The organism is Vibrio sp. TRT 17S01 (genome assembly GCF_050113695.1).
In the GTDB taxonomy this organism is placed as follows: domain Bacteria; phylum Pseudomonadota; class Gammaproteobacteria; order Enterobacterales; family Vibrionaceae; genus Vibrio.
On sequence record NZ_JBNJOG010000008.1, the window covers coordinates 1 to 200,815 of the forward strand.

The following is a 200,815-nucleotide window of genomic DNA, read 5'->3' on the forward strand; positions in this document are numbered from 1 at the left end:
TGTGGCATTTCACACTGGATATCAACGATAGAGGCGTTCTCAAGCTTGGTAGTAAAGAAGTTTTCTTGTTTACCTTCAATTGAAGTGCGGTACCACTTAAGCTCAACAGAAGACAGCTTCTCACCCGATGCCAGTGCGTTGTATAGCAGAGGAACGGCTTTGTTCAGTGATACTGTGAACTGGAATGGTTTGTGAACACGTTGACCTGCTGGCTGACCTGATTGTGGATCTGTTGGTACAGTCACAACGTGGTCGAATTTTTGTACCAGCATTTCATCTTCGTGGCCTTCCACGTAAGAGTCACCGATAGAATCTGCAGTACATGCGCCAGCAGTGATAAGGCCCTGAACCTGACCTTCGATAGAGATATAACATGGAGTTGGCATCGTAATCCTTCCTTTAATCCATTTTTGAATGAGTGGTTGATTGAACGAAGAGGATAGAGCAAGGGGGATGCCAACCTCAAATCCATTAAATTTCAATAAGTTAAAACAAAACAAGCAAATAACTGCCCCTTAACGAGCAAATTATTGCTCTTCAGGCAAGATTTCTGATGGTGCGCCATTTCTTTGTTCTAATGCCAAGCGCTCTTCTAATTCCACCACCTTCCAACTCAAACTATTTAATCGCTCTTTAAGCACGGAAAATTCCATTTGTGCTTGGTCATAATCGCCCTGCTCAATGAGATCCTGCACATAACCCACTCGCCCATACACTGGCGATAAGCTCACTGCAAAATCTTCAAGCGATTTAGTTTGTCGCTGCAGTTCTCGCCAACGCTCTTTCTTTGCTAACAAAGAGATATTGGCCATGCGGGTTCTTATCTCTTGAAAACGTTCAATAAACTGAGAGGTTAAAAGAAGTGCTTGCTCTTTTGATAGCGCCACAGATTCTTTTGCTTGTTGGGTTAACTCTGAATCAGGAAATAGAGTATTCAGTACTTCAAGCTGTTGTTGGGCCTGAATTAACGGCAGCTCCACAGATGAATCGATCAAAGTTCCAATAGACTCACTATAAAGCGTTGTAATGCCCTGCTCTTCGTTGGCTACCGACTCCTGAGAATGAATGCTTAAATAATGTAATGCTTGTTCCCTTCCCGCCAAATTTGGTGTGGTTAATTGCTGTTGAAAAGATATTTCATGGAACCAAGGCGTATTTTGATAAATCGCGTTCGTGCCAAATACCGAACCAATTCCCAATAGGAAACAACCAGCTAGCCACCAGCGTTGTTTGGCTTTTCCTTTACGAAGAACTTCAGCCTGATGCTCCTCGTCCACTTTAACCAAAGAGTGGTATTTTGTTTCAATTCGATCAATATGCTCAAAAACGGCAAACGCCACCCCCTCAAAATCAACTTGGTATTCGGGTTGCTGATGTTCGATAAGCAGAAAAATTCGGTCAAAATAGTTTTCGCACCGGTATAAGTCACGCAGAGAGTGATAATCAGGCTTAAGATCTTTTAACTCTCTGACGACACGTGCATTCATCCAATCGAGAACTTCTTTACGCATTTTGGCCGTTTTGCTATCAGGCTTGTCAGCTCGACTAACACCTAAGCTCAATAATTCAAGAGCATTCACGTAACCAGCAAGACCAGAGGTTTTCAAACAAGCCACGACATAATAACCACATAAAAGGAGATCGATACCGGGGCCACTAGCGAGCATTTCACAATCAGCCTTTACTTTCTCCCAATCAATACTGCCACCAAAAGGGCCGTTACGGCGGTTAATCTCTTCTCTAACACGCTGATAGGTACTTTGATCTCTCAACGAAGCTGTGTCATCGACAATATGGAAAGGAACTTGGTCAATAAATAAGATATTGGACATAGATACTTCGTCCTGAATTAAACGGAGCGACTTACGCCGCTCCTGATAAGTTAGTACAGTGTTTTTGATAGTTTAAATGACTTAAACAGTCTGTCCGTAAATGGGTTCGCATCAGATTCAGCATAAATCCGATAGGTCATGTCACCACCATCGACTGCAAACTTAAAGTCAACCGATGTCGGACTTGCTGAAATCACTTCACCTTTCTCCAACAAGCGGAAGAACGCCCATGGTCCTTGAAGATTAATACTGCGTGGAGACTGATTCGGTTTTGCAGGAACAAGCGTGACTTTCGAAACAGCAGAATCACGCAAGGTATTTGGCCAGATAAGATCGACACTTTCGCGTGGACCATGACTGTACGCCAAGTACTGCCCATCGACGTTCAACACACTACGACGCTTATTATTAGTTAGACGCAGAGGTTCAATTGCAAAGTTCACATCCAAGATACCTTTACGGTTGAAGAATGCAGCCTGAATACGTTGAGCCTGCTTTATTTGCTCAAGAACATCTTTGCGGATGATGGATTGAGCGTCATCGCCTTCATTGAGTGCTGAAGCATCTTCAATAAACATCTTTAACTGATGATTGTAAAAGCTGTCCAATGTACCATTCGGAGCAAAGAAGGCTTCAAAATCATTTAACGCTGCATCTTTTCTCGATTTCTGGCTGAAAGGATAACGACTGGCTAGCTTAGTCTCATAGGTTTTGTAAACATCTTCATACCAACGCACTTCCAAATGCTTAATCGCTTCTTGCTTAACGACATACCAGCTTTCATCAGCAAGCTTCGCAACCATGGCATCAAGTGGTTGAGGTAAACCTGAAGAGATACGTCTCAAGGTATAGATCGGATCTGCATTAACAAGCTTTAACCGAGCCTTAGTGGCTTCTAGAGCAGCCATGCCTGCATCCGGAGATTCTTGAATGCCCTTGAGGTAATTTTTCAGTTCTTCAACAGACGCCAATACTTCGTTGATATAAGCAGGTTGTTCTCCAACAGGTGCTAGCATGTTATTTAGCTCAGAAAATGGCGCTTGGATCATTGAAGCCACTTTGTATTTTGGTGACTTTAAGATCTCTTTCTGCGCATCTTCTCCAGTTGGTAATTGGGCGATCACCTGAGTATTAGTATCCAAAGTGCGGAGTAAACGCTGTAGCGGCTCAATGTTTCCTGTCAGGTTATCCAATACAGCAACAGCATCGTTGATATCCTGGAAATACTTCATATCAATTTCGTTCAGTGCAGCTCGCCAAGTATTCACATAATCTGCGACATATAAATCTCGTATTTTGTCACGAAGAACCTGTTTGTCCGCTTCACTAAACTGGGCCGTTTTTGACTGCCCTAGCACCCAGCTATCAATCAATGCTAGATCAGAAACTTGTTCAGACTCCGGAAGGAAGTAATCTTCAAAACCTTTTTTAGTCAACATCTGTGGAATGAACAACGCAGAACTGCGCTCGACACGCTCTTCGAATACCAGATCAAACACTGGACCAACGAGATTTCTTAAGTTGATAGAAGGACCAAGTGCTGTTTGAGCCGTCAATTTTAGGTTTCGATATACTCGCTGATCATTAGGCATAGACCCAAGATCCGCTTGAACCTTTGCAATCGTTACATCATAAGGCTTCATTACCTGTTCGGCAGCAATATCGCCATTATTTCTGTCGCCAGCGAGATCGGTATGACGCATTGCATAATCAAGGTGACCAAGGAGCTCCTCTTGCACTTTGCGTTGACCAGAAAACTCTTGTTGCCAATATTTACCGAAGAAATCGAGCACATATTCTTTGTAGCGCCCACTTTTATCCACCATCATGCGATAAACACGCAGTACCGCGAGCTTTTCTTCATCAGTTTCAGCTAAGTTGAGCTCAACAACTACATCCGCCATAAGAAGAGGCAAGAAACGGGTCTCCAACAAGTTCAGATACGTTTCTTCCACTTTAGGTCCAATAGTATGGCCCTGATAAAGCCCAAAATCAGAAACATACATCGGTTTTTCACGGAAGAAACCGAACTCCAACGTAGCCTCACGAATTTTGTTTAATGGGATGAGAATGTCTTGCTGCGATGTTAAGCGTGAACTGGATGGAAATTGTTCCTTGTATTCATTTACTTTTGACAATACCGCCGACGCCTGATTGGTATTGACCATGTAATAACGATGCCAAGTACCAACCAACAAAAGCGAAGCAATCGAGCAAGCAACAAATGATAACCCCATCAACCGACGCTTTTGCTTAGCAACGCGGAAGTTATCCGACGCAAGCCCTGCTTCAGGGTAAATGACGTTACTAAATAGCTTTTGAGTAAAGTAGACCGTGGAATTCTTTGCCTGTTGAGCTTTATTGACCGCATGAGTCAACCCATAACGACGAGAGGCTGCATCATCAAATGCATTCGTAGGAACCCCTTGCTGATAAACCGAGGTAAAGTAGACACCACGAACTAGCGCTGATGTGGAGAACTGATCACTTGATAACGCATCTTGGAAGAACTCCTTCAAAATATCTTTTAAGCCAGCAATTTGACGAGTAAAACTGTAAATTGCATTTCGCTCTTCAAGTGACATAGGTGTCGCAGCGGCTTCAGGTAACAGTTCGTTAATACGCTCAACAAACTGACCATATTCATTAATAAATTCTTCCAGCCAATGATCAAGTTCATCAACAGAGTCTAATGAGAAAGTGAAACCTAAAACTTCTTCGCGCTGTTTCTTTGTGTATTGTTTAAAGAACGGTTCAAAGCCGTGAAGTAAGTCGAGTTTAGTCAATGAGACGTACACCGGTAGGCGGGTCGATAATGTTTCCATCAACTCACGTAAGCGAGCACGGAGTAAACTAGCATACGCTTTTCGTTCAGTTGCTGTTGCCGTTGCCAAATGTGATAGGTCAAGCGCCAACACAATACCGTTTAGCGGTCGACGGCTGCGAGTACGATCAAGCCAATTGATGAAGTGAAGCCAAAGCCTGCGTTCCATTTCTCCATCATTGTCTTCACTGCGATTGCCTTGAGTAAGCAGTTCACCATCTGGATCGATCAAAACAGATTCATCACCTACCCACCAATCAAAAGAATAAGGGTTCTCGCTTTTTTGGCCGGAAGCCCTAAGTACCGAAGAGAACACAAAGTTTTGTCCAGAACGATTAATAAGACTCGTCTTACCCGCATTCTCAAGTCCAAGTACTAAATACCACGGTAAAGCATACAAATAGTTACGCTTATTCAAGCTCTGCTTCATATTAACCATCATGTGGTTGAGCTCGTTTTCTTGGCGCTCTTCAAGTAACTTTATTGGATCTTGGCGAAGTGTCTCTTCTCGTTTTTGCTCCGCTTTAAACCCTTGTAACTTACGCCATTGGACAATACCCCAGATACCTAGACAACCAAGTGTAAAAAATCCACTTGCCAATAGACGTGCCATTACACTATCAAGCGGTCGGTTACCTGCAATTTCTAACCACGGGCCAGCCCACCAAATTGCCACGTTCACTAAAATGAACGTTGTGAATAGCAAAACAGGTAAAGCAGCAACCATACCTGGTTTAAGCTTCTTTACTATTCCAACAATAAATTTCCACATGGAGTATATCCTTCGATTAATCTGACGTTGCGTATCGTTTTAATTCTTCTACCAATGTAGGTTCCCAATCGGTGACTTTCATTGATAGTACTTGTTCATATAGCGTTTGATATTGTGAGGCTGCCATCTCATCAAGATGATTTGCCTGTAAGAGGTCTGCTGAAAGCATTCTCCAATAGAAACGATCTCGTGGCTCTGTTGCCTTAACTAATCCATCATTTAACATGGACAACGCAACCGCGATTCCGCCTTCTTTTGCTAAGGAAAATGCTTCCTTTCTTCGCTCTTGCCAATCACCTAAAGCTGATTGAGAGCTGCTTTGTGCTGTATCAGTTTCATTAATCCATTCGATCACTGATTGCGGTACGAATGGTTCACCACCTTTAAACTTGAGGCTCATTAATTCAGGAAGACGCTGCAAGAATAGACGTGTTTCCGAAGCAATTGATTCACACCACTCTTGCTTACCAAGACTTTTGGCTATCTGATAGCTCATTAAGTGGCCTTCAAACCAATACGGAGCCATTGTTAAGCTTTGTTCTACTTGGCGCCAAAGCACTAGATCAGGCTGCCTAAGCTTATCTTGATAATCTTTTACTCGGTCAGCTTGCATGCCACGAAGAAGCGTCTCTCCATTAGCATCATGATCAGGCAATGTTGTGATGGCCCCCCATACGGCATAGCGTCGTAAGCGGATCCCAATCGAGCTGCCAAATTCCTGCTCACCTAAAAAGTCAGCCACCTTTAGCAATGACTGTTTTGTCGCCTTATCACTTGTACTGTCCACCGATACTGAAGATGTACTCGTTGTCGTGATGGGAGGCGCAACATTTTGCTTTATCTCTGGCTGTTCAGTCTTCTGGCGCTCATCAACTTTGCGTAGTTCAGAGGTAATGGAAATGGCAACCGAGCTAACGACATCATTTGTTAACCCTGCCTTTTCAATCGTTTTCTGCCACTCCTCACATGCTGACAACAACGCGTCTCTGTCTTGGGTATCAAACAGATTAAAGTCAACCTTTTCCAACACCAAAGAAAAGCGCTGCACCATTTGGCTAAAAAATTTACGTCGAGGAAGGTTGCCACGTTTACCTGGAGCCGGATAACAGGTTTCCCAGTAGTGAGCAATAAAATCATTCATTACTCCAAAAGAAACGATTAGACGCTGCGGGTTAACTTGATTGTGTAAGCATTGTAGTAAGTGGACCAAAAGCTTTATATCTTTGGTTTTCTCACTAAATAACTTAACAATGCTATGCTCCACTTCATCCCATTGGACACTGCCATGAGATAGCGAACCCACTTTCATCATCTGATCCTCAATAAAATCAAAAAGAGGATCATCGATGAGTCGTTCTCCAACCGATGTTTTAGAAGAAATAGGTCGAACTATATGTTCGCGGTACTCTGCTAATTCCATGGTTATCTTCCTTTACCAACCACAACGATAGCGCAATGCTGACAGCGAGTTTTTGAGTTCTGTACTATCAAATTTCAACCCATCAGCAATAGCTGCATTTGAACGAAGCACCAGGCGCTTCTCCTTAGCCATTGCTTTCATCATCTCAATTGCAGGTAATCCGCGAGCAGAAGAAAACAACAACCCTGAGTCATCACTACGCCAATACTGTGTCGGCCCGTAAGCTACTGATAATTTAATTCTTGGATCGGAAACAGCTTCTGGAAAAATAAGCTCAACACGACTTAAATTGTCAATACAGCTCATCATCAAAATGGGCTTATCATTTCCCTCAAAGGCCGTTTTGTCGTTCTGTGCTCGTAAAGCAACCCATGCATTACTTTGTTTTTCTTCCCCTTGGGTTTTCAAAACAAGTGGGAGTTCATCGACAGAGTCCGAGAAACTTTCCATAGCTCGAACCCATTGTTCTGGTAGTCGTTCCTTGTTAACTACCGGACTTTCAACAGGTGTTGCAAACACCTCATCAAAACACTTAAGCCTTTCAATTCTCGCTATCACTTGAGTGCACTCTTTCGCACGTTCAAAAAGCTGACTCGACTCACTTGTTGCATGACTATTGCTAGATAAACACACTGAACTTAACGTAATGCTAAGTACTGAAAACAATAACTTTCTCATAAGCTTTTTATCTCCAGCTTTTGACATTTGTACGCTAAGGTGCGCTTTGGTATCCCAAGGCTTTGAGCCGCTTTAGCTCTATCACCCTCATACTGTTGCAGACGATCTCGGATTATTTGAGCCTCGTAATCGCTTAGCGCTTGCTTTAAGTCATCAATGAACTTGATATCATGACTATTCTGACCATTCACCACAGCATCATCGTGTGTTGCCTCTGTCTTTCCGATTTCACACAGTAATGAGATACGCGAAGCAAAACAGGCTTCTTCAACCTGAGTTCCATCTTCAGTTTGAGCACAACCAAATTCAACAAGGTGTTTTAGCTCACGTACGTTTCCAGGGAAGTCATGACGTTTGAGACAATCCAATGCACGATAATGAATACCGCGAATGTTCGTTCCATGCTGCTGATTAAAATTAGCAACAAAGCGTTGGCTCAATTGGTCAATGTCTTCTTTACGTGCACTTAATCTTGGCAACGTCAGTGGATATTGAAATAGGCGATAATAGAGATCCTGTCGAAACTGCTTATCTCGAACCTGCGCTAGCAAATTCACATGAGTCGCTGAGACCAGACGAAAGTCAGAAGTCTGCTCCTCTTTACCACCAACAGGCCTGAATGATCGAGTTTCAAGTACTCGAAGTAGCTTAGCCTGCAAAGACAAAGGCATATCACCAATTTCATCAAGGAATAATGTGCCCCCATTTGCTTGAGCGATTAGCCCTTGCTTATCACTGTCAGCACCAGAAAAAGCCCCTTTCTTGTACCCAAACAACTCACTTTCAAGCAGACTTTCTGGAATTGCGGCGCAGTTGATAGCGACAAACGGAGCTTTTTTTCTTGAAGATAGCTGATGGACGGCCTGAGCAACCAGCTCCTTGCCCGTTCCTGTCTCTCCTTGAACCATTACCGACAATTGGGATGTAGCTGCACTTGCAATTTGGCGTCGCAGCCGCTGCATCACGTCACTTTGACCAATCAAAATAGGTTCTAATGTTTGTGCCAAAGCACGTTGCATAGAATCTTTTTCGAAGTCATCAAATGATGCTTTCAATACTCGGTGCTCTTGCTCTTCTTTCATCATTTCTGTCAATAAGTTCCACTGTTTCGTGAACAAATCAACGAACTGCAAGAATCCTGCATCCGCAAAAATGGACGTAATGCAGTCCTGTTCTCCAACCATCATGAGGACACTTTGAACATGACGAGCATCGATGGGCAGCGGCTGAACATGTACAGCCTCAAACATGCCCACATTTTCAACCAACTGACTAAAGTATCGATCTCCCCGCCAAAAGACCAAGTCATCTGCAGATAAGGTCATGGATTGAGACGTTTGCAGTACTTGAGTAAACGGATTATTTAAATCCGTTACTGACCATTGGCATGATAATTCAGCGTTATGGGGCACAAGCATGCGCCCCTCTGAATTAGGAAACAGTATTAAGCAACGAGACAATTGGAGCTCGCGAGTTAGTACTTCAACAAATTTTGTAGCTAATTGGTCGGGCTTTTTTAGTCCCACCAACTGCGTGGCAAAAGCTAACCAACTACTCATCGTTACTCAACCTCACCAATAAACTCACCATCTTGTGCTGCAAGCCGGATCTGCTTAACATCTTCCTGCGCAGCAAGTTTGTTTAATAAGGCTAGAGACACTGGTGGCAATAGCTGACCTTCAATAATGGCTTCAAGCATGCGAGCGCCATTTTCTGAGCGTGTCGCTCGTTTTAAGATCTCTTCAATTAAAGAGTCTTCAACCATAACCTCCGCGTTATGGCGCTTCTTCAACAAGGCTTCTAAGCGAGAGAGTTTTCCTTTAACGATCTCCTCCAATACCTCTTTATTAAGTGGCATGTATGGAACCACTTCCATACGCGCAAGAAGTGCTGGTTTAAAGAAAGCAGCCAGTTCAGGATAGAGCGCTTCGTCCAACGCTTTCGGGTTTTCTGCGTAATCAACGATTGTTTGGTAACCTAGATTCGAGGTAAGGAAGAACACAATATTCTGGCAATCAATCAAACGCCCTTCTCCATCAGCAAGCTCACCTTTATCAAAAGCCTGATAGAAAATATTTAAAACTTCAGGGTGCGCTTTTTCTACTTCATCAAGCAGTACAACTGAGTAAGGCATCTTACGAATGGATTCGGTTAGCACGCCGCCCTCTCCGTAACCCACATAACCCGGAGGCGAGCCGATGAGACGAGATACGGTATGTTTCTCTTGGTACTCAGACATGTTAATGGTCGTCAAGAACTGCTTGCCACCATACAACTGCTCCGCCAATTGAACGACGGTTTCTGTTTTACCAACACCACTTGGTCCAACCAACAAGAAAGCCCCTTTCGGCCTTCCAGGACGACGTAAATCAGCTCGGGCGGTAAGTAAATGTTTATGTACGCGTTTGATCGCGTGATCCTGACCTTTAATTTGTTCACCCAAGATCGAGGTTAAGTGCGTGATCTTATGCAGCTCATCACTGTTCATTTGCTCAATCGGAACACCAGTCCAATCCGCAATCACTTCTGCAACTTGCTCTGCATCCACCTGTGGATGCATTAGGCGTTCGCGATGAGGAATTGACTCTAGCTCTTGGTATTTTTCCTTAAGGTCCAATTTGAGTTGTTCAAAGTCACACTCTTCATCGTGACAATCACTTGGTGACATTAACTGTCCACGTAACTCAACAATGGATTCAATCAAGGCTTTTTGATGGTTCCAGCGCTCTGTCAGTTCTGATTTTTCAACTTCTTCCTGTGCTTCGATGGTTTTTAGCTCGTCCAACCGGGCCATATCAACCTCTTTACCCATGCACTCCATACGTTCAAGCATGTCGATTTCAAGTTGACGTTGATGACATGCACTCTCCAAAAATGCTAAACGCTTTGGTGGCGAAGTCATGTTAATGGCAATTCGAGCACATGCTGTGTCTAAGACATCAATTGCTTTATCAGGAAGTTGTCGACCTGAAATATATCGAGCAGACAACTCAGACGCAGACTTAAGCGCATCGTCAGAGATTAATACACTGTGAGATTTTTCATAAACAGGAGTGAGACCACGCAGAATATCTATTGACTGTTCAATGCTCGGTTCTTCAAGCTTTACAAGCTGGAAGCGACGCGTTAACGCAGGATCTTTTTCAAAGTACTTTTTGTATTCTTTCCATGTCGTTGCAGCAACAGTACTTAACTCTCCCCTTGCTAACGCAGGCTTAAGTAGGTTTGCAGCATCACTGCCACCTTCTTGATTTCCAGAGCCAATCAATGTGTGCGCTTCATCAATGAACAGAATAATGGGTTTTGGTGAATGTTTGATCGCATCGATAACACCTTTCAGGCGCTTTTCAAATTCACCTTTTACAGAAGCCCCGGCTTGAAGTAAGCCCAAATCTAATGAGTAAAGTTCAACATTTTGTAACTGTGTAGGTACTTTCCCATCAGTCACTCGAAGTGCTAACCCTTCGATCATTGCACTTTTACCTACGCCAGCATCACCGACAACTATCGGGTTATTTTTCCGACGACGGCAAAGAATATCGACCATCAAATTCAGTTCATTTTCACGACACAGAACTGGATCAAGCTCCCCTTTGCGAGCCTGTTCAGTTACGTTAGTGCAATATTTAGAAAGAGGCGTTTCACCTTGCTCTGCAATAGTTTTGCTTGCAGATTTTGCTTTATCACTCGTTACTTGAGTTTCCGCTGAATCAACTAAAACAGTGTTAAAATGCTTTTTAAGGGTTTCACGGTTAATCGTTTCAAGTAATTGGATTAGTTTATAATCCAAGTAGCGATCTGATCGGCATAAGGCAGCTAAGAAAATAGCACCAGAGCGCATCTCTGCTTGGTTCAACTCCGTCGTTGAAAGCAACCATGCTTCTTGCAGTAGCTCAACCAATAAAGGAGAAAATGGTGGGTAGGTATCTAATTCTGCTTCGCGAGTATAGCTCGCGGTAATCGCCTGTTTTATTGTCTCCAAATCGATATTCGCTTGTTTCAAGATTAGACGAATATCGGAAAGTGGATTTTCAAGTAAAGCTTCTAAATAATGTTCAACCGTAACTTCTGGATGGTGTTGCTCAATGCACAATGACGCCGCTTGTTCTAGCGCTAATTTGCTTTGTGCATTAAGTTTTGAAATCAGAGTGGGTAGTTCAATACGTATCACAGTTATCACCTAGCCTTTTAATTTTTAGAGTATTTGGTTTAGTTGGCTCAACACATCTGTTGACTTGGTATGCAGTAAATAGGAGTAGCCAAGAAAAACACCTATCCATAAGATCACGAATCCTGCAAAAATCGACCAGACAGGCATTTGCTTGCTCAGCTTGTACTTCGAACGGACAACATGATCCGTTGCGCTGGTCAATTCAACTGATGTTTGTTGTTCTTCATCGTGAATAAGGTTATGTAAACGTTCGATTACTTTCTCACGCTCAACTTGCCCGCCTTCCATCACTCTGTACTTACCTTCGAAGCCAAGGATTAAGCAGTGATAAATGAACTCAAGCAGAGGCTTATATGTCTGAGGCTCGCCCTCTAAACGAGAGAGAATGATAAAGACTTTTTCCCCGCCCCAAGTTTCATTGTGAAACCTCGACAACATTGAGTGTTCAGCCCAAACACAAGACGCTCCCCACTCCGTACCCATAACGGCTTCATCTAAAAATGCACATAAAATGTAGCGGTACGCCATGAGAACGGCGTGTTCAAATCCTTGTGAGTTCAACTCAATTTCAATTGCTTTGATTTCTTCAATGGTCTGTTTGTAAATCTGTTCAATGTTGTCACACTCGGCCAAAGAGCGAACACGAAGTGATAAGCCAAACAACGGCGTTGCAGCATCAATTAAGATATTTGGATTGTCACCACGTAGCTGGAACCAGTAATCTTGATCGTGATTAATTTTCTCTACATCATCAAAAAGTAAGTTGCTGTACTGACTCTGTTTTTTATCAAAGCTCATGCTTAACTCCTGATTGCCCAGAATTGTAGATCTAAGTCTTCAAATGCCGCAGCAACATGAAGAGCGAAACCACTTGAATTCATCACGGTATTCCATGCAGGACTCGTCTTATCAAGCTGGTAGTACGTATATCCTGCATGGTATGGCAGCTGTCGAGGAGCGACAGGTAGTGAAACCAAAGGAATACCCGGTAACTGTAACGAGATAAGCTCGCGAATTTTCTCTACTGATGAAACTTTCGTTTGCTGCGTGAACAGGCGACGCAATTCGTCAAGCGGCATACGTGCTTTCACAGCAACAATAAACTCTGCGTCAGACATCAACTGAGGATCTTGAATAGGAGCAACCATCAAGCCGTACTTACGCTTGTCTAATTGAATCGAAACGGCTCTCGGTTCAAGCACTACACTTAGGCTCTGACGTAAATTACGGATCAAAGGCCAAAATGACTCACCCGGCATATCGTGGTTATAACTTGGAATATTTGGTGGCATGCGACTTTCATCTGTAAAAGTGGCCAACTCACCACAAACTGACGCCAACGATTCAAACAATCGCTCGGGATGTAAGCTACGAAGTTCAGCCAGATGTTGCATTTTAGGCTGAAGTCTATTTAACGCTTGAAGCAGCATAAAGTCTGAGACATCAGCGACCCCACCTTGTGAAGGTGAACTAATACGCTGTGCAATGTTTTTTGCACGCTCTCTCATCAAGCCAGAGACTTCATTTATGAAGCGATGTAATGCATCGTTACCCACGACATTGTAATGACACGGGATAAAGTCATGATCTAATACCACGCTGCCATCAGGACGCTTCTCACGAATGCGTGCAATCGCAATCGACGCGTAAGAGCTTCGATCTTCTTTTTCAAGCATCAATTGCATCTTCACAGGAGACACATCAATCGTTGTCGTATCCCCTTGTACCGTGTGAACATCCCGTAGCTCAAGACGACGACTTTCATATCGTCCGGTTCCACGTTCGTCAGGCCAATTTATCTCCATCAAGGACTCACTGCGCAATGGGATCGCAAGATAAATTAACTGGTTCGCAAGAGATGCATCATCAATTTCCAATGCATCTGGCATCTCGTCTTCTTGGGGAATTCGGAATACCGTACCGTCTGGCATAACTCCAACAGCACGTTCAATCGCAATCCGTCCAAATGAGAGATACTCCGGATTGAGTGACAGTTCTGAGATACCATATAAATAGCGACTTACAGCAATCATGCGCTCATCGACATGATATTCAACGTAGCGTTGTTGTTGCTGGAAATGCTGCGGCTTGATAAAAAGCCCTTCGTTCCAAATTACACGGTTACGTGCAAACATCTTTATTCCACTCTTTCCAATTTGACGTCATAGTCTTTGAACAGCATAAGCAGGTGATATTCTCTGCCCTTGTTCAAAACTTTGACCGCCTTCTTCCATTCACTAAGTTCAATATCTGAAAAGTTTGCCATCACGCCGATGTAGTTAGTGTCTTCATCCACTTCAAACGCGGTAACAAATTTGAACTGACCTGGGGTTAATACATAGTCATATACTTCGACAAAATTACTCTTGAGTGCTTTCTTATGATCTTCCCGTAACTGGTCATAATCAGCAGACATAAACATTGAGTCGTCTTTAAGTTCAAATATCTGTACTTCAACTGGCGAGGTTTCACCTGTGATATTCGGGTTCATGCCTTCATCAGCCACTAAACTGAAAGTAACTTTTGTCGGCATATTTGCAGGATCATATTCTGATGAGCTGCTACTACAGCCGCCCAAAAAGAATAATGAACACAGCATGATTAGCCATTTATTCACTTTCAGAACTCCAATTGTTTTTCACGGATTTTTTTGTCGTATGCTTGTTCAAAGATTTCCCAGAACAACTTTTCAAAGCCACGTTGGCGGTTTGAGGTCAGTTCTTGGTAGTAGTTTTGGTACATGTTCCAAGCCCACTCACCTTCACTCTGATTCACATTGTCTGAGCTGCGCTTATAATTTTGGAATCGGCGGGTCAATACGTCGGGCGAAAACGCATTTAAGATTTGACACAAGGCTTCAGTAGTAGCGTGCTGCATGGCTTCATTATGAGCACGTACATTTTTCAAGCTCTCGGAAATAGCGGCAGGAGCAGAAAGATGAACAAGGCTTTGCTCACCATCGTAAAGCGTGCGCATCGTTTCCTCGTAAGACAAGCCAAGCCTTAAAGGGTTATCTTCAATAGGCTGAAGGTTTCGATTCATTACACCAAAGCGCCCTTCCTGAACCTGAGCATGGACATCTAACAGACCTTTCACACAAGCTTGAAGAGATTCACCGAGCTCACGAGATAACGCATGCATACGTTCCATATCATGTTCGTAGCTGATGTCTACTCCCATGCCATTTAGCATCGGGCCAGTAAGTAAATGTGTTCCACCTACATGGTTTGATTGCAGTTCAACTTGCTCTGGCTTAACACTTTTAGCCACCTCTTCTTCTAGCAAGTCTAGTACTCGTTCATCCATCTCTAAGCCCTCTAAAACATTGTTGTCTGTTGAATTTGATACAAGTTGTTTATTGGCTGGTGTCTCCTCCGGAGTCGATTTATTCTCAGAGTGACGACTACCTGACCATAATTTTTTGAACATTTTTTTCAGCCGTACTGATGAAGATATTTCGAAATCACTATCGGCTTGTGGAGTAAAATCTGGCTGTTGCAAAGCCAAATTGTTTTCAGGAATTAAAACTCGCTGGCTTTCTTCATCGACCTTAGGCTTCTCGAGTTCATCAATAAGAGAAAACTCATTTTCTTTGGGCAACACTTCATCTAGTGCTGCTAACGGATCGATATGCAATGACTCCTCGCTCTCATCAAGCGCGGGTTGCAAATTGTCTTCTTCTTTTTCATCTGCGATAAGTGCATTACTATCTGTGTTTAATAGTGTTGCAAGTGACGCATGAGACATCGCATCATCACTATCTTCTCGAAGCACTCGGATCACATAAGGGCCAATGTGTATCTCATCTTTATGATCTAGCCTTGCTAACTCACCTTGCCCAAGTGGCATGTGAGAACCATTGATGTATGTTTCTCCGCTAAGATCCTTAAGACAAAACACACCATCCACTAATACAACTTCACAATGGAATGGTTTTGTCTTACCTGCACTATCTTTCAGAATCCAGTCAGAAGAAGAGGAAGAACCAATGATCCCGCCATTCAAATCCCAAGATTTCTGAGCCGTTAAGCCAGCTTCTAAAATCTGGACATTGCTAACCGTGAAGTTCAGTATTGATTGTTTTTTCACATTCATATTATTGCCTTACTTGAATCAAGACTCGGCGATCTGTTAGTTTCTGGCCAAGGAAAGATGTCCAACCTAAAGCGGGCTTCACCGCATCATCCAACCGCATTTCCATCACTTCGTTTTCATCCATTGACAATTCAAGATCGTACGCCATCTGTTCCCGCAAAATGAATTCGACCAATTTGCAAAGCGGTTGAAATTCTTTTCCTGACGGCAAAAAGTCAGCAAAACGCTCACGAGAAAGCCCTTTAATTTCAATAATAAATTTGCCTTTACAGTCCATGATGGATTCCCCCATGGTGCTGTCATAACCCAAGCTTGCGTTCTGTAGGCCCAACGAAAGTTGTTGCGCTCGGGCGATCTTTACTTTTCTTGTCACCCACTGGCGAATTTCGACACTATCAAGATCAAAACAATGCGAAATGATCCCCGCGACAACTTGAGGCGAGCGGCTGCGTCCGGCTAATGTCCCTGCATACGCCAGCATTTTGCACCAATTAATTGGTGTTTCACCTCGTAAATCAGGATCCCCAAGGCCGACTAAAGCAAAGATTTGTGCTGAAAATGGGTCTTTAGCGTCAGGCTGAAAACGCACGTAGTAACGGTATTTGCGCCAGATCCGGTAAACGAGGTTAATCAACCGATTATTAAAGAAATCAAGGAATGGCTGCTTACAGCCACCTCGTTCTTCCATTGCTAATTGCTCGACAAAAAAACCGGGGAGTGGCGATTGTGAACCTGACAAACCAAAGAAATTGGTCAACATGACCATTCTTTCGTCGATTCGCTGATCAATATTCACAACATCAGAGGGTGAAAAACCAAGGCTTGGGTTTGCACTGAAAACCAGTTGACAAGCACGTTCCCACTCTTCTGATTCAGGGTTTAATTGATTAATCTTTTGCAGCAATTCTACTAACTGGTAAAAGTTGTAGGAATGTACTGACTCCGGTAGTTTGGGCCCAACCGGAGTGTCTACCGCTATATCAGCGGTTGCATACCCGTTTGAGTTCCCCATGTATACTTCTCTTGATTTGATGTGTTTATTACGACCAACTCGTGAAATGAGTTAATGCTTGCGTAAAGCGTAAAGAAGTGACTGAGCACTGTTCCGAATAGATACAAATCACCTTCCGAGCCAAAACCTGCTTGATCAATATACAAAGTCGATTGCAACCCACGAACAGGTAAACCACGCAAAATTTTATCAATAGGCTGAGATTCAATCTTGACGATGCTATCTAAGCGCTTACGCGCAACACGCTCAGCTTGCCTATCTACTAACGCTCTAAAATCATAGGCCCGCAGCACACAATTCAATGCATCTTTAGAAAGCAATGAAAGGTAGTTAAGTGATAAGTTAGAGATCAGAACCCAAAGTAAACTACCATCTAAAATTGGCCGTAATGATTGGGAAGGCTCTGTAATATTCCTAAACGTCGCAAATGGTGGTGAGGTGTCGGTCGGTTCACAAATATCACCGACCCCAAGCTCTAAAGGCAACAATCTATTCGTGCATGTCAACTTAATTGAAACGGCTTCATCGACGTCAACAGACAGGGTTTCATCCCCACGAATAAAGGAAATGAAAGAGTCAAAACCATCACCACGTATACTGTCTTTTACGCGTGTTCTGTAATATAACGCCTTACGATCTCGAACACGTTCAACTTCATGCTGAAAGCTTTCAAATGAAGAGTACACTCTCTTCTTGCCACGAATCCTTTGCCCTGTTTGCGTGTTGTCTTGCCAACCAGCCACACTATCTACGCTAAACACTTCATAATGAGCTGGATACCGGCTAGAAGGTATAATTCTGTATTCCGTCTTACGACCATTTAAGTCAACAGGGTCAGCATCGTGCTCAAATAAATTAATGACAGGTGTGCAATAAAGCTGAAAGTTATCCGTCTGAACGCGAACATCTGCGGGTAAGGTTTTTGAGAAGTTAAGCTGCAGCGTAAACTCGCCATGCACAGACTTCGGAAGCGCTTTATCGATATCTTTGATGTCAAAAAAGTGGAACGCCTCAGGGAATGATAAGTATTCCTGCAGAATGCGATAACCTTCATATACATTGGTTGGGTACGGTAATAACGCCTCATTACTGTCAAAACCAACAATGCTGAATGCACTTTTAGGTAATGCAAACTCGGTTCCATTCACATCTACCGATACTTTGCTCAAATAATGATTGAGCCATAAGTAAAGCATTTGAGAGCTATATTTATCGCCTCCCAAATAAAATCTTAATTTATCAAGCAATGCTTCACCAACTGATTGCTCACCAGTCATTTTTAGGTGGATCTTAATCGTTGTTGCTTCACGTGTATGGTGAGCATGAACTTCAGAGGTTGTCAGTGGAAAAATCTCGACATTTCGACACGTACGAAAGTGACATTTGGTGCCAAATATTGCTTTGCTATCAAGCTGAGTTTCTCTTGCAATTGTTTGCTTTTCACTGACGCTTTTATCAGGAGAAAAGGCAACTACACTCATACTTGGTACTGGACGCAAGTAATTCGGCCAAAGCATGTTGATGATAGAGTGCGTTAACTCAGGAAACTCATCTTCCACTTTTTCGCGCAGACGAGCAGTCAAGAAGGCAAAACCTTCCAACAACCTTTCAACGTCGGGATCGGTCGTATTGCCATGAAGAAAACGGGACAACTGTGGATGAATTTCTGTAAATTCTTTTCCCTGCTCTTTTAAAAACGCCAGTTCTTCCCTGAAATACTTGTCTTGCGTCATTGTGATTACAGCACTCGATATTTTCGGTTTTGATCCAGTAATAAACTGAATTCGACTTTTTCATGAATCGCTTCACTATTGATGACTGCAGCGATATGAAACTTCAAAGTTAATGGGCTGTATGCATCAGAAAGTGTACGAACTTCAACATCAGTTAATCGAGGTTCATAACGTTCCAAGCAATCTTGTATAGCCAATTTAATACGAAGAGATAGGTCTAGGGTTTCTAACGTTGCATCATTAAAATCAACTAGCCCTAACTTCGGAGCGCTTTGTGATCCACCAACTCGTGTATTCAAAATTGCGGACACATTTCGTTTTATTGAATCCAGTACATCCTCAGCATCCGGCCCTGATAGGGCCGAAACTGGCTTGGTGTCGGCTTCTAAACGCTCAAAGAAACCAACACCAAATGCACTTTCTTCAGGTGCGAAGTAAGGCATATTAAGACTGATCTAAACGTCCAACCAACGAGAGCTCAAAGTTTGCTCCCATGTATTTGAAGTGTGGGCGAACGGCCAAAGAGACTTGGTACCAGCCTGGGTTGCCCTCTACATCTGCAACTTCAATTTTCGCTGCACGCAGAGGACGACGGCTACGTACGTCTGCTGGTGGGTTCTCCTGATCTGCAATGTACTGTTTAATCCAAGTATTCAGTTCACGCTCTAGATCCTGACGCTCTTTCCAAGCACCAATTTGCTCGCGCTGCAGCACTTTAATGTAATGAGCCAAGCGGTTGATGATCATCATGTACGGGATCTGAGTACCTAGCTTGTAATTCGTTTCCGCTTCTTTACCCTCTTTCGTGTTAGGGAAAATTTTCGGCTTTTGAATCGAGTTTGCAGAGAAGAATGAAGCGTTGTCACTGCCCTTACGCATCGTTAGAGCAATAAAGCCTTCTTCTGCCAATTCAAACTCTTTACGGTCTGTAATCAGTACTTCCGTTGGGATCTTACTTTGCAGTGCACCCATCGACTCAAACACGTGTACAGGTAGATCTTCTACTGCACCACCACTTTGAGGACCAATGATATTTGGACACCAGCGGTACTTAGCAAAGCTATCTGTTAGACGAGTAGCAAATGCAAATGCTGTATTACCCCATAGGTAATGTTCATGAGAGCCCGTTACATTTTCGTTGTAGTTAAACGACTTGATTGGGTTTTCTGTTGGATCATAAGGGACACGAAGTAGGAATCTTGGTGCAGTTAAACCAAGGTAGCGTGCGTCTTCAGATTCGCGCAAAGAACGCCACTTGGTATATTTTGGACTTTCAAATGTAGATTTGAGGTCTTTAATATTCGGAAGCTCTTCAAAAGAATCAATACCAAAAAACTCAGGACCGACACTTGAGATAAATGGAGCATGTGCCATTGCACCAAGCGCACCCATGTATTGAAGTAGCTTCATGTCTGGTGTTGATGGTGTAAATGCGTAATTACCAATGATTGCACCCGTTGGCTCACCACCAAATTGACCATAACCAGAAGAATACACATGCTTGTATAGACCCGCCTGCGTCGTTTCTGGTGCAAACTCAAAGTCTTCTAAAAGCTCTTCTTTTGTCACATGCAGGATGTCAACTTTGTTGTTTTCGCGAAAATCCGTACGGTCTACGAATAGCTTAAGACCACGCCAAGATGATTCCATCTGCTGGAATGCCTCATCGTGTAAGATCTCATCCATTTGAGCGCTGATTTTCTTATCCAGCTCAACAAGCATTTGATCAACCAAAGACTTGTTCACAGCTTCATCAGCTTGATTTGAACCAATTAGGTTTTCAATAAAGGCAGCAACGCCTTTTTTCGCCACCTCATACCCTTCTTCGCTTGGTGCGATACGGGTTTGAGCCATAATTTCATCGAGCAAGCTTCCTTCAGCAAGCTCCGGTCTTTCCAATACTGATTCAGTAGCAGACATGATTGTTTTCCTAAACTGTAATAATTAACGTAAGAGGCTTAAGTTACTCTTTTGGTTGTTCTTCAGAGCTGCTCACAAGGTTCAATTCAGAAAGCAGTTTCTCGCGAGACTCTTCAGAAGCAAGCAGGTCTTGAAGACGATCGCGGAATGCCGGGATGTTTCCTAGCGGACCTTTTAGTGCAACCAAAGCTTCACGCAGCTCGATAAGTTTATTAAGTTCAGGAACTTGAGAAGTGATTGAATCGGGGGAAAAATCAGCCAACGATTTAAAGCTTAACTCAACAGGAAGCTCAGCATTTTCATCATCGCTCAGTTTGTTTTTGACTGTTGTAGAAAGCTTAAGATCACTCTCACGCATAACAGATTCAAAATTGTTTTTATCTACTGATACTGTACTGCGCTCTTCAACTGGTGTTTCTTCCGTGTGTCCCTTGAAATCACCAACAACAAGAGTTTTCAGTGGCAGTTCTACTTCAGCCTGTGCGTCTCCAGTAGCCGGAATATACTTAATGTTAATCCGCTCTTTAGGAGCAACACTTCCTTCTTTAGACATATTACGTCTCCAATACCTATGCCAATTACGTCGTTAAACAAAGTGATGTAAAGCTTCCCTTACCTCACCAAATATTCTTATTTTTCTATTGTTATTCTCTAAAGCATTAAGGAGAACTTAATTGACCTTTAATTATTATAAATTATCTTTAACAGCCAAAATCGAACCGTTAGCGTTAAGATAAAGCCTGTTCAACCAAGGAAAACGCCCAAAGAAACGCTTTATTTTTTGCGTATTTCACTTTGAGACAATGCTAATTTAGAGATTATTTAAACCAATCTTTAATATTGGTCATACCATAATCCAAAATGATTAAATTCATTATATAGAATTGGTCAAATACGTGATCTGCACCCAATAAAATAAACGTAAGTTCCAGCTTAATTAAATTAATAGAGAGTAATCACATTCAAATTACAAATGCATTCAATCAATACCATTCAGAAAACAATTGAAGCAAGATCACAATTGCGCAATGACAATAGAACAATCAAACAAACAACAAAAATCCATTAAATTCAATGAGATAAATAAAAACAAATAGGATTAAACAGCCTACCTCCTTGCTATTGCTAGCTCAATCAACTCTTAACATCAAGTTAAAAATCACACAAAAAATTGAAAGAGATCGAGTTACCTAAAAAGGAATGACACTTTTTCAGAAGTTATAGTGAGCTTTGGATTAAGGTTCACTTTAAATAATTTTAAAGTTTACTTAAGGATAATTGTTATTAACAAAAAAAACAATAATAGAAGCCGGTTATAATATTAATAATTCAATCAATAAAAACTCAAAGGAAAATTCATTTATAAATCATCTCTAATTTTTATTTAAAAGGTATGTCATTTTGTAACAAATAGTTATTGTGTTTTAAGAAAGTTAGATGAGTTTTTATTTAACTAGAGAGCCCATAATTTAAATATACGATTTACCTCTTATTTACTGTTATCCTTATTGATACTACTATCTAATTACAAATACATTAATAAGGCACGTTAAAATGGATTAAAGGCTTCGAATAAAGTATACATTTTGCTCGCAATACCCCTTTCTTTCGCAAGCTTTAGATACTCATGTACTAAATCACGTCTTCACACGTATTGACAAGTTACAAAATGTTTCACACTATCTACCCAAGAGTGAAATGATAACCATTATCAACTCTAATAAAACATCATTACATTTATCGTCTTTTGGTTTATTTGGATATTAGTCATGCAACCTTTACACAACGCCATCAACGCAGCGTCAGCCATACAACTGCCTACCCTTCACACTGTGTTATCTAAATCTGGAGTAGATGAGCGCTTAGCGCGTTTTATTGAAACTCAACGTGACGAGATCAAAGATATTCTATCGGGAAAAGATCAGCGTATGCTTGTGATCATTGGCCCGTGTTCAATCCATGACCCTAATGCAGCTTTGGAATACGCGAATAGATTAGCCAAAGTTCAAAAACAATTTAGTCAAACGTTAAAAATTGTCATGCGAACGTATTTCGAAAAGCCGAGAACACGAAAAGGTTGGAAAGGTTTTATCGTCGACCCAGAGTTAACAGGCGATTTCAATTTAGAGCAAGGTGTCTATCAAAGTCGCTCATTATTGAAATCGATACTAGAGCTTGGCGTCCCTACTGCAACAGAGTTTCTCGATACAAACATTGCTCCATATATTGCTGATCTTGTTTGCTGGGGGGCGATTGGAGCACGTACAACAGAGTCACAACCTCATCGACAACTTGCATCAGCACTTCACTGTGCTATCGGCTTTAAAAATGGAACAGACGGAAACACCTCCATATCCATTGACGCAATACATGCGGCAGGAGACTCTCACTTACTGGTGACATCCGGTTCCAATGGGCATCCGGTCGCACTCCAGACACCAGGCAACCCTCATTGTCATGTCATTCTTCGTGGAGGATTGGCTCCAAACTACTCAAGTCCAAATGTTCGTAGTACTGCTTATCACCTTGAGTACAACAAGTTAGCACCTAGCCTCATTATCGACTGCAGTCATGGCAACAGTGGTAAGATTGCAAAAAACCAACTCAATGTTATCAATAACATTTGTGATCAATTAGCTGCAGGTGAAACCAGCATTTCAGGTGTGATGTGTGAAAGCTTTTTGCAAGGTGGTAACCAAGCATTGAATTCAGGAGAGTTGTGTTACGGCAAGTCGATTACCGACGAGTGTTTGAACTGGGATGATTCTGTCAGCTTCTTATCTAAACTCGATGAAGCTGTTAAGGTCGCTTACCAAAATGAATACCTTCATTCTGAGATCGCTTAACTATTTAGCCGGGCATAATGCCCGGCTTCATTAGTTGTCTAACGTTGCTCCTCCATCCACACGAAGATCATGCATTGTGATCTGTTTAGCACCATCAGACATCAGAAAGAGAACGGCTTTAGCTATGTCTTCTGGTTCTGCCATTTGCCCCAATGGAATCCCCAATCGATACTGTTCTAAGTTCCCTTTTATGACTTCATTCTCGCCGTAGTTGGCGTTCCATAGCTGAGTTTGCATGTCTGTTCTCGTTGAACCAGGGCTAACAAGATTGCAGCGAATACCCTTTTCAGCAAGTTCCAAACCAACGCATTTCACTAGCATATGTAAGGCTGATTTTGTTGCTGCATATGCCCCAATATTCAACCTAGGTGTATTTGCCGAATTTGAGCCAATTACGACAATGTTTCCCTGCTGCCGATCTTTCATGCCGTTTGAAATCGCTTGGACCAACGCTAAAGCACCAAAGGTATTTACATCAAACATTTGTTTGATCTCATCCAGAGGCATATCGTTCACTGCACCAAGATGCAATATCCCAGCACAACTCACTAAATGGTCAAACTGAAACTCACGATCGAGTTGGCAAACTTTGTCGTTCACCTCATCGTGTTTTAATAAATCCAATTCGAAACAACGTAACCTAGATTCATCAAAGCGAGCTCTAAGACCTTCAAGGCTTTGGTTCAACAACGAAATATCCTTATCTGTCGCTACCACTCGATAGCCATTTTCTAACAGATGTTCCAACACAGCATAACCAATACCTTTACCTGCTCCAGTAAGGAGTACCGTTTCAAAAGTACTATTCATTTACCTTACCCCAACGTTTAAGTGGTAGCAGAAATCTGACGTCATTTATCACTCCTTATCAAAATGCAATTAATTATCGTTTGATATTAATAATTATTCTCATCTATACTCTAGCACTGTATTCGCATACGAAACAATTCGCAAATATAAGTAACAGAATATTTAGAGGTTAGGTTTATGAAACGTGAAGTTGTTGGATTCTCCAAAATGTCTGATGAGATTTTGGATGCGCGATTAGATGAGTCCCCTTTCTTCTTTGCTTCCCCCCATAGTTCGATGCTAGGCGTCGGTATTGAACAACAACTTGAGCAAGCCATTCCATTTTCACAACTGGCAGTTCAAGCCAATGAAATGTTGGAAAAAGCAAAGTCTGAACACAACGATAACCCTGTCTTGTTTGCCACCGTTCCTTTCGATGAAAATACGCCAACAAGATTTGTTATCCCAGAGAAACTTTATGTTTCCAGTAGCCACAGAGCAAGAGGACAAGATAAACAAAGTTCAAATAAAGCGACCATAGTGTCTGCTCCAACAGGAAACGATTACAAACAAGGTGTATCTACTCTCTTGAATTTGTTTGATACCACAGAGCTATCAAAGGTCGTACTTTCGCGCTCAGTCAGGCTGGCAACAGATCACACGATCGACCAGACAGTGCTACTGCGTAACTTATTATCCATCAATGCCAATGGTTACACCTTTGCTGCAGACATTGGAAGTGGCGCTAAATTGATGGGAGCCAGTCCGGAACTGCTACTGGCCAAAAAAGGTGGCCATGTAATTTCTAACCCGTTAGCCGGCTCTCATCCCAAGTCTAAAAACACTCAAGAAAACCTTCATTTACGTGCTTCTTTGTTAGATACCCAAAAGGATCTGAATGAACATAGTTTTGTTGTCGAGGAAGTCGAAAAAGTCTTGAGTCGTTATTGCCACAACCTGTTTACTCCAATGGTGCCTTCAGTGATTGAAACGGAAACAATGCTGCACTTGTCGACCGTGTTGGAAGGTCAGGCAGACGATCCAACAACGAATGCACTGCAAATCGCGGCCGAGCTGCACCCTACTCCAGCGGTTTGTGGGTTCCCGAGACATTCGGCTTATCAAGCCATTAAGCAGATAGAGAACTTTGACCGTGGCTACTTTACCGGCATGGTTGGTTGGTGTGATGCAAGGGGTAATGGTGAGTGGGTGGTAACCATTCGCTGCGCAGAAGTAAGCCAGCACGAAATGTGCGTGTTTGCGGGTGCAGGTATCGTCACGGACTCTTCACCTCAGAGTGAGCTAGATGAAACAGGAGCAAAGATGGGAACAATTTTACGTGCTGCTGGCATTCAAATTGACGAATTACTTACGGTATAGAAAGCATGACGAACACACAGCACACGTTAGATTTTACACCATGGCCAAAAGAGTCCGCTCAGTACTATCGAGCAAAGGGATATTGGCAAGATAAAACATTATTCGACCATTTACTGGACTCGGTTAAGACTCATCCAGATGCTTTAGCCATCATCAGTGGTGAATGCTCATACACCTATCAACAGTTGCATGACAAAGTCACCCAGCTCGCTGCAGGATTCATTACATTAGGCCTGAAATCGGGTGACAATGTTGTCATGCAAATCAGCAATCGAGCGGAGTTTTATATCTGCTTCTTTGCTCTGACTATGCAAGGGATAAAGCCAGTTGTTGCACTGCCGGCCCACCGAACTCTTGAGCTCAGCTATTTCTGTCGTCACGCCCAAGCAAAAGCGTATATTTTCTCGGATGACACGCCGGGTTTTGATGCCCAAAAGACGGCCTTAACTTTGCAGGATGAATGTGCGTCATTGTCATACCTCATTCATACAGACCAATCGGTAGATTCTCAAATTACCGAATTAAGCACGCTTTATGATGCACAAGGTATTGCTCAAAACAGCAATGCTGACCATGTCGCTTTCTTCCAGCTGTCTGGTGGCACTACAGGCACTCCAAAGCTGATCCCAAGAACACACAATGACTATGCATATAGCGTTATCGCAAGTAATGCAATCTGTGACTTCAGTGAACAAACACGCTATCTGTGCGTATTGCCAGCAGCACATAACTTCCCATTAAGTTCCCCGGGTGCATTAGGCGTTTTCTTTGCTGGGGGCTGTGTGGTACTGGCACAAGATAGCTCACCACAAAATGCGTTCAAGCTGATAGAACAACATAGGATCACCGTCTCCGCTCTTGTACCACCACTCGCGTTACTTTGGATGAAACATGCAGAGACTGCCTGTGACGATATTTCTAGTCTTATATTTGTGCAAGTTGGCGGCGCCAAGTTCAGTGAAACCGCAGCCAGAGAGCTACCTAGTAAGCTAAACTGCCAATTACAACAAGTCTTTGGAATGGCGGAAGGTTTGGTCAACTATACACGTTTAAATGACCCGATTGATGTCATCGTAAAAACACAAGGGCGGCCAATGTCGCCAGACGATGAAGTGCTCGTGGTTGATGACGAAGGCAAACCCGTCCCTGTTGGTGAAGAAGGTGCACTATTAACCCGAGGCCCATATACGATCCAAGGTTATTTCCGCGCCAAAGAACACAATCAACGTTCATTTAACGCAGAACGATTTTACGCCACGGGAGATCTCGTTCGGTTAACCTCTGACGGCAACATCATTGTTACTGGACGTGATAAAGACCAAATCAACCGAGGCGGAGAAAAAATCGCCGCAGAAGAAGTAGAAAATCTGATACTTCAACATGACAACGTACATGATGTCGCTTTAGTCGCCATACCTGATGAGTTTCTGGGCGAGCGCAGCTGTGCGATTATTGTTCCTGAAAACAACCAGAAACCAAAGCCTGTTGAACTAAAACGCTTCTTGCACAGTCAAGGACTTGCTCAATTCAAGATTCCTGACCAAATCCATTTTGCTGAAGCCTTACCTAAAACTCCGGTGGGCAAAATAAACAAGAAAGTGCTAAGAGAACAATTCTCTTCATAATAAAAAAACCGATTTCATCAGAAATCGGTTTTTACTTTAGCTCTAAGCGGCAACTTCCAAATTCGATTCAATCATTTGCCACCATTCTCTTAAGGTGGTTTTTTGCATGATGTCCGAAAAGGCAATATCAATGCCTTGCTTTCTCCAAGCTTCAAATAACGTCATGGCTCTTATGGAGTCTAGGCCTAAAAACATTAGGTTCTCATCAACATCAACTTCTTCAAGATCCATATCTAGAATCTCTGCGACATCAACGCGCATGGAAGCTAGGCTCAGCTCTGACTTCAGTTGCCCACCCTGTGCTATTTCATTGATAACCTGCGACATTGATTTAATGCAACCCGCTCTGCCTGCAACGTATTTCAACGCGTACTGGTGATCTTCCAAAGAAAAGTCTGCAATCGCATCCCCGACAATGAAGGGCTTAATGTCTAGCATAAATGCATCTAGCGCAGTGGACAAAATACCGATATGACCGTAAACCCCGACAATAATCAGTTGGTCACGCCCCGTTTCTATCATCCAATCTAATAGAGGCGTCTTCTTAAACGCGCTGTAGCGCCATTTTTTATACTGAATATCACCTTGTTCGGGGGCAACTTCTGCAATGATTTCTGTTTCTTGCGTGAGCCCAGTTCCCCAGAAATCCGTTAGTAAAGCACGTTCCTTAGGATCTTGATTCGCAGGTTGCGCCGTATAAACCACGGGGATATTCGCATGACGGGCTGCCTGTGCGATATTTTGTACATTGCGAAGTAAGTGTGGGATAGGTTGCTTGGCCTTATCAAAGAAGTTAATAAAGTATTCCTGCATGTCGTGAACCAATAACACCGCTTTGTCCGGCTCAATACTCCAGTTGACTTTGTTATCAGGGAAAGTATCAACTTCTGGTATTTCGTAGCCAGCAATCTTGGGAATCGCCATTTTTTATAATCCTTAGTAAGTTATTTCCTATATAGGAATTGGTTGACGTTGTTTATGAACAAAGAAACAAATGGTAACAATTATCATTTAACCAATAGTAAGCAGCAGCAAAGACAAAATCAATTGATAATGATAGTAGTTCGCAATAAAGTAGCTACCTTCTACCAAAAATGAAGTCATATGCGTTCGTTATAGAGCAATTAACCACGGGAACTGATGATGAGACACCACTATGCGAGAATTTTTATAGGGCTGCTTTTTCTGACCTTATTGTCGGCATGCAATGATGCTGCAATTTCAGACCAGCAGTCTAAGCCATTAACTGTTTCAGACGGTTGGCCAAAGAAAATAACGTCAAGCTATGGTGACATCACACTGACATCGCCACCCAAGCGAATTGTTTCCACCAGTGTTTCGATCACAGGAACGCTTTTGGCTATTGATGCTCCAGTGATTGCTTCGGGTGGGACGCTTTCCAACAGTCCTGTCGCAGATAAAGACGGGTATTTTTATCAATGGCGCTCCGTTGCCAATGAAAGAAACGTTAAACCACTGTATCAAGGCCTAGCTAATGCAGAAGCCGTCGCCAAAGAACGACCAGATTTGATTATTGTGTCCGCAACGGGTGGTGACTCTGCAATAAAAATGTATGACCAGTTCTCAGCTATCGCTCCGACTCTGGTTATTAATTATGACGATAAAAGCTGGCAAGAGCTTGCCCGACTATTAGCATCATTTACTGATCGGGAAACGCAAGCGGAAAACGCAATTCAACGCTTCAATCATAGGGTTGTCGAAGTCAAAGAGCGCATTAAACTGCCACCTCAACCAACTACTGCCATGGTGTATTATGGCGATGGTCGTGGTGCTAATTTTTGGACAGTAAACTCCGCCCAAGGAAAAGTTTTGCAAGCCTTAGGGTTTGAGTTAAGTGAGATCCCAGAACCACTCACAGACAATCATCAAATGGGACGACGAAAAGACATTGTTCCAGTCAATGGTGAGAACTTTGCCGATGCGATAACAGGTCAATCCATACTTTTATTCGCCGCAGAAACACCTGTGATTCAGCAATTACGAGAAAATAAGTTCATCGCCCATTTGAAAGCGGTTCGAGATCACCATGTTTACGCAATGGGTAATGACTCATTTAGACTTGATTATTACAGCTCCATGAATTTACTTGAGAACATTGAAACACTATTCACTACTCAATAGAAAACAAACCGCCCATATAGGGCGGTTTATTCTAACTTGTCGCTGTGGCTTCTTTTGCTGAACCGGTTGGCTCTGGTGGCGGAGCCAAAGCAGGATCAAATAGCTTTGCTCGGCGCAGCGGGCGGAACAGAATAACCATTAACATCCCTATCCCTGTCGCCCCCAATCCAAATGAAAATATCGACATTGCTGGCGCCATAACCTTACCTAAAGCACCTAATCCAATAGCACCCATTGAGTCTCCAGTTACGTCTTGCGCTGTCCATAAACTGCTTACACGGCCTAATAAGTGATCTGGGGTATGTCCTTGGACAATAGAATATTGAATAAGCGAAGCCACAGAACCTAAGTATCCGTATATCACCAATATACCAAGGAATAACCAGTAGTTTCCTGCCAATCCCATGGCCACAATGGCTAAAAATGTTCCCATGGTTGCGTAGATCATAACCATTCCCGGCCGTTGAGATTGCTTTACCCAGCCTGACGTTAATGCACCGACCATTGCGCCTAATGGGATCGCTGAGTACATCAAACCAGCATTCGCTGCATTTCCGGTAAATGTTTCAAGAGCCAACGCGGGAAACATAACTCTAACCGCTGTTGCGAGTGTTTCTAAGGTACCAAAAACAACCACACACCCCACAACCTTGTTCGAAAAGAGAAACTTTACGCCTTCATACAATGACAACAACGGATTTTCTGGTGCGTCATGACTCGGTTTCATGGAAGGAAGTCTGAACAACGGGAATAAGGTGCACAAGGTGCCAATTGAAGCAGCAAGGTAGTTCCAGCTGACGTCACCAAACGAGATGAGCAACCCACCAATCGCTGGTGACAAAACCATTCCCATGCGAACAGTAAGCATGCTAAGTGCCGCCGCTGAGGGCAAATTCTCTCGTCCAACAATAACAGGCAACGAAGCCATCAAGGCCGTCATTCCCATCGCGCCAAAAAAGCCATCCCACACAGAAAGTACATAAAGTGCAACCAAGGAAGATTCCGCCAATAGGCTGTTTAAGGCTAACGCCCCAAATCCAATGCCACACGTTGTTCTGGCGAATAGAATGAGTTTGCGTCGGTCGTATTTATCTGCCAAAACGCCCCCGATGAGCAACCCGACAAACATGCCGATGCCATCTAATGCCATGATCATTCCGACTTGAAGGGTTGAGCCAGTCATTTGATGTATCTGTATTGGTACAGCGACGGTCATCATGCCAAGAGCAAGAATCGACATCATCCTTGCAATAAATACCATTCTAAAATTCGGGTTTTCTTTAAGTAAGCTGAAATCCAGCATAATTTTGGGCATTTTCATTATTTCTTACGTCAAATATTGTGAGTCGTGAAATCAACACGATGAAAGAGGATGCTTATTGCTTGAACATTCTACGCATCAAGTTACAATAATGGCAATGATAATTATTTACAATTGTATTTATGAGTGTTCATAAGTTGCCTTTAATCTCTTCTCTCTTACCAAGTAAAACGGCACTCCCCCAAACGCCAGACTCCCGTAAAAAACGTACTTATCGCCACTCTTTAACGTTATTTTCTTTATGTGCTCTACTGCTGTTCACATGCATCTTAAGCTTGGTGATCGGTGCCAAAAGTATATCGCCAAGCATTGTGTTTGAAAGCTTGCGAGGCACAGTAACATCAACAGCAAGCCAAATAATCCTCGAAGCAAGAGTCCCACGAACCCTCGTTGGACTGCTAGTCGGAGCGGCGTTAGCTGTGGCAGGTGCCTTAATACAATCTTTGACACGAAATCCCCTTGCAGATCCCGGCATCCTCGGTGTGAATGCTGGTAGCAGCTTTTTCGTGCTTATTGGTGTCGCAATTTTCGGTAACCATTTGATGAGTGAACACCTGTGGTTCGCTTTTATCGGTGCTCTCGCCACAAGTTTATTTGTCTATTTCATAGGAACATATAAAGAAGCCCGAGTGAATCCATTAAAAATTACACTTGCAGGTGTGGCTCTAGGTGCTCTTCTTGCGGGGGTGTCGTCATCAGTGACACTCTTAAACCCTCAAGCCTTTGACGAAATGCGTTTCTGGGACGCTGGCTCATTAGATATCAGAAACCTCTCTTTGACTTTTACGGCCATCGCTCCCATTACATTTGCATTGATAGTCGCGTTATTGATTGCACCAGGGTTGGATAACTTAGCCCTTGGTGAAGATGTTGCGCAAGGACTGGGGACGAATGTCAAACAGACGCAAGCTTTAGCCCTGCTAGTGATCGCTATTTTATGTGGCAGTGCCACAGCGCTTGCTGGTCCAATTGGCTTTGTTGGCTTGATGATCCCACACGTAGCTCGAAAGCTGGCTTCTTCAAGCCAACGCTGGTTGACGCTTTATGCAATGGTTCTTGGTCCTCTCCTTTTGATTAGCGCCGATATCATTGGCCGTGTTATCGCTGTCAATGAAGTCAGAGTCTCAATTGTGACAGCATTTGTCGGGGCTCCAGTCCTAATCTACCTCGCTCGTAAACTGAACTCCTTTGGTAAACTCTAATGCAACCATCAGGTACTTACCTACTTGGCCGCAAAAGTGGTCGTTTCAATTTTCTATTATCCAAACGAACTGTCGCTTGGTGCATTTTGCTTACGATAGCCACAACAATCATTGCCACCTTCGCTCTGTCTCAAGGAGAGCTAAGAACAAGCCTGACCGATCTTGTTGAGGTAGCGTTCGGCACCGCTGAACAATTCACTTCAATTGTGATTCTTGAATGGCGACTGCCGAGGTTATTTGCATCGCTTGTTTTTGGCGCAGCGCTCGGAGTCAGTGGTGCACTTTTTCAATCACTCATCCGTAATCCATTAGGAAGCCCCGACATTATTGGCTTTAACACTGGCGCATACACAGGTGCACTAGTCGTCATCATTGTATTTGGAGGAAGCTATTTTGAGGTTGCATTTGGTGCAATCGCAGGCGGCTTAATTGCAGCAACGGCTGTATACCTGCTGGCATACAAACAAGGAATCCAAGGATTTAGATTAATCATCATTGGTATTGGCATCAGCGCCATGTTAAGCGCTTTTAATAGCTGGCTGATGCTCACAAGCAAGTTGGAGACAGCGATGACAGCCGCCATATGGGGTGCTGGAACATTGAATGGACTGGGATGGAGTAAAATTTTGCCATCGTTTGTTTTTATTACTGTCGCTTTTGTCATATCTGCAGCACTTGTCAGAAAGTTAAACATTTTAGAAATGGGTGATGACAATGCCGCAATGCTTGGCGTAAGTGGTGAGCGTACTCGGCGGCTGGCGATGTTATCTGGCGTCATTTTGACAGCAGCAGTCACCGCCGCTACCGGCCCGATTTCATTCATCGCTTTAGTCGCTCCACAACTTGCTAGAAAGCTAACCAGAGATGGCTCGGTGGGACTGATGGCCTCTGCATTGATGGGAGCGATGTTACTCACGCTATCCGATTTCACCGCCGTTAATTTATTTGCACCAAACCAATTACCCGTCGGCGTAATAACCATAAGTATTGGAGGTATCTACTTGCTGTATTTGCTTATTCGCCAATCAGAGAGATCATAATTTGACTAACGCAACACAACATAAAATAAACTCGCGCTATCGATTGCAGGCGGAACAAGTCACACTCGCCTACCAAGATAACGTCATATCTCAATCTTTGTCAGTTGGCATTCCAGACAATAAATTCACTGTCATCTTAGGACCAAACGGCTGCGGTAAATCAACATTACTACGCGGATTAAGCAATCTGCTCATGCCCAAATCTGGATCTGTTTTGTTAGATGGCAAAAATCTCTGCCACTTTCCTCGTCAAGAACTGGCAAAGCAGCTGGGACTACTGCCCCAATCTGCAATTGCGCCATCTGGCTTAACTGTTCACGATCTCATATGTCGAGGGCGCTTCCCTCATCAATCATTTTTGAAACGCTGGACACAAGCTGACGAACAGGCCGTACAACAAGCGATAGAGGCAACTCAGGTTGAGCCATTACTAGGCCAAAACGTTGAAGCATTATCCGGAGGGCAGCGGCAACGTGTTTGGGTTGCTATGGTTTTAGCGCAAAAAACACCTTATTTGTTGTTAGATGAACCGACAACTTATTTAGACATTGCACATCAAATCGAATTATTGGATCTATTCAGAAAACTGAATCGGCAAAACAGTTCAACCATCGTTGCGGTGCTGCACGATCTCAATCATGCATGTCGTTACGCTGATCACTTAATCGTGATGAATTCAGGGCAAGTCGTTGCAGAAGGAACACCCAATACGGTGATCACAGAAACACTGATCCAACACGTATATGGGTTACGTTGTTTAGTAATGCCCGACCCTCTCACCAAGACGCCAATGATCATTCCTCGAGATTCTAGAGTCGATTAGCGTTTCTGGCGATATCATGCGTTTCACATAAAGAATTTACACCAATAAAAAACCGGCGATTTCGCCGGTTTTATTTTTGTTATTTCAAGCTTGGGAGCCCACTAAGCAACGTATTTAGCTGTTCCCCAACATCACCAACGTTTTCAGGCGCGATAATATCTTCGTGTGAACACTCAAAATAATGCTTGTGTAAGCTGGTAATAAATGGCTTCCAATGCGCATCAATGTCATACCCCTCCGGTAAGGTACGTTCAGCCACAAACAAATTCACCTCACCATCATAAAGTGATGATTTTGCACTAGATAATAGCCGAACAGCATCTTCATAGTTCGATGTTATATCTTTAAACATCGCCATACGTTGCTTGTCCAATTCATCATCTGTAATGTCATTTGCTGCTAAGAACAAATCCTTTTCTCTTTCGATCTCGTCTTGCGCCTCTTCATTCATTGGCCCTTCCCAATCTTGACCTTCAGGTGGATAGGTATCTAGCAAGCCTAGGAATGCAACTTCTTCACCTTGACGTTGCAGTTTAGATGCCAATGCCTGAGCTACTGTTCCACCAAAGGAATAGCCTAGTAAATGGTATGGTCCTTCAGGCTGTAATTGCTTCAATGCTTTCATATGAATATCACAAGCATCTTCCATGTCTCGCCCCGCAGAGATGGCACCATTTGGACGTGGTGATTGCAGACCAAATACTGGATAATGACCATCCAGATATTTAGGTAAACCTGTATATTGCCACGCGAAACCAGAGGCGGAATTGATGCAGAAGAGCGCAGGACCAGATCCCGCTCTTATTGGCAAGACTTCACCAAAGCCAGCAAGAGTTGGATCGTTTAGCGCTTCATCGTCTAATAATAATGCCGTCAGTTTCTCGGGTGTTGGATTCACCATGATTTGACCAATGGTCACAGGAACATTAAGAATTCGACGAATATCTGCTGCTAACTTCATTGCCATTAATGAGTGACCACCTAAGGCAAAGAAATCATCTTCTGCAGACAGAGTATCCAGCCCTAACACGTCAGCAAATATGCTCACAAGTTGCGTTTCCATCCCTGGTCGTGCTGTCCGCCCAGAACCAGTGACAACGTCACTCGGGAGGGGCAATGCTTTGCGATCAAGTTTGCCGTTGGCACTTAACGGGTATTCTTCCATCAAGATAATGGCAACAGGAACCATGTGCGCTGGTAAATGCTCTGCCAGTTTGTTGCGCAGAGTTTCGCTCTCTGTTTCGACATCATCATTGAGGATCACATAACCCACAAGTTGGCGATCATCCGCACCCGCCATAGCCTTTTCATTACTCAAGGATTTTGCACAGACAAGGGCCTGCTTAACACCTGCAAGCGATTGAAGTGCCGTTTCGATTTCTCCCAGTTCAATCCGTTGACCACGAATTTTTAATTGATCATCACTTCGACCAAGGTATTCGATTTTTCCTGAGGGCAGCCAACGAACAACATCCCCGGTACGGTACATACGCTCCCCACTCGAGAACGGATTCGCAATAAACCTGTCGGCTGTTAATCCACTGCGGTTCAAGTAGCCGATAGCCAATTGATCACCAGCTAGATACAACTCACCGGGGACACCCACTGGCGTTTCTCTCAGGAAGCTATCTAGCACATACACCTGCGTATTCCATACTGGTAAACCGATCGGCACACTCGTCCCTAAGCTTTCAGCTAAAGCAGAACCAAAAGCCGGACAATACGTTACATCAACCGCCGCCTCAGTTGGACCATATAAGTTGTGTAATGGCGCCTCTATCCAGCGTGCATATTGATTAGACAGTTCTTTCGATAATGCCTCACCAGAACAGAAAACACGCTGCAAGCTTCGAGCGACACGCTCACCTTGTTCATGACTGTTTTCTATCGATGCCATAAACGCAGCAAGCATAGAAGGTACAAAGTGCATGGTTGTCACTTTGTAGTCATTGATGATCTGCATTAACCATTCCGGATCTTTATGCGATTCCGGTGGTGCCATGACCAAGCTCGCACCTTCAATCAGCGGCCAGAAGAACTCCCAGACGGAAACATCAAAACTGCATGGCGTTTTTTGCAAGACCACATCTTGCGCATTGAGCGTGTATTCATGCTGCATCCATTTCAGACGGTTTACGATAGCCTGATGCGAAACTAACACGCCTTTCGGATTCCCTGTCGAACCAGAGGTATAGATGATGTAGGCCCCATGATAAGGCGCAAGTCCATCCTTCTCTTCAGTCAGCGTGGAAGCCACTGGCTCAGGAAGGTCATCCAAAATCAGCAACTCTCCGAATGCAGAAAAGCGCGCTTGGTGCTCAGATGTCGTGATGATCAGCTTAGGTTTCGCATCATTGACCATGTACGCCAACCTTTCATCTGGATAACCCACATCAAGCGGTAAGTAAGCGGCCCCACATTCAATAATACTATTGAACGCAAGACTTAACTTCGTGCTTCTTGGCAAAGCAACGGCAACAATATCGCCAACACTCACATTGTACTGCCAAAGTAACTCCGCTATCGCTTTTACCTGCCCTCTCATTTCGCGATAAGTGAAACTTCGTTCTTCATCAATCAAAGCAAGTTTTTCGGGCGTTTTCTCAGCTTGTTGTGCCATCAACGAACGCAAGGTTTGCTCTGGTAACGCAACTTTGGTCTGGTTGACACGCTGCTGCAACTCAACTTCATCAGCAAGACGTAAATCTAACTGGGTCAAGCTTACCTCTGGTGACGCGATAATCGCATCTAGCACTTGTTCAAAGCGCTGCATTACTTGCTCAGCGACACCCGCTGTATCACGGTATTCAAACAGAATATGGATCTGCTCACCGGGTAACACTAAGATCGTTAATGGGTAATGAGTGTAGCCACGGTTATGAATATCGCACAGCTGTGCTCCAGCATAGTCTTTGTTAAACCAATCTGAATGATCTGGATAGTTCTCAACCACCAGCAGCGTATCAAATAGCGTTTCGCCGCCGGCCAATTGCTGAATTTCACCCAAACCAAGCTCATCATGCTCTAGTAATTGAATCTGAATTTCTTGATGCGCTTTTAGCTGCTCAAGCAAACTTAGATCTGGTTTGAGTTTCATCCTTACCGGAATGGTATTGCTGAACAAACCAATATGTTCATCAATCCCTTCCACATGACCAAAGCGGCCTGATATCGGCGTACCAAACACTACATCTTCTCTACCCATCATGCTGCCAAGAATGCTCGACCAAACACCTTGCATTAATGAGTTCATGGTAAGGCCATAGTGGCGAAGTAGCTGATTGATCGCTCGAGTCTTGCCTTCTGGGATAAACAGTTCGAGCTCGTTGAGCTTATCTGTGACGGGGATATCTTCAAATGCAATGGCTGGATTCACGCCCTGTAACACATCCACCCATCGTTGCTGAGCGGCTTTTTTATCTCTTCCTGTAAGCTGCTCAACAACGCTGGCATAACTTGCGCTAATCGGCGTTAAGACATCAACACCACTCGCATATGCCGTTAGGAAATCTCTCAACAAAATCGGCGTCGACCAACCATCAACCACCAAGTGATGAGCTGAGATGTACAAAGTACTTTGGTTATCACCATGATAAATCACACTCGCATTTAATAGTGATTGTTCAGGGTTGCTGAGATCAAACTGGCGCGTCAGTTCACTTTTCTCAAAACGAGTCAGATACGCTTGCTGTTCGCTTTCTTCCATCGAAGTAATGCTATGACTTTCGATTGGCCACTCACCGAGCTCCTTAGGAATAAGCTGAACGGTTTTACCCAGCATATCGCTATCAAACTTAGCCTTTAATTGAGGATGACGGCTTATCACCACATTAAGAGCACACTTAACATGTTCAATATTGATCTCACCGTCAAAGGTTAATCGCGTTGTTGAATTGTAATTACTGTTCTCATCACCCAGTTGTGACTGGAATAACAATCCTTCTTGTAAAGGCAAGGCCGGAAGCACATCTGCAAGCTCCCCATATCGCTTTTCAAGACTTGAAGCTTGTGGCAATGAAATACCGGCAATCGTCAATTCTGCTGGCACTTTTAGCTCTTCAGCCAACATTGTTCTCGAAGAAAGCCAATCGGCAATAGAATTCAGATTCTCTTCAATTTTGTCACTAATAATATCGATTTCATTTTGGCTAAACTGAAATTCGTTCCATGACCAGTTCAATGCAAATGCGGGCGCGGCTGTATTTTCATCGACAAAAATATTCAGTTCGAGATCGTGCTGTAGTGCTTGTTCACTGTCTAACAGAACAGCAAAGGTATCAGCAAATTTTCCAGATCGACTTTGCGGCAACCATTTCTCTGACGATTGCTCAAATCGGCCCAAATAGTTAAAGAGTACCGACGAGTTATAACGACTTGCTAGTCCTTTTAACTCGTTACGATGCGGATTATCAAGATGGAGCAAGGCCATATACCCCAACCCTTTATCCTTGATACTCCGTTTGGCTTGCTTTACCTCACGCAGCAAGTCAACCGTTGTCCCTGATTCCGGCAACGCCACAACCAAAGGATACTCTGTGGTAAACCAACCCATGGTTTGGCTTAGGTTGATGGACGAGTCAAACTCTTCCCGCCCATGAGATTCAAGATTGAATTTAATCGCCTCGTTGCCAAACACATTAGCAATGGCTGCACTTACGGATGAAAGTAAGATCTCTTCAATATCAATCGACTCTGACAGTTGACCGAACTCAAGCACACGCTCTGTGGTAGCGGCTGCCAGTTTATTTCGGCAATGCTTAACTCGGCAATCCTCTTGCGCAGGTTTGAACGGCATGACAGGACGACTTTCTCGTGCTCGCCAATCCGCCATTTGTTGAGCCGCGACATCCAAATAATTGTGCAGCGCATCAGACCACGTATTGATACCCGTGACTTCATTTGGAATGACGATGTCATGACCGGAAACTTCCGCGCGAGTTAGTGATTTAAGCTGAGGCAACAACACACGCCAAGAGACACCATCAATCAACAGGTGATGGGCTAAGATCATCAGGCCACATTGCCCTTTACTATCACTTAGCATCACTAACCGTAGTAGCTGACCATTAGCCAAGCTCATTGTCTTACCATACTGATCAAATATGGCATCAATATCGGCATGTTTTAGCTCGTCGACTGTTAGATGCTCCACCCACGATGCGACATCAAGTTGATCTATCGATTCGATATAATATTGCGATTCTTTCTTTATCAAGCGACACACCGAATTCATCGATACCAGTTTCACCAGCGCTCGTTGTAGCGCACTCAACGTGACATCAGTTTCGATTTCGACAAAGGCACTTTGAACATAGCTGGTGTCCTCCGAGAAGGTATCTTCAAACCATTGCCACATTGGCAACGGCTTTATTTGCCCTTCTTGCGCCACATGCTCTTGCTGGTTTAGTGGCTTCATCACTTTCGCCATATCACCAACTCTACGGGCGGCAAAGATTTCTTTGGGGCGGAGTTCGAAGCCAACTTTACGCAAAATGGTGCCAAGCCCCATTGCGGAGATACTATCCCCACCGAGGTTAAAGAAATCATCTGAAATACCAACATCAGCAACACCAAGCAATTCTGCAATGGCACTACATAGAGCAACTTCTTCTGCTGTAACCGGAGCGATCACTTCTTCGCGATTGGTAAGATCAATGTTTGGTAATGACTTTCTATCGATTTTCCCGTTGACGTTTAGCGTGAACGCGTCAAGGATCATCAAACCTGCCGGAACCATGTATTCTGGTAATGCCTGACTCATTTCATCGAGTAACTGCTGCTCAGAGATAAGCCCCTTCGCATGGCTGACTAACGTGCAATACGCAATTAAACGGTGTGAATCTCCAAAACGTTCTGCAATCACCACTGATGAATCCACATCCGGGATATTGTTGATTGCGCTTTCTACGTCACCAAGTTCGATACGGAAACCACGAATTTTGACCTGATCATCCGTTCGACCAATAAAGTCTAACTGCCCATTCTCACGCCATTTTACTAAATCACCCGTACGGTACATGATCTGACCGTGCTCAAATGGATTGGCAACAAATCGATCTGCTGTCATTCCCGGTTGATTCAAATAGCCTTTCGCCAGCCCTGCACCTGCAAGGTATAACTCACCGGCCACGCCGACAGGCACTTCTTGCAATGCATAGTTCAAAACATAGGCTTTAGCGTTGAGTATCGGACGGCCAATTACAGGAGTGGTATCTGCATTTAGAGGAGCACTCACGGCATCTACGGTAAATTCTGTTGGACCATAGAAGTTTTCTACCAACAGTTGAGGGTAATTCCCCACACGCTCCCACAGTTTTTCTGGTACCGCTTCACTACCGATGAGAACCAGAGTCGGTGTATAAACCTGCTCCATAAGCCCGCTATCAAGCATCTGATTAAACAGCGATGGGGGTAAATCCATTGCATCGATGTGGTCGTTTGCTACACATTCAACTAATTCATAGGCATCTTTGCGCTGTTCATCATCATAAAGGTAAAGCGTGTGACCGCATAACATCCAAATGACTTGTTCCCAAGATGCATCAAATGAGAATGAAGTCGTATGTGAGGCCCTGACCGTAATCTTTTCCGGCTCAGTCGAACGATTTCTCGCTAGGCTTGATATCGCTTTCGCAAAGATAGAGTTTTGATGAGAATGAAGTAAATTAAGTAACGCACCATGCGTGTTCATAACCCCTTTCGGCTTACCTGTTGAGCCTGAGGTAAATACGATATAGGCGACATCATGCTTGGAAATATCAATCAGTTCTGGGGTTGAAATCTGTTGAGCGGTTAATTCAGCAAGTGTTGTACAGTTTGCTAATTCCCCCCATGATAGGTTTTCTTTATCTTCAACAATAACTGTTTGAGGTTGAGCCTGTTCAAGGATCGTCTCTATACGCTCTTGGGGATAATCAAGATCTATTGGCAAGTAAGCCCCACCACAGCGCATGATAGCCAGCATAGTAACCACGGTTTCAGGACTTCGAGGCAATGCCACGCCTACGACATGCTTTGGCTTGATACCCAAAGTATGCAACTGAGTAGCGCGCTGCTCAATGGCTTCACGCAGTGACTGAAAGCTCCATTTTTGTTGCTTATAAACGAGCGCAGTTTCATCTGGTTTTTGTGCAGCATTGCGTTCAAAAACATCAAGAACAGATTTATCTTGATGCGGATCTCGCCATCGATTGCCAACAGACCAATCAGCGATACTTTGCTGCTCACTTTGAGGAATAAGTGCAATCTCAGCAAGTGTAATGGATGGGTTTTGCGCGATTTGCTCCACCATGTTGGCAAATCGATCAGCATGAATCGCTAATGATTGCGTATTGTACTTTTGCGCATTGGCAGTGAGCTCAATCTCAAGCTTGCTGTTACTTAATGCAGGAGAAAACTCAATATCATCGATCGGACCTGCAGATAAGATATGCGTTTTCGATTTAATGCTACCAACATGCAGTTCATCTTCAAATGGCTTGAAGTTGAGCATTGGGCCGTACAAGGGTTGCCCTACTTTGCCTAAATCACGCGAGATTTGCTCTGCATCATACATTTGGTAACGACGAGCTTGTCTGATGGCTTTATTCATCACCCGAGCGACATCAGTAATACTCATTGTTTTATCAACAGAAAATGCCAAAGGTAGTACATTCACAACCGCACCAGACGCACTCATTGCCGAACTGCCCATTCGGCGCATAAATGGGAAGCCGACGCAGACGTCATCATTACCGCTGTGTAAATGTAAATACGCAAACACAAGAGCCATTGAGAGCTCTGAGGGTAGTACATTATTGCCTTGGGCATGTAGCCAATCGCCACCACGAAGGCTAATGTGCTGCTTAACAACACCAAAACGTGCCTTATCGGTTCCGCCAGTGGTTAAAGAAGGCGGAGCGGGCAACAAACTTCCGGCCTCCTTCCAAAAATATCGTGCTTTGTCGTATTGCTCTGATTCGGTAAATTGACCATGTTCCGCGACTACCTTGGCCATTGGTGTAAAACCTTCAGGCTCGGACGTTCCGAGTGTCATGTGATTGTAGTGACGGGTGATATTTTGGCTAATTGCGTTAAAACTGAATCCATCAACATCAATATGGTGATAACGCTGGTACCAAAGCCACTTTGGTGTTTGCTTGGAGCCAATTTGAATTAGGCAGTGACGGTAGCGTCTTTCATTGCCTTGAATATCGATGGCCGTTTGTAGATCTTTTTCCATCCATTCCAATGCAGCATTTTTTGGCTGCTCTAAATGGGAAAAATCGAAAACCTCCAGCACCTCTTCTAAAGCCTTTCCTGCTTGAAATTGCTGTTTGATCACGCCTTCGACTTCTACATAACGACAATGTAATGAATCTGCAGTGTTAAGCCCTTTTGCCACTGCCTGCCTAAAAATCGACGTATCAACTTGACCTTCGATTTCTACATAATGTGCGACGTTGAATTCTTCAGGGTTTGGCATCACTTGCTGAGCGAACCAAATTCCTTGTTGTGTGCCCAATAGGGGCCATAAATTATCTTGCACTTGTTGAGTGTGCATTGGTGTATTCCTTAAAAATTTAATTATTATCGTTGTGGCTATTTGTTTGTTTTTTACACACGAATGTCATGCCAATTCGCTTCGATATAATCAATGCAGTCTTGCTTTAATGACGGACCAAATGTGCTTTTCCAGCCAGAAGGGATCCCTTTGAATTCAGGCCATAAGCTATATTGATTGTTGTGATTAATCAGCACAAAGAACTGGTTTTCAGGTTCGTCAAAAGGATTAATGTATTTCTCAGACATAGTTAACTCCAATAATAGAAAAATCAGGATTCAAAATTAAAAACATACGACAACCCATCAATGAGGCCTCCGCGCCAACACAGGCGTTCATGCCCACCATCAAAGGTGCGAAACGATAACCGATGGTTTTGTTTCTTAAGTTGCTGGTATAGGTCTTGGCTCAAGTCCACCATAACGTCCTCTCCTAATCCAACCTCCATAAACACACTTAGCTTTACGTTAGAACCAAGGCCTGAATGAACTAATTGACTCATTTGAGTTAAAGGTTCGCCTGTTTGGAAGGGAGAATATTCACTAGGTGGCTTCACTAACGAAAAATCAGGCCACCAAAATGAACCCGATTGACAAACAACCGCACCAAAACGATCCGGATGGTTCAATCCGGCATACATCGCACTTAAACCACCAAGGCTTTGCCCAACAACAGCCGTACGATTTGCGTCATTAGTAATTGGGAAATAACGACCAACCAACGGCAGTAGTTCTTGAGTGATAGCCTGCCAAAACAAAGGGTTGCAACTGAGCTCTTCGCTACGCAGCGCTCCATTGATTTCATCAATGAAGACATACAAGGCAGGTGGAAGTTGACCGCTGCTCGTCGCATCGGTCAGCGCACTAAACAAAGGCATGGATTGAGACCAAAATTGACCATCTAAGATCAAAACCAACGGCAGTTCAGCTATTTGGTCAGTGCTGGCTGTCGAATACAACCAAACATGGCGCTCATTACTTAAACACTGGCTCGTCCAAGTCAGCTGCATGTTCGCTCGTGCCTGAACATCGCCATTTTTTGTATCGAACCTTGACCAAGCACTTTGCGATACTGCCTTTGGCATAGATAGCGGCGTTTTCGAACGTCCCCATTCGCAGGCTGACAAATTGTTTTTACTTAAATCATCGCGAACACTAAGAGGAAAAATGGTTCTCAACCACTCCCGATGCTTGGTGCGTTTCTCTTGGTATGTTCCTTGGTACGCTGGTTGGACGCGTTCATGTGTTACTGGAATAAACGCGTAGCTCCCCCGCCACGTACTGTTTACCCTTGTCTTATAAAACCAAACATCCGTTCCTTTAACATGGGTAAGCCTTTCCATATCAAAGCTGTGATGATCAGTAATACCGTTGATATCAATGTATATTTCTTCAACACTGTCATCCGTGTTTCGCCAAAGAAATAGCAGCTCAGCGCTTGTATTATCTTGGGAAAGGATAAAAGGTGTTCCTTTTGTCTGCACCTTCTCCCACCAACATGGAGCTCCTACTTCTTCATTAGCTTCAAGCAAACCACTTAAAACACTATTGATATTCTTATTTTCTATTGTTCGATAAGCCTTTATATCCATCACAAATCCAACTTGTACGTCGAAACTTCATGCATATCTTCTAGTAATGAGGTAGCACAAACTTATATCATTATTGTTGTAAATAATAATAATTATCATTAGTATTATTACCGCAACACTTTTTACATAAATGTTGTTACAACATCAAATGTTTTCTTCTTTTTTTTATTAAGGAATACTCAGGTCATGAAGCCCATGGATTTAAACAGTGGCATCACCATCACTAATACTGGCAAAACTAAACTTGCCATGCTCATTGGTGTAATTTGCCTTGGAGCCAGCACCACTCTTTCAGCTGAGGAAGTGGACAACAGCAACACTAAGAAAGGCCAAGAAACCATTGTGGTACTTGGTGAGAAACTCGGTGGCACACTTGCTGAGAACACAAGCTCAGTCACCGTTTTTACTGATGAAGCAGACAATGGCGAAGATCAAACATACTACGATCTACTCGATCGCGTCCCGAATGTACTGAATGCCCCATCTGGTATTCCACATATTCGAGGTGTAGATGGTCGTGGACCTGGTGAAGGCTTCCTTTCCTTCATGACAGGAGCGACGCCAAGGGTGAATACAACTGTTGATGGCGTGTCAGAGTCATGGACTGGTGAGGCCTTTGGTAAAGCCGGATTGTGGGATACAGAACAAGTAGAGATTTATAAAGGCCCTCAATCAACCAACCAAGGCCGAAATAGTATTGGCGGCGCGGTGGTCATCAAAACCAAAGATCCAACGTTCCACTTTGAAAGTAAAGTTCGTGGTGGCTATGAAAACGAAGATGGCAAATATCATTTAGCGGGTGTTGTTTCTGCCCCAATCGTGTCTGAAAAGCTCGCATTTCGATTAGCCGCTGAGGGCACAAAGGGTAATACACCAATTGATTACTCGCTGCCCAATAATGACCAATATCCATGGGACCCTTCTGAAGTTGAATCTCATAATGTGAGAGGCAAGCTGTTATTCAAACCGATGTCTAACGATAAGCTTACGCTAAAACTGACATTGGCGAGCCGTAATGAAGAAGGTCAATATACAAATCTGGTTTCTGAAAAAGGCAAGTTTGAATATATCGATGAAAACGGTACTCGACGTCAAACCACCGAAAGTTGGAATGCAAATTTTGACGTAAATTACTTGATCAATGATGAATTAACCCTTGATGTATTGCTTGCGCGCCGAGACTACAATACGAAATTCAAAGCTTATCCACGTACGGATTGGTGGGGTGATGTTGATGAAAAAAACTACACCGCAGAAGCAAAGCTGTCTTATAACTCGTTAGATGACAAATACAATGCCATTGTCGGGGTAAGTAGTTTTTACAAAGATCAGGATACGCAAACAGACTCGATGAAGCGTAAAGATAAAGTTCTGACCAACTCAATTTACTTCGATTCAAAAGTCCAGCTCAACAACCGTTGGGGCTTGCTACTTGGTGCTCGTTACGAAAAAGATGAGCTGAAGCGTGATTTTGACCACGCAAGGTTCCCACTCGATTTCAATGCCGATGAAAGTAACGGTATTTTGCTGCCAAAAGTCGGTGTAACGTTAAATGTATCAGACAATTCAATGCTTGGACTTACTGCTCGTAAAGGATACAACGCTGGCGGACTTGGGTACAACGAGTACCAACAACAGGTCTTTGTGTTTGAGCAGGAAGAAGTCTGGACTTATGAGCTAAGTTCCCGTTCAACTTTCCTTGAAAATAAACTTGGTTTAACTGCAAATGTCTTCTACAACGACTATGAAAACTATCAAACGGTCGTGTTTGGTGACAGTGGAAATCGTTTCGACAATTACATCGCAAACATCCCTAAAGGAAAAACATACGGTACTGAAGTTGAAACCAATTACTGGTTTGACTCAGGTTTGGACGTATTCGCATTTGTAGGCTTGTTAAAAACTGAAATCACCGAAGGGCCAAGCGGTACCGTTGAAAACTTAAATGGGAATGAGTTCAGCTATGCACCTGAAGTGTCGGCAGGTCTTGGTTTTACCCAGCAGCTAGATTCGGGCATTTTCTTTGGTGCTCGTGTTAATCACGTAACGGATTACTTTACAGATCTCGCCAATACCCGAAGTACATCAGCAGGTGACTACACCATATTGAATCTTAATGCAGGTTATGCCATGGATGATCTCACCATTCGAGCTTACATTAAGAATGCAACAGATGAAGATTACGTTCTTCGTCATAAGAATGATCTTATCGAAATGGGCGGACCTCGTACCTTCGGCCTTGTGGCTGATTATCAATTCTAACAACACAAAGGGCTCCGCTGGAGTCCTTTCCTTCTCTCTGAACCTTTACTAACTTCAGTTTTAAGTTTTCATTAATACCAAATTTAAGACAAACCTAATAAACCTTGGCGTAACTAAGGACATATCGCGAGTCCAAACTTTCGTTTATAGCGAGTCAATTGTTCGTCTTCTATCTAATAATTGACAGTTCTGATAATTATAATGGACAGACCTATGACGAAACAAATAACTAGACTTTCTACACTCGCGATCGCTTGCATTTCTGCCTTTTCAATGGCCAACGATACCATTGAAAATCGCGATAATCGTGCACAAACAGTGGCAGACGTCATCACCCAATCTGGTGTATTAACGCCAAAGGGGCGATTTAACGTCGAAACTTCTTTAAGTTACACCCAAAACTCATCGAACAAGGTTTCTGTTGTTGGCTACACCATCCTACCTACGCTCATCGTCGGCCGAATTGAAGTCAGTGATTCTGACCGGACCACTATAACAGCAGGCTTAACCGCACGTTATGGTTTAACTGAAAGTACGGAATTGGAACTTCGGCTCCCTTTCGTATACAGAAATGACCAAATATCAACAAGGCCAATTCAGGATGGTGCAGCTGCAAATACGATCAATACAACACTTGATGGGGGTGGATTAGGCGATATTGAATTTGCAATTCGCCACCAGATTAACTTCCAAAGCACACCATATTGGATCGCAGGTGTGAAAATAAAAAGTGATACCGGGCGTTCTCCCTATGAGGTTGATATCGACACAACAACCAATACATTCACCGAAGTTCCAACTGGGTCAGGGTTATGGAGTGTAGAGCCAAGCGTCACCATGATCTACCCTACCGACCCCGCCGTGCTGTTTATGAACCTTGGGTACATCTACAACATTGAAGATGATGTCAGTGTCGGGGGTGAAAACGTTAAAGTCGATATCGGAGATACCCTATCATTAGCTGCTGGGTTAGGTTTTGCCGTGAACCCCGATCTGTCTTTGTCGTTTGGCTTAAACCACAAGACCATCTTAAAAAGTAAAGTGAATGGTGAAGAAAGCGATGATGCAAAATTGCTTCAATTGGATACCATCAGTATAGGGATGAACTACGCCTTTTCTGATCAAACCTCTATCAACGTCAGTGCTCAAGCAGGCCTCACTGAAGACTCTCCTGATTTCCAATTGACCATGCGTGTTCCGTTCACCTTTTAATACCCTTTTTATCCACGCAGAAAAATCCCCCTTGTTATTGGGGGATTTTGAATTGCTTTGAGTTATGTTTCTCTCAGTACAATTGCATTTGCAGCGCTTCTTGCAAGCGAAGGTTAGCTCTCAAATCTCGGAGTGCACCACTCACCTGTGAATCAATATCTACCACAGTATTGAGCCCAATCACGCTATCATTCTGCGTATTCTGAACCACATGACTCAACAATGTAGCCCCCTGATTTACAGCTAGGTGACTCACAACAGGTGTGCTATCAATTGGCTCTATATTCGATGGCTGGGTAGTTTCACTCTCGACCACGGGTAAGCTATTTTCTGTCGATTCGGTTGGAACCACCTGATTATTCTCGCCAACCTGCACGACATTTACGCCACTGTCTGCTATCCCTGAAGAAATGATCTGCCCATTACGAATTACCAGATCAGCAATGTGCGAATTAAAAATTGTATTTCCGTTAATAGAGGTAACAACACTCAATCCAATATTAACGACATAATCATTCGCAACACCAAAACCGCCACGATATTCCATCAGTTCAACATCAGTCAGCGGATTCAGCGTGAGCAGGGAGCTCACTTTTGCTTGAACATAGCCTGCTACCGAAAATGAAGCTAAGGCAATCAGAAGCACCCTAATGAAGTTAGACATAGGTTAATATTCTCCTGACTCCGGCAAAGTGATAGTGAATTGGCCGATCGAGTCTCGAGGCAGCGAGCTATCCAATGGTGCTCGGTTGTAAAGTCTATACTGGGCCACATCAATGAAGGTTTCTTTTCCTACCTCTGCATGATTGCGAACTAGCAATACAATGCCCTGATAAAACTGAACAAACTTGATCTTGCTCATCACTATTGTCCCTCGAGAAGGGTCACCTAATATCACGTCGCTTTGATTGATACCTTTCACCACAACGAAGTGACGGTAACCATCAAAATCAACCAGAGTAATAACTGGTAATCCAATCGACTCTATCTTCTCCAACGTCAGTTTATACCCTTCTGACTCAAATCCTTGACTCATCAAATACCGCTTCATATCAAGTAACGAAAAGCCCTGTTTTTCAATAAGTTCCCGATTGCCGTTTGCGAACATCGCTTTAAATATATCGGCTTCATCTTTGGGGGTTCGATAATGATAGGTCAGCAGTGATGCTAATGCCGCAGAGCCACAACTGAAATCATACTGTTGGCGAATCACATCACCAAACTGTATTTCTTTATAGCTTCTAACAGGCACCTGAAAACTTCCTCTTTCAGGCAACCAATTTAAGGCGGCCGCATAGCAAGGTGTGAGTAAAACAAACGAAATGAAAAATTGCCGGAGTTTCATTTTACTTAAGTGTTAAATTAACAACGGTGGAATTTTGAATCAGCACATTGTTACCGCTGTTCTGGATAACGTTCGTGATCCCTGAACTTGCTGCTAACGCACCAGCAGCAATGGTATTGTTTCCTGTAACCACATGCTCGGCTACGTTACCTGAACTGATTCCTTCCACGGTTGAGGTTGCCGCGATGCTGTCGAGGTCAATGTAATACTGACCACCACGAGAGCTGTCCAGTTCTGTTTCAGACAGCTCAAAGTCAGTCAGCACTAGATCATCAGCATACGCAAATGTTGGAATGAGTAATCCCAAGACGAACAGTGCTAAACGCATGGCGAATCCCTCTACTTACTTGGTAAACACAGAGGCGTTAGTGGTTACGGCTTGTTGCACCATAGAATTGGCCCCAGCATTTTGACCAACCGTTGTAATACCTGCTGTACCAGAGAATCCGTCTAGTGAGTTAGCACTTGAGACACGCTGATAGCCAAACAACGCAAGCTGGGTATTCGTTGCCGAAACGTTTGAAATACTACCGTTAAGATCGGCATCTGCGACTACCATATCGCTTTCTAAAGAAATTGATGTATTGGTTGTCGTAGTTGTCGTATTCAAACTGTCTGACCATGAATTGTTACCATCGTCACCATTTTCGTTATAGCTAAAGCTATTACCATCATCACCACCACCAATTGTCGTGGTGTTTCCATCGTTTCCGTTCTCGTTATAACTGTTACCATCATCACCATTACCGATGGTCGTATTGGTGTTGGTATGGTTATGCGTGTTGTTGTTACTAGCGACTGCGTTGTTACTTAATACATCATTGTGACTGGCTACATCATCACTACCAAAGGAATCATTAGAATTATTTGCTAACACGGCACCGCTGAATAGAAGAGCGGACACTGCTACTGCCAAGCCTGTTTTTTGTAGATTCATAATATTCACTCCATCGTGTTTTGAAGGTTTTGTCCTTTCGATATGCCCGAAAGCAAAGTGATTATAGGAATCTATGCGCCACAAAAATTCTCATAAATGAGATGGCATTTTACGCAACTCATAGAATGAGATAATACGAAGGTTAACAAAGATATTTAGTTACTAAATTTCATAGGCTTACTGTCGGCTTATTAGAAAAGTATGAAAAAACCCATGGAATTAGCATTAGATTTCTATCACCCAAATCGAGCAGGTCTAATACTCTTTGTTGCGCAACAGTAAAAGGGGGAAACCGATCAGGCTAACTGGGGAAAAAAAGACCAATCAAACCTTATTTTATTAGCAAAACGTTTATTACTAATAAATAAATCTAAACCTGACGACTACTCAAAAATGGTTATCTCTAGAACCTATTTACCATTTTTAAAACGCTTTCAAGAGTTTAACTTATACTTCAATCAATAGGACGTTATTCATAACGTATCTAAATACAACGTTTTATTGGCTATGCATATGGAAAGGCTATTATGGCTCCAACAACGCTCGTCATTCTGTCGGACAACAATTTGCAAAGTAACTTAATCGAACAACAGCTTTTATGTTTAAGCGACGTTACGACTACCGCCGTGCATCCAGATAAGTTCAATCACCTTTGCAGTCGATTGACGATGGACTTGGTGATTCTCGATTTTCATTACCTCACCTACCTTGAGGATCTCGACATACTGCCTGATTTTGACCTACTTAATCTTGATATATTGGTTTACAACATTCCAGAATTGGGGCTTAACCACCCTTTTGTCCGCTGGCGCACATTAAGAGGGATGATCCTACAAACTGCGTGCGCGCAACACTTAATTGATGGGGTGAAATGTATTTTGCAAGGTGGCATGTGGATACCACGACGGTATCTGGAAGAATTGATCATGCTTTATCGAGATCCGAGTAACATACGCGATTGCAGCTTTGATCAACTGACCGAAAGAGAGCGGCAAGTCCTCGATTTAGTGGTTCAGGGAAGCTCAAACAAAGAGATCGCAAAGTTGCTATACCTATCAGAAAACACCGTTAAAACACATATTTACAAGGTATACCGTAAACTTAATGTCCACTGTAGAAGTGAAGTCAGCAAACTGGTTAAGCAGGCTCGAGGAAATAACAGTTCGTCCAATTAGTCAGTGTTTCAGGTGACTTTCGCCAATCACACACCATGTGATGTAATGTGCATCATCCATCATTGAATAACGGACTTTAATATTCATCTCATTATTCAAATATTCATCGAGAACAGGCGTTGTTGCAAAAGTCAGTTCTTGTTTAGCACAATCAATCTGCTCAAGAACGACTGAATCAAAATCTAAAATCTGCTGAACGGTAGGGAAAATCGCTTTATAGATCGCCTCTTTTGCCGAAAAGATTAACGTTAGAAACTGACAAAAATCTCTAAAATAAGCAGCGAAATACCGTTCGTTGAGCGAGATAATTTGTGATGAAAGTTGATTCGCCCACTCGCGAGACATCACTTTCTCGATATCTACCCCTACCCCAGCGACATCTTCACTGCGGTGAGCAACGGATGCGACAGCATGCCCCACGCAATGGGAAATAGACCCTACAATATCTTCAGGCCAAACGGGGTCATTCCCGCGACCAATACCAATACTGTCGGCAGCTTCAAGACCTAAATAGGTTAATGCTTGGTATGCACACGCTCGTCCTGCTAAGAATTCACAACGGCGCTTAAGTACCGCTTTACCAAAATCACTTGGTAAATGGATACCTTGCAACTCTATATGCGATATAAAATCAGGGCTGTAATCCACGCTTAGGTAGCGGGAAACCAAGTTATCAGGCCATGGAAAAAGCTTCATGAAACTTACAAAAACTATTTTATAATGAGAATTATTATCTTATATCGATGATCGTTTTGAAAGTCGCAATCACTTCTCTTTGTTCGCAAATCCTTTCAGCGTATCAGCCTGCCCGTATATTTTGGCAAACTCAGATAACGTCAACCCCGCTTTATTGGGTCGGTCAGAACAGGTTTGTTGGTAAAGGAGTTTAGCGATTGATAGCTCACCTTTAATTAGTGCCCCCATCAGTGCGGTGTTACCACGTTTATCACGAGCACATGCATCTGCACCATTTTGAATCAATAACTCCACCGCTTTGAATTGGCCATTGTATGCTGCGATCATCAATGCGGTATAACTTTCAAGATTACGTAAGTTGATTGGGAATCCCGCATTAATGAACTGCTCCAGAACATCGACTTCTCCTATCCGCGCAGCAGCGAAAAAGTAAGCAGAGATTTGTTGGGCATCTTCTTTTTCAGAGGGGCTGCCAAATACGGTTTGGTTTACTCCTCCAGCCAATAATATGACCATGAATACACTACGCCACAGACATTTCATAATGAGCCTCCAGTCAACTATCTGATATAAAAGGCCCATGAGGCATCCTCTAGATTCCGGGCAGAAAAGAGCGGATTGTTTACCCCATGGGCCAAACCGATTACATTTCTGCTAGTTTCTCTACACGGCTTAAATTACCGTTAACGGCTTTGGTTAGCTTACTTCCGTAGTCCTTATCAGCTCGATAGAAGTAACTCAACATGATATGTTTTGTTTCATCATCCTGAACTTTTCCTAAATCTCCGGCCAGATTGACGATGAGATCTTTCTGATCTTGCTTACTTAGCCCACGGTAAAACTCCCCAGCTTGATAGAAATTACGCGGATTCGAGATTGCTTTCTGTTGCACAGTTCCAACTAGTGCCGTTTCCACCGCCCTTGCACTATCATCTTCCTTCAGCGGTAAAATACGGCTAGGCTCATAGTTCACGTCTGAGTCCGTCAAACTACCATTTCCGGCGCCATCTTGGTTATGGTTACTCACCATCGCTTTTGGTTTGTTTACGGGCAGCTGGAATAAGTTTGCTCCAACGCGGTAGAGCTGCGTATCAGCATAAGCAAATAAACGACCTTGTAATAAACGGTCTTCCGAAGGTTCAATTCCCGGAATTAAATTAGAAGGCGCGAATGCCGATTGTTCTGTTTCCTGAAAAAAGTTCTTTGGTACCCGATTAAGAATCATGGTTCCAACTTTTTGATCCGGAATATTCAGCCACACTTTGGTCGCATCAAGACCGTTGTAATCCAGTTCGCTAAGCTGCGTTGGTGTCAACACCTTAACGTATAGGTCCCACTTAGGGTTGTTTCCTTTACCAATCTCGCTATACAGATCATTAGTTAAGTGATTAAAATCCATACCTTGTACTTTCGCGAGATCATCAGGCCCTAAACTCTCTATCCCTTGTTGGCTCTTCCATTGAAACTTAACGTATTTAACATCGCCCAGTTGGTTTATCCATTTGTACGCATGAACACCAAAACCATCCATAGTTCGGTAGCTCTTCGGCGTGCCTCGGTTGGAGTAAACCCAGCTCAACATATGAGTTGAACCTGGCTCATGACTAAAGAAGTCAAAAAATCGATTAGGATCTTGTACGTTGGTAATGGGTGACGGTTTCAATGAATGAACCATATCAGGGAATTTAATCGAATCCCGAATAAAGAATACAGGTAGATTATTTCCCACTAAGTCCCAGTTGCCTTGTTCAGTATAAAACTTGGTGGCAAACCCGCGGGGATCACGTAAGGTTTCTGGTGAACCTTTTGAGTGAATAACCGTAGAAAAGCGCACGAAAACAGGCGTTACTTTGCCTTTCTCGCTAAAAGGATCGGCAATGGTTAGATCACTAAAATCACCACTCGATACGAATTCCCCGTACGCGCCAGTTCCCCTTGCATGAACCACACGTTCAGGAATACGCTCACGAGCAAAACGTTGCAGTTTTTGGATCAACTGAACATCTTGCAACAAGACACTACCATTAGGCCCTGCCGTCAGTGAATTTTGGTTATCACCAACTGGTGCTCCGTTGTCTCTGGTAAGAGTTTGTGCCTGAACGCTAAACGCCAGACCTATTGAAATAATTAAGAAGCTTTTTGACATACGCATAGTTGCTCTCCAATGCATGACAAAAGCTCTTTTCTGCCCAAACGCAGTATAGCTCTATGAATAAACTCGATTAAAATGGGTAATTACGATTAATTTCTATCGAAAAAAGCGATGATATAGACAAGCCCTTACCAAACAAGGTGTATAAGGATTGGATAGCGCCCCTTTACAGGGTGAGAATTCCCCTTACAATGTGCGCAAACTTTATTTTTTAAGGTCATTCTTATGTCAATCCAATGGTTTCCGGGTCACATGCACAAAGCCCGCAAAGAAATCGAAGAAGCGATTCCTCAGGTCGATGTCATCATCGAAGTGTTGGATGCTCGAATCCCTTTCAGTAGTGAAAACCCGATGATCTCACAAATCCGTGGCGAAAAACCGGTAGTAAAAGTACTGAACAAGCGAGATCTAGCCGACCCAGAGTTAACTCAGCTTTGGATTGATCACTTTGAAAAAGAAAAGAATGTTAAAGCAATGGCGATCACCACTTCTAACCCACAAGAAGTGAACAAAATCCTTGAGCTTTGCCGTAAGCTGGCACCTCACCGCGAAGAAATTGGCAAAAACATTCGCACTATGATTATGGGGATCCCAAACGTAGGGAAATCAACCATTATTAATACGCTTGCTGGCCGCACCATCGCTCAAACGGGTAACCAACCTGCTGTCACCCGCCGTCAACAACGTATTAATCTACAAAATGGCATCGTTTTATCTGATACTCCGGGGATCTTGTGGCCTAAGGTTGAGAACCCACATAGCGGTTTCCGCCTTGCAGCAACAGGCGCGGTAAAAGATACCGCCATGGAATATGATGAAGTGGCCTTTTACACGGTTGAGTACCTTGCAAAAGCCTACCCTGAACGTTTGAAAGAGCGTTATCAAATCGAAGAGTTACCAGAGAGTGACATTGAGCTAATGGAAGAAATTGGACGCCGTCGTGGTGCTCTACGTGCTGGCGGCCGTGTTGATTTGCATAAATGCTCTGAAATTCTATTGCACGAACTTCGAGGTGGTACGCTTGGTCAAGTGACCTTAGAACTTCCTGAGATGATCACACAAGAGCTGATTGAAGTTGAAATTGAAGCAACCAAAAAAGCCGAAGAAAAAGCGAAGCGAAAAGAAGAGCGTCGTAAACGTTATCTGAAAAATAAACGCTAAGCGATTTTTGTTCAGGGATGATTCCATCCCTGAACAGCTTCTATTGAATTTCCCACAAGCGTTACGCATTTAATTGAGCGCATACCGAGTTAAAATCTCGTCATACTCACCATTTGCTTTAATTCTCTCCAAGCTCTCATTAAAGCTCTTGAGCAATTCACTAGCATTTGGATAATCTGGCGACACCATCAAATAAGAATCCCAGTCCGGGTTGCCACTTTCGCCGATCAGTTCTTGAAATGTAATATCCAAGGTTGAAAAGAGATGCGTTTCTCCCGGATATAATTGTTCAATCAAGTACCAACCTAAAACAGGATCCATCTGCACAAAATCGACACGCTCTTTGTATAGCCGATGAACATTCAGATCATCACTAATGACTCGTTCCATTTCGATACCTATCTGGGACATCACTTCTACAGATGCATCTCCTGCTAACACAGCAAACTTATAAGGCTTAAAATCCTCCCATGTTTTGATCTCTGGAACACTTTTTAGCTTGCTGGTTTTGTAAAAGAATTTACCGGAAGGATTGATAAGCAAGCGTTCTGAAAAAACAAAGTTTTTCTTGCGCTCAGGAGTAATCGCATAAGGGAAGAAACCGAAAGCCTCACCATTTTTCAGCATTTTCTCCCCTCTTTCCCAAGGAACAAACGAGAGTTTAGCGTCAATGTCCATCTCATTTATCGTCGCAGAAACAATTTCGGTAATTAGGCCACCATTATTGATGTGGGCAGAGGTATATGGTGGCCACTCTCCAGTAATAAACACTATCGGTAGGGATTCATCAGCGTGTGCTGGCAGCAAATAGAAGGAACACAATAATAACCGTGTGATGATAGCTTTCAACGTCATTGGTATAGTCTTCCTTCAAACCATGGGACTGCTTAAACAGTATAGCCAACGAAAGTACCATCACACGATGCAGTCTCTAATTACTGCATAATGGAGAGTTTAATGTGAATCAATCATCTATCAATATTTGCTAACTTCAACAAAACACCTTCAAGCTGCGCCCATGGTAGTAATTGAGAGTCAATGACCTCGAAACGGCTCTCAAAACCTTCCAAACTCATTTCATTTACGGATACAACACCTTTGGCTACATTAAACGCGTAGCACCCTTTATCCGTATTAACGACTGCTTTTACACGCTCTGCCGTCAGTGCAGACAACATTGAAAACAACTCATCAAAATCAAAGGTGTGCTCAGCGCCAAATAGCCAACCACAGCTAAAATAACCTTGCCCTTTATTCTCTTTTCGAACAAAAGCTTTTCCGGGTTCTAATTGAAATTGAGGTTCAAGTTCAGCATGCTCGTGATGATGATGCTCAATTACCGTAGACGCACTACCACCGCGTCTTTCGATATCCAAAATTTCTAACAGTAATTGTCCTTGCTTCACGAGTTTGTGAAAGACCTTTGGTGGATTTTGATCAGTCACCCAATCGTTGAATACATCAATATCATGCGCATGACATAGATCGACTTTGTTGCCGATAACCACATCCGCACTGTCTAATTGGTCGTTAAAATTCTGATTTGAAGTGTATTTGTCATCACTTAAGTTACGAGGGTCAACCAAAGCGACTGTTGCTTTAAGATCAACGTATGGTTCGTATTGAGATGACGTTAGTGTGGCAATAACCTGCTTTGGGTGACCTAAACCCGTCGGCTCAATAATTAAGCGATCTGGGTTTTGGCGCAGTAAAGCATTTATCCCAACCGACATGGGAACACCAGCAGTACAGCACATACATCCACCCGGAACTTCTTTAATAAAGGCACCCTGTTCACTCATTATGGCACCGTCAATACCGATTTCACCAAACTCGTTAACCAAGACCGCCCACTTTTCGTGCGCAGGTTTGTTTTTAAGAAGATCTAAAATAGCGGTCGTTTTACCAACACCAAGAAATCCCGTAATGATATTTGTAGGTACTTTAGCTGTCATTGTTGCTCTCCGTTTATTGCAGCAGTGAGTATATACCCAAAAGGGCTTTACGCACGCGTAAAGTCAAACAATCACTTAAAAGCCTAAGTATTATGGGGCTATAAACGACAAAAGGCGCACTACCTGAGTGCGCCCTATCCCTCGTTACTCAATCGTGAGTTTGCGAATCAGGAAGTCTATAGGTGCGACCTGATAATAAACGAGGCTCTAGAAATGAGTTATCGAATCCATCCAAATTGTATGTATGGCCTTGATGTCCTCCCTGCGAGTCGGTTCAGATTGCCTTACAACTTAACTATGGCTCAAAATGACCAAACTTCAAGTCTAGACATGTGATCTTCTGTGCAAAACGCATCAAATATGAAAATCAAAATTCCATTTCTGTCGCTATAGTAAAACACCTTGACGAGTATAATTTACCTATTCCTTCCCCACTCGTTAGTAAATAGGCCAAACACCCCATGACCCGAAGAGAGAAAATTAAGTTGTCTTTATTGTCTAAAATGCCTAAAGACACCATCAATCAATTTCTCTCTAAAGATAAAACCCCCGTTTCAGTACTGTTCTTGTCAGCACTTGTTGGCATCATTGCTGGTCTGATTGGCACCTATTTCGAAATTGCGGTTCACCTTGTCTCTGAAACTCGAACTGATTGGCTCAAAACTGAAATCGGAAATATTGTTCCTTTATGGTTAGCCGCCTTTTTGATCAGTGCTGGCCTTGCATTCATTGGCTATTTCTTAGTTCATCGCTTCGCGCCAGAAGCATCTGGCTCCGGTATTCCAGAGATTGAAGGAGCAATGGACGGCATTAGACCTGTTCGTTGGTGGCGTGTTATTCCTGTGAAGTTTTTCGGCGGAATGGGTGCCCTTGGATCAGGTATGGTACTTGGACGTGAAGGACCAACTGTTCAGATGGGTGGCGCCATTGGTCGTATGGTCACTGACATTTTCAGAGTCAAAGATGATGATACCAAGCACTCTCTTCTCGCCTCAGGAGCTGCCGGAGGCTTAGCCGCAGCCTTTAATGCGCCACTGGCTGGTATTATGTTTGTGGTTGAGGAGATGCGCCCTCAATTTCGCTACTCTTTAATATCGATACGCGCAGTTATCATTTCTGCTGTTGCTGCAAATATTGTTTTTCGTACCATCAATGGACAAGCCGCAGTTATTACCATGCCGCAATATCAGCCACCTGGCTTACCGTCTTTGTGGCTCTTCTTACTATTAGGGGCTCTTTTTGGTATTTTTGGTGTTGCTTTTAATAAGTTGGTGACGTTGTCACAAGATGCATTCGTACGAATTCACAAAAACGACCGTAAGCGCTACCTCTTAACAGGCTCCCTCATCGGCGGATGCTTTGGCATTATGTTGCTTTACATGCCAGAACTCACTGGCGGCGGTATTGGACTTATTCCCAATATCACGAATGGTGGCTATAGTGCAGGCTTTCTTTTGCTGCTATTCCTCGGCCGTATTATCACTACTATGATTTGTTTTGGCTCGGGCGCACCTGGTGGCATTTTTGCACCAATGCTGGCACTTGGGACTCTATTTGGGTATGCATTTGGATTAACAGCTAAGAGTCTATTCCCAGAGCTTGATATCCAACCGGGCATGTTTGCAATTGCCGGGATGGGTGCATTATTTGCAGCCACTGTACGCGCTCCAATCACAGGCATTTTATTGGTGATTGAGATGACCAACAATTACTACTTAATCCTACCATTGATTATTACTAGCCTGGGTGCGGTGATCTTTGCTCAAGTCTTGGGCGGTCAACCTATTTACAGTCAGCTACTTCATCGAACCTTAAAAAATGAGAAGTTGAGGCAAGTAGACTTACCTCGTGAGCCAAATTGAGAATTGCGCCGTAACCACTCAACTTGTATTATCGTTGCCGAAAATTCAACCGGGCTAAGGATAGCCTCGTTCTTGATTAGAGTAGATGTTCTAGGAGAAAACCGTTGAACTGGCGCAGGCTAACGCAATTCCAAAATGTTCCCCCTTCTCAAGCGGCCTTAGCTCTTGGAATGATTGGTCTAGGGCATGCGTGGGCTTTGTATATGCCAGAATTTGGGGTATTAGTGCGTCCTTATATGGCTGGCTTAGGGGCATTGTTACTACTCCCAGTTCTTATTAAGTATTTCACCAACCTCAATACGTTTCTAAATGATATTCGTCATCCTCTTAGTGGCAGTCTGATGGCCCCTATGAGCATGGCATTATTGATCCTTTGTGACTATCTCGCTGTTATTTCACCCGTCATTGCATATCCAATATGGTTTGCCGCGCTTTTGTTGCACTTTACCATGATGGTACTGTTTTTTAGCTTTCAACTGCTTAACTTCAAAATGTCCAACATTGTCCCCAGTTGGTTTCTTTACCCTGTCGGGTTGATCAGCAGCTCTTTGGCAGGCACGCAGTTTGGTCATACGGTCTTTTCTGAAACACTGGTGAATGTTTGTATCACGATCTACTTTTTCATGTTGCCACTGGTGTTATATCGTCTGGTGTTTGAAGGCATGTTACCAAGGCGAGCGAGACCGACACTTGCTATCATGGCCGCACCTATCAACTTAACCCTAGCAACCTACCTAGTGAACTTTAAGCAGCCCGATCCTATTTTAACCGGAGCATTAGCTGGCATAGCCATCACTATGACCTTGCTTATCTACCTTTGCTATATCCGGTTACTGCGCTTGAAATTCCAACCTTCCATTGCAGCAGTCACCTTCCCTTCTGTCATTAGCGCTGTTGCAATGCATCGGTTGACGGGATTTTTCGAGCAGTACCACCCTCATTGGCATTGGCTACACAAATTCGGTTTCTTTGAGCTGACGATCGCAACGATTCTTGTTGCTTGGGTCTCATTTGGCTACGTAAAAATGTACTGGCCTGAGTTTTTTTCGAACAAGGTAATTGAGCAACCTAAGCTATAAAAATGGAACCGGCCGCACGCCCAAACGGTACGCTAGTAATAAATAAGTTAATACACAGTATATTTTTGTTTGCTCACTAGCGCAAAGAAATCATATTCAATCCTAGATTATGCACTCCGATTCATTCATATATCCCTTGTCAGCTGGCCCAGGTTTTATAAAAAGGATATATGTACCATGAACATGTTAAAAAGTGCTCCGCTTCTGCCAGACTTTATTAAATCGTCTTTAGATCATTACATTGAAGATTTAATGGGCTCTAATCAGAATGGCAAACATCTTGTATTAGGTAAGCGTCCTACATCACAAGATATCGTTTTACAAAGCAATGATTACCTTGATTTATCAAATCATCCAACAATCATTGACGCTCAGGTTCAGTCTTTATTGAGTAACACAGATACGCCTTTTATGTCTGGCATATTTCTTCAAGATGAAGCTGATAAACCGAGTGTAGAAAAACAACTCGCTCGATTTACCGGGTTTTCTTCTTGCTTACTGTCTCAATCAGGCTGGGCTGCGAATACTGCCCTGTTGCAAACTATTTGCGATACCAATACCAATGTTTACATCGACTTTTTTGCGCACATGTCAATGTGGGAAGGCGCAAGAATTGCTGGTGCAAATCTTCATCCCTTTATGCATAACAATGTACGCCACCTCAAAAAGCTCATCCGTCGTCATGGCCCAGGGTTAGTTGTTGTTGATTCCATTTATAGCACCATCGGCACTATCGCACCGTTGGAAGAGATGGTTTCCATCAGTAGAGAACTTGGCTGTGCGATTTTAGTTGATGAGTCACACTCTCTGGGCACCCATGGTTACCATGGTGCGGGTTTAGTGAATAAGCTTGGCTTAACAAAACAGGTCGACTTCCTAACGGCAAGCCTTGCTAAAACATTTGCCTACCGCGCAGGAGCGATTTGGTGTAACAACCTTGCTAATGAGTGTATTCCATTTGTCGCCTATCCGGCTATTTTCAGCTCGGCAATGTTGCCGTATGAAATTGACCGCATCAGCGCAACGTTGGAAATCATTTTGAAAGCGGATAAGGAAAGAGAGGTGCTCGCAGAAAAAGCCAACGCTTTGGCTAAAACCCTGCGCTCAATTGGTTTCACAATTCGCAGTGAATCACAAATCATTGCATTGGAAACAGGGGATGAAAGAAACACAGAAAAGGTTAGAGACTACTTAGAAAGCCATGGCGTATTTGGAGCTGTCTTCTGCCGGCCAGCAACCACTCCAAATAAGAACATCATCCGGTTTTCTCTAAATAGCTCTGTTACCGACGCGCAACTAGAAAAGCTGATACAGGTATGCCATGACGCCTACCACCAGCCAAACATCTATTTTCTTTAATAGAGAGGGCTCCCCTATGTCTTGTCATAGGGGAGCGCTAAATCCAATTGGCAATCTTATCGAGAATCAAATCACTATCCGCTGGTTTCACAATATAGTCATTCATACCCGAGCTCTGTATCTTTTCAATCGACTGTTCCGTTTTATCTCCGGTATGCCCTAGAATAGGGATCGAAGCATATTGCTCACTTGAGTTTCGAATCCGTGACGTTGTTTCAATGCCATTTAAAGCGGGCATCTCAATGTCCATTAAGACAAGATCAGCGGGTTGTGCAGCCAACATTTCCAAGACTTCAATGCCATTCTTCGCTTGGACAACCTCAAAACCCTGCCTTTCTAGCAAAATGGAAGTGTAGGTACGAAGTGATTGGTTGTCATCAGCAACAATAATTCGCTTGCCACCAATGCCTTTTTTCTCTGGCAATACATTTCGGTCAACGGAGGGTGACTCGAAAAAAAGTTCATCTAAAACTTCTTTACCTTTCAACAAAAAGCGATGTTTTTCGATAGGATACACCGTGAGATGGCGTTCAATTGCGTTATAGTACTGGCTATTTTCATCATAAAGATACACAAGCCGTGCCTCAGTAAAATGCAGCCTTTGTTCCAACTTATCAAAGTAGTTAGGTTCGGAAACCGCAGCATCGAGATCAATCATGATCAAATCATATTCAAACTCGTATTCTTCAAATTTGGTCGCCGTCTCCAGAGAGATATTATTTAAGCGAAAACCTCGATAAAAGGAGAGCTCATTTAATAAACGCCCTACAGCATTCTGCTCACCGATATAAAGTACGGACTTATCTTTTAATAAGTCTATTTTGATCGCCTCAACTTGCTTGGACTGATAATGAGGAAAACTTAAGGTAAATTTGGTCCATTCGCCAACCTGTGATGAACAAGAGATATCACCACCAAGTGCTTTCATCACTTTACGGCAAAACGGTAAACCTAAGCCATAACTACCTTCTTTGCCAAAGGTATAAAAGTCCTTAAAGATATGTTCTTTGATCGCGGGATCAATACCAACCCCGGTATCCGTTAATATCAGCTCATTACCATCTTGAGTGGCCCTGAGCGTGATACTGATTCGGAATGAATCTCCACTTTGATAGTAAAACGCATTCTTCAATAAATTATATAGCGCATATTTAAGCAGCAAATCACTCCCTAGAAATTGGAAGTCTTCCATGACATCGAGTGTCACCTTTTCTTTATCTGCTGCTCGGCGATACGAGAAGCTGGCCACCGCTTCTTCAACCACCTGTAATGCAGAATACTGCTTGAATGTTCCTCTTGATATTCTGCTTTCATCGATTGAAGTAAGCAGTAGATCTATCGTCTCATTGCCATGCTCAATCACTTCATTGGCATCTGCAATTACATCTTGTGCCAACATCAATTCTTGATGAGACATTAAGTGGAATTCTTTTCGTCCATGGCTTGCTTGAGGTAATACAGAATTGAGTACTTCTAATGATGATTTAAGCGCTGCAAGGGGGTTACGCATTTCATGAGCAATCCCGGCACCAAATGATTTAGCAATAGAGGCCTTTGTTTCGTGTTCAACTTGATTACGGAAATAAAACAAATTGCCAAAAATGTAAGTAAACAAAAAGATGGGCACATACGCCCATACCACATGACCAGCGATTTTTGTGTAGTCAAAGCCATAGGCAAAGAGAAAGGCTAGCGCGATACAAACCAGTGCTTGTGCAAGCATCAAACGAGTTTGGTGAACCAACAGGATATGCAAAAAGATAGATGCCATAAACGACATGACCCAAACCGTTGACCAAGCGTTTTGAAACATCATAAAGGCAAAAAAGAACGGTAAACAAAAACCAATAACAAATAAGTACAAGAGGGGCATAAAACGTTGAATATGCTTCGGTAGCGCTTTCCGAAATGCAATCAAGGCAAACAGAGCCGAACAAAACAGCCTTAATGCCAAGTTTTCATAGGGCTGAGGAAACAAATAAGCCCATATATAGTAATACACCGGAAAGCCAAGTAGCCCCATCCAACCTACAAGGGTCAGATTGGGCTCCGCATATTGATAGACTTTGCGTACAGCTTCCATTCGACTTCCTAAACCAACGTATATTTTATTATTCTACTTTAAGGATTAGCACAACTTTATGTACCACCCCAAATACCCTGCCTAACTAGTTTTTACTAGCTAACGACTTTCACTCGGCTTCCAACTCGACTGGCTTCAATATCAACACGCAGTGACATCTGTTCTTTTAACTCACTGACATGAGAAATCACGCCGATCGTTCGCCCGCCTTGCTGGAGATCGATTAAGGTTTGGATTGCCAAATCCAAAGATTCTGGGTCAAGACTACCAAAGCCTTCATCAATAAACAGTGTGTCCAGTCGAATTCCGCCACTGTATGACTGAACCACATCCGAAAGCCCTAACGCTAACGATAATGCCGCCATAAACGATTCACCGCCAGATAAGGTCGCAACATCTCTCAGCTTGCCGGTGTAGCCATCTTCCACCATCAAGTCAAGCCCTGAGCCTGCATTACCTTTTGCACGTTCTTCCTTACGACGAAGCTCGTATCGCCCTTTGCTCATGATCCGCAAACGTTGAGAGGCCTGAATAAGCACATCATCCAACAACACACCAAGAACAAAGCGGTGTAAGCTCACTTTTGCCCCAGTTTTACCATTTGCGATATCACTTAAAGTGCCGATCACTTGGTACTCTTTCTCAAGAGCCTCGTTTTGCGCATAAAGGGCCACTAATCTCTTTTGCACTTCTTGGATACGGTCTAATACAGACTTAGCCTCAGAATAAGCGTTCAGCGCCTGTTGGTGAGCAATATTGGCTTGCTCTCTTACTTGTGACAACATCTCTACTTCAGGCTTTGAAGCGCCTTCAAGTGTTTTCTGTAGCGTTTCAATTGAGCCTCGTAGACTGGCAGACTTCTCATCATACGTTTGTATCTCAACATCTAGCAGCGCCAGTGTCTGCGGATCTAACTTGGCGGCAAGATAGGCTTGCTCATCTGAAAACGGGCTGCTCGAAAGCGCTTCTAACCAGAGTCGCTGAGCCTCTTCTGCCTCAGTTTGAGTCCGATTTAATTGCTTACTCAGTTCATCACATGTTGCTTGCAGCTCAATCGTTTTCTGTTTTCCCCGCTCAGCATGTGTTTTCGTCGTTTGTTCAGTGTCGAGATATTGCTTAACCAAATGCTCTGTTTGTGAAATGGCAGCCGTAACCTCTTCCTGCTTTTGATACTGTGCCGGGATCCCTTTTGAATAAGTGTCGACTTGCGCCAACTGCCGCGCTAGCAACACATTCGCATCATTCAATTGTTGCGTTTTTTCATCCAATTCACTCTTCACTTTGGTGAACTGACTTTCAAGTTGCACAAGTTGTTGGTTAGTCTGCTCAGGGTTAAGGCGACGTAGCTGAGCTAACTCATTGTCTAAAATCGATAATTGCGCAGCAACTTGTTTTTTCGTCTCTATTGCTCTTTCACCAAGCTGGAGCAAAATGCTGTCTAGCGATTGCTGAGTTTTCGCCACCACCAGCATGCCTTTTTGAACTCGAGCACTGACGGTATCGAGTTGCTCTTGATGCTTTTGTTGTTCTAAACGCGCTTGTTCAACGTCTTTTTTTGTAACTTCTTCAGAGGTAAAACGAGCTGGATTTGGGTGCTCACAACTGCCACAAACAGGACATGGCTCCCCTAGTTCAAGGCGTTTTGCAAGTTGAGCAGCCTGAGTGCTATGCCAATGAAACTCGATACGATCTGCCGTTTCTTTCGCCTTGGCAACAAGATGTTGGGCTTGCATTTGCTCTTGTTCAAGCTGCTTTAAAAGCAATTGTTGCTTCTCAAGCGCAGTTTCAGTTTCTGCTTTTTGAACAACAAGCGTTAGTTGGCTGTTGATGGCATCAAGTTGCTGCTGCTTCAGCGGAATAGTAGCGTAAGCATCTTTTACCGACTCGAGCTCACTGCGTTTTTCAGCAAGACTTTTCTCCAAGCTTTGATGCGTTCTATCTAACGCCGACTTCTCAGTACTCAATTGAGAAATGTATTGGTTGCTTTTAGCCACCATTTGCTCGGATTTCACCAACTCAGCAAACTTGCCTGAGATTTCCTTTAATGTGTATAGCTGCTGATTGAGCTCAGGTACTTGTTTGGCTTGCTCTGCTGCATGGAGCCAAGCATTATTGCTTACTTCAAGTTGTTGAATGGCAGCTTCAAGCGTGACTTTGGTTTTACACACTTGTTCAGAGACATGTTTGGCTTCTTGATTGGTTTGTTGCAACCTAGCATGTACGACATTCAGAGCGATTGCCGCTGACGCATTTTCTCGTCGCAATTTATTTTGAGCATGGGCCTCATGCTGTGCCAAATGCGTTGCTTGCTGGGCAAGCATCTGATCTAGGTTGTCAAACTTACTAACCAGCTCGACTGCCTGCTTCTCGTTCGCCTGTGCTTGCTCTAGCTCTTTTTGCGTCTTTACTAGTTCTTTTTCTGCTAATTCACATTGTGGGAGTTGTTGCTGATGTAATGCATGCAGCGCTTCTTCACTGTCCACATTCACGACATCCAATACGCCTTTAATTTGGTTATCAAACTCGTCTTTCGCTTTGCGAATTCCCGCTGCACGGTCAAACAATGCCCGTTCAATAGCAACATAAATGTGTGTTGCAAAAAGCTGCCCAAAAATCTGTTCACGCTCCTTGGAATTTGCGATGAGCAGTTCACGGAACTTTCCTTGAGGCAACACCATCACTTGCCGAAATTGTTTAACGTCTAAACCAATTAACTCTACGATCGCCTTCGCGACGGGGGTGGGTTTATTTGCAATTAACTCTTCGTCTTGATGGTCGATACAAAACAACGTTGCTGAGTGTGTTCTTTTAGTTGTTCCCTCTCCCCGTTTTTTTGGGATCTGCTGCTCTGGGCTACGTTCAATGCGATAGTGTTTCTCACCCAACGCAAACTCAAAAATGACCTCCGTCATCAACTCCGCTTTCGCATGGTCACAACGCATCTGGTCGCCCGTACGTTCACTGCCAGTAGTTTCACCGTATAAAGCAAAACAAATGGCATCAAGAATTGTACTTTTCCCAGAACCAGTAGGCCCATTGATCAAGAATAAAGGTGCCGAGCCAAGCAATGTAAAGTCAATAACTTCACGCTCCGCGAATGGACCAAAAGCTTGAACGGTTAATTTGATTGGCTTCATTATGCGTTCTCTTGCTTGCGGGTTAATTGACCAATGATCTCATTCATGGCCGCTTCTTGAGCTTCTGTTAACGCTTCTTGCTTTGCTTCGGTGAAAAAATCCTTAAACATATCCATTTCACTTCTTGCTAACTGCGCTTTACCCATCTCTTGTTCAACCCCAATTAACATGCCGGGTTTCTCTAGGTGGAGCACATTCGGATACGATTTCCTCAGCTTCTCCATCGGGTCCAAGATGGCATGTTTATCCGTCAGACGAGCCAATATGTAATCGTGACTATTAGGATCTTTTTGCCCTTGTTCGATAATGTCTTGAAGCTCTCCCTCAATAATGCGCATTTGGTGAGGAGCCACCAAATCGATATGAGTAGCGGATTTAAAACCAGACTTATCCAACTCGACTAACGTCATCCCTTTCTTTTGATGTTGTTCAGAGAAGCTGTATTTCATGAGTGAGCCGGAATAACGGATATAGTCTTCACCTTTTTTCTGAGGTTGATGCAAATGCCCAAGCGCCACATAATCAAATGGCAGAAAATGCTCATGACTCACCCTATCAGAACCACCAATCGACAACGGACGCTCAGATTCAGAATCGATAGCCCCATCGACAAAACAATGACTAATAAGGACATTTTTCTGATCAGAAGAAAAATGTTCGGTGATCTCATCGACTAACTGCTTATGCGCTTCGTCATGGGTAGAAACTGGCGTTTGATAGGCATGACGTACCAATTCAGGGTCGTTATATGGCATACCCCAAAAGGCCACGTCACCGGCTTGTTGGGACGTGATGATCACCGGTTGACGCATATCTTCAAACGTACTCAGTATATGTAAACCTGCCCCCGACATCTGGCGAGACGCAAACCCTAATCGCTGAGCACCATCGTGATTTCCTGGGATAAGAATGACAGGGACATTGAGTTCATTACACGTTCGGTTGATAAAGTCGTTCAACACTTCTATCGCAGCCGTAGGAGGAACAGAACGATCGTAAATATCACCAGCAACCACTACAGCATCAACATCATTGTGACTTAGGTACGCAATGATTTGATTTAAAACAGCTTGCTGATCTTTAAGAAGAGATACGTTGTGAAATTGACGGCCAAGATGCCAGTCCGAAGTGTGAAGGAACTTCATTAACGCCCTGTGAAATCCATATTCGATTGACGCTAATGATACCATTGAGTGCCAAATGTTATAAACGAAAACTGCCACAAAAAACGTGGCAGTTTTTACTGATTACAATCTGAATTATTCCGCTCGGCTTTTACAGTGCGCGATTGCGTGTTCCAGTAGCTCTAGTGCAGTACTGTCGCATGTTGGTAGCGTTGCATCACTCTTGCCAATTGGCGTCACACGCTCACCCCATTTAATATGGCCAGCACCCCATGTTAATCCGGCGCCAAATGCCGCAAGTAAAAGGTTATCTCCGGCTTTTACTCGCCCTTGCTCTAACGCTTCACATAGCGCAATTGGCACGGTTGCCGCTGAGGTATTGCCGTAATTGTGAATATTCACAAAGGCTTTTTCTTGCTCAATACCTGACAGATCACACAGTGTTTGGATAATGCGAATATTAGCTTGATGTGGAATCACTACATCGACATTTTCAGTTGAGAGGTTGCTTCGAGTTAGCACACTGTGTGCTGCTGCCCCCATACCTTTTACTGCTCGTTTAAAGATTTCTTTACCGACGAAATTAAAGTCCCAGTAGCCGTTATCAGCCGCAAATCGATCCATGCAGGTACCGAATTTCGGCACTGCAAGAATATCTCGCCCTGCAGAGTCACAACCAAGTTGAGCGTGTTGCAAACCGACTTGTTTCTCAGTTTTTGAAAGCACAACAGCACCTGCACCATCACCGAACAACACGGCGGTGTCACGCTTTGTCCAGTCAATGTAAAACGACAATCTTTCCGCACCTACAACGATGGCATTGCGGTAATTGCCCGCTTGGATTAAACGAGTGGCCGTTTCCAAACCGTATACAAAACCCGTACAGGCAGCATTGAGATCAAATGCTGTAGCCGTTTTTAACCCGAGGTTTTGCGATACTTTAGATGCAATATTTGGAATCAAGGAATCTGGTGAGCAAGTTGCAATGATCACCAAATCAATATCTTCAGCGGTTAAACCTGCGCAAGCCAATGCATGCTGAGCGGCAACTGTTGCCATGTCAGAGGTGTTCACATGGCTGATACGACGATTTTCAATTCCAGTACGTGTTTTTATCCACTCATCCGAAGTATCAATGAACGTGCTTAAGTCATCATTCGACAGCGTTGCAGGTGGTAAGCATTTCCCCCACCCGGTAATTTCGGCATAAAAATTAGACATTGCGGACCTTTTGTTATTTTTTCGCTATGGATTGAGTATAACGACCCAAACTACCGAGTGTCATCCTATTGAAATTAATAATCTAAACCTTATCTTGTAAGAAAGCCCTGAAAAACTCGTTCTTAATTTGAGTTACATTATAAGAGAGAAAAGTCATGTCTACATTTAACACTCGTTGTCCTTCTTGTTCAGGACTGAACCGAGTTCCTTTAGAAAGAGTATCGGACCTTCCCAAATGTGGTAAGTGTCAATCAGAGCTGCTTGATGGTGCACCCGTCGAAGGTACCGATTTAAACTTCGATGCAATATTAAATAGCGACCAACCAGTGGTTGTTGATTTCTGGGCACCGTGGTGTAACCCATGCGTTGGATTTGCCCCAGTATTTGCTGATGTGGCCGTAGAGCAAAAACAGAAGGTACGATTCGTAAAGGTTGACACTGAAGCACAACAAAACCTAGCCATGAAATATCAAATTAGAAGCATTCCAACCGTTATGGTTTTTAAAGGTGGGAAAAGAGTCGATGTAATTAACGGAGCCCTTCCTAAAAGCCAATTCCAGCAATGGTTAAACGTGGCTATAAGCAAATAGCACACTCAAATAAATGCCGCCATTAAATGCATAAATCGGCGGCTTTTACACCTATTTATACACCATTGACATCAATAAATATTATTTATCGTCAAGTTCAATAATTTTCGTTGTACTTCAACCATAATCCCCTCCATAGTCGCGCCAAATTCTGATTACTTTTCTACCAATTCATTGAGGCGACGACGTTGGAAAATACCTTCTCTCCTGAACCTGTGAAAGCTCGTATCACCGTGCCAGTTATTGCATTAGCACTTTATGCCGTTGCATCTGGTTATCTGATGAGCTTAATTCCGTTGATGCTTCCGCATTACGGGTTGGAGAGTAGTTTAGCCAGCTGGCTTGCTAGTGTTTTTTATGCAGGTTTGTTAGTTGGCGCCGCCATCATTGAACCGCTCGTCACTCGTGTCGGCCACCGCAATGCTTTTGTCTATTGCTTAACAGCTTTCATCTTAACCATCATCGCATTGCCAATTTTTACGAATGCTACACTTTGGCTCAGCGCGCGATTCATTGCCGGTATTGCCGTTGCTGGGGTATTTGTCATTGTTGAGTCTTGGCTTTTACATGGTGATGAAACTTCTCGCGCAAAACGTCTAGGTTTATATATGGGTTCCCTTTATGGAGGCAGCTCACTAGGGCAACTCGGCATCGGTTTGCTAGGCATTGAAGGTGGCGTGCCATTCATCGCTATTTTCACTTTGCTTCTGATGGCAATTGTCGTACTTCTATTTGGCGAGTCCGATCAACCAGAAAGCCAACACAGCATTCCTTTGTCATTAAAACAAATTGGTAAGTTAAACCACGCTGCAATTATTGGTTGTATTGTTTCTGGCCTCACACTGGGCGCTATTTATGGCCTGATGCCTCTTGAGCTGGATAACCGAGGGATCCAACATCAGGATTTAGGCAGCTTAATGGCTTTAATCATTCTTGGTGGCATGGCGGTTCAACCTATCGTCCCATGGTTATCTAAGTACTTAGGCAGAACATTACTGATGGCACTGTTTTGTATGTTAGGGGTAGCCGCTATCGCTTTGACCAGCGCTTTCTCAGATTTGCGCGTGCTGGGGCTTGGCCTGTTCATACTTGGTATGGCGACATTCGCCATCTACCCTGTAGCTATCAACCTTGGTTGCGATAAATTAGATGCAAGCTATATCGTCTCTGCAACTCAAGTAATGCTGTTTAGCTACAGTGTCGGCTCTGTTGCTGGCCCTGTTGCCGCAGACTGGTTTATGGCAGACAACCACGGCTTAATGCGATACCTGTTCGCGACATTGCTAGCAACGTGCATCTATATGTTACTTGCAAGCGTGAAAAGCAAACGCCAAGCCATGGCAGGAGAATAAACAAGGGGCTATATTAGGCCCCTTTTTCTTTTCGCTTTCTTAAATAACGATTTGACACATTACTACTCGGCTGCTCTGGTACCTTCCTCTTTTCATGAATTAAATGGCGAATCGCAAGGATGGGATGTGGTAGTAACATTCTGGGGCCTGAATATCGCATAACTAGCCGCATTTGCTCCTTCGGCTCAGGCTTATAACAATGAATTGGGCACTGATTGCACGTTGGTTTATTTTGGCCATAAGGACACCGGTCAAGTCGCATTTCTGCATAATCCAACAGGCTTTCACACGTTTCACACAGTTCGTCACGCCCCTCATGTTCAGTATGATGAGCATGACAATAGATCTTCACCATCGCCGTCACAGTCTTAAACTCTGTTAGCAATGCTCCCTGTAATATCATCGAACTCTTTTTATCCATATTCTGCGCCAATCGAAATCAATAATTAAAAGTCTAGAAGCCCAACTCATTCAGCACTTTGATTTAGATTGGAAAAAACAACAATTAAAACCAACTGATGACAATATGACCAAGTCCTTCGTTTATTGCATAACAATCGGTTACAATACCCGCAACTATAACGATAAAAATAACAATTATACTTAGCAAATCAGGGGAAGTGGGATGGTACTAAATTCCAGAGGGGCATTTAACCAGCACTGTTATGTCGATGAGACGGGCAATCATCGAGCGCGCTATAAAGGGCTGGAGTTGAGCAGTGTTTTTCAACCCATTGTTAATGGGCGAAGACGACTCATTGGCCTTGAAGCATTACTGAGGGTCTTTAGCACTAAAACTCAAAAGCTCATTCCTCCTAACCTTGTTTTAGATACCCAAAAGAATGACTTCATCGATTGCCTTAATGTCGACCGCCTCAGTAGAGCTATCCATCTTCGAAACTTCGCTACTCTTAACCGCACTGATATCACCCTATTTCTCAACATGTTGCCTATCTCAAGTGAATACAATATGCAAAAAGCCATCGATGCCACGCTACTTTTAAAGCGTATGCAAGAACTTGGCATCAATACCAGCCGTGTTGTTTTTGAATTAGTTGAAACAGAATCGATGGCAGATGAACTATTAACCTCTGCCACACATTATATGCAGCAGGTGGGGTTTCAAGTTGCCATTGATGATTTTGGAGCGGGAGAATCCAACATAAAACGGCTCAGTTTGATAAAACCGGACATCATTAAAGTCGATCGTTCACTGTTGCAGGCATTTTGCCAAGGTCGCCCAGCCTCTCTCATTGAAGTATTACAGCATGCTCGCGTACTAAATGTTCCCGTGATCATAGAAGGCATTGAAACAACAAAAGAGTTTAAGCAAATGCAAGAGCTCGAGATCCACTACTACCAAGGTTTCTTACTTGGCAAACCGCAGAATCTAAAGGATATATTTGGGAATTAAATAAACTGAGTCAAAAATGGAGGCGCGTCCCGGAGTCGAACCGAGGTCCACGGATTTGCAATCCGCTGCATAGCCACTCTGCCAACGCGCCTTATTTTTTCTGTTCGGATGAACAAATGAGAGATGGTGCCCCGGGCCGGACTTGAACCGGCACAGCGCGAACGCCGAGGGATTTTAAATCCCTTGTGTCTACCAATTCCACCACCAGGGCACACAAATTTCTTTGTGATGCCGTTTAAGAGTTTTGTTAAACACCATCTTTAAATTCGAATGGAGGCGCGTCCCGGAGTCGAACCGAGGTCCACGGATTTGCAATCCGCTGCATAGCCACTCTGCCAACGCGCCTTTCCTTTCAACGCTTTAGTTACCCACCGCTGCGTTCGATGCATACTTTACGGATTGCAGGAAAAGAGTCAAACAAAAAAATCATTTTCCTGTTTGATTGCTGGGTTTTACATCAAATGGGTGCGAATTCGATCGAAGCGATTACAAATCCCCCAACCTATTGAGATGGCTCTTACCGTTATTTGTACATTGTGACACCATTCAACTCGGTGTACCTCACCTAAACTCTCAGAGTAAGTACTACGAAAAACAAAAACACCGCAACAAATCACAATTGCTGCGGTGCAGTTGTACTCAATACTAATACTTAAATTGAGCAATCTCTTTATTCAAGCCATCAGATTGACCTGATAAATCTTGAATCACTTCATCTACGTTATTTACCTGTTCAGAAACGGCCCCTGATGCATCAGCAATCGAGGTGATACTGCCACTGATGTCTTCTGTCACGGCTTTTTGTTCCGCCGCTGCTGCGGCAATTTGAGTCGTCATTTCATTCAGCTGACTGAGCATGTCAACAATTTGCCCAAGCATATCGGTATTTTGATGGCAGGTTTCCACACCTGATGACACAGTTTGGTTGGCATGTTGAATACTCTGAGCGACACCTTGAGTTTCTTTCTGTAATGCATCAATCTTTGATCTTATCTCTTCAGTGGAAGATTGAGTACGGCCGGCAAGCGATCTCACCTCATCGGCAACGACAGCAAAGCCTCTACCTTGCTCCCCTGCTCGAGCCGCTTCAATTGCTGCATTCAATGCCAATAGATTGGTTTGCTCCGCGATGCCCTGAATTACATCAAGCACTTCTGCAATAGAATTACTTTCCGCGTTTAGTCGTTCAATTGCCTCAACGGCTGTTTTCATCTCATTGTCGAGTTGGGAAATTTCATCCCCCAGCGAGGTACCAATTTTCATACCTTCATTCCCGGTGTGATTAGCATTGGTGACATATTCCGCTGCTCGGTTAGCAAACTGAGCGACTTCAGCGATCGACGCGCTCATTTGGTTGACAGCTGTCGCGACTGAGTCTGCTTTATGACTTTGTTCAGAGACCGCGGAACGGGTGTTGTTCATATTGGAAGACATACTGCGCGTATTCGAATTTAACGCATCTGTTGCCTGAGCAAATTGTCGGATCATTCCTTGTAAATGCTCAAACAAGGTATTCAATGCGCCAGCCAGTTCCGCCATTTCATCTTTACCATTAACCGTTAACCGCGATGTCAAATCGTTGTTGTGACTGATCTCCTTGATTTGTTCACTGGCATGACGAATAGGTTGCGAAATACTATTACCAACCATGTAGGACAGCGCAATCGCAGCAATAACCACGATCATAATACAAATCAGTGCAGTAGTAATTTCCGCCTCAACCAACACTTCCACATCTCTCAAGGCTTCCTCAACTGTTAATTCGGTCAAAATTGCCCATTTCATACCCGCAGCCGTTACTGGCGCATAAGCGGAAAATACGGGCTTACCAGAAGTGCTGCTCGTCGACAGTTTCATCCCACTTTGCCCGGTCAATGCAAGAGTTAAGGTTTCACTATCGACTCTTTGACGCCCAATTGCAGAGCCTTTGTCTGAAATCTGGGTAACCAAATCATTTGATACGCCAGTTGCTTTTAAAGCCTCAAAATAAGCAGTGTCGTCTTCAATTAGCATCCTTGGTTGGCTGCGCATTAACTTATCCGGACCAACAAGATAGGTCTCCCCGGTATTGCCCAACCCTGCAAATTGCCATTTGCCATCAAATGTCATGAGTGCATTGATCTCATCCACTGGCATTTGAAAAATTAAAACCCCTGACCGCTTTCCTTGCGTAAAGACTGGCGTAGATATAAAGGAGGCAGCCGCTTCATACGACGGATAATAAGGATAGAAATCTTCAAGATAGAACTGACCATTGCCTTTCTTCATTCCTTCACGATACGCAACAGCAATACCACTGTCCCGATAGGGACCGGATGTAAGGTTAGTAGCAAAATCGAGTTCTTTAAAAACGGAGTAAACAATATCCCCATCAAGATCCACTAGAAATATGTCGTAGTAGCCAAACTGCTCAAGAAACGATTTGATGCCAGGATGATGTTTTTTATGTACCCCATCATAATCCGTCCCTAAAGAGTCACTCTCCATCTGGTGCTTCTCTCCCAGACCATTTGGATTCACTGCGATATAGCGGGCTTGGAGCGCTATGCCGATCTCTGGGATCTGCGAGAGCCTTTGTGACTCATTGGCTGACTGTCCATTATTGGACTCTCTGTAAGTCGCACCGAACTGATTAGAATAGTATTGATTGAGTTTTGTGATATCAGAAGATGAGACTTGATTTGCGGGGTAAGCTTTAAAAGCTTGAGTAAATTCAAGCATCGCTTCCTGTGTCGACTTTAATCCTGCGAGTGTCGTTACCTGACCACTTATCTGGTCAAAGTAACGTTGGATTTCATTTTTCTTGATTTCTCTAACGGAGATGAGTTGTTGCGACGCCCGATTATACAACGCCTCTTCAGCTAGCACCGATGATTTCCATCCAATGAATCCACCCGTGATAACAACACCGATAGCACATAACACCGTACACGCCAGAACAATTTTAGTGGCAATTTTCATATCCCAAACCCCTGCTCCAATATCCTCTTGCTTGGAGCACAATGACTGATTGAAAATGCCAACTGACTCGTTATTGTTAGAATTGTAATTTCAATAAAATGAGTTTAGGCGCATATATCTGAATTTTCGAATTATCAATCACACCAATCGTGACAAGCTCACTAAGGAATGCGCGAATTTTCCTTTCTAAATTGACGGGGGGTTTTATGGCACCATGCTTTAAAGCGAGCTGTGAAATTGGCAGCAATGGGATAACCAACAATTTCACCGATGTGTTGGATTGCCCACGTAGTCGAGCTTAACAACCTTGCAGCATATTCCATACGCATCCGCGTAATATGGACCTTGGGGCTGTGTCCATAAGTTTGCTGACAAAGACGATGTAAATGCGGCGGGGAGCATGGGTATAGTGCTGCTATTTGGCCGACATTCCAATCTCTGTGAAGCGCCATTTGTACGGTATCAAATACCCGATTTAAACGCGCTTTTTTATCAGAGTGGCGTTGTAACTTTGGCGCTTTCAAGAACAGTTCAATCTGGCTAAGTGCGTTTTCGATCACCACACAACTCAATTCGACAGACAAGTTTCTTGCTCGTAATAACAGCAGCACGTTCGCGTAGATAACTTCTGCTAAAGAAGTTAGGTGATATTCGAATTCTTCCCCAACTAACGCACTCCAGTCATGATTTGGAGAAAGGAAAATCCAAGCAATTTGCCACTCTTCCTCCTCTATACTAAAGCCATTTTCTAACCCTGCTGGTACGATGGCTAATGAACCCGGCTCTAAAATTTGCTTGTCTAAATTGCAGGTGATCCAACCTTTACCTTTTACAGTGTAAAGCAACATGTGTTTATGCTGATTTTTTCGGTAAACCGTAAATAGCTCACGGCAATGCGCAATCCCACATTGAACAATCCCTAGTCTTTCCATGGACATCACTTCGTTACAACTGATGAACTCATGTTGTGTCTTATCTGAAATCTCAAAGCACTCTTGTTTTTCCATTTTGATAGTTTTGCATAAGTTTTAGATATAATTTAAAAATACCGAATACATAAAAACCGATACACTCCTTTCTGTACTTTCTAAGGAGTTATGCGATGCGTCCCCCACATCAAACGCTTGACTATAAATTTTGGCAAAAACTCATTCAAATTGGTGTTCCTGTCTCTTTGCAATCCATGCTTTTTTCTTTGCTTGGCGTCGTGGATATATTTATGGTGAGCCAACTAGGAGAAGCCGCCACAGCGGCTGTTGGCGTGGGAAACCGCATCTTCTTCTTTAATCTAGTGATGATTTTTGGCATAAGTGGCGCTGTCAGCATACTAGCTTCGCAATACTTTGGTGCTAATAATATGGATGGTGTAAAAGTTACGTTGGCTCAGACTTGGCTTGCCGCCTCACTCGTGACTATCCCTTTTATTGTTGGCTATGCACTATCACCAGAAGCGATTATTTCCTTCATCTCAGATGATCCGGCTTACATTGTGATGGCCAAGGACTATCTGGTCGTCACGGGCATAAGTCTTGTCTTTACTGTTTTGGTCGTTCCACTTGAATGCGCACTAAGAGCGGTCGGAGTAGCAAAACTGCCTACTTATGTCAGCATCTTAGCCATCATCATTAATGTAGTACTCAATGCCATACTCATTTTTGGGCTATTTGGTTTTCCTGAGCTAGGCGTTTTGGGAGCCGCGATTGGTAGCCTTTTATCTCGCCTCGCTCAAACAGTGCTGTTGTTTTATTTGGCGCATCAACGAGTTAAACAGCTCTGGCCGGAAAAAACACATTGGTTACAAACGTTCACAACCTCCCATCGTCGCCGCTTTTTAAAGGTCGCAACCCCAATGTTCATACATGACACAACATGGGCTTTTGGGTTGATCATTTATAACGTGATCATTGGGCAATTAGGGGTATCAGAGCTCGCTATCGTCTCTTTATTGACGCCAATTGAAGGGGTTTTGATCTCAGCCTTTATGGGATTTGCCGTTGCAGCATCAATCGTCCTTGGCAATGAAATTGGCGCACAGAATTACCAGCGTGTTTCTGATACTGCATGGTGGTATGTGATCATCAGCGTCGTACTGGCATTAATGCTCGCGGTCCTTTTTTTGCTCGCGAAACCTTTGCTGTTTACGTTGCTCGAGAAGTCTCCAATTCATGACGTACAAACAGCCGTCAACATCTGCTTAATAATGGCGTTTGGTATGGTGTTGAAAGTATTCAATATGGTTGGGATCGGCGGCGTATTAAAAAGTGGTGGAGATATTAATTACAGTATTTTCATTGACTTATTTGGTCAGTGGGGATTTGGTATCCCACTCGCATACATCACGGGAATTATTCTAGGGTGGCCTTTAGAATATGTCATGTTAATCATCCTTGTTGAAGAAGTCGTCAAGTTGATTTTGACCACCTATCGTATTCGAAGCAAAAAGTGGATTAATAACTTAGTTAATGATGAAGAACCACTCTGTGCATAAGGAACTCACACCTAAGGGCGTCACTCTTACACAATAAGGTGCGCCCTTATTCATTATTCTCAAATGGCCCACTTCGCTTTAGTGAAACGACTGCGCCTATCTATCAAGCTTATTTCCTCTTGTGGTATGAATTCAGACCACAAATTACACACTTTTGATAATAATACTTAATAATAAAATTTAACCAAATCAAATTAAAGTAATCGATTTTTCATCCGATTTAATTATTAAATCATATGCAATACGAGGAAATGCTATGAGCTTATTTAATCGATCACTAATCGCCCTTTTTATCTTGGTATTTGCCAAGCCAACTCTCGCTGTCACGTTAATGTGGGTAGGCCAAGTACCGTTAGCAATTGATGACCACAAATTAACAACAGAGTTTATTAAGATCGTATATAAAAAGGATAGCCAGCTCCATAGTGAAGCTAACTACCCGTTTTATGTAACTAAAATTAATGAACGTGTCGCCTTAGTGTGCAATGACACATGACAACATCAATAAAACGCATCCCAACTAATGACACTTTCTTGAGCCTGAAGAGTACACACATATTTTGCTCTACCATTTGGGGCTGCACTCGTATTCTCTACACTATAAGTTCGATCGCCAGGAAACTTAAACGAACGAGCGCTGCGGCTCCCGGTCCAACCGGCATGTAGATAATTGGGTTTGGTATTAACGTCCAGACCAAGCCTAGCGAGTGAGCCAACATTATTCGCAATTACTTTATGGCTATTATCATTGGAATTTCTGGCATCCACTGTCGTGTAACTCGCTGCGTAACTACGATAACCTTTGTTTGTACACCAATTGAAGCCCACTGTGTGTGTATCTTCTGAGTCACTTGAGAGTATAAAAGCACGTCCATTATTAATGGTTCCGGGGACACCTGCATATAAAGCAAAGTCTACTTCTCTTTCTAGTTTATAATTACCATCCTCAGAGGCGACAATAATTTTGCCTCTGCCTCCCTCCCCTGTGACAACAAGACTATTTACATTGAGATTTGTACCACTGCCTCCAGAGCCAAACACAGCGAGACGTAGAGAAGTATTATTCACATCCATGACATTAGCGTTCCATGCCAACTTGGGGCCATCATAAGTGACTTTAGTACCTGATTGGGTTTCATAAACCACTTCTAATACAACTGGAGAAAAAGAGTCATTTCTTAATACATAAGGTTCGTTTCTAAACGCAATTCCTTTATATACAGCCTGCTTAACACATGAGTAGTAACCACCGCTCGTCGCCGGCATACTCCCTGTTACACCGTTTGACAAATTGACAGTAGTAATCGCGATGCCTGAATCTGACCAATAGTGACGATCCACAGGCCATTTTGCTGCTGTAAATAAGTTACCTTTCTCATTGAACAAATTCGTCAACTGCGCCGGTGTGGCTAAATCCATACCTCGGGCACGACATATACCATCTGCGACGGCTAACGTTACCGTTGAAGCCTTCACACCATCTGGTGAAGATGTTCCATTGCCGACAATAACGTCCTTGGTTTCAAACCCTGCTAATTGCATTTGCAAATTATCTAATGGAGGGAAATATTCCAAGCCGTTAACAACGACATTCTGATAAACACTAGAAGCCTTGATGTTGATTCGTCCAATGCCTACTCCACCTTTCGCATCAGTCACAACATACGAAATAGAATTAAGAAGCGAGTCAGTTACTTTGTATTTAAAGGTTAACCCATTCGCATTTATATCGCTGATTGTGCCGGAATTCGAGTACACCTTAACTAGCGATAACGGGTCTTGAACGTCCGGAGTTAAATGCGGATTACTATCTGAGACATAAGGTTTCAAATCAATCGAGACGGTTTCTCCTATTCTGACAGGTCGTCCAGTTGCAGAACCATCATCAACATAGAAATCAAAGTCGGTAACTTTAGGCGGGAAATTAAATCTAAAGTTCACGGATATATCCATTCTAATCAGGATCCGTCCACCGTCCGCTTTATCAGCATACATGAGTATGTAATCATGACCCGGCTGGGATGGAGCAACATAATGCCCTCTGTCATCATCCGTGGTAGAAGGAACAAAAGTGCCTTTATCTACATAAATGGTACTTTTATCAACGGTTGCATTAACACCATACGGCACCAGATTGGAAAGCTTGATTTGAAAACTATCATTTATAAAAGCCGCATTGCTCGTCGGTGGAACTGGCTCGTCGATGCTGGTGTTACGCGCTTCGACCACTAAATTGCCATTGTACGTAGAGGCTTCAGGGTTGCTATAAGCTGAAGAGCTCCCTGCATTATCAAAACTGTATTTGTACACACACCACTGAGCATCTTCATCAAAATAAATCGGTAAAGAGTCACTATTTTCTGACGGCAATGAGCAATTTCCAAATACTGGGTAAATGGAAAAGCCTTCAGTAAAGGAAGCTGCATCTTTCCCCGGAATAATTTCGTCGAGTTTCAACGATTTTGTATTGAGATCAGTAACTCGGTGGTAAACAAACCCGTCCGTTGAATTTGTTGTTTCCGATTGCGTATTATCGCTCGTACCTTTGTCTGCATTGGTACTCTCATCACCCGAGCTATTACAACCAGATAGGACAAGCACTATTAACGTGATTAGAAATCGATTCATAATTCATCCACCTTACTTAACGCACGCATAAAAATACCGAGTCAAACTGCCTGTAGACAAAGCGCCACTACTCAGGTTAACCACCTTGTTATCGGAGGAAAACGAACTCGTAAAATAGGGATTGGAGACAGGCCAATTACTGGCGTTAAACAGGTTTCCCTTCTCAGTATGTGCAGCAACAAGCTCGGTTGAAGTAGGTAGACGTCCCCCTTTTGCACTACACAACGCACTGGCAATATCAAAATCTACCGTATAAAGGTTTACGTCTGTTGGAGCCGTCGTTCCATTACCAACGCCAGCATCATAAATAGGAATGCCAAGGCTCTTAGCCGATACATAATCCATCGGAGGGAGGTAAGTGAGAGAACCAACGGTAAAGGTGTCAAAAGGTGATTCAACCGTCACAACAACCTTAGCGCTTGAAAATCCCCCTTTCTTATCAGAAACAACGTATGTAATAAGGTTTTCACCCGCTTGTAATGGCGTATAGAAGAATTTCTTATTGTCGAAGTTAGGATCATTGGGAAAAGATACCTTCCCGGTATTTGGGATGGCGACAATCAGCTGTACTGTATCACCATCTGGATCGTCTGCATCCACCTCAATTTCAATTTTCTGACCAACACGTATCGGCTTATTGTCATATTTGAGCACCAAGGTCGTCCTTGCGTTTGGTGCTGACATACCAGTACCCGTAGCGATTTCAATACGACCTAAATGAACGTTACTTGATGCATCGTGCACTTGATACAAGATGTAACTATGGCCGATGGCATCATTTGAAAACGTAATGACGTTGCCATTGGTTGAAGCTGCACCTCCCCCAAACACCTCAATGTTACTTAGTGTCCCACCTGTAGGAAAATCTGTCTGATCCTCCAAATTGATAGTAAGTGTTACACCTAGGTTCGTACTCTTATTTATCGTGGTCAAATCACCCGTCGTTAAACTGGTGACATCCGAATAAGCCCTAATGTACTTTGTCCCCTTCATACGTTGGCGTGTATTGGGATGTTCCACCGTATACTCAAAAGCACACCAAGTTGTTTCTGTTGAAGACACCGTTACTTCTTTCGTATCGAAACCAACCAAGTGACATGTAGATGTTTCAGAAATAGATTTAGCGTCAACAACCTCTGGAGTTATACCATCACTTGAACCGACATCTGAGCTCAGATCAACGGTAGATTCATAGTCAGAACCTAAGAAAACAGAATTCACTGATGTCGAAGTAAATAATGTCGGCAGAACATTATTTTGATTCGTATCTTCATTAACACTCCCCTCTTCACCACCATTACATCCTAGTAGCAAAGCCGACAGTGCCAATAACCAAGCATGATTAAGAGTAAACTTCATCTTACGAGTCCTCATTCATTAGCAATGCATTCTTGACCATTCGGATCTACAGTGATGATCTCTTCAGGATAAATAAGGTCATAATCTCTTAGGTTATCGAATGAGCGTAAATTCCAATTGATCAATGCTTCAAAAGAAACTCCCAAAGTTCGACTAATTTTTAATAGCCAATCTTCCTTTTCAACGCGATAGTACTTACAAGAATTAACTTCAGGCACAGGGATAGGTGTTGGATCGATGATCAACTCAGGTAACGGCTCAGGCTCCTTAACAACAATCTGTGGTGGTCTTTTTTCTAACTCAACGACCGTTTTCTCTTCTAATTTAGGTGGCGTATTTATACGAGAAGCTTGTTGTTCCTTATCAGGGTTAATAATTTTGTAATTTAAACCTAACCAGAACATATCTAGATCTTCAACGAAGTTATTATCAGGTTCACCATAAACAAATCGATAGCCTGCTTTTAGGTCAACATCATTTGACAATTTATAGAAGAAGCCAAAATCCGCTCTAGGAACGACGTCCTTTTTATCCAACAGCCCGCCTCCCCCAATAAAAACACTGGCGTTTTCAGACATTGGATAGATAAGTTTCATACCAAAGTCAGGAAATACAGAGCGTTCTTCTACGGTTACGGAAGGTTTAGGCTCTCTATATAGGACACCAGCATCAAGCGAAAGATACTTGAACATAGAATAATTAATTGCTGCACCATAGTTAAACTGTGTCGTTTCTTCTACCTCATTCTCTGTATACACACTCACATCAGCAGAAAGTGTATTCGCGAAGGAACTCGTAGAAACAAAAGGTATTGTGCAACCAATTAGAAATTTATTAATTTTATTCATTAAAGTCCCTCTTCAAATATAAGAGTAAAGGAATCACTGTATTTGCCTGTTTCAACATCATTACTGGATATATCACTATAAGAAACGGATATTTTAAAGTTAATAGGTGAACCAGACGTATTAATTTTGGTATCACTTTTGACCACATTACCTGCGTTTACTAAACTAGAATCAGAACAACCAGAGCAAGATATTGAGTATTTTATTGGTTTGAATCCTTGGGAACTTTTTAATACAAAATCTTCCGTCGTAGGATTTTTAATTTTTATCGACAAACCATTATTTAGCTCACCTTGAGCGGTAATATTGAAATCTGTTGAACCAGAAACCGTTTTCTTAGTTTTGTTATAGGTTGGAATAATATTCCCATCACCAACAACAGAAATAATGGATAATCCTCTGACCTGATAGTCAATTTCAAAGTTCAATGTCCTTGTAATGGTGTTGTATGTCACGACATTACTTTGGGATTTATAATAATATCGAAACGGAACGATTATGCTCCCTCTGTAAACACCAGGAGGTAAGTCATTGAATGCATTTTTCACTTTATTACTGTCAATTTCAAAAACTGGTTTAAGGTAATAAAATGGGTTTCTTTCTTCGCTATTAACGATATATTTTGAAGATACACATGGTTCGCCACCCGTTTCAGAGCTTCCTTGCCTTAAATGGAATTCCGTCGCGTTAGTTCGTAATGTATCCCCATCCGAACAAACGGTCACACCAGAGGCCAGAGCACCATCAACAACAGAAAACGAACTCGATGTTCCCCCTATATTCGTCCGATAGTTCACCCCAATAACACTGATCGGAATCTCCTTATATGAGCTCCCAACTTTGATAACTAATGGTCGAGTTTTAGTTTGGAAGGTACCCGGTTGCCATGTGGTGACTGTTGGTACATTTTGCTCAATATACCAACGTGTTGTCGTGTACATTCCTGCGCCACCAAAATAATCATGCATAATATTGCTATCATTTTGGTTTAAAAATAGGTTTCCATTTGAATCGATTTTAATTTTTACCAATAGTGAAGAAGCCAAAGCTTGGCCAGAGAATACCAACAAAAATATGACACCAATTTTTTTTAGTATTTTCATTGTTTCCACCTTATAGTTCTCGCCTTACAAGAACTCGTTTCTTATAAGATTCATCATGGTTAATGATTAAAACTTCAATGTCTTTGTTTTTTACCACGTCGGGTAAATCATATTCTCTATATCTTCCAGCTAGAGATGTTTTAACCAGCCTACAATTATTTTGTGAATCTGCATCTTCACAACCATCGACCATGAACCTTAAGTAAGTGTTACCTGTATTTTCAAATATCAATGTCTCACCGGTATTTTTAACTTTATAACTAATATTCGCTTGTTTAGCTGGCATTATAAATAATGGGGCATAGCCAAAATTAACATTGACTACTTTTTCTTCGCCATATGGTTCTGGAGAAAACGTTATCTTATAAACCTTGTCTTCCGTTTCATTGCAACGATCATTACACAAGCTAAGAACACCAACTTGTTTCATTTCATCTCTGTTCAAAATGAATTTAGGATTAGTGAGTGTAACTTCCCACTCTTTTATATTTTTCTTGGTGTACGGTTTTTCATATATATTGCCGTCTTTTACATAAAGCTCTGCAACACTTGTTGATATGAACTGTCTGTAATCCATATTATTACCAACAGTAAAAACACCATTGCCATTGTCGTCAGCAGTAATAAGCATATAATCGATTCGAAATGCATATGCATAGCTGCTCAATAATACAAAGAAAACCAAAAGAAAATATTTCATACAAACCCCATCAGTTAGTAGATGCCATAACAACACTATTCAAATCAACCAGTTCACGTAAGTCAGATGCATACTTATCAAACCCATTCACATTTACACTCGCATACTTTTCTGCTAACAAATGAACAACGACACTCTTACCTACTTTTGTCTTAATTATTTCACCAGAAGGATTATTTGCTCTTATTTGCTGAGCAAACTTGTCAAAATCAGATTCCTTAAATCGTCCGATATAGTAAATCCGTCGATCTTCATCAAACTCTAGATACTGACCAATTTCATAGATATCAGGTAGACACTTGTTCGTACCCATATTTAAGTTTTCTGATTCGATTAAATCAGGTAATAAGCAGAATGAATTTTCTGCTTGAAGTTTGAACGGCGACCCTTCTTTTACTGAAACCTTGTAAACGCCAGAAATAACTTCTTGTATATCGATACATCCATCACCAACACACTTAAGAGTCGTAATATCTTTTTCAAAAATATCAGTCACCATCGTGACAAATGTTAATGTTCTGGTGATTTTTGTATTAATGATCGCAACCGTACCTGGGTAACTAAACATCACATAGTTCTCATTACCTTCATTGTTCAAACTTAAGCTACTCGTTTCGACTTTAACTTTTATATTTTTATATTCAGGTAGGGTCTGAACAAAAGATTCATCGGTTATCCCCTCAGAATGAATTAGGTTCTCTTTCCCTTTTGCATTCATCGTATTCACCTGAAGGATCCCAAATTTATTTTTGTTATCTTTCAGTCGAATATTGTTATCCGTATCGACAACAAGGTAGGAATCTGCTTTTTGGCTGGTTACTTTAACCCTGTCTTTAGTGACAATTTGAGAGCTGTTTAGCGCCAAGTTAGCGTTTCTAGACTGCTTATTGTTCGCATAGCCATACAACGACATTTTGTAATGTTCACTGTTTTGGTCTAAACCGACGGTTCCAGAGCGAATTGATTGCGTCTTCTTACCGTTATCGAAAAACGTACCATCTAAAATAGATGCTCTTGCTCTAATCTCGTCATCAACCAATTCAGTTTCCATTGATGCTGAATTCGAAGAATAAAACGCGCCGTCAGGATGCAAGCCAGAATAATGTGAGTAAGAAATACTATCATTTAAAGGAAGCGTTAAGTTCATTCCCAGCGTAAAACGATCACTAACTGCTTTTTCATCATTAAAGTCATATGAACTAAATAAATCTAAGCGACTTTGAACAAAGAAAGGAAGGTTAACGTTCAGATCCAATTTCTGTGTAACAAGATCTCCACTTTCCAATTCATCGATATTGTATGTGTAACTTAGATAGCCGGAACCACCATTAAAGCTTGCCCCATAAGAAGCTGAGATATAACGGTAGTCATTCGGCGTTGTTAGCAAACCTTCGAGAGCGCTACCTTCGCCATATCGAAATGATTCGTAGGCGATATCCAGTCCCATGATGTTTGAAGAAACAAATAACTCGTTTGACTCATCACTAAACAATGTGTAAACCGAATTAATGGCAAAATTCTGGTTAAGTTGATAGCTACCACCGATGACGGCGTAATCTTCGTAGTCTGTAACATTAAGAGACGCACCTAATGTTAAGGTATCCAACGCTCTATAAGAGACAGATGCACGACCAAATCTCGGGCCCTTCATTGTCATTGAGTCCGTGCTTTCCGCATAGCGGCCGACTTCTAATAAGTAGTCGTAATCTTTTACTAATAGGTTGCTAAATGAGCTGTTTTGAATGGTTCGCTTCTCATTTAAGACCTCAACACCATTTGCAAGAATAATAACGTCGACATCATAGCGGCCACTTGGTAGTTGAGCGTTGGTGAAATAACCCTGCCCTTGAACCACATTTTGTTGCAGTAAGATCTTCTCACCACGCTTGATCAACAATAATCCATCGGTTGGTGAGTAGAAAAAGTGCTTCTGATATTCTCTTACATCACCCAAAAGCAATTCATTTGAACTACCAAACTTCACAGAGTACGTACCATTATTTAGGTAGTCTTTCTGCAAAAAATCGGTACTGTTGAAACTGGTATAGTACCTTGAGTATCCAACATCGAATTTCTTATTTCTTGAATTTAATCGGTATAACGCTTCGTCTGTCTTAAATCCTGCGCTAGAGCTATATTCAATATCAGTACTGATATAGCCATACTTCAAACCAAGTAATGACTGATTGTAAAAAGAGTAATTAAAGTCATTTGATTGACTTAAGTACATATCAAAGTGGTTAATTAACGCTCTATCTCGGTTAATTCCATCGGCATAAACCATATCTTCTAATGGTTTCAAAAAATCTTCTGAAAAATTACTTTTTCCTAACCATACATAGACCTGATTATTGAATTCATCATAAGCAACTTCATAATCATTTGTTGGCAAAATACAATCTTTTAATAACGTGGTACATTGATCGGTAAAATTGACACCTGATTGTAGATCTTCAACAAATCGTTGAGCGAAAGTTTTCGTTACACCTTGTTCTATGTACACATCACGAATTGAGTTCAAAAAACGAGCATCGGCAACACGAATTTGGCCAAACTTTATAAACGCCTCTATTTTCTTAAATTCGCCATTAGGTGTTTGAAAATCCAAATATAAGAGCTTTTCTCTGAATAACTCTTCAAATCCTTCAGGGATCTCATTGGCGACAGATGAAGACGTAGGATAGCCAGCAGAAAATACAGCAGTAAACAAAAGTAGCGACAGTTTCATATTCATAATGACAACTCCACTAAAGTAACGATGTTCCCCTGACATCTAAAAGCATCACTACCTAAACTACCGAAGCTGACAGCCAATGTATTTTTTGAAGCATGACTGTTACTATCAGTAGCATTAAAATCTAATTTGATAGGCTTATTAAGTTCAAATACATTATTATCAAGCTTTAACGAAGTAATGTTTTCTATTACCACGTTATCTTGACTATCAAAACATGAGGATGTGTTTTCTATTAACCTAACAGAATATTTAAGTGAATTATCTGTTAAAGGGATATTGGTATTAATATCTAAAGTTATATCTTTTGAATTAAATGTTTTTGTTGTTCCATTATATTCCGCGATAAAGTTATTCGGCGTCGCAACCACTGATGTAATCATCTCGGAAAAAAATTTACTTTTGTCTATATCAGTACTTACACGAAACTCACGCTCAATAACTTTCGCTGAGACGGCATTGGTTATTAAGCAAAAGCACGCAATACTAAAAATAGACTTATACAACATAGGCAACCACTTTGAATTATTTTGAAGGTTAGCGCGGTGAAATACACCGCGCATATTGCACGAACAACCTTTATGGTGTTGCTGTTACAACTTCTGATGCCACTACGGTTACCGCAACACTTGCAGCACCTTCTACGTTTACGTTTGGATCAGTTGTTTTTGTAATTGGAGTCGCGTTTGAAACACGTAGGCTAAGCGTTTGTTTCTTAGCAACACCAGTACCGCCTACAGTAAAGTCTGTGCTAGACAGAGTATCTGTTACTTTCGGTGTAATAGACTGAACGATGTTGCCGCCCAACATGTATTCCACTTTTGTTACTTTCCAGTCTGCATCTTTTAGTGCACCAATAACTGGGTTGTCGATTGCATTACCGGTGTCACCCGTTTTCCAATCATTAGAACGCGCTTCTAGCGTCAGTTCGCTTGATGTGAATGTACCGTCATTATTTACAAATAGAGTACCGCGAGTATTTGCATCATTTAGTTCAACACCACCAGCACCAGTAATAACCAGCTTATCGCCAGCTACGCTGCTACCAACAAAACCATTCCAAACGACAGTAGCTTGTGGGTCCGCAGCGATTGCAGAAGTAGAGAACACGCCACCAACCATTGTTGCCAAAATTAATGGGACAAATTTTTTCATATTTACAACATCCTTTAGAAGTTAATGTCTATGTTTAGAAGAAATGTTTCACATAAACGTTTCACATAAACTTAGTTATTGACCTATCTGAATATATACAGATAAGACGTCCGGCAAGACGAATTCACTTATATTCTGAGGTAGAAGAACCAACAAAAAACAACGGATAAATTCGCTTTACAACACAATGGTCCTATATTTTTTGCTCGTTTTAAAATTAAATCACATTAACAATTATCACCCAAAAATTATTTATATACATTAATTGGAATTAGTAAAATTTAAAATCAGACAAAAGCCATAAGAATCAATGAGTTACCTGCAAATAAATACATTACCCATTAAAGAAGAGATTTCTTTCCAATAAATTAATATTTTTATTTAGAAATATTATTGTTTAACTTTCGCACAAGAGCTTGATATTTACCGTTTGCTAACACGATAATAATCAACACAGCCAACAAATGGAGTTCATATATGAAAACAAAGTTGACAAGTAACATAGTCATTCTTTCAGCTTTAATAAGTTTTAATTCTTTTGCATCTACAAGTGAAATAAAAGGTGCAAATATTGTTCAATCATCAAATCATTTAATTGGTTATTATGATGGCGAAGTAATTTCAAACTTCGACAAAAACGGTAATTTCCGTGAGTTTTATTGGGAGTCGTCAGAAGGCGATATTATTAAAAACAAATCATTTATCGCTCAAAATAGTCTGCCTACTACATATAAGTTTTGTGTAGCAGAGGATGACTCGTTTAATTGCGATACTTATACACAAAGCAATTTCATCAGAAGTGCACGTTCGAGTCGTTTCACGGTGGATTTAAACATCGCACTCATTGAAGCATATCCTGATACCATCTCTTATATTCACTCTATTATCGATATGCGTGTGGTTACTGGTTACAGTAATGAAATGATACATGAAGTATTTTCAGATAAAGGAGCACTAGTTAGCAGCCAAAACGTTTCCTTTTTTACAAACGCAGCAGAAGATGAAATCTTTATCGACTACGACCGTATCCCGGAAACAGATGCATACGGAAACTTGATTGATGGCATCTATTCTTGTGCAACCGTTTTGTTTGCCGATGGCTCAAACGTTGAAAAATGTACGGAAACTAAAAAACTTAGCCGCTCAGAAGAAACATTCGGTGAAGTATGGGGCATTAATGACCGAAAAGAGACGGCATTCTCCATTTTTAGAAACGATACCTCAAAAGGTACCCACTTCTATTCACTAGCGGGTTACAAAGTGGATGGCCGTTATAATCGCTTCCCTGGCGAGTACAACAACCAATACTGGATTTACTTGGGTAAATCATCTAGCGATGCGATTGAGAAAAACAATACCATAAAAGATCATAAAGCTTGGGGCGATCCAGAGTTAAACCCTAAAGTCGGTGATTTATTCGTTAAACCTCTCTACAAAAAGAATAGCTATTCAATTTATAAGCTTAAAAAATTGAATTTCGATAATAAAACACACATTAAATACTATGAGTTTCCTAAAGGAAATTATAGTGATAAGAACTGGGAATTTGTAAACACGGTAGAATGGAAGTAATTAATATGAATCTAAAATTAACGACAATAATAGGTAGCGTATTGGTTCTTTCTGGATGTTACCACAATCACCCAAATGAGAAGCTATACGAACATCCTGCTTTCTATTGCTATAACACAGAGAAAGCGTGTGAATGGCCAAATGATCTTTATCAAAGTAACGACGCCTTGGTAGATAGAATCTACTCAAAAACAAATGAGGATGGCAATCGCTCTTTCTATACACTGCAAACAGTGAGTGGAAGTGAAAGCAGAAAAATGATTTATCTCGCTGATAACATTAATACTGCAATTAAACGAAATAAGAAAATTGCGCCTTATAACAACTATTCCAATGACTACCCATATGGCATTAAAAACTCCAATATGGATAACAGTTTCTACATTGGATTTGTTAACAAAGACCAATTTACAACGTATAAATTGCGTAGAACTAATGGTTACCATGAGTATGACGATTTACCTTATGGTAACTACCACAACTACTATTGGTTGAAAAAGAAAGTAAAACGTATTTCTAAGTACTAACGATTTAACATAACCAAACGCCCAAGCATTGTTGATATTGCTTGGGCGTTTTTATGTATAAACCAAAAGTCTCTGTCTAAAACACCACTCTTTTAAACTTCTTCCAACACTCTTCTTTTTTACGACTAGGCTTAAACAAAAGAACAATAAGGAGACATAAAATGATCAGACAGTGGCTAGGCTTAGTTTTGATGTCGTTTACATCGCTTTCATACGCAAACACCGACAATTTTGATGACTTCTATCTTGGTCTTGCGAGTAGCTTTTCTGAAGTGGATATCAATGGCGTCGATCAAGTCGATGACAAACCTGATATTTCCTCAGTTGGGGTTATTTTTGGTTACCAACCATCCAAGTACTTTGCGATAGAAGCCAGAGAGTTAGTTCGAGTATCGAGTCGTTCTGATATGTTCGATGGTCAAGGCTCACTACTCGCTCGGGGTATTGTTCCTATCCATGAATACTTTGCTCTCTATGGTGTCGGGGGAATCTCTGGTATTTACACCAGCGGCTTTGATGATTTGGAGACTGATGTGACCTATGGCGCCGGTTTTAGAATCAAAAAAGGCTCCCCACTTTATCTTGATGTCGAATACCGTCGGCTATATTCAGGAGACTTTGTTGGTAGCGACATTGAAGTCAATTCTGTCAATCTCAATATCGTTTACGGCTTTTAAACAAAAAAAGCCAGCACGGGGGAGGCACTGGCTAAAGGAGCATGGATTAGCTTCTTACTGAGCTTTTTTATCGACTTTGTGGATTTGATATCCGTCTTCCCCGCGACGTATGCGCACGCCAAAGCCTTCATTTTCGATGAAGGTATAGTCGTGCCCTGCCACCGCTGGCCAAACTGCCAAAGCGGATAATCTTTCGCGACCTGTATTAACCAAGCGATGGGCAACCACACTACGGATATGGTGGACACTACCAGGAAACACTTTTTCTACTGTTACACAGCCTTGTTCATTTTGTAGGATCAGCAATCCTTCACCAACGGCACCAAAATAATATTCGGCTTGTTCTGCTCGCTCATGAATGTGGCCACGGGTCATGTAATATTCATTTCCAACGGTCCCCGGATTAAGGTGAGTCACGCCAAAATTGAGCTCTCCTTCCGTCTGTTCAGGTGGAAACATCTCAACGCAATAAATAACTTCGTTCGGGTCCCTTTTCTCATAAGCGTTTTTGTCCTCAAACACCCCTTCTAAAGACCCTAATGTCGTTTCTTTGCACATCAACTCCTCAGAACGAATTTGCCCCGAAATATAGTTCACGTACGGAGGAATCTTAACTTCCATGGCTTAACTCCTTTTCAGCTTTAATTAACTCAGCAAATGCCAAAAATATATGGTAGAACGTGCTCGCCGGAGAATGAGGCTGCTGCGAGAAACCATACTTGTCAGTTTGATCGACCCATAACCCCTTTTCTGCGGGTTCAATGTAGTATTTGAAAATATGATCAACCGCGGATGATATCGCAGCTTCACGAATCGGCGTAGGGTTGCGCTCCCACAGTGCAATACACGCTTTTAAGTATTCGGTTTGGCACCACAAGCGTGATGTCGGCCTTAATGCTTCACCCGTAGACAAGACTTCATCCCGAACTAATTGATTGGGGTTGTGACCGTATATCTGAGCAAAACGCTGTAACTTCTCTATTTGTTCGGTCACATCAGCGTTAGTCAACTTTTGGTAGTGATTAAGTAACCAAATCCATTCGTAATGATGTCCCGGGTCTACGTGCGTCCCCGTCTCTTTATCTAATGAGAGATCCGCATTGAAGAACTCTGCGAGATGATCATCACGTAGAAAGTACATATTAAACAGCTGGTAAATGTTACCGGCACGCTGAAGCCAAATAGCATCATCCGTTGCTTCATAAGCAACCATCAAGGCTTCAAACAAATGCATGTGAGGATTTTGCCCTTTCGCATTCAAGCTTTCGGTTGAGATGTAGAAGCCCGGTTGACGATCAGAACTGAGTTCACGCTCAATGAAGTCATACATCACATACATGTTATTTAAACTATCTTGGCTACGAGTGAGCTTGTAATGCCAAGCAAACCCCAGCAGAGCGAACGCTTGCTCATATAGATAAATCTGTGATGGACCTTCGTCAAACTCTTTGCTTAACGCAAACTTAAACCCCTGCTCTGGAGAACCGTAATAATATAAGCCAATCGTTACAACATCATTAACAAGCTCTGTAGCGTCGCACATATCAAGCAATGTTGCGTGGCTAAAAACGTAAATCTGTCTTGGTTGCACTCGAAACCGAATCAATGATGGTGCGTAAAGTTCACCATCTTGACGTATCCCCTCAGCAAACAATGCATGCTCTTTAAGTACACTGTTTTGCCATTTTGGTAAGGCGTAAGAAGTCAGCCAGCGCTGACAGCGTGCAGCCTGAAAAGATAAAGAATTCATTTTGTTATCCCTAAGGCAACGCTTTGATTAGCGTTGCCTTCAGAAGCCAGTAGAAATTAGAAGATACCGAGTGCGACACCAATGGCGGAGAAAGCAACGAGTGCTAACATTGCATTGACTGGGCTTAGTCCCTTCTTCGCCATTGCATACCAAGTTCCTAGAACAACCAGCAAAGGCAGTAATTTAGGGAAGATTCCATCCAACATGGCTTGAATACTGATATCGACTCCATCTTTTGTGGCGTACTCCAGCCCGGTGCCAAGGTTCACATAGCTTGCCGCAACACCGCCCATGACAAACACACCAAGCAACGATAACGCTTCACGTATTTTGGTGGATTTATCACTGACTAACACTTCCACTGAGCTTGCACCCATCTTGTAGCCTTTCATAAACAGCTGATATGAACCAATAAGCGCAATGGCGTTAAAAGCAACAATATAAAAAATTGGGCCAAGAATATTGCCACCAGCGGCAAGTGCCATACCAATACTCAGTAGTATTGGGATCAACATTCCCGGAATCATCGAATCGCCGATACCTGCTACAGGCCCCATCAAACCGACTTTGAGCGTATTAATGGTTTCCCCATCAAGTGGCTCGCCATTCGCCTTTTTCTCTTCCATACCCACGGCCATACCGTTGATGATGGCACCCAGTTGTGGCTCCGTGTTGTAGAAAGAAGCGTGGCGTTTCATGGCTTCAATACGATCTTCTTTATTTGGATACAGCTTCTTTAGTGCCGGCATCATGCCTAAACAAAATCCAAACGATTCAAGACGCTCAAAGCTCATTGAAGACAGGTTGTACATCATCCATGCTTTCCAGCATTTGGTTAGATCTTTCTTATCCAGCTCTACCCGTGAGCTGCCAGTGTTTTCTGTCGGGTGTTTAAGTTCAGTCATCAGAATTCATCCTCATCGTCATCAGCGACTGCATTTTGTGCTGCTACAGAAGGTTGTGGATCTGGCTTGTAGTTGTAGTGAATCAACGCGAATAGCGCACCAATCGTGACTAAGCCCAGCATATTCAGTTTTAAGAAAACGATGCCAACAAACCCAACAAGGAAGTAGATCAACATACTGTTGTCTTTGATGATCTGCTTCAGCAAGATAGCGATACCCACAGCAGGTAAAATGCCACCTAGAACGGACATAGTGTCAATCACCATATCTGGCAAGCTCGCCATGAAACCTTCGATGTACTGGTTACCAAAATAAACCGCGATAAATGTCGGAATAAAGCGCATCAAAAAGTTGGTGACTTGCGGATAAATGGCGGAGTTCATGTATACCCCACGTTCATCACCCGCTTCTATTGCCAGATCAGCTCGGTGGTTCCAGTAGGAGTTAAGGACCATCATGAAGTTGAAAATAATGGTTCCGGCGATACCAATGGTTGCCGCAATCGCAACGGCCACTTCAACCCCCTGCCCCGACATAACCCCGAGGGCAACGGCCGGAAACGCTACAAAGTTTAAGTCTGCTGGCATCGCACCACCTGGTGTGACCATCGCGATGTATACTGCTTGCACAGCCACACCAACCATGATCCCGGTTTGTAAATCACCAAGGATAAGGCCAACGAGCATCCCCGAAACTAACGGGCGAGTAATGGTGTACCAGCCACCGGTTAGCCCCATCAGCCAAGGGCTTGATAGCGCTCCGAGATAACAAAGTATCCCGATAAGTACTGCTTCTAAAAACATAATCTTGTCCTTTTGCTCACGTTAAAGCATGGTTACTTCAGTTTTTGTTGTGCGTCTTGCCAGCTATATGCATTGGCATCGGGCACTAATCTGAATTCAATCTGATGTCCGGCATCGCTCAGATAGTTAAATGCCGTAATTTCTTCTGCATTAACACACTGATTTCCACCGATGGTTGTCGTGCCCTCACGAGCACTCATAGGACCAACGTTGATTTTTTTATTAAGGTTGGTCAGGTCAATTCCCGACTCGCTGATTTTCTGCAGCGTGACCGGGGATTTAGCAATAACGAAATATTTTTTGTCACTCGCAATGACTTTAGGAAGCTTGGTGATTGCAGTCGCCGTATCAAATAACCAAACTTTGACATCCGTGACAGCGCCTTTCATAACTTGAGAGAGCAGTGGATCAGCCGCAACCGCGTCATCAATCGCGACAATACCGTCGCAAGGCAGCTCTTTTGCCCAACGAGTCATCAATTGACCGTGGATCACCCGGTCATCAATACGTACAAATGAAATGGCCATAACAAGCTCCTTAAAAATCGTCTTCTTCCGTCGAATCAATCAACTCCGCAATTACAATGGTGCTGAGTGCTTCTTTGTGTAGTTTTTGTGCGACCACGAGTGCGTCATCTTCTTCAACATACTCTGCTGTCATTAATAAAGTGGGAAAGTTAACCCCTGTCACGACTTCCACATTGGTTTCAAATTCACGGTCAAACGCGTAGGTACACGCCACGTTGTAAGGTGTGCCGCATTCAAGGTCACACAACACAACAATGCCATCGAAGTGAGGGGCAACCTTGCGGATCTCTTGATCAAAATCTCGCTTGAACTGTTCAATACCGCCTTCTTCGGTCAAACAAATGCAGGAGGTGTTTTCTAGCTGACCAAAAACCATATTGGCGCTGGCCATCAGCGCTTGTGCCAACGGTCCATGTGTCGCAACAATAAAATGAATCATCTAATTATCCTCTTACAAACGCTTTAATGGTTGCCAGTTCATGCCCGACACTTTCAGCATGTGGTTCAATGATGTATTCGTCCACGTTAGCCGGAATCACAAAGGTTTCGGCATAATGGACAACAAACGGTTCAAACTGATTGTTTGGGCTGATCACTCGTGCTTCTTGCCCTTCAATTAAGTTAAGTACATTTACCGCACCACATGTCTGGTGTAACACTGGCTCAGAAAACCAATGGCGGCGCGTTTCAATAAACTCTCTGTCATGCAGACCCGTTTTCTCTTCACGCCAACCTGCGCCTTCAGCAATAGGCTCAACCGCGTTAATCAAATTGCTTTCACACCATTGGGTATCTCTGTCCCATTGGATCACCTCTTTGCCATGATCCAAATGCACCGGACGTGGTAGCCCATCCATTCCAAGGCGTCCCCAATCCCATAGCTTGAATGTAAAAATGTAAGGTGTGGCACTTATCTCCAGAACCATCGATTCAGAACCAGAACAGTGGATTGTCCCGGCAGGAATCAAAAAATGATCGTGTTTTTTCGCTGGAAATTGATTGATGTACTTTTCATCATCGAAAGGCTTTTCACCGCGTTGAGCAGCGTGCAAATCCGCCATCATTTCATCCGGATTAATGCCAGTTTTCGTTCCCAAATACACACTCGCATTTTCACCCGCGTCCAAGAGGTAGTAACTTTCATCTTGGGTATAGTGCATGCCAAATTCGTTCTGGATATATTCCGTTAGCGGGTGTACTTGCAAGCTAAGATGTTGACCCTCCATCGTATCGAGGAAATCAAAGCGAATCGGGAACTCTGCCCCAAATCGTGCATGTACTTTTTCGCCTAACAAGGCTTTAGGTTGCATCAAGACCAGATCTTGAGAAGGGATCTCCACGGTGACGTCACCGTATTTGAGCAGTAAACTGTTCTCTTCCGGCACACAGTCGAAGCACCAAGCATAATTTGGTTTGTCCGCTTCCAAATCACAGACTTGTTTCATCCACTGCCCACCCCAGACACCCGGATCAAAGAAAGGAACTAAGCGGAAAGGCTGTCGCGTTGCCTGACGAAGCCCAGCATTAAACGCTTCACCAGTGACCAATTTCGGGTCCATCGCACTGTTGGTATCGAGCAAGAAATCAACCGCATCGAGTAACTTCGTTTTGTAGCGATCAAATACGCGCCACTCAATAAAGAAAGAGCGTTTATAGCGGCGTAGCACATCTTCGTTAAAATTATCGACACCCCAGTTTCCAAGCTCTCCTCGGCGAAAACGCTGTTGGATTTCCCAGCGCGCCATGTCGGCGTAAACAAAGGTATCTCCTTGCGCGACTAACCTTGCACCATGGCCGTACACCACAATGAGCCCACTTTCACACTGTTCTACCAACTCAGATAAATCTGCTAATCTCTCTTGGTCGAAAAATTCTTCTAGTTTATGTGGAGCTATCACGCCAAATACGCGGTCATCCGTAATATGACGCTCTAACATGGCATGAATATAAGTTTCTTCATATTTCGCGGAGTCGGTAGAAATCACAACAGCAGGATTAAGCGGTGCGATAAGCTGTTGCAGTAACTCATCATGATCGACGCCATGATAGGTATCAATCACTAACACATGTTTATGGCCCTGAGCGACACTGTTCTCAAGTGTTTTTACGATACTCGCCCAGCCTCGTTGTGCATGGTGCTGATAACCCTTCACTTCGATGTGTGGTGTTTTGTCATAATTCGATTGACCAGATAAATACTTCATACATCACCTTTGATTGCCTTCTGATGACAATTTAATCAATGAGTCATAAAAACCACAAACTGGTTAACGTGTTTAACCTATCATTTATCTTTGTTTAATCTCGATCTATTGGCATTTGTAAGTGTACGATCACAAATAAATCGTTTAAAAATGCATCAAATAAGATTAAACGTTTAACCTAGAATTAATTCATTCATAACAGTGATACATATAGTTAGAAAATAGGCTTTTAATGAACGCTAGGCTGAAGTGTCTTGATGAGGTGAACAGATGGGAAAAGCAACAATTGCACACGTCGCGAAGCATTGTCAGGTCTCAACCGCGACCGTTTCTATGGTCTTAACCAACAAAGGGCGAATTTCCGAACCAACTCGAGAGCGAGTGTTGAAAGCTGTTGAGGAACTTGGCTATGTATACAATCAAGCGGCCGCCAACTTACGGCACAAACGCAGTAACCTCGTTGGCTTAGTCACCCCCGACATTACCAACCCCTTTTACTCAGAGCTCATCGCCGGCCTTAGCCACTTTCTCGAAGAACGAAACTCCATGTTATTTCTCGCCAACTCAGAAGAAAGTGTCGAACGGCAAGATAAGTTCATTGACTCATTGCTAAGCCAAAATGCTGGAGGTGTGGTGATATGTCCAGCTGTCGATACCGATATCAACTATTTAAATACCGTTAAAGGTCGCGGGCTTCCCGTCGTGCTGGCAGTTAGGCCACTTGGTGATGATCTCTTTGATTTCGTCGGCACCAATAATTTTATGGGGCTACAACTGGCTACCGAACACTTGATCCAACTCGGCCACACTCATATTGGTTTTATCGGTGGTTTGGAAGGTTCGAAAACACGCTCACACCGACTTGGCGGGTATTTATCTAAGTTGATGGAACATGGCATTCCATTTCGTGAAAGCTATGTGCGCAGCTGTTCTGCGAGCCGTACCGAAGGAGCAAAAATCACACAGGAGCTGTTAGAGCAACACCCTGAGATTACCGCAGTGATCGGTTATCAAGACATCGTGGCGTTTGGTGTTATGCGTGCAATCAAAGCCATTGGAAAGCAAGTGGGTAAAGACATCGCTGTCGTCGGTTTTGATGATGTACCAGAAGCGGCAGACTCCATGCCTGCACTCACCACTATTTCTGTCTCCGCAAAGCAGATAGGCCGAGTTGCGGGTGAGCTGATTCTGGCGAGAATGGAGGGTGATAAGCAGACGGTGAAAAGCACTATCTTTCCCCCTAAGCTTCAAATTAGGGAGTCGTGCTGCTAGCCATCAATACAAAAAAGCCCCTCTCAATGAGGGGCTGGAGCATAGTCATAGGGGGTGACTATAGAGAGTTAAAGCTTTGACTGGATTAATGCCGTTGCGTTATGCATTGCGTCTTTTGTTGTGACATCCAGTGTTGGCAAATCGTTAAAACGTTCAGGTTCTTTGATCGCAACATCGTGAGCAAAAATCACAAACTTCGCATTAGCCACATCTTTGGCAGTAATGCGGTTATTGATGCCATTTGCGCCCTGAGTTTCCACCTTGATTTTAATTCCCAAAAGATGGGCCGCTTTTTCCAATGATTTGGCCGCAAGGAATGTATGTGCCACACCTGAAGGACAAGAAGTAATCGCAAGAATGTCGGCTTCGCCCTCACCTTCAACTGATGCATAGACTTCTGCGACAGCGCTTTCAGATTCATCCTCAGTGACATTCTTCTTAAGTAAAATAACGATCAATGCCGTTGTGAGCGCACCCGCTAATGTCCCAACAACATAACCAATCTTGCCATCAACAACAGGGAGAACAATCCAGCCACCCCATGGCGCATGGTTTAACACATGGAACATAAAGCCAGTAATGTTACCAACGATACCACCAGCAACAATGGCAGGAAGTACACGCGCTGGGTCGGCAGCAGCAAATGGAATCGCCCCTTCTGTAATACCGATCATCCCCATGATACCTGCAGCTTTACCTGCTTCTCGTTCATCACGTTTGAATTTCTTAGGTGAAAGGAAGGTTGCCAGCGCCATACCTAAAGGAGGCGTACAAATAGCAATGCCCACACCACCCATCAGCCATGGTTGCGTATCCACCTGAGTTTGCGCAAAAAGTGTCGCAACTTTGTTGATAGGGCCACCCATATCAAAGGCGGTCATCCCACCTAAAATGGTACCAAGCAGCACTTTTCCTGAACCCGCCATTCCTGCCAACCACTCGTTCATGGTTGTCATTGCACTGGCGATTGGCGCACCAATAACCCACATGACAGCACCACAAGTAATAAAAGTGCCCACAAGCGGATAGATAAATATAGAGCCAAGCGAGCTCATGCTGTCTGGCAGTTTAATTCGTTTGAGTTGCCGAACTACAAAACCAGCAAAGAAACCGACAACAATTGCGCCAAGAAAACCGGTGCTGTACTGGCTCACAGCAACCCAAGAACCAATCATACCCGGCGCAAGACCCGGTTTGTCTGCAATGGAGTAAGCAATATACCCACCCAACACCGCAGTGAACAGCGTCAAACCAGCAATACCCATTTGGGCAATATCCGCTAAGATGCCACTCTCCGGGACTGCTCCTTGACCAGAAATCATGACCGATAACGAAAGCAGCACGCCACCTGCGACAATGAATGGGATCATGTGTGAGGTGCCAAATAACAAGTGTTCTTTGATACGGCCGAGCTTTTGCTTCATCTCACTAGTATTGTTGGCCGTTGATGGCATTTCTACTGGGCTTGGTTTGATTATATCCTGAGGTACATCAATCAATAACGCTCTCGCCTCTTCCACCGACTTAGCGGCTTTTAGGCGCTCAACAAAACCGTCTTCGACTAACTTACCTGAAATTTGTGCTAACACTTCAATATGATGATTGTCTGCACCATCTGGTGATGCCAGCATAAAGAAAACATCCGACAATTCACCATCCTCAGCACCGTAGTCAATGCCTTTGCGGCTGATGCCTACCGCTACTGCCGGTGTTTTTACCGCATTACTTTTAGCGTGTGGAATAGCAATACCATCTTCAAAGCCCGTATTACCAATCTCTTCACGTCGCCATACGTCTGCAAGAAATTGCGATTTATCATTTAACTTACCAGCTTTGTCTAGCAACTCAGCCAACTCTTGCAATACGTTATCTTTGGTTCGAGATTGCAGATCTAATTTGATGATCTCAGGCTCAATGAGGTTTGTAATATCCATCTTGTCATTACCTTTATATTCACGCTCGGATATAGATTAGTGAGCCAAGCCTTTTGTAGAAATAGGACGAAAAAAGCATTCACTGGATAAACGTAACACACCAAACAAAGTGTGATGACCGTCGTTAATTTGCTGGTTTTAAGTCACTTTTTTTCCGTCAGGCTATGCTAATATTCGACAAAATTGTTATTGAGAACACCGATGAAAATTGTAGCCGTGACCGCCTGCCCAACGGGTATTGCACATACCTACATGGCCGCAGATGCTCTGATTAAAACTGCGCCAAAATATAACGTACAAATAAAAGTTGAAACCCAAGGAGCAATGGGGATTGAGAACCCGCTCACTCCTTATGACATAGCTCATGCCGACCAAGTGCTCATTGTTTCCGATATTGACATTGAACAAGCCGCACGTTTCGAAGGCATGAATAAAATTCGACTTTCCATTGAAGACGTTTTACTCAACGTCGACAAAGTATTCCAGCAGTACTGTCGTAGTTAATTACTGCTGTATGTACGAATATCAGATCACCTTTCTCGTTAACAACGCCGATCGCAGTGTTCAACTGGCATCGGCGTTGCCACCCATTGTTAAAAAATTCAAAAGCACCATTCATCTCATCAACATCACCCAAGATCGCAGTGGCAATTTATCCAAAGCCCTCGGGGTATTTAAAGCCGGCATGGTCGAAGGTGACTTGTGCCAAATTACCGCTATCGGTGTCGATGCAGAGCTGGCGTGCTTTGTCATCAAAGATCTGGTTGCCGATTTATATACCGTTATAGGGACGGATATCTACTCCGTGCTATCTCAACACGTGAAAACACCTCTTCCATTTAAAGATATACATTTTGATTACGCCAAAGCCCAAACGATACTGACTAAATTTGAGTGCTTAAAAGGCATAGCGCAACTTATCTATCCTAAGAACCCTGATGAGTTATTATTAGCTTTCATTAAACGCGAAGAGACCTCATCAACCTGCGTCACTCCAGGAATTGCGCTACCTCACGTCATGTTTAAAGAGAGCCATCAGCTCTCCATTGCAGCGATTTCTACTGAAGATGCCATTGATTGGCAATCACCCATCGGCAAAGCCCACTTAGCGATTGGCTTGGTCATGCCTGATAAACCAACAAAAGCGCAAATCATCGCGGTAACCAATTTGACTCGCAACCTACTCAACCACACCTTGTGTGAAAGACTGCTGCTCACACGAAATAGCAGTGAGTTGCAATCCATCATCATGTACGCCACATCACGGTTAATTTAAGCTGCACCACGATATTCGGTTGGCGTTCTTCCTGTCCGGTTTTTAAACACACGGCAAAAATAATTCACATCTTTAAAACCACACCGAACCGACACTTCGTTCAATTTGAAATTGTACTTCTTCAACATAAATTTAGCGCGGTCGATCCGCACCCACGTAATGTAATCAGCCAACGTCATATGCCCTTGCTGACGGAACATTCTCGACAGATGGTTCGACGAGATACTAAAACGCTCAGCAATGCTGTCACGGGTGATCTGGCGATGAAAGTTCTCTTGAATATAGATACAAATCCCCTGATACAGATCTGTTACTCGATTGTGTGACTGGGTCACAGGTTCATCCAGCATCGATTTGCTGTACTGCAACAACGCCTGAAGTAGCAGTTCATCCATTGGCTTTTTGTGAGACTCTTTCGCCAATGAGCTAAGGGCCTCAAGAATGTTATCAATGGCAAAACCTGAGCGGGTCTGAATGCTGTGTTTTTGAACATCAAAAAAGCCCACTTCATTTTTCCGCTTACTGACAAAACTCAACCCAAGCTGACGACGGCCAAACAACATACTAAGCACTGAGCAATCGGTATCCCAGTCCGGCTTATTCCAACAGTTGGGAGGGATAAAAATCGCATCACCCGGCTTAGCTATAATATGCGAGATCTGGCGTTCGTGATTTTCCATTTCATTAATGTATTCACCGTCTAAAATCAGCTCCAAACGAGGGAAGTTCACCTGATAACTGAATGCTGGAGGCGTATGAAAGTCTCCCGCAAACCAAATGTTATGGAACGGTTCTCTTTCACTTAATACCGATGAAATTAAATCCTGAAATACTGTCATACCTACTCGCTTAGCCACATAAATCCAGCTGGCTATTTCATACGGCAAGGTATAACGCGTTATTGAAATAAGTACTATTGGGGGAGTTCACAATTACAAATGAATGTTACAAAAATCCAGCAAAAGCCTTAATTATCCTCCCTCCTTCGCAAACAATACTGACCAAATGTAAACCTTTGCATCCAATAGAAGCAGTTGTATTTACTGGATTCTGCAATTTATCGAATATCAAACTCTATTTTGATTAAACATTAACCATGACACTGTGTTCATAGATCCAAATCACATCCAAGACATTAGGTTACAATCATCCAGCTAATGCATTTTTTCTTCACTACAGTCTCGTAGGCTCAAATTTCACAATAACCCCGACATAAGAAAAACAGTTAGGGGTCAAACATGATTAACCAATTAATCAACGAGAACTTAATTCAACTCTCGCTTGGTGCTGAAACAAAAGATGACGTGTTTCATGAGCTGATTGAAATTTTGTTCCAGCAAGGTCGGATTAACGATAAAGCGCAGTTTCTTGCCGATATCAAAGCACGCGAAGAACAAAGCAATACTGGATTTGAAGACGGTGTTGCACTTCCACACGCTAAAAGTGCTGCGGTTATCGAGCCTGCCGTTGTGATTGGTGTGAGCAAAAAAGGGATCGATTACGGCGCAGAAGACGGCCAGCCCTCAAAATTATTTTTTATGATCGCATCACCTGATGGTGGCGATAACCATCACATTGAAGTCCTTGCAGAGCTCTCTTCTAAGTTGATTGAACAAGGTTTCATTGAACAGTTTATCAATGCAGAGAGCAATCAAGAAGCGTTAGCGCTGCTACTGGAAAAATCCGAATCGGCGCAGCAACCTTCAGACAGTGAAACAAAAGGTTTCCTTATTGGAGTCACTGGTTGTCCTGCTGGTGTCGCCCATACTTACCTTGCCGCAGAAGCGCTGGAAAAAGGGGCAGCAAACAGTGGATACCAGATCAAAGTAGAAACCAATGGTTCAATTGGGGTGAAAAACAGCCCAACTGAGGAAGAGATAGCCCGAGCAGATGCCATCATCGTTGCCTGTGACAAACAAGTTGATATGGCACGATTCGCTGGGAAGCGTGTGATAAAAACCAATGTAAAAGCCCCTATCAAAGATGCGGAAGGGCTGATTAAGCAAGCGTTAAGTTCGCCCATTTATCAGACGGATGCACCAAGTGCTGACTCGTCTAGCACAAGTAATATTGCACAAGCACGCTCAGATCTTTATCGCTTCTTAATGAACGGTGTGTCACACATGATCCCGTTTGTTGTCACAGGTGGTTTGTTAATTGCGCTGGCACTGGCAATTGGTGGAGAACCAACAGAAGCAGGAATGGCAATTCCTCCTGAAAGCATGTGGAACCAAATCCTCAACGTCGGGGTTGTTGCCTTTACTCTGATGATCCCTATTTTGGCTGGCTACATTGCTTATGCGATTGCCGACCGCCCTGCTCTAGCCCCTGGTCTTATTGGCGGCTGGATTGCGAATAATGGCTCATTTTATGGTGCGGAAGCTGGCACTGGTTTCATCGGCGCTATCATCGCCGGTTTGCTTGTTGGCTACTTTGTTAAATGGCTGACCTCGATTAATTACCATAAATTCGTACAACCTCTTGTGCCAATCATGATCGCACCTATTACAGGTTCGCTCTTTATCGCTGGCTTATTCATTTTCGTCATCGGTGCTCCTATCGCCAACCTCATGGATGGTTTAACAGCTCTTCTTACCAGCATGAGCACCGGAAACGTCATTCTACTGGGGATCGTTTTAGGGGGCATGGCTGGCTTTGATATGGGTGGTCCATTCAACAAAGTGGCATTCCTGTTTTCTGTCGGCATGATTGCCAGTGGCCAAACTCAATTCATGGGAGCAATGGCTTGCGCAATCCCTGTGGCACCGCTTGGTATGGCACTCGCTACATTCCTTGGTAGAAAACTCGACCTATTCGAACAATCTGAAACCGAAGCAGGCAAAGCCGCCGGCGCAATGGGGCTAGTGGGCATTTCAGAAGGGGCGATCCCATTTGCCGCTCAAGATCCAATGTCTGTTATCCCTGCAAACGTACTTGGTTCCATGGTCGCTGCCGTCATGGCGTTCTCCTTCGGCATTACAAATAGCGTGGCACACGGTGGCCCTGTTGTGGCCTTACTTGGCGCCATGAACTACCCGCTGCTTGCGCTTATCTGTATGGCGGCAGGTGCAGTAACCACAGCTGTCACTTGTGTCGCACTGAAGAAAGTTCGCAAAGCCAAGCTGGTTGCAGCAAGCGCTTAATTTTATTGGCTGACAGGCTTGAGTCGTAGGGCTTAAGCCTGCTTTCGCATCACAAACTCAGAGAATCCCATGACTTGCACACGAACCACGCATCCGGTGTTCTATCCGATGACCAATGTTATTCAAAACTACGCTTGGGGCAGCACGTCTTCCCTTACACAGTTATTTGATGTACCAAATAGCGATAACCAACCCCAAGCTGAGATCTGGATGGGCGCACATCCAAACGGCTGCTCGACCATCGAGAGCGATGGAGAATTAACACTACTTTCAAGCTTGATCGCCAGCGATAAGGCGTGTTTTTTAAATCCAGAAATCACAGAAAAATTTGGTGAGCTGCCCTACTTGTTTAAAGTGCTTGCGGCTGATAAAGCATTGTCGATCCAAGTCCATCCAAACAAGCAGCAAGCAGAACATGGCTTTCAATTAGAAGAACGGTTAGGAGTCGCGCTTAACGCCAGCAATCGAAACTATAAAGATCCAAACCACAAACCTGAGCTGGTTTATGCACTAACACCATATCAAGCAATGAATGGTTTCAGAACCATCAAAGAAATCGTTAAACACTTTACAGCACTTGATATCACCGTACTCACACCTTTAGTCAATGCACTCCAACAAAGCCCAGATGAACAAGGGTTAAAGCATTTTTTTAACGGTTTACTTTCACTGCCACAAGAGCAAAAACAGAGCGCAGCGACAGCTCTCATGCAATATGCAGCACAACATGAAGAAGCACCTTTCCCACTGATTCTAGCGTTAGAAAAACAATACCCCGGTGACATCGGCCTATTTGCGCCTTTACTACTCAATGTCATCACATTAGAGCCCGGCGAAGCTATGTTTCTTGATGCTGAAACACCGCATGCCTACATCAAAGGCACGGGACTAGAAATCATGGCAAATTCAGACAACGTCCTGCGTGCGGGTTTAACACCTAAATACATGGATGTGGATGAATTGGTTGCATGTACTCGCTTTGAAGAAAAGCCGTTCGAGCAATTACGCCTTCAACCAACCTCAGAGCATGGCATTGAAGAATACCCTATCCCAGTGGATGACTTTCGATTCGCCATCATCCGTGATTCGATACAACGGACGCTCCACCTAAATAGCGCGGAAATATTGCTCCCGATTGACGCCCCGATGGTATTAAATCATGCCAATGGTGAGCGATGTACCGTCGCTAAAGGGCAGTCAGTATTCATCCCTGCTTGTACTGAGCACTACCAGCTGACATGTTCAGGACGAGTAGCACGAGCTTACTGCTAACATAAAAAATGGGCACTTAAGGTGCCCATTTTTTTATAACGTCTCTTCCAGTACGCCAAGCTCTCGACCTAGCCATACCGCTCGCTCAGTATGATCTAATAAGTGCTCTTCACTGACCGGATGGATCAACACACTCATTGTCCCCCGCTGCGCATCCAACCATTCGATCAGTTGGTGCTGATTGTTCGAAAAATGCAGTTCAAACATCGGCATTTTGTGGGGGCCAACTAGACGCGGAACTAAAGGAAACTGCGCCAGCACATCTTTTCGTTCCGCTTTGATTTTATCGTGCAACGCCTGCGCTTGATCCATATCTTTTAAAGCGAAATAAACATGGGCATGGAACATAAACTCTCCTTCATTCATTGTGATATGCGAAACAGTGTAACGTTTTTCATCTCGAACATAATCAAATAACGTCGATCAAGTTGTTCAAGTTTGTCTAATGATAACGTCATTTCAATATATAAAACCTATCAAGCGGGACAATTTTCCATATTCGGAACATATTTTTTTGCCCTCATAATCTTATGGATTCTTCCATTTTCTTAGCGATTCTTTTTGATTTTTAACAACTCAAATGGAGCAAAGCCATACTTTTGACTGCTTTTCGTCAACTGTAAGAATTATTTTACTCGATACTAAAGCACAAAACAGGCACCTTTTAACATTTTGATTACAATTATTATATTGGGATATATCAAGATTCATCACTACATTACTAAATGTAACTAGCAATAAAGCGCGCCATAATGGAGTTTTTCAGAATAGTATTTCAACCAGCACGCTTCATTCTTTAGTTTGATGAGCCTTTTTATCACGACGATCAACAGCAGTCGCCTTTGGTAGCTAAAGGCGAAGTGAAAGGAGCTTGAAATGAGTGTTCAGGCATTACCTATGCACCGGTTTATCGATCACCAAGGTCATGTCACCGGTTCTCTTCCATCATGGGCCGACCTAGAAACATTAAAGCAGTTTTACTGTGACATGTTGGTTGCCCGCACTTATGACAACAAGGCTGTAGCCCTTCAACGTACTGGAAAGCTTGGGACTTACCCCTCTCACTTAGGCGCTGAAGCTTTTGGAATCGCGATCGGACACGCGCTCAATCCAGAAGATGTTTTTGTGCCCTATTACCGAGATATGCCAGCTATGTGGGTACGCGGTATTGGCATGGAGAAAAACCTTCAATATTGGGGCGGAGATGAACGCGGTAGTGACTTTTGTACTGAAAAAAGTCATAACGCAGCACGAGATTTGCCCTTCTGCGTACCCATTGCAACTCAGTGCACTCATGCCGTTGGCGTTGCAGCAGCACTAAAAATTGAAGGAAACCACAATGCAGCATTAGTCACTTGTGGCGATGGAGCAACCTCAAAAGGTGATTTTCTCGAATCACTGAACTGTGCAGGAGCTTGGAACATTCCTTTGGTATTCGTCGTCAACAATAACCAATGGGCCATTTCAGTCCCGCGTCGGTTGCAATGCGCTGCAGATTTACTCTCAGAGAAAGCCAAAGGAGCTGGAATTCCCGGCATCACCGTTGATGGAAATGATGTTGTCGCCATGTATGATGCCGTTTCGCAAGCATTAGATAATGCGAGAAAAGGCAAAGGGCCAACCTTGATCGAAGCCATCAGTTATCGCCTGAGTGACCATACCACCGCAGATGACGCCAGCCGTTATCGCAGTGATGATGAATTGAAACAAGCTTGGCAGTTCGAACCCGTCTCACGACTCAAACATTATTTAATCGCAAACCATGCTTGGTCGGAACAGCAAGATGAAAAATGGTTACACCATGCTAAAAGCTTGGTTGAACAAGCCGTAGAGCACTATCTCAATTTGCCCCCACAAGCGCCTGAGAGCGCTTTTGACTTTCTCTATGAAACCCCACCGGTGGAATTAAATGCTCAGAGGGATCTTTTGATCAACAAAGCTATGCGAATGCAGGGAGGCAAACATGACCAATGAAATCACATTAGTCGAAGCCGTTAATCTCGCGCTGCATTATGAAATGAGCCATGACGATAATGTGCTAGTTCTGGGGGAAGATGTTGGCGATAACGGTGGCGTCTTCCGCGCAACGGTGGGATTAAAAGAGAAATTTGGCCTACGAAGAGTTATGGATACCCCACTTGCAGAAGCGTTAATCGGCGGTGTTGCGGTCGGCATGGCAAGCCAAGGGTTACGCCCTGTTGCAGAGTTTCAATTTCAAGGTTTTGTTTTCCCAGCACTTGAGCACTTAATGTGCCACGCAGCGAGGATTCGCAACCGTACTAGGGGGCGCCTAACCTGCCCCGCGGTGTTCCGTGCCCCATTTGGCGGCGGTATTCATGCACCGGAGCATCACTCTGAAAGTGTCGAGGCACTATTTGCTCATGTTCCGGGTTTTAAAGTCGTTGTGCCCTCCTCGCCACAACGCGCTTATGGCTTGCTATTGGCCGCAATTCGTAGCAATGATCCGGTGATGTTCTTCGAACCCAAACGTATCTACCGCACAGTAAAATCCACCGTCTTCGACAACGGAGAAGCCCTGCCATTAGATACCTGCTTTACGCTACGTAAAGGGCGCGATTTAACGTTAGTTAGCTGGGGGGCATGCATCGTCGAATCATTACAAGCCGCTCAAACCTTGTCTTCTCAAGGCATAGAAGCGGAAGTGATTGATCTTGCCAGCATCAAACCGATTGATATGGACACAATTTTCCGCTCACTTGAAAAAACGGGTCGGTTATTGGTGGTTCATGAAGCAAGTAAAACCTGCGGTGTCGGTGCAGAAATCATTACCCGTACCGTTGAACACGCCATGTGCATGCTCAAAGCGCCGCCAAAACGTGTTACCGGAATGGACACCATCATGCCTTATTATCGCAATGAAGATTATTTCATGATTCAGGAAGAAGATATCGTACTCGCGGCCAGAGAGCTGGTGGAGGGCTGGAAATGAAGTCATTTATTTTACCCGATTTAGGCGAAGGACTTGCCGAATCTGAGATCGTCGAATGGCACGTCAACATTGGTGATCAGGTTGAAGTTGACCAGATTGTACTCACGGTTGAAACCGCCAAAGCGGTGGTGGAAGTCCCCGCCCCGTACAGTGGCAAAATTGTCAGTCGTCACGGTGAACAGGGAGATGTCATCAACATTGGTAGCCTACTGCTTGAAATCGAAGAACTGGGTGAAACCGTCGTTCAACACGCAGAAAAGCAAACTGAAGATGCGGCAACTGTCGTAGGTAATGTATCTCAGCAAACCCATCAAGTTCAGGTTGACGATTACTGGGTTGGCAGTGTGCATAACCCATCCAGTGAAGGACCGCTGGTTGCTATGCCTTCCGCACGAATGTTGGCTAAAAAGCTTGGTGTTGATTTGCTAAAAGTGGTCGGCAGTGGCCCCGACGGACTGATTTTAGATGCTGATATTTACAGTGAAGCAGGCAAACAAATTCCGGGAACCGAAGTCCTTAAAGGCGCAAGACGCACCATGGCAGGTACCATGGCAGAGTCCCACCACAATGTTGCGGCAGTCACCATCACCGAAGAAGCGTTGCTTCACAAATGGGCTGAGGACGAGGATATCTCTGGTCGGCTCATTCGCGCTGTCGTTCATGCTTGCCAACAAGAACCCGCTCTGAATGCCTGGTTTGATGCCGAAACCATGACCCGCTGCGTCCACAGCACAGTGAACATTGGCATTGCCGTAGACAGTGCTCATGGATTGTATGTACCCGTGCTGCGCCATGCTGATGAGTTTGACCAAAACGGAATTCGCCAATGGCTGGATGATACAGTGAAGGGAATACGTAACCGCAAGATCGGGCGGGAGCAGTTACAACATGCCACCATTACCCTATCGAACTTTGGTGCCATCGCCGGAATTTATGCAACACCCGTCGTTTCACCACCACAAGTTGCCATTGTCGGCGCGGGTCGAATCATCGAAAAAGTCATTCTTGAACAGGGTCAACCGATTGCGATTAAAGCGATGCCACTTTCGATCACCTTTGATCATCGAGCATGTACTGGTGGTGAGGCAGCACGGTTCACCAAAGTGCTGGTTGAACATTTACAAATGCCAACACTTTAACAAACAAGAACAACCGACGCTTACTTTACATCCGCTCATTTTGGGGGTTCAAATAACTCAAATTGAGCGGAAATCGGGAAATAAGTCCGGTTTGAGCGCAATATAGTGCGTTAATTATTTGATCCAACTCATTAAATTAACATATTTTATTTGCCAATTTTTTGGCTCTCCGGTCACCACAAATCTGTAGCCTGCAAGCTCATAACACCCAATCTTTCGTTGTAAAGCAGCGCGTTATAAACACCAAACTTTTATATTAAGCCAATCTCATAGCGCCAAAAAACAAACACCCCACCTCGGCCATTAACAATCTAACTTAAGTTATTAATATTGCTTGTTTTATTTAAACAGTGCATTCAAATCTCACCTGTAGAATGAAGATTGGCTTGAGAAAGAATAACCACAATAAAGCCAAAACCTATTCACGCTAACACCTATATGAGGTTCGAAAAGCAAATGTTTAATAGTATTCGCACAAGAATAGCGGTGAGCGCCGGAGTCGCTATGTCTTTTACCTTGCTTATCGCTATGGGAATGACCACCAACGCCTTTACTAACGTTAACCAACAGATCTCACAAAGAGTTTCGGAACAACTGACTGAAGCCACCACTTCTCAACTACGCTCTACTGCTTCAGAACAAGGTAAAACCATCGCCAACGGCCTTTTCCCAGTTACCGGTAGCTTATCGCAATTACGCTCGATCATTGAACAGAGTGCCATCGATCAAGCCGGTGCTCACGAGCTGGTGAATCAATTCGTTGCCGCTCTTAAATCCCAAGATGAAGCAGTTTTTGCGGGGTATATGGTCTTTGAACAAAAGACGTGGCCTGCTGAGAGTGAGCCCCTAGCTTCTGATGCATTTAATATGCTTGGCTATCTTGCTCCCTTCTTTTCACCAAATAGCAATGGTGGTTTTGATGCAGTCGCCATGGACAGCTTTTCAAACACTGAGCTAAATGCCAATGGTGAGCGCAAAGACGATTGGCACTTAATGCCGTTTGAAACCGGACAAACCTTTGTGATGGAACCTTACATGTACCCTGTCAGAGGGAAACAGGAGCTCATCACCACCATCAGTCAGCCCATCAAGGTGAACAACCAAATCATCGGTTCATTGGGGTTTGATTTGGCGCTAACTGAACTGCAAGGTCAAAGTGAAAACATTGCCAAAGACCTCTTTGAAGGTGAAGGTAATGTGATCATTGCATCTTGGAAAGGCGCGACCTTAGCCAATGCTAAAAAAGGCGCAACGGTAGGTAAAAAAGTACCAGATGTTCTGTTTCAACAATGGAAAAAAATTCAAGGTTTGGCGACGCAATCTGACATTGGCATGATGACTCAAAATGGTCGCGAATACGCAGTTACCTCGGTTGATACCTCTGGTGCGCCATGGATCGTCATTGTTTCGGTACCCACTCATGTGCTGCAAAAAAGCATCTCTGAATTTAATGACTGGAATAGTGAAATCAACGCACAAGCGCTAAAACAAGGTGTTATCGGTGGGATAATTGCCATGGTTCTCGGTGTTGCGGTCATGGCCATCATCGCAACGTCACTAGGTAAGGTACTGATCAACTTAGTGGAACGATTTAAAGATGTTGCACAAGGTGACGGAGACCTCACCTACCGTCTTGAAGTGAAAGGCAAGGACGAAACGGCGCAGCTTTCTCACTGGTTCAACTCCTTCCTTGCTCGCATGCAAGAAATGCTGAAAACCGCAAAAGAAACCGCAGTTCAAGTCGATGGCAGTGCAAAAGAAGGCCAAGCCAGTGCGAGTGTGTCTAAAGACAAACTGAATGATCAGTTAAATGAGGTCAATTCACTGGCAACGGCCATCAATGAAATGACGGCAGCCGCACAAGAAGTAGCAAATTCCGCCGTTCAAGCCGCAACCGCTGCAAGCCAAGTGCAAAGCAATAGCGTAAACGGTATGGATCGCATGGATAATGCAGCAAAAGCCGTTGATACCCTCGCAGCCCAGGTTTCTAATGCCCAGACCCAAACCCTTAGCCTTGCTGAGTCTAGCACCAGTATTCAGGGTATTTTGTCCGAAATTGGTGGTATTGCAGAACAAACTAACTTGCTGGCATTGAACGCCGCAATTGAAGCTGCACGCGCCGGAGAGGCAGGTCGCGGGTTTGCCGTCGTCGCCGATGAAGTCCGTAATCTGGCCAATCGCACACAGAGCTCGACAGAAGAAATTCGCTCGATGTTGGCGCGACTTGAGCAAGACACACAAAACATCGTCGAACTGATGGAACAGAGCCAGCAACAGGCGACAGACACTCGTGGTGAAGCGCAAGCTGCTCAAAGTGCATTGGTTGAAATAAACCAAGCAATTGAAGTGATCAACGACATGAACAACCAAATCGCCGCCGCCGCAGAAGAACAAAGCCTTGTAGCAGAAGAAATTAATCGTAATGTGGTGATCATCAATGACACAGCGGTAGATGTGATGGATACCATGAGCACTTCAGTGAGCATCAGCCATCAGCTCTCTGACCAAGCATCCGATCTGCATACTGAGCTGAATAAATTTAAGATTTAATGGATGAGCTTTCTAACAAAAACAGCGCCCATTGGCGCTGTTTTTATTTAAGGAACACAACAAGCACATATCGCATATAAATCAAACCGTTATAAAATAAATGCGACTAAAATCTCAATGAAATTATTGATATTTTTGCGTACATTTTTACAAGCATAAAAATATTATTAATCATTATCTGTTTGATTTTATTAGTACGAATCAACCTCATTTTCAAACTAATGAATGAACTCATCCCACATGATGTAACTATTTGTATACAGTGCAAACAAGCGAATTTGGATAAGAATTGGCGAGAGCGTAAATTGTCTTCCATTTTTTTCTTGCCAGCCACAAGTTGCTTGGCCTCTGGTCAAAACATCAGATCAGAGAAGGAAAAATATAAACAGGATAGATAAAAATGAAACGCAACCAACGTCAAACCCTCTTATTCGCTACCATTGGAGCGATAAGTTCACTTTCAGTCACCGCTGCAGAAATGGTTCCTGTCAATGACAGCGCCGTATTAGAACAAGCACTCTCAACTCAGGCTCGCAGTCTGGTTCCTACGGAGAATGGTTTTCAAGCCGTAAAAACCGTAACGCTGCCAAACGGAAAAACCAAAGTTCGTTATCAACAAACCTACCTTGGACTCCCTGTCTTTAACACTGCCGTTGTCGCAACAGAAAGCCGAACAGGACTCAGTCACGTCTACGGCGCAATGGCACAAGGAATCGCAGCCGATGTTGCTTCCATTGTGCCCCAAATCGATGCCAAGCAAGCGCTTGAGATAGCCAAGCAGAAACATCAAAAGAAACACTTTAAAGACAAAGCTTTTAACTCAGAAAACGAGACCACCAAACTGATGGTTCGCCTCGATGAAAACAACAAGGCGCAAGTGGTGTATCTTGTCAGCTTTTTTGTTGCCGAAGATGAACCTTCCCGCCCCTTTATGTTTATTGACGCAAACACAGGCAAAGTTCTGCAAACGTGGGATGGCTTAAACCACGCGCAAGACACAGGGACAGGACCTGGCGGTAACGACAAAACAGGTCGATACGAGTTTGGCACTGACTACGCTGGTTTGGTCATTGATAAAGTGGGCACCACATGTACGATGGAGAACAGCGTTGTTAAAACCGTGGACTTAAACCACCGTACTTCCGGTTCCAAAGCCTTTAGCTATACCTGTAGTGGCGCTAGCAACTACAACGACCACAAAACGATCAATGGTGCTTATTCTCCCCTAAACGATGCACATTTCTTTGGAAAAGTCGTGTATGACATGTACAAGGACTGGATGAACACGGCCCCACTCACCTTTAAACTGACAATGCGAGTTCACTACGGCAACAGCTATGAGAATGCCTTTTGGGATGGCTCTGCCATGACGTTTGGTGACGGGGCTAACACCTTCTATCCATTAGTCGATATCAACGTGAGTGCTCACGAAGTCAGCCACGGCTTTACTGAGCAAAACTCAGGACTTGTTTACAGCAATATGTCTGGCGGTATGAACGAAGCCTTTTCTGACATCGCAGGTGAAGCGGCTGAGTACTATATGAAAGGCAGTGTCGACTGGATTGTGGGCGCTGATATTTTCAAATCGAGCGGTGGGTTACGTTATTTTGAACAACCATCGCTGGATGGTAAGTCCATCGATCATGCCTCGCAATATTATGATGGTTTGAACGTTCACTACTCTAGTGGTGTGTATAACCGCGCGTTTTATCTACTGGCTAATAAAGCGGGCTGGGATGTGCGTAAAGGGTTTGAGATCTTCACGCTCGCGAACCAACTTTACTGGACAGCAAATAGCACATTCGATGCGGGTGCATGTGGCGTAGTGAAAGCGGCAACAGATATGGGCTACAACGCAACTGATGTGGCAGATGCATTCAACCAAGTTGGCGTAAACGCCAGTTGTGGTACACCACCATCGACTGGAAATGAATTGCAGAACAATGTCCCTGTGAGTGCTCTTTCAGGAAGCAAAGGAGATGAACTGTTCTATACCTTCACGGTTGATCGCAATGTCGCCGCTACTGTGTCTATCTCTGGCGGCTCAGGTGACGCCGATTTATACGTGAAAGCAGGTGCGAAGCCTACTACCAGCTCATGGGATTGTCGCCCATACCGTTATGGTAACAACGAGAGCTGCTCAGTGAGTGCAACCACGGGCACGACATATCATGTCATGCTGAAAGGTTATACCAACTTTTCGGACGTAACACTGAAACTCCAATATTAAGCTTCCCTTCCCCTTCTTTGGCACTCTTACGAGAGTGCCTTTTCTTTATTTCACCACACCTTAAGCTAGCGTTAAATTGATAGATATTTGATTCAGATTAATAAAGGTTGAACTAGATCACCAAAGCGGAACTGAAACCCGTAGAATGCGTGCCTATTTTATTGCTAGGTAGACTTCAGTGACACGAGAACAGTTTGAGTTATTGGCTCCGGGTGGCGATCTGGACTCCATTAAAGCGGCCATCGCCGCCGGTGCAGATGCCATTTATTGTGGTTTAGATCGTTTTAATGCCAGAAATCGCGCGACCAACTTAACCTTGGATAACTTAAATTCGGTGCTCGAGTTGGCACATCAGCACCAATGCAAAATTTTTCTTACCCTGAATGTCTTGATCCTAGAAAGTGAAATCCCTGCGATTGTGCGTTTACTCAGTCAGCTAAGAACGACAAAAATCGACGGCGTCATCGTACAAGATTTAGGCCTTGCCTATATTCTCAAACACCATTTTCCTGAGTTAGATGTTCACGCTTCTACCCAGCTAAATACCCATAATGAAGGGCAAATACTGTTTCTAAATCAGTTGACGGCAAGCCGTGTTAATTTGTCCCGAGAATTGAATATCGATGAGATCCGCCATCTGGCTCAATTTGGCAAGCAGCATAACGTGTTGATGGAGGTGTTCGTACATGGTTCCTATTGCATCGGCTTTTCTGGTATTTGTTACATCAGTTCAGCTCGAAATGGTGCGTCGGGTAACCGAGGACGCTGCAGTCAGCCCTGCCGTGAACAGTATGAAACCACCAAAACGGGTCATCAATACCCATTAAACATGAAAGACAATTCTGCGTTTGGTGATCTCGAAGCACTTGCTGATGCGGGCGTCTACTCACTCAAAGTCGAAGGACGGATCAAAAAATCCCATTACGTTTATACCGTGGTCGACAACTGGCGCAAACAGATTGATCGTTTATGCGACGGTGAGACATTATCTTCAGACACCACCGAGCTATACACTGTATTTAATCGCGACTTTTCTAACGCATTTTTGCAAGGAAACTATGGCAAATCGATGTACATCGATAACCCACGTGACCATGCAGTGAAACACTTTTCTAAAATCTATCAATGCCAAAGCACTGATGATGTTCAGCGGGTTAAAAAGCAGCTTTATGATGCCAAAACCGCCATTATTGAAACAGTGGCAGAAAAAACACACGACTTTACATTAGAAACCGGGCAAACCAGTGCTAGCTTGAAAGGTGCCATTGATATCCCTGCGCTCCCTGCCCTAGCAGACCACGACACAAACGATGAAACGGCCCACCTTTCCGTACTGATTTCGTCTATTGATGATCTACATTTAGCTGAAAACGACATTGACCTCTATTACCAAATGCCGATGGGCCTTGCATCAGAGTGCGCTGAACTGGTCTCTGTTTTTAAAGCGAATCCACAGCTCAAACCGTGGTTTCCTGCCATATTGATTGGTGACGATTACCTTGCTGCGCGAGATTTTCTAGAACAAGTTAAGCCAACGCAGCTGATCACCAATAATTCTGGTATTGGCATGATAGCCAATGAGCTTGGTTTAAACTGGGTTGCAGGCCCACAGATGAACACCACAAACTCCTATGCACTGAAGTGCTTGAATGAAGAGTTTCATGCCACTGGTGCATTCGTCTCGAATGAGCTGAATATGAAACAAATGCGCCATATTAAGCGTCCTGAGTCTATGCGCCTGTTTTATAGCGTCTATCACCCAAATACCTTACTCACCAGTCGTCAGTGTCTTTTCCAACAGACCGAAGGGTGCAAGAAAATTAAGGTCAACAAAGGCTGTTTGAAACGTTGTGATAAACGTACTTCGATCATTAATCTTAAAGATAACCCTTACGTTATCCAGAAACTCAGAGGCAGTCACAACGCTATCTACAGTGAACACAATGTGCTCAATCTCGATATACTGACAGACTTGCCGAGCCTGTTTACCGACGTGATGATTGATTTGCGAGACATCCAAACCGAGACCAATGTGACCATCGACAAAACAACTTTAATCAAGGAGTTTTTGTCCTTGCTTGAAGGTAATTTAACGCCTACGCGTCTGCATCAATGCATTCAACCAACCGGAAATGCTCAATACCGCAAGGGATTGTAAGATGGAGACTATTGCGCCACATCAAGTTGTGTGGCGCAGTTGGCGATTAGACTAACTCTTCACCCAGCAAATACCTTACTTAGCATGAACCAGCCGAAACATATTCAAGAGATCATCGCTTCTTTTACCTCGATAGAGCAAGCTTTGGATTATTTTGAGATCAGCTTTGAACGTCGATTCATTGATGAATATCGTACTCAATTGGTCAAACGCTTTAATGGCTATTTGTTGTTAGAAAAACCGGATGATTGGTTCTCTGCACGAAGAGCATTGAAGAATGCCTATTGCAAAGTACAACGTAGTCGGCTCGATCGGCATACTCGTTCAGCATGCCGTGGTTGTACCTCGTGCCAGCGAAGATAAGCATCACGCCATAATTGTCCTGAATTGTCTTTGGTTAAAATAGCATCAACCAATTGAAATTAGAGTAAAAACTGTAGTCTCTGACCACCACCAGCTATAAAATGCCTGCGCTATGTTGTTTTAAATGAAACGCTATGAATAAAAGTCGTGTATTAGGCGTACTTGTTGCGCTTACTTCTGTTGTTGGCTTAATTTTTTTACTCTCTGCAGGTTCTCCTTTACCTGTAATTCAATGGCCAACTGAGGCCCTAAACGGGTTAGCCTTCTCTTTTGCATGGGGCTTTGGTTTATCTAAATATCTGGCATATTCCGTTTCTGTTCTGTTTTTTATTGTGATAGCCGTCGCTGGTTACTTCGTCGGAACCAAACTCGCTAAGTGCCCATTCTGTTAAACAAGCGAAATGGTGTTTACTCACAATGAAATGAAATCGATTGCATTTCATAACGACTGATCAATTGCGAGATATGCTGCATAAATCTATGAAATTTAATCCTTAGTTAACACTAAAATGAGAACTTCGTAACCATCATTAAACCAATTTAAGTCTATGGTATCTGGGATTTTGATATCAGATCGGAGGTTACATGAAAACAAAAATCAACACTCTGAGCATACTGACCCTACTCTGCTCTCCACTCGTACAAGCCGAGATTGTGAACGGTGACTTTGAACAATGGAATGGAAATAATCCATCCAATTGGACAGTCATTGATTCAGGCATCGCCGTTACCCCTTCTAGCACCCAAATTAAAACCGGCGGACTCTCTGCAAAAGTTGCAGTCAATACAGCAAGCCAAAGCAGCACTGATTTATTGCAAACCATTAATGTTGAACAAGGAAAAAGCTATCCGTTCAACGTGTCGCTTTTCCATACCGAAGGTCACGTGAAAGCGCGCTTGGTTGTGGATGGTTATCAAGGCTATTCTGATCCCGCTAAAACGAACCAATGGCAAACCATCAGTTACACCTACACTGCAAATAGTAATCAATCCATCCAAGTGGGCTTGCGTTTTTACGACACTACTGGCTTTGACGGTTCAGAAGTCGTTTATGTCGATAACTTTCAGCCAACAAGCGGTTCTGACACCACCCCACCCGTAGAGCAATGCCAAGATCACTCCGTGACCTTAACACTCACGACAGACCGTTACGCGGCAGAAACCAGTTGGACCCTGAAAGACAGCCAGTCCCAAACGCTGTTCTCTGGCAATGGTTACGACAATTCAACCACCATTACAAAAACCATGTGCCTTGCCGATGGTGACTATCAGTTCACCATTAACGACAGCTACGGCGACGGTATCTGCTGTAGCGCTGGAAATGGCACCTATACGCTAGCAACAGACCAGCAAACACTCGCCTCTGGCGGAGAATTCCAATATAGCCAGACCACCGACTTTACCTTAGGTGATAGTGGCACCACGCCACCACCAACCGGAGATTATTATCAAGCTGCCGTAGGTAAAAACGGTTTTGAGCTAAAAACGGCATTACACAACATCATTAAAACACATACCAGCCAAGGTTATTCTGCGGTTTGGAACCTAGTGAAAGAAGCCGATATCGACCGTTATTATGAAAATGATGGATCCATTCTAGACGTTTACTCGGAGAAACCTTCTGGGGCGGATTCGGTATCGTTCACCAAAGTGACCAACCAATGTGGCCAATACAGCAAAGAAGGCGATTGCTACAACCGAGAACACTCATTCCCGAAAAGTTGGTTTGGTGGCAAAGTCGAACCGATGAATTCAGATGGCCATCACCTATTTGCAACCGACGGCTACGTCAATGCCAAACGCAGCAACTGGCCATTTGGTGAAGTCGGCTCTAGCTCTTACGTATCCAGTAATGGTTCCAAACTTGGCTCTGCCAGTTCGCAGTTGGGATACAACGGCACCGTATTTGAACCGATTGATGAGTTCAAAGGAGACTTTGCCCGCGCCTACTTCTATATGGCAACCCGCTACGAAAATGTCATCGGTAATTGGCAAAACAACACAACGAACTCTGATGCGGTACTGAATGGCACGCGCACCACAGTATTCGAACCTTGGGTACTCAGCATGCTAAAACGCTGGCATCAAAACGATCCAGTCAGTGAAAAAGAACGCCAACGCAATCAAGCCGTGTTCGAGTTTCAGGGTAATCGAAATCCATTTGTCGACCACCCAGAATTCGTCGGTCAAATTTGGGGCAACTAGAACTACATCTTATTGAATTAAAATGGTCATGAACAAGCGCACCTAACAGTGCGCTTGTTTCGTAAATACCCTCACAATACTTAGCGTTTTTATTTAGTGTGTTATGTGTCACATTTAGATGAGACAAATATGTATGACTAAATCTGCTCAGTCAGTGAGAGGTTACTATGCTCAATATTGCTTTCTTCAGTACAAAAAACTACGACGAAACCTCCTTCAACACCGCCAACACCAACCCCGAGGTTCAGTTCCACTTCCATGACTTCCGTCTCAACGAAAAAACGGCACAAATGGCAAAGGGAAGTGACGTTGTGTGTGCGTTCGTCAATGACAACCTATCCCGACCTGTGCTTGAAAAACTGGCTGGTTATGGTGTTAAGATCATCGCTATGCGCTGTGCTGGGTTTGATAAAGTCGATCTTGAAGCTGCCAAAGAACTTGGCCTCCAAGTCGTGCGCGTTCCCGCTTATTCGCCTGAAGCTGTCGCCGAACATACGGTCGGTATGATGATGTGCCTAAATCGTCGCTTGCATAAGGCGTATCAACGCACTAGAGACGCCAATTTCTCTTTAGATGGGCTGGTTGGCTTTAACTTCTTTGGTAAAACCATTGGCGTAATTGGCTCTGGCAAAATTGGCATTGCAGCAATGCGTATTTTTAAAGGCCTTGGCATGAATATTCTTTGCTTTGACCCATATGAAAACCCACAAGCGATTGAACTGGGTGCAACGTATTGCTCTTTAGATACGTTATTCGCTCAGTCAGACATCATTTCTCTGCATTGCCCATTAACACCTGAGAACAAGCACTTACTCAACGAACAAGCGTTCAATCAAATGAAAGACGGTGTGATGATAATTAACACCAGCCGTGGGAAATTACTCGACTCGGCGGCGGCGATTGAAGCCTTGAAGAAAGGTAAGATCGGCGCATTAGGTTTAGATGTTTATGACAATGAGAAAGACTTGTTCTTCCAAGACAAGTCGAATGACATCATTGTCGACGACGTATTCCGCCGACTTTCAGCTTGCCATAATGTGCTGTTTACAGGCCACCAAGCTTTTCTGACTAATGAAGCACTACATAACATCGCAACCACAACGCTCGATAGTGTTGATAAGTTCTTTGCCGGCGAAACCTCCGGAAATGAACTGATTAAATTGTAATTGGAAAAGCCCTCACGTTTATCGTGAGGGCTTTGGTTTTAACTAGGCCAGTCAATCGCCGTTACGGAGTCACCACGCCAAACCACATTTCAAACTGGTCAAATACCGACATCAATTCATTGAATTTAACTTGGTCATTCACCTTAAAGCTACCGTGCTTAATCTCATTTTCCAGTTTTGATTGTTTGGTGATCATTTTCTCAAATGCTTGGCGGGTCAACGTAATGGTCAAATCAGCCTGCTCAAACTGCATGTCTGAATAAGACTTCAGTACCGAGTTGCTTAAATCTAATGCGTACTTGCCGTCCCCTTTCACCTCAATATTAACTTTCATATTAAGATGTTTTGCGACTTCCGGCTTTACGGTCACGCCAAGGTATTTTAAGAACTGATCAAACGGCATGTTCTTCGCAATGGCTGCGGTATTTGGCGTCGCGACTGGCTTAATGCCTTCACGTAACTCTTTCGCACCACCAAGGTAATAATTGCGCCAAGGACCAGACTCGGCTTGATAACCTAATTGCTCCATTGCATCGGCTTCTAGGTAACGAGCATCCATATTCTCTGGGTTCGCAAACGTCACATTGTTCAATAGTGTCACCGCCCAACGATATTCGCCTTTTTCAATGGCCTCTTTGGCAAGATCGACGACTTTGTCTTCACCACCCATGGCTTCAACATACTTGGTCCCTTGTTCTGTCGGCGTTAGCGGGTTGAGGTTTGCAGGGTTACCATCCCACCACGCGCCAAAGTAGTAGTCGTATGTGGCTCGCGCATTATGTGAAACCGTTCCGTAATAACCGCGGTTGTACCACTCTTTACCCAATGAGTCTGGTAATTGGATCGATGCCGAGATCTCGTTTGGCGTGTATCCCTTATTTGCTAAACGTAAGGTTTGGTCATGGACAAATTTGTACATATCCCGTGTTTTCGCTAGCTGATTCTTGATCCGCTCTTGACCAAAAGTCGGCCAGTGGTGAGAAGCAATCATGGTATCGGCTTCATCACCGTAAGTATGAAGTGCTTGATCCACATAAGTCGCCCAAGACGAAGCATCACGTGTTTTTGCTCCGCGCAACGTCGAGATGTTGTGTATGGTGTGCGTCATCACTTCCGCTGCCATCATCGTTTTGTACTGCGGAAAATAGAACATAAACTCTGAGGGTGCTTCTGACTCTTGAGCCATCATCACTTCAAGTTTCACGCCATCTACCGTCATCTCCTGACCTGTGATGTTAGCGATGTGTGTCGGTTTCACAATGCCCGGCGACCCAGAAGAAGTCGTTTTGCCCAAACCACCGTCAACTTGCCCTGTCGCACTCGCTTCCAGCAAATTACCATACATATATGAGGCACGACGTGACATGGTATTACCGGCCATTAAGTTTTCTGCAATGGAATGAGAGAAGAAACCTTCTGGCGCAAGAATATCAACTTTTCCGGCATCGATGTCTGCTTGTGTCGTCACCCCGAGAATGCCACCAAAATGGTCCACATGAGAGTGGGTGAAGATAACCCCAGTAACAGGCAAATCTTCAACATGGTCACGAAGCAGCTTTAAGCCCGCTGCAGCTGTTTCTGGCGAGATAAGTGGGTCAATCACAATCCACCCCTTGTCACCACGGATGAATGACATCACTGACAGATCAAAGCCCCGAACTTGATACACTCCGTCTTTCACCTGAAATAAGCCATCAATATTATTGAGCTTCGCCTGACGTAAAAGTGATGGGTTGATGGTCGCGGTATCTTCATCTTGATCGATAAAGTTATACTTGGTGAAGTCCCAAATAACGTTGCCATTACTATCTTTAATCGTATCTTCAGGCCAAGTCGCAATGAACCCTCGTGAAGCATCTTTAAAGTCTTGTTGATTGGCAAAATCTAGATAGTGTTCGAGCTGTTTGTTCTTCTCAAGAGTAAACACCGACGCGTCTTTTGGCGAAGCATCCGTAGTTGCGTAAGTCAAAGCCGGTGTCAACGCAGACACCATGACCAAAGCTAAAACTGATTTTTTGAATAACATAAGTCACCTCTCTCATAAGGAGCGAACACACATTGTTCGTCGATGAAAAGAGGATACTGATGCTGGATTAAACGATCGATGGCTTGAAATTTAAATGTGGATTTAGTTTTATTTAATCCAAAGGTAAATTATTACGTTATTGATCGTAATTTGAGGTCACTTGAATCAGACTTTCACGAAGCCATTGGTGGCCTTTGTCGTTGTGCTGCGATTGATGCCACGTCATATAGACGGGCAACTTACGTAATTCAAATGGCAGAGGCAACGTCTTCAAATTTACTGCCACCGACATCTGTTGCGCATGCCACTCACTGGTAACACAAAGCCAATCCGTTTGGGCTGCCATCATCAAAGCAGTGCACATTGAGCTTGTCTTATAGGCAATATCGCGTTTCGGTAGATCATCGGAAGAAAGGGACTCGAGGATTGCTTTGTTTTGCCGCTCGGTTTGCCAAAGTAAATGCCGTTCAGCAAAGAATTGTTGGTAACTCACCTCACGATTAATCCGGGGATGAGTCTTACAACAAGCCACAACCAAAGGCAATTCAAATATTAAATGATTATGGTAACCATATTCTTCAAACGGCACGGTCGCTAACACCAAATCCACTTTACGCATTCGCAAGTCTGCTTGGCGAGCCACTTCGTTTACGTGCTCGACGTCTGCAGATAATTTTACGTTAGGCGCATACTGATCACGATAAGCAATTAACGGTGGCAAAATCATCAAGTCTAAGTCTTTATGGCTTGATAAACGGAAGGTTCGTTGGCTTTGCTCAGGGATAAACGCATGACGAGATTGTGCGCCATTTAGCAATAAGTTGAGCGGTTCTTGGATCTCTGCATGCAGCTCAATAGCCACCGTTGTCGGGGCGATTCCTCTTCCTTGACGGATAAAAAGTGGGTCTTGATACTGCTCTCTTAACCGATTTAACGCATGACTAACCGCTGGAGCAGTAATACCTAACGCTTCAGCGGCTTCATTTACGCTTCGCGTTTTCATCACGACATCAAATGTCTTCAGTAAGTTTAAATCCATCACTCTTCTCATCGCAAAAAGCATTCTGCAATGTAGCATTATGCGATGAGGAGATCACGGCTCAATAACAGCTGACAAATTTAAATGGCTTCGATTAACTCCGGAAGAATGTCAAACAAGTCACCGACTAGGCCATAGTCTGCTACTTGAAATATTGGGGCATCCGGATCGCTGTTGATTGCGACAATCACTTTTGAATCTTTCATCCCCGCCAAGTGTTGGATCGCGCCTGAAATACCCACAGCAATATAGAGTTCTGGGGCAACAATTTTTCCCGTCTGACCAACTTGCAAGTCGTTGGAGACAAACCCTGCATCGACCGCAGCACGAGATGCCCCAATGGCTCCACCTAATTTGTCTGCCAACTGCTCCACCATTGCAAAGTTTTCTTTGCTGCCAAGCCCTCGCCCCCCTGACACCACCACTTTGGCCGCTGGTAACTCAGGTCGTTCACTGGCAACTTTTTCTTGCGAGACTAACGTTGAAAGTGCATTTGGAAAAACGGGGTCCAGTCGCTGGATAGCACACACAGGGCTACCAGTGATCTTTTCTGCATCAAACGCAGAGCTTCTCACCGTAATTACTTTAATCACATCATTCGATTGCACCTGAGCAAGCGCATTTCCTGCATAAATCGGCCTTACCACCGTATCGGGGGATTCGATAGCAATCACATCTGATAGCTGACCCACATCCAGCATTGCTGCGACTCTTGGTAGCAAGTTCTTCCCTGTGGTGGTTGCCGCCGCCAAGATATGAGAATAGGTTTTGCCAAGTTCACTGACTAATTGCGATAGGTTTTCAGCAAGTTGAGGTTGGTAAACTTCATTCTCAACGAGCAGAACCTGACTGATCCCCTCGATTTGACTCGCTTGCTTGGCGACATTTTCGCAATCAAAACCAATAACCAGCAGGCATACATCAAAGCCAATTTGTTTGGCAGCATTCAGAGTACACAAAGTGTCCGTGGATAACGTTTGATGATCATGTTCAGCGACAACAAGCACCGCTTGATTTATCTCTTCCATGTCCCCTCCTACTCGATGACTTTGGCTTCATGTTTCAGCTTATCAACCAGCTCAGTAACCGTGGCGACACGCTCTCCCGCTTTTCGCTGTGGTGGTAACATGACTTGCAACACACGTTGCCTGACACTAATGTCCACCCCTAAGCTTTCTGCTGCAATCACATCCAATGGTTTTCGTTTTGCCTTCATAATATTTGGAAGCGATGCATACCTAGGTTCATTTAAACGAAGATCCGTACTGATCACCACAGGTAGCTGCAACTTCACTGTTTCTAACCCGCCATCGATTTCTCGTGTCACCAAGACGGATTCACCTTCAACCGTTACTTTGGATGCAAAGGTGCCTTGAGGTCGCTGTGCAATCGCCGCAAGCATTTGAGCCACTTGATTATTATCGCTGTCTATCGACTGCTTACCCAGAATGACTAAAGTCGCTTGCTCTTGCTGCATCACCGCATGCAATAACTTGGCGACGGCTAAAGGCTCAAGTGGCGATGAGGTTTCGACGTGAATCGCTCTATCCGCCCCCAGAGCGAGAGCCGATCGAAGCTGTTCTTGGCAAGCAGTTTCACCAATAGACACCACGATCACTTCCTCTGCCGCGCCTGATTCTTTCAGGCGAATCGCCTCTTCCACTGCGATTTCACAAAAAGGATTCATCGCCATTTTGACGTTGTTTGTTTCAACACCGGAGCCATCACTCTTAACTCTCACTTTAACGTAAGGATCGATGACTCGTTTTATCGCAACCAGAATTTTCACAGAGCCCCCTCATGTAAGAACCACCACAGTTAAAATAATGCATTGATTTAAAAGATTATTTGTCTATCTCACGCTTGGTTTACTTCAATATAACGGCATAAATTGCGCGTGTTTAATCCTATTAAAGAGCTTAGTAAAGTTTACGTTTACGTCAACTGGACTATATTTAATAGCAACTCATGTGTTGATGGATACGCGCACTATGGAAAGAGAAGTCATGGAATTTGACGTTGTTATTGTCGGAGCTGGCCCAGCTGGTCTGGCAGCCGCCTGTAAGCTCGCTCAACTTAGCCATAATATGCAGCAAGAAATAAATATTTGCGTTGTAGAGAAAGGCGCTGACGTTGGTGCGCATATTCTTTCCGGAGCTTTGCTTGAAACCACCGCTTTAGATGAACTATTTCCTGATTGGCAAGCAATGGGCGCGCCTGTTAATACCCATGTCACCGATGACCAATTGCTTTACTTAACGTCTGCAAATAATCATATCGCTCTTCCCGAACTTCTTACCCCAAAACCCATGCATAATACGCACGACAACTATGTCATTAGCTTAGCCAATCTTTGTCGCTGGTTGGCTCAACAGGCGGAAGCGCTAGGTGTGGCGATCTTTCCCGGCTTTCCTGCTGCAAACATCAAATATGACGACCATGGCCATGTCACTGGTGTAATAACCCAAGATATGGGGCTCGATAAACAAGGACAACCAAAAGATAATTTTGAACCAGGAATTGAACTCAAAGCGAAATACACCCTTTTCTCAGAAGGCGCTCGCGGCCATCTGGGCAAACAACTCATTAAACGATTTGAGCTCAACAAAGGAAAACAGCCACAGCATTACGCTCTTGGTATCAAAGAGATCTGGCAACTACCGGAAGCGCATCCGAAATTTCAACAAGGGCTCGCATTACATACCGCAGGATGGCCATTGAGCGAGACAAATTCGACCGGCGGTGGCTTTGTTTACCACAGTGAAAACAACCAAATCGTGGTTGGGTTAATCACGGACTTAAACTACCAAAATCCATATTTAAGTCCATTTGACGAGTTTCAACGATACAAGCATCACCCAGCAATCAGACCTTTTCTCGAAGGGGGTGAGCGCATCGCATATGGCGCAAGAGCGATCGCCAAAGGCGGACTGCATGCACTGCCCAAACAGCAGTTTCCCGGCGGTGTATTGATTGGTTGTGATGCAGGCACCTTGAATGCAGCTAAAATCAAAGGCACTCATACCGCGATGAAATCCGGAATGCTGGCTGCCGAAGCCGTATTCGCTGAGCTAACCGCTGGAAATGCGTTAACAGAACCGGATTATCAATCTTTATTTCAGGCATCATGGCTATACCAAGAGCTATTAGAAGGTCGGAACTTTAGCGCGGCACAACATCGATTCGGTAGTGTTCTTGGGGGAATGCTCTCGACGTTTGAGCACAATATTTGGATGAAACTTACGGGTAAGATTGCACCTTGGCATCTTGATGACCCATGTCCTGATTACGTCAACCTAAAACACGCTTCACAGTGTCATCCCATCACCTATCAAAAACCTGATGGCAAGATTAGTTTTGATAAAAGCTCTTCTCTGTATTTATCCGGCACGCAACATGAAGAAAACCAGCCGTGTCACTTGGTTTTATCCAGCCAAAGCATACCCATTAACAATCATCTAGTGATGTTCGAAGAGCCGGCACAGCGTTACTGCCCTGCTGGCGTCTATGAAATTGTGTCTGTCGAGGGGGCGAACAAGCTTCAAATCAATGCGGCAAACTGCCTACATTGCAAGACTTGTGACATTAAAGATCCATCGCAAAACATTACATGGCGAACACCAGAAGGTGGCGGAGGGCCGGGATACGGGAACATGTAAATTGTGCCACTTCCTAAACAACAATATCTGCCCCCGCTTAGTCCATGACCCACCCATTTAAAATAGAGCATTCGGGCCATGGTAAATCCATTTAGCTTATTCCAGATTCAGAACATTGCTCATGTCTTCAATCATCAATTCTGTCGCGGTTACACCTCCCATCGCGATATACCATGCAAAGAAATTAAGACTTCGAACATGCCCATTTTGAAATGCGCGAGTTTGTTTGACTAAATCATTGTTAAAGGATTCTATCGTACGGGTTGATTTCCGGTTGCTTAACTTGTCTCGGTCAAGAATAAAAAGATACTCCGGGTTCACTTCTCGTATAAACTCGAAAGAGATCAGATCGCCATGAGTACTTTCTTTTAACTCTTGTTCAACCGCTGCTACAAAACCAAAATCAACATAAATTGATGCAACAATGGATTGGGTGGAAAACGCAGTCACATTGTCACCAGCGCCCATAACGGTCAGCGCCTTTTTAGGATGTTTCTTATTATGTTCTCGGATCTTTTTAAACTTAGCATCTAACCTTGTAATGGTATTTTCGACTTTATCTGAAACATCAAACAACTGACCAATATGACGCCATTGTTTTTGCGTACTTTCCCAGTATCCGTCTTTTAGATCTGGAGTTAATATTATCGTAGGTGCTATATCCGAAAGTTCGTCATACTTAGGCGCAGATCGAGGTCCAGCAAGAATAACATCAGGTTTCACCGTGAAGATTTTTTCAAAATCCGGTTCAAATAGTGTTCCCGCTGATACATAAGGAGCCTGAGAATATTTCTTTAAATAATCAGGCTGATAATCGAAATTAACGGCAACAGGATCGATACCAAAATAATCAAGCATGTCTAACACACCAGCTCCAATAACAACCACGTGTCTCGGATTTTTGGCAACAGTAGTCGTCCCCATTTCATGCTCTATAGTAACTGGCGTGGCGTGGACCCCTGATGAAAAAATAACAAATATGATGAGCGACTTGAACAGAGTTTTCATGTTATGTCCTCTAAACACCGGACGCAGTTAAGAACGTCCAGTGTTTTGATTAAGTTAAAAGAAGAATTCTACTGAAGCACCAATCATTCTTGGTGCCTGACGGAGTGGTTCGTCTATTGAGTTGGTATCGAAAATCTCAGTAACATTGTCTTCGTCAAACATATTCTGAACAAAGATATTCGCTCGTCCCTGGCTAAACAGATAGGATAACTGTGCATTTGCAACCCAGTATGGGTCAATTTTGATAACATCACTGTTTGCTAAATCAGAGTAATAAGCGCCCGTGTAGCTGGCATTAAACGAGGCTTCAAAGTCCTCTGAAAATGCATACAGTGCTCCTACGTTACCTGACAATGCGGGCGCACGGGGTAACTCTTTGCTTTCTCCCCCTTCTATTGCCGACTGTTTGTAATCCGTCTTGAGTAGACCAAGAGCGGCAAATAGCTCTAGATCATAGGTTGCCATCCAGCTTATACCCAACTCAGCGCCGTAAGTTTGTGCATGGTCTAGGTTCTGCACCTGAACATACCCATCCGGTAGATATTGCTGGATTTGCATACCGTCATAATCGTTAAAAAATACGTTCGATGTCAGCACCACATTTCCACCTGCAAGGCTATGGCGCGTGTAAAATTCATAGTTCCAGACAAATTCTTTATCAAAAGCATAAGGCTTCATTGGCGCGCGTGCAAAACGGTTAAAGCTTAGACCCGCACCTCCACTGTTGTAACCTTTACCGATTTTGAAACCAATTGTTTGATCGTTCTTTGGTTTATAAGCGATATCCAATTTCGGCAGGAAAACAGAGATTGAATCATCATAATCGAGGTTAAACAAAGGCATAACATTCGCACTACGTTTTTTGTTTTCTTTTTCAAAACGCCCAGCGACTGTTAGATCAAATACTGGTGATATACTGTAGGTCGCTTCGGCAAAAACAGAAATGGTATCGCTCTCCCCTGCCATCGGATAACCTTGCAGGGTAGATGTGTATTCATCGTCTTGTTTACTGGTGAAGTATCGTGCTCCAAATAACGCACTTAGAATATCATCACTGGCGTTGTATCGAACTATCGGCTCAACTGAGAACTCATCTCCTTTTGTAATAAAATCTGCACGATAACCTAAAGGATTAGTAGTCCGCTCATATTCGTATTCCGTAACAATCAAGTTGTTTTCAAACACAAATTCATCATTTATTTGCCAATCAAGCACCCAAATTCCACTGGTCGCTTTCGTTTCATAAACTGGTCGTTCTTTTGGAAAATAAAGACCAATTTCGTTTTCACTTTGCGGGGAGCGAGTATCCATATGCTCAACGGTCAACACGGTTTTCATTCCTTGAAGCCGAGCAGGCTCGAACAACAATTTTGCACGAGCTGTTGTCATTTCAACTCTTCGACTGTCTCCTGCAGGTTCATATGTTGCCAAAGGGAGATCAGTTCGACGTTTTTGCTGGTCTACGCTCAACCGAAACGCTAGCTGGTCCTCGACGATTGGCGCATTAAACATCGCAGCAGTTTGTGAGTAATCATGCTCTCCGTATCCCCCTTTAACACTACTCTCAAAGTGATGTTCAGGATCTTTTGATTTTATTACGATCGCACCTGCAGAGGCATTGCGCCCTTGCACGTAGCTTTGAGGGCCCAAGTGAACTTCGACCTGTTCTATATCCCACAATGATCGAGGACCAAAAGCAATTTCTGAATAAGTTAGTGATCGACCATCAATTGAAAGATTGAGACGTGGTGCTGTTCCAGCGAAACTTGCAAGACCTCCCACGGAAGGACCCGAACCATCAGCACCACGAATAGAAGGTAAACTGTTGCTTTGGCCAACATCAACCAAGTTTGGGGTGAGCTGTAACAAGTCATCAAGTTCTGTTGCATTTGGTGTCGAACGAATGGTCTCTTCGTCATACACACGGACACTAGAACTGGTTTCGTAAATAGTTCGAGCAACTTTCTCACCAATAACAGTAATGACCTCAGTCTGATCTTTTGAGTTGTCTTGAACCTGCTCTGAAGCCATAGCAGATGTTCCAATAACGACACTTACGGTACTTATCGTTAATAATGTTTTTGATGCAAGTATGCTGGTAGTTAAAGTCTGCACTTCAGATTGGCTGAAATTCGCCATGATTAATCTCCATATTAACAACTGAAATGTAAGGGCTAAATAAACCGAACAGGAAACCCTAAACTATTGAATATTTGTTGTTTTTTATTCGACTCACTGTATAGCATGTGAATTTATATAAACGCAATCAATAAGCAATCTCATTATCAATAAGGTGTGTAAATATTTATCTACGAATTTAAGGTCGGAAGGTGTAAAGGTGGGAAGGATAGTAAAGAGCCCCGAGTTAATGGTTTACAAAATGGAGCGCCGCTACTGAAAGTGTTGTCAGAAACGACGCTTAAAATGTTAGAGCTTTTTAATCACATCAACATCTACTGACTTTTCATTCCATTCGGAATCCACTTCGCCAAACAATTGTACTTTGTCTTGAGGTGTAACTTCTTGACCAGCCCACTTATCGTGATCGATTTCCACTTCCATTTCACCAGTCGCATCCCGGAACAAGTAGCGTTCATCACCTAAGCTTTTCACAATGCTACCTGTCAACTCAACGGCACTGTCATCCCTAGCTTCACTGGCAGCTTGAACGGTATTAATTCTTTCACTACCGGGGCCAGAAAAACCACCTGCGGGCTGAGTAATTGTTTCTGTGGATGCGTTTGCCATTGCAGACGCAATAAGAGTTATCGAAACCAACAGCAGTTTTTTCATAATGAATCCTTAATCATTGTTTATAGATTTACTTCAGGAACAGCCGACTTAGTCATCTTCGGCTTCAATTTCTTGCGCGATGTACTGACCATTTACTTGAGTAACTTCTGCTTCTACTCGTCTTGCTGGCAAAGTGGCAAATGAAAGTCCATCGTCATAGCGCGTATTGTTATTAACAAAAATGGTATGCTCAGCGTTAACTGTGCGGATCACAAAGCTATGGTCGAGTTGGTTTGTACTCTGCACGACGCCTTCTAAGTCCGACTCACTGTCACCCCAGTCCCCATTACCGATCTCGTCATCAAATTCAACTTCGGTTGCTACAATACGCGAGCCATTTTTCGAGGTAGAGACTTCAACGCGCACTCCTGGTTTGAGAGCAGCTTTCGACCCATCTTCAAAGCGGGTTTGGCTCGTGATCTCAATGTGTCCGCGATAATTAAGCTCAAAAGAATTGCTGTTATTCGCAACCCAAGTGACAAGCCCTTCGATTTCAGCATCATCATCTATACCCTCAAGATCTTCGACTTCAACCTTGGTTGCGGTAAAACTTGCACCGTTCAGTGAACCCGACACCTCAACCCACAAGCCATTTTGCAGTTGAGCATTGTCCTCGACGAAGGCGTTGGAGTAATCAATATTCAACGCAGCGCCTAAATCAAAATTAGTATCGGTTAAGTTATTGATAACCCCTTCGACTTCGACGATCCCAACCAAATCCGCATCATCAAACTTGACGACGGATAATACGTGGTACCCGGCATTTGCAGTGGGTAATGAAGACACCATCACCCAATCTCCATTACTTATCTCTGAAGAGAGCTGAGTGAAACTGAGGGTAATACCATTGACTGTAAATGAACCGGCTCCACGATCGATATCGCTGATAAATCCCGTGATAGTGGGTTCAAGTTGAAGTTGGACATTATTCGCAGCAGTATTACGGCGAGCAGAAGTACCAGATCTGACTTCCACCAACATATTTGGTCGTAGTTCAGACAAAGGAACCGCTTGGCTAGCGTAAATCGCCTTGCTCACCGTGTAGTGGTGACCATTGACCGTGACCGTATCTCCAGAAATGGCCTCGATTGTACCGAGAACAGTCGATGGGTTTGCCTTAGCAGGTGCTGAATCACTGCTCTCTCCGCCTCCACACCCGCCCAAAAATAGACCAATCATTGAAGCAATCACTACTTTTTTCATTTTTTACCTCGATTCCTGACGAACTTTTCTCATTCTCGGCGTATGGTATTGCCTCAAACGTGAAGCACTCGTGAAGAAAAGTGATAAGCCTATGAAAATTCTGATTGTCGATGACAGCCACAATGTGGCTGAAACCATCGCGGACTATCTTGAACTCGAAGGCATGACCATTGATTGCGCCTATCATGGTGAAGCCGCGATTCAGCTTGTCAAACAGCACCATTATGATGTCATCATCATGGATATCATGATGCCAAAAACCGATGGCATTTCAGCGGTAACAAAGCTTAGACAAGAACTCTATTGTGATACACCCGTTCTTTTTCTCACTGCAAAAGACGCCCTCGAAGATAAGGTTGCCGCATTCCAAGCTGGTGGGGACGATTACCTACTCAAACCATTTGCCATGCAAGAGCTTAGTCTCCGAGTACATGCTTTAGCGAACCGAGGCCCAAGGCAAGACGTTGGACAGTTGGCATTTGCTGATATTCGCATCGATATCAAGACCGACGAAGTCTTCCGTGATGACACTCCGATTAAGCTCAGCCGTCTTCAGTTGCGCATACTCAAAATTCTAATGCGCTACGCCCCTGCAATCGTCAGCCGTCAAGAGGTCATTGATTCCGTTTGGGGAGATGAATCACCGTCAAGCGACGCTTTACGCAGCCACATTTATGGCTTAAGAAGCGCCCTTGATAAAGGGTTTGAGCAATCAAGATTAGAGACCATTCATGGACAAGGCTACCGAATCAAAGCATAAAACATTTCCTAGTATTTACCGTAAGATCCGCAATAGCTTCGCTATCATGACCTTCGCCATGTTTAGTTTGTTTTGGTCGGTCATTTATGTCGCAGAAAATCAATTGGAGGTGATAAGTCTGCACCATTGGCTGGATACGGAAGCTAGTCGCTACATCGAAGAATACAAAACCTTAGGCGATAAAGCTGTGCTGCCCCATGAGGGAGAGTTTTCTACCTATTGGAGTAAACAACCTTTACCTAATTGGCTCCAACAGTTTCAGTCTCCGGGATTTTATGAATATTTGCTGGGTGAAGAAGACAAACACTTCATTGTCACACCTCACCCTTCTGGAGATGGATTAATGTATATCGTGTTTAAGGACGATGCCGATGACTACCTCGACGAATATGAGTTGAGTTTGCACAACTTTACTTTTTTGATGGGAGGGATTATTTCCTTAGTCATGATTGTCTATGGCTTCTACTTGGTACGTTCATTGTCTAAGCCATTGAACCACATCGAGGAAAAAATCACACAAATGCCGCCCGATCAGCCGACATTTAACGTCGAAACCGCTTTTGCTGAAACTCGCCATATCGAGCAAACGCTGCTCGACTCGAAAAATCACATTTCTGGATTCTTCCAGCGAGAAAAAGAGTTCAGCCGCTTTGCCTCTCATGAGCTTCGAACACCGATTATGGTCATCAAAGGCTCTTCTGATTTACTGGCTAAGATCCCTGAACAACCACCTATTGCTAATAAAGCGATTAAACGGCTATTACAAGCAAGTGACCAGATGCGTGTTCTGACAGAAGCCTTTTTGCTCTTGGGAAAAGAGGCCATCGAGCCTCATCACTTAACTGAACAAAACTTAGCACAAGCGCTAACCCAACAACTCGACGAAATGGCACCACTTTTTGCCAAGCAGAATTGTGGTTATTCGCTGCGCATTGATTCAACACACACCCTACTCGCACCAGAAAGTTTTGTAACAATTGTGATTAATAACCTAATAAAAAATGCATTTAGCTACAGCGTTGGGGACATAGAAATCAACCTAACCGATCATGAATTGGTGATCTGTAATCAACATGACGGAAACGAGACTTACAACGCAGGCTACGGCTGTGGCTTGGTGATTGTTCAACGGATCAGTGAACGCATGGGTTGGCAATTTGAAACCAGTGAACACCATCAATATTTCACTGCAAAAGTCCGATTCAACTGACCATTAGGAGCAAACAAACCGGTAAGTGAGATTGCATCTAACTTTTGCAATCTCACGTCTTTGCTTAATTATTTAATTCCACTTCATAAGCGATATATTGATCATTCACCAGATACACCTCTACTTCAATGGACTGACTCACTAAAGAACCAAAACTGAGCCCATCTTCGTAGCGTGTATTTTCATTAACGAAAATCGTAAGATCATTGCCATTAACGCGAATAATAAATGATTGAGAAGCATCATTTTCACTTTGCACAACGCCTTCAAACTCTATTTCGGCGTTTCCCCAACTTCCTGAATAATCATCATCTTCAAATTCTATTTCTGTTGCGATGAAAGCGTCGGCTTGACGGATAAACTCTACTTCAACCAATTTACCCACCGCTAAGTCACTTTGAGCGCCACCTTCAAACTCAGTGGAACTGTTTATTAGAAAATAACCGAGGTAATTTAGTTGAATTGACGAGAGATCATCAGCTACCCACGTGATCATACTTTCGATTTCAGCATCAGACGAAAAATCGTCAAAATCTTCTACTTCTACCGTTGTGGCATTAAAAAGTGAGCCACTAAATGTCCCGACTACTTCAACCCAGACACCATTTGCAAGCGAGTCACCTTCTAAAATAGAAGCATTACTATAATCTACCGTTACAAGGCCACCTATCGTAAAGGTTGATGACGTTAGATCGCTCACAACACCTTCAACTTCTGCCTGACCCAATAATTCCGAGTCATCAAATTTCACGACCGATAATACAATGTAACCACCGCTACCATCAGGAAATGCAGAAACCATTACCCAGTCCAAATTCTCTACTTCTGATGAAAGCCCGATGAAGGTGAGGGAGATACCATTCACCTTAAAGGAACCCGTCGAATAGTTGATCTCTGAAATAATGCCCGCAATGGTTGGTTCTAACTCTAAGTTAATGTGGTTACTGTAAGCCAACTCTCTTGTTTGCGTGCCAGAGCTTACAATCGCAATCATATCTTTACGGACATCAGATAAAGATAAGCTCGTTGCACCATAATTAACCGACGATACATCGTAAGCGTGACCATTGACGGTAATTTGGCTACCAGATATCGAATCGATAGTCCCATAAGCTGAAGATGGTATTGATTGAGTGTTGTTACTTTCACCACCGCCTCCTCCACATGCCATCATCATCAGGCACGTAAACATCACCAATAGACGACTCATCTTAATATCCCTCTTCATCAATGACGTACCAAGCTCTATAGCTTATCGAACAACGTTAATGATAAAATTATAGACAACCTTAATGAGCACTATGTGAAAAAACTCAGCGGATAAAGAACCTCATACTTCAACACTGAGTAAACTTATCGAACGGCATTTAACGTTACATCCTGATCCCACCATCGATCTCTAACACGCGGCCTGTCACATAATCATTTTCTAAGATGAATTTGACTGTATGAGCAATTTCGTTCGCTTCCCCCATTCGCCCTATCGGGATCATCTTTTCAAATCTCTCAATGGCTTCTGGCTTCATTTGTTGAGCCATGGCTGTATGAATTAACCCCGGCGCAATGGCCGCAGCACGAATGCCATATCGTGCAAGTTCCTTCGCCCATGTAGTGGCTAACGCCGCGACAGCAGCTTTTGATGCCGCATAATTGCTTTGTCCGATATTACCGGCACGAGAAACGCTGGAAATATTAATGATCACGCCCTTAGTGTGTGTTTCAATCATCTTAGCGGCGGCTTCACGTCCACACAAAAATGTACCGGTTAAGTTGACGTTAATAACGGAGTTAAACTGTTCCAACGACATTTTCGTTAATTGACCGTCTTTTGATTTGACCAACAAACCGTCACGTAAGATCCCTGCGTTGTTAACCAAACCATCAAGCTGCCCAAAGTCAGCCACAATATCGTCAAAAACCTGCACCACATCCGCTTCTTTGGTGATATCGAGTGAGTAACATAAGGCTTTGGTGCCCAGCATATTACACTGTTCTTGTGTGCTATGGAGCCCCTCTTCATTGACATCAATAAGCGCCAATTCAGCTCCTGCTTGAGCAAGTGTAATTGCCATCATTTGGCCTAATCCTTGCCCTGCTCCAGTAATCGCAATCACACTCTCTTTCAGTTCCATGTTACTTCTCCAATTAAGGCTTCGACTGTTGGCTGTAAAATTCAAACAAACTTGAAAAGTCTAGCTCTTCATTGCCATTCGCGTTATGAAATGCATATAAGTTTCTTGCCAGCGCCCCCATTGGAATAGAGGATTGGCTCTTAGATGCGGCTTCCAAGCTAAGACCAAGATCTTTTAGCATCAGTTTAGCCATAAAACCCGGTTGATACTGATTACTTGCCGGTGAATTTTCCATGATCCCCGGGCATGGGTTGTAAAGTTCCAATGCCCAGTTACGCCCTGAGCTCTGCAACATAATATTCGACAACACTTGAGGGTCGAGCCCATTATCAATACCCAGATTAAGCGCTTCACAAGTACCGGACATCAAAATTCCGAGCATCAGGTTATTGCAGATTTTACCCATCTGTCCGTCACCAGCCTTACCGGCGTGGAAGATGTTTTTACCCATATGGGTTAAAACCTGCTCAGCTTTAGTGAATGCAGTATCACTACCACCAACAATAAAGGTTAATGTGCCTGCCTTTGCGCCTGCTACACCACCAGAAACGGGTGCGTCGACAAACTCAATACCATGCTTTTCAGCCTCACTTGCTACTAACCTTGCGGAATCTGGGTCAATGGTTGATGAGTCAATCAAAAAGGTATTTTGTGCCACTAGCTTTAGTAGCCCCACACCACCACTATGATCGCCTAGATACACCGCGCGAACATGCTCGCCAGCCGGAAGCATAGTGATCACTACATCGGCTCCCGCAACCACTTCCTCGGCACTGCCTGCAACTTTTGCTCCCTGCGCAGCAACACTTTCCGTTGCCGCTGTATTGAGGTCAAACACTTGTACTTGCTTACCGGCAGCGAGTAAGTTTGCTGCCATGGGGCCCCCCATGTTACCGAGGCCAATAAAGGCAATTGTGTTCATTTGTTTCCCCCTATTCTGCTTCCTGCCCAAGATCTTTTAATGGATGCTCACCTTCCGGCCACAAAGAGGTGAAGAGCTCGTCAATCACCTTTTCATCAACCGTATTAACGCTATTAAACATCCAGTTAGGTTGACCATCTTTGTCTATGAGCCGCGCTCTAACGCCTTCTTGAAACTCGCCAAGCAGCGCACTTCTAACGGAAAGATTGAGCTCCACTTGAAAACACTCGGCCAATGATAATGTGTGACAGCAAGTAACCTGACGAAAGCATATATGAGCGGTAATCGCACTGCCTTCAGCTAAAGTATGTTTTGCCTGAGACAGCCATTTGCTGTCCCCCTTCAATGACAAAATTTGTTCGCACATCACACCAAGATCCTCACCTGAACAAATCTGCTTGATGGTTGGAAGATACAAAGTCATCTGACTGACTGGCATGTTGTCTCGAAACTGGCGTGATAAGGCTTCGATCACTTCGGTCACCGCAAGATGGGCATCCGCTTTCTTATTCCAATGCGTACCTTGCAGCGTTTTAATGAGATCTTCTTTTTGCTCGGACAATAAAAAATGATCAGCCATATTAATCGATAGCGCATCACAAGCATTTACTGATGCACCTGTTAAGCCCAAAAACAGCCCGACTCTTTCATCCAATTGATTAAGAAACCATGTACCGCCCACATCAGGGTAAAGACCAATGTTGATCTCTGGCATGGCTAAACGTGAGGCTGGAGTGACGATCTTATGGCTCGTTCCCATAAAAAGCCCCATTCCACCGCCCATAACGATGCCATCACCCCAACCAATAATGGGTTTAGAATAAGTATGAATGCGATAGTCACATTCGTATTCGACGGTAAAAAACTCGGTGCAGAAGTCTTGGGTTTCTTGCTTTGTTTTGTCTCGCATCACGTTGTGCATCGTCCGCACATCGCCACCAGCGCAAAATGCTCTTTCACCCGCACCTTGCATGAACACACAGACAAGATGCGCGTCATCTTCCCAAGCCTTTAGCTGCTCATTGAGCTGCTTGAGCATCGTCAGTGTTAGCGCGTTGAGTGATGTAGCGTTGTCGAGTGTCGCAATGCCAATTTTATGCTGACCATCACTACAATAACGTTCTTCAAAACTCACCCTATCGACCATAAAGCCTCCAACCTGATTTTCATTGGTTCTTCCATTGTGCTTTTCGTTTTTCTAGAAACGCTTGAACGCCTTCCTGCTGATCTTCGGTATCAAACAGGTTGATAAACAGTTCTCGCTCTTTCACCAACCCATGTGATAACGGCGCATTTCTTGTGTTTTGGATCAATGTTTTACAAGCAGCAACTGACGAAGGAGACTGATTAGATACCGAGCTGGCTAATGCAATTGCTGTCTCTAGCGACTGGCCTTTTGCCACAACTTCTTCCACCAAACCAATCTTGTACGCTTTTTCTGCACAAAGTTGCTCGCCACATAAAATGACCCGTTTGGCCCAACCTTCTCCCACCAACGCAGTGAGATTCTGCGTTCCTCCAGCACAAGGCAATAACCCGACTTTCGCTTCCGGTAGTGCCATCACCGCTTGCTCTTCGACAATACGAATATCACAAGCGAGTGCGACTTCAAGTCCACCGCCCATGGCGTAGCCGTTAATTGCGGCAATCGAGACGCCACGAAACGCAGACAGCGTTTCGAATGCTTCGCCAAAAATGCGCGACATCGTGACAGCAACTGACTTATCACCACTTGCAAACAAATTCAGGTCGGCCCCTGCTGAGAAAAATTTCTCACCTTGCCCCGTTAGGACTAAGGCATAGATGTTTCTATCTTTATTTAACGAAAGGATAAGCTGTTTTAATACCATGAGACTCTCTGCTGTCCAGGTATTCGCAGGAGGATTGTTCATGGTGATCACAGCAACATGACCTTCGATTCGAGACTCAATTGCAGCTATTTCAGACTGTGGCATCACTCACTCCTTGGTTAATGACGGCTGAACTTAAAGTAGCTCTGCACTTTCCTTTAATAATCGGCGGGCGATAATCAAGCGCATGATTTCATTAGTACCTTCCAGTATCTGATGCACCCGAACATCACGAAAATAGCGCTCCAGCGGATACTCTCGGATATATCCATAGCCCCCATGTAACTGCAGCGCCTGATCACACACTTTAAAACCCACATCAGTCGCAAAACGTTTTGCCATTGCACAATAAGCGGTCGCATCATTACTGCCTGCATCCAGCTTGCTGGCGGCGTAGCGAACTAATTGGCGCGCAGCCACCAACTCCGTGGCCATGTCTGCCAATCTAAATTGTAGTCCTTGAAAATCAGCCAATGGCTTGGCAAATTGTCTTCGTTCATGCAAGTATTGCTTAGTGTTATCTAGTGCTTGTTGCGCCGTTCCTAAAGAACAGGTTGCAATATTGATCCGCCCACCATCTAACCCTTTCATCGCGAAAGTAAATCCTTCGCCCTCTTGGCCTAAAAGGTGGCTGGCGGGAATGGAAACCTTGTCGAACGTGATCATTCGGGTGGGCTGGCTGTTCCAACCCATTTTAGGCTCTTTCCTGCCATAGCTAATCCCTTCTGCATCCGCTGGTACCACAAAGGCAGAGATACCTTTGGCTTTTTCGTCAGAAGTTCGCGCCATCACCACTAATATTTGGGTTTCACCTGCGCCGGAAATAAACGCTTTGCTGCCGTTTAGCACATAATAATCACCCATTCTTTTGGCCGTTGTTGTTAGCGAAGCGGCATCTGAGCCTGCATTGGGTTCCGTTAAACAGTAAGACCCTAAATACTCGCCAGTGACTAACTTCGGACAGTAGGTTTCTTGTACCTCTTTTGAACCAAACGACGCCACCATCCAACTCACCATATTGTGAATGGTCATAAAGGCTGTGGTTGAGGTACAACCCATCGCGAGTTGCTCAAAAATAATCGATGAATCCAAACGGCTCAGTCCAAGACCGCCTTGCGCTTCCGGTGTATAGAGGCTCATAAAACCTAACTCGCCTGCTTCGCGTAACACATCCACTGGGAAATGCTGTTTTTCATCCCATTCAGCGGCCATTGGCGCAAGCCGCTCCTGCGCAAACTGCCTTGCTGTATCGGCAAACGCTCTTTGATCTTCGTTTAACTCAAAATCCATTTCGCGCCCCTTTTAACGTCCACTTATTGATGGTCATAAACACGTACCCCGATGAATCAGCCACTATTTAAGCTGGATCGTTAAGTTTGGGCCTGTTGGAATATCATCATCGAACCATCGCGCCGTCACCGTTTTTGTTTCGGTATAAAAACGAACAGCTTGTTTCCCATAAGCGTGCAGATCGCCATAGAAACTGCCTCGCCAACCGGTAAAAGAAAAGAAAGGCAATGGAACCGGGATTGGCACATTGATCCCAACCTGACCCACTTGAATTTGGTGCTGGTATTTGCGTGCAGCAGCGCCGCACGCAGTAAAAATAGACGTCCCATTTCCATAAGGGTTGGCGTTGATCAGCGCAATCGCCTCTTCTAGGGTTTCAACTTCCATACACAGTAGAACTGGCCCAAAGATTTCTTCTTGGTAAACCGACATGTCGGTAGTCACACCGCTAAATAGCGTTGGACCAACCCAGTTCCCCTCAGGAAAACCATCAACACCGCACTGGCTTCCGTCCAATTCACATCGAGCACCCTGAGATTTCCCTTCCTCGATTAACCTTAATACGCGCAGCTTCGCTTGCTGACTAATCAAGGGGCCATAAGCAGCATTCTCATCATCCCAAGCACCGGGACGCATTTTTGCCATTTCATCGCGAAGTTCACCAATCCACGCCTTTGAACTGCCAACAAATACCGCCACCGAAATCGCCATACAGCGCTGACCCGCTGCACCGATGGATGAACCAACAAGGTTGTTGATGACCTGCTGCTTGTTCGCATCTGGCATCACAACCATATGATTTTTGGCTCCGGCAAAAGCTTGAACCCGTTTAAAGTGCCGCGTGGCCTCGGTGTAAATATACTGCGCCACAGCAACCGATCCGACAAACGACACAGTACGAACATCAGGATGTGACAGTAGGTAATCCACCTGCTCTTTGCGGCCATGCACAATTTGCAACACACCTTTCGGAGCACCTGCTTGCTCAAACAATTGCGCGAGCCGGATGGAGGTTAACGGTACTTGCTCAGAAGGCTTTAGGACAAAGGTGTTCCCAGCGGCGATGGCGATAGGAAACATCCAGAGTGGGATCATTGCAGGGAAGTTGAATGGTGTAATGCCGCAACAAACACCGAGTGGCTGGATCATCGAGTAACTATCAATATCCGTCGCCACATTCTCAACGGTTTCGCCCATCATATTGCTGGCGATATTGGCGGCTTGTTCCACCACCTCAATACCACGCCATACATCCCCTTTCGCATCGGCAATGATCTTACCAGTTTCTTGAGACAGCAACTCGGCCAGTTCATCGTGGTGCTCTTTTAACAATTGTTGGTAGCGCAGCATCAGCCTTGCGCGTACAGACACAGCAACTTCTTTCCACGTTTCAAAAACCTGAGCCGCATTCGCGACGGCCTCAGCCATTTCATCCTCGGTGGCACATGGCAACATAGCAATTTCTTGATTGGTTGCTGGGTTCGTAACTTCAATCCACGTTTCGGTGTTTGATTGACGAAACGCTCCCGCAATAAATAATGGCACTGGTTGTGACATAGTGTTGTCCTTATGCTTTCTGGCTATCACATGTGTATAGCCATTCAGGTTAAACCGGTATCTCGATTCCAATAGCGGTCGCTTCTCCGCCACCGATACAGAGTGATGCCACACCACGCATCACCTTTCTTTCACCATGATTCGATTCGGAATCCGCTTGTTGTAACTGCCGCAGCGCATGCGTTAACGTAACAATAATCCTTGCTCCGCTAGCACCAATAGGATGGCCTATCGCACATGCGCCACCTTTTACGTTCACCTTATCTTGAGAAATACCGAGCTGTTGAGTCGCAATTTGAGTCACAACCGCAAATGCCTCGTTGATTTCCCATAAGTCCACCTCATCCACTGCCCAATCAAGCTGTGACAAAAGCTGTTCAATGGCATAAACAGGCGCGATGGTAAATTCTGCAGGTTGGCGTGCATGTGAGGTATGACCGCGAATAATAGCGAGTGGAGACAAGCCATTGTTTTGCGCCTGTTCCGCCTGCATTACCACCAGTGCCGCTGCACCATCTGAAATTGCGCTTGAGTTGGCCGCAGTGACGGTACCATTGGCATCAAACGCTGGCCTAAGCATGGGAATTTTATTTGGGTTTATCGTGGTTGGGTGCTCATCAAAATCCAACACTTCTTCACGGTTGTCCCGCTTATTCAGAATAGTAATTGACATGATTTCATCATCAAAAAGCGATTGCTCCTGAGCATTTAACGTCCTCGTCAATGACGTTTTGGCCCAAGCATCCATCTGTTCACGTGTGTATTGGAATTTGTCGGCCGTGCTCTGAGCATAAACGCCCATAAGCTCGCCTTCGTAAGCATCTTGTAATCCATCCAGAAACATATGGTCAAAAGCCGTGCTGTGCCCCATTCGCATCCCTTTGCGACTGTCTTTAAGCAAATAAGGCGCATTGGTCATACTCTCCATTCCACCAGCCACAGCTGAACGAATGGTGCCCGCCTTGATCAAATCATAAGCCAGCATGACTGCCTTCATCCCGGAGCCACAAACTTTGTTGATGGTGGTACAGGCAACATGATCGCCCAACCCAGCCCCTAAAGCCGCTTGTCTTGCTGGCGCTTGGCCGATGCCGGCAGGAAGCACGCACCCCATGTACACTTCATCCACCAGCGAGCTCAAACATGCATCAGTAGCTAGCGCACCTTTAATCGCATACTGCCCCAGCTCTGGAGCTGAAAATTTCGCTAACTTTCCTTGAAAGCTACCAATTGGTGTTCGTTTTGCTGCAACAATCCAAATTTCATTTTCCATGACGTCTTCTCGGTATCCTCACTATTCGAAATGGCAGAAGAGAAAAAAGCGCATGAGCGTGAATTTCTTATCTATCGACCTACCAACAACCTATCCGGATTTCAAACTTGACGTTTACGTAAGCATAGCACTAACATTTACGTAAACGTCAACAAACAAACCGATAACACAGTTAGATTTAGAAAATGCCTTGTTAAATAAGCAGTTTTTTTGAAGCCAAATTAATTTACATGATTGGAGAACGTCATCAGGTGGAAACATTTAAGATCAGTGAACTTGCAAAAGAGTTTGATATCACAACCCGAAGCATTCGATTTTATGAAGATGTCGGCTTAATTCAGCCCGATCGCAAAGGGAAAATTCGTGTTTATCAGCGCCGGGACAAAGTGCGCCTTAAACTTATCTTACGCGGCAAAAGGTTGGGGTTTTCCCTTGCCGAAATCAAAGAACTGTTTGCGCTTTACGATACCCACCAGAGTGAAAATCAATTGATCAAAATGCTCAAGATCATTGATGAGAGACAAGCATTATTGCAGAGACAACTGGATGATATTCGCGTCGTAATGGATGAACTGAATACAGCAAAGCTGCGTTGTGAGGAAGCCTTAAAACGCACTGAGGTCAGCTAATTCAATTGAATGGTTCATTCATACGCTCTCGTCTACGCTGAGGAGAGATTATGAAGAGTCACTATAGCGCACTAAATTTTGGTCATGACGAAACCCTCAATTTACTGCGAGAACATGTGAATGCGTTTGCCGCAGAGCATATTGCGCCAATCGCAGCTGATATTGATCGAGACAACCAATTCCCCACCCCGCTATGGCAAAAGCTTGGGGAAATGGGGCTGCTCGGCATCACTGTCGATGAAACACTCGGCGGTGCGGGTATGGGGTATTTGGCTCACACCATCGCAATGGAAGAAATCAGCCGAGCCTCAGCCTCTGTTGGCCTAAGCTACGGTGCCCACTCCAATCTCTGCGTTAACCAAATCTTTCGTAACGGGAATTCTAATCAGCGCAAAAAATTCTTGCCCAGACTCATCGATGGAAGTCATGTCGGCGCACTGGCTATGAGTGAAGCTAATGCTGGCTCTGACGTGGTCAGTATGCAATTAAAAGCGGATTTGCACGGCGATCATTTTGTCCTTAACGGCAACAAAATGTGGATCACTAACGGCCCAGACGCAGATGTGTTAGTGGTGTACGCCAAAACCGATCCAGCGGCAGGTTCGCGTGGCATTACGGCTTTTATCATCGAGCGCAAATTTGCTGGATTTAATCATGCTCAGAAACTCGACAAACTGGGTATGCGGGGCTCAAACACCAGTGAGCTGGTTTTCGAAAACTGCAAAGTTCCTATAGACAATGTGCTTGGCCAAGTAAATCACGGTGTCGAAGTGCTTATGAGTGGGCTCGACTATGAGCGCGTCGTACTCGCAGGTGGCCCACTTGGGATCATGCAGGCATGCTTAGACTTGGTTGTGCCATATATTCATGATCGTAAACAGTTTGGCCAATCCATCGGCGAGTTTCAGTTAGTTCAAGCCAAACTTGCCGACATGTACACACGCACCAATGCTGCCAGAGCTTACGTTTATGCCGTTGCATCAGCCTGCGACCGCGGTGAAACCACACGCAAAGATGCCGCAGGAGCCATTCTCTATAGCGCTGAACTGGCCACCCAAATTGCACTCGATGCCATTCAACTTTTGGGCGGCAATGGTTATATCAATGAATTCCCTGCGGGCCGTCTTCTGCGTGACGCCAAATTGTATGAGATTGGTGCTGGTACTTCTGAAATACGGCGAATGTTGATCGGCCGAGAGCTGTTTGACGAGTCTCATTAATTCATTGGGTTACTGCCTTTATTGGAGAAACACATGGCCATTATTCAAAGCAGAATCAAACCAGAATCCGAATTGTATCAAAGCAATCACAGCATCATGTCTGAGTTGGTGACGAACCTAAACTCAAACTTAGCGGCGATAAAACTGGGCGGTGGCACCAAAGCCATGGAACGACAAAGAAGCAAGGGGAAAATTCCTGTTCGAGAACGCATTAAGGCTCTGCTGGATAAAGACAGTCATTTTCTCGAAATCGGCGCATTTGCTGCATGGCGCGTTTACGACGAAAACGTACCATGTGCTGGTGTTGTGGCTGGTATTGGATTGATTAACAATGTGCAATGCATGATCGTGGCAAATGATCCCTCGGTTAAAGGCGGTACCTACTACCCACTTACGGTGAAGAAACATTTAAGAGCACAGGAGATCGCTCAGCGCTGTCACTTACCTTGCCTATACTTGGTTGACTCCGGAGGCGCAAACCTGCCTCACCAAGCCGAGGTTTTCCCTGATAAAGAACACTTTGGTCGCATATTTTTCAATCAAGCGCGGATGTCTGCCTTAGGTATTCCGCAAATCGCGATTGTGCTTGGCCCCTGTACCGCAGGTGGCGCGTACATTCCGGCGATGGCGGATGTGTCTATTATCGTGAAAGAGCAAGGCACCATTTTCTTGGCCGGCCCTCCTTTAGTCAAAGCCGCGACTGGTGAAGTGGTCACTGAAGAAGCATTAGGCGGCGCTGATGTTCATTGCAGAAAATCGGGCGTCGCTGACTATTATGCTGAAAGCGAAGCCCACGCTTTTACCTTAGCTCGTGAAGCCGTGTGCAGTGCCCATGCTGCGGGGATTTCACCTTCGACATCGGCTCTACCTCCTCGTTATGACGATGATGAGCTCTATGGCATCGTCAATGCCGATTTAAGACTTTCTTTTGATGTTAGAGAAGTGATAGCCCGGCTTGTGGACGATTCCAACTTTGATGAGTTTAAAGCTCTCTATGGTGCCACGCTTGTTTGTGGTTTCGCCCAGCTCAACGGCTTCCCCATCGGTATTGTGGCAAATAACGGCATTTTATTTTCAGAGTCAGCCCAAAAAGGCGCACACTTTATTCAGCTGTGTGCCAAACGAAAGATCCCACTGCTCTTTTTGCAAAATATCACTGGATTTATGGTTGGTAAAAAAGCTGAGGAACACGGTATTGCCAAAGATGGCGCCAAACTGGTGATGGCCGTGGCCTGTGCTGACGTCCCCAAATTTACCGTGATTATCGGTGGTTCTTATGGTGCAGGAAACTATGGCATGTGCGGGCGAGCTTACGATCCCACCATGATTTGGATGTGGCCAAACGCACGGATCTCGGTGATGGGCGGTGAGCAGGCCGCTGGCGTTCTCGTCCAAGTAAAACAAAATAAGTTACATCGTCACGCAGAGAATTGGAGTGATGAAGACAAGCAAACCTTTCGCAAGTCGGTGATCAAACGATATGAATCAGAAGGTCACCCTTTCTACGCCAGTGCGCGCTTGTGGGACGATGGCATTATCGACCCCAAAGAGACCAGAAAGGTACTTTCTCAAGCGCTATCGGCAACACAAAATGCCCCCATTCAAGAGAGCCAATTTGGTATTTTTCGCATGTAGGGAACCAACTTATGTCCACAGAACAACAGAACGATCCATTGTGTGAGGTTAATGACTACGGTGTTGCGACATTAACGTTAAATCGAATCGAGAAACACAATGCATTTGACGATCAACTCATTGCGGACCTCACCAACCAGCTCAAACAACTTCAGCAACTGCCTAATGTTCGAATATTGATATTGCGTGCCAACGGAAAACATTTTTCCGCTGGTGCCGATCTGCACTGGATGAAGTCAATGGCACAACAAAGCCATGAAACAAACTTAAGTGATGCACGCGCTTTGGCTCACTTAATGCGAACGCTCGATACCTTTCCTCACCCAACGATTGCCCTTGTTCATGGGTGCGCCTATGGCGGAGCTCTGGGACTCATATGTTGTTGTGACATTGCGATCGCTGAAGATCGCTCTCGATTTTGCCTAAGCGAAGTGAAGCTAGGATTGCTCCCTGCCACTATCGCGCCCTATGTGCATCGCGCAATAGGAAACCGCCATTCGCGACGTTATATGCTGACTGCCGAAACCATCACTGCTCAAACCGCAAAGGACATCGGCTTGATCCACGAACTGGTCGACGCTGGAACATTAGACAGCGCACTCTCTCCCCTTATTAAGCACATCCTTAAAAACAGCCCTGCGGCCATAACCCAAACGAAATTGCTGTGCGCTAAGTGTTATCAGCAAACCATCGACGACGCTCTTATCAACCATACCAGTCAGCTAATTGCCGACATACGTGTTTCCAAACACGGACAGGAAGGATTAGACGCCTTCTTTTCGCAACGCCCTGCGAGTTGGGTCAGGACAACCGGAGATGATGAAGATGAACATCCAACTTCCTGACTCGGTCACTATTGTCGAAGTCGGCGCGCGTGATGGTTTGCAAAATGAAGTAAAAATTGCAACTCGTGACAAAGTTGCGTTGATTAATCAACTGTCACAAACGGGTTTGACACATATTGAAGCAGGTGCTTTCGTCTCCCCGAAATGGGTGCCACAAATGGCAGACTCAGATGCTGTCCTTACTCAAATATCACGTCAAACTGGTGTAATTTATTCCGCTCTCACGCCAAATCTAAAAGGCCTTGATCTTGCGCTTCATGCCAAAGCTGATCAGGTCGCCGTGTTTGCGTCTGCATCCGAAGGTTTTAGCCAGCAAAACCTCAATTGTTCCATCGCTCAAAGCTTAGAACGATTCGCACCTGTGATTGAAAAAGCCAAGCAAAATAACATCAAAGTACGTGGCTATTTATCCTGTGTAGCAGAATGCCCCTATGACGGATTCACAACGCCAAAACAAGTTGCCACCGTTGCCAAGCACCTGTTTGAAATGGGCTGCTACGAAATATCTCTCGGAGATACGATAGGAACAGGAACACCTTTACGTATCGCTAAAATGATTGAAGCCGTGTCAAATGAAGTTCCTGCGTCGCACCTTGCGGTCCATTTTCATGACACATGGGGACAAGCGCTGCCTAATATCTACCAAGCGCTACAAATGGGAATACGGGTGATCGACAGCAGCGTGTCTGGGTTAGGTGGATGCCCGTACGCACGTGGTTCAGCCGGGAATGTCGCGACGGAAGATGTATTATACCTTTGCCGTGGGTTAGGGATTAACACCGGGATAGATATGGATAAAGTCATTGAAGCGGGTCGGTTTATTAACCAAAAACTCAAGCGGAAACCGACGTCTAAAGTCGCCCTAGCTTACACCTCTCATACCCGACACAACTAACTTACTACACCTCATAGTTGGACTTTATCCCAATATCAAAATGCAATGGCATGCGCCATTTAGCAAAAGAAAGGTAGCCCATAACAAGTGAAGAAAAAGCAAGTGCACCGGATGCGATCATCGGTTGTGCAAACCATATCGTAAACGCAGAAATGGCGAGTAGGACAGGAACCGCCTTTAGGCCAAACACCTTAAAACAGAACGACTCTTTTAAAGCAATACCGGAAAAAGTGATAAAAATAAACCCGAGAGACATGCCCGTGCGAACCTGTTCTGGATCGCTGATCATCAAGGCTAACCCAATCCAAGCTGACCAACTGATAGCCGCTCGTACATGTTTGCTGTAAACATGAATATTCGCCGCACACAGTGCCGCAGAAGCTGCAATCATTAACAACGCTGTATCAGTGAAGCCAATCAGCCCTTCAATCTTGCCAGACAAAGCCCCCGCAAGCAGTAATATCGATAAAGAAAATAAGCTAATACCTATGCGATAAAGACAAACACTGAGTTTATCAAGACCATCCAATGTTTCTTTGTATTCTGGGTTCGCCATAATGTGCTCTAATAACATCCACCTAAGTGCACAATAGTATCAAAGTAATCGCTCAGCTTGCGACTCTAGTTTGCTAAAGAATTACTGTACATCAGTAATTTCAGTGACCCCATAACAGCTTGTTTATATCTTTCATTGTAGAAGTTATCGAAGTCCATTTGCGTCCCATTACAAATAGGGTGATTTGTATTACCGAATCCCTCATTGCCACATTTACCATAGCTTGAGAAGCCTTGTTTTACATCGCCTTTATAATGTGGATATACCATCCAATAATCTCGCCAAGACAACGACTCATTAATATCACTGTCGATGGCTGCTAATGTGTTTTGAGCCGTTTGCTCAAGGATTTCGACAGGCGTTTGAATGTGTTGAAGCAACGCTGAACATTCAGATTCAGAAATCGTCAACGCCAATGCATCCTTCGGAGAATAACCATCAAAGGCATCTTTTTGCGTAGAAAGATGGTAGATAGGTGCAACATGAGCTGGGACAGCCATATCTTGGATCAAATGCATTAAGTGACCAATGAGTTCCAACGATTGGTGACTAGCCGTTTCTTTTTGCTCAAGTAACTTATTAGCTTGTTTAACAAAATAGGGATGTAACGAGCGATTCATGCCAATTAAATTAGGCAAAATTGAGCCGGGCTGCATTATTTCATAATTGAAGCGTGCATCGTAAAAGTGCCAGTTCCACAGCCGGGAGAAGGTAATGTTGTCCAAGTCTTTATTCGCCTCGGCAGTATAGTTGGCCTCTTCATCACCAAATTCAGTCTTCAATTTATCTGGCATCAATTGCTGGCAGGTTTGGTATAACTTAAACGCATCGAGAGACGGTTGTTTATGCTTTTCCGCATCATATGCCATGGAAGGTAAAGGAAGAAACAATACGGGTAGAAGGTAGCGGCACAATGATCTCATTTGTTCTCCTTAGAGTGTGTTGCTGTAAACCTAGAGTCAGCATCACCATTCATTAACAAAACCGATAACTCAGCAAACTTTTATAAAGTCTTAAAATCCTTCATCAAAATCCATCTAGCCAGCATTCATATGGAAGTAACATCACACAATGTAAGAAGCCCCTTCATGTTGAGAAGGGGCTTTCAATAAAATCCGTTAACGTTGAACGTTAGGCTATAAATCAATATATAAGCGAAGCATGTCTTTGTGCTGAATGCCCTGCTCCAGAATTGGTTCAGGATAATGATCCAGAAAATAGTCTTTCACCACTTTATCAACTCGAAACCCAACGCGTTGATAGTAGGTGAGTTGATAACCAAAGCTACCAGTGCCCAGCTCGACACGTCTCACTTTTTCTTCTGCTAATGTCGCTAAAGCAAACTTTAAAAGTTCTGAGCCAATACCCTGCCCTTGGAACGCTGGCAATACCGCAATATTTAGCACTTCAGCACTGTACTCATCAATCTGTTTGACGACACAAGCACCAATGATCAGGTCGCAATCTTTTGCCACATAGCATGCCGATTCAAAAGGATAAGATTCGATACTAGCTTGGCTTGGATCCGCTTCTAGTAAAAGTGACGTAGGTATTTTGTCTATCGTAGTTCTTATATATTCCATAGATGACTCGCATTCTTTTATTTCAACACGTTATTAATCAAGATTAGCACATCCTAAATAACAATTTTCTTCTACAAGGCTAGCCAGATTCGCAAGAATTTCTTTTCGTCCTTGTTTGTGACAGATTTTCTTTAGGAAGCAATCAAAGAGTATATTTGAGAATAGATTTCGTCATATAATTACAGCTTACTTGCACTTTGCTTTGATGCTTAGAAAAAGCAACTGACGGTTCATCACAGAACTTTAATAAGATCATGTCCTGTATTCTTAAATAGTGTGATGGGCCTAATATTTTTATTAATTAATTGCTCAGTAAGTACACAACCATACATTTATAATTACCTATCTTTTTATTTTTGTTAATTTATTGTTAATTTCATTTCCTAGATGTTAACCACGACCCTTCCAAATCGCCGCTAAAATCACACTACATTTAAAATTTAACAATACTGCAACATAAAAACACTTATCGATTAACATTAATGTGCTTAGATCACAATGAGACATCAAGTACTCAAACACTTATTGAAAGGCACCTTAAGATCGTTTCATCGATTCACCTTACCCCCTACCCATAACAATTAAAGGATTGATGAAGATGAAGAAGGTCTTATTAAACGTGGCAGCTTTAACGCTCGCCCTTGCTGCTACAGCTACTCAAGCGAAAGATTATGAAATCGTAAACGTGGTTAAAGTTTCGGGTATCCCTTGGTTTAACCAAATGAACAAAGGTATTGAGCAGGCGGCTTCAGATCTAGGTGTTAACGCACGCCAACTGGGTCCATCAACTCCTGACCCAGCTCAACAAGTAAAAATTATTGAAGATTTGATCGCCAAAGGTGTGGACGCGATTACCGTCGTTCCAAACGACGTGACGGTACTAGAGCCTGTGTTTAAAAAAGCGCGGGAGAAAGGGATCATTGTGTTAACCCATGAGTCTCCGGATGGACATGGCGCAGATTGGGACATCGAAACGATCGATAACCAAGCGTACGCAAAAGCGACCATGGATGAGCTAGCAAAAAACATGGATAAAAAAGGTGGCTACGCCATTTATGTTGGCTCATTAACTGTGCCACTACACAACAACTGGGCAAATCTTGCGATCGATTACCAAAAGAAAACCTACCCAGATATGTATGAAGTAACCACACGTATGCCAGTTGCAGAAAGTATCGACCAATCTTATGCCGCAACTAATGATCTGATGAAAGCGCACCCAGACATGACTGGTATCATCTCTTACGGTTCACTTGGTGGCATTGGTGCTGGTGAAGCCCTTAAAAAGAAACGTGCTAAAGACAAGATCAGCGTAGTTGGCATTATGATGCCAAGCCAAGCCGCACCTTACTTAGCGCGTGGCGAAATCGATAAAGGCTTCCTATGGAACCCTGCGGATGCGGGCTATGCTTTAGTGGCTGTCGCTAAGCAAATGCTTGAAGGTAAAGAAGTCTCTCAAGGTGTAACTGTTCAAGGCCTTGGCGATGCAGAAATCGATACACAAAACCGCGTAATTAAGTTCAACAAAATCCTAGAAGTCGACAAAACCAACGCTCGTCAACTAGGTTTCTAAGCACGGCACTTTCTGTCGTAAATGGGCGGTGCAATGCCGCCCCTCATTCGTCCTCTCATTGTGGAAATGGTTATGTCTGATACTCCTTTTATTACCCTCAAACAGGTATCTAAACACTTTGGCTCGGTGAAGGCATTGGATGGAATAAACCTTACGTTCAATCAGGGTGAAGTGCACTGCTTAGCTGGCAAAAATGGGTGTGGAAAAAGCACGTTATTTAAAGTTATTTCCGGCGTTCACGCACCAGAAAAAGGGGCTGAAATCATACTGGGTGACAAAAGCTATTCTCGACTCTCCCCGCAGCAATCAATAGAACGCGGAATTCAAGTTATCTATCAAGACTTGTCTCTGTTCCCGAATTTAACGGTCGCTGAAAACATTGCCATTCAAGATCATGTTGAGTGGGCCAAAGGATTCGTCCAGAAAAAGCGTATCCAAGACATTGCAATTCGAGCGATGGCAAAAGTAGGCGTCAAACTGCCGTTAGAAAAACGCATAGAACAGCTTTCGATTGCAGAATGCCAACTTGTTGCAATCTGCAGAGCAATGGCATCAGACGCTAAACTGATGATCATGGACGAGCCAACAGCATCACTCACACGTACCGAAGTAAACCAGCTAATCGATGTTGTCGCCGATCTGAAATCCAAAGGGGTTACCGTTGTATTCGTGAGCCACAAACTTGATGAAGTGATGGAAATTTCTGACCGAATCACCGTTATTCGCGATGGTCGCACCATTGGAACCTATCAAGCAGATGACGTCGACAGTGATGAGTTGGCGTTTTTAATGACCGGACAGCGCTTCGAGTTCATTCCCCTCCCGAGTTATCATCAGCAAGGTGAAGTCAAACTGGACGTCGAGAATCTCTCTAAACACGGTCAGTTTAAAGACATTTCATTTCAGGTTCGTGCAGGTGAAATTGTTTCTATTACTGGGTTACTTGGCGCGGGCCGCACAGAGCTATGTATGGCGCTATTTGGCATAACGCAGCCAGACAGTGGTGTGATACGCGTAAATGGTCAGCCAACAAAATTCAAATCCAATCGCGATGCAATTTCTCAGGGCATTGGTTACGTATCTGAAGATCGAATGTCGACGGGACTAGTGATGGACCAAGCCATTCAAGACAATATCACAGCCTCAGTCATGCCACGCCTCAAGAAAGCATCTGGATTTCTTGATCACCTAAAAGCAAGCAAGCTTGTCAATAAACTGATTTCTTCGCTCTCAATCAAAGTGGCTGATCCAATGCTGCCCGTGACCAGTTTATCTGGTGGTAATGCTCAGCGTATCTCTATTGCAAAATGGATCGCCGCAGAGCCTGATGTCCTTATCCTCGACTCACCGACTGTTGGTGTCGATGTTGCCAATAAAGAAGCGATTTACACCATTGCAAAAGACCTTGCGGCAAAAGGAATGGCCATCCTTATGATCAGTGATGAGATCCCAGAAGTGTTTTATAACAGTCACCGCGTAATTGTGATGAAAGAAGGACGTTTCACTCATGACTTCCAACCAACCCACTCTACTGAACAAGAAATCATGGAGGCTGTTAATGCTTAACCAATTTCGTTGTTCTTTATCTTCATTCGCCAAACGTCATGAGTTCTACTTATCTTTAATGATTGTGTTGATCGTTGGCGTGCTGACCTTCATCTCAGATGACTTCCTGACTCTGGGCAATATTTTCGATATGTCAGTTAGCTCAGCATTACTTGGCATCATGGCTTGTGGTTTGTTTGTTGTGCTCATCGCAGGCGGCATTGATATCTCCTTTCCCGCGACCGCCGCGATCGCTCAGTACATCACTGCAACGTACATTTTGACGCTTGGCGGTAATTTTATGATTGCATTTGCGATTGCAACGCTTGTCGGGGTTTTACTGGGCATGATCAATGCGACGCTGGTATACAAACTCAAAGTACCAGCGATCATCATTACTATTTCAACACTTAACGTTTTCTTTGGCTTACTGATTTACTTTAGCAACGGCGAATGGTTATACGGTTTTCCTGACTGGTTTATGGATGGTATTGAGCTATTCACATTTACAGGCAGCGATGGATATGATTATGGTCTATCACTTCCCATCATGACCGTAGTTGCCATGATTGCCCTCACTTCATTTTTGATGTCTAAAACACGCTTAGGTCGTCAGATCTATGCCGTAGGAGGGAATGCAGACGCTGCGAGTCGTATTGGTATCAACCTCTTCGGTATTAACCTCTTTGTTTACGGCTATATGGGGGCGCTTGCTGGTATTGCCTCTGTTGTCCAAACCCAAATCACCCAGTCCGTAGCTCCAAATTCTCTTATGGGATTTGAGCTCACGGTATTGGCTGCCGTTGTGTTAGGAGGAACCAGCATGACAGGTGGTAAAGGCACGCTATTTGGTGTGGTTCTTGGCGTTATTTTGCTCGCCGTTGTGAAAAACGGCCTAACGTTACTCAGTGTGCCTTCTTACTGGCATACGGTCGTAACTGGCTTAATCATTGTTTGCAGCATCAGCATGACCGCAATCAATGAGAAAAAACAGACGCTTAAAGGAATATAAACTATGGAACACATGCTAAATAGTTTAAAACTGCCAACCGACAAGAACATTCGCTACCTATTGGTTATTTTGGTCGGCATCCTCGTGGTTATGGCGTTTTCAAGCGGACAGGCCTTTTTCTCGATTGATAACTTACAGTCAATGTCGTCACAGATGCCATTACTCGGCCTACTCGCACTTGCCATGGCGGTTTGTATGCTCACTGGTGGGATCAACCTGTCGATCATTGCAACGACGAATGCGTGTGGTTTGGTCATGGCAAGCATCATTACGCAGGCTTCGGATAGCTCAGCCGTACTCATCCTCGCGCTGATTGGAGGACTTATTACGGCTATTGTTGTCGGTTTGCTCAATGGTGCATTGATTGCCTACATAGGTGTTTCTCCTATCCTCGCAACGCTGGGGACCATGACACTCATCAATGGTCTTAACGTTTTGATCTCCGGGGGTAGCGTCATCTCAGGTTTTCCTGAAGCGTTGCTAGTTCTGGGGAATGGCACCGTATTGGGCGTACCAATGCCACTGATTTTATTTATTGGCTTTGCCATCGGCTTATGGGCACTACTTGAACACACCAGTTTAGGCAAAACGATCTACCTCATGGGCTCTAATGAAAAAGCCACTCGCTTTTCTGGTATCAACACACACAAAGCCATTTTATATGTTTACGTTATCTCCTCGGTGCTCTGTTGGGTTGCTGCTATTGTAATGATGGCTAAGTTCAACTCAGCCAAAGCAGGTTATGGAGAGTCTTACTTACTGATCGCGATTCTTGCGTCAGTGCTTGGGGGAATCAACCCTGATGGTGGCTTTGGACGCATTATCGGCATTGGCCTTGCACTTATCGTATTACAGACACTAGAAAGTGGCCTTAACTTACTAGGGGTGAGCAGTTACCTCACGATGGCACTGTGGGGCGGTATCTTGATCTTATTCATCTTCTTACAAAAAAATAAAACTTAACGGAGCGGTATATGAGTATTTATTTTATCGGCGTTGACGTAGGCAGCGGCAGTGCTCGAGCGGGCGTATTTAACGCCGAAGGTCGCAAAGTGGGAGAAGCCAAACGCGATACCTTAATGTTCACACCTCAAGCGAACTTCGTTGAACAATCATCCGATAACATCTGGCAATGTGTATGTCTTGCGGTAAAAGACGCCGTATCAAAAGCCAATATTGACCCTATCCAAGTCAAAGGGATTGGTTTTGATGCGACTTGTTCATTGGTTGTATTAGATAAAAGTGGTCAGCCGCTAACCGTCAGCCCTACTGGACGCAGTGAACAAAACGTTGTTATGTGGATGGATCACCGCGCAATGACCCAAGCAGATCGAATCAATAAAACTCAGCACCCTGTTTTGGCTTACGTGGGTAACCGTATCTCACCCGAAATGCAAACACCTAAGCTGCTGTGGTTAAAGCAAAACATGCCAAACACATGGGCGAAATCTGGCTACTTCTTTGACTTACCAGACTTTCTTACGTGGAAAGCGACATTTGATGCGAGTCGTTCACTCTGCTCAACAGTATGTAAGTGGACATACCTAGGTCATGAAAATAAATGGGATAAAGATTTCTTTGAGCTGATTGGTCTAGAAGAATTACTAGAAAACGACGCTAAGGCCATCGGCGATAGAATTTTGCCAATGGGCCAACCTGTAGGTAATGGCCTCACCGCTCATGCAGCAGATGACTTAGGTTTAATAACCGGTACGGCTGTGGGCACTTCTATTATCGATGCTCATGCTGGCGGTATAGGAGTGCTAGGAGCACCTGGCATGACCGGAGAAAAAGTAGATTTCAATAAACGGTTAGCGCTGATTGGTGGTACTTCCTCCTGCCATATGGCCGCGTCCAAAACAGCACGGTTTATTGATGGCATTTGGGGAGCGTATTACAGCGCTATGATTCCGGGATATTGGCTCAATGAAGGTGGACAATCGGCCACAGGAGCACTCATCGACCATATCATTACGTCGCATCCACTTTATGAAAGCACGAAAGAACTAGCGAACAAGCAAGGTAAAACGGTTTATGAATACTTAAATGACCACTTGTTAAAGCTTGCTGGAAATAAAGAAGACATCGCTTTTCTAACCAAAGATATTCATGTACTGCCTTACTTCCATGGCAATCGCTCTCCACGAGCAAATGCACATTTAACCGGTTCCATCGCAGGGTTAAGGATGTCCAAAGTACTGGATGATATGGCCCTTCAATATTTGGCCACCATTCAAGGGATTGCACTTGGTACTCGCCATATTATCGAAGTGATGAACGAAAGCGGTTATGACATCGACACCATCATGGCATGTGGCGGAGGAACCAAAAACAGCATCTTCCTGCAAGAACATGCCAATGCGACGGGATGTATCATCCTTCTTCCTGAAGAGAGCGAGGCCGTCATACTAGGTTCGGCAATGTTAGGCTCGGTAGCCGCCGGTTTTTACAGTGACATCCCTGATGCAATGAACGCTATGAGCCGAATTAGCAAGAGCGTGATGCCACAGACTGAAAAGATAAAACGTTTCTACGACGCCAAATATCAAGTCTTTCACAAAATGTATGAAGATGACATGCGCTATAAACGGCTAATGGCAGATTTTTAAAAACACCGAAAACCGAACCAACAAGCGAGCCATATAGGCTCGCTTTTAATATTATTCGGGCATCAGAGCGGGAGTTTTCACAAACAAAACAACCAATCAGCCAACAAACTCTGCTCTTAATTTCAGAAAATGCAGGGAAGAGTTATTGCTATAAAAAACAAATCCATCATATATTGATAACCACACCCACCAGCCTATCTAAATGTTATTTAAGGAAAATAGTGAGTTCAAAAATAACCGTAAGAACTTATAGCAAGTATTCAAAAGGACATTCTCACAAATATCATCAAATCGTGATCCCGGCCAAAGGGTACATTGATTTAATCTTAGACGGAGAAGCTTGCACTATCGCTTATGGTGACTGCATCGTCATTAAATCCGGTTGCTTCCATGAATTTAAAGCACGAGAGGATTTCCGCTTTCTTGTCATCGATATTGATGAACTTCCCGACTTTCTGAGCCACATTCAAAGTGCCGTTATCCGACTTGATGAATCGGCCAATACGTTTGTTCGATATGTTGAAAAGCAACTTGAGGTAGATTCTATCGAAGAATTAGAAGAATCTATTTTGTCACTACTCTTCGCGATCCTTGCAAAACAAGATCTCGGGAATAAAATCGATTATCGGATCAAAAAAGTCATCCAATTTATCAATCAAGATTTATCCAAAAACTACTCCATTGAAGACTTGTCGGCTGTTGCATGCTTGAGCCAAACACAGTTCAAAGTTGTTTTCCGAAAAAATATGGGGCAAACGCCTTTCAAGTATCTTACGAAATTACGTATGGAGAATGCTAAAGTACTGCTCAACAATACTGACCTCCCAATATCAATAATTTCTGAAAAAGTGGGGTTCACTTGTCAGTCTTCATTCACCCGTTGTTTCAGTCATCATTTTTCTCAATCACCAAAACATTATCGTGCCAAGCGTTGAACTCTTTCTGAGGGGAAACGACGATAGAAGACCATGGCCAACGCGACAACAAACATCCCTACTATAGTGAGCAAACTGATTTGAGTGCCAAATAACGCATAGTCAAAAAAATATGCCAATAACGGTATCGCATAAAATAACACGCTAACCGATGTCGCCCCATCTTGCTTAGTCATGTACATCAGCAACAACAATGCTCCTACCGAAACCACCACAGACATCCAAACAAGTGATATCAAAAATTCTGGCGTCCAAATAATACTTCCCCCAACCAAAAAGTTGATCCCCATAAAAATGGGGGTGGCGAGTAAACTCTGGTACATTGCACTCAATAACACATGACTGACGATATCCGCTTGCAACACCGTACCAAACGTCATCGAAAAAAGAGCAGCAATGCCAAATAGCACTCCGTATACCGCTAACTGCGTGAGGTCTTTCGCACCATAAATCGAAATCACTAACCCGAGAAAACCCAACAGCAGCAGTGCCAGTTGACGACGACTGACTTGTTGCTTACATAAAAATGGGGTTAGCAGCGGTTGTAAGCCAAGAATTAGTGTCACCAATCCCGGAGAAATTCCGGTATCAATCGCCAAAAAATAAAATGACAGATAGCAAACTTGAATAAGTGCCCCTACCACCAGAATTCTTCTTAGCTCAGTTTTTGAAGGGCTACGAATCAATGACGGTTTACGGTAAGAAAAAAGCCAAAACAACACCATTAAACAACACATGGAAACCAAAGAGCGGGCAGCTAGAAAGCTCCAAACTGATGCATACTGAAGTCCGAACTTAACCACCACCGCACCACTACTCCACATAAAGAGAAATAGAAAAGGAGCTAACTTCTTCATACTCAAACTCATCCATTTAAACATTGAGGTTAAAGCCCATAACAATCTCTTAAATCAAAATAAGTTAGAGCTACGTACAACCACAATATAAACAATCTAATACTTATAGTTTGTGCTTAAAGGACGGTAATCTTTTGGGGAAAGACGGAAGTGACAACGCAATATTTAACGTCAAAGACATGAAGAACAACTCGAAAATTTAAAATCGAGCCCTCTAGGATCGTTTTTATATTCAATTTGGCTTGGAGTTAAAGTAAATAAACACATTGCTGTGCGATGGCGGATTTTTTGTTATTTGCCGATTTAATAGTATTTCTTGTGATAACACGCTTTTGGGCAAGAATGAGTTTCAGGAATTCTAATATTAGCTATTCATGAATAACTTTTTATAAGGCAAATTTGCCAATTAATACGCCTTCGTATGATGCGCACTTTATCTGCTTATATCTAATGCAGTTGCATATTCAATATTTATAGAATGTCCCGCTTTTGAGGGACAATTCAATGAAGTATCACGAAATGACAAAAAACTATATTTTTCGTGAGTTTGAATGTGGTTTATCCGTCGAGCAAGCTGCCGAACTTTGTTTTAAAAATGTGAGAACAGTCAAAGAACGGGATAAGGGAAAAACCATTCCACCGTAGTGCAAACGTCTTATGCGAATGACTAAAGATAGGGAATTGAGCTCATCTGCACAATGGGATCAATTTAAGATGCTCCACGACAGGCTAGAATTGCCGATGGGTTAATTGGTGATGGCTCAACAAGTTTTGACTGGTATTGCTCTTCTTGAAATTGGAGCTCTGACGGATTTAGAAGCTGCAGGCCAAATTCTGAAGTATGCGATAGCTCTGAAAGAAATGATGTAAAACAGGCTCCTTTTGGAGCCTTATTCTTTTTTATGCTTACAGTTCGAGCGTTCTATTGTCGTAAGGCAAATTCAAATTGTTTGAGATTTTACGCTCCGTCTAGTTTCGCTGACATTTGTTTAGCTCGAAACAATAGATAGCACTGCGATGTAAACGACAAAAAGCAATCGTTCACAAACATACTTTTACGACGGCCATAACATCCTGCTCAAAAGACGACAAAACATACTGATATTAAAATAGAAACATTTTCTAAAATGACTAATCAAATAACAGTATCGACGCTTCACTTAGCACAATAAAATGTTCTCTTGGTTGGGGACTTGAACTAAAATAATCTGCAAATCTATGGATAAAGAAAACTACAATGTCAAATAGCTTCTTTTTTTTACAAGTTGAGAAAAACAACAACAACTCTGGCTTACTAAGCACGCTTCAGCACTACGCAACAAGTGAAATGAAGCAGATGTATGTAATCGACCGCCCACTTGGCGACAATAAGTATTCATACAGCTGCGAGAAAGCATTTGTACTACTGATCCCAGAACATAAAATTGCCTTCGTTAATTTAGGCGAGCAAGATGATGTTTTTGAAGATTATGTTGAAGATTTTATTGAAGACTTAGGCTCAATTTCAGACAAGTTCCGCTACAAAGAGTCAATCGGACGACCACGTCAATGGAAGAGAAATCTAGTTGAACTTATCAATGCATCTGAGTTGCAAGACCTAGACGGTTTGTTGGATTCTATTTACCTTTCTGATCCATCTGACAAGCGAACCTCAGAACTGCTAATTTCATTATTAACAGGCAGTATCAATGACTCTTCAAAAATTACTACTGACGTGGCCCTGAGCACTTTAGACAAGATAAAACAAAAAATTGTCCTTTTCGACGGCGACCAAACGCGTTTTATCTATCAGAAGCCTGTCAATCACACGACGAGAATACAAGGCTTATCAGGCACGGGTAAAACAGAGTTGCTGCTTCATAAACTCAAAGAAATTTATACCGAGCCCGGCGAGGAGCAATCAAGAATACTCTTCACATGTCACAACCACATACTTGCATCTACGTTAAGAAAACGGATTCCCGATTTCTTTGATTTTATGAAGGTAGAACAACAAATTTTATGGCATGAAAGGTTATGGTGTGTGAACTCATGGGGGTCAGGTTATGACAAAAACTCTGGTGCATATGCATATATTTGTGACTTCTATGGCCTACAGTTTTACCGTTTTAGTAAGTTCAATAGCTTTGATAGTGTTTGTAAAATAGCAATTGAAGCTATCAAAAATCTTGGGTTAATCGAAGAAAAAGGCTATGCATTTGACTATGTATTGCTAGACGAAAGCCAAGATTTTCCAGAATCGTTTATAGAACTATGCCGACTGGTAACCAAAAAGCACATATATGTTGCAGGTGATATTTTCCAAAGCATCTTTGATGAAGACCTTATAAGTGAAATTACTCCCGACTTCCTACTAAGTAAATGTTACCGCACTGACCCAAGAACTTTGATGTTTGCTCACGCATTAGGTATGGGCTTGTTTGAAAGACAAAGGCTACGTTGGTTAGAAGAAAGAGAGTGGATCGCTTGTGGTTACACACCGAAACCAATCGGTCCTCTTTACGAACTAACAAGAGAACCCTTGAGACGTTTTTCTGATGTGATCGACAAAGATCATTCATCGGTCGAAATTGTACCAATAGATGAAAGCAAAACAGCACAACATATCATTGATAAGATTGGCGAAATCTTAGTAGAGCATCCATCGGCAACCGTTGATGACATAGGCGTAATCTTCATCGATTATGGCGACTATGTGTTTGATACTGTTGATAAGCTCTATTTCAATGTTATGTCGAAATTCGGCTGGAAAGTAAACAAAGCATTCGAAACTCGCTCAAAAATTAAAGGCGAACTATTTGTTAGTAACAAGAACCACGTAAAAGGGTTAGAGTTTCCATTTGTAATTTGTGTTACTAAAAAAATCACACGTAGTTTAAGTTATCGAAATGCTCTATATATGATGCTTACAAGGTCATTCTTGAACAGTTACTTGTTGATTACAGAGGGATCAAATAGTGATTTGCTACCAATCCTTCAAACTGAACTCGATAAGATAAATGAGAGTGGGAAATTAACGATCAAAACTCCTAGCGAAGATGAAGTTAAGGAAATCAAAACAAAGATAACTTACAAAGATGTTGAAAAGCCGTTTTACGACTCTGTATATGAAATCTTTGATGAGTTCATGATCCCAGAAGACAACCGAGATGAGTTGTTTGCTACTGTTAGCCAAATGACTAACAAGCGTTTCAATGCTAAGAAAGTTCGAGAAATCATTAAATTCAGTATCAATTTGCACTTGGATTGGGACTAATCGTGAAAAACTACGAAATCCCAATAGGTGATGAATACCTAAGCCTCTTTTTTACTCCGATTCGGAGCAAAAAACACGTAATCAAGTTGCTTATGAATACGATTAAGTACGTGAACAATTCTTTTATGCTGAGAGGTGAAAGGAATGGACTAATCAATATCGTTGTTGATGATATGAACCGCTTTATTTTCACGTCTACAGACAAGGTTTTTTCTATCAGGTCTCCGTTTCACGTTAGAAAGAAAGATGATCAAATAAGCTTCTACACAGACGAGATAGCTCTAATCGACAGTTCGATAACATCTAGAGTGTTAGCTGCCATTAATGACGACAGATTCGACTCGCCAAATTCGTTGGACTTCCTTTATCTACTTGAAGAGGTTTTTGGTGAAGGAGAAGTTGATACTTTCTGGTCTCTAATGATGATGCTTTTGACATTCGAGGATGGTTATCTTCGGTTTGATCATGACCCTGAACATGAAGATGGAAGGATGCATCCTTTGACCCACTTAGACATTTGTTACTCAACAGCCTCAACATACAAAATTGGGACTTACACAAGGCCATGTCCTAATTTCTTAAGTAATTTACTAAATACAAAAACTGAATCTGCCTTCATCGAAAGTCGTTAGGTGAAATTTAACCCGTAATACAACATGGGGATTCACAACGAACAGGATGAGAATGAGTAAAAGGTCTAAGCTACTTTGGGGCAAAAATAAGCTATTCAGTTCTAAGTTACCCAATAATAAAACTAAAAAAGCGAGCCACTAGGGCTCGCTTTTTACTATTAGGTTTAGAAATCTATTACAGTAGTTCTACCGACTGCTGCGCAATCACGAACTCTTCGTTGGTTGGGATAACCATAGCAACAGCATCTAGCAATTCAGATTTTGCGATAACGCCAGCGTTACCAAAACGTGCGTCTTCGTTGCCTTTTTCGTCTTCAACAAAACCAAGCAGTTTTAGGTTGCGCAGAATTTCACGACGAATTGGCAGTGAGTTTTCACCAATACCACCAGTGAAGATAACCGCATCTAGCGTGCTTAGTGGGATCAGGTAAGAACCGATGTACTTAGCAACGCGGTAAGTGAAGACTTCAAATGCGAGCTTGGCACCTTCATGGCCATTTTCCATCGCTTCTAGAATGCCACGTGCATCTGAAGTTAAGCCAGAAACCCCTAAGAAGCCAGACTTCTTGTTTAGCGTTTCAAACACTTTCTCTGTCGTCCAACCTTTTTTGATCAGGAACTCAATCACGCCTGGGTCCAAGTCACCAGAGCGAGTGCCCATCATTAGGCCAGCCAGTGGTGTAAAGCCCATTGAGGTGTCAACTGAACGGCCATTTTCAATCGCACAGACTGACGCGCCATTACCTAGGTGAACCGAAATAAAGCTCGATTGCTCAACAGATTTGTTCAGCATTTTCGCCGCTTCACGACTTACGAAGTAATGACTAGTGCCGTGGAAACCGTATCGACGGATGCCGTACTCTTTATACAGTTCGTTAGAGATAGCGCCAGTAAATGCTTTTTGAGGCATTGTTTGATGGAACGCGGTATCAAATACAGCAAATTGAGGAAGGCTTGGAAACGCTTGCATTGCCGCTTCGATGCCTTTTGCGCCTGCCGGGTTGTGGAGCGGAGCTAGATCAGACAAGCTCTCAATTTCTGCTAGAACTTCTTTATTAATACGAACTGTAGAGGTGAACTTCTCACCGCCATGTACGATACGATGTCCCACGGCAACCAGATCATTAGTAAAACCGAGTGTTTCAATTAAGCCTACAATTCGGTTAATCGCGTGCTGGTGATGGTTGTCCGGTGCTGAAATCGGTTCTTCGGTTTTCTCACCGTTGTATTTCCAGCTAATTACCGCTTCAGGTAAACCAAAACACTCTCCTAAACCACTAACAATGGCTTCACCAGTATTAGAATCAATAACAGCGAATTTGAGAGAAGAACTACCTGAGTTGATAACCAGCACAAACGAATTTGACATGGGGGTATGTATCCTGTTGCAGACTGAACTATAGAAGCCGTGAACTTCATTGTTTGTATGATGTCATTATTCAATAAATTTTGAATCTTTCAACTTTCTTTTATAGACTCAACAAAACAAACAGTTTTTTCTTGATCTAACGCAATTCTCGTTTTTTTTTGAACCCAGAATTAAATCTACACGATCACAGTTATGACAATGGATTGAGTACATATGCATATGCTCAATCTCAACCACTTCTATAAATTCCATTAAAAAATAGTTGAATACTCAACTCAACGTATAAGAAAAACTTTGGTTACCTTCCAGCTCAGGTTAAAATTATAGTGTCTCATAAGATGCGGAGTAATTTATGAATATTGGCGCTGTTGCAAAGTTGACCGGGCTTTCCAGCAAATCTATCCGTTTGTACGAAGACAAGGGTATTATCAGCCCACCGAATCGTTCTGATGCTGGATATCGAGAATACAGCGAGAAGCATATTCAGGAACTGAATTTGGTTTCGCGAGCAAAAAATGCAGGCTTCTCTCTTGCCGAGTGTAAAGAGTTCGTTTTGTTAGCCCAAAACCCAAACCGAAAAAGTAGTGAGGTTAAGGCTCGGACATTGGAAAAGCTTGAAGAAATTAGTGTAAAGATCCGTGAGTTAAAGGAAATCGAGAAACAACTCAAGAGCTGGGTTTCTGCGTGCCCTGGTGATTCAGGTAGCCACTGCCCTATCATCGAAGACCTAACAAAATAAAGGCCTAGCAAAGCTAGACCTGTTTCTTCAATTGAGTTAATGGTAAGTGCACATGCGCTTACCATCCATTTCTATAATATTGAAAGGCGTTTCATAGATGGACTCCAGAACGTCACTTCGAATCACTTCTTCTACGGTTCCATTGGCAACAACCTTGCCCTTTTTCAATGCAATGATGATATCGGAATAACACGCGGCGAAGTTTATATCGTGAATCACAACCACAAGCGCTTTATTCAACTCGTGGGCTAACCGTTGCACGTTACGCATGATTTGCAACGAATGCTTAATATCTAAATTGTTTAATGGCTCATCGAGAAATACATAATCTGTATCTTGTGCGATCACCATGGCAATAAATGCCAATTGACGTTGGCCACCACTCAGCTCGTCTAAGTACTTATCTTGAATATCGGTTAAGTCTAGGTAGTCTATCGCTTTGGCAATGACCTGTTTGTCTTCTTCTGTAAGCTTACCCTGACTGTAAGGGAAACGACCAAATGCAATCATTTCTCTTACTGTAAAACGCATGGTGATGTTATTCGCTTGGCGAAGAACGGCTAAACGCTTAGCCAGCTCTTTTGTGTCCCACTCCGCCAGTTCCTTGCAGTCAATATGTACGCTACCACTATCCTTACTGACTAAGCGACTTGCCATAGATAGCAGTGTGCTCTTTCCGGCGCCATTTGGCCCGATAATGGAGGTGACTTTGCCTTTTTCAAACTCAGCACTTGCTGTATCAACAACAGCTGACTGCCCAAAAACTTTTGTAAGACCTTTTAATTTAATCATGGTAACACTATACAATCCGGTTGCGCAGCAGCATTGACAAGAAGTAGATGCCACCGACAAAGTTAATCACTACGCTCAGCGTGGTTGAAAAGCTAAATAGATTTTCAACGATCCATTGCCCACCCAATAAGGCAACAATTGAAATCAGCGAACAGCCAATCAATAACACTTTATGTTGATAGGTTTTGAATGCTTCCCGAGCTAAATTGGTTACTAGAAACCCAAAGAACATGATCGGCCCAATCAGTGCCGTTGAAATCGCGATGAGTATTGCAGAAAGCATCAATACCTGACGCGTCACTCGCTGGACATCTAACCCTAAACTGGTTGCGTTATCTCGGTCTAACCAAAATACATCGAGCTTGCGACGCAAGTGAAACAATGCCGCACTAACCAACAGCAACAACGGAGTACATAAATACACTAGCTCCACTTTAACGTTATTAAAGCTCGCGAACATGTTGTCTTGTACTGCCGCGAACTCATTTGGGTCCATCAACATGATAAAAAATGAGGATATATTGCTAAATAACTGCCCCAAAATCACACCAAGCAACAATAAAACCATTAAGTTTTGCCGTTCACCACGGAAGTAAAAGCTGTATAGCAAAAATGAAAAGCCTAACATCACCACCACTGACAGCGAGAAGTTGGTATAGGCATTCAACATAAATGCACTCAATCCACCAAATACCGCGACAACAACAACTTGGGTAAAGAGGTATAGCGAGTCAAACCCCATGATACTTGGCGTTAAAATACGGTTGTTGGTGATTGTCTGAAACGCAAGCGCAGACTGACCAATAGCAATACCCGCTAAAGCCATAGCCAATACTTTGGGTACGCGACGAGATAAGAAGTACTGGTAGTTATCAGCGTTCAAACCAATACCAATAAACAAGCCAGCAAATACGATGGCTGCGAGAGCTAATACGATTAATTTATGCTTATCCTGCACGACGTTGACCTCGCAAGATAAAGAAGATGAACACACTGCCACCGAAGATACTGATGATCATCGAAATAGGGATTTCATATGGGAAAATAATCACGCGCCCAATCAAATCACAGCCGAGTACGATCAATGCACCTAAAATTGCGGTAATTGGAATGTTTCGCCTTAGATTGTCACCGAAATAATGGCTGACTAAGTTAGGCACAATCAGCCCTAAAAATGGTAATTGACCAACAATCATCACAACACTGGCCGACATCACGGAGACCAGTAAAACACCAATAACCAATACCTGTTGATAGTTAAGCCCGAGGTTAACAGCAAAGCCCTTTCCAAGCCCGACCGCAGAGATTCGCGTCGCGAACATGTAGCTGAAAATCGCTACAGGTAACGCGATATAGAGTAGCTCGTAGTCACCTTGTAACAGGTTGGCAAAGTTCGCAACGGCCCACGCAGACACGTTTTGTACCGCATCATATTTGTAAGCTAAAAAGGTCGCTAAAGAATCAACGACACCGCCATAAATGATCCCGATTAATGGTACAAAAATCGCGTTTTTAAACTGGATACGATTAATAAACTGAATGAACAGTAAAGTGCCCGCCATCGCGACTAAAAAAATCAGCCAAAGCTGTTCACCGTCACCAAATAATACCAAGCTAAGCACATAGCCAAACATGGCACATTCGATCGTTCCTGAAGTAGAAGGCGCTGCAAAACGGTTTTGACTGATTTGTTGCATGATGAGGCCTGCAATACTGAGCCCTCCCCCTGCTAACAAAACAGCGACAAGTCTTGGAATACGACTGGTGATCATCAGGTGCCATGCATCTTCATCACCCGATAACAATGCCCCTAAATTTAAATCGCCTACCCCCACAAAAAGTGAAGATAGGCTCAATAAAATCAGGAGCAGCAATAACTTCTTCAAAGTTAACCTCTGCTTAAACCCTTCGAATTACATACTTAACGATGACTTCACATCATCAATCATCTGTTCAGTTGCACGCATACCGGCAATGGACAAGTACCATGCATTGATGTCTAGATAGGCCATGTGCTTGTTTTGGTATGCTTTCGTCGCTTTCACTAAATCATTTTCAAAGTCACGCTCTGTTGTGCTTTTGCCTTTATTGATCAGCTTGTCTTTATCGATGATCAATAGCGTGCTTGGATTTTTATCTTTGATGAATTCGTAAGAGATCAGATCACCGTGGCGACTCTCTTTTATGCCTTCCACCGTTTCTTTGAAACCAAAATCTTTGTAGATAGATGCAAAACGCGATTTAGCACCAAATGCTGTAATATTGCCACCAGCACTCATGACAGTTAACGCATCCACATTATTCGTTTGGTTGTATTCACGAATGGCCTTGAAATCCGCATCAACTTGCGCGATTTTCTGCTCTACATAGTCCTGCTTATCGAAGACCTTACCTAGATTACGCCACTGTTGCTGTGTGCTTGCCCAGTAACCTTGTTTGCTGTCTGCGGCATATACAATCGTTGGTGCAATTTCAGATAACTCATCGTATTTGCTTGCACCACGGGCACCGACAATAATGAGATCTGGCTTTTGCGTAAAAATGGTTTCGTAGTCAGGTTCAAACAAACTACCAGCCGAAACATAGTCACCTTTGCGGTACTCAGCTAAGTACTCTGGAAACATACTTACCGTAGAGATTGCTACTGGCTCCACACCAAATTCTTTTACGGTATCCAGCGCACCTAACCCGATAACCACAACACGCTTTGGTTGGGTCTCAACCGTCGTTGTTCCCTGTGCATGGGTTATTTCAATTTGCTCAGCCTGAGCACCGAATGACATCAGTCCGGTAACCAATGCAATTGCTGATAATTTCATATCTCGACTCCATTAATACAAACGCAATGCATTATCATTTAGATTTCTATTGGTGTCATCTGCTATTTACGTTCTTTACCTTTGTAGGACAAAGTGTGTGAAGTTTGTATTGCGAGTCGACGATCAAAAAAGCCACCTTGAATACAAGGTGGCCTACGTAGAAGTTTGCTCAGTGGGATTTAAAAGAAATCAATCGATGATCGGCCATTCGACTTTGGCTTATTCTTTTGTTTCGGCTGTTTTTTCTCTGCTTTTTTGCTCTGGGCGTTTTTCTTATCTGACTTTTGGCTCTGTTTAGGTTTTGGGGTTTCTAGGACTTCAACAGGTGGAGTGTCACAAACCACCACATAATACTCTTGATTGAATTCAAAGAAATCGCCATCGTACATCTTCCGGCGTTTACGTGTCTCCAGTTCCCCGTTAACCGCAACATAACCTTCTGAGATGAGGTGTTTCGCTTCACCACCACCGCCAACTAAATTAGCAATTTTAAAGACTTTATAGAGCTCTATAGGCTGAGATGAAACTTCGATACCAATCGCTTCAATTTCAATCTCTTCTGCTTGTTCTGCCTGATGATCTTGGCTCATACATTGCCCCAATTGAAAAAACACGAGTCTAGCGGTTATCTTAGTAAAAATATAGCGCTTCTTACCTACACCTGACCTGTAGCTCTGCTACGCACATAATTTTTTCATAAAATTCAACGACACTTAATTTAAGCCAAACAACAGCTAGATCACTGACCCCGCCTTAAATCAAGCACCTTAAGCTGACAAGCAATTGACGCATATGACACTTTCATGACGATTTTTCCTTTAAGGAAACAACGCTTTTCCACCTTTTCCGTCAGCTTTGACCTACATTACTCTCCTAACGGAGTTGGTACACAAGGACCTTTGGTTAATAACAACGAGAATATGGTCATGTCATTTACAAAAACACTTATTATCGATACTCAGCCCATCATGCGTGAAGCGCTTGAACAGATTGTTTACGATTCTCTGCCACAAGCTCAAGTCTTTCAGGCTAACTCAGCAACTTTTGGTGTTCAGCTGATCCGCAACCACGATATTAAGTTGGTGATACTTGATGTTGATTTAGATAACTCTGATGGCTTCGAATTTGTACGTAGAGCACGTGCCCATGGTTACCAAGGTAAGATTTTGTTTATTTCTGGTAGCAAGCATCCAATGTATTCAGATACCGCTTATAAACTTGGTGCAAATGGTTATGTGGCTAAAACCGAATCTGCACTGGTGTTAAAAGAGGCGATCATCAGCGTTGCCAGAGGCTACTCTGTCTTTAAACATGAGCAACACAAAACACGCCGAAATATCGCACTTTCCAACCGAGAAACGGTTGTGTTTAATTATTTGATGAAGGGCTACACAAACAAGAAGATTTCAGAGCTTTTATCACTGAGCTCTAAAACCATCAGTACTTATAAGTCACGCATTCTCGACAAATACAATGTGGGCTCAATTGTTGAACTTATGCATCTTCAGGATCATGTAGTTTGTGGGGCTCAAACAGATGATGCGTCAACTTCTTAACCAACAGTTGGTGTAGCGGGTTCCCTCTATTGGCCAATTTATAATTGGCCACAATAGACAGCCGACAGTTTCGCTGCACTGACTCTGGAAGTTCTTCCCCAACGAGATTGTCGGGTAAATAATGTGAATAAGGAAATAGCGTTGCACAACCCAGTTTTTCAATTGTCTTAAACAAACAACTGGTGCTATCGACCGTCGCTATTTTCTTAATATCATACCCTGCTGCGACCAATGCTTGCTTGGTGACTGCCTTGTTATTCAACCACCCTTTCATTTCCATTAAAACAAAGGGCAACTTCAACTTTTCTTCCAGACTCAGGTCACCTAAAGAAGCCGGTGTAACGATCACACCCCGGTAAGCACTGAGTGGTTGTTGATAGATGGTTTTGGTCTGCGCTTCATTAAAATAGTGAATACCGACATCAATTCGGTCTTCAAGAATGTACTTAGCCGTTAGATCATGCCATGAGGTGAGCTTAATCGGTGCATTGGGAAATGTATTAAGCAGATCAATTAAAATCTGGTCTCCTAATATACATTGAGCAATATCCGGTAGTGCAATGACAATTTCTTTCTTATGACTCTTTGGATCAAACGCTTCTCGAGTTAATGCAGTATCAATCAATTGCATCCCTTCCGAGATTTTAGGTAGCAATTGTAGTGTATATTCAGTGGGCTCAAATTCATGCGCTCCGCGAACAAAGAGTGGGTCCCCTAACTGTTCACGAAGTTTCGCTAATTGCTTACTTACTGCACTTTCCGTTTTACCAAGTGATTTTGCCACTGGCTTTAAGTGACGATACTGATCAAGAAGTGTTAGCACCTTTAAGAGGTTCAAATCCAATTGAGATTTCATTGCTGCTCCGCGCCCTAAATTAACAGCCAACGTGTTGTCATCATGCGAGTTTACGAGATAAACCGCGAGCTTGCCCTTTGGAAAAACAATTATTGATTGCAGTCTCACAATCGGTGTGTTTTCCGTTTATTAATTGGGACGGACGTAGAGAGTAAACAGATCGTCAGCGTAGCTTAAAGATCTTTTAGCCAGTGAACCTCAACTATCTTAAACCTCTGCTAAGGTTTCGGTGGCCTTAGCCAGCTCAAGAATGGATTTGACTTTGTATTTTTCCAAAATGCGCATTTTATAGGTGCTGATGGTTTTTGCGCTCAAATTCAAGATGTTCGCAATTTCCTTGTTAGACGTGCCATCAAGCAAGTAGTTTAACACCATCGTTTCTCGGTGAGATAATTTCACTTCCGGGCTGACCCCTTTCTGAGCCCCAGCGAATTTAAAGAAAGAATAACCATTGAGTACCCCTTCAATGGCATCCCCAATCAATCCCATATCTTCAGATTTACTGATGTAGGCATCGGCACCAAGGCGGAAAGCGGTCTCACTGTACATTCGAGATTCATTAGCAGATAAGAACAATGTCTTACCAAGATAACCTTGTGCTTTGGCTCGACGTAAAAATTCAAAGCCATCAGAACTTGTCAATTTAACATCCAATACCATCAAATCGATATGATGCTCACGAAGTATCTTCATGCCCTCATTGATGTCAGTAGCGGTGTAAACCGAGCCAATTCGTTTTCTATTGTTCAATAAGGTTGCTATCGCAGAGCAAACTAGAGGATGGTCATCTAAAATCAAACATGCATACGATCTAAACTGCATTTATTACTCTCTTATTATGCGTCCATCTTTAAAAATTCATCCAATGGCATTGGCATTCCCGTCAAACTTCCCTGGCATAGCCCAACGCCTACACGCTTGAGGTAATCCCAAGTGGCTTGATCTTCTACACCTTCTGCTACGATTCTAAGGTTCATGCTTTTCGCTAAACCACAGATCATTTCGACAATGGATTGAGTTCGAATATCGTAGGTACAGGTCGTTACAAACTCTTTATCAATTTTGATTTCAGTAAAAGGCAGCTGTGATAACTTCAATAACGACGAATACCCCGTACCAAAATCATCTAAAGAGAGACCAATCCCATTCATTCTTATGCGAGCCAACTGCTCTAGCATTGTCGGGGAGAGTTCTGTCACTTCATGCTCTGTCAGCTCAATAATGATGTGGCTCGGCGGTACACCGTGATGACGGCATTGTTGCAATATTGTATCGGCGAAATTTTCTGTCTCGATGTTTGTCTGCGTGGCATTGACTGAAAAGATGCAGCTTCCAGACGTTTGCGCCGCAGCGATGACGGTTTGTTCTAAAACGCAATCAAATAAAGAATTTTGAAGCCCATACTGAAAAACCAAAGGCATGAAGTGTGCTGGGCCAATAATGCCGTATTTAGGATGCTGCCAACGCACTAACACTTCACAGCCTTTCAACTTCATTGAGTTGAAACTAAATTTTGGTTGGTAGTAGTTGACCAGCTCTCTGTTTTGAATCGCAGAGATAAGATCTTGCTCTGTGATATCTAAAGGCTGAGCAATACAATTCTTTGGACGCTCAGTTCTATTAATCTCAGTAAGCAAATTAAACAACGCATCTCTCGTTGCTGGCTTTTCCAATGCCGTGACAAAAGAAAAGTCCATTAATTTACACATGGTGCTTGCGGTTTTTAAGACACCATCATCCATCCCACTTAATATACAAATTGCCGCATTGTACCCAGTGAGATTTAGCTTTTTCAGAAAATGCAGGCCATCCATATGTGGCATGCTTAAATCACATATCAACAAATCAAACTGTTGTTGTGCACACAGTGATAGTGCTTCTTGCCCAGAACCGGCCAAGGTGGCATTTTCAATACCACACGCTTTTAATTGCAACAAAGTTCCATGTTGCTGAAGCGGACTATCATCGAGTATTAAAACCTTAGATGTAAGTTTCATTGTTTGTTAACCAACGTGTTGTTTCTTCTATGGTTGCTTCGATCATTTCGACCACGGTGTCCAAAGCTCCCTGGACGTTGGTTTCTCCTGCACGGATCATTTTTTCTAACTGTCCTGCATGTGCAGCCAGTTCACTTAAACCGACCGATGCCGCTCCACCTTTAATGCGGTGTGCGATCTCACCTTTATCTTCAATAGACGCCGCCGAAGATTTCAGATTCTGAGTGTCTTCGGCCATTGTGTGAAGAAAGATTTGACCTAACTGAAGCGCGTCTGATTTTTGATAATTTTCAAGCCAAAATGTGTTCGTTTCTTTGGCTAAACTTTCTTCAGATGCGACGTCTTCAGCAACAATCTCTAATTCTTCTTTGAGTAAATCGTTAAGTTGCTTAATTCCATACGGTTTATACAAAATATCATCGAACTTAACGTCATGGTTTTCTAAAGAACGAACTCTAGAATCTTCGGCCGTACAACCAAATATTTTCTTGTGATTAAATTGCGGAATAAGGCTTCTAACTTTGCTCGTAAGTTCGTAGCCATCCATATTTGGCATATGACCATCAGTAATCAGTAGATCGTATTTTTCATAATGACTTTGAAGCGCTAAGAAAGCTTCCAAGCCATCTGAAACGATGTCTGCGGTGACACCCATTTCTTCAAGTTGCCCTTTGATCAACATCTGGTTAATTGGGTTATCCTCTGCAACCAGAATGTGTCCTCGTAGCTGACATGTATCACTTTCTTGAACAACATCACCGTCATTCAATCGTTGCAAGCACTCATACAATAGGTCAGGGAAAAGTGGCGAATTTGATATCTCGGCAATGTTGTCCGAAATACGTAGAAACTCTCGCAGCTGCCTAGTAATGAAAATTGTAAAATCACTATCAGATTCAAGAGACAACATGTTCTCAGTCACTTTAACCGTCTTACGGCTCTCTTCTGTGACACCGTTTTGATTCCAAAGTGTAATCCAGCGTTTCACCTCATGACTCACATCGTGAGTACAAATATCAAGATGAGGAAAATCATTGTTATATCGTTCAAGCACTTTGTGCGGAAGCGTAAACATGACTTTTGTCCCTAGGCCTTTAATGCTGGATATATCAAACTCTCCCCCCATGAGTTTGACCAAATCACGTACTATAGTTAAACCTAGGCCAGTACCTCCAAATTTGCGAGCCGTTGTATTGTCTGCTTGCATAAATGGCTGGAACACACGTTCACACTCATCCGTCGTCATTCCTTTGCCTGTATCTGTAACAGACAGCGCCAATGATTCTTCGTTCACACTCAGCTCAACCGTAACCTCACCTTTTGACGTAAACTTAACCGCATTTGACAAAAGATTGTTAACGATTTGCCCATAACGAAGCGCATCGAATTCGATCACCTTAATTTCACTGGGTACCCACTTAAAATCAAACGATAAGTTCTTCTCAAGTGCAGCCGCTTGATGAATTCGTAACAGCTCTCCGGTGGAGCGCACGATTCGACAAGGTTGCGGATCAAGCCTTAACTGCTTCGCCTCAAGCTTAGAAAAATCAAGAATATCATTAACCAGCAATTGCAGGTTTTTCGTCGATGTGGTGAGGTTTCTTAAAATAAGAGAGTGTTCTTCGCCTTTGATCTGCATGGTCAGCATTTCAAGCAGTCCACTCATGCCTGCGATAGGCGTTCTAAGTTCATGACTCATTGTGGCGAGGAAACGTTCACGTGACTGAACAGCTTTATGAGCGACATCATTAGCCTGACGTAACTCTCGCTCTTGCAGTTTTTGTTGCGTGACATCATTAACAACGGTCAACACCAAGCGCTTCATGCCCGGGCCATTCAGTACGCGTTTTCGGTAGTAATCTATCGTTTGGAAACTCGCCGCACAGCCTTTAATGTCAATATTTCGGTGGATCACGCTGCCAAAGTTCAGCACTTCGTCGAGCTCTTTGCTATCACTAATGATTGCGGTGCCATCACCGTTCTCAAGCGACATATCGCACTTGTTACAACGACCTTGTTTGTATTCAATACAGTTGTTCAAGAGCAACTGATGGCTCTCATTATGGATAAAGATCTTGCTTGGCAGCGTATTAATAACATTCTGCAAAAACTTAAGCTCATCTTTCGAATGCTTAATATCACGCTCTTTGAGCCTAACTTGTAATTTTAGGTTCTTTAACCAGAGATAGATGATGAAACTCAGTACAACAACAACAAGAACTGCAACCCCAAATAAAGCGAAAACCTGCCACTTTTCATAACCATAAACAATATTAAATTGGTTGTAGCCATTTTTGATCTTACGGATTTCACTGTTATCAATGGTGTTCAACATGCCATTAAGTACATCTTTCAGTACTGGGCGTTTTTTGGAAATACCGAGGGAAGTGTTTAAGACTTTAAAGTCATTTCTATTAATCACGTATTTATCGTTGTAGTACTGAGCAAGCATTACTTCAACGATGTCATCTCGAATATAAGCGTGACGGACTTTGCCTTTGTCTAAATCGGAGAGCAGGGTTTGAATGCTGCTATACACCTCAATATTTGGCCCAAACACGAGGTTCTTAAATAAGGCTTGTCCTGAGCTCTGAGAAAATAGCACCCCTTCTTTATTCGTTGATTCTGGCGGCGTGATCACCGGCTGTACGCTCACGTACTTTAACCGCATAAAAGGCTGTGTGAGATCAACAACATCCTGATAGCCTGATTGCTTTAATGCGATCGGCAATATGTCGATTCGATCTTCTTGCAACATTTTTCGAAGGGTATCCCCTTCTTTCATTTTTACGTAAGTAAATTTAAGCCCGGAACGTGCTTGCAGAAGACGGATAATGTCATAAAGGTAACCAGAAAGTTCTCCCTCACTGGTTCTAAACAGAAGTGGGTAAGAGTCTTCACTAAAAGAAAAACGGACAGGTTTTTCATCAAGCTTACGTTCTCTAAATTTGATGTTAACCAAGTCACTCTGATGATAAATATTCTGCGACTTAATCGACTCGCGATTTAAGTTCTTTTCTTCTCTATCAATAATTTTATTGATGATGCTAATTAAAATTTGATGGTCTGGTTTCGCCATAATGGCGACTTTTTCGGTATCGAGCCAACCGGGCGTTTTAACCTGTCCAACCAAAGTGTTCTTATCATTTAGGTGTTGCATCACCGAGATATAGTCTGCAACGAGTGCATCCGCCTCACCTTCGTCAACAAGATGAACAGATTCGGCAAAACTATCCGTATGAATAATGTCGGTAATACCGCGTTTGGTGAGGCTTTGACAGTAAATGGAGTTAGCAATACACGCCCAAGTCACTTTTTCTGGTGCCATATACGGCATATGACTTTTACGATACCAAATCGCTAGGCTTCCTTGGTATAACGGTTTGCTGAAAATGAATTCTTTTTCTCGTTGAACGGTTTGACTAAACCCAAGACCCAGATCAGAGTCACCCTCACGTATCGATCGGAATACTTCAGCAATACTAGAGTAGGAATTGATTTTAATGGTAAAGCCGGCTTCACGAGCAATACCTTGTAAATAATCGGCATTGATTTGCTGAGACTGATCGATTGACGCCGTCTGCAGACCATCATCAGAAATTCGAGCTAAAACAGCAACATTAATAACATTGTGCTCTTTCAAATAAAGCTTCTCTTTCGGGCTAAGAACATAGCTTTGCGCGAAGCATGGAAGCGTTATAAATAAGCATATTATTGAAAGAACGAGTTTATTCAGCACAATGATTTATCAATTTCAGTAATGTGCAGCGCAGCTTAGTGCGGTCAATGACATTGTCAATTCGTTCTATGGCATGAAATAAATCTTATCCTATTGTTTTTTAATGACTTTATTTTTGTCGGTCAGTTTATTCTTACATCAATATCATCCTTTACAGACAAGAGATTGGAGAAAGCCACAAAAAAGGCTTACTGAAAAACAGTAAGCCTTTGTTATCCATAATTATTGCGTAACCATCTGGCTAATGCGCTTCGCTCGCTCTTCCTGAGTTTCACTAGATGGCGTCGGTACCGCTAAACCTTTTTGTACCGCTGGGCGTTTCGCTATCTCATCTAACCAGCGTTGAAGGTTATCAAGCCCTTCGATATTGATACCACTCCATTCGTAAATACGAACCCAAGGCCATGTCGCAATATCGGCTATCGAATATTCATCGCCTGCTAAGTATTTTGACTTTCCAAGTTGCTTATCCATCACTTCAAAAAGGCGACGACCTTCATTTTGGTATCGGTCGATAGCAGGTTGAATTTTTTCAGGGAAGTAACGATAAAATACATTCGCTTGACCCATCATCGGCCCTACCCCACCCATTTGGAACATTAACCACTGAATGACTTTTGAACGTGCTTTCTCATCAGTTGGTAAGAACTTGCCTGTTTTCTCAGCTAGGTACAACAAAATAGCACCTGATTCAAACACGATGAAATCATCGTTATCTTTATCGATGATGGCTGGAATGCGGCCATTCGGGTTAATGGCCGTAAATTCAGGCCCTTTCTGGATATTGGTCGAAATATCTAGTGCATTGACATTATAGTCTAATCCCATCTCTTCAAGTGCGATTGAGATCTTGTGTCCATTTGGTGTTGCTGCGGTGTACAGTTCAATCATGCTTCACCCCTTATTGAAATGCAGGACGGGTTGAAACCACATCAAACCAGCGACGAATATTTGGATATTGCCCTAAAACATCAAGTTCCAAACCATTTTGTGCAAAGCCCACAAAGATGAAAGCCGTGATGTCTACGATAGTGAATTGCTCAGAAGCAACGTATTCACTTGCAGCCAAACGAGCATCCAATTGCGGCAAAAATGCGGCTACACGTTCTTTTGATTCTGCACCCCATTCGTATACACAAGTCTCACGGTCATCATAGATTGCAGTTAAGTTACGGAAAGCTTGGAATCCAGTATATAGACCTTGGAACTCTACAACACGATGCCACATTTCAACTTGCGCTTTTTCTTTTGCATCTCGACCAAACAATGCGTTGTTGTTTGCTGAGCTCTCATCAAAGTAGCGACAAATTGCCACACTTTCACAAATCGTCGTGCCATCATCCAATTCTAATAATGGAACGCGACCATTAACAGCTTTTGCCTTGAACTCTTCTTTCAGGTTGTCACCACCCTGAACATTGATTTCTTCTCTTGGTACTTCAATGCCTAGCTCTTTTAGAAAGATTGATACACGACGGCAGCTCGGTGTCATTGCAGTTTCATAAATTTTCATTCTCGGTTCCTTTTACTCTTTTTCTGAACGATCGTTTAGTTTAGAATAAAGAATATCTAACCGATCAGTCAAGAACTTTTTAAGGAATGATCTTAATGGCACGTAAAAGCAAATTTGATAGGACTGAAAAATTGCATGAAGCGATGGAGCTATTTTGGCGCAAAGGGTACGCCAATACTGCCATCTCTGACTTAGTGGATGAACTTCAGATCAACCGTTTTAGCCTCTACAACACCTATGGTGATAAGCAACAACTCTACTACGAAGCACTCAATACTTACTTAAAACAAATACAGGTGCCCAGTATCAAAGCGCTGGAACAAGAAAATGCAAACATTGATGAACTGAAGACATTTTTACTCGACTTCGCAGCAATTCAGCGCGAACGTCACTGTGGTTGTTTTATGCAAAATGCATTAGTAGAACATGCTGGTGAAGATGAGGTGGTGTTAAAAGCCGGCCATGGTTTATTTAACCATTTACTTGAAGTCATTACTCGTGCACTTAAAAATGCCCAAGACGATCAAAAACTGATTCACCATATTCCAGCCGCACAACTGGCCGCTTTGGTATTGAGCCACATGCAAGGAATGCGTGTCCTTGGTAAAGCGTTTAGATACGAAGAAATCGATACAGCCACCACTGGCTTATTAAGCCTGTTAGAGCCGATCAAATCATGATCGTACCTATCGTAAAACGTCTAAAGCGAGAGCAGGACTTAAAGCAGGCAATCCAAGCATTAGTCACTGAGCATCAAATCAAAGCAGGCAGCATCGCCTCATGCGTAGGCTGCTTATCAAGTATCCATATTCGCCTTGCAGGTGCTGAATCAACACTGTTACTTACTCAACCTTTTGAGATCGTTTCACTTATGGGCACGCTAACGCCCAAACACCAGCACCTACATATTGCGGTGTCTGATCGTGATGGGAAAGTCTGGGGAGGCCACCTGCTGGAAGGTAGCCTTGTCGACACAACTGCGGAACTTATTATTCACCACTACCCCAAACTCTCTTTATCACGTGAACAAGATGACACAACAGGGTATACAGAATTGGTTGTAGATTCGAATCAATAATAACCACAGTGATTACTTTGTAGCTCATTGCTGTTAAGAAATGTCGAAACTATCAACTAACAAACATTTTGCCCTAGTAGTTAATTACCAATTCATGTTAAACATGTACTACTCAACAAGTTCTTAAACAAATGGGTTAACGGATTAACATTGTCCGTATCAACGAGCCACTATTAGACCAAATGCATAAAATGGCCGTGATATACACCGAATTTAACGATAACTTCTGCGTTTTCAAAAACCTAAATAGGATCGCAGAATTAGTTAAAAAGAGTGATTACAGTATATAGCCACGGAATTGGCTTGCCATGAGATGTAATGGGTTAGGTTTTATACAATGTCAGAAAGTTACAAATTAGTTCGTTCGAATTTTGATTTGCCACCTCTCGCAGACTCTACTGTAATAAGCCCCCAACACAATATACCGTCCATCGTTCACTTTCCTGCTGAAGCACAAGAAATTGCTGAGCTAAAACGAGAGTATCTGTCCGATATGTTCGACGTTTTTAGCGACGGCCTATTTTACATGTCGGAACAAGAACAGTTTCATTTATACAATCCAAACTTTTACAACAAATTTGGTATTGAGAACAATGAAATCTCCCTAAAGACTTGGATGTCTCTTATTCATCCTACCGATCGACTTAGCCTACATAAAAGGCTAAAAGAGCTTCGTTATATAGAAGAAAAGAAGATATCCACGCAATACCGAGTATTACGCTCAGACGGTCAATATTCTTGGATTGAAGGTACCGTTATCGTTAAAAATAAAGACGGAAAGCGCTATTTTATAGGCTGTCATCGCGATATCTCCCAAGAAAAGTTGATGGAAAACTGTGCTAAACGTGCCGTTTTCAGAGACAACACCTCAGGCCTTGCCAACACAAATCAGCTAACCATTGATCTTGAAGCCCTTCGACATAAAAATACCGTTAACTATTCCATCATTTATATTCAAATTGATGATATTAAGTCATATCTAAACTTGTATGGTCCACAGATCCTCAAAGACTTGATCTCACACTTAGTCACTTCGCTCAAAGATCTTCCAGAAGACTTTATTGGTATCTATCGCGTTCACTCTGACGATTTTGTCGTGCTATTGCGTGGTTATAACGATCAATTTCAATTGGAAAACTTAGGCAAACGTATTCTCAAAGGCTACCACCGCTCACTTGATGAAAATGGTTATCTCTATGGGACAGAAATTAATATTGGAATATACCCAGATATTGATATCTACAATACAGCCGAGGAACTCGTCAAAATTGCATCACGCACCTGTCAGTTTGCCGGATCCAATGAAACCAGACGAATTAGCGTGTATGGTGGACACACCAAAGATAAAGTTGATCGTCATTTCTACATCGAACAAGAATTAAAGCGTGCGATTACCACTAATACCCTTAGCCTCAAGTTCCAACCAATTATCTGTACCAAAGAAAATCGCGTCTCTAGCTTTGAAGCCTTAGTAAGGTGGAAAAGTGCACAAATTGGTGAGATTTATCCTGATGAATTTATCTCAGTTGCAGAGAAGAAGGGGCTTATTATCGAGCTAGGTTACTCAGTTTTTGCCAAAGCATGTAAGTTTATTAAGCTGTATCAGAAGCATCACGAAAGTGATGTAAAGGTAAATGTAAACGTCTCGGTACTCCAACTGCTCAACAGCCAGTTTCCAGATACAGTCAAGCAAATGGCACATGATGCAGGTGTGGAACCCCATAAAATCGTGCTAGAACTCACGGAAACTATGATTCTCGATGGAAACAAAAGTGCTGCCAGCCAACTACAAAAATTGAGTGAGTATGGATTTCAACTATCTTTGGATGATTTTGGTTCGGGTTATAGCTCGTTAAACAGCTTTTTTGACCTCCCACTCAACCAAATCAAGATAGACAAGTCGATTGCATGGCGTTCGCTCAACAATCCAGCAACGACTGAGTACGTGAAATTTATCATTCAGTTATGCCAAAACAATAACGTCGACATTGTTGTAGAAGGAATAGAAAGCGCTGAAATGCAAAGAAAATTCATTGCTCTCGGTGCCTCTTACTTGCAAGGGTACTGGTTTTCCAAGCCATTATCTTACGCCAGTGCCAGTCGTTATACCCACATTTGATACCATCAAAGCCTATCTTTTGTATCATTTTTGAGAAACAGCAAATAACTAATACTTAAGCATTGACATATTTGCGAATCAAATCAAAAATCTGCCACTTCTAATAAAAAATAAACAGTTAAAGTTCATCCCAGAGTGCTAGTTCAGTATAGCAACCCTACATGTGATTGGATTTCACATGCTACCACTCTCGAACACGGAGCAAGCTGTCATATTCCTGGTCTATTCGTCTTGGAGAAACGTATGCTTTGCTACCTGAAAAAAATGGGTCAACACTTATTATCGTCTAGTTTGTCAGTATTTCTGGTAACTGGAATGCTGCTACCAACACCTTCGTATGCCAAGGTATCACCTGAGCTTTGGTTTACCCCATCCGATATCCAACTACCAAAACAAACTCATGTTGGTCTGCTGGATAATGGGTTACGTTATGTCATTTTACCAACCAGTAAAACATCTCCGGATGTGGCTATTCGCATTCGAGTGGGCTCAGGAGTGAGTCAAGATACTGAGTCTGGCTTAGTGGCAAGTTATACCGCAATGAAAACCATTTCTGGTACACAGTGGTACGCAAATGCTCTGTTCAGTCAAACGGTATTCGCAAAAGATTTATCACAGCCAACTCAAATGGTGCTCGCCAGTGAATTACGAAACTTCTCTGATAAGCTCATGCACTTCAACGCAGCACCACGTACTGTCGACAGTGATAAGTTACTGTATGAAGAAACCAAAATGCATTTTACGCACTTTAATCAGACAGCACAAAATAATGCCTACTATGGCCTTGAAGCTGAAGAGCTTAACGAGGTGGTAAGCCCGAGTGAAAAAGCTATTCAGGCACTTTTCAGCAATGAGATTAATCAGTTTCATAAAGCGAATTACTTTCCTGCAAATACCACGGTTGTGATCACTGGTAATGTACGTATTCGAGAAAGCATTAAAGCCATTGAAAGTGCATTTGGCCGTTGGAACAACTCGGCTAAAGCGGTTACATTGATCAAACCTCAAGCTTACTTGATTGATGGCAATGCACAATCGGACTCTGACACCAATGAGTTTTCCATCAGTACATTAACTTCCGTGAATTTTGTACAAGATAGTAAGTTTTATCGCCGAAACTTGTTATTAAAACAAATTGCAAACGTCGCTTTAGAGCAGCGCCTTCAACTAGCTTTGAGTACTATTGCTCCGAATGCCAGCGTAAACGTTGAGTCAACAGTATTATTTAATGATAACGTTTGGTCGAGAGTACGAGTTCAATACAACAATGAAGATATGGTGCAACTAAAACAAGCCGTTGAGCATGAGATAAAACGCGTTATCTCGGCAGGTTTGAGCCAATCAGAGTTCGAACAAGCGCTCAGCCAAATCCGCGAGACACTCAAAGCACAAGCCAACTCAAATGCTGAAGGTTACGCAGGAAAACAAGCAGACATTTTGGTTAACGATATCAACTCAGGCCTTGTCTATCAGACACCATCTCACTTACTGGAGCTGATCGACTTTCATGCCGCTCACTTAAACGAGTATGACGTCGTCAAATCATTTGAAGAGATGTGGGCTCAGAATAAAGCCGTATTCTTAATGACAAGCAAATAACAAAAAACCGCCCTATGGCGGTTTTTCTTTAAAATGCAGATAAAGCAACGAGTTCTTGTGTGTAGGAATGTTTAGGAGAAGCAAAGAGGGTTCGCGTTTTTCCTTGCTCTATAATCTCTCCATGCTTCATTACGATGGTATAGTGACATAAAGAACGCACAACATTGAGATCGTGACTAATAAACAAATACGTCAGGCCAAATTTCTCTTGTAAGCTCTTCAACAACTCCAAAACCTGAGCCTGCACCGTTCTGTCTAACGATGACGTGGGCTCATCAAGTAAAATGAATTCAGGCTTCAATATCAACGCTCGTGCAATTGCGATGCGCTGACGTTGGCCACCAGAGAACTCATTTGGGAATCGATGCCGAGTTTCTATATCTAAGTCGACTTCCTTCATCACAGCACAAATCATTTCATCAATGATTTGCTCGTCAAATGTATGGTGCACCCTTAACCCTTCACCGATCACTTGGGCAACGGACATTCGTGGGTTAAGTGCAGAAAACGGGTCCTGAAATACAACCTGCATTTTGCTTCGATAAGGCAGCATTGAGTGACGATCTAATCCCTGAATCTCTTGTCCTTGGTAGCTGATAGAGCCTTCTGAGTTCACCAAACGTAAAATCGCCATGCCTGTCGTCGACTTACCGGATCCACTCTCTCCAACCAAACCAATGGAGTGCCCTTTCTTCAGATCGAACTTCATGTCCGTCACCGCTTTTACATAGGATAACGTACGCTTAAACAGTCCTCCCGTTATGGGGAACCATACCCTCAGTTGATCAACGGTGAGTAAGGATTGCGAATCACCCAGAACCGCGACAGGTTCTCCTTTAGGATCCGAATCGATGAGCTCTCGGGTATAGGGATGTTTCGGTGCAGAAAACACCGCTTTACATTCTCCTGCTTCAACCAGCTCACCTTGCTGCATGACGGCGACCCTATCAGCAATGCGCCTAACAATACTCAAATCATGCGTAATAAACAGCATCGCCATGCCCAATTCTTGCTGTAAGGTTTTTAGCAAATCCAGAATTTGGGCTTGAACAGAGACATCAAGTGCCGTTGTCGGCTCATCAGCGATAAGGAGTTCAGGTTCATTAATTAATGCCATCGCAATCATCACTCGTTGTCTTTCGCCACCAGATAACTCATGAGGATAGGCATTTATTTTAATATCGGGGTGTCGTATCCCAACTTTCGCAAGCCAATCTATCGCCAATGCTTCTGCTTGACGAGTTCGCATACCTCGATGGATCGATAGCGTTTCAACGAGTTGTTTGCCAATTTTATGCAGCGGATTGAGCGATACCATGGGCTCTTGAAAAATCATCCCGATTCGGCCACCACGAATGCCTCTCAGTTGACGTTCAGAGCAACTGAAAATATCAAGATCATCAAACTGGATCTTACCTTCCAAGTAATGAGCCGAACCTTTAGGAAGCAATTTTAGAATCGCATTCGCGGTAACAGATTTACCTGAACCACTCTCCCCTACCAGTGCTAGCGTTTCGCCCTTGCTAATGGAAAGTGACACATTCTTTGTTACGGTTTCAACTGCATTTTCTCGGCCAAAGCCAATAGAAAGGTTTTCAATAGATAAGATTGGTTCACTCATGGCTACCTTCCTTGATGGTGTGGGTCAAAGGCATCGCGCACCGCTTCACCAATAAATACTAATAGAGTCAGCATCATTGAAAGAATCAGGAACGCAGAAATCCCGAGCCAAGGTGCTTGCAGATTGGCCTTACCTTGTGCAAGGAGCTCTCCTAAAGACGGAGAACCAGCAGGAAGCCCAAAGCCTAAGAAATCGAGAGATGTCAACGTGGTTACAGAGCCGGAGAGAATAAATGGCATCATCGTCAGTGACGCAACCATGGCATTGGGCAACATATGTCGCAGCATTATGCGATTATCGGAGACGCCCATCGCCTGCGCTGCACGAACATAATCAAAGTTACGGCAACGTAAGAACTCTGCCCGAACAATTCCGACTAAGCTCATCCAACTAAATAACACCATAATACCGAGCAACCACCAGAAATTTGGCTCAACAAAACTGGATAAAATGATGAGTAAGAATAACGTTGGCATGCCTGACCAAACTTCGATAAAACGCTGGCCCAATAAGTCTAACCAACCACCGTAATACCCTTGTGTTGCCCCCACTATTACGCCAATCACGCTCGATATGATGGTCAGAACAAACCCAAACAAAACCGATATACGAAACCCGTAGATCACCCGAGCAAGCACATCTCGCCCTTTATCATCAGTTCCTAGCCAATTGACATTATCCGGTGCAGAAGGCACCGCTGAGGTAATATTGAAGTTAATCGTGTCGTAACTAAAAGGAACCAGAGGCCAGACAATATATCCATTCTCTTCGATTAACTCGATCACAAAAGGGTCGGTGTAATCCGCTTCTGTTTCAAATTCACCGCCAAATTCTGTCTCTGCATATTCGTGAAAAATTGGGAAATACCATTGCTGGTCAAATTCGATTAGTAGCGGCTTGTCATTGGCAATAAACTCAGCAAATAGGCTGACAACGAATAATAATGAGAAAACCCACAGAGAATACAAACCACGTTTATTGGCTTTAAATCGATGCCATCGTGCTTCGTTTAATGGATTACGTCTGACGTTTTTTTTATGCCACATCATCTCGCCTCAAAATCAATTCGCGGATCGACCCAGGTGTATGTGAGATCCGAAATAATGCTCAAAATTAGACCCAGCAAAGTCATGATATACAAAGAACTGAATACCACCGGATAATCACGCTGAATGGTGGACTCAAACCCAAGCAAGCCAATACCTTCTAGAGAAAACATGACTTCAATGAGCATTGAACCCGTAAAGAAGATGCTAATAAACGCACTTGGAAAACCAGCGATAATGATCAACATGGCATTACGAAACACATGCTTATACAAGATGTTGCGCTCATCAAGCCCCTTTGCCCTTGCCGTTACAACATATTGTTTATTTATTTCATCAAGGAATGAGTTTTTCGTCAGCATACTTAACGTCGCAAAGCCACCAATTACCATCGCACAAATAGGTAAGGCTAAATGCCAAAAGTAATCAAGGATCTGTTGATACCAAGTGAGCTGTTCAAAATTGGAAGAAACTAAACCGCGCAGCGGAAACCAACTGAAGTAGTTACCACTGGCAAACAAGATAATTAAAATGATGGCAAATAAGAAGCCGGGAATAGCGTAACCAATGATCACAAGTGCACTTGACCAGATATCAAACCGAGAGCCATGGTGTATCGCTTTGAGTATCCCTAGCGGAATTGAGATCAAGTAGATGATTAGCGTACTCCACAGCCCGAGTGAAATTGAGACGGGTAATCGCTCTACAATCAGGTCAATCACATTCCCTCCCTTGAAAAGGCTCTCTCCAAAGTTGAACGTGGCATAATCTTTGACCATTTCGAAATAGCGCTCATGTAATGGCTTATCAAAACCAAATTGCTTTTTAATCTCTTCAACTACTTCAGGATCTAAACCTCGCGATCCTTTGTATCCAGATGCACCTTCAGGCTCTGCCTCTCCGAGATCAACTTCACTACCACCACCAGCAAAACGCTCCATGATGCCTGAAGAATGCCCTTCTAGTTGAGCAATGGCTTGCTCAACCGGTCCACCCGGTGCAATTTGAATAATGAAGAAGTTAATCGTGATGATCGCCCACAAAGTGGGAATCACCAACAATAAACGACGAAAAATATAGGCAGCCATTGAAACCTCTAACGACGTTTTTCAGGGAGTTTCGCCGCTTTGGCGTCTGACACCCACCACGTATCTACACCTAAATCGTATTTAGGCATCACACTTGGGCGCTCAAACTTATCCCACATTGCCACGCGATAAGAACTCAAATGCCACTGCGGGATAATGTAGAAGTTCCACTGCAACACACGGTCAAGTGCACGTCCCAATGGCAGCAACTTATCTGGATGTTGCTGATTTTTTGCAATCTGTTCTGTGAGGCTATCCACCACCGGATCCATCACACCAGCAGTATTGTAAGTGGAATCAATATATTGAGAATTCCATATGATCAGTAGGTTAGAGCTTGGGTAAGGATTTGCAGAATACCCGCGCGATACCATATCAAAGTCTCGGTCACGTAAACGTTTTATATATTGTGTCGTGTCCACCGTACGGATTTTCATGTTGATCCCCATACGCTTGAGGTTTTTCTGCAGTGGGATCGCAATACGTTCAGTTGTCGGGCTATAAATGAGCAGCTCAAACTCAAAGGGTTGACCTGTGGCTTTGTTGGTCATTACCTTATTTTTCAATTCCCATCCTGCTTCTTTTAGCAGCTTGAATGCCGTACGCATTTGCGCGCGAATACGACCACTACCATCGGTCATTGGCGGTTGGAATTCATCAGTTAGAGCACGAGCTGGGATTTTATCTTTGAAGGGATTGAGAATAGCCAATTCTTCCGATGTTGGTTTCCCTTTCGCCTCATAATCTGTGTTTTGAAAGTAGCTGCGGGTACGTGTGTATTGCCCATAAAACATGTTGGTATTCATCCACTCAAAGTCCATCGCATAGCTCAAAGCTTCGCGAACTTTGGCATCTTTAAAGACGCCCGATTGGGTATTAAATACAAACGCTTGGGTAGATTCAGGCTTCTGATGGGGGATCTCTTCTTTTTTGATATAACCTTTATCAAAGTTCGAACCGGTATAAGAGTTAGCCCAGAATTTGGCTGATGTTTCCTGACGAAAATCAAACTCGCCCGCTTTAAAAGCCTCAAGCATCACGGTGTCATCACGGTAATAGTCATATTGGATCGTTTTGAAATTATTTCGTCCAACGTTTACAGGTAACTCGGCAGCCCAATAGTCTTTTACCAATTCATAGGTCACACTTTGACCTGACTTATAATCCACGATTTTATATGCCGAACTTCCAACAGGGGGGCTAGAGAGTGGCTCAGAGAAGTTCTTATCTTTCCAATAATGTTCAGGTAGAACACGTGTCGATTGCGCAAAACTAAAGAGTTTTTCTCTGTTTGGTGTCGCCATATCAATGCGCACTGTTAAATCAGACTTAGCAGTAACTGATTTGATCTCTTTATAGTAGACACGATATTGCGGTACACCTTCTGTCATAAATTTATTGAAGGTAAACACAACATCATGCGCGGTAATTGGCTTGCCATCATGGAATCGAGCTTTCGGATTAATATCAATCTCCATCCATGAGTAGTCGTCAGAATAGCGGACTTTTTCGGTGATTAAGGGGTAATAAGCATCGATTTCATCATTCGGGGAATACATGAGGGTATCGTACAACTGGCCAGTAGCCGCAGCAGGAACACCACGGGAAGCAAAGCGGTTAAAGTTGTCATACGTTCCTACTTGGCCGTAGGTGATTTTACCTTTTTTGGGTGCTTCAGGATTGACGTAGTCAAAGTGTTTGAAGTCAGCAGGATATTTTGCGCTACCAAAACCAACAAGAATCGTTGATTCAATCACCTCAGCATAAGATGCCATTGCAAATACGGATAACACACTCGCTAGAACGGTTTGATGGATCTTCCCCATAGTTTACTCCCTTAAGCATAACGTCCCTTTATACCGTGCACGACACGGAATCATTACTTATTTATAAGCAATTACTATTCATATTTCAATCACTTGGATAAGTATAGGAAGGAGTGGCACTAAAGGCGAATAACCGTGAGAATTTGTCCACGTGTGATGATAAAAACGGAGGGATTTCCTCCGCTTTTTTATACCACCGGTTACAACATCTCTTTAGCAATCAGGTGCAGTAAGAACGTTTCACGCTCTATACTCATCCCTTTCTTTTCGCTTTCCGCCATGGTCTTCTCATTATGAGCGATCGCATCGTGAATATTCATCCAGACCGCCTTCATACCATTTTTTATTTCATAATCTTCGTAAGAAGTTTCGCCCAGTTCACGATCTATTTTGCAGGTATAGCAGTACGACAGCATATGCATGACGTCCGCATCAGCTTTATACCAAGGGCGAAATTCCTCATAAATCCCAAACGGTTTAATGTTGTGGATGTTCTTAGCGCCCGTTTCTTCTTCAAGCTCTCGAACCATCCCAGCAATCACATCTTCACCTTCGTCTAAACCGCCCCCAGGGATGGTGTAATCGTGATAACGCTCGGTATAAAGCAACAAGATATCTTCGCCATCAACAACAATGGCTCGTGCTGCATTTCGCTTAAAAATAATCTTATTATCAAGGTGATCGATATCAGGATGAATCGTGGTATTTAGGTGTCTCATTTCAGGAAGGGAATATCAAGAATTTGCGGCGATTCTAACACATCATTTCCCCACAACAAATAAAGTGCTATGGGGAAACTGCCGTGTTTGCGGTTGGTTTACTACGCAATTTTGAAGCGATTGATCATGCCGACTAACGTTTGTGATACATGATTTAGCTCTTTACTTGCACTTGCCATTTGCGCCGATTCAGCAGAAACCGATACCGTCATATCTCGCAAGCTAACCACATTACGGTTAATATCATCCACCGTCACCGTTTGTTCCTCTGCTGCCGTCGCAATGTGCTGGTTCATCTCTTCAATGGTATGCACTTCAGCATTTATTTTCTGCAATGCCTCTCCAGCATCCTCAGACATACTTGACGCATAAGCGGCTTTCTTCGCCCCAGATTCCATCACACTCACCACATTGGTTGCACCATGTTGCAGCTTTTCAACGATAGTCTGGATCTCAAGTGTCGACTCTTGTGTGCGTAAGGATAACGTCCGAACTTCATCTGCAACCACAGCAAAGCCTCGACCTTGTTCACCGGCTCTTGCCGCCTCTATAGCAGCATTTAAGGCAAGTAAGTTGGTTTGCTCTGCGACGCCACGTATTACTTCTAACACGGTATCCACGTTGCGTGCATCATCAGCCAGTTTTTGTACTACCTCACTTGCTCGTTCAATTTCTTCGGCAAGTAAATTCGCTTCACTGACGTTCTGGTTAATGATTGTGCGACTATTTTGCGTTTCGTCTGCGGCTAATTTACTGGCATCATTTGCTTCCACAGTGCGACCTGCCACTTCTTCAACCGTCGCAAGCATTTCGGTCATTGCCGTTGCCAATTGGTCAACATCATTTTGTTGTTGATTGAGATGGTCATCGATATGGTGAACTGAGCTGGATAACTGTGTCGCGGCTGAAGACACTTGGCTGCCAGCATCACTGATACAAAGCATGATGTTTTGAACAGACGCCACAAACTGATTAAAGTACCGCGCTAATTCCCCAAGCTCTTTCGTTCCATCTTCATTGAGCCTTTGGGTTAAATCCCCTTCTCCTTTGGAAAGCTCTTTCATCGCATTCACAGTTTTCTTAAGTGGGGATGTGATCGTTCTAATAAAGAACCCAATGAAGATTGACAGTACGACTAAAATCATCAGTGCGTTGAGTATAGAAACCCATTCTGAGCGTTGAATGTCTGCTTCCAGTGCCACCATATTCATCCCAGAACCAATCATCCACTGCCATGGTTCAAACATCACTGCATAACTGGTCTTTGGCGCAGCCGTTGATTTGTCTGGATTGTGCCAGAAATAGTCAACAAACCCACCGCCATTTCTTGCCGCCTGATACAGCTCTTCAACAAACAGCTTACCGGTTGAGTCTTTCAGCGGCATAATATTCTTACCTAATAACGAACTGACTCCAGTAGCTAACTGCACGCCGTCGTTATCACCAATAAAAATGTAATTCCCGCCATCAAATCGCATAGCGGACACAGCAACAAGAGCCCGACGCTTCGCCTCTTCTTCATTGAGTGAACCATTTTTAAATAAGTTGTAATGTTGCTCAACAATGCCTTCCGCACTTTCAACCAACACTGCCACACCGCGCTCGTAATTCTCTCGCATGTGTTTTCTGGTTTTAGATGCATCCAACAACGTATTTACAAAGAGGCCAATGGCGAAGAGTGCCAAGATAGACCAAGCCCGCCCAGCAATAGAGACTTGATTAAGTCGTTTGAAAATCATAGTCATTTCCCTAACTAACCGTTTGTTGTAATCGATAAGAATTTTTTAATTCTTTAATAGTACAAAGTTAGCAGTTAAAACTAATGACAATGGGTACTTCTATAAAAAACCGTATCTACACTACCTACTGATATTAATATTTATTTAACAGACTGAAAGCTCGTTATACATTAGAGATTCATTAGCATAATATGCTGCGGGCCAGCTGCGCCACCATGATATAATTCGCCCGTATCAACGAAATAAGCATTGGCATAACATCGGTATGCAATTGGATTTTTGCAGTTTACCGTTAGATAAAGGTACTCAGAATCTAAATAGTGCTGATTTATGTATTCTCTTAGTTCCTTCATTACAGCAGAGGCGTACCCCTTACCTTGATGTTTTTCGTCAATAAAAAATGCACGAAAGCCTAATGCCTTATCACCACAGAAGTCGTATTGCAGATGATATTGGGTGTCGATAAGAAAAATTCCAACCACTTGGTTTTCAACGACCACAACATGAGGATGTACAATATCACTCACATTGACCAATATTTCTTCCATAGTGCCAACATACTTAAGCTGTTCATCAGACACCTTGAGGTGTTCGAGTTGTTGTAGGTGGGGTTCTTGCAGTGGATGTAGGCTGATCATCGTTCCCTCTTTGATAAGATATCCGGCAGTTTAGTTGTATTAAAAATGGCTCGATTTACTGGCAAACCGAACCATAACAACAGGTGCTATCCATCCTGTAGATAGACTGACGAGAAAGCGCAGAGAGAAATGTATTTCTCACTGGCTATCATTATGTTCTATATAGAACTTTCACAACATGCCAGCCAAATTTCGTTTTTACAATGTGTGGAACCAGTGTTTCGCCACTAAAACACACTTTGTCAAACTGAGGCACCATTTGCCCACGACGAAACTCTCCTAAATCCCCACCACGTTTTCCAGATGGGCAGGTAGAGTATTTCTTCGCTAGCGTTTGAAACTTAGCACCTTTCTTTAGCTGTTTAACAATGTCTTCTGCTTGCTCTTTATGCTTAACCAAAATATGTAAAGCGGCTGCTGTATTCGCCATATCTTTTCTCTAATTTGAAGTCATTGGGGCGGATTGTACCTAAAGACACTTTTATCACAAATTTAAAGTGGATCAATAATCGGTCAATTAAAACAAGTAGCAACATTACTTTGATTGAAACCCTCCCCAAATGGGTTAGTATTTTAGTTTAGATACGTATGAATTTGAGAAGATGTATGCCCAAAGTAGTAAGTAAAGCGAATCAATCTCAAGGTATGCTCATGTTTACTTTGAATGCCCAAAAGCAACTGTTTGCCATAGGGACATTAAAAGTAAGAGAAATAGTGCCTTTCATGCCGATGACTCAGATTCCTTATTCTCATCATCATGTTGTTGGAACCGTCACCATTCGTGACCTCACCGTCCCTGTCATTGATATGGCCGCAGCGATTGGCTTTCGCCCAATTACTGAAGAAGAGTACAGTTCTTGTTATCTGATCGTGACAGACTGTTTGAGAACCGTCGTTGCTTTTATGGTCAAGTCAATCGAGAAAATTATTGAATGCGACTGGAAATCCATTGAATCCGCCCCATCAAGTGCTGGTCATAATGTGTTTGTTACTGGCATTACACGCTATGACAACAGTATCGTTCAGATGTTGGATGTCGAACTGCTGCTCTCAAAAATCTATCCACAATATGAATCAACAAAAATCCCGATGCTAACCGATATTGAGCGTGAGAGGCTTAAAGCGTTAAACATTTTACTGGTAGACGATTCCTCCATTGCACGTAAACAGTTGTCTGATGCATTAGACAGCATCAATATTCCTTATCAGATCTGTAAAAACGGCTTAGATGCATTGGAGTTAATGAGAACTGAAGCTTCTCAGGGTAGTCCAATTGACTTATTAGTCAGTGATATAGAAATGCCGGGCTTAGATGGTTACGAGCTGGCTTTTGAGACTCAAAATGACTCTGAATTAAATGGTGCCTATTGTATTCTTCATACCTCACTTTCTAGTCAAATTTGTCTAGATCGAGCACATCAAGTTGGCGCACATGAAGCACTAGAGAAATTTAACGCAGCAGACTTAATCCAAGCCATGCTACGTGGTGCATCGAAACTGGAACAACAAAAACACGCCACTCAAGATGCAGTGTAATGCATACACCTATATATATTTAGCCATCATATAAACGTTAAAAAGCCGCATAAAGCGGCTTTTTTAATAGCTATGTCATTTCACTTAATATTAGTGAATCGGCGTATCCGTTTTCGCATAAAACTTGCCGAAGTATTGATCGAGTACTTCTGGTGTGAGTTTACCTTCTGCCTCAAGTTTTTTTAGTTCCGCAGCGATCGCTTTTTGTTCTTCTAGAGACGGTAAAGCAACTTCTGGTTCATCGCCCATTTCCTGAGACATCATCTCTAGCTCTTTTTCAAAATCACTCATTCTTACTTACCTAATGTAAAAAATAACTGGGGCTAAGTTTACCTACTTAGCCCCAGTTATACCAGTATAGGTCTGTATCAAGCCAGAGTTTGCTTAGAGCTTAAAGCTACCAACCATACGGTCAAGACGCTCCGACAACTCTTTTAGCTCTAAGCTGGCTTCGGCCAACTCTTCCGCCGTACTCGTCGTCGCCTCATTTATCACGTTAATTTCTTCGATATTTTGGTTGATGGTATGAACAACGGTCGATTGCTCTTCAGTGGCAGTGGCCACTTGCGTATTCCGATCAGAGATATCATGAATGCGATCTGAGATATTCACCAATACGTCCACGGCTTCATCAGACGAAGAAACCCCTTCATTGGTAACTGATTTACCCGCTTCCATTGCTGTTACTGCATCACGTGCATCACTTTGAAGCTGATTGATCATCTTTTGGATCTCTTCAGTAGAATCTGCTGTGCGACTGGCCAACTTTCTAACTTCATCAGCAACAACGGCAAACCCACGTCCTTGATCCCCTGCTCGCGCCGCTTCAATGGCCGCATTTAAAGCCAATAAGTTTGTTTGCTCCGAGATATCGCGAATTACATCCAAAATCGAACCGATGTCTTGCGTAGTCGATGCGAGTTGTCCAACGACTTTGCTGGTATTCTCAATGTCCTTGGCTAAGCGGCTAATCGCATCTTTAGCTTGGTTCACCACATTTTGACCAACTTGCGTATTGTCAGATGCTTGGTTTGCCGTTTCAGCTGCCGTTGCTGCGTTGGAGGCAATTTCGCTGATCGTCGCCCCCATTTGATTTATTGCAGCCACCACCTGAATGGTTTGGTCTCGTTGGCTCTGGCTATTATCATGTGTAGTACTGGCTTTGATCGAAACCCCATCTGCCGCAGCTTGGAGTGAATGGCTTGTTGAGGCCACTTCTTTCATCGTGTCGTGGATCTTCTCGATAAAGCCATTAAAACCTTCTGAGAGCTGAGCAATCTCATCTTTGCCATTAATTTCAATACGCTGCGCTAAATCACCATCACCTTTACCCAGATCCGTAAATCGTTGTGCAATCATGCGAATTGGACGAGTAATGCTGTTTGCCAAAACCACACCCATCAACACAAATATCACCGCAACAACCGCTGTTATTATCATGATTTGAGATGCAGTGGCATCAAGCTGTGCAAAAGCTTCATTGACTGGAACAACACCAATCACGAACCAGTCCATGGACGGGATATACGCACTTCCTAGGAATAGATCTTGTCCTTTGCTCTCAAGTTGAATGAGTTGAACTTGCCCTTTATTCAATAAAGACTTGGCTGATGCCCCAAATTCTCCAGTTAATGATCTATCCGTCAACTGGCGGTTTGCGTGAATTTTAATTTTCCCGTCAGGATCGACTAAGAAAACATAACCTGTTTGTTCTATCTTAAAGTTCGTTAGCAAACGCACCATATCATCCATAGACTTGGAGACACCCGACATCGTATGTCCATCAAGATGCTGGTAGTTTGCAAACATTTTTACATCACCATTCGCTTCCGTAAAAATGCTGACCATCGTTTCTTGCCCTGAATCAGTAAAGCCAAAGAACCATCCATCTTGTTCTCGGTTTAGTTGGCGCAAGAAGCCATTCTGATTCCAGTAATACGCGGTCTCGCGGTTCGCCACTGACGCATCATTTAACTGGTATTGCTGCTTAACATTGTTTAACTGCTTGACCAAAAGCAGCTGAGATTCAGGCGCTTCAGTTTGTGCCACTGCATCACGTACAAACTCGTTCCGTGCTAATTGCTGCGCTGCAGAGAGCAATTGAGCAACATCGCTATCGATATTTTGAGTGATCTGATCCAGGATTAATGGCAGATCCAGATTGAGTAAACGGTGTTCCAAGACACTGCGTGCCTGTCGTTGTGCCATCACACCAACAATGATGGTCGAAGCAAGTACCGCAAGCGTAATGCCGACAACCACCTTTTGTTTGATACTTAGATTATTGAGTTTGAACATTCATTCTGCCTTCTATGTGCTGATTTGTGCGCTGTCGTTATCGGCTCCACATAACGTTTCTTTACTAAATATGCTCATTTCATAAAAAATAGCGAAACTATCGGCAGTAATGCGTATAAAAAGTGTGCTGTTACACATCAATCAAACATAAATTGCAAATATCTGTCTTGGCCTTTCTTGATTCACCATCACATAATCACCAAGATGTTTCGGGGTTCCCTCTTGGAAGTCTTTAATCCGCCCCAATATTCTAGATGGTTGAAAGATATCAACTAATTTGGAAAAGTGAGAAAGCGGCCTCCAGCGACCTGCTTTATGCGTAAAAAATGCGCAAAGATTTTCTATACAAGAGAAAGTACGGAACTTTTTCACAGCCAGATTCACTAAGAGAAAAAAGTGAGGAGAGCAATTTTCATGACATCACAAGCGTTGCAACAACTACGTGAATACCTTAACGGTCAAGTAATAGGACAACAAGAATTAGTAAAGCAGTTATTGGTTGCTTTGTTAGCTGATGGCCATATCTTAGTGGAGGGACCTCCAGGGCTTGCCAAAACCCGTGCAGTAAAATCGCTCGCTGACTGCATCGAAGGAGATTTCCACCGAATTCAGTTCACCCCTGATTTGCTTCCTGCCGACCTAACGGGTACTGATATTTTCCGTCCGGAAACTGGGGAGTTCACCTTTCAAGCTGGCCCTATTTTTAACTCATTGATCCTTGCTGATGAAATCAACCGTGCGCCAGCGAAAGTTCAAGCAGCCATGCTTGAAGCAATGGCAGAGAAACAAATCACCGCAGGACGAAAAACCTACCCGTTACCTGAACTGTTTCTGGTTATGGCGACTCAAAACCCAATTGAACAAGAAGGTACCTATCCGTTGCCAGAAGCGCAGCTCGACCGCTTTTTGTTACACCTTGATGTCGATTATCCCGATGCGCAAAGTGAACTTCAAATCCTTCGTTTGAATCGTGGTGAAGCCAAAGGGGAAAACTCTGTTCAACCGCCAGTACTTTCTCAAGCCGATATCTTTTCGGCACGTAAAGAGGTGCTGGATATTCATATGGCCGAGAGCATCGAGCAGTATATTATTCGTCTTGTGATGGCAACGCGGGATCCTGCGAAATATGACCAAACATTAGCACAGTGGATCGAAATGGGAGTGAGTCCTCGAGCAACCATCGCACTGGATCGCTGCGCTCGCGCCCATGCTTGGTTATCAGGTCGAGATTTTGTTTCACCAGAAGACGTTCAAAGCATGGCATTTCCTGTATTGCGCCACCGACTACTGCTCAGTTATCAAGCCCAAGCCGAAGGGATACACCCGAACAAAGTGATCAATCATCTTTTATCGCTGGTTGGCAGCGCCTGATTACGAGGCTTAACATGGCTAAAGCACAAACGCAAGCATTGCCACCTCATGCCAATGGAGTGACATTGTCACTTGACGAGCTTTTATATTACAAGCAACAATCGGTTCAGTGGCTTCCACCAGCTAAAAGCTTATGGAGCCAAATGCTTGGGCAGCACCAAAGTCGGCAATTAGGCCGAGGGATGGACTTTGCTGAAGTTAGGCAATACCAAGTCGGTGATGATATTCGAAGCATCGATTGGCGTGTCACAGCACGCACCGGCAAGCCACACACCAAGCTTTTTACAGAAGAACGTGAAAAGCCCGTTGTGTTATTCATTGACCTTAGCCCCAGCATGATATTTGGTTCGACGTTAATGCTGAAATCCGTCATTGCTGCCCATATGGCAGCGCTCATTGCTTGGCTTTCAGTGACACAAAAAGACCGCATTGGCGCAGTCATCGACACGGGATATGAACTTGTCGAAATCAAACCGACAAGTCGAAGCAAAGGCGCATTGGCACTGCTTCAGCAGCTGATTAATCATCATAATCAAGTGCTACAACGCCCTTCTCCTGAACAAGCACATTCTTTTTCCAATGCGTTAGAAGCACTAAATAGAATGTGTCCTAAAGGCAGTGAGATCATCTTAATTAGTGATTTCGTTCGCTTATCAGAGCTTCAACAACCTATGTTGACACGGCTTCGCCAACACAATCGAGTTCGACTTGTCCATATATCGGATCCTTTAGAGCATGGCCAGACCACCTTTCGAGGTGTTGAACAAGTGACCGATAAACAAACAACACAGTGGTTAGATTTTTCTTCGCGCCAAACCCGGCAACGTATTGAGCAAGCTTTTGATGCTAAACAGCAATCGCTCAAAGACTTTGCCTTATCCATTGGCGTTTCTTACACCTCACTGAACAGTGATCAAACATTATTACAACAATTATCCGGATAATTTAGAATGACAGAAAACTCCACTTCTTCGCTTTTACCACTTAAGGATTTGCATCTACCGGATGCCCCATCATGGCTACCTTTAGCTTGGGGCTGGTGGGCCGCTGTTGGCGCAACCATCGCCGTTTTGCTTCTTATTTGGCTCACATTGCGTTGGAAGAAAAAACGTATGGCACCGAAGAAAACAGCCCTTCGATTATTACAAAATAGTGATCAACCCTCTGCGGCTATTGAGCTGCTGCGCCAAGCTGCTTTCTGTTATTTCCCCCGCGAAGAAATCGCCCAACTAACCGGGCCAGAATGGTATGTGTTTTTAGATTCGCATGTGCAAAAACCACTATTTGTCCCTAACCAAACAGCGTGGCAACAAGCACTCTACTCAAAAGAACCGATACAAAATTCACAACAGTTGGTTCAACATTGTGCTCAATGGGTAGAAGAAGCTTTGCCACCAAAAAGAAGGAGACGCTAGATTGGCGAATATCGAATTGGTCTGGTGGGGAGCGCTTGCTCTCTTTCCCTTACCCCTACTCGTATATTGGTTGGTTCCTGCGATAAAGCAGTCAACCCCAATCTATTTACCTTACCTACCAACAACGGAAGCGAAAACCAGTCCCAAAAACCTTAGTGCAAAAATCTTGGCTTCACTGATTTGGTTTTTCGTGGTGTTAGCAGTGGCTCGTCCGGTTTGGTACGGTGAACCAGTGACTACTCAACCAAAGCATCGCGATATGATGTTGGTGGTCGATCTTTCTTACTCAATGAAGAAAGAAGATATGGCTGTTGGTGGTGACTACATTGATCGACTGTCTGCTGTTAAACAAGTGCTTAGTGATTTCATTGCTAAACGAGAAGGCGATCGTCTCGGACTCGTCTTATTTGCTGACCACGCCTACTTACAAACTCCGCTAACGCTAGACAGACAAACAATTTCAGAACAGCTAAACCGCGCCGTACTCAGGTTGATTGGTACTCAAACTGCAATTGGTGAGGGTATTGGCCTTGCAACTAAAACCTTTGTGGATAGTGATGCGCCACAACGGGTGATGATTTTACTCAGCGATGGTAGCAATACCGCTGGAGTAATTGATCCGCTAGAAGCTGCGAAGATCGCAAAAAAATACAACACCACAATCTACACCATCGGTGTTGGCGCGGGTGAAATGGTAGTACAAGACTTTTTCTCTACTCGAACCGTCAATACCGCAGAAGATCTTGACGAAAAGACGCTAACTGAAATTGCAACAATGACTGGTGGTCAATACTTCAGAGCTAGAGACAGCAAAGAGCTTGCGAATATCTACGACACCATCAACCAACTTGAGCCAATCAGTCAAGCGAGTCAAACTTGGCGACCACAAACTGAATGGTTTGGCGTCCCATTAGCTCTTGCCCTCGCGTTATCCATTGTTCTTACCATTATGAGGAGAAATCATGTCTGAATTCTCTTTTCTATATCCAATCTGGTTATTGGGTTTAGTCCCATTAGGGATACTCTCGATTTGGTTAGCCAAACGAAAGCGTAGCCAAACGCTTATCGCCCCTCATCTTGCCAACATTATGGGGATGCAAAACAAAACACATACGCATGTGTTACTTTGGGGCCTAGTTTTCAGCTGGCTTGTTGCAATTGTCGCTCTGTCTGGCCCTAGTTTTGAGAAAGCAGAAAGGCCTAGCTTTGCCAGTTCTAGCGCACGAGTGTTGGTGATGGACATGTCGATGTCAATGTACGCAACCGACATCAAACCAAACCGGTTAACCCAAGCACGTTACAAAGCTATCGATTTACTTAACCAATGGACAGAAGGGTCTGTTGGATTAGTCGCGTACGCTGGCGATGCTTACAGCGTTAGCCCACTCACAAACGACAGTAAAACAATCATTAACCTCATTCCCAACCTATCTCCAGATTTAATGCCCTACTCCGGCGCCAATGCGGCGTCTGGCGTTAAACTTGCGATAGAGATGATGAAAAATGCAGGGCTCGATAAAGGAGACATCGTTCTATTTTCAGACGACCTAGATCAACAAGAAAAGAATGATATTGCTGAGTTGCTCGATGGCACTTACTGGTCTATCAGCATTCTTGGCGTTGGCAGCGCAGCGGGCGCACCTGTCGTTTTAGAAGATGGTTCATTGCTTAAAGCTCAAAACGGCACCACCGTCGTCGCGAAATCGAACTTTAATAATATGCGAGATCTAACTAAGCAACTCGATGGCTTCTTTACCCCAATTCAGTTAGACAATCGCGATGTCGATTCAATCGCTAAACTCACACAATCTGTTGGGACAACTTCAAAATCCAGCGATAAACAAGTGATTGAAGAACAGGTCAATAATGGATTCTGGCTGCTACCATTGCTTGTCCTTCCAGCGCTGCTCATGTTCCGGAAAGGGGTGGTATTCGTTTTACTCATTACGGCCCTACCACTTTCCATGAGTCAAAAGGTACAAGCAAATCCATTTCAAAACCAAAACCAACAAGCGATGGAGCACTATAAGTCCGGAGACTTAGACGCCGCTATCAATACATTCTCAAATAACGAATGGAAAGGCGTGGCGCAATACCAAGCTGGTAAGTTTGCAGATGCTATCGACTCGCTTCAAGGCTTAGAGTCCATGACGAGCAAATACAACTTAGCCAATGCCTATGCTCAAAATCGAGATTTTGATAAAGCCATCGACTTGTATGAAGAGATATTAAGTGCTGAACCAAGTAATACTGATGCGAAATTCAATCTAGATGTTGTGAAGAAAGCACAACAGCAACAGCAACAGCAACAGCAACAGCAACAGCAACAGCAACAGCAACAGCAACAGCAACAGCAACAGCAACA

162 protein-coding genes, 3 tRNA genes and 3 pseudogenes are annotated in these 200,815 nt (G+C 43.4%); 66 read left to right on the top strand and 102 right to left on the bottom strand.

What is annotated here, in order from left to right:
- The 16 genes from ACQEXS_RS13540 to tssB all read right to left on the bottom strand — a co-directional run.
- A partial coding sequence (locus ACQEXS_RS13540; protein WP_427014185.1) for an Hcp family type VI secretion system effector occupies nucleotides 1-386 on the bottom strand: 386 nt, incomplete at its 3' end.
- Nucleotides 387-527: 141 nt separating this feature from the next.
- Entirely contained in the window at nucleotides 528-1,832 is a 1,305-nt protein-coding gene (locus ACQEXS_RS13545; RefSeq protein WP_427014186.1) for a type VI secretion system ImpA family N-terminal domain-containing protein, read from the bottom strand.
- 50 nt (nucleotides 1,833-1,882) lie between these two features.
- The gene (tssM, locus tag ACQEXS_RS13550) at nucleotides 1,883-5,383 is read right to left on the bottom strand and encodes a type VI secretion system membrane subunit TssM (protein ID WP_427014288.1); all 3,501 of its coding nucleotides are present in this window, start codon (nucleotides 5,381-5,383) and stop codon (nucleotides 1,883-1,885) included.
- 61 nt (nucleotides 5,384-5,444) lie between these two features.
- Nucleotides 5,445-6,848 (bottom strand): type VI secretion system protein TssA, encoded by a 1,404-nt coding sequence (tssA, locus tag ACQEXS_RS13555; protein WP_427014187.1) that lies wholly within the window; start codon nucleotides 6,846-6,848, stop codon nucleotides 5,445-5,447.
- 12 nt (nucleotides 6,849-6,860) lie between these two features.
- Nucleotides 6,861-7,526 carry a type VI secretion system-associated protein VasI gene (gene vasI, locus ACQEXS_RS13560; protein WP_367989968.1) on the bottom strand — a complete coding sequence of 222 codons (666 nt, stop codon included), beginning with the start codon at nucleotides 7,524-7,526 and terminating at the stop codon, nucleotides 6,861-6,863.
- On the bottom strand, nucleotides 7,523-9,085 hold the full coding sequence (locus ACQEXS_RS13565) for a sigma-54 interaction domain-containing protein (RefSeq protein WP_427014188.1): 1,563 nt from the start codon (nucleotides 9,083-9,085) through the stop codon (nucleotides 7,523-7,525). The genes vasI and ACQEXS_RS13565 overlap by 4 nt, the downstream gene beginning before the upstream one ends.
- A 2-nt stretch (nucleotides 9,086-9,087) precedes the next feature.
- Nucleotides 9,088-11,697: a type VI secretion system ATPase TssH gene (gene tssH, locus ACQEXS_RS13570; RefSeq protein ID WP_427014189.1), complete on the bottom strand. Its 2,610-nt coding sequence runs from the start codon at nucleotides 11,695-11,697 to the stop codon at nucleotides 9,088-9,090.
- 24 nt (nucleotides 11,698-11,721) lie between these two features.
- Complete coding sequence (gene icmH / locus ACQEXS_RS13575; RefSeq protein WP_427014190.1) at nucleotides 11,722-12,495, bottom strand: type IVB secretion system protein IcmH/DotU; 774 nt, start codon at nucleotides 12,493-12,495, stop codon at nucleotides 11,722-11,724.
- A gap of 2 nt (nucleotides 12,496-12,497) precedes the next feature.
- The gene (gene tssK, locus ACQEXS_RS13580; RefSeq protein ID WP_367989972.1) at nucleotides 12,498-13,832 is read right to left on the bottom strand and encodes a type VI secretion system baseplate subunit TssK; all 1,335 of its coding nucleotides are present in this window, start codon (nucleotides 13,830-13,832) and stop codon (nucleotides 12,498-12,500) included.
- Between the two features lie 2 nt (nucleotides 13,833-13,834).
- Nucleotides 13,835-14,314: a type VI secretion system lipoprotein TssJ gene (gene tssJ, locus ACQEXS_RS13585; protein WP_367989973.1), complete on the bottom strand. Its 480-nt coding sequence runs from the start codon at nucleotides 14,312-14,314 to the stop codon at nucleotides 13,835-13,837.
- Nucleotides 14,315-14,316: 2 nt separating this feature from the next.
- The gene (tagH, locus tag ACQEXS_RS13590; RefSeq protein WP_427014191.1) at nucleotides 14,317-15,792 is read right to left on the bottom strand and encodes a type VI secretion system-associated FHA domain protein TagH; all 1,476 of its coding nucleotides are present in this window, start codon (nucleotides 15,790-15,792) and stop codon (nucleotides 14,317-14,319) included.
- 1 nt (nucleotide 15,793) lies between these two features.
- Nucleotides 15,794-16,804 carry a type VI secretion system baseplate subunit TssG gene (gene tssG, locus ACQEXS_RS13595; protein WP_427011274.1) on the bottom strand — a complete coding sequence of 337 codons (1,011 nt, stop codon included), beginning with the start codon at nucleotides 16,802-16,804 and terminating at the stop codon, nucleotides 15,794-15,796.
- Nucleotides 16,768-18,537 carry a type VI secretion system baseplate subunit TssF gene (tssF, locus tag ACQEXS_RS13600; RefSeq protein ID WP_427014192.1) on the bottom strand — a complete coding sequence of 590 codons (1,770 nt, stop codon included), beginning with the start codon at nucleotides 18,535-18,537 and terminating at the stop codon, nucleotides 16,768-16,770. The genes tssG and tssF overlap by 37 nt, the downstream gene beginning before the upstream one ends.
- Nucleotides 18,538-18,542: 5 nt before the next feature.
- The gene (gene tssE / locus ACQEXS_RS13605; protein ID WP_427011276.1) at nucleotides 18,543-18,980 is read right to left on the bottom strand and encodes a type VI secretion system baseplate subunit TssE; all 438 of its coding nucleotides are present in this window, start codon (nucleotides 18,978-18,980) and stop codon (nucleotides 18,543-18,545) included.
- 1 nt (nucleotide 18,981) lies between these two features.
- The gene (gene tssC / locus ACQEXS_RS13610) at nucleotides 18,982-20,457 is read right to left on the bottom strand and encodes a type VI secretion system contractile sheath large subunit (RefSeq protein WP_427011277.1); all 1,476 of its coding nucleotides are present in this window, start codon (nucleotides 20,455-20,457) and stop codon (nucleotides 18,982-18,984) included.
- A gap of 43 nt (nucleotides 20,458-20,500) precedes the next feature.
- Nucleotides 20,501-21,010 (bottom strand): type VI secretion system contractile sheath small subunit, encoded by a 510-nt coding sequence (gene tssB, locus ACQEXS_RS13615; RefSeq protein ID WP_367989979.1) that lies wholly within the window; start codon nucleotides 21,008-21,010, stop codon nucleotides 20,501-20,503.
- A 1,216-nt stretch (nucleotides 21,011-22,226) separates the two neighbouring features.
- Between tssB and ACQEXS_RS13620 the strand changes: the two genes are divergently transcribed.
- A complete protein-coding gene (locus ACQEXS_RS13620) occupies nucleotides 22,227-23,303 on the top strand; it encodes a 3-deoxy-7-phosphoheptulonate synthase (protein ID WP_427014193.1) in 1,077 nt (358 codons plus the stop codon).
- Between the two features lie 30 nt (nucleotides 23,304-23,333).
- Here ACQEXS_RS13620 and ACQEXS_RS13625 read toward each other — a convergent pair whose 3' ends face one another.
- Nucleotides 23,334-24,113, bottom strand: coding sequence for a 2,3-dihydro-2,3-dihydroxybenzoate dehydrogenase (locus ACQEXS_RS13625; protein ID WP_427014194.1), 780 nt, complete (start codon nucleotides 24,111-24,113; stop codon nucleotides 23,334-23,336).
- Nucleotides 24,114-24,290: 177 nt separating this feature from the next.
- On the opposite strand from ACQEXS_RS13625, the gene ACQEXS_RS13630 reads away from it, so the two are divergent.
- Nucleotides 24,291-25,472: an isochorismate synthase gene (locus ACQEXS_RS13630; RefSeq protein ID WP_427014195.1), complete on the top strand. Its 1,182-nt coding sequence runs from the start codon at nucleotides 24,291-24,293 to the stop codon at nucleotides 25,470-25,472.
- A gap of 5 nt (nucleotides 25,473-25,477) precedes the next feature.
- Nucleotides 25,478-27,097 (top strand): (2,3-dihydroxybenzoyl)adenylate synthase, encoded by a 1,620-nt coding sequence (locus ACQEXS_RS13635; protein ID WP_427014196.1) that lies wholly within the window; start codon nucleotides 25,478-25,480, stop codon nucleotides 27,095-27,097.
- Between the two features lie 42 nt (nucleotides 27,098-27,139).
- Here ACQEXS_RS13635 and ACQEXS_RS13640 read toward each other — a convergent pair whose 3' ends face one another.
- Nucleotides 27,140-28,021 carry an isochorismatase family protein gene (locus tag ACQEXS_RS13640; RefSeq protein WP_427014197.1) on the bottom strand — a complete coding sequence of 294 codons (882 nt, stop codon included), beginning with the start codon at nucleotides 28,019-28,021 and terminating at the stop codon, nucleotides 27,140-27,142.
- Between the two features lie 216 nt (nucleotides 28,022-28,237).
- On the opposite strand from ACQEXS_RS13640, the gene fepB reads away from it, so the two are divergent.
- Nucleotides 28,238-29,239, top strand: a complete 1,002-nt coding sequence (gene fepB / locus ACQEXS_RS13645; RefSeq protein WP_367989984.1) for a Fe2+-enterobactin ABC transporter substrate-binding protein — start codon at nucleotides 28,238-28,240, stop codon at nucleotides 29,237-29,239.
- Between the two features lie 31 nt (nucleotides 29,240-29,270).
- Here the strand turns inward: fepB and entS are convergent, their stop codons facing one another.
- Nucleotides 29,271-30,554, bottom strand: coding sequence for an enterobactin transporter EntS (gene entS, locus ACQEXS_RS13650; protein WP_367990752.1), 1,284 nt, complete (start codon nucleotides 30,552-30,554; stop codon nucleotides 29,271-29,273).
- Between the two features lie 128 nt (nucleotides 30,555-30,682).
- Between entS and ACQEXS_RS13655 the strand changes: the two genes are divergently transcribed.
- The 3 genes from ACQEXS_RS13655 to ACQEXS_RS13665 are packed head-to-tail and all read left to right on the top strand — an operon-like array spanning nucleotide 30,683 to nucleotide 33,625.
- On the top strand, nucleotides 30,683-31,762 hold the full coding sequence (locus ACQEXS_RS13655) for an iron chelate uptake ABC transporter family permease subunit (RefSeq protein WP_367989985.1): 1,080 nt from the start codon (nucleotides 30,683-30,685) through the stop codon (nucleotides 31,760-31,762).
- Nucleotides 31,762-32,802 (top strand): iron-enterobactin ABC transporter permease, encoded by a 1,041-nt coding sequence (fepG, locus tag ACQEXS_RS13660; RefSeq protein ID WP_427014198.1) that lies wholly within the window; start codon nucleotides 31,762-31,764, stop codon nucleotides 32,800-32,802. Before ACQEXS_RS13655 ends, fepG begins: the two co-directional genes overlap by 1 nt.
- A gap of 1 nt (nucleotide 32,803) precedes the next feature.
- Nucleotides 32,804-33,625: an ABC transporter ATP-binding protein gene (locus ACQEXS_RS13665; RefSeq protein WP_367989987.1), complete on the top strand. Its 822-nt coding sequence runs from the start codon at nucleotides 32,804-32,806 to the stop codon at nucleotides 33,623-33,625.
- Nucleotides 33,626-33,704: 79 nt separating this feature from the next.
- On the opposite strand, the gene ACQEXS_RS13670 is transcribed toward ACQEXS_RS13665, so the two are convergent.
- Genes ACQEXS_RS13670 through fes form a run of 3 tightly spaced genes read right to left on the bottom strand, consistent with a single transcriptional unit; the run spans nucleotide 33,705 to nucleotide 43,758 of the window.
- Nucleotides 33,705-42,167, bottom strand: a complete 8,463-nt coding sequence (locus ACQEXS_RS13670) for an amino acid adenylation domain-containing protein (RefSeq protein ID WP_427014199.1) — start codon at nucleotides 42,165-42,167, stop codon at nucleotides 33,705-33,707.
- 53 nt (nucleotides 42,168-42,220) lie between these two features.
- On the bottom strand, nucleotides 42,221-42,415 hold the full coding sequence (locus ACQEXS_RS13675) for an MbtH family protein (RefSeq protein ID WP_334224893.1): 195 nt from the start codon (nucleotides 42,413-42,415) through the stop codon (nucleotides 42,221-42,223).
- Between the two features lie 23 nt (nucleotides 42,416-42,438).
- Nucleotides 42,439-43,758, bottom strand: a complete 1,320-nt coding sequence (gene fes / locus ACQEXS_RS13680) for an enterochelin esterase (protein WP_427014200.1) — start codon at nucleotides 43,756-43,758, stop codon at nucleotides 42,439-42,441.
- 186 nt (nucleotides 43,759-43,944) lie between these two features.
- Here fes and ACQEXS_RS13685 point away from each other — a divergent pair, with 186 nt between their 5' ends.
- Both ACQEXS_RS13685 and ACQEXS_RS13690 read left to right on the top strand, forming a co-directional pair.
- Nucleotides 43,945-46,020 carry a TonB-dependent receptor gene (locus ACQEXS_RS13685; RefSeq protein WP_427014201.1) on the top strand — a complete coding sequence of 692 codons (2,076 nt, stop codon included), beginning with the start codon at nucleotides 43,945-43,947 and terminating at the stop codon, nucleotides 46,018-46,020.
- A 273-nt stretch (nucleotides 46,021-46,293) separates the two neighbouring features.
- The gene (locus ACQEXS_RS13690) at nucleotides 46,294-47,232 is read left to right on the top strand and encodes a transporter (protein WP_374144860.1); all 939 of its coding nucleotides are present in this window, start codon (nucleotides 46,294-46,296) and stop codon (nucleotides 47,230-47,232) included.
- A gap of 73 nt (nucleotides 47,233-47,305) precedes the next feature.
- Here ACQEXS_RS13690 and ACQEXS_RS13695 read toward each other — a convergent pair whose 3' ends face one another.
- The 4 genes from ACQEXS_RS13695 to ACQEXS_RS13710 are packed head-to-tail and all read right to left on the bottom strand — an operon-like array spanning nucleotide 47,306 to nucleotide 49,514.
- The gene (locus ACQEXS_RS13695) at nucleotides 47,306-47,896 is read right to left on the bottom strand and encodes a hypothetical protein (protein WP_427014202.1); all 591 of its coding nucleotides are present in this window, start codon (nucleotides 47,894-47,896) and stop codon (nucleotides 47,306-47,308) included.
- Nucleotides 47,897-47,899: 3 nt separating this feature from the next.
- The gene (locus tag ACQEXS_RS13700; protein WP_427014203.1) at nucleotides 47,900-48,577 is read right to left on the bottom strand and encodes a C39 family peptidase; all 678 of its coding nucleotides are present in this window, start codon (nucleotides 48,575-48,577) and stop codon (nucleotides 47,900-47,902) included.
- 1 nt (nucleotide 48,578) lies between these two features.
- A complete protein-coding gene (locus ACQEXS_RS13705) occupies nucleotides 48,579-48,905 on the bottom strand; it encodes a carbon storage regulator (protein WP_367989994.1) in 327 nt (108 codons plus the stop codon).
- A 15-nt stretch (nucleotides 48,906-48,920) separates the two neighbouring features.
- A complete protein-coding gene (locus ACQEXS_RS13710; protein ID WP_427014204.1) occupies nucleotides 48,921-49,514 on the bottom strand; it encodes a hypothetical protein in 594 nt (197 codons plus the stop codon).
- Between the two features lie 527 nt (nucleotides 49,515-50,041).
- Here ACQEXS_RS13710 and ACQEXS_RS13715 point away from each other — a divergent pair.
- Complete coding sequence (locus ACQEXS_RS13715) at nucleotides 50,042-50,689, top strand: LuxR C-terminal-related transcriptional regulator (RefSeq protein WP_427011292.1); 648 nt, start codon at nucleotides 50,042-50,044, stop codon at nucleotides 50,687-50,689.
- On the opposite strand, the gene ACQEXS_RS13720 is transcribed toward ACQEXS_RS13715, so the two are convergent.
- The 3 genes from ACQEXS_RS13720 to ACQEXS_RS13730 all read right to left on the bottom strand — a co-directional run bounded on the left by ACQEXS_RS13720 (nucleotide 50,690) and on the right by ACQEXS_RS13730 (nucleotide 53,537).
- Nucleotides 50,690-51,385, bottom strand: a complete 696-nt coding sequence (locus tag ACQEXS_RS13720) for a 4'-phosphopantetheinyl transferase family protein (RefSeq protein ID WP_427014205.1) — start codon at nucleotides 51,383-51,385, stop codon at nucleotides 50,690-50,692.
- Nucleotides 51,386-51,454: 69 nt separating this feature from the next.
- Nucleotides 51,455-51,928, bottom strand: a complete 474-nt coding sequence (locus ACQEXS_RS13725; protein ID WP_427014206.1) for an ankyrin repeat domain-containing protein — start codon at nucleotides 51,926-51,928, stop codon at nucleotides 51,455-51,457.
- 100 nt (nucleotides 51,929-52,028) lie between these two features.
- Nucleotides 52,029-53,537, bottom strand: a complete 1,509-nt coding sequence (locus ACQEXS_RS13730; RefSeq protein ID WP_427014207.1) for a catalase — start codon at nucleotides 53,535-53,537, stop codon at nucleotides 52,029-52,031.
- A 225-nt stretch (nucleotides 53,538-53,762) separates the two neighbouring features.
- Here ACQEXS_RS13730 and ylqF point away from each other — a divergent pair, with 225 nt between their 5' ends.
- On the top strand, nucleotides 53,763-54,698 hold the full coding sequence (ylqF, locus tag ACQEXS_RS13735; RefSeq protein WP_427011296.1) for a ribosome biogenesis GTPase YlqF: 936 nt from the start codon (nucleotides 53,763-53,765) through the stop codon (nucleotides 54,696-54,698).
- 69 nt (nucleotides 54,699-54,767) lie between these two features.
- On the opposite strand, the gene ACQEXS_RS13740 is transcribed toward ylqF, so the two are convergent.
- Together ACQEXS_RS13740 and ACQEXS_RS13745 are read right to left on the bottom strand one after the other, a co-directional pair.
- Nucleotides 54,768-55,553 (bottom strand): substrate-binding periplasmic protein, encoded by a 786-nt coding sequence (locus ACQEXS_RS13740; RefSeq protein ID WP_427014208.1) that lies wholly within the window; start codon nucleotides 55,551-55,553, stop codon nucleotides 54,768-54,770.
- A gap of 113 nt (nucleotides 55,554-55,666) precedes the next feature.
- Complete coding sequence (locus tag ACQEXS_RS13745) at nucleotides 55,667-56,653, bottom strand: CobW family GTP-binding protein (RefSeq protein ID WP_427014209.1); 987 nt, start codon at nucleotides 56,651-56,653, stop codon at nucleotides 55,667-55,669.
- Between the two features lie 461 nt (nucleotides 56,654-57,114).
- Here ACQEXS_RS13745 and clcA point away from each other — a divergent pair, with 461 nt between their 5' ends.
- From clcA to cqsA, 3 genes are all read left to right on the top strand, one after another.
- A complete protein-coding gene (gene clcA, locus ACQEXS_RS13750; protein WP_427011299.1) occupies nucleotides 57,115-58,515 on the top strand; it encodes a H(+)/Cl(-) exchange transporter ClcA in 1,401 nt (466 codons plus the stop codon).
- Nucleotides 58,516-58,619: 104 nt separating this feature from the next.
- A complete protein-coding gene (locus tag ACQEXS_RS13755; protein ID WP_427014210.1) occupies nucleotides 58,620-59,594 on the top strand; it encodes a TDT family transporter in 975 nt (324 codons plus the stop codon).
- 177 nt (nucleotides 59,595-59,771) lie between these two features.
- Nucleotides 59,772-60,953 carry an alpha-hydroxyketone-type quorum-sensing autoinducer synthase gene (gene cqsA / locus ACQEXS_RS13760; RefSeq protein WP_367990008.1) on the top strand — a complete coding sequence of 394 codons (1,182 nt, stop codon included), beginning with the start codon at nucleotides 59,772-59,774 and terminating at the stop codon, nucleotides 60,951-60,953.
- Between the two features lie 37 nt (nucleotides 60,954-60,990).
- Here cqsA and ACQEXS_RS13765 read toward each other — a convergent pair whose 3' ends face one another.
- From ACQEXS_RS13765 to ACQEXS_RS13780, 4 genes are all read right to left on the bottom strand, one after another.
- Complete coding sequence (locus ACQEXS_RS13765) at nucleotides 60,991-63,036, bottom strand: hybrid sensor histidine kinase/response regulator (RefSeq protein WP_427014211.1); 2,046 nt, start codon at nucleotides 63,034-63,036, stop codon at nucleotides 60,991-60,993.
- Nucleotides 63,037-63,131: 95 nt separating this feature from the next.
- Nucleotides 63,132-66,173, bottom strand: coding sequence for an AAA family ATPase (locus ACQEXS_RS13770; RefSeq protein WP_427014212.1), 3,042 nt, complete (start codon nucleotides 66,171-66,173; stop codon nucleotides 63,132-63,134).
- Nucleotides 66,173-67,318, bottom strand: coding sequence for an exonuclease SbcCD subunit D (locus ACQEXS_RS13775; RefSeq protein WP_427011303.1), 1,146 nt, complete (start codon nucleotides 67,316-67,318; stop codon nucleotides 66,173-66,175). Before ACQEXS_RS13775 ends, ACQEXS_RS13770 begins: the two co-directional genes overlap by 1 nt.
- Nucleotides 67,319-67,432: 114 nt before the next feature.
- A complete protein-coding gene (locus tag ACQEXS_RS13780; RefSeq protein ID WP_427014213.1) occupies nucleotides 67,433-68,518 on the bottom strand; it encodes a ketoacyl-ACP synthase III in 1,086 nt (361 codons plus the stop codon).
- Between the two features lie 155 nt (nucleotides 68,519-68,673).
- Between ACQEXS_RS13780 and trxC the strand changes: the two genes are divergently transcribed.
- Together trxC and ACQEXS_RS13790 are read left to right on the top strand one after the other, a co-directional pair.
- Nucleotides 68,674-69,108, top strand: a complete 435-nt coding sequence (trxC, locus tag ACQEXS_RS13785) for a thioredoxin TrxC (protein WP_427011305.1) — start codon at nucleotides 68,674-68,676, stop codon at nucleotides 69,106-69,108.
- A 188-nt stretch (nucleotides 69,109-69,296) separates the two neighbouring features.
- Nucleotides 69,297-70,460 (top strand): MFS transporter, encoded by a 1,164-nt coding sequence (locus ACQEXS_RS13790; RefSeq protein WP_427014214.1) that lies wholly within the window; start codon nucleotides 69,297-69,299, stop codon nucleotides 70,458-70,460.
- Between the two features lie 13 nt (nucleotides 70,461-70,473).
- On the opposite strand, the gene ACQEXS_RS13795 is transcribed toward ACQEXS_RS13790, so the two are convergent.
- Nucleotides 70,474-70,881, bottom strand: coding sequence for a nitrous oxide-stimulated promoter family protein (locus ACQEXS_RS13795; protein WP_427014215.1), 408 nt, complete (start codon nucleotides 70,879-70,881; stop codon nucleotides 70,474-70,476).
- A gap of 204 nt (nucleotides 70,882-71,085) precedes the next feature.
- Between ACQEXS_RS13795 and ACQEXS_RS13800 the strand changes: the two genes are divergently transcribed.
- On the top strand, nucleotides 71,086-71,874 hold the full coding sequence (locus ACQEXS_RS13800; RefSeq protein ID WP_427011307.1) for an EAL domain-containing protein: 789 nt from the start codon (nucleotides 71,086-71,088) through the stop codon (nucleotides 71,872-71,874).
- Between the two features lie 17 nt (nucleotides 71,875-71,891).
- On the opposite strand, the gene ACQEXS_RS13805 is transcribed toward ACQEXS_RS13800, so the two are convergent.
- From ACQEXS_RS13805 to ACQEXS_RS13825, 5 genes are all read right to left on the bottom strand, one after another.
- A tRNA-Cys gene (locus tag ACQEXS_RS13805) sits at nucleotides 71,892-71,965 on the bottom strand.
- Nucleotides 71,966-71,998: 33 nt separating this feature from the next.
- Nucleotides 71,999-72,085, bottom strand: a tRNA-Leu gene (locus tag ACQEXS_RS13810).
- 60 nt (nucleotides 72,086-72,145) lie between these two features.
- Nucleotides 72,146-72,219: transfer RNA gene (locus tag ACQEXS_RS13815), tRNA-Cys, on the bottom strand.
- A gap of 300 nt (nucleotides 72,220-72,519) precedes the next feature.
- The gene (locus ACQEXS_RS13820; RefSeq protein ID WP_427014216.1) at nucleotides 72,520-74,835 is read right to left on the bottom strand and encodes a methyl-accepting chemotaxis protein; all 2,316 of its coding nucleotides are present in this window, start codon (nucleotides 74,833-74,835) and stop codon (nucleotides 72,520-72,522) included.
- A gap of 161 nt (nucleotides 74,836-74,996) precedes the next feature.
- Entirely contained in the window at nucleotides 74,997-75,842 is an 846-nt protein-coding gene (locus tag ACQEXS_RS13825; protein ID WP_427014217.1) for an AraC family transcriptional regulator, read from the bottom strand.
- A 95-nt stretch (nucleotides 75,843-75,937) separates the two neighbouring features.
- On the opposite strand from ACQEXS_RS13825, the gene ACQEXS_RS13830 reads away from it, so the two are divergent.
- Nucleotides 75,938-77,323, top strand: a complete 1,386-nt coding sequence (locus ACQEXS_RS13830; protein WP_427014218.1) for an MATE family efflux transporter — start codon at nucleotides 75,938-75,940, stop codon at nucleotides 77,321-77,323.
- 256 nt (nucleotides 77,324-77,579) lie between these two features.
- Nucleotides 77,580-77,819 carry a hypothetical protein gene (locus ACQEXS_RS13835; RefSeq protein ID WP_367990020.1) on the top strand — a complete coding sequence of 80 codons (240 nt, stop codon included), beginning with the start codon at nucleotides 77,580-77,582 and terminating at the stop codon, nucleotides 77,817-77,819.
- Nucleotides 77,820-77,824: 5 nt separating this feature from the next.
- Here ACQEXS_RS13835 and ACQEXS_RS13840 read toward each other — a convergent pair whose 3' ends face one another.
- From ACQEXS_RS13840 to ACQEXS_RS13875, 8 genes are read right to left on the bottom strand one after another with little or no spacing between them, the layout of a single operon-like run.
- Nucleotides 77,825-79,951, bottom strand: a complete 2,127-nt coding sequence (locus ACQEXS_RS13840) for a hypothetical protein (RefSeq protein ID WP_427014219.1) — start codon at nucleotides 79,949-79,951, stop codon at nucleotides 77,825-77,827.
- Nucleotides 79,952-79,963: 12 nt separating this feature from the next.
- A complete protein-coding gene (locus ACQEXS_RS13845) occupies nucleotides 79,964-81,310 on the bottom strand; it encodes an Ig-like domain-containing protein (RefSeq protein WP_427014220.1) in 1,347 nt (448 codons plus the stop codon).
- Nucleotides 81,311-81,321: 11 nt separating this feature from the next.
- Nucleotides 81,322-82,158 carry a LysM peptidoglycan-binding domain-containing protein gene (locus tag ACQEXS_RS13850; RefSeq protein WP_427014221.1) on the bottom strand — a complete coding sequence of 279 codons (837 nt, stop codon included), beginning with the start codon at nucleotides 82,156-82,158 and terminating at the stop codon, nucleotides 81,322-81,324.
- A complete protein-coding gene (locus tag ACQEXS_RS13855; RefSeq protein ID WP_367990024.1) occupies nucleotides 82,158-83,261 on the bottom strand; it encodes a hypothetical protein in 1,104 nt (367 codons plus the stop codon). The genes ACQEXS_RS13850 and ACQEXS_RS13855 overlap by 1 nt, the downstream gene beginning before the upstream one ends.
- A gap of 10 nt (nucleotides 83,262-83,271) precedes the next feature.
- Complete coding sequence (locus ACQEXS_RS13860; RefSeq protein ID WP_367990025.1) at nucleotides 83,272-83,961, bottom strand: hypothetical protein; 690 nt, start codon at nucleotides 83,959-83,961, stop codon at nucleotides 83,272-83,274.
- 10 nt (nucleotides 83,962-83,971) lie between these two features.
- Nucleotides 83,972-86,695: a CS1-pili formation C-terminal domain-containing protein gene (locus ACQEXS_RS13865; protein ID WP_427014222.1), complete on the bottom strand. Its 2,724-nt coding sequence runs from the start codon at nucleotides 86,693-86,695 to the stop codon at nucleotides 83,972-83,974.
- Nucleotides 86,692-87,258: a hypothetical protein gene (locus ACQEXS_RS13870; RefSeq protein WP_367990027.1), complete on the bottom strand. Its 567-nt coding sequence runs from the start codon at nucleotides 87,256-87,258 to the stop codon at nucleotides 86,692-86,694. The genes ACQEXS_RS13865 and ACQEXS_RS13870 overlap by 4 nt, the downstream gene beginning before the upstream one ends.
- Before the next feature lie 16 nt (nucleotides 87,259-87,274).
- A complete protein-coding gene (locus ACQEXS_RS13875) occupies nucleotides 87,275-87,850 on the bottom strand; it encodes a hypothetical protein (protein ID WP_367990028.1) in 576 nt (191 codons plus the stop codon).
- Nucleotides 87,851-88,327: 477 nt separating this feature from the next.
- Between ACQEXS_RS13875 and ACQEXS_RS13880 the strand changes: the two genes are divergently transcribed.
- The 3 genes from ACQEXS_RS13880 (at nucleotide 88,328) to ACQEXS_RS13890 (ending at nucleotide 90,626) form a co-directional block, all read left to right on the top strand.
- Nucleotides 88,328-89,422 (top strand): hypothetical protein, encoded by a 1,095-nt coding sequence (locus tag ACQEXS_RS13880; protein ID WP_367990029.1) that lies wholly within the window; start codon nucleotides 88,328-88,330, stop codon nucleotides 89,420-89,422.
- A gap of 5 nt (nucleotides 89,423-89,427) precedes the next feature.
- Nucleotides 89,428-89,949: a hypothetical protein gene (locus ACQEXS_RS13885; RefSeq protein ID WP_367990030.1), complete on the top strand. Its 522-nt coding sequence runs from the start codon at nucleotides 89,428-89,430 to the stop codon at nucleotides 89,947-89,949.
- Nucleotides 89,950-90,110: 161 nt separating this feature from the next.
- The gene (locus ACQEXS_RS13890; protein WP_427014223.1) at nucleotides 90,111-90,626 is read left to right on the top strand and encodes an outer membrane beta-barrel protein; all 516 of its coding nucleotides are present in this window, start codon (nucleotides 90,111-90,113) and stop codon (nucleotides 90,624-90,626) included.
- 54 nt (nucleotides 90,627-90,680) lie between these two features.
- Here ACQEXS_RS13890 and ACQEXS_RS13895 read toward each other — a convergent pair whose 3' ends face one another.
- The 7 genes from ACQEXS_RS13895 to ACQEXS_RS13925 are packed head-to-tail and all read right to left on the bottom strand — an operon-like array spanning nucleotide 90,681 to nucleotide 96,815.
- Nucleotides 90,681-91,247 (bottom strand): glucose-6-phosphate isomerase family protein, encoded by a 567-nt coding sequence (locus ACQEXS_RS13895; RefSeq protein ID WP_427014224.1) that lies wholly within the window; start codon nucleotides 91,245-91,247, stop codon nucleotides 90,681-90,683.
- Nucleotides 91,237-92,376, bottom strand: a complete 1,140-nt coding sequence (locus tag ACQEXS_RS13900) for an AGE family epimerase/isomerase (RefSeq protein WP_427014225.1) — start codon at nucleotides 92,374-92,376, stop codon at nucleotides 91,237-91,239. The genes ACQEXS_RS13895 and ACQEXS_RS13900 overlap by 11 nt, the downstream gene beginning before the upstream one ends.
- A 56-nt stretch (nucleotides 92,377-92,432) precedes the next feature.
- Complete coding sequence (locus tag ACQEXS_RS13905; RefSeq protein WP_367990034.1) at nucleotides 92,433-93,281, bottom strand: PTS system mannose/fructose/sorbose family transporter subunit IID; 849 nt, start codon at nucleotides 93,279-93,281, stop codon at nucleotides 92,433-92,435.
- Nucleotides 93,281-94,084, bottom strand: a complete 804-nt coding sequence (locus ACQEXS_RS13910; protein ID WP_427011315.1) for a PTS mannose/fructose/sorbose/N-acetylgalactosamine transporter subunit IIC — start codon at nucleotides 94,082-94,084, stop codon at nucleotides 93,281-93,283. Before ACQEXS_RS13910 ends, ACQEXS_RS13905 begins: the two co-directional genes overlap by 1 nt.
- A gap of 32 nt (nucleotides 94,085-94,116) precedes the next feature.
- Nucleotides 94,117-94,611, bottom strand: coding sequence for a PTS system mannose/fructose/N-acetylgalactosamine-transporter subunit IIB (locus ACQEXS_RS13915; RefSeq protein WP_367990036.1), 495 nt, complete (start codon nucleotides 94,609-94,611; stop codon nucleotides 94,117-94,119).
- Between the two features lie 10 nt (nucleotides 94,612-94,621).
- A complete protein-coding gene (locus tag ACQEXS_RS13920) occupies nucleotides 94,622-95,050 on the bottom strand; it encodes a PTS sugar transporter subunit IIA (protein ID WP_427014226.1) in 429 nt (142 codons plus the stop codon).
- A gap of 4 nt (nucleotides 95,051-95,054) precedes the next feature.
- Nucleotides 95,055-96,815: a class I mannose-6-phosphate isomerase gene (locus ACQEXS_RS13925; protein ID WP_427014227.1), complete on the bottom strand. Its 1,761-nt coding sequence runs from the start codon at nucleotides 96,813-96,815 to the stop codon at nucleotides 95,055-95,057.
- 270 nt (nucleotides 96,816-97,085) lie between these two features.
- Here ACQEXS_RS13925 and ACQEXS_RS13930 point away from each other — a divergent pair, with 270 nt between their 5' ends.
- Nucleotides 97,086-98,087, top strand: coding sequence for a LacI family DNA-binding transcriptional regulator (locus ACQEXS_RS13930; RefSeq protein ID WP_367990039.1), 1,002 nt, complete (start codon nucleotides 97,086-97,088; stop codon nucleotides 98,085-98,087).
- Nucleotides 98,088-98,155: 68 nt separating this feature from the next.
- On the opposite strand, the pseudogene ACQEXS_RS13935 reads toward ACQEXS_RS13930, so the two are convergent.
- Together ACQEXS_RS13935 and ACQEXS_RS13940 are read right to left on the bottom strand one after the other, a co-directional pair.
- A pseudogene (locus tag ACQEXS_RS13935) lies at nucleotides 98,156-99,511 on the bottom strand (fructose-specific PTS transporter subunit EIIC); the annotation flags it as partial.
- Between the two features lie 68 nt (nucleotides 99,512-99,579).
- Nucleotides 99,580-100,021, bottom strand: a pseudogene (locus ACQEXS_RS13940) (PTS sugar transporter subunit IIA); the annotation flags it as partial.
- A 201-nt stretch (nucleotides 100,022-100,222) separates the two neighbouring features.
- On the opposite strand from ACQEXS_RS13940, the gene ACQEXS_RS13945 reads away from it, so the two are divergent.
- Together ACQEXS_RS13945 and ACQEXS_RS13950 are read left to right on the top strand one after the other, a co-directional pair.
- Complete coding sequence (locus ACQEXS_RS13945; protein ID WP_367990041.1) at nucleotides 100,223-100,525, top strand: PTS fructose transporter subunit IIB; 303 nt, start codon at nucleotides 100,223-100,225, stop codon at nucleotides 100,523-100,525.
- A gap of 10 nt (nucleotides 100,526-100,535) precedes the next feature.
- Nucleotides 100,536-101,297 carry a PTS sugar transporter subunit IIA gene (locus ACQEXS_RS13950; RefSeq protein ID WP_427014228.1) on the top strand — a complete coding sequence of 254 codons (762 nt, stop codon included), beginning with the start codon at nucleotides 100,536-100,538 and terminating at the stop codon, nucleotides 101,295-101,297.
- On the opposite strand, the gene ACQEXS_RS13955 is transcribed toward ACQEXS_RS13950, so the two are convergent.
- Nucleotides 101,294-102,136 carry a helix-turn-helix domain-containing protein gene (locus tag ACQEXS_RS13955; RefSeq protein WP_367990043.1) on the bottom strand — a complete coding sequence of 281 codons (843 nt, stop codon included), beginning with the start codon at nucleotides 102,134-102,136 and terminating at the stop codon, nucleotides 101,294-101,296. The two genes, ACQEXS_RS13950 and ACQEXS_RS13955, sit on opposite strands and share 4 nt — an antisense overlap.
- A gap of 399 nt (nucleotides 102,137-102,535) precedes the next feature.
- Here ACQEXS_RS13955 and ACQEXS_RS13960 point away from each other — a divergent pair, with 399 nt between their 5' ends.
- The gene (locus ACQEXS_RS13960) at nucleotides 102,536-104,440 is read left to right on the top strand and encodes a PTS fructose transporter subunit IIABC (protein ID WP_427014229.1); all 1,905 of its coding nucleotides are present in this window, start codon (nucleotides 102,536-102,538) and stop codon (nucleotides 104,438-104,440) included.
- Between the two features lie 69 nt (nucleotides 104,441-104,509).
- Entirely contained in the window at nucleotides 104,510-105,712 is a 1,203-nt protein-coding gene (manA, locus tag ACQEXS_RS13965) for a mannose-6-phosphate isomerase, class I (RefSeq protein ID WP_427014230.1), read from the top strand.
- A 33-nt stretch (nucleotides 105,713-105,745) separates the two neighbouring features.
- On the opposite strand, the gene ACQEXS_RS13970 is transcribed toward manA, so the two are convergent.
- A complete protein-coding gene (locus tag ACQEXS_RS13970) occupies nucleotides 105,746-106,060 on the bottom strand; it encodes a DOPA 4,5-dioxygenase family protein (protein ID WP_427014231.1) in 315 nt (104 codons plus the stop codon).
- Between the two features lie 528 nt (nucleotides 106,061-106,588).
- Here ACQEXS_RS13970 and pdhA point away from each other — a divergent pair.
- The 10 genes from pdhA (at nucleotide 106,589) to ACQEXS_RS14020 (ending at nucleotide 120,473) form a co-directional block, all read left to right on the top strand.
- Nucleotides 106,589-107,686, top strand: coding sequence for a pyruvate dehydrogenase (acetyl-transferring) E1 component subunit alpha (gene pdhA / locus ACQEXS_RS13975; protein ID WP_367990047.1), 1,098 nt, complete (start codon nucleotides 106,589-106,591; stop codon nucleotides 107,684-107,686).
- The gene (locus ACQEXS_RS13980; protein WP_367990048.1) at nucleotides 107,676-108,662 is read left to right on the top strand and encodes an alpha-ketoacid dehydrogenase subunit beta; all 987 of its coding nucleotides are present in this window, start codon (nucleotides 107,676-107,678) and stop codon (nucleotides 108,660-108,662) included. The genes pdhA and ACQEXS_RS13980 overlap by 11 nt, the downstream gene beginning before the upstream one ends.
- Nucleotides 108,659-109,801, top strand: coding sequence for a dihydrolipoamide acetyltransferase family protein (locus tag ACQEXS_RS13985; RefSeq protein WP_427014232.1), 1,143 nt, complete (start codon nucleotides 108,659-108,661; stop codon nucleotides 109,799-109,801). Before ACQEXS_RS13980 ends, ACQEXS_RS13985 begins: the two co-directional genes overlap by 4 nt.
- A gap of 456 nt (nucleotides 109,802-110,257) precedes the next feature.
- Nucleotides 110,258-112,351, top strand: a complete 2,094-nt coding sequence (locus ACQEXS_RS13990) for a methyl-accepting chemotaxis protein (RefSeq protein WP_427014233.1) — start codon at nucleotides 110,258-110,260, stop codon at nucleotides 112,349-112,351.
- A gap of 400 nt (nucleotides 112,352-112,751) precedes the next feature.
- Nucleotides 112,752-114,581, top strand: coding sequence for a M4 family metallopeptidase (locus ACQEXS_RS13995; RefSeq protein ID WP_427014234.1), 1,830 nt, complete (start codon nucleotides 112,752-112,754; stop codon nucleotides 114,579-114,581).
- A gap of 178 nt (nucleotides 114,582-114,759) precedes the next feature.
- Complete coding sequence (locus ACQEXS_RS14000; protein WP_427014235.1) at nucleotides 114,760-116,739, top strand: U32 family peptidase; 1,980 nt, start codon at nucleotides 114,760-114,762, stop codon at nucleotides 116,737-116,739.
- 84 nt (nucleotides 116,740-116,823) lie between these two features.
- Entirely contained in the window at nucleotides 116,824-117,102 is a 279-nt protein-coding gene (locus tag ACQEXS_RS14005) for a nitrogen fixation protein NifW (RefSeq protein ID WP_427011389.1), read from the top strand.
- Nucleotides 117,103-117,236: 134 nt separating this feature from the next.
- On the top strand, nucleotides 117,237-117,494 hold the full coding sequence (locus ACQEXS_RS14010) for a hypothetical protein (protein WP_427011328.1): 258 nt from the start codon (nucleotides 117,237-117,239) through the stop codon (nucleotides 117,492-117,494).
- A gap of 193 nt (nucleotides 117,495-117,687) precedes the next feature.
- Complete coding sequence (locus ACQEXS_RS14015; RefSeq protein WP_427014236.1) at nucleotides 117,688-119,307, top strand: endonuclease; 1,620 nt, start codon at nucleotides 117,688-117,690, stop codon at nucleotides 119,305-119,307.
- 167 nt (nucleotides 119,308-119,474) lie between these two features.
- Nucleotides 119,475-120,473, top strand: coding sequence for a 2-hydroxyacid dehydrogenase (locus ACQEXS_RS14020; protein ID WP_427011330.1), 999 nt, complete (start codon nucleotides 119,475-119,477; stop codon nucleotides 120,471-120,473).
- Nucleotides 120,474-120,534: 61 nt separating this feature from the next.
- On the opposite strand, the gene ACQEXS_RS14025 is transcribed toward ACQEXS_RS14020, so the two are convergent.
- From ACQEXS_RS14025 to ACQEXS_RS14040, 4 genes are all read right to left on the bottom strand, one after another.
- Nucleotides 120,535-122,466: an alkyl/aryl-sulfatase gene (locus ACQEXS_RS14025; protein ID WP_427014289.1), complete on the bottom strand. Its 1,932-nt coding sequence runs from the start codon at nucleotides 122,464-122,466 to the stop codon at nucleotides 120,535-120,537.
- Nucleotides 122,467-122,635: 169 nt separating this feature from the next.
- The gene (locus ACQEXS_RS14030) at nucleotides 122,636-123,538 is read right to left on the bottom strand and encodes a LysR family transcriptional regulator (RefSeq protein WP_427014237.1); all 903 of its coding nucleotides are present in this window, start codon (nucleotides 123,536-123,538) and stop codon (nucleotides 122,636-122,638) included.
- An 80-nt stretch (nucleotides 123,539-123,618) separates the two neighbouring features.
- The gene (locus ACQEXS_RS14035) at nucleotides 123,619-124,566 is read right to left on the bottom strand and encodes an electron transfer flavoprotein subunit alpha/FixB family protein (RefSeq protein WP_427014238.1); all 948 of its coding nucleotides are present in this window, start codon (nucleotides 124,564-124,566) and stop codon (nucleotides 123,619-123,621) included.
- Nucleotides 124,567-124,574: 8 nt separating this feature from the next.
- On the bottom strand, nucleotides 124,575-125,327 hold the full coding sequence (locus ACQEXS_RS14040; protein WP_427014239.1) for an electron transfer flavoprotein subunit beta/FixA family protein: 753 nt from the start codon (nucleotides 125,325-125,327) through the stop codon (nucleotides 124,575-124,577).
- 202 nt (nucleotides 125,328-125,529) lie between these two features.
- Here ACQEXS_RS14040 and ACQEXS_RS14045 point away from each other — a divergent pair, with 202 nt between their 5' ends.
- Entirely contained in the window at nucleotides 125,530-127,197 is a 1,668-nt protein-coding gene (locus ACQEXS_RS14045) for a 4Fe-4S dicluster domain-containing protein (protein WP_427014240.1), read from the top strand.
- 96 nt (nucleotides 127,198-127,293) lie between these two features.
- Here ACQEXS_RS14045 and ACQEXS_RS14050 read toward each other — a convergent pair whose 3' ends face one another.
- From ACQEXS_RS14050 to ACQEXS_RS14065, 4 genes are all read right to left on the bottom strand, one after another.
- Nucleotides 127,294-128,205 (bottom strand): siderophore ABC transporter substrate-binding protein, encoded by a 912-nt coding sequence (locus tag ACQEXS_RS14050; protein ID WP_427014241.1) that lies wholly within the window; start codon nucleotides 128,203-128,205, stop codon nucleotides 127,294-127,296.
- A gap of 54 nt (nucleotides 128,206-128,259) precedes the next feature.
- On the bottom strand, nucleotides 128,260-130,344 hold the full coding sequence (locus tag ACQEXS_RS14055; RefSeq protein WP_427014242.1) for a TonB-dependent receptor domain-containing protein: 2,085 nt from the start codon (nucleotides 130,342-130,344) through the stop codon (nucleotides 128,260-128,262).
- Nucleotides 130,345-130,632: 288 nt separating this feature from the next.
- Nucleotides 130,633-130,998 carry a YgiW/YdeI family stress tolerance OB fold protein gene (locus ACQEXS_RS14060; RefSeq protein ID WP_427014243.1) on the bottom strand — a complete coding sequence of 122 codons (366 nt, stop codon included), beginning with the start codon at nucleotides 130,996-130,998 and terminating at the stop codon, nucleotides 130,633-130,635.
- Between the two features lie 48 nt (nucleotides 130,999-131,046).
- Nucleotides 131,047-132,201 (bottom strand): DUF5666 domain-containing protein, encoded by a 1,155-nt coding sequence (locus ACQEXS_RS14065; RefSeq protein ID WP_427014244.1) that lies wholly within the window; start codon nucleotides 132,199-132,201, stop codon nucleotides 131,047-131,049.
- Nucleotides 132,202-132,292: 91 nt separating this feature from the next.
- Between ACQEXS_RS14065 and ACQEXS_RS14070 the strand changes: the two genes are divergently transcribed.
- Together ACQEXS_RS14070 and ACQEXS_RS14075 are read left to right on the top strand one after the other, a co-directional pair.
- Nucleotides 132,293-132,961 carry a response regulator transcription factor gene (locus ACQEXS_RS14070; protein WP_427014245.1) on the top strand — a complete coding sequence of 223 codons (669 nt, stop codon included), beginning with the start codon at nucleotides 132,293-132,295 and terminating at the stop codon, nucleotides 132,959-132,961.
- The gene (locus ACQEXS_RS14075) at nucleotides 132,933-134,171 is read left to right on the top strand and encodes a sensor histidine kinase (protein ID WP_427014246.1); all 1,239 of its coding nucleotides are present in this window, start codon (nucleotides 132,933-132,935) and stop codon (nucleotides 134,169-134,171) included. Before ACQEXS_RS14070 ends, ACQEXS_RS14075 begins: the two co-directional genes overlap by 29 nt.
- 64 nt (nucleotides 134,172-134,235) lie before the next feature.
- Here ACQEXS_RS14075 and ACQEXS_RS14080 read toward each other — a convergent pair whose 3' ends face one another.
- From ACQEXS_RS14080 to ACQEXS_RS14115, 8 genes are all read right to left on the bottom strand, one after another.
- Nucleotides 134,236-135,381, bottom strand: a complete 1,146-nt coding sequence (locus tag ACQEXS_RS14080) for a DUF5666 domain-containing protein (RefSeq protein ID WP_427014247.1) — start codon at nucleotides 135,379-135,381, stop codon at nucleotides 134,236-134,238.
- Nucleotides 135,382-135,544: 163 nt separating this feature from the next.
- On the bottom strand, nucleotides 135,545-136,303 hold the full coding sequence (locus ACQEXS_RS14085) for an SDR family oxidoreductase (RefSeq protein ID WP_367990059.1): 759 nt from the start codon (nucleotides 136,301-136,303) through the stop codon (nucleotides 135,545-135,547).
- A gap of 13 nt (nucleotides 136,304-136,316) precedes the next feature.
- Entirely contained in the window at nucleotides 136,317-137,225 is a 909-nt protein-coding gene (gene mmsB / locus ACQEXS_RS14090; RefSeq protein WP_427014248.1) for a 3-hydroxyisobutyrate dehydrogenase, read from the bottom strand.
- Nucleotides 137,226-137,235: 10 nt separating this feature from the next.
- Complete coding sequence (locus ACQEXS_RS14095) at nucleotides 137,236-138,372, bottom strand: enoyl-CoA hydratase/isomerase family protein (RefSeq protein WP_427014249.1); 1,137 nt, start codon at nucleotides 138,370-138,372, stop codon at nucleotides 137,236-137,238.
- A gap of 19 nt (nucleotides 138,373-138,391) precedes the next feature.
- Nucleotides 138,392-139,180: an enoyl-CoA hydratase gene (locus ACQEXS_RS14100; protein WP_427014250.1), complete on the bottom strand. Its 789-nt coding sequence runs from the start codon at nucleotides 139,178-139,180 to the stop codon at nucleotides 138,392-138,394.
- A 30-nt stretch (nucleotides 139,181-139,210) separates the two neighbouring features.
- Nucleotides 139,211-140,365, bottom strand: coding sequence for an acyl-CoA dehydrogenase family protein (locus ACQEXS_RS14105; protein ID WP_427014251.1), 1,155 nt, complete (start codon nucleotides 140,363-140,365; stop codon nucleotides 139,211-139,213).
- A 63-nt stretch (nucleotides 140,366-140,428) separates the two neighbouring features.
- A complete protein-coding gene (locus ACQEXS_RS14110) occupies nucleotides 140,429-141,922 on the bottom strand; it encodes a CoA-acylating methylmalonate-semialdehyde dehydrogenase (protein ID WP_427014252.1) in 1,494 nt (497 codons plus the stop codon).
- Nucleotides 141,923-141,971: 49 nt separating this feature from the next.
- Nucleotides 141,972-143,195: a thiolase family protein gene (locus tag ACQEXS_RS14115; RefSeq protein WP_427014253.1), complete on the bottom strand. Its 1,224-nt coding sequence runs from the start codon at nucleotides 143,193-143,195 to the stop codon at nucleotides 141,972-141,974.
- A gap of 251 nt (nucleotides 143,196-143,446) precedes the next feature.
- Here ACQEXS_RS14115 and ACQEXS_RS14120 point away from each other — a divergent pair, with 251 nt between their 5' ends.
- The 5 genes from ACQEXS_RS14120 to ACQEXS_RS14140 are packed head-to-tail and all read left to right on the top strand — an operon-like array spanning nucleotide 143,447 to nucleotide 148,419.
- A complete protein-coding gene (locus ACQEXS_RS14120; protein ID WP_367990066.1) occupies nucleotides 143,447-143,824 on the top strand; it encodes a MerR family transcriptional regulator in 378 nt (125 codons plus the stop codon).
- A 50-nt stretch (nucleotides 143,825-143,874) separates the two neighbouring features.
- Entirely contained in the window at nucleotides 143,875-145,044 is a 1,170-nt protein-coding gene (locus ACQEXS_RS14125; protein WP_427014254.1) for an isovaleryl-CoA dehydrogenase, read from the top strand.
- A 33-nt stretch (nucleotides 145,045-145,077) separates the two neighbouring features.
- A complete protein-coding gene (locus ACQEXS_RS14130; protein ID WP_427014255.1) occupies nucleotides 145,078-146,679 on the top strand; it encodes a carboxyl transferase domain-containing protein in 1,602 nt (533 codons plus the stop codon).
- Nucleotides 146,680-146,690: 11 nt separating this feature from the next.
- On the top strand, nucleotides 146,691-147,524 hold the full coding sequence (locus ACQEXS_RS14135; protein ID WP_427014256.1) for an enoyl-CoA hydratase-related protein: 834 nt from the start codon (nucleotides 146,691-146,693) through the stop codon (nucleotides 147,522-147,524).
- Nucleotides 147,511-148,419, top strand: coding sequence for a hydroxymethylglutaryl-CoA lyase (locus ACQEXS_RS14140; protein WP_427014290.1), 909 nt, complete (start codon nucleotides 147,511-147,513; stop codon nucleotides 148,417-148,419). Before ACQEXS_RS14135 ends, ACQEXS_RS14140 begins: the two co-directional genes overlap by 14 nt.
- A gap of 4 nt (nucleotides 148,420-148,423) precedes the next feature.
- Here ACQEXS_RS14140 and ACQEXS_RS14145 read toward each other — a convergent pair whose 3' ends face one another.
- The 3 genes from ACQEXS_RS14145 to ACQEXS_RS14155 all read right to left on the bottom strand — a co-directional run bounded on the left by ACQEXS_RS14145 (nucleotide 148,424) and on the right by ACQEXS_RS14155 (nucleotide 150,558).
- Nucleotides 148,424-148,975: a DUF2301 domain-containing membrane protein gene (locus tag ACQEXS_RS14145; protein WP_427014257.1), complete on the bottom strand. Its 552-nt coding sequence runs from the start codon at nucleotides 148,973-148,975 to the stop codon at nucleotides 148,424-148,426.
- Nucleotides 148,976-149,040: 65 nt separating this feature from the next.
- Complete coding sequence (locus ACQEXS_RS14150) at nucleotides 149,041-149,898, bottom strand: hypothetical protein (RefSeq protein ID WP_427014258.1); 858 nt, start codon at nucleotides 149,896-149,898, stop codon at nucleotides 149,041-149,043.
- A 213-nt stretch (nucleotides 149,899-150,111) separates the two neighbouring features.
- Nucleotides 150,112-150,558 (bottom strand): GNAT family N-acetyltransferase, encoded by a 447-nt coding sequence (locus ACQEXS_RS14155; protein WP_427014259.1) that lies wholly within the window; start codon nucleotides 150,556-150,558, stop codon nucleotides 150,112-150,114.
- A gap of 598 nt (nucleotides 150,559-151,156) precedes the next feature.
- Between ACQEXS_RS14155 and ACQEXS_RS14160 the strand changes: the two genes are divergently transcribed.
- From ACQEXS_RS14160 to ACQEXS_RS14185, 6 genes are all read left to right on the top strand, one after another.
- A complete protein-coding gene (locus ACQEXS_RS14160) occupies nucleotides 151,157-152,131 on the top strand; it encodes an autoinducer 2 ABC transporter substrate-binding protein (RefSeq protein WP_427014260.1) in 975 nt (324 codons plus the stop codon).
- A gap of 72 nt (nucleotides 152,132-152,203) precedes the next feature.
- Nucleotides 152,204-153,697, top strand: coding sequence for a sugar ABC transporter ATP-binding protein (locus tag ACQEXS_RS14165; protein WP_427014261.1), 1,494 nt, complete (start codon nucleotides 152,204-152,206; stop codon nucleotides 153,695-153,697).
- The gene (locus ACQEXS_RS14170; RefSeq protein WP_427014262.1) at nucleotides 153,690-154,688 is read left to right on the top strand and encodes an ABC transporter permease; all 999 of its coding nucleotides are present in this window, start codon (nucleotides 153,690-153,692) and stop codon (nucleotides 154,686-154,688) included. Before ACQEXS_RS14165 ends, ACQEXS_RS14170 begins: the two co-directional genes overlap by 8 nt.
- Before the next feature lie 3 nt (nucleotides 154,689-154,691).
- Nucleotides 154,692-155,651, top strand: coding sequence for an ABC transporter permease (locus ACQEXS_RS14175; RefSeq protein WP_427014263.1), 960 nt, complete (start codon nucleotides 154,692-154,694; stop codon nucleotides 155,649-155,651).
- A gap of 11 nt (nucleotides 155,652-155,662) precedes the next feature.
- Nucleotides 155,663-157,297: an FGGY-family carbohydrate kinase gene (locus ACQEXS_RS14180; protein WP_427014264.1), complete on the top strand. Its 1,635-nt coding sequence runs from the start codon at nucleotides 155,663-155,665 to the stop codon at nucleotides 157,295-157,297.
- A 221-nt stretch (nucleotides 157,298-157,518) separates the two neighbouring features.
- Nucleotides 157,519-158,232 carry a helix-turn-helix domain-containing protein gene (locus ACQEXS_RS14185; RefSeq protein WP_427014265.1) on the top strand — a complete coding sequence of 238 codons (714 nt, stop codon included), beginning with the start codon at nucleotides 157,519-157,521 and terminating at the stop codon, nucleotides 158,230-158,232.
- Here ACQEXS_RS14185 and ACQEXS_RS14190 read toward each other — a convergent pair.
- On the bottom strand, nucleotides 158,214-159,089 hold the full coding sequence (locus ACQEXS_RS14190) for a DMT family transporter (protein WP_427014266.1): 876 nt from the start codon (nucleotides 159,087-159,089) through the stop codon (nucleotides 158,214-158,216). The two genes, ACQEXS_RS14185 and ACQEXS_RS14190, sit on opposite strands and share 19 nt — an antisense overlap.
- Nucleotides 159,090-159,593: 504 nt before the next feature.
- Here ACQEXS_RS14190 and ACQEXS_RS14195 point away from each other — a divergent pair.
- The 3 genes and pseudogenes from ACQEXS_RS14195 (at nucleotide 159,594) to ACQEXS_RS14205 (ending at nucleotide 162,977) form a co-directional block, all read left to right on the top strand.
- A pseudogene (locus ACQEXS_RS14195) lies at nucleotides 159,594-159,959 on the top strand (regulator).
- A gap of 367 nt (nucleotides 159,960-160,326) precedes the next feature.
- Nucleotides 160,327-162,345, top strand: a complete 2,019-nt coding sequence (locus ACQEXS_RS14200; RefSeq protein WP_427014267.1) for a DEAD/DEAH box helicase — start codon at nucleotides 160,327-160,329, stop codon at nucleotides 162,343-162,345.
- Between the two features lie 2 nt (nucleotides 162,346-162,347).
- Complete coding sequence (locus ACQEXS_RS14205) at nucleotides 162,348-162,977, top strand: hypothetical protein (RefSeq protein WP_427014268.1); 630 nt, start codon at nucleotides 162,348-162,350, stop codon at nucleotides 162,975-162,977.
- A 175-nt stretch (nucleotides 162,978-163,152) separates the two neighbouring features.
- On the opposite strand, the gene ACQEXS_RS14210 is transcribed toward ACQEXS_RS14205, so the two are convergent.
- Entirely contained in the window at nucleotides 163,153-164,346 is a 1,194-nt protein-coding gene (locus ACQEXS_RS14210; protein ID WP_367990080.1) for an acetate/propionate family kinase, read from the bottom strand.
- 352 nt (nucleotides 164,347-164,698) lie between these two features.
- Here ACQEXS_RS14210 and cueR point away from each other — a divergent pair, with 352 nt between their 5' ends.
- Nucleotides 164,699-165,085: a Cu(I)-responsive transcriptional regulator gene (gene cueR / locus ACQEXS_RS14215; RefSeq protein WP_367990081.1), complete on the top strand. Its 387-nt coding sequence runs from the start codon at nucleotides 164,699-164,701 to the stop codon at nucleotides 165,083-165,085.
- A gap of 36 nt (nucleotides 165,086-165,121) precedes the next feature.
- Here cueR and vctC read toward each other — a convergent pair whose 3' ends face one another.
- The 5 genes from vctC to ACQEXS_RS14240 all read right to left on the bottom strand — a co-directional run bounded on the left by vctC (nucleotide 165,122) and on the right by ACQEXS_RS14240 (nucleotide 169,286).
- Nucleotides 165,122-165,877, bottom strand: coding sequence for an iron chelate ABC transporter ATP-binding protein VctC (gene vctC / locus ACQEXS_RS14220; protein ID WP_427011360.1), 756 nt, complete (start codon nucleotides 165,875-165,877; stop codon nucleotides 165,122-165,124).
- Between the two features lie 7 nt (nucleotides 165,878-165,884).
- The gene (locus ACQEXS_RS14225) at nucleotides 165,885-166,835 is read right to left on the bottom strand and encodes an iron chelate uptake ABC transporter family permease subunit (RefSeq protein WP_427014269.1); all 951 of its coding nucleotides are present in this window, start codon (nucleotides 166,833-166,835) and stop codon (nucleotides 165,885-165,887) included.
- Complete coding sequence (vctD, locus tag ACQEXS_RS14230; protein WP_427014270.1) at nucleotides 166,825-167,763, bottom strand: iron chelate uptake ABC transporter permease subunit VctD; 939 nt, start codon at nucleotides 167,761-167,763, stop codon at nucleotides 166,825-166,827. The genes ACQEXS_RS14225 and vctD overlap by 11 nt, the downstream gene beginning before the upstream one ends.
- A 27-nt stretch (nucleotides 167,764-167,790) precedes the next feature.
- The gene (locus tag ACQEXS_RS14235) at nucleotides 167,791-168,696 is read right to left on the bottom strand and encodes a siderophore ABC transporter substrate-binding protein (protein WP_427014271.1); all 906 of its coding nucleotides are present in this window, start codon (nucleotides 168,694-168,696) and stop codon (nucleotides 167,791-167,793) included.
- 179 nt (nucleotides 168,697-168,875) lie between these two features.
- Nucleotides 168,876-169,286 carry an RNA-binding S4 domain-containing protein gene (locus ACQEXS_RS14240; protein WP_427011364.1) on the bottom strand — a complete coding sequence of 137 codons (411 nt, stop codon included), beginning with the start codon at nucleotides 169,284-169,286 and terminating at the stop codon, nucleotides 168,876-168,878.
- A gap of 336 nt (nucleotides 169,287-169,622) precedes the next feature.
- Between ACQEXS_RS14240 and ACQEXS_RS14245 the strand changes: the two genes are divergently transcribed.
- Nucleotides 169,623-170,252 (top strand): response regulator, encoded by a 630-nt coding sequence (locus ACQEXS_RS14245; RefSeq protein ID WP_427011365.1) that lies wholly within the window; start codon nucleotides 169,623-169,625, stop codon nucleotides 170,250-170,252.
- Here ACQEXS_RS14245 and ACQEXS_RS14250 read toward each other — a convergent pair.
- From ACQEXS_RS14250 to ACQEXS_RS14275, 6 genes are all read right to left on the bottom strand, one after another.
- Complete coding sequence (locus ACQEXS_RS14250; protein ID WP_427011366.1) at nucleotides 170,191-171,108, bottom strand: LysR family transcriptional regulator; 918 nt, start codon at nucleotides 171,106-171,108, stop codon at nucleotides 170,191-170,193. The genes ACQEXS_RS14245 and ACQEXS_RS14250 overlap by 62 nt on opposite strands.
- A gap of 207 nt (nucleotides 171,109-171,315) precedes the next feature.
- Nucleotides 171,316-171,930: a response regulator gene (locus ACQEXS_RS14255; protein ID WP_427011367.1), complete on the bottom strand. Its 615-nt coding sequence runs from the start codon at nucleotides 171,928-171,930 to the stop codon at nucleotides 171,316-171,318.
- A 14-nt stretch (nucleotides 171,931-171,944) separates the two neighbouring features.
- Nucleotides 171,945-173,105 (bottom strand): EAL domain-containing response regulator, encoded by a 1,161-nt coding sequence (locus ACQEXS_RS14260; protein WP_427014272.1) that lies wholly within the window; start codon nucleotides 173,103-173,105, stop codon nucleotides 171,945-171,947.
- Nucleotides 173,089-176,748 carry an ATP-binding protein gene (locus tag ACQEXS_RS14265; protein ID WP_427011369.1) on the bottom strand — a complete coding sequence of 1,220 codons (3,660 nt, stop codon included), beginning with the start codon at nucleotides 176,746-176,748 and terminating at the stop codon, nucleotides 173,089-173,091. The genes ACQEXS_RS14260 and ACQEXS_RS14265 overlap by 17 nt, the downstream gene beginning before the upstream one ends.
- Before the next feature lie 318 nt (nucleotides 176,749-177,066).
- On the bottom strand, nucleotides 177,067-177,735 hold the full coding sequence (locus ACQEXS_RS14270; RefSeq protein WP_427011370.1) for a glutathione S-transferase family protein: 669 nt from the start codon (nucleotides 177,733-177,735) through the stop codon (nucleotides 177,067-177,069).
- Between the two features lie 10 nt (nucleotides 177,736-177,745).
- A complete protein-coding gene (locus ACQEXS_RS14275) occupies nucleotides 177,746-178,357 on the bottom strand; it encodes a glutathione S-transferase (RefSeq protein ID WP_427014273.1) in 612 nt (203 codons plus the stop codon).
- A gap of 95 nt (nucleotides 178,358-178,452) precedes the next feature.
- Between ACQEXS_RS14275 and ACQEXS_RS14280 the strand changes: the two genes are divergently transcribed.
- The 4 genes from ACQEXS_RS14280 to ACQEXS_RS14295 all read left to right on the top strand — a co-directional run bounded on the left by ACQEXS_RS14280 (nucleotide 178,453) and on the right by ACQEXS_RS14295 (nucleotide 183,153).
- Nucleotides 178,453-179,037: a TetR/AcrR family transcriptional regulator gene (locus ACQEXS_RS14280; RefSeq protein ID WP_427014274.1), complete on the top strand. Its 585-nt coding sequence runs from the start codon at nucleotides 178,453-178,455 to the stop codon at nucleotides 179,035-179,037.
- On the top strand, nucleotides 179,034-179,435 hold the full coding sequence (locus ACQEXS_RS14285; protein ID WP_427014275.1) for a PPC domain-containing DNA-binding protein: 402 nt from the start codon (nucleotides 179,034-179,036) through the stop codon (nucleotides 179,433-179,435). Before ACQEXS_RS14280 ends, ACQEXS_RS14285 begins: the two co-directional genes overlap by 4 nt.
- A gap of 337 nt (nucleotides 179,436-179,772) precedes the next feature.
- Entirely contained in the window at nucleotides 179,773-181,554 is a 1,782-nt protein-coding gene (locus ACQEXS_RS14290; RefSeq protein WP_427014276.1) for an EAL domain-containing protein, read from the top strand.
- Nucleotides 181,555-181,797: 243 nt separating this feature from the next.
- Entirely contained in the window at nucleotides 181,798-183,153 is a 1,356-nt protein-coding gene (locus tag ACQEXS_RS14295; protein WP_427014277.1) for an insulinase family protein, read from the top strand.
- A gap of 28 nt (nucleotides 183,154-183,181) precedes the next feature.
- Here ACQEXS_RS14295 and ACQEXS_RS14300 read toward each other — a convergent pair whose 3' ends face one another.
- The 8 genes from ACQEXS_RS14300 to ppiC all read right to left on the bottom strand — a co-directional run bounded on the left by ACQEXS_RS14300 (nucleotide 183,182) and on the right by ppiC (nucleotide 192,260).
- The gene (locus ACQEXS_RS14300) at nucleotides 183,182-184,774 is read right to left on the bottom strand and encodes an ABC transporter ATP-binding protein (protein WP_427014278.1); all 1,593 of its coding nucleotides are present in this window, start codon (nucleotides 184,772-184,774) and stop codon (nucleotides 183,182-183,184) included.
- 2 nt (nucleotides 184,775-184,776) lie between these two features.
- On the bottom strand, nucleotides 184,777-185,823 hold the full coding sequence (locus ACQEXS_RS14305; protein WP_427014279.1) for an ABC transporter permease: 1,047 nt from the start codon (nucleotides 185,821-185,823) through the stop codon (nucleotides 184,777-184,779).
- The gene (locus ACQEXS_RS14310) at nucleotides 185,820-186,908 is read right to left on the bottom strand and encodes a microcin C ABC transporter permease YejB (RefSeq protein WP_427014280.1); all 1,089 of its coding nucleotides are present in this window, start codon (nucleotides 186,906-186,908) and stop codon (nucleotides 185,820-185,822) included. The genes ACQEXS_RS14305 and ACQEXS_RS14310 overlap by 4 nt, the downstream gene beginning before the upstream one ends.
- Nucleotides 186,909-186,916: 8 nt before the next feature.
- Nucleotides 186,917-188,683, bottom strand: coding sequence for an extracellular solute-binding protein (locus tag ACQEXS_RS14315; protein WP_427014291.1), 1,767 nt, complete (start codon nucleotides 188,681-188,683; stop codon nucleotides 186,917-186,919).
- Between the two features lie 251 nt (nucleotides 188,684-188,934).
- Nucleotides 188,935-189,453, bottom strand: a complete 519-nt coding sequence (locus tag ACQEXS_RS14320) for an NUDIX hydrolase (protein WP_427011378.1) — start codon at nucleotides 189,451-189,453, stop codon at nucleotides 188,935-188,937.
- Nucleotides 189,454-189,554: 101 nt separating this feature from the next.
- Nucleotides 189,555-191,192: a methyl-accepting chemotaxis protein gene (locus tag ACQEXS_RS14325; RefSeq protein ID WP_427014281.1), complete on the bottom strand. Its 1,638-nt coding sequence runs from the start codon at nucleotides 191,190-191,192 to the stop codon at nucleotides 189,555-189,557.
- A 170-nt stretch (nucleotides 191,193-191,362) separates the two neighbouring features.
- Nucleotides 191,363-191,830 carry a GNAT family N-acetyltransferase gene (locus tag ACQEXS_RS14330; protein WP_427011380.1) on the bottom strand — a complete coding sequence of 156 codons (468 nt, stop codon included), beginning with the start codon at nucleotides 191,828-191,830 and terminating at the stop codon, nucleotides 191,363-191,365.
- 151 nt (nucleotides 191,831-191,981) lie between these two features.
- A complete protein-coding gene (gene ppiC / locus ACQEXS_RS14335; protein ID WP_367990104.1) occupies nucleotides 191,982-192,260 on the bottom strand; it encodes a peptidylprolyl isomerase PpiC in 279 nt (92 codons plus the stop codon).
- A 176-nt stretch (nucleotides 192,261-192,436) separates the two neighbouring features.
- Here ppiC and ACQEXS_RS14340 point away from each other — a divergent pair, with 176 nt between their 5' ends.
- Complete coding sequence (locus ACQEXS_RS14340; protein ID WP_427014282.1) at nucleotides 192,437-193,366, top strand: chemotaxis protein; 930 nt, start codon at nucleotides 192,437-192,439, stop codon at nucleotides 193,364-193,366.
- 90 nt (nucleotides 193,367-193,456) lie between these two features.
- Here the strand turns inward: ACQEXS_RS14340 and ACQEXS_RS14345 are convergent, their stop codons facing one another.
- Together ACQEXS_RS14345 and ACQEXS_RS14350 are read right to left on the bottom strand one after the other, a co-directional pair.
- Entirely contained in the window at nucleotides 193,457-193,657 is a 201-nt protein-coding gene (locus ACQEXS_RS14345; protein WP_367990106.1) for a restriction endonuclease subunit S, read from the bottom strand.
- 93 nt (nucleotides 193,658-193,750) lie between these two features.
- On the bottom strand, nucleotides 193,751-195,664 hold the full coding sequence (locus ACQEXS_RS14350; protein ID WP_427014283.1) for a methyl-accepting chemotaxis protein: 1,914 nt from the start codon (nucleotides 195,662-195,664) through the stop codon (nucleotides 193,751-193,753).
- A 414-nt stretch (nucleotides 195,665-196,078) separates the two neighbouring features.
- On the opposite strand from ACQEXS_RS14350, the gene ACQEXS_RS14355 reads away from it, so the two are divergent.
- From ACQEXS_RS14355 to ACQEXS_RS14375, 5 genes are all read left to right on the top strand, one after another.
- On the top strand, nucleotides 196,079-197,035 hold the full coding sequence (locus ACQEXS_RS14355) for an AAA family ATPase (RefSeq protein WP_427014284.1): 957 nt from the start codon (nucleotides 196,079-196,081) through the stop codon (nucleotides 197,033-197,035).
- Between the two features lie 14 nt (nucleotides 197,036-197,049).
- A complete protein-coding gene (locus ACQEXS_RS14360) occupies nucleotides 197,050-197,979 on the top strand; it encodes a DUF58 domain-containing protein (RefSeq protein WP_367990109.1) in 930 nt (309 codons plus the stop codon).
- A gap of 6 nt (nucleotides 197,980-197,985) precedes the next feature.
- On the top strand, nucleotides 197,986-198,450 hold the full coding sequence (locus ACQEXS_RS14365; RefSeq protein WP_427014285.1) for a DUF4381 domain-containing protein: 465 nt from the start codon (nucleotides 197,986-197,988) through the stop codon (nucleotides 198,448-198,450).
- Nucleotide 198,451: 1 nt separating this feature from the next.
- Nucleotides 198,452-199,420, top strand: coding sequence for a vWA domain-containing protein (locus ACQEXS_RS14370; protein WP_427014286.1), 969 nt, complete (start codon nucleotides 198,452-198,454; stop codon nucleotides 199,418-199,420).
- On the top strand, nucleotides 199,413-200,815 hold a 1,403-nt coding region (locus tag ACQEXS_RS14375; RefSeq protein ID WP_427014287.1), incomplete at its 3' end, for a VWA domain-containing protein. The genes ACQEXS_RS14370 and ACQEXS_RS14375, both read left to right, overlap by 8 nt.

Bases quoted from the DNA above. Each gene is read 5' to 3' on its own strand.
- ACQEXS_RS13545 (WP_427014186.1), bottom strand. From the start codon at position 1,832: ATGTCCAATATCTTATTTATTGACCAAGTTCCTTTCCATATTGTCGAT.
- tssM (WP_427014288.1), bottom strand. From the start codon at position 5,383: ATGGTTGCTGCTTTACCTGTTTTGCTATTCACAACGTTCATTTTAGTG.
- tssA (WP_427014187.1), bottom strand. From the start codon at position 6,848: ATGGAATTAGCAGAGTACCGCGAACATATAGTTCGACCTATTTCTTCT.
- vasI (WP_367989968.1), bottom strand. From the start codon at position 7,526: ATGAGAAAGTTATTGTTTTCAGTACTTAGCATTACGTTAAGTTCAGTG.
- ACQEXS_RS13565 (WP_427014188.1), bottom strand. From the start codon at position 9,085: ATGAGTAGTTGGTTAGCTTTTGCCACGCAGTTGGTGGGACTAAAAAAG.
- icmH (WP_427014190.1), bottom strand. From the start codon at position 12,495: ATGAGCTTTGATAAAAAACAGAGTCAGTACAGCAACTTACTTTTTGAT.
- tssK (WP_367989972.1), bottom strand. From the start codon at position 13,832: ATGTTTGCACGTAACCGTGTAATTTGGAACGAAGGGCTTTTTATCAAG.
- tagH (WP_427014191.1), bottom strand. From the start codon at position 15,792: ATGAATGTGAAAAAACAATCAATACTGAACTTCACGGTTAGCAATGTC.
- tssG (WP_427011274.1), bottom strand. From the start codon at position 16,804: ATGGGGAACTCAAACGGGTATGCAACCGCTGATATAGCGGTAGACACT.
- tssF (WP_427014192.1), bottom strand. From the start codon at position 18,537: ATGACGCAAGACAAGTATTTCAGGGAAGAACTGGCGTTTTTAAAAGAG.
- tssE (WP_427011276.1), bottom strand. From the start codon at position 18,980: ATGCCTTACTTCGCACCTGAAGAAAGTGCATTTGGTGTTGGTTTCTTT.
- tssC (WP_427011277.1), bottom strand. From the start codon at position 20,457: ATGTCTGCTACTGAATCAGTATTGGAAAGACCGGAGCTTGCTGAAGGA.
- tssB (WP_367989979.1), bottom strand. From the start codon at position 21,010: ATGTCTAAAGAAGGAAGTGTTGCTCCTAAAGAGCGGATTAACATTAAG.
- ACQEXS_RS13620 (WP_427014193.1), top strand. From the start codon at position 22,227: ATGCAACCTTTACACAACGCCATCAACGCAGCGTCAGCCATACAACTG.
- ACQEXS_RS13625 (WP_427014194.1), bottom strand. From the start codon at position 24,113: ATGAATAGTACTTTTGAAACGGTACTCCTTACTGGAGCAGGTAAAGGT.
- ACQEXS_RS13630 (WP_427014195.1), top strand. From the start codon at position 24,291: ATGAAACGTGAAGTTGTTGGATTCTCCAAAATGTCTGATGAGATTTTG.
- ACQEXS_RS13635 (WP_427014196.1), top strand. From the start codon at position 25,478: ATGACGAACACACAGCACACGTTAGATTTTACACCATGGCCAAAAGAG.
- ACQEXS_RS13640 (WP_427014197.1), bottom strand. From the start codon at position 28,021: ATGGCGATTCCCAAGATTGCTGGCTACGAAATACCAGAAGTTGATACT.
- fepB (WP_367989984.1), top strand. From the start codon at position 28,238: ATGATGAGACACCACTATGCGAGAATTTTTATAGGGCTGCTTTTTCTG.
- entS (WP_367990752.1), bottom strand. From the start codon at position 30,554: ATGCCCAAAATTATGCTGGATTTCAGCTTACTTAAAGAAAACCCGAAT.
- ACQEXS_RS13655 (WP_367989985.1), top strand. From the start codon at position 30,683: ATGAGTGTTCATAAGTTGCCTTTAATCTCTTCTCTCTTACCAAGTAAA.
- fepG (WP_427014198.1), top strand. From the start codon at position 31,762: ATGCAACCATCAGGTACTTACCTACTTGGCCGCAAAAGTGGTCGTTTC.
- ACQEXS_RS13670 (WP_427014199.1), bottom strand. From the start codon at position 42,167: ATGCACACTCAACAAGTGCAAGATAATTTATGGCCCCTATTGGGCACA.
- ACQEXS_RS13675 (WP_334224893.1), bottom strand. From the start codon at position 42,415: ATGTCTGAGAAATACATTAATCCTTTTGACGAACCTGAAAACCAGTTC.
- fes (WP_427014200.1), bottom strand. From the start codon at position 43,758: ATGGATATAAAGGCTTATCGAACAATAGAAAATAAGAATATCAATAGT.
- ACQEXS_RS13685 (WP_427014201.1), top strand. From the start codon at position 43,945: ATGAAGCCCATGGATTTAAACAGTGGCATCACCATCACTAATACTGGC.
- ACQEXS_RS13690 (WP_374144860.1), top strand. From the start codon at position 46,294: ATGGCCAACGATACCATTGAAAATCGCGATAATCGTGCACAAACAGTG.
- ACQEXS_RS13695 (WP_427014202.1), bottom strand. From the start codon at position 47,896: ATGTCTAACTTCATTAGGGTGCTTCTGATTGCCTTAGCTTCATTTTCG.
- ACQEXS_RS13700 (WP_427014203.1), bottom strand. From the start codon at position 48,577: ATGAAACTCCGGCAATTTTTCATTTCGTTTGTTTTACTCACACCTTGC.
- ACQEXS_RS13705 (WP_367989994.1), bottom strand. From the start codon at position 48,905: ATGCGTTTAGCACTGTTCGTCTTGGGATTACTCATTCCAACATTTGCG.
- ACQEXS_RS13710 (WP_427014204.1), bottom strand. From the start codon at position 49,514: ATGAATCTACAAAAAACAGGCTTGGCAGTAGCAGTGTCCGCTCTTCTA.
- ACQEXS_RS13715 (WP_427011292.1), top strand. From the start codon at position 50,042: ATGGCTCCAACAACGCTCGTCATTCTGTCGGACAACAATTTGCAAAGT.
- ACQEXS_RS13720 (WP_427014205.1), bottom strand. From the start codon at position 51,385: ATGAAGCTTTTTCCATGGCCTGATAACTTGGTTTCCCGCTACCTAAGC.
- ACQEXS_RS13725 (WP_427014206.1), bottom strand. From the start codon at position 51,928: ATGAAATGTCTGTGGCGTAGTGTATTCATGGTCATATTATTGGCTGGA.
- ACQEXS_RS13730 (WP_427014207.1), bottom strand. From the start codon at position 53,537: ATGCGTATGTCAAAAAGCTTCTTAATTATTTCAATAGGTCTGGCGTTT.
- ylqF (WP_427011296.1), top strand. From the start codon at position 53,763: ATGTCAATCCAATGGTTTCCGGGTCACATGCACAAAGCCCGCAAAGAA.
- ACQEXS_RS13740 (WP_427014208.1), bottom strand. From the start codon at position 55,553: ATGACGTTGAAAGCTATCATCACACGGTTATTATTGTGTTCCTTCTAT.
- ACQEXS_RS13745 (WP_427014209.1), bottom strand. From the start codon at position 56,653: ATGACAGCTAAAGTACCTACAAATATCATTACGGGATTTCTTGGTGTT.
- clcA (WP_427011299.1), top strand. From the start codon at position 57,115: ATGACCCGAAGAGAGAAAATTAAGTTGTCTTTATTGTCTAAAATGCCT.
- cqsA (WP_367990008.1), top strand. From the start codon at position 59,772: ATGAACATGTTAAAAAGTGCTCCGCTTCTGCCAGACTTTATTAAATCG.
- ACQEXS_RS13765 (WP_427014211.1), bottom strand. From the start codon at position 63,036: ATGGAAGCTGTACGCAAAGTCTATCAATATGCGGAGCCCAATCTGACC.
- ACQEXS_RS13770 (WP_427014212.1), bottom strand. From the start codon at position 66,173: ATGAAGCCAATCAAATTAACCGTTCAAGCTTTTGGTCCATTCGCGGAG.
- ACQEXS_RS13775 (WP_427011303.1), bottom strand. From the start codon at position 67,318: ATGAAGTTCCTTCACACTTCGGACTGGCATCTTGGCCGTCAATTTCAC.
- ACQEXS_RS13780 (WP_427014213.1), bottom strand. From the start codon at position 68,518: ATGTCTAATTTTTATGCCGAAATTACCGGGTGGGGGAAATGCTTACCA.
- trxC (WP_427011305.1), top strand. From the start codon at position 68,674: ATGTCTACATTTAACACTCGTTGTCCTTCTTGTTCAGGACTGAACCGA.
- ACQEXS_RS13795 (WP_427014215.1), bottom strand. From the start codon at position 70,881: ATGGATAAAAAGAGTTCGATGATATTACAGGGAGCATTGCTAACAGAG.
- ACQEXS_RS13800 (WP_427011307.1), top strand. From the start codon at position 71,086: ATGGTACTAAATTCCAGAGGGGCATTTAACCAGCACTGTTATGTCGAT.
- ACQEXS_RS13820 (WP_427014216.1), bottom strand. From the start codon at position 74,835: ATGAAAATTGCCACTAAAATTGTTCTGGCGTGTACGGTGTTATGTGCT.
- ACQEXS_RS13825 (WP_427014217.1), bottom strand. From the start codon at position 75,842: ATGGAAAAACAAGAGTGCTTTGAGATTTCAGATAAGACACAACATGAG.
- ACQEXS_RS13830 (WP_427014218.1), top strand. From the start codon at position 75,938: ATGCGTCCCCCACATCAAACGCTTGACTATAAATTTTGGCAAAAACTC.
- ACQEXS_RS13835 (WP_367990020.1), top strand. From the start codon at position 77,580: ATGAGCTTATTTAATCGATCACTAATCGCCCTTTTTATCTTGGTATTT.
- ACQEXS_RS13840 (WP_427014219.1), bottom strand. From the start codon at position 79,951: ATGAATCGATTTCTAATCACGTTAATAGTGCTTGTCCTATCTGGTTGT.
- ACQEXS_RS13845 (WP_427014220.1), bottom strand. From the start codon at position 81,310: ATGAAGTTTACTCTTAATCATGCTTGGTTATTGGCACTGTCGGCTTTG.
- ACQEXS_RS13850 (WP_427014221.1), bottom strand. From the start codon at position 82,158: ATGAATAAAATTAATAAATTTCTAATTGGTTGCACAATACCTTTTGTT.
- ACQEXS_RS13855 (WP_367990024.1), bottom strand. From the start codon at position 83,261: ATGAAAATACTAAAAAAAATTGGTGTCATATTTTTGTTGGTATTCTCT.
- ACQEXS_RS13860 (WP_367990025.1), bottom strand. From the start codon at position 83,961: ATGAAATATTTTCTTTTGGTTTTCTTTGTATTATTGAGCAGCTATGCA.
- ACQEXS_RS13865 (WP_427014222.1), bottom strand. From the start codon at position 86,695: ATGAATATGAAACTGTCGCTACTTTTGTTTACTGCTGTATTTTCTGCT.
- ACQEXS_RS13870 (WP_367990027.1), bottom strand. From the start codon at position 87,258: ATGCGCGGTGTATTTCACCGCGCTAACCTTCAAAATAATTCAAAGTGG.
- ACQEXS_RS13875 (WP_367990028.1), bottom strand. From the start codon at position 87,850: ATGAAAAAATTTGTCCCATTAATTTTGGCAACAATGGTTGGTGGCGTG.
- ACQEXS_RS13880 (WP_367990029.1), top strand. From the start codon at position 88,328: ATGAAAACAAAGTTGACAAGTAACATAGTCATTCTTTCAGCTTTAATA.
- ACQEXS_RS13885 (WP_367990030.1), top strand. From the start codon at position 89,428: ATGAATCTAAAATTAACGACAATAATAGGTAGCGTATTGGTTCTTTCT.
- ACQEXS_RS13890 (WP_427014223.1), top strand. From the start codon at position 90,111: ATGATCAGACAGTGGCTAGGCTTAGTTTTGATGTCGTTTACATCGCTT.
- ACQEXS_RS13895 (WP_427014224.1), bottom strand. From the start codon at position 91,247: ATGGAAGTTAAGATTCCTCCGTACGTGAACTATATTTCGGGGCAAATT.
- ACQEXS_RS13900 (WP_427014225.1), bottom strand. From the start codon at position 92,376: ATGAATTCTTTATCTTTTCAGGCTGCACGCTGTCAGCGCTGGCTGACT.
- ACQEXS_RS13905 (WP_367990034.1), bottom strand. From the start codon at position 93,281: ATGACTGAACTTAAACACCCGACAGAAAACACTGGCAGCTCACGGGTA.
- ACQEXS_RS13910 (WP_427011315.1), bottom strand. From the start codon at position 94,084: ATGTTTTTAGAAGCAGTACTTATCGGGATACTTTGTTATCTCGGAGCG.
- ACQEXS_RS13915 (WP_367990036.1), bottom strand. From the start codon at position 94,611: ATGGCCATTTCATTTGTACGTATTGATGACCGGGTGATCCACGGTCAA.
- ACQEXS_RS13920 (WP_427014226.1), bottom strand. From the start codon at position 95,050: ATGATTCATTTTATTGTTGCGACACATGGACCGTTGGCACAAGCGCTG.
- ACQEXS_RS13925 (WP_427014227.1), bottom strand. From the start codon at position 96,815: ATGAAGTATTTATCTGGTCAATCGAATTATGACAAAACACCACACATC.
- ACQEXS_RS13930 (WP_367990039.1), top strand. From the start codon at position 97,086: ATGGGAAAAGCAACAATTGCACACGTCGCGAAGCATTGTCAGGTCTCA.
- ACQEXS_RS13945 (WP_367990041.1), top strand. From the start codon at position 100,223: ATGAAAATTGTAGCCGTGACCGCCTGCCCAACGGGTATTGCACATACC.
- ACQEXS_RS13950 (WP_427014228.1), top strand. From the start codon at position 100,536: ATGTACGAATATCAGATCACCTTTCTCGTTAACAACGCCGATCGCAGT.
- ACQEXS_RS13955 (WP_367990043.1), bottom strand. From the start codon at position 102,136: ATGACAGTATTTCAGGATTTAATTTCATCGGTATTAAGTGAAAGAGAA.
- ACQEXS_RS13960 (WP_427014229.1), top strand. From the start codon at position 102,536: ATGATTAACCAATTAATCAACGAGAACTTAATTCAACTCTCGCTTGGT.
- manA (WP_427014230.1), top strand. From the start codon at position 104,510: ATGACTTGCACACGAACCACGCATCCGGTGTTCTATCCGATGACCAAT.
- ACQEXS_RS13970 (WP_427014231.1), bottom strand. From the start codon at position 106,060: ATGTTCCATGCCCATGTTTATTTCGCTTTAAAAGATATGGATCAAGCG.
- pdhA (WP_367990047.1), top strand. From the start codon at position 106,589: ATGAGTGTTCAGGCATTACCTATGCACCGGTTTATCGATCACCAAGGT.
- ACQEXS_RS13980 (WP_367990048.1), top strand. From the start codon at position 107,676: ATGACCAATGAAATCACATTAGTCGAAGCCGTTAATCTCGCGCTGCAT.
- ACQEXS_RS13985 (WP_427014232.1), top strand. From the start codon at position 108,659: ATGAAGTCATTTATTTTACCCGATTTAGGCGAAGGACTTGCCGAATCT.
- ACQEXS_RS13990 (WP_427014233.1), top strand. From the start codon at position 110,258: ATGTTTAATAGTATTCGCACAAGAATAGCGGTGAGCGCCGGAGTCGCT.
- ACQEXS_RS13995 (WP_427014234.1), top strand. From the start codon at position 112,752: ATGAAACGCAACCAACGTCAAACCCTCTTATTCGCTACCATTGGAGCG.
- ACQEXS_RS14005 (WP_427011389.1), top strand. From the start codon at position 116,824: ATGAACCAGCCGAAACATATTCAAGAGATCATCGCTTCTTTTACCTCG.
- ACQEXS_RS14010 (WP_427011328.1), top strand. From the start codon at position 117,237: ATGAATAAAAGTCGTGTATTAGGCGTACTTGTTGCGCTTACTTCTGTT.
- ACQEXS_RS14015 (WP_427014236.1), top strand. From the start codon at position 117,688: ATGAAAACAAAAATCAACACTCTGAGCATACTGACCCTACTCTGCTCT.
- ACQEXS_RS14020 (WP_427011330.1), top strand. From the start codon at position 119,475: ATGCTCAATATTGCTTTCTTCAGTACAAAAAACTACGACGAAACCTCC.
- ACQEXS_RS14025 (WP_427014289.1), bottom strand. From the start codon at position 122,466: ATGGTGTCTGCGTTGACACCGGCTTTGACTTACGCAACTACGGATGCT.
- ACQEXS_RS14030 (WP_427014237.1), bottom strand. From the start codon at position 123,538: ATGGATTTAAACTTACTGAAGACATTTGATGTCGTGATGAAAACGCGA.
- ACQEXS_RS14035 (WP_427014238.1), bottom strand. From the start codon at position 124,566: ATGGAAGAGATAAATCAAGCGGTGCTTGTTGTCGCTGAACATGATCAT.
- ACQEXS_RS14045 (WP_427014240.1), top strand. From the start codon at position 125,530: ATGGAAAGAGAAGTCATGGAATTTGACGTTGTTATTGTCGGAGCTGGC.
- ACQEXS_RS14050 (WP_427014241.1), bottom strand. From the start codon at position 128,205: ATGAAAACTCTGTTCAAGTCGCTCATCATATTTGTTATTTTTTCATCA.
- ACQEXS_RS14055 (WP_427014242.1), bottom strand. From the start codon at position 130,344: ATGGCGAATTTCAGCCAATCTGAAGTGCAGACTTTAACTACCAGCATA.
- ACQEXS_RS14060 (WP_427014243.1), bottom strand. From the start codon at position 130,998: ATGAAAAAACTGCTGTTGGTTTCGATAACTCTTATTGCGTCTGCAATG.
- ACQEXS_RS14065 (WP_427014244.1), bottom strand. From the start codon at position 132,201: ATGAAAAAAGTAGTGATTGCTTCAATGATTGGTCTATTTTTGGGCGGG.
- ACQEXS_RS14070 (WP_427014245.1), top strand. From the start codon at position 132,293: ATGAAAATTCTGATTGTCGATGACAGCCACAATGTGGCTGAAACCATC.
- ACQEXS_RS14075 (WP_427014246.1), top strand. From the start codon at position 132,933: ATGGACAAGGCTACCGAATCAAAGCATAAAACATTTCCTAGTATTTAC.
- ACQEXS_RS14080 (WP_427014247.1), bottom strand. From the start codon at position 135,381: ATGAGTCGTCTATTGGTGATGTTTACGTGCCTGATGATGATGGCATGT.
- ACQEXS_RS14085 (WP_367990059.1), bottom strand. From the start codon at position 136,303: ATGGAACTGAAAGAGAGTGTGATTGCGATTACTGGAGCAGGGCAAGGA.
- mmsB (WP_427014248.1), bottom strand. From the start codon at position 137,225: ATGAACACAATTGCCTTTATTGGCCTCGGTAACATGGGGGGCCCCATG.
- ACQEXS_RS14095 (WP_427014249.1), bottom strand. From the start codon at position 138,372: ATGGTCGATAGGGTGAGTTTTGAAGAACGTTATTGTAGTGATGGTCAG.
- ACQEXS_RS14100 (WP_427014250.1), bottom strand. From the start codon at position 139,180: ATGCCACAGTCTGAAATAGCTGCAATTGAGTCTCGAATCGAAGGTCAT.
- ACQEXS_RS14105 (WP_427014251.1), bottom strand. From the start codon at position 140,365: ATGGATTTTGAGTTAAACGAAGATCAAAGAGCGTTTGCCGATACAGCA.
- ACQEXS_RS14110 (WP_427014252.1), bottom strand. From the start codon at position 141,922: ATGTCACAACCAGTGCCATTATTTATTGCGGGAGCGTTTCGTCAATCA.
- ACQEXS_RS14115 (WP_427014253.1), bottom strand. From the start codon at position 143,195: ATGGAAAATGAAATTTGGATTGTTGCAGCAAAACGAACACCAATTGGT.
- ACQEXS_RS14125 (WP_427014254.1), top strand. From the start codon at position 143,875: ATGAAGAGTCACTATAGCGCACTAAATTTTGGTCATGACGAAACCCTC.
- ACQEXS_RS14130 (WP_427014255.1), top strand. From the start codon at position 145,078: ATGGCCATTATTCAAAGCAGAATCAAACCAGAATCCGAATTGTATCAA.
- ACQEXS_RS14135 (WP_427014256.1), top strand. From the start codon at position 146,691: ATGTCCACAGAACAACAGAACGATCCATTGTGTGAGGTTAATGACTAC.
- ACQEXS_RS14145 (WP_427014257.1), bottom strand. From the start codon at position 148,975: ATGGCGAACCCAGAATACAAAGAAACATTGGATGGTCTTGATAAACTC.
- ACQEXS_RS14150 (WP_427014258.1), bottom strand. From the start codon at position 149,898: ATGAGATCATTGTGCCGCTACCTTCTACCCGTATTGTTTCTTCCTTTA.
- ACQEXS_RS14155 (WP_427014259.1), bottom strand. From the start codon at position 150,558: ATGGAATATATAAGAACTACGATAGACAAAATACCTACGTCACTTTTA.
- ACQEXS_RS14160 (WP_427014260.1), top strand. From the start codon at position 151,157: ATGAAGAAGGTCTTATTAAACGTGGCAGCTTTAACGCTCGCCCTTGCT.
- ACQEXS_RS14165 (WP_427014261.1), top strand. From the start codon at position 152,204: ATGTCTGATACTCCTTTTATTACCCTCAAACAGGTATCTAAACACTTT.
- ACQEXS_RS14170 (WP_427014262.1), top strand. From the start codon at position 153,690: ATGCTTAACCAATTTCGTTGTTCTTTATCTTCATTCGCCAAACGTCAT.
- ACQEXS_RS14175 (WP_427014263.1), top strand. From the start codon at position 154,692: ATGGAACACATGCTAAATAGTTTAAAACTGCCAACCGACAAGAACATT.
- ACQEXS_RS14180 (WP_427014264.1), top strand. From the start codon at position 155,663: ATGAGTATTTATTTTATCGGCGTTGACGTAGGCAGCGGCAGTGCTCGA.
- ACQEXS_RS14190 (WP_427014266.1), bottom strand. From the start codon at position 159,089: ATGAAGAAGTTAGCTCCTTTTCTATTTCTCTTTATGTGGAGTAGTGGT.
- ACQEXS_RS14200 (WP_427014267.1), top strand. From the start codon at position 160,327: ATGTCAAATAGCTTCTTTTTTTTACAAGTTGAGAAAAACAACAACAAC.
- ACQEXS_RS14210 (WP_367990080.1), bottom strand. From the start codon at position 164,346: ATGTCAAATTCGTTTGTGCTGGTTATCAACTCAGGTAGTTCTTCTCTC.
- cueR (WP_367990081.1), top strand. From the start codon at position 164,699: ATGAATATTGGCGCTGTTGCAAAGTTGACCGGGCTTTCCAGCAAATCT.
- vctC (WP_427011360.1), bottom strand. From the start codon at position 165,877: ATGATTAAATTAAAAGGTCTTACAAAAGTTTTTGGGCAGTCAGCTGTT.
- ACQEXS_RS14235 (WP_427014271.1), bottom strand. From the start codon at position 168,696: ATGAAATTATCAGCAATTGCATTGGTTACCGGACTGATGTCATTCGGT.
- ACQEXS_RS14240 (WP_427011364.1), bottom strand. From the start codon at position 169,286: ATGAGCCAAGATCATCAGGCAGAACAAGCAGAAGAGATTGAAATTGAA.
- ACQEXS_RS14245 (WP_427011365.1), top strand. From the start codon at position 169,623: ATGTCATTTACAAAAACACTTATTATCGATACTCAGCCCATCATGCGT.
- ACQEXS_RS14250 (WP_427011366.1), bottom strand. From the start codon at position 171,108: ATGAAATCTCAATTGGATTTGAACCTCTTAAAGGTGCTAACACTTCTT.
- ACQEXS_RS14255 (WP_427011367.1), bottom strand. From the start codon at position 171,930: ATGCAGTTTAGATCGTATGCATGTTTGATTTTAGATGACCATCCTCTA.
- ACQEXS_RS14260 (WP_427014272.1), bottom strand. From the start codon at position 173,105: ATGAAACTTACATCTAAGGTTTTAATACTCGATGATAGTCCGCTTCAG.
- ACQEXS_RS14270 (WP_427011370.1), bottom strand. From the start codon at position 177,735: ATGATTGAACTGTACACCGCAGCAACACCAAATGGACACAAGATCTCA.
- ACQEXS_RS14275 (WP_427014273.1), bottom strand. From the start codon at position 178,357: ATGAAAATTTATGAAACTGCAATGACACCGAGCTGCCGTCGTGTATCA.
- ACQEXS_RS14280 (WP_427014274.1), top strand. From the start codon at position 178,453: ATGGCACGTAAAAGCAAATTTGATAGGACTGAAAAATTGCATGAAGCG.
- ACQEXS_RS14285 (WP_427014275.1), top strand. From the start codon at position 179,034: ATGATCGTACCTATCGTAAAACGTCTAAAGCGAGAGCAGGACTTAAAG.
- ACQEXS_RS14290 (WP_427014276.1), top strand. From the start codon at position 179,773: ATGTCAGAAAGTTACAAATTAGTTCGTTCGAATTTTGATTTGCCACCT.
- ACQEXS_RS14295 (WP_427014277.1), top strand. From the start codon at position 181,798: ATGCTTTGCTACCTGAAAAAAATGGGTCAACACTTATTATCGTCTAGT.
- ACQEXS_RS14300 (WP_427014278.1), bottom strand. From the start codon at position 184,774: ATGAGTGAACCAATCTTATCTATTGAAAACCTTTCTATTGGCTTTGGC.
- ACQEXS_RS14305 (WP_427014279.1), bottom strand. From the start codon at position 185,823: ATGATGTGGCATAAAAAAAACGTCAGACGTAATCCATTAAACGAAGCA.
- ACQEXS_RS14310 (WP_427014280.1), bottom strand. From the start codon at position 186,908: ATGGCTGCCTATATTTTTCGTCGTTTATTGTTGGTGATTCCCACTTTG.
- ACQEXS_RS14315 (WP_427014291.1), bottom strand. From the start codon at position 188,683: ATGGCATCTTATGCTGAGGTGATTGAATCAACGATTCTTGTTGGTTTT.
- ACQEXS_RS14320 (WP_427011378.1), bottom strand. From the start codon at position 189,453: ATGAGACACCTAAATACCACGATTCATCCTGATATCGATCACCTTGAT.
- ACQEXS_RS14325 (WP_427014281.1), bottom strand. From the start codon at position 191,192: ATGATTTTCAAACGACTTAATCAAGTCTCTATTGCTGGGCGGGCTTGG.
- ACQEXS_RS14330 (WP_427011380.1), bottom strand. From the start codon at position 191,830: ATGATCAGCCTACATCCACTGCAAGAACCCCACCTACAACAACTCGAA.
- ppiC (WP_367990104.1), bottom strand. From the start codon at position 192,260: ATGGCGAATACAGCAGCCGCTTTACATATTTTGGTTAAGCATAAAGAG.
- ACQEXS_RS14340 (WP_427014282.1), top strand. From the start codon at position 192,437: ATGCCCAAAGTAGTAAGTAAAGCGAATCAATCTCAAGGTATGCTCATG.
- ACQEXS_RS14345 (WP_367990106.1), bottom strand. From the start codon at position 193,657: ATGAGTGATTTTGAAAAAGAGCTAGAGATGATGTCTCAGGAAATGGGC.
- ACQEXS_RS14350 (WP_427014283.1), bottom strand. From the start codon at position 195,664: ATGTTCAAACTCAATAATCTAAGTATCAAACAAAAGGTGGTTGTCGGC.
- ACQEXS_RS14355 (WP_427014284.1), top strand. From the start codon at position 196,079: ATGACATCACAAGCGTTGCAACAACTACGTGAATACCTTAACGGTCAA.
- ACQEXS_RS14360 (WP_367990109.1), top strand. From the start codon at position 197,050: ATGGCTAAAGCACAAACGCAAGCATTGCCACCTCATGCCAATGGAGTG.
- ACQEXS_RS14365 (WP_427014285.1), top strand. From the start codon at position 197,986: ATGACAGAAAACTCCACTTCTTCGCTTTTACCACTTAAGGATTTGCAT.